Here is a 230,209-nt window from a genome sequence, read left to right on the forward strand (position 1 = left end):
GTCGGCGACGTGAACCAGATCCTGGACGCCCTGGTGGCCCCGGCGGCCAATGCCGCGCGCGTGCTGGACGCGGTGGCCGGCGGTGACCTGACCCAGCGGGTCGACCTGCACGACGGCAGCCGCCAGTTGCGCGGCGATCTGCGGCGGCTCGGCCGGGCGGTGAACACGATGGTCGACCAGCTCTCCCTGTTCACCGGCGAGGTGACCCGGGTGGCGCGCGAGGTGGGCACCGAGGGGCGGCTCGGCGGACGGGCCAACGTGCGGGGTCTCTCGGGCAGTTGGCGGGACGTGACGCAGGCGGTCAACACGATGGCGGCCCGGCTGACCGCGCAGGTCCGGGACATCGCCCTGGTGACCACGGCGGTGGCGCGCGGCGATCTGACCCGTACGGTGACGGTGGAGGCGACCGGTGAGCTGCTGGAGCTGAAGCTCACCGTGAACACGATGGTGGACCAGCTCTCCGCGTTCGCCGACGAGGTCACCCGGGTGGCCCGCGAGGTCGGCACCGAGGGCCGGCTCGGCGGGCGGGCGCAGGTGCGCGGGGTGTCCGGGGTGTGGAAGGACCTCACCGACAACGTCAACTTCATGGCCTCGAACCTGACCTCGCAGGTCCGCAACATCGCCCAGGTGACCACGGCCGTCGCCAACGGCGACCTGAGCCAGAAGATCACGGTGGACGCGCAGGGCGAGATCCTGGAGCTGAAGTCCACGATCAACACCATGGTCGACCAGCTCTCCGCGTTCGCCGACGAGGTCACCCGGGTGGCCCGCGAGGTCGGCACGGAGGGCAACCTGGGCGGGCGGGCGCAGGTGCGCGGGGTGTCCGGGGTGTGGAAGGACCTGACGGAGAACGTCAACTTCATGGCGGACAACCTCACCTCGCAGGTCCGCAACATCGCGCTGGTCTCGACCGCCGTGGCACAGGGCGACCTCGGGAAGAAGATCACGGTGGAGGCGAAGGGCGAGATCCTGGAGCTGAAGTCCACGATCAACACCATGGTCGACCAGCTCTCCGCGTTCGCCGACGAGGTCACGCGCGTGGCCCGCGAGGTCGGCACCGAGGGCAACCTCGGTGGTCAGGCGCAGGTGCGGGGCGTCTCCGGCGTCTGGAAGGACCTCACCGACAACGTCAACTTCATGGCGCTCAACCTCACTTCGCAGGTCCGCAACATCGCCCAGGTGACCACGGCCGTCGCCAACGGCGACCTGTCGAAGAAGATCACCGTCGACGCGCGCGGCGAGATCCTCGAGCTCAAGGACACCGTCAACACGATGGTGGAGCAGCTGCGCGCCTTCGCCGACGAGGTGACCCGGGTGGCCCGTGAGGTCGGCACCGACGGCCGGCTGGGCGGCCGGGCCCAGGTGCTGGGCGTCCTCGGGGTCTGGCGTGACCTGACGGACAACGTCAACTACATGGCGGACAACCTCACTTCGCAGGTCCGCAACATCGCGCAGGTCACCACGGCCGTCGCCAACGGCGACCTGTCGAAGAAGATCGACGTGGACGCCCGCGGTGAGATCCTGGAGCTGAAGACCGCCATCAACACCATGGTCGACACGCTGTCCTCGTTCTCCTCCGAGGTGACGCGGGTGGCCCGGGAGGTCGGCAGTGACGGCCGGCTCGGCGGCCAGGCCCGGGTGGAGGGCGTGTACGGCACCTGGAAGCGCCTGACGACCAATGTCAACGAGCTCGCCCTGAACCTGACCACCCAGGTCCGTGCCATCGCCGAGGTCGCCTCCGCGGTGGCCCAGGGCGACATGTCCCGCTCGATCACGGTGGAGGCGCGCGGCGAGGTCGCCGAGCTGAAGGACAACATCAACCTGATGGTGGCCAACCTGCGCGAGACCACCCGGGCCAAGGACTGGCTGGAGTCCAACCTGGCCCGGCTGGCCGCCCTGATGCAGGGCCACCGGGACCTGATGGAGGTCGCCGACCTGATCCTGCGGGAGCTGACACCGCTGGTGAACGCCCAGTACGGGGCGTTCTACCTGGCCAACCCGGAGGAGGACCCGGCGGTGCGCAGCGCCGTCCCCGCCAAGGGGCTGGCGTTCATCGCCGGGTACGGGGCGGCGGAGGGCGCGACCGTCGAGACCGGCGGCCTCCCGGTGCACGGGCTGGTCCGCCAGGCGGCCCGGGAGAAGCAGCGGATCCTGGTGGAGGGGGCCCCGCCGGACTACATCAAGATCAACAGCGGTCTTGGCGAGGCGGCCCCCACCACCATCGTGATCATTCCGATCCTGTTCGAGGACAAGCTCCTCGGAGTGGTCGAACTCGCCTCCTTCTCCCGCTTCTCCGACGTGCACCTGGCGTTCTTCGACCAGTTCGTGAACACCATCGGCGTGGCCATCAACACGATCATCGCCAACTCCCGCACCGAGTCCCTGCTCGGCGAGTCCCAGCGCCTCGCGATGCAGTTGCAGGAACGCTCGGACGAACTGCAGAAGCAGCAGGCGGAGTTGCGGCGTTCCAACGCGGAACTGGAGGAGAAGGCCGCCCTGCTCGCGACCTCGTCCCAGTACAAGTCGGAGTTCCTGGCGAACATGTCGCACGAGCTGCGCACCCCGCTGAACTCGCTGCTGATCCTGGCCCGGCTGCTGTCCGACAACCCGGACGGCCATCTCTCCGACCAGGAGGTCCAGTTCGCGACGACGATCCACCGCTCCGGCTCCGACCTGCTGCAGCTGATCAACGACATCCTGGACCTTTCGAAGATCGAGGCGGGCCGCATGGACGTCCGCCCGAAGCGGCTGCCGCTGATCAAGCTGCTGGACTACGTCCACGCCACCTTCCGCCCGCTCACCATCGACCGGGGGCTCGCGTTCGAGGTCACGGTCGGCGAGAACGTCCCGCGGGAGATGTACTCCGACGAGCAGCGCCTGCAGCAGATCCTGCGCAACCTCCTGTCCAACGCGATCAAGTTCACCGCGACGGGCCGGGTCGAGCTGCGGGTGAACCGGGTCCAGGACCCGGAACAGCGATGGGGGTCCCCCCGCTCGAGCGAAGTCGAGAGTGGGGGAGTCCGCGACGGCGGCGAGGTGATCGCGTTCGCCGTCAACGACACCGGCATCGGGATCGCGCCCGAGAAACTCCCGGTGATCTTCGAGGCGTTCCAGCAGGCCGACGGCACGACGAACCGCAAGTACGGCGGCACCGGACTGGGACTGTCCATCAGCCGGGAGATCGCGGGCCTGCTCGGCGGCCGGATCGTCGCGGAGAGCGAACCCGGCAGGGGCTCCACCTTCACGCTGTACGTCCCCGTCGTCAGCCCGGGGCACCCGGCGACCGGCCCGGGGGCGGACGTCCCGCTTCCGGAGCAGCTTTCGGCGGAGCCGCTCGCCGCCGACGACTCCTGGCCCGCGCCCACCAAGCTGGAGGCGTGGCAGACGGGCCGCGCGGGCCAGGTGCTGCCCGGCCGGCGGGTGCTGATCGTCGACGACGACATCCGCAACGTCTTCGCCCTCACCCACGTCCTGGGCCGTGTCGGCATGCCCGTGCTGTACGCGGAGAACGGGCGCGAGGGCATCGAGACCCTGGAACGCCACCCGGACGTCGAACTGGTCCTGATGGACATCATGATGCCGGAGATGGACGGCTACGAGACGATCTCCGCCATCCGCCGCGCCCCGCGCTGGGCCGGCCTGCCCATCGTCGCCCTCACCGCGAAGGCCATGCCGGGCGACCGGGAGAAGTCCATCGCGCGCGGCGCCAACGACTACGTACCGAAACCGGTGGACGTCGACCGGCTGCTCACGGTCGTCTGCGCGCTGCTTGACCCCGAAGGTGCGGCTCCCGCCGTTGAGAGCGGACCGGATGAGGCACCGTCACCATGAGCGCGGGCGGGGCGGGCCGGAGCCCGCCCCCGGGTTCCGGCCGCCCCCATGGGCTCACGCCTCTCGCGAGCCCGCGTACATCTCGTCGATGAGGTGCTTGTACTCCCGCTCCACCACCGGCCGCTTCAGCTTCAGGCTGGGGGTGATCTCACCGTGCTCGACGTCGAGGTCGCGCGGCAGGAGCCGGAACTTCTTGATGGTCTGCCAGCGCTGGAGGCCGGAGTTGAGCTGCTGGACGTAGCCGTCGACCATCTCGACGGTGGCCGGGGCGGCGACGATCTCGGCGTACGACCTGCCCTCCAGCCCGTTCTCCTTCGCCCAGTCGAGGATCGAGGGCTCGTCGAGGGCGATGAGGGCGGTGCAGAAGTTCCGGTCGGCGCCGTGCACCAGGATGTTGGAGACGTACGGGCACACGGCCTTGAACTGGCCCTCGACCTCGGCCGGCGCGATGTACTTGCCACCCGAGGTTTTGATCAGGTCCTTCTTGCGGTCGGTGATGCGCAGATAGCCGTCGGGCGACAGCTCGCCGATGTCACCGGTGTGGAACCAGCCGTCCGACTCCAGGACCTCGGCGGTCTTCTCGGGCAGCCCGTGGTAGCCCTCCATGATGCCCGGGCCGCGCAGCAGGATCTCCCCGTCGTCCGCGATGCGCACCTCCGTGCCGGGCAACGGCTTGCCGACCGTGCCGGTGCGGTAGGCCTCGCCGGGGTTGACGAAGGAGGCCGCGGAGGACTCCGTGAGGCCGTAGCCCTCCAGGATGTGGATGCCGGCGCCGGCGAAGAAGTAGCCGATCTCGGGGGCGAGGGCCGCGCTGCCCGAGACACAGGCCCGCAGCCGGCCGCCGAAGGCCTCGCGGATCTTGGCGAAGACGAGCGCGTCGGCGACCTTGTGCTTGGCGCCGAGACCGAAGGGCACGGAGTGGGTGCCGGTGCGGCGGAAGTTGTCCTGCGAGACCTTGGCGTACTCGCGGGCGACCTCGGCGGCCCACTGGAAGATCTTGTACTTGGCCGGTCCGCCGGCGCGGGCCTTGGCGGCGACCCCGTTGTACACCTTCTCGAAGATCCGCGGGACGGCCGCCATGTAGGTCGGCTGCACCACCGGCAGCTGCTCGATGATCTTGTCGACACGGCCGTCGACGGCGGTGACGTGCCCGACCTCGATCTGCCCGGAGGTCAGCACCTTGCCGAAGACGTGAGCGAGCGGCAGCCACAGGTACTGCACGTCCTCGGGGCCGAGCAGCCCGGTCGCGGCGATCGCCTTCGCCATGTACGACCAGTTGTCGTGCGGGAGGCGGACGCCCTTGGGGCGGCCGGTGGTGCCGGAGGTGTAGATCAGCGTCGCGAGCTGGTCCTTGGTGATCGCACCGACCCGCTCCTTGATCAGCTCCGGGTGCTTCTCCAGGTACGCGGCGCCGCGCTCCTCGAGCTCGGCGAGGGTGAGCACCCAGTCGCCGGTCTCGACGCCCGCCGGGTCGATGACGACCACGTGGTGCAGCTCGGGCAGCTCGGCGCGCTTCTCCACCGCCTTGGCGAGCTGGTCGGCGTTCTCCGCGATGAGCACCCGGCTCTCGGAGTCGGAGAGGATGAAGGCCGACTCGTCGGCGTTGGTCTGCGGGTACACGGTGGTGGTGGCGGCACCCGCGCACATGATGCCGAGGTCGGCGAGGATCCACTCGATACGGGTGGAGGAGGCGAGCGCCACCCGCTGCTCGGGCTGCACACCCAGTTCGATGAGACCGGCCGCGATCGCGTGGACGCGCTCGGCCGCCTGCGCCCAGCTCAGCGACTTCCAGTCGTCGGGGCCCTGACCGGAGGCGGCCGGTACGGGGTGGCGGTACGCCTCGGCGTCCGGTGTGGCGTCGACGCGTTCCAGGAAGAGGGCCGCGACGGACGGCGGACGGTTCTCGATCAGTGTCTGTGTGTCGCTCACGACATCCTCCGGGGCCCGCGACGGCGCGGCTGTCAGTTGCGGCTGGGTTGACTCACGAACGGCGGTTCGGCCACTTGTTTAACTCGTGAGTAACTATCGAGCAGGGATCAGAGTAAAGCGCTACGGGCCGACGCGTAAGGGGCTGCGGCCTGTCACTTCGTACACACAGCGACACTACGCGCGCGTAGGGGCCCGCCGCGCTTTCGTACGACGAGCCCCTGTTGCACCTGTTTTGCCGACGCCACTCGGCGCTACCGGCGGTTACTTCTTGCCCTTGCCCGATCCCGCGCTGTCATCGCTGGAGAGGACCGCGATGAAGGCCTCCTGCGGAACCTCCACGGAACCCACCATCTTCATCCGCTTCTTGCCTTCCTTCTGCTTCTCCAGCAGCTTCCGCTTGCGGGAGATGTCACCGCCATAGCACTTGGCGAGGACGTCCTTGCGGATGGCGCGGATGGTCTCGCGGGCGATGACCCGGGAGCCGATGGCGGCCTGGACGGGGACCTCGAAGGCCTGCCGCGGGATCAGTTCCTTCAGCTTGGCCACGAGTCGCACGCCGTACGCGTACGCCTGGTCCCGGTGGGTGATCGCGGAGAAGGCGTCCACCTTGTCGCCGTGCAGCAGGATGTCGACCTTCACGAGCTGGGAGGTCTGCTCGCCGGTGGGCTCGTAGTCCAGGGAGGCGTAGCCGCGGGTCTTGGACTTCAGCTGGTCGAAGAAGTCGAAGACGATCTCGGCGAGCGGGAGCGTGTAGCGGATCTCGACCCGGTCCTCGGAGAGGTAGTCCATGCCGAGCAGGGTGCCGCGCCGGGTCTGGCACAGCTCCATGATCGACCCGATGAACTCGGTGGGCGCCAGGATCGTGGCCCGTACGACGGGCTCGTAGACCTCGCTGATCTTCCCCTCGGGGAACTCGCTCGGGTTGGTGACGGTGTACTCGCTGCCGTCCTCCATGAGGACGCGGTAGACCACGTTGGGCGCGGTGGCGATGAGGTCGAGCCCGAACTCGCGCTCGAGGCGCTCGCGGATCACGTCCAGGTGCAGCAGGCCCAGGAAGCCGACGCGGAAACCGAAGCCGAGCGCGGCGGAGGTCTCCGGCTCGTAGACCAGCGCGGCGTCGTTGAGCTGGAGCTTGTCGAGGGCCTCGCGCAGCTCGGGGTAGTCGGAGCCGTCCAGCGGATACAGGCCGGAGAAGACCATCGGCTTGGGGTCCTTGTACCCGCCGAGGGGCTCGGTGGCGCCCTTGCTCTGGCTGGTGACGGTGTCACCGACCTTGGACTGGCGGACGTCCTTCACACCGGTGATCAGATAGCCCACCTCACCGACGCCGAGGCCGTCGGCGGGGAGCATCTCGGGCGAGTTGGTGCCGATCTCCAGCAGCTCGTGCGTGGCGCCGGTGGACATCATCCTGATGCGCTCGCGCTTGTTGAGCTGGCCGTCGATGACACGGACGTAGGTCACGACGCCCCGGTAGGAGTCGTAGACCGAGTCGAAGATCATGGCGCGCGCGGGCGCGTCCTTGACGCCGACCGGCGGGGGGATCTCGGCCACGACCTTGTCGAGCAGCGCCTCCACGCCGAGTCCGGTCTTGGCGGAGACCTTGAGCACGTCGTCGGGGTCGCAGCCGACCAGGTTGGCGAGCTCCTCGGCGAACTTCTCCGGCTGTGCGGCCGGCAGGTCGATCTTGTTGAGCACCGGGATGATGGTGAGGTCGTTCTCCATCGCCAGGTACAGGTTGGCGAGGGTCTGCGCCTCGATGCCCTGGGCGGCGTCCACGAGGAGGATGGTCCCCTCGCAGGCGGCGAGCGACCGCGAGACCTCGTAGGTGAAGTCGACGTGCCCCGGGGTGTCGATCATGTTGAGGATGTGCGTGTTGCCTGGGTCGTGGGTGGGAGCCCACGGCAGACGCACCGCCTGGGACTTGATCGTGATACCGCGCTCACGCTCGATGTCCATCCGGTCGAGGTACTGAGCACGCATCTGCCGCTGCTCGACCACACCGGTCAGCTGGAGCATCCGGTCGGCGAGCGTGGACTTGCCGTGGTCGATGTGCGCGATGATGCAGAAGTTGCGGATCAGAGCCGGGTCGGTACGGCTCGGCTCGGGCACATGGTTAGGGGTCGCGGGCACGCAGGGTCCTGTCTCTTGAGGCGCCTTATGCCTCGGGTCGGATCGATACGTAGTCTCCATGGTCCCACGGGCGGGGACCTGCGACCGGTTTGGGCCACTCGATGGGCCACTGGTAGGCTGGGTGGCTGTGTCTCATGCCCTCTCTGCGCGAGGCACGACCCAAGAAATCACCGGCACGGGACCTTCGCGGCCCTGTGCCAGAACCTGAAAAGGCTCATTCGTGGCGAACATCAAGTCCCAGATCAAGCGGATCAAGACCAACGAGAAGGCCCGGCTGCGCAACAAGGCCGTCAAGTCCTCCCTGAAGACCGCGATCCGCAAGGCCCGCGAGGCCGCTGCCGCGGGTGACGTCGAGAAGGCCACCGAGTACCAGCGCGCTGCCGCGCGTCAGCTCGACAAGGCCGTCTCGAAGGGCGTCATCCACAAGAACCAGGCCGCCAACAAGAAGTCGGCGCTGGCCGCCAAGGTCACGTCCCTCAAGGGCTGAACCAGTTCTTTGATCTGACCGCCGGAAGGACCCAGAGCGGGCCCTCTCTCATCCGCTCCCGACCGGCACCCCGGGGTCCGCGCGCGGCCTGCGTTCGCCACGCGGGCGCGGATCCGACAGCTCGAAGCGAAGGCCCCACCGCTTCACCCTTCCCCAGGGTGCGCGGTGGGGCCTTCGGCTTGTCCGGCTGGGCGGCTGGCGGCTGGCGGCTGGCGGCTGGCGGCTGGCGGCTGGGCGGTTATGCGCGTCCCCGGGAACGGGCCGCACGGGCGATGGTGACGACCGCCTTCTCCAGGGCGTACTCCGGGTCGTCTCCCCCGCCCTTCACCCCCGCGTCCGCCTCAGCCACCGCCCGCAGGGCGACCGCCACCCTGTCCGGTGTCCAGCCCCGCATCTGCTGGCGCACCCGGTCGATCTTCCAGGGCGGCATGCCCAGCTCCCGCGCGAGATCGGCAGGGCGGCCGCCCCGTGCCGACGACAGCTTCCCGATCGCCCGCACGCCCTGCGCCAGCGCGCTGGTGATGAGCACCGGGGCGACTCCGGTGGCCAGCGACCATCTGAGCGCCTCCAGGGCCTCTGCCGTCCGCCCCTCGACCGCCCGGTCCGCGACCGTGAAGCTGGAGGCCTCGGCCCGCCCGGTGTAGTACCGCCCGACGACGGCCTCGTCGATGGTCCCCTCGACGTCGGCGACCAGCTGGGACACCGCCGACGCCAGTTCCCGCAGGTCACTGCCGATCGCGTCCACCAGCGCCTGGCACGCCTCGGGCGTGGCCGACCGCCCGGTCGCCCGGAACTCGCCCCGTACGAACGCCAGCCGGTCCGCCGGCTTGGTCATCTTCGGGCACGCCACCTCCCGCGCCCCCGCCTTGCGCGCGGCGTCGAGCAGCCCCTTGCCCTTCGCGCCGCCCGCGTGCAGCAGCACGAGGGTGATCTCCTCCGCGGGCGACCCGAGATACGCCTTCACGTCCTTGACCGTGTCGGCCGACAGGTCCTGGGCGTTGCGCACGACCACCACCTTGCGCTCCGCGAAGAGCGACGGGCTGGTCAGCTCGGCGAGCGTGCCGGGCTGCAACTGGTCGGGGGTCAGGTCCCGTACGTCCGTGTCGGCGTCGGCGGCCCTCGCGGCGGCCACCACCTCCTGCACGGCACGGTCGAGCAGGAGGTCCTCCTGGCCCACGGCAAGCGTCACCGGGGCGAGAGGTTCGTCGTTCGCAGTCTTCCTGGCCATCGCGACAAGCATCCCACGCACCACCGACAACGGCCCGGGGCCGGCCCCGCGGGCCCCCTAGGGTTCCTCGCGCCAGCCGTCCCACTCGCCGGCCAGCGCGTCGAGTTCCTCCGCGTCCAGCCGCTCCTCCTCATCCCGCAGGACGAGGAGCCACTGCGCGTCCTCGGCGTCGTCCTCACCGGCCAGGGCGTCCCGCACCGGCCGCGGCTCCTCCGTCACCCCGAACCGCTCCACGAGTGCCTCCGCCGCCTCCTCGGCGGCATCGCGGTCGGGCAGCACCAGCACATGTCTCACGTCGCTCACCGGGCCATTGTCCGCGGGTCTGCTCAGGACTTGGGCACCACCTGCACGTCGAGCTCGATCGCGATGGTGGGGCCGACCACCGCGATGCCCCGGGCGAGCATCGACTGCCAGCTGACGGTGAAGTCGTCGCGGTGCAGCTCGGTGACGGCCCGGCAGGCCGCCCGCGCCTCGCCCTCCATGCCGTTGCCGAGTCCCAGGTAGTCCACGTCGAGCGTCACCGTGCGCGTCACCCCGTGCAGCGACAGGGCTCCGGTGACGGCCCACTTGGTGCCGCCCTTGTGCACGAAGCGGTCGCTGTAGAACTCGAGGACCGGGAAGTTGCCGACGTCGAGGAAGTCCGCCGAGCGCAGGTGGTCGTCGCGCATCCGGACGTTGGTGTCGATGGAGGACGCGTCGATCACCACGTGCATGGCGGACCGCTCCATCGGATCGGCGATCCGCACCACCCCGGCGAACGTGTTGAACCGCCCGTGGACCCGGGCCAGTCCGATGTGCCGGGCGATGAACGCGATCGAGGAATGGGTCGGGTCGATCTCCCAGTCACCCGGCGTCGGCAGCTCCGGCGGCTGAGCGATCGGCATGATCACATCGCCGAGCGAGGTCAGCGAGCTCTCTCCGACCGTGACGGTCGCCCGGTAGGGCGCGTATCCCTCGGCCGAGACCGCGAGCCGGTATTCGCCCGCCGGGACCGTCGTCACGAAGGATCCGTACGGATCCGTCCCGCCGGAGACGACCACCCGCCCCATGGCGTCGCTGACCGTGAACTCGGCCTGCGGCACAGGGGAATTGACCGGATCGAGCACCCGGCAGCTCAGCACCCCGGCGCTGGGCGGCGTCCGGAGCGACGCGAGGGGACCCGTCCACGGCGTCCGGTTGGTCCGGCTTCCCAGCAAGCGGCCCATCATCACGACACCCCTGTGCGACTTGGCATGCTTCGTTGATCCGTTGACGAAGACGCATTCGACCATCAGTGAGGCATTCGATGCAACATGTGTCCAGCTCACAGGAAACAAGCGGTTCCGCTGGAACTACGCACGGGTAGCCCTTTTATCCGGACCGCCCGAACTTCCGCGGGGCCGGCACGCGCGTCAACTCGATTCCGAACCTCTCCCGGTACACCCCGAGCACTTCCTCGTCCGTGGTCAGCCGGCGCACCTCACGTGCCCCGTCCGCGGACGTCACCGTGAGGCTGCGGCCGCTCAGCGTGATCCGCCCTCCGTCCCGCGTGATCCGTGAGCACACCAGGGACCGTGTGAAGTGCGACCGCGGCGAGGTGCTGTGCCACCAGGCTCCGGCGGCGAAGTCACCGAGCGCCCGGGGCCGCGTCTCCAGACGGTACTGGGGCTTGCCGTCCCGCACGACGTCCAGGTCGGCGGCCTCCTCCGGCCCGGCCGCCCGGATCCGGAAGACGCCGCCGGGGTCCGGCTGCTCGCCCCGTTCCCCGAGCGCCAGCGGATGGTGGCTGTGCGCCCCGAACCCGACGTCGGCGATCCATGCACCGCCGTCCGCCGTCCGCACCCGCAGCGCCAGATGGTCGTACGGGATCCCCAGGCGGCCCTCGTCCCCGAACACCCGCCCCGCGAGCAGGTCGACGTCGAAGCCCAGCACGGTGAGCAACGCCCCGAAGGCCCCGTTCAGTTCGTAACAGAACCCGCCCCGCCGCTCAGCCACCAGTTTGTCCACGAGCCGCCCCTCCTCCAGCACGATCTCCTCTCCGAGGTGCACCGACAGGTTCTCGAAGGGCACGGTGCGTAGATGCGCGAGATGCAGTTCGCGCAGTGCTGCGGCGGTGGGCCGCGCCGGGCGCGCGACCCCGAGGCGGCGGAGATAGGCGTCGACCTGTGCGGAGTTCATGCCCTCAGTCTCCCGCCACCCGCACCTCCCCGTCCGCCCCGCCCGTACCGGCGACGGCCAGCGCCCCGTCCCGGTCCGTGCGCAGCACCAACGCGCCCTCGTCCCGCAGCGCCCGCACGGTGCGGGGTGCCGGGTGGCCGTACGGGTTGCCGGCACCGCAGCTGATGAGCGCGATCCTGGGGGCGACCAGGCGTATCAGGTCGGGGTCCTGGTTGGCGGAGCCGTGATGGGCGACCTTGAGGACATCGACACGGCCCATCCCTGCCGCCGCCACGGATCGCAACAGCGCCTGCTGGGACGGAGGCTCCAGGTCCCCGAGCAGCAGCATCCGCAGCCCGGCCGACCGGACGAGCAGGGCCACGCTGGCGTCGTTGGGCCCGTCCGGTTCCGGTACCGGGCGGGGCGGGGGCCACAGCACCCGCCAGGACAGCGGCCCGGTCCGCCGCTGCTCCCCGGCGACCGCACGGGTGACGGGGATGTTCCGTTCGGCCGCCTCCCTCCGTACAAAACCTGCCTGGTCGGCGGGCTCTTCGAAGCCGGTCGTCTCGATCTCGCCCACCGACCGCCCGCGCAGCACACCGGGCAGGCCCGAGACATGGTCGGCGTGGAAGTGGGTCAGCACGACCAGCGGGATCCGGGTGATCCCCAACTGCCGCAGACAGTGGTCGACCAGTGCCGGATCGGGCCCGGCGTCCACCACCACCCCGGTGCCGCCGCCCGCCGCGAGCACCGTCGCGTCGCCCTGCCCCACGTCGCACATCGCCAGCCGCCAGCCGGGCGGCGGCCAGCCCGTGATCACCCGGGTCAGCGGCGCCGGGCGCACCACGGCCAGCAGGAGCAGCAGCCCGCAGACACCGCACCACCACGGGCGCCGCAGCAGCCGCCGCCCGAGGAGTACGACGGCCACCGTGACGGCGGCGAGCAGCAGTGCCCCGGCCCAGCTGCCCGGCCAGTCGACCCCCGCGCCGGGGAGCTCGGCCCCGCCCCGGGCCACACCCGCGATCCATCCGGCCGGCCAGCCGGCGAGCCAGGCCAGGGCCTTCGCCACGGGCATGGCCACCGGCGCGGTCGCCAGTGCCGCGAAGCCCAGCACCGTGGCAGGGGCGACCGCGACCTCCGCGAGCAGATTGCACGGCACCGCCACCAGGCTCACCCGGGCCGACAGTACGGCGACGACCGGAGCGCACACGGCCTGTGCGGCGGCAGCGGCGGCCAGCGCCTCGGCGAGCCGTGCCGGCACCCCGCGCCGCCGTAGTGACGCCGCGAAACGGGGTGCCAGCGTGAGCAGGGCGCCGGTGGCGAGCACGGAGAGCAGGAAGCCGTAACTGCGGGCCAGCCACGGGTCGTACAGGACCAGCAGCAGCACGGCCGTCGCCAGCGCCGGAACCAGCGATCTGCGGCGTCCCGTGGCCAGGGCGAGCAGGGCGACCGTGCCGCATGCGGCGGCCCGCAGCACGCTCGGGTCAGGTCGGCACACGACGACGAAGCCGAGCGTGAGCACCGCCGCGAGCAGCGCGGTCGCCCGCAGGGAGAGTCCGAGACACGGGGCCAGCCCACGCCGCTCGGCCCGCTGGGCCAGTCCGGGCGGTCCGATGAGCAGCGCGAGCAGGATGGTGAGGTTGCTGCCGGAGACGGCCAGGGTGTGTGTCAGGTCCGTCTGCTGGAAGGCGTCGTCCAGTTCGGGCGTGATCCGCGAGGTGTCCCCGACGACCAGCCCGGGCAGCAGCGCCCGGGCGTCGCCCGGCAGCCCGTCGGTGGCGTCGCGCAGCCCGGCCCGCAGCCGTCCCGCCAGCCGTTGCGGGCCGTTCGGCCTCTCCACGACCTCCGGCGTCTGCCCGTCCCGCACCCGGAGCACGGCTGCCGTCCGGTCCCCGCCCGCCGCCCCCGGTGCCAGCCGGCCGCTCACCCTGAGCCGGGTCGAGGGCAGCAGTCGGAGCCAGGCCGCCCGCGCGCCTGTCGCCCGTTCCCCGGGAATCCCGCGCGGCTCCGGCACATCCGCGTCGACGATCACCAGCACCGGTGTCCGTGTCACCGCCACCGTCCCTTCGGCCGTCTCGACGCGCCGCACCTCCGCGTGGACCAGCACGGCGACCGGGGCCGCGTGATCGCCGGTGACCCGGGGTCTGCTCAGCCGGGGATCGGAGCCGACCTCGATCTCGGCGGTCACCGTGGCGTACTGCCGGGCCAGTGCGGGGATCGGCCCGCGCCGCAGGTCCGCCCCGTGCAGCCCGGCGGATGCGGCCGCCGCGGCCACGCACAGGAGCACGGCGGCGACCGTGACGCGTGACCAGCCGGACGGCGAGCCCCTGGCCGGCGCTCTCCCGGACAGCAGCAGCACCCCCGTGACCAGGCAGGCGGCGCCGATGCCCACCGCCCAGCCCGGCGGCGCGTCCAGTGTGAACGCGGCCGTGGCCCAGGCGGCGAGCGCGGGTGGTACGAGGCGCAGGTCCGTCGGCCCCTCCTGCCGCGGGTGTGCGGCACCCAGCCGTTTCCCGGAGGCCTCGTGGACGGCCCGGCGGGCGGAGCGGGGCGCGAGGCGGTCGCCGTCGGACAGCGGGACGGCGCTCGGCGGGTCGGGCGCCCGGCTCATGGCCGTACCAGGTTCCGCAGGTCGGCGAAGCGCCGAGCGCCGATTCCGTTGACCTGGCGCAGCTCTTCGACCGAACGGAAGCCACCGTGCCGGGTGCGGTAGTCGATGATGTGCTGGGCCAGCACGGGGCCGACACCGGGGAGGGCGTCGAACTGGTCCGCGGTGGCCGTGTTGAGGGAGACCGGCACCGCAGGGCCGGCCCCTGCCTGCGTACCCGCCGCGCCGGGACCCGGGGTGGCGCCCGCAGCGCCCGGCGCCGGTGCGGGGCCCCCGACGACGACCTGTTCGCCGTCCACGAGGAAGCGGGCCTGGTTGAGGCCCTCGGTGCTGGTGCCCGGGCGCACCCCGCCTGCCGCGCGGAGCGCGTCGGCGACCCGTGAACCGGTCGGCAGGCGATGGATTCCGGGGTCGCGGACCTTGCCGCTGACGTCGACCACGATCTGAGTCCCGGTTGCCGGGGCAGCCGCGGCGCCGGTCCCGGGTGTGGCCGGCCGGTTCTGCCGGTGGCCGCCACCTCGCCCGGGTTCCGTGTCCCTCGCGTACGGAGCCTCGGCCCCCACCACCTGGGGTGCGCTGACGGACTGGGTGCGGGCCGCCCAGAAGTGCTGCGCCGCGAACACCGCGGCGACGGCCAGCAGTACCGACAGCGCCACCACACCCCGCCGCTCCAGACCGCACCGCGTCTGCAGCCACATCGGCATCCGCTCCCGGACCGCGAGCGCGGCACGCTCCCGCCAGTCGGGGACCGGCGAGTCGTCTTCGGCACGCTCCAGCCAGTCGGGGACCACCGGCTCGCCTTCGGCACCGCCCTGCGAGACGTGCAGGGCCTTGGCAGCCGGCGCCGTGCGCGTCTCCTCCGCGGGGATCGTCCCGGGCCCCGGACTCGGCCCCCACGCCGTGCCCACCCCGCTCGCCGTGCCCGCCCGGGGCTGCGCCGGTGGGGGGCCGTGCCCCGACTCGCCTGGTTGCCGGGCGGTTTCGGCGAACAGCAGTCCCGCACGGCGGCGCAGCTCTTCCGCCGGTGCGTGGCGGTGCCGGGCGGAACGCCGGGCGGAGGAACGGCGGTGCCGGATGCGGCTGTCGGAAGCGGGGGCGCGGCCGGGGCCACTGGTCGCGGTCGCTGAGCGTGAAGGGGTTCGAAGTGCCATGCGACGAGGATCCGGCATCCCGTCATCTGGCGATGATCTTGCTCGATTTCCGTGGACAACCGGCCGGTTGTGGAAAACCGCGCCACCCTCACGGATGAAAAAGCTGACGGGACGTCATCGCGGCGAGACCACGGCCCCCAGCAGCCCGGGTCCCGTGTGCGCCCCGATCACCGCGCCGACCTCGCTCACATGCAGGTCGGCCAGCCCCGGCACACGTGTCCGCAGCCGGTCCGCGAGAGCCGAGGCACGATCGGGGGCGGCGAGGTGGTGGACGGCGATGTCCACCTCGGCACTGCCCGCCCGTTCGGCCGCGATCTCCTCCAGGCGGGCGATCGCCTTCGACGCCGTCCGGACCTTCTCCAGGAGTTCGATGCGTCCGCCGTCCAGCTGCAGCAGCGGCTTGACCGCGAGTGCCGAGCCCAGCAGTGCCTGTGCCGCGCCGATACGGCCGCCCCTGCGCAGATAGTCGAGCGTGTCGACGTAGAAATAGGCGGCGGTACCCTCGGCCCGTTTCTCCGCCGCGGTGACGGCCTCGTCCACGGTGCCACCCGCCTCCGCAGCCTCGGCCGCGGCGAGAGCGCAGAAGCCGAGGGCCATCGCGACCATGCCCGTGTCCACCACCCGCACCGGCACCTGCGCCTCGCGCGCCGCGACGACGGCGGCGTCGTACGTACCCGACAGCTCGGCGGAGAGATGGAGGGAGACGATACCGGTGGCGCCGGACTCGGCGACCTTGCGGTAGGTCTCCGCGAACACCTGTGGGCTGGGACGCGAGGTGGTGACGGCGCGCCGCTTCTGGAGGGCCTGGGCCAGGGAGCGGGTGGAGATGTCGGTGCCCTCTTCGAGCGCCTGGTCGCCGAGGACCACGGTCAGGGGTACCGCGGTGATGCCGTGACGCTCCATCGTCCGCTGCGGCAGGTAGGCCGTTGAATCGGTGACGATAGCGACATGGCAGGACATGACCTGGAGGTTACCTGTCGTAGCGTTCGTGCGGCAGACCGGCCCCGGCGACCCGGGTCGCCGTCGGCCGGATCAAGTGGTGCTCTCCGGGCGGGTCTTCTTCTGCCAGGCGTACGTCTGGCGTCGGCCGGGCGCGGTGAGCGACGGCCGGGCCGGTTCCTCGGCGGTGCCGGGCCGAGAGGGATCGGGCCAGGTCTGCTGTGCGGTCCGGTCCTCGTCGGCCGGGGCGTCGGGCCACGGCGGCGGCATGGTCGGGGACTGCGCACGCGTCCAGTGCCGCAGCGCTCCGGTCTCGACGTCGATCTGGGCGCTCAGCGTGTCGAGGTCGTCCTCGGCGAAGCGGTGCGCCCGGTCCCGGGCGGCCCAGCGCAGGGAGTCGGCGGACCGGGTGATCCGCTCGGTGCGGCTGCGCAGTTCGGGCAGGCGCTCGGCGAGTGTGGCACGGTCCGGCTCCGACTCCAGGCGCCTGAGTTCGTCGTCCAGTTCGTGCCCGTGCACGCTGAGCCGCTCGAAGAGGCCGAGGGACTCCTTGAGCGACTCGTCCTCCACGGCGCCGGCCTGCAACGCGTCCTGGGTGGCGCGCATCGAGGTGCGCAGGCTGAGCCGGAGCTGCGCGATCTCACCGGCCGGGCCGGGCTGCGCGAAGGACTTGGCGCGCAGGGTGTGGTCCTCGACCGCACGGCGGGCCTGGGTGATCGTTCGGTCGACACCGCGCTTGGCGGCGCCGATCACTCTGACCGCGGCGTACGCGCCGAGGACGACGAACAGCAGGAAGAGCAGGGCGAAGACTGCGACGACTGCTTCCACGGCGCTCCTCCTCGGGCCTCGCGCGGCGCACACCGCGCTGCTCTCCACGGTAAACGGTACGGGCAGGCCCCGAGTTCCAGAAAAACCCCGAACCTGCCCGTAGGGGACTACCCCGAGCGTTACGCCGGAACGATGTTCACCAGCTTCGGCGCCCGCACGATCACCTTGCGGATCCCGGCGCCGTCCAGCGCGGCGACGACCTTCTCGTCGGCCAGTGCCGCCTTCTCCAGTTCCTCATCGGAGATGGAGGGCGACACCTCCAGACGTGCCTTGACCTTGCCCTTGATCTGCACGACGCAGGTCACGGTCTCGTCCACGACGTAGTCGGGGTCGGCGACCGGGAAGTCCTGGTGGACGACCGAGTCGGTGTGGCCCAGCCTGCGCCACAGTTCCTCGGCGATGTGCGGGGCCAGCGGCGCGACCATCAGCACCAGCGGTTCCGCGACCGCGCGGGGCACGGCCGCACCCGCCTTGGTCAGGTGGTTGTTCAGCTCGGTGACCTTGGCGATGGCGGTGTTGAACCGCAGGCCCTCCAGGTCCTGGCGGACGCCGTCGATCGCCTTGTGCAGGGCGCGCAGCGTCTCCGCGTCGATGTCGGCGTCCTCGACGTCGGTGACGGTGGCCTCGCCGGTCGCCTCGTCGACGATGTTGCGCCACAGCCGCTGCAGCAGCCGGAACTGGCCCACCACCGCGCGCGTGTCCCACGGCCGGGAGACGTCCAGGGGCCCCATCGCCATCTCGTACAGACGCAGGGTGTCGGCGCCGTACTCGGCGGCGATCTCGTCCGGGGTCACCGCGTTCTTCAGGGACTTGCCCATCTTGCCCAGCAGGCGGGTGACCTTCTCGCCCTGGTAGTAGTACGCGCCGTCGCGCTCCTCCACCTCGGCGGCCGGCACGGCGATGCCCCGGCTGTCGCGGTAGACGAAGGCCTGGATCATGCCCTGGTTGAACAGCTTGTGGAACGGCTCGGCCGAGGAGACGTGCCCCAGGTCGTACAGGACCTTGGACCAGAAACGCGCGTACAGCAGGTGCAGCACCGCGTGCTCGGCACCGCCGACGTACAGGTCGACACCGCCGTGCGGCAGGCCCTCGCGCGGGCCCATCCAGTACCGCTCGATCTCCGGGTCGACCAGTTTCTCGCTGTTGTGCGGGTCCAGGTAGCGGAACTCGTACCAGCAGGAACCGGCCCAGTTGGGCATGGTGTTGGTCTCGCGGCGGTACTTCTTCGGCCCGTCACCCAGGTCCAGGGTGACGTTGACCCACTCCTCGTTGCGGGACAGCGGCGTCTCGGGCTGGGTGTCGGCGTCGTCCGGGTCGAAGGTGCGCGGCGAGTAGTCCTCGACCTCCGGCAGTTCCAGCGGCAGCATCGACTCGGGCAGGGCGTGGGCGATCCCGTCCTCGTCGTAGACGATCGGGAAGGGCTCGCCCCAGTAACGCTGGCGGCTGAACAGCCAGTCGCGCAGACGGAAGTTGACGGTGCCCTCGCCGATGCCCTTGCTCTCCAGCCATGCGGTGACGCGCGCCTTGGCCTCGGCGACGCCCAGGCCGTCCAGCGAGATCTCGTCGTTGGCGGAGTTGATGATCTTCGCGTCGTACGAGGCGAAGGCGTTCTCCCACGTCGCGGTGTCGGTGCCGCGGCCGTCGGTCGGCTCGACGATGCAGTGGATCGGCAGCTCGAAGGCGCGCGCGAACTCGAAGTCGCGCTGGTCACCGGCCGGCACGGCCATGATCGCGCCGGTGCCGTAGCCCATCAGGACGTAGTCGGCGATGAAGACGGGGACCCGTTCACCGTTGACCGGGTTGGTCGCGTACGCGCCGATGAAGACACCGGTCTTGTCCTTGGCCTCGGCCTGCCGCTCGACGTCGGACTTCGAGGCGGCCTGCGCACGGTAGGCGGCGACGGCCTCGGTCGGGGTCGCGTGACCGCCGGTCCACACCTCGTGGGTGCCCTCCGGCCAGGCCTGCGGGGTGAACTTCTCGACCAGCGGGTGCTCGGGCGCCAGCACCATGTAGGTCGCGCCGAACAGGGTGTCCGGGCGGGTGGTGAAGACCGTGATGTGCTCGCCGTCCACGGGGAAGTCGACGCGGGCGCCCTCGGAGCGGCCGATCCAGTTGCGCTGCTGCAGCTTGATGGCCTCGGGCCAGTCCAGCGCCTCCAGGTCCTCCAGCAGCCGGTCGGCGTATGCGGTGATCCGCATGTTCCACTGGCGCAGCTTGGCCTTGAAGACCGGGTAGTTGCCGCGCTCGGAGCGACCGTCGGCGGTGACCTCCTCGTTGGCCAGCACGGTGCCCAGGCCGGGGCACCAGTTGACGGGCGCGTCGGAGGCGTAGGCCAGTCGGTACTCGCCCAGGACGTCGGCGCGCTCGGCGGCGCTCAGCCCGTTCCAGGACCGCCCGCCGGGCACCGCGCGCTCACCGGACTCGAACTGGGCGACCAGCTCGGAGATCGGGCGGGCCCTGCGGGCCTCGTCGTCGTACCAGGAGTTGAAGATCTGCAGGAAGATCCACTGGGTCCACTTGTAGTAGTCCGGGTCGATCGTGGCGAACGACCGGCGCTTGTCGTGGCCCAGGCCCAGCCGGCGCAGCTGGGACTTCATGTTCTCGATGTTGGCCTCGGTGGACACCCGCGGGTGCGTGCCCGTCTGCACGGCGTATTGCTCGGCGGGCAGGCCGAAGGCGTCGAAGCCCAGGGTGTGCAGGACGTTGTGGCCGGTCATCCGCTGGAACCGGGCGTACACGTCGGTGGCGATGTACCCCAGGGGGTGGCCGACGTGCAGGCCCGCACCGGAGGGGTACGGGAACATGTCCATGATGAACTTCTTGGGGCGGGCGGCCAGCTCCGGGTCGCCGGCCAGGTCGCCCTTGGGGTTCGGGGCCGCGTAGGTGCCCTCGGCGTCCCAGAAGTCCTGCCAGCGTGCCTCGATGTCGGCCGCCAGAGCGGCCGTGTAGCGGTGCGGCGCTGCCTCCGCCGACACGGCAGTGGCGGCAGCGGGGTTCGTCTCGCTCATGATCCTCAAAGCTCCATCGGTCGTCTCTGCCTGCGGCTGCGACATTCAAGGCTGCAACATTCAAGAAAATGAAAAATCCCCTCGCACAGGAGGGGACGCCGCGCCGATGCCGACCCCGGCTCCCACCGGCGGTCGGGACTGATCAGCGCGGCCCGCTAAGCAGAAGGCGTACGGCACGCATGGCGTTAGGGTACCGCAGGCCTTGAGCAAGCCGCGACGCGCTTACGTATGTATCTACTGACCACGTCAGCCACTCGACCAAGGATCACCGTTACTTCGCGTAACACCCCCTAAGGGACATCGCAACGGCTGGGATCGTCCTTTGATAACAACGCAATAACTCAAACCTCGTACCGATCGGTATGGCGCCATTTAAAGTTCGGCAGCGGGACCGCTTTCCCGAACCGCTCGGAGTTGCCCCCATGAACCCTCGTCCTATCAACAGCTCGCTCCCCAAACCCGGCCGGTCGGCGTACGGGGTGGCGACCGCTGTCGTCCTGCTGCTCATACCCGTGGTGGTGCTGTACGGAGGCCAGTGGCTCCAGGACTTCCTGAACTTCGGCGCGGGCGTCCTTTCGCTCGTCAGCCTCACCAGCTCGGTGATCTGGGGCCTGGTGACCCAGGACCGGATCTTCCTGAACACACGCCAGCGGATCGTCTCCCAGGCCGTCCACCGGGTGCTCGCCATCGCCTCGATCGCGTTCCTCCTGGTGCACGTGACCATCAAGCTGGCGCTGTCCCACACCGTCCTGATCGCCGCGCTGATCCCCTTCAGCCTCGGCGTCAAGGGCAGCTCGGGACTGATCGGTCTCGGCTCCCTGGCCGGCCTTCTCATGATCTTCGTGGGTATCACCGGCGCGCTGCGCAACCAGTTCGCCAGCCCGGCGCCGGTCGCGGCCCGCTGGCGTGCGATGCACATGCTGGCCTACCCGGCCCTGTGCGCGGCACTGATCCACGGCCTGTTCTCGGGCCGCTTCGCGAAGCCGTTCTTCATGTGGTCCTACGAGCTGTGCCTGGTCGCCATCATCGCCGCCCTCGCCCTGCGCTCCGCGCCCCGCTCCTTCAAGCGCAAGGTCTCCGCCCAGCTCATGGCCATCCTGGGCGGTGGTGAGCGGCAGGAACTCGACGACCTGGACGCCAGCCGCGCCAGGGTGGCGGAGGGGACCTCCCTCGGGTCCGGCGGTTCCTCGCTGCCGGGATTCGAGAAGCCGGGAGGGTTCTCCGACACCGGCTCCTTCCCGCGCGCGACGGCGCCCTCGGCCCCCAGGTACGAGGCTCCGGAACCCGCCGGATCCGGCTTCGCGGCCGCCTACCGGGCCGTCACGCCCCCCGGACAGGGCCAGCAGGGCTTCGCGGCCGGCCAGACCGCACGCATGGACATGCCGATGGACATGCAGGCCACGGAGGCGTTCCCGCGGGTGGACGGCCCGTCCAGCACCTCGGGCAGCTGGCCGATCCCGTCCCCGCCGCCGGTCGGCGAGGCCCCGCCGTCGGCGTACGACCCGCTGGCCGACACCGGATACACCACCCCGGTCTACAACAATCCGGGCGGCGGCGGGTACGGCGGACGTGATGCGTACAACACCGGTGAGACGAACACCGCCTACGCCACGTACAACTCAGGCGACGCGTACAACAATGGTCCCGCCAACCAGCCGTCGCCCGGTGCGTCCTTCGACTCACCGGGATCGGGCGAACCTTGGAACACGCCTTCCGGAGGCTATAGGTGAACGAGGCCCTGCCCGACGTCCCAGAAGTCCGCGTGGTCGGACTTCCGCAGCTCACGTCTGGCTTTGACCTTGTCGAAAGACTCGACCTGCCCATGCACCTGAAGGTGCATGGGCCGCTCGAACCGTTGGGAGGCGAGCAGCTCGCGCAGCTCGCCGAGGCCATCAGCCTCAAGGGGCGCGGCGGCGCGGGCTTCCCGTTCCACAAGAAGCTGCGCTCGGTCGCCGAGTCGGCGATCAAGCGCGGTGTCCGCCCGGTCGTCGTCGTCAACGGCAGCGAGGACGAACCGGCCTGCCGCAAGGACACCGTCCTGATCAACCGTGCCCCGCACCTGATCCTGGACGGCGCCCTGCTGTGCGCGGAGGCGCTGGGTGCCCGCACCCTCGTGATCGGTGTCACCCGTGAGTCCACGCAGCGCTCCATGGAGGCCGCGCTCAACGAGCGCGGCCTGGGCACCGGCCGCCGCTCGGCGCTCAAGGCGTTCGTCCAGCGCAACCCGATCCGCATGGTCACCGGCGCCGCCGCGTCGCTGATCCGCTCGATCGACGGCGGTCCGGCGATCCCGCCCGGCCGCAAGACCAGCGCCTCGCAGAACGGCGTCGGCGGCGCTCCGACGCTGCTGTCGAACGCCGAGACGTTCGCCCAGCTGGCCATCGCCGCCCGCATCGGCCCGGAGCGCTACGGCAACACCGGCCTGTACGACGAGCCGGGCACCGTCATGCTCACCGTCTCCGGGGCGGTCGCCCGCCCCATGGTGATCGAGGTCCCCACCGGTGTGCCGCTGCGCTACGTCCTGCAGCTGGCCGGCGCCCCGCCGGTGCCGCAGGGCGTGCTGACCGGCGGTTACCACGGCAAGTGGATCGACGCGGCGACCGTCAACGAGGCCATCGTCTCCCGCAACTCCCTGGACGCGGTGGGCGGTGCGCTGGGCGCCGGCGCGATCCTGCCGATCAGTCAGGACACCTGCCCGCTGGGCGAGTCGCTGCGGGTGGCGCAGTGGCTGGCGGAGGAGAGCGCGGGGCAGTGCGGTCCCTGCTACCTCGGTCTGCCGGCCGCCGCGCGCGGCATGGAGGACATCCTCAACGGCGGCGGCCCGGCCGCCCTCGAGGCGCTCAAGCAGGTCGCCAAGAACGTCAAGCGGCGCGGCGCGTGCTCGCACCCGGACGGCTCCGCGATGTTCCTGGAGTCGACGGTCAAGGCGTTCACCGACGACCTGGCGGCGCATGTCCTCGGAAACGGCTGTGGACGGCCCGTGGAGGGCGTTCTGCCGCTCTTCGAGGACGGCAAGATGCCCACGGGCATTCCGGGCGGCGGCGAACCGGCGGAGATCGACAACGGCAACAGCCGTCAGAAGATCTACGTCGACTGGACGCTGTGCCGGGGCCACGGGCTGTGCGCGGACATCCTTCCGGAGGTCTTCGAACTCGGCGCGGACGGTTTCCCGACGGTGGCGCAGGCGAAGGTGCCGCGCTACGCCGAGGCGAAGGCCCTGCGCGCGGTGCGCCGCTGCCCGGCACTCGCCCTGCGCATCGAGGAGGAAGCCTCTCGGGACCGGGCCCCGGGCCGTAACCTCCCGGTTCTCTCCCAGGGCCGAGGACGCCGCGCCCTGGGCCGCTGAGCGCACATACGGCAGGCCGGCGCATACGGCGGGCCACCCGAATTCACGGGTGGCCCGCCGTATGCCATACGTCTGCCGAAATCCGCCGAAACCTGGAACACGCGAAAGGCGGACCACTCGATCGAGTGATCCGCCTTCTACTTCTGTGGAGCTAAGGAGAATTGAACTCCTGACCTCCTGCATGCCATGCAGGCGCTCTACCAACTGAGCTATAGCCCCTTGTCTTCACGCGGCGGGACCGCATGTTGACCGTGTCGCCCGGTTTCCCTGGCGGCGACGCCAACATTACACGGTCGTAGGGGTGCAGCACCAAATCGTTTCCGTTCCGGACCTGTATGGGCGCTAATGTCGGCTTTCGTGCCCGTGATCGCGCCCCCCGCAGCCCACCGCCGTACGACCACCGCCCTCGGAGCATGCCTGGTCTCCTTCGTCGCGTTCTGGATCGCGCAGCGGGCCGCGCACGTGTCGATGATCGACCTGAAGGTGTACCGGGCGGAAGCCGCGACGGTCCGCGCGGGCGGTGACCTGTACGCGCTGCGGACCACCGCCGCGCGTCTGCCCACCACCTACCCGCCCTTCGCGGCCCTGCTGTTCACACCGCTGACGCTGCTGGACACCGGCCTCCTGCGCACCCTGGCGAGGGCCGGGAACCTCGCGCTGCTCGTGGTGTTCGCGCGGCTGTCACTGCGACTGGTGGGCCACGCGCGCGAGGAGGCCGCCTGGTGGATCGCGGCCGTGGCCGTGTGGTGCGAGCCGGTGTGGACGACCATGCGCTACGGACAGATCAACCTGCTGATCGCCGTCCTGGTGCTGTGGGACCTCTCACGCCGCCCCGGGGGCCGCTGGGCGGGAGCGGGTGTGGGACTGGCCGCGGCGGTGAAGCTGACGCCCGCGCTGTTCGCGGTGTTCCTGCTGGCAACCGGTGCGGTGGCACGGTTCAGGGGCGACGGCGCAGGGCCCTGGCTGCGGCACGCGCGCGGGGCGGCCGTCGCGTTCGCCGGGGCGACGCTGCTGGCGGCGGCCCTCCTGCCGGGCGACTCGTGGCGGTTCTGGACCGGCATGGTGTTCCGCACCAGCCGGGTGGGCCGCGCCGAGGAGACGGCGAACCAGGCCCTGCGCGGCGTTCTGGCGCGGCTTCTGCACACGCCGGACCCGGGAGCCGTCTGGGCCGCCACAGCGGCGCTGGTGGCCCTGCTGGGGCTGGCCGTGGCGGTCGCGGCGGAACTGCGCGGCGAGCGGGCGTGGGCGGTGGTCGGCTGCGCGGTGACCGCGCTGCTGGTCAGCCCGGTGTCGTGGTCGCACCACTGGGTGTGGTGCGTGCCCCTCGTGCTGCTGCTGTGGACGCGCGGACACCGCGCGGGCGCCGTGGGTACGGCACTGGTCTTCGGCTCGTACGCCCTGTGGTGGGTGCCGCACGGGCCGGGGCGGCCCGAACTGCACCAGGGGCTTGCCCAGTTCGCGCTGTCGGCCCTCTACGGCGGGGCCGGTCTGCTCTTCCTGGTGCTCGCCGGACATCGTTGCCGAGGCCCGGCGGGGATCAGGCCGTGACGAACGAATAGAACCGCTTGAGCGTGCAGTGCTCCTCGAGGAGCCGGCCGTAGATCGGCTCGCCCTCGAGTTCGCGGTACGTCTCGATCGGGTCGCCTTTTATGATCAGCGCCCGCGCGCATTCCTCGCACCAGTACTGGTAGTCGGGATTGATCGGCTCCATGTCACGGACGATGGGCGTACCGCTGCCGCACCAGTCGCACTTCCGCCTGTGTGCACCCATCGATCAGCTCCAGCTGTGGCCGCAGGCCGTGCACACGTAGGAGACCCCGCCGTTGTCGCCGAGGACCTGCGCCACGTGGCCGGAACCGCAGGAAGGGCAGCTGAGCCGGGTGGCCGTTTCCCGTATCACCGCCGCACCGAGGAGGTGGTCGACCTCCTCGAGGATGCTCGCAGGCATCGCTACTCCCTCCCGTCGGGCCGCGCCCCCTTCCGGCCGTTTGATTCTGCCACGGCCGGACCAATACGGTCAGCGACGCCTCAGTACCAGTCCGGACACGGCACCCACCGCCGCCGTGCCGGCCAGCGCCCACGCGCACACTGAAAGCGCCTTCGCGGAGGTATACGCCTCCAGGCCGCCAAGTGACTCAAGCCGGTTCAGGAACAGTGTGCCGAACGCCGCCACGCCGATCAGCCGGCCGAGCTGCGCGCCCGTCGCGAGCAGACCGCCGGCGTCCGCCGCGTCCTCGGGCCGCACGGCGGCCAGGGCACCCGTGAGCGTCGGGCTGAGGGCCGGCCCGATCCCGGCCCCGACCCCGGCGCCCGCGAGGTACAGCCAGGCCGCGGCGCTCGGCTCGAAGATCAGCTCGCGGCGCAGCGCACTGTGGCCGAGGCCGCCCTGCACGGGAGAAGGTCGCTCGGCTGCGCGACAGCCGGGAGCGGCTGTGGCCGTCGGCGGGCGGGGCGGCCGCGGAGGTCGTCCGCATGTGAAGCGCAGAAAATCCCGCCCCCTTGAGGGGACGGGATCCTCATCACCGATCTTTGACAACTCGACAGAGTGCCGATCCGTGGAGCTAAGGAGAATTGAACTCCTGACCTCCTGCATGCCATGCAGGCGCTCTACCAACTGAGCTATAGCCCCTTGTTGTCCGGTCCCGCTCAGCGGGGCGAACAAGAAGAACTTTAGCCTGCGACCTGCCAGAAAGTGAAATCCGCGCCTGCGCTGCGCCGGCGCGCCCGGACCGCGCTCTCAGTCGTCGTCGCCGAGGACGGGCTCCGGAAGGGTGCCCGCGTTGTGCTCCAGCAGCCGCCAGCCGCGCACGCCCTCGCCGAGGACGGACCAGCAGCAGTTGGAGAGGCCGCCCAGCCCTTCCCAGTGGTGTGCCTCCAGGCCGAGGAGACGACCGATGGTGGTCCGGATGGTGCCGCCGTGGCTGACCACCACGAGGGTGCCGTCCTCGGGCAGCTTGTCGGCGTGCCGCAGCACGACGGGGGCGGCGCGGTCGGCGACCTCGGTCTCCAGTTCGCCGCCACCGCGGCGGACCGGCTCGCCGCGCTTCCACGCCGCGTACTCCTCGCCGTACCGGGCGATGATCTCCTCGTGCGTCAGCCCCTGCCAGACGCCCGCGTAGGTCTCGCGCAGCCCCTCGTCGCGGGTGACCTCCAGACCGGTGAGGGCGGCGAGCTCGGCGGCGGTGAGCACGGCCCGCTTGAGGTCCGACGAGATGATCGCGTCGGGCCCCAGGGAGGCGAGCAGCCGCGCCGCGCGCCGGGCCTGTCCGGTGCCGGTCTCGGTCAGCTCCACGTCCGTGGTGCCCTGGAAGCGGCGCTCCAGGTTCCACGCGGTCTGGCCGTGCCGCCACAGGATGATGCGGCGACCGCGGCCCTTGCGGTCGGTCACCTCATCGGTGGCGCTCATCGCCACTCTCCGCCCGGTTCGTCGGCGTCCTCGGCGGCGGCCTGCAGCTTGGCGTGCTCCTCGGCCTTGCCGCGGGTGGCCTTGGCGTCGGCGGGCAGCTCGATCTCGGGGCAGTCCTTCCACAGGCGTTCCAGCGCGTAGAAGACGCGCTCCTCGCTGTGCTGGACGTGGACGACGATGTCGACGTAGTCGAGCAGGATCCAACGGGCTTCGCGGTCGCCCTCACGGCGCACCGGCTTGGCGCCGAGGTCCTTCAGGAGCCGCTCCTCGATCTCGTCGACGATCGACTTGACCTGGCGGTCGTTGGGTGCGGAGGCCAGCAGGAAGGCGTCCGTGATCGAGAGCACGTCGCTGACGTCGTAGGCGATGACGTCGTGGGCGAGCTTGTCTGCGGCCGCCTGGGCGGCGGTGTTGATGAGCTCGAGAGAACGGTCGGTGGCGGTCACTACTTGGCTTTCCGTCGGCGGTCACTTGACACCAAGGGTCTCATGAGCCGCCGGGGTGCCCCCACGTGATTGACGTGTCACGTGGGGGGCCCGGTCGGCGAAGTGCCGGTGACGTACTAGGACGACGACGGTTTGTAGTCCTGCCCGAGGATCACCGAGACGTCGGCGCCCGAGCTGACCGTCCCCTTCTTCACCGAGCCGGAGGGCAGGCCCAGGGTCTTGGCGACCTCGGTGGCGTTCTCCTTGTCGGCGGCGTCGGCGTAGACCACCCGGGATGCCGGGCGGGTGGCGGACGCCGTACCGGCCTCCAGGAAGTTGAAGCCGCCGTTGACGATCACCACGCGGGCCTTCTCGGTGTTGTCCTTGACGCCGGTGGCGTTCTGGACGGACACCCGGACCGCCGAGCCCGCCTCGGGGCTCTTGGCGGTGCCGCCGAGGATGTTCTTCACCACACTGTCGCTGGTCCGCGCGCTCAGCGTGCCGTCGGACTGGACCGGCAGGAGCTCGGTCTTGTAGTCGCCGCCCTTGGCCAGGTCGGCGAGCTTGGCGAGGAAGGTGCCGAGGTCCTTGTCGCTGAGCGACGGGTCCAGGATCTGCGCCAGCGTCTGCACGGTGGTGGTCGCCACGGTGGGGTCGGAGGAGACCTTGCGCAGCACGCCCTGCATGACCTGGCCGAACCGCTCCAGCTGGGCGTCCTCGGACTCGCCGGGGGCCCGGTAGGTGGCGTAGGCGACGGCCATCTTGCCGCTGAGGGTCTGGTCCTCGCCCTTGTGGACGAGGGGCGCGGTGCCCTTCTTCTTCGCGCCCGGGTCGGGCACGTCGGTGTTGGTGTCGATGTCGATGTTGCTGACCAGCTCGACGAGGTTCTCCAGGTAGGGGGTGTCGAGGCGCCAGGTGCCCTCGATGTTGGTACCGAGAACGGTGTCCAGCTGGTCGACGGTGCCTGAGGAGCCGTCGTCCTTGACCGACTTGGCCAGCGTCGTCGTGGTGCCGTCGTCACCGGTCATGGCGAGCGAGTTGGGCAGCAGCACGGTGGTGCCGTGCTTGGTGGTGGTGTTGTCCACGAGCAGCGCCGTCGAGGTGCCGCCCTTGGCGGTGTCGTGCAGGTGGACGACTATCACGTCGCGCTTCTGGGCGCCCGCGGCCGTGGTGGTGCCCGACTTCGCGCCGGAGGAGGACAGGCCGGGGAGTTTTCCGACGTACCAGAGGTAGCCGACGCCGCCGACCGCGAGCAGTGCGAGCACCACGGCGAGGGCGATGACCCGGCTGCGGGCGCGGCGGCGGGCCTCCTCGCGGCGCTCCGTTCGGTTCTCCGTGAACTTCAGCCAGTCGATGACGTCCTCGGAGTCGGTGTCGGGGTCCTCGACGAAGGCGAACTGCTCGGTGCGGTAGTCCCGTTCCTCGGCGGCCGGGGTCTTCGCCTCCTCGGCCTCGGCCTCGGCCGGTCCGGTCTGCTGCGGGATGTAGGCGGTCTGCTCGGCGACCTGGGGCTGCCGGCCGCCGGCCGCCGCCTGTCCGCCGGCCGCCGCCTGTCCGTAGGGGTCGTACCCCGGTGCGGGACCGCCCGGGTTCTGCGGCCCGGTGCCGTACTGGTCGTAGGAGCCGTACGAGTCGTACGAGTCGTGAGAGGTGCCCGGCGTCTGCGGGCCGTGGTCGTAACTGCCGTACGACGGCTCGGAGTGCTGTTCTCCGGTCGCGTACGGGTCGTAGCCGTAGCCGGGCCGGCCGTACTGGTCGTATGCCTGCTGGGGGGTCTGCTGTGCGGGCACCTGCCGGTAGACAGGCTGCCCGTACTCGTCGTAGCCGACCAGCTCGTACTGGTCTCCCCCGTACCCCGGGTCGTATCGCTCGTTCACCGGTGCCCCTCTCGGCTCACTCGCCGCGGTACAGCTCGCGCTTGTCGATGTAACGCACGACTCCGTCCGGCACCATGTACCAGATGGGGTCGCCCTTGGCGACTCTCGCGCGGCAGTCCGTGGAGGAGATGGCGAGCGCGGGAACCTCGACGAGCGTGACGCCGCCCTCCGGAAGTCCGTGGTCGGTCAGGTGGTGGCCCGGGCGGGTCACCCCGATGAAGTGCGCCAGGGAGAACAGCTCCTCGCTGTCGCGCCAGGTCAGGAGCTGGGCGAGGGCGTCGGCGCCGGTGATGAAGAACAGGTCGGTGTCCGGGTTGAGCGCGCGCAGGTCGCGCAGGGTGTCCACGGTGTAGGTGGGACCGCCGCGGTCGATGTCGATGCGGCTCACCGAGAACTGCGGGTTCTCGGCGGTCGCGATGACCGTCATCAGGTAGCGGTCCTCGGCCGGGGAGACCTTGCGGTGACTCTTCTGCCACGGCTGTCCGGTGGGGACGAACACCACTTCGTCCAGCTGGAACTGCGCGGCGACCTCGCTGGCCGCCACGAGGTGCCCGTGGTGGATCGGGTCGAACGTTCCGCCCATCACTCCCAGGCGGCGTTTGCCCGTGTGCGCGGGGCCGTTGCCCGGCCGGTACTCGGGGGCCTTGACCGTGTCGTCGGACGTCTCGTTCGCCGGACCGGTAGGCATGTCCTGCTCTCCCATGCGTGCAGACCCTACCGGCCCGGCCTGAGAGCCCCGGCCGCCGGATCCCGGGCGCCCGGATCCCGGGCGACGGATCGCCGGCTCAGCGGTCGCGGTTGAAACGGGTGGTGATCCACAGCAGGAGCAGCAGGATGAGCAGGGCGCTGCCACCGGTGACGTAGGGGCTGAGGCTTTCGTGGTTTCCGCCGTGCTCCCCGCCCTCGGCGGCGAGGGTGACCAACTGGGCAGCGGTGCTGTGGAGGCTCATCTTCGGCAGGACCTATCGGGTGTGGGCGGGATAAAGATGTCGGCCCATCGTATGCGGGCCGTCCCTTGCCGATCACGCCGACTCCGCTGTTGCGGGAAGCGGGGGCCGGCGCCTGGGAACTTCACGGGCCGCTCAGTCGTCCTTCCGTTTGTAGCCGCGCAGCAGGAACCAGGCGGTCAGCGCACAGCCCAGGACCATCACGACCAGTACGATCTTGAGCAGGCTCCCCGTACCGTGCTGGGGGGCGGCGTCGGCGGCCTCGGTCAGCCAGGCGGCTGCGGGGATGTGCTCCATGACGGGACTCCTTCGGCTGTACTGCCCGTCCACGGTATCTCCGCCTAGGCTGGGGCCTGCCTCGGGGGCACATGGGGCACATCAGACGCGCATGGGGGAAGAATGTCCGACGACGGCCACGCACACAACGGGCACGGGGACGGCGGCGTACCGAGCAGGCAGCGCAGGCGTTTCCCGGGGATCTCCTCCCGTGCCTACGAGCACCCGGCCGACCGCTCCGCCCTGGTGGCCCTGCGGAAACTGAGCGGTTTCGACACGGTGTTCAAGGCGCTCAGCGGGCTGCTTCCGGAGCGGAGCCTGCGGCTGCTGTTCCTGTCCGACTCGGTGCGCGTCTCGGACCAGCAGTTCGCCCACCTCAATGACATGCTGCGGGACGCCTGCTACATCCTGGACCTGGAGAAGGTCCCGCCGATGTACGTCACCCAGGACCCGCAGCCGAACGCGATGTGCATCGGCCTGGACGAGCCGATCATCGTCGTCAGCACAGGCCTCGTCGAGCTGCTCGACGAGGAGGAGATGCGGGCGGTCGTGGGCCACGAGGTGGGGCACGCGCTGTCCGGCCACTCGGTGTACCGCACGATCCTGCTGTTCCTGACGAGCCTCGCGCTGCGGGTGGCCTGGATACCGCTCGGCAACCTGGCGATCATGGCGATCGTGACGGCGCTGCGGGAGTGGTTCCGCAAGTCGGAACTGTCCGCGGACCGGGCCGGCCTCCTGGTGGGGCAGGACCTGCGGGCCTCGATGCGCGGCCTGATGAAGATCGCGGGCGGCAACCATCTGCACGAGATGAACGTGGACGCGTTCCTGCAGCAGGCCGAGGAGTACGAGTCCGGGGGCGACCTGCGCGACTCCGTGCTGAAGATCCTCAACGTGCTGCCCCGCTCCCATCCGTTCACCACCGTCCGGGCGGCCGAGCTGAAGAAGTGGGCCGAGTCGCGGGACCACCAGCGGATCATGGACGGGCACTACCCGCGGCGCAGCGAGGACAAGGACACCTCGGTCAGCGATTCGTTCCGGGAGTCGGCGGCGCACTACGCCGATCATGTGAAGAGCTCCAAGGATCCGCTGATGAAGCTGGTCAGCGATCTCGCCGGCGGGGCCGGGGACCTGGGTGGCCGGGTGCGGCGCGGCTTCGACGGCTTCACCAGCCCGCCGCCGCCGAAGACTCCCCCGCAGGACGCGCCGGACGCCGAGTAGACACGGGGCAGCGGCGGAGCAGACACAGAGCAGCAGGCCCTCTCGGCCTCCTCACACCTTCGGCTGCGCTCCTGCCGCCAGCGTTCCGCACAGGGCGGTCGCGCTGCCCGTGGCGTAGGGGTCCGTGCCCGCCGGACCGCCCGCCTTCGCGGTCTGGCCCGCCAGGAGGGGGTGCAGGTGGTTGGTGGAGTCCTCGGCGCAGGACAGGGGGCCCGCCTGGACGTAGGAGACGACCAGCTGGACCTGGTGCGTGCGCAGGTCCTCGCGGTCGAAGCGGAAGGTCATCTCCCGGCGGACGGTGAACAGGGACACCGGGGCCTTGGCATCGGCGCCGGTCGGCCGGAGCGCGTAGACGAACGTGTGGTCCGCGGTCACCTCGAGCGTCGAGGAGTCGGTCTCGGCGGCCTGCAGGCTGCCCTGGACGCGTACCTTCTGGTCGGCCAGCTCGGCGCGGGCGGGGTCGAAGCGGACCAGCCATCCGGTGGGGGCGTGGCGGCCGTCAGCGGCGGGATGCTCGAAGCTCTGGTCGAACTGGTCGAGTTGTCCGGAGTCGATGAGGGCGCGGGCGGGCTGGACCTCACTGCTGTCGAGGACCTCGGGGTAGAGCGCGGAGCGGACGATGTAGTCCTTGGCGGTGCTGAGCGCGGCCACCACCTGACTGTCCGAGAAGTGCACGGTGCTCCGGGAGGCGGGCAGCGGTATGCCCTCGGCGCCGACCGCGAACTGGGCGGCGGGGCTGTGCGCGTACAGGTACTCGGCGTCGGCCGTCCCGGGCACCTTGCCCTGCGGGGCCAGCGGGATCACGGTCATCCGCAGGGGGTCGACGGTCCGCCGGGCCTCGGAGGAACCGTAGGGGTGGCGTACGCCCATGTAGATCGCGGTGCCGAAGGCGACGACGATCAGCAGGGCCAGGATCAGCACCTGTCGGGACAGTCCCCGGTGCAGGGGCGGGCGGCGGCGGACGGCGGGCGCGTGGTCCGCCATGCGCTCCTGGGCGGAGTACTCCTGCAGGCGGGCAGCACGGACGAACGATTCGTCGAACACGACGGATCGGTACTCGTCCTCTCCACCGACGGGGCCGCCCTCGGGTGTCCCCTCTGGTGGGTCTCCAGGCCCGCCCATACTTTCAGAGTAGGTCCCGCGAGCCTCAGGTAAACGCCCTGGTACACGACAAGTTCTGACAGGTTCTCACCAAAGGAGCCCAGGGCTGCTCAGGGCGAGCGCGGGATGGCCGAGACCGCGGGCGGGGAAGACTCGACGGACGTGGAGGGGGCCGCTGCGGTGCCTTGTTCGAGGCCGGCCGGAGGGGGCGACGGAAGCTGGTCCCGGCTGCCCGAGGAGGTCCCCCGGTAGACCGCGGCGAAGGCCAGTGCGACCATGCCGACGCCCATCACGACGGCGAGCAGCCACGCGACGGGCCGGTGCCAGCGGACCTGTTTGCCATAGGGCCCGGGGGCGCTCCAGCGGTCGCTCAGGAACTCGGGGTCGTCGAGGTCGTCGAGGTCCGGGTCATGGCCGAGATCGGTGCCGTCGGGGCGGTACCGCTCGTCGTACCGCTCGCCTCTGGCGTGGGCGCGGCGGGCTTCGGCCTCCGAGGCCTCGGCTCTCGCCTGGGCGGCGGCCAGGAGACGTTCCACGGCGGTCGGCTCGTGCACCACGGCCGCCTGTATGAAGGCCTCGTCGAAGACCACGGAGGCGAACTCGTCGTCCGACTCTCCGTGGTCGTGGTCGTCGTCGGGCTCCCGGCCGTCAGAGAACGGCGTGCCCCCCACGTCCTCCGGCACGGGTCCAGCGTAGTCCTGAGGGGTCAATTTGGGCAGACGGTAGAGAAATTCAACCGCCTGGTGAGACGCCTTTCACGGATCTTGCAGGACACCGCAGGACACCGCGGAGGACCGCAGGCCCCTGCCAGGGCCCTGCCGAGACCCGGCCGGCGTCAGCGCCGTACGTGCCCGTCGCCGGTGACGATGTACTTGGTGCTGGTCAGCTCCGGCAGGCCCATCGGGCCGCGCGCGTGCAGCTTCTGCGTGGAGATGCCGATCTCCGCGCCGAAGCCGAACTGGCCGCCGTCGGTGAAACGGGTGGAGGCGTTCACCGCGACCGTGGTCGAGTCGACGAGCTGGGTGAAGCGGCGGGCGGCCTGCTGGGAGGTGGTGACGATGGCCTCGGTGTGACCGGAGCTCCACAGCCGGATGTGGGCGACCGCCCGGTCGAGGGAGTCGACGACGGCGGCGGCGATGTCGTACGAGAGGTACTCGGTGTCCCAGTCGTCCGGCGTGGCCTCGACCACGGTGGCCCGGGAGTCCTTGGCGTACGCCATGACCCTTTCGTCGGCGTGCACGGTCACTCCGGCCTCGGCGAGGGCGTCCAGGGCGCGCGGCAGGAACTCGGGGGCGATGTCCTGGTGGACGAGGAGGGTCTCGGCGGCGTTGCAGACGCTGACCCGCTGGGCCTTGGAGTTGATCAGGATCTCGATCGCCATGTCGATGTCGGCGTCCGCGTCGACGTAGACGTGGCAGTTGCCGGTGCCGGTCTCGATCACCGGGACGGTGGACTCGTTGACCACGGTCTGGATCAGGGAGGCGCCGCCGCGCGGGATCAGCACGTCGACGAGCCCGCGGGCGCGCATCAGCTCGCGCACGCTCTCCCGGTTCTCCCCCGGCACCAGCTGTACGGCGTCGGCGGGCAGTCCGGCGCCTCCGACGGCGTCCCGGATCACCCGGACGAGGGCGGTGTTCGACTCGTAGGCGGAGGCGGAGCCGCGCAGCAGCGCCGCGTTGCCGGACTTGAGGCAGAGGGCGGCGGCGTCGACGGTGACGTTCGGCCGTGCCTCGTAGATGATGCCGACCACGCCGAGCGGGACGCGGACCTGACGCAGGTCGATGCCGTTGGGCAGGGTCGAGCCGCGGACCACCTCACCGACCGGGTCGGGCAGCTTCGCCACGTCGCGCACATCGGAGGCGATGGCGCGGACCCGCTCGGGGGTGAGGGTGAGCCGGTCGACGATGGCCTCGCTGGTGCCGTTCTCCCGGGCCTTGGCCACGTCCTTGGCGTTGGCCTCGACGATCTCGCTCGTGCGGACCTCCAGGGCGTCCGCGATGGCGAGCAGCGTGTCGTCCTTCACGGCGCGCGGCAGCGGCGCGAGGTCGGCGGCGGCGGCCTTGGCGCGGTAGGCGGCCTGGGTGACCGGGGACATCGAGTCGTACGGCGAGAGCGTGGTCATGGGGGAAGCGTAGTGCGGCGGACCGGCGGGTTCACGGTTCATCCCACACCCCGAGACGGGCCCCGAGACGACCTCCGAGACGACCCCGGGCGGATTCAGGAACGGATCAAAAGGGATGAATTCCCACGGGGGCCGCGGGCGGCGGTCCATAGCCCTCGGCGACGCGCTGGTGGTAGGTCTCGCGGTCGATGACCTCCAGGCCGACGATCTCCCAGGCCGGCAGACCCGCCGTCTGCCGGTGCTCGCCCCACAGACGCAGGGCGACGGCGGCGGCGTCGTGCAGGTCGCGGGCCTCTTCCCAGTAGCGGATCTCGGCGTGGTCGTTCGCGTATCTGCTGGTCAGCAGGAAGGGGTGGTCGTGGGCGAGCTGCTCCAGGGCACGCCTGAGATCCCCCAGGGGGACCTCCTGCCCGGAGACGCTGAGGGTGACGTGCCACAGGCGGGGCAGGTCGGCGGGCTCCTCGTAGGTGTCACCGGCCGCGACGCTCGTCAGAGCACCGCGGGACGCCGCCGCACCTGGGCGCACTCGTCTCACGACGGCCTCCTTCTCGCTGTGCCCGTCCGCGGGCGTGCGCCTGAAACACGCCCCTCAGCAAAGTTGAGCAGGCCGCACGGCTTCGTGTGGCCGTTTTACGGAACGTCCCCCACCGGAGTCTGCCGTCGCATCCCGTTCTACGAGTGCAGGATCACCAGGTCGTCCCTGTGTACGACCTCGCGTTCGTACTCCGGGCCGAGTTCCCGCGCCAGCTCCCGGGTCGACCGTCCGATCAGCCGGGGGATCTCCTTGGCGTCGAAGTTGACCAGACCGCGGGCCACGGCGCGTCCGCTGCCGTCCCTCAGCTCGACCGGGTCGCCGGCGTTGAACTCGCCCTCGACGGCGGCGATCCCGGCGGGCAGGAGTGACGTGCGGCGCTCCACCACCGCGCGTACCGCGCCGTCGTCCAGGGTCAGGGAGCCCTGCGGGGCGGAGGCGTGCTGCAGCCACAGCAGCCGGTGGGCGGAGCGCTTGCCCGTGGGGTGGAAGTAGGTGCCCGTGTCACCGCCGCCCAGCGCCTCGGCCGCGTGGATCGCGCTGGTGAGGACGACGGGGATGCCCGCGGCGGCGGCGATGCGGGCGGCCTCCACCTTGGTGACCATGCCGCCGGTGCCGACCCCCGCCTTGCCGGCGCTGCCGATCTCGATGCCCTCGAGATCGGCGGGTCCCCGCACCTCGGCTATCCGTGAGGTGCCGGGTCTGGTGGGGTCCCCGTCGTAGACGCCGTCCACGTCGGACAGCAGGACCAGGAGGTCGGCGTGGACGAGGTGGGCGACGAGGGCGGCGAGACGGTCGTTGTCCCCGAAGCGGATCTCGTCGGTGGCGACGGTGTCGTTCTCGTTCACCACCGGGAACGCCCCCATGGCCAGCAGCTCGTCGAGCGTGCGGGAGGCGTTGCGGTGGTGGGCCCGGCGGCTCATGTCGTCGGAGGTGAGCAGCACCTGCCCGACCCGGACGCCGTGCCGGGCGAAGGATGCGGTGTACCGGGCCACCAGCAGACCCTGGCCGACACTGGCGGCGGCCTGCTGACGGGCGAGGTCCTTGGGGCGGCGGCGCAGACCCAGCGGGGCCAGCCCGGCGGCGATGGCACCCGAGGAGACCAGCACGATCTCCCGCTCTCCCCCGCTGCGACTCTTGGCGAGGACGTCCACGAGCGCGTCCACCCGGTCGGCGTCCAGCCCGCCCGCGGCGGTGGTCAGCGACGAGGAACCCACCTTCACGACAATCCTGCGGGCCCCGCTCACGGCCTGCCTTGCCCCAGCCACCTTGCTCCCCTGTTCCTCGCGTCAGTGCCGCCCCTGCCCGGCAATCTACGCGAAAGAGATCGATCGGCGCGCGTCGGTTTCACCCCCCGGACAGGCCCCGGACAGGCCCCGGACAGGCGTCGGTGACCAAATGATCACTCTTCGCGTACGGCAAAAAGGTTGTGCTGGTTGCATATAGAAATCAAAGTCCACGCAAACTTAATTTGAAGGTGTGTCACCTAATGTTCGCCGTGTGAAGCGCATACTCCTCCGCTCGGGGAAGAGCCCCTACGACGTCGTCCCCCTGGAGGAGGCCCTCCACAGAGATGTCATAGCCACCAACTCCGGCAACCTGATCTTCAGCGACGCCGCCCACAAGATCCTCGAGACACCCGGTGCCGAGGTGGTCTCGAACGGTATCGGGAGCGACCCGTCCGCGGCGGGCCGGATCAACGAGGAGTACGACGCCTTCGTCGTACCGCTCGCCAACGCCTTCAGGCCGTCCTTCGAGGCCGGACTGAAGCGCCTGACCCGGCTCATCAGCCGGCTGCGGATCCCGGTGGTGGTCCTCGGGGTCGGTGCGCAGACCGGGGTGGACTACAGCCCGGAGCGGCTGAAGCGGATCGAGCCGGCCGTGCGCGAGTTCTGCGCGGCGGTGCTCGAGCGCAGCGCGTCGATCGGCGTGCGGGGCGAGTTCACCGAGCAGTACCTGAAGGACATGGGCTTCCGGGACGTCGAGGTCATCGGCTGCCCCTCGCTGTTCATGTACGGGCGCGAGCTCGATGTGCGCAAGGAGGTGCCGGAGCTGACGGCCGAGTCGCGGATCGCCGTCAACGGCTCGCACAACGCGGTGCAGAAGCAGGGCCTGGACCGGGTCGTCGCCCGCGCCCACGAGCGCTATCCGAACCTGCGCTTCGTCGGCCAGAACCTCAGCGACGCACGGCAACTGCACTGGCGGGACCTGTCGGACCCGAACGCCGAGGTGACCGCGATGCCGACGCACCCGGACCACCCGATGTACCGGGAGGGCAAGGTCCGCGTGTACATCGATCCCCGCACCTGGATCGACGACCTGGGGGCGTTCGACTTCTCCTTCGGTTCCCGGATCCACGGCAACATCGCGGCGCTGCTGGCCGGCACGCCCGCGACCGTGCTGTGCGGGGACTCGCGGACGCTGGAGCTGTGCCGGTACTTCGACATCCCGCACCGACTGCTCGCCGAGGTCGTCAAGGACCCCGAGGCCACCGACCCCGCACGGCTGTACGCGAAGGCCGACTTCGGGGCGCTGGTCGGCGGACACGGGGAGCGCTTCGAGCGGTTCACCGCGTTCCTGGACAGGAACGGGCTGGAGAACACCTTCACCCACGGCGACGGCGGCGCGGCCTTCGAGGAGCGGATGCGGTCGCTGTCGTTCCCGCCGGGCATCCGCCCCTGGAACGACATGGACGTCGCCTCCCTGACCACCCGGTTCGGCTGGCTGTACGGCCGTGTCAGCGAACTGTCGCAGGACAACGCGCAGTTGCGCAGGGAGCTGGCGCGGGCGGGAGCGAAGTCGGCCAAGGCCAAGACGAAGCCCACCGCGAACGCCGGCGCCAAGGCCGCACAGGCCGCCCCCGCCGCCAGCGTCTACCGCCGCGCCCGCCGTGTGGTGGGCCGCCCCATCAAGCGGGCCCTGCAGGGCGGGCGGCAGTAGGAGCCCCGAGGGGCCGGGGCTCCTGCTCCGGCCGGATCAGGCCGCCGCCGTGAAGCCCGCCTTGGGCAGCGAGCGCCGTACCTTGCGCAGGGCGCGTCGCAGGAACGAGTTGGCGGCGGCCTCCCGGTACCCCTCGAAGGCCCGGGCCTCACGCGCCTCGGCGAGGTACACCCAGTCGGGGATGCCGGCCTTCCTCGAGCGGAAGTGCGGGTAGACGAGGTAGACCTGGGTGCCCCGCTTCTCCAGGACCGCGGCGGCCTGCTTCTTCGCCCTGACGAACTCGATGACGTCCGCGAGGAGTTCGGGCCGCTGCATGGCCACCAGGTGCAGCCGCAGCCGCTCGTGGACCTTCAGGAGCCGGGCGACCTCGGGGTTCCAGTGGGCGTCCATCAGAGGCTTGGCCAGCTCCAGCTTGTGCCGCCGCACCTCCTCGCTGTCCTTGAGGTACTTGGGCCCGAACTGCGGCAGCAGGGTGATGAGGAAGGGCCGGACCATGAGCATGTTCCGCTTGGGGCCGGCCGGGACCATCCGCGTGATCAGGTCCATCAGGGCGCGCGCGGAGTCGAAGCGCAGGGTGTAGCTGCCGGACTTGGTGACGTGCTTGCCGTCGTCGCGGCCGACCAGGTAGTAGCAGGTGTGGTCGGCGACGACGGAGACGCCGTCGGCCCGCAGATAGGCCTCCATCGTGAACAGCGCGTCCTCGCCGGTCCACAGCGACTCGTCGAAGCGCATGCCGTGCCGCTCCAGCAGTTCGCGGCGGAACAGCTTCTGCGCGCTGAGCGTGAACTTGATGTTGGACGAGAAGACGTCGGTACGGTCGAGGGTCTTGCCCCACATCGACTTCGGCGCCGTGCGATTGACGCCCTCCACGCGGCCCAGGACCACGTCGGTGCCGTTCTTGTCGGCCATGGCGACCATGCGCTCGAGGGCCTGAGGGCCGAGCCGGTCGTCGGCGTCCAGGAAGAACACGTACCGCCCCGACGCCTTGCTCAGGCCGACGTTGCGCGGACCGCTGGGACCGCCGGAGTTCTTCTGCCGGATCACGGTGACCGGCATGGCGGTGCGGGCCGCGAACTCCTCCAGGTACTCCCCCGTCCCGTCGGTCGAGCCGTCGTCCACCGCGATGACCTCGATGCGCTCCGGGTCGATGGTCTGTGCCTCGACCGACGCCAGGCACTCGACCAGGTACGGCATCGCCTCGTACGCCCCGATGATCACGGTCACATCAGGCTGCGTCACGACGGTCACATTTCCCCCTTGTCACGTTTCTCCATGGTCGATGGAGCAAGTTCCCCGAAACCCCTGATTTGCAGTCAGTTAGACGAGTGGCCACGTGAAGCGGTTGCCCCAACACCCGGAATCAGTGGCATACGTCACACAGCGACGGAACAGGTTCGTTTCGCGGCGGGCGGCACCGGACAGTACGGAGCGGCGGTAAGAGCTGCTCAGGGGGTGCGGTAAGAGCCGGACAAGAGAACGGCCCCCGAGGACGGGAATCCTCGGGGGCCGGGCGGGTCAGGCGGGTCAGGCGGTCACACCGTCCGACTCACCGGCCGACGGCAGCCGTTGGCCGGGCACCGCGTTCGTCAGCTCGGCCGCCTCGGCGGGGTCGACGTTGGCGCCGGCCAGACGGGTCTCCTGACCCGCGTTGCGCGCCTCGGACTTGAGGGCGAGGGCCGCCACCGCCGCGTTGAACTGGTCGATGGACGTCGGCTCGTCCGGGCCCAGCAGGTACTGCTTGAGCTCCTTGCGGTCGGCGGCCAGCGGGTCGGCGGCCGGGTCGCGCACGGCGTCCAGCAGCCCGCCCAGCTCGGCCGCGCTGTTGGAGAGGATCACGGCGGCGCGCACCGCCGTGTTCTGCCGCTTGAACTCCTCCACGCCCACCTCGGCCGAGTCCGTCACCGCGTACGGCTTGCCGCTGGCGATGAAGTCGGAGACCACGCTGGAGATGTCGGAGACCATCGCGTCGGAGACGTTGAAGCAGTCGTACAGACGCGGCTCGGCGCCCTTGATGACCCGGTGCTCCCAGGTGGGGAAGGCAACCCAGTAGGCGGTGTTCCACTCGGCGCGCAGCCGGGCGACCTCCTCGTGCCGGGCGACGTCGACCACGCCGTCCCGGCTGGCCTCGGCCTCGTCGCCCTTGTCGCCGCTCCTGCCGGACAGTTCGGCGAGGCGGGCCTCGATCCGGGCCAGCTCGGCCTTGGCGCGGTCCTGGGCGGCGGTGTCGACGGTGAAGCGCGGGTCGGCGGCGCGCTCGGCGGCGGCCTTCTCCACCAGGGCGGTGATCCGCCGGTGGGCGGCGCCGGCCTCCTTGCTGACCGTGCCGGTGAAGGGGTGCGGCTTGTACAGGACACGGACCGGCGGGTCGGCCGTCACCAGCCTGTTCACGATGTTCTCACCGGCGAGCACGATCGAGGTGTTGCCGGGGTTGCCGTCCCAGCCCTCCCAGGTGGGGGCGTACAGCACGGTCGGGATACGGCCCTCGGGCACGCCCTGCCAGGTCCGGATCGGTGCGAGCTGCGGGCGGCCGACCTCGACTATGTCCTCGTCACGGACGCCGACGTCGGCGATGGCGTAGCGGTCGCGGCCCGCCCGGCCGGCGGTCCACACCTCGTCGTACACCTTGCTGTACGGGTTGACGCTGGCGAGCTTGTCGCTGTCGCCGTGGCCGATGAACACGTGCTTCATGGTGGGGACGCGCAGCAGGTGGATGTTCTTGCCGACGTTCGCCGCGTACAGCGCGACCCGCACCGTGGTCAGGTCCATGTTCATCAGGTGCACCCCTCCGGGCACGCAGACGACCGGGACCGTGGTGGGCGCCAGGTTGTTGAGGATGACCCGCTCGCGCAGGATGATCAGCGGCCGGGTGTCCAGCTGCTCCATCGTCTCCAGCCACATGTTGACCTGGTACGCGGAGTCCTTGGAGCCGGAGAAGTACAGCACCGTCTCGGGCTTGTACTCGGCCAGCCAGTCGTCGACGGCGGCCAGCACCTGCTCCGCCTTCGGCGGGGTCTTCCGGCCGCGTACGTACGGCATGAGCGCGAGCACGTACAGCCCGCCCAGGCCGATGGTGAGGCCGATGCCGATGAATCCGGCGACGGCCGTGTCCATGACGCTGGAGACCAGCAGACCGGCGACGGCCGCGAGGTCGAGGTGCAGCATCTTCTCGGCGGAGCGGTGCAGCAGGCGACGCGGCGGCGCGTCCGGGATGCGGATGCGGGACTTCAGGTCGACGTTGCGGGTGGCGACCGGCATCCGGCGGCGGTTGCGGATCAGGGTGACCAGCGCGCCGTGCGGGGCCTGCAGACCGTAGAAGGCGATGAAGCAGGCGATGGCCCCGTAGAAGATCAGGTTGTCCGAGAGGGACAGCCGGGCCAGCAGCAGGATCAGCAGCAGCTGCCGGATCAGGAAGCGGATCGACAGGCCGGCCCGCACCTTGCTGAGGCGGTTGATCAGGTAGCTGCCCTTGCGGTGCAGATAGTGGTCCGCCAGGTACGTCACGGCGGCCGCGGCCGCGAAGGCGTACACACTCGGGACGAGCGCGGCCAACATGATCGCCGGGAAGCCCAGGATCATGAGGGCCGCCGCGGCGAGCTCTGCCGCGCTGCCCACCCGGGCCACGCGTATAGCGGTGGATATCACGGAGAAACCTGCTCTGGGAGGGGAAGTGCCGGTCTTGTTCAGGAATGGTGCGGGTTTGCGGACGATTTGCAAGGTGTACGGATTCAGGCCTCTGCGAACGCCCGGTGAACGGGCGCCCGCAGAGGCCTGAATTCCTTAAATCTGATTACCGTCGATTATTACACGCCGTCCTGGCGGTCCAGGACGGAGGCCAGCGCCTGCTCGAAGCCGGAGGCCTGCGCGGCGCCCGCCGTCGGGTCCTGCTGGCGGACGTCGATGACGTGCCCGGTCAGCTCCGACAGCAGCACGTCCAGCGAGGTACGGGCCACGGCCTCGGAGGAGAGCAGGCTGCCCGCGGGCTCCTGGCCGAAGGCCTTGGTGCGCATCGGGGTCGCGGTGCGCTCGGGGTTGATGCAGTTGACCCGGATGCCGTCGCCCGCCCACTCGTCGGACAGCGCCTGGGTGAGGTTCACCATGGCCGCCTTGGTGGAGGAGTACAGGCTGTACTCGGCGCGGCCGCGGGTGTAGCTGCTGGAGGTGTACAGCAGCAGCTGGCCGTTGGTCTCCGCCAGGTACTTGTAGGAGGAGCGCGCGATCTGCACCGGCGCGAGGTAGTTGACCTTCAGCGCCTCCTCGATGGTGGCGTTGTCGGTCTCGGCGAGCTTCCCTATGCGCAGCACGCCCGCGGTGTTGACCACGTAGTCGATCCGGCCGGTCTCCGCGTACGCCTTGGACAGCGCGTCGTCGACCTCCTCCGGGTTCTCCACGTGGGTGCCGGTGGTGGAGCGGCCCAGCGCGTAGACCTTGGCGCCGTAGGACTCGGCGAGTTCGGAGATGTCCTTGCCGATGCCGTACGAGCCGCCGAAGACGACGATGGTCTTGCCGGTGAGCAGCTCGCGGTAGGCCTCGTCGCCGTTCTGCTCGGGCGCCGCGGTGGAGGCGAGCTGGAACAGCTTGTCGGCGATGAAGACGTCGACCGGCTGCGTCACCTTCATGTTGTACTCGTCGCCCGCCACGACGTGGATCGGCACGTCCGGCAGGTACTTGAGCACGACCGAGCAGTCGTCGGTGGCCTGGAAGTTGGGGTCGCCGGCCGCGACCTCGTAGGCCCGCTTGATCGTGGACAGCTTGAAGGCCTGCGGGGTCTGGCCGCGGCGCAGCCGGGAGCGGTCCGGGATCTCGGTGATGAACTCGCCGTCCTGGCCGTGGGTGCGCGTGACGATGATGGTGTCCGCGGACGGGATGGCCACGTCCACGGCCTCGTAGCGCTCGAGCGCGGTCACGCAGTCGTCGATGACGCGCTGAGACAGCAGCGGGCGGACGGCGTCGTGGAAGAGGACGTTGAGGTCCTCGCCCTCGGCCAGGCCCTCGCCGAGGGCGTCGATGGCGCGCTCGGTGGTCTCGTTCCGTGTCGAGCCGCCCTCGATGACCTTCTTGACCTTGGTGAACCCGGCCTTGGCGACGATCTTCTCGACGTCGGGCACGTAGCCCGGCGCCATCAGCACGATGATGTCGTCGATCGAGTCGGCGTTCTCGAAGGTGGTCAGAGTGTGCTCGATGACTGCCTTGCCGGCGATCTTCAGCAGCTGCTTGGGGATCGACAGACCCACGCGCTGACCGGTACCACCGGCCAGGATCACTGCGGTGGTACGGGGCTTGGCTATGTGCTGTGACACAGGTGACCTACCTCGGGGCGACAGGGAACCCGGAAATGGTCCCACTTCGGGTTACCGCAGTGCAAGGTGAGCGACCGGCGCCGCATATGTGCGCGCAACCTCTCATTCACCTTGCACCGCTGGTGAAGAGCGATGCCCTCTTTGTCAGTTCCGCGGAATTGCTGTGAGTAACTCCACAGGTTCCTTGTGCCCCGATCCGGCGGCGTCCACGGCCCGGGCGCCGCACGACGCCCGGCAGGCCGCCAGGCTCCTGAGGCGGCGACCGACCGGGGGACCCCCGTGTCCGGCGGCTGCGGACCGCACGCGTTCTTCATATGCCTGACCGCGTCGTTGCGAACGAGCGCGAAATAGTGCCCGCCGGGCAGTTCATTGCCCCGGAATTCCACCTCGGGATTTGTGCTGCGGAAGATACGGAGAGGGGCCCGGGACACGGATGTGTCCCAGGCCCCTCACACGGACTTCATATGCCGCGCGCGGCTCACACGACCCGGACCCCGGGTTCGTCCGATTCCACCCGCAGCGCGGCGAGCGTGCTCGCGTTCGCCTGGGGTTTGAGCACGGTGTCCACGACGCGGACCTTCGCGTCGATGCCGCCGTGGCGGATGTCGAAGAGGTGGTAGCCGCGGTGGGCGTCGATTACCTTCCAGTGCGGGTTGTCCGCCATCAGCGGGTCCCACTGGGCGTGGAAGGCGGCCTGGTCCTGGTCGCCGCTGCTGGAGATGGAGGTGCCGACGAACTCGGCGCCGACGACGTCGGAGTCCGGGTCGGCGAAGTCCTCCTTGAGGTCGCTGATCATCGTCAGGTGCCGGTCGCCGCTGAGCACGACCGGGTTGCGGATGTCGGCGAACTCCTTCAGGAGGGCGTTGCGTTCGACCTGGTAGCCGTCCCAGGCGTCGTAGTACCAGAGCTTGCCCTCACCGAGCTGCAGATCGGTCTCGGCCAGCATGATCTGCGAGGCGATGATGTTCCAGCGCGCCGGGGAGTCCCGCAGCCCGTCGAGGAGCCACTGCTTCTGGTCCGCGCCGAGCATGGTCATCGACGGGTCCTGGGCGCCGGCCTGGCTGGTGGCCTGGTCGCTGCGGAACTGCCGGGTGTCCAGCACGTTGAGCTGGGCCAGGCGGCCGAACTCCAGGCGGCGGTGCATCCGGATGTGCGGGCCGTTCGGGATCGCGGTGGCGCGGACCGGCATGTGCTCGTAGTACGCCTGGAAGGCCGCCGTCAGCCGGGCGACGAACGCGTCGTGCGTCTGCTTGTCGGGGTCCTGCGGGATCTCCCCGGCCCAGTCGTTGTCGACCTCGTGGTCGTCGAAGGTGACCACCCAGGGGGCGTTCGCGTGCATCGCCGCCAGGTCGGGGTCGGAGCGGTACTGGGCGTACCGGTTGCGGTACTGGACCAGGGTGTACGGCTCCCCCTTGCCCTCGTGTCTGCGCACGGCGGTCGCGGAGGGCGATGACTCGTAGATGTAGTCACCGACGAAGAGCACGAAGTCGGGATCCTGGGCGAGCATGTCGGCGTACGGGGTGAAGTAGCCGTGCTGCCAGTTCTGGCAGGAGGCCAGCGCGACGCGCAGCGAGCCGCCCTTGCGGTGCGGGTGGGGCGCGGTGCGGGTGCGGCCGGTGGGCGAGATCTGGCCGCCGCTGCGGAAGCGGTACCAGTACGTGCGCCCCGGGTGCAGTCCACGTACATCCACGTGAACGCTGTGCCCGTACTCGGGCTGGGCCTGGGCGACGCCCCGGCGCACGGTCTTCCTGAACCGCTCGTCGTCCGCGAGCTCCCACTCCACCGGGACCGCGCTGTCGGGCATGCCGCCGCCGTTCAGCGGGTCGGGGGCGAGCCGGGTCCACAGCACGATGCCGTCCGGCAGCGGGTCGCCGGACGCGACGCCGAGGCTGAAGACCCCGTCCGGCAGCTTGGTTTCGGCTGCTCGTGCGGTGGTCGGCAGCCAGAGCTGGGCGGAGGCCGCGGCGCCGAGGACGGCGGCACCGGCGGTCAGAAGGCGGCGTCGGTCGGGCGATGCTGCGGTCATTCGCTGACTCCCTTGCCACGGTGATCTCTTCGGACATTCGGAAGCTCCCACGGCCGGACGGTCCGCCCGTTGAACGGAACCCTTCGCGAGCATGACAAAAGCGCAACAACAGAAGACCCGTTGCGGCACGGGCACGCCGCGAAAGGCGTGATCTTGCCACAACGGGTCTTACGGAACGTCAGATGACATTCTGGGGACGAGGGTTCAGCCTGGGAAGGCCGATCCCAGCCAGGGCGCCAGGCGTCAGGGCGTCAGACGTCAGGGCGTCAGCGACTTCACTCGAACGGGTCGAAGTCGCCGAACTCCCGGAGGGACTCGTCGCGTTCGGCCTGGCGGTCCCGGCGCCGGTGGACCGCTGGACGCTGCTCCTCGAAGCGGTGGTCCTCACCGCGCCGGCCCAGCATCTCCGCGCCGGCCATGACCGTCGGCTCCCAGTCGAAGACGACCGCGTTCTCCTCGGGGCCGATGGCCACGGCGTCCCCGGAGCGGGCACCGGCCTTCATCAGCTCCTCCTCCACACCGAGGCGGTTCAGCCGGTCGGCGAGGTAGCCGACGGCCTCGTCGTTGTTGAAGTCGGTCTGCCGGATCCAGCGTTCGGGCTTCTCGCCGCGCACCCGGAACAGGGGCTCCCCATCGGCCTCCTCTCGGGTGACCGTGAAGCCCGCGTCGTCCACGGCCTTCGGCCGGATGACGATCCGGGTCGCCTCCTCCTTCGGCTTCGCGGCGCGCGCCCTCGCGACCAGGTCGCCGAGCGCGTACGACAGCTCCTTCAGCCCGATGTGCGCCACCGCCGACACCTCGAAGACGCGGTAACCGCGCGCCTCCAGGTCCGGCCGCACCATCTCGGCGAGGTCCTTGCCGTCGGGCACGTCGACCTTGTTCAGGACGACGATCCGGGGCCGGTTGTCGAGCCCGCCGTACTCGCGCAACTCCGCCTCGATGATGTCGAGGTCGGACACCGGGTCGCGGTCGGACTCCAGCGTCGCCGTGTCCAGCACGTGCACCAGCACGCTGCACCGCTCCACGTGCCGCAGGAACTCCAGGCCCAGCCCCTTGCCCTGGCTGGCGCCCGGGATCAGCCCCGGCACGTCGGCGATGGTGTACACGGTCGAACCGGCCGTGACGACACCCAGGTTGGGCACGAGGGTGGTGAACGGGTAGTCGGCGATCTTCGGCTTGGCCGCGCTCAGCACCGAGATCAGCGAGGACTTGCCGGCACTCGGGTAGCCGACCAGCGCCACGTCGGCGACGGTCTTCAGCTCCAGGACGATGTCGCCCAGGTCGCCCGGCTCACCGAGCAGCGCGAACCCGGGCGCCTTGCGCCTGGCCGAGGCCAGCGCCGCGTTGCCGAGGCCGCCCCGGCCGCCCTGCGCGGCGACGTACGACGTGCCCTGCCCGACCAGGTCGGCCAGCACGTTGCCCGCCTTGTCCAGGACGACCGTGCCGTCCGGCACCGGCAGGACCAGGTCCTGGCCGTCCTTGCCGGAGCGGTTGCCGCCCTCGCCGGGCTTGCCGTTGGTGGCCTTGCGGTGCGGGGAGTGGTGGTAGTCGAGCAGCGTGGTCACCGACTGGTCGACGGTGAGGATCACATCGCCGCCCCGGCCGCCGTTGCCGCCGTCCGGGCCGCCCAGCGGCTTGAACTTCTCACGGTGGACGGAGGCACAGCCGTGACCTCCGTTACCCGCGGCGACGTGCAGCTCGACGCGGTCCACGAAGGTGGTCATGGTTCGGTGCCTCCAGAAAAAGTACGAGTACGTCTTTGCTTCAACACGCGAAAGGCGGACCTGCCTTCCCGACCGGGAAGTGAGGTCCGCCTCGCGAAAGCGTTTCGGTCTGTGCCTGGGATCAGGCGACCGGAACGATGTTCACGACCTTGCGGCCACGGTGGCTACCGAACTCCACCGCACCGGCCTGCAGCGCGAACAGCGTGTCGTCGCCGCCACGGCCGACGCCCGCGCCCGGGTGGAAGTGGGTGCCGCGCTGGCGGACCAGGATCTCGCCCGCGCTCACGACCTGACCGCCGAAGCGCTTCACGCCGAGCCGCTGAGCGTTGGAGTCGCGACCGTTCCGGGTGGACGATGCGCCCTTCTTGTGTGCCATTTCTCCTCAGTCCCTTACTTCGCAGCCGTGGGGATCTCAGTGACCTTGATCGCCGTGTACTGCTGGCGGTGGCCCTGACGACGGCGGTAGCCGGTCTTGTTCTTGTAGCGCAGAATGTCGATCTTCTGGCCCTTGTGGTGGTCCACGACCTCGGCCTGGACCTTGATGCCGGCCAGCACCCACGGGTCGCTGGTCACAGCGTCGCCGTCGACAACGAGCAGGGTCGAGAGCTCGACCGTGTCGCCAACCTTGGCAGTGGAAATCTTGTCAACCTCAACGATGTCGCCGACAGCAACCTTGTGCTGGCGACCACCGCTGCGCACGATGGCGTACACGCGGATCTCACTCTCTCGCTCGGGAAACGGCACCCCCGCAGTCCAGCCGCTCGACCACGAGCGGCCTCTCCCGGCCGGCCGTCCGGGAGGAAGAGGTTTACGGGGATGTGGCACGTCAGTGGACACGCCGACGGTCAAGGTTACGGGGCGGGCCCATGCCGGTCAAACCGGGGTCGAGCAGGCGGGGGACGGACTCTGCGGTTGCGGGCGGCGGCGGTCCCGTCAGGATGGATAACGGAGGAGGTTTTCCTCGCATGTTGCCGCGCCGGGCGGGAGGTCGTCGGCGGTGCAGAGCATCTCTTTTCTCCTGCTGGCGGTCGTACTGACCGCCTTGGCATTCGACTTCACCAATGGCTTCCACGACACCGCCAACTCCATGGCGACGTCCATCGCGACCGGAGCCCTCAGCCCACGGACGGCCGTCGCGGTCGCCGGCGTACTGAACCTCGCCGGCGCCTTCCTCTCCACGGAAGTGGCCACGACGATCTCGAACGGGCTCGTCAACGACTCCAAGGTGTCCCTGGTGATGATTTTCGCCGGCCTGGTCGGCGCGATCCTGTGGAACCTGACGACCTGGCTCTTCGGCCTGCCGTCCAGTTCGTCGCACGCGCTGTTCGGCGGGCTGATCGGTGCGGTGTGGGTGGGGGCGGGCGGATCGGCGATCCACTTCAGCCAGGTGGTGGAGAAGGTCGTGATCCCGGCGATCGCCTCACCGATCCTGGCCTGCGCGGTGGCCCTGGCCGCGACGTACCTGGCCTACAAGATCACCCAGCGCACCGCCGAGCGCGGGGTCGACAAGGGTTTCCGTGCGGGACAGGTCGGATCGGCGTCCCTGGTGGCCCTGGCCCACGGCACCAACGACGCGCAGAAGACCATGGGCGTCATCACCCTCGCGCTCATATCCACCGGCTTCCTCCCCCACGGATCCCAACCGCCGTGGTGGGTGGTGCTCACCGCCGGGCTGGCGATCTCGCTGGGCACCTACGTCGGAGGCTGGCGGATCATCCGGACCATGGGCAGGGGCCTGACCGACATCCATGCCCCGCAGGGCTTCTCCGCCGAGACGACGGCGACAGCGGTCATCCTGTCGTCCTCGCACCTGGGTTTCGCGCTGTCCACCACGCAGGTCTGCACCGGCGCCATCATGGGCTCGGGGCTCGGCCGCAGGCTGGCCAAGGTGCGGTGGGGCGTCGCGGGGCGGATCGCGGTGTCCTGGGTTCTGACACTGCCGGCCGCGGCGGCGGTCGGCGGTGTCTCGGCCTGGGTGGCCGGCCGGGGCGACCTCGGGGTGATCCTGGTGGCGGCCGTGGCCGTGGCCGCGGCGGCCGGCTTCTACGTCCTGTCCCGGCGCCGTCCGGTCAGCCCGGACAACGTCAACGAGTTGCCGGCCCGGGAACGCGAGTACGCCGGCCCGTCCGCCGTGTGATCACCGCGGTCCGTGTGGTTCCCGCAGTCGCGGAAGGAAGCGCGAGATGCACATCAAATGGGACAGCCTCGGGGCCGTCTCCCTGGCCAGCTTCGGTGCCACGCTTGCGGTGGTCGTGCTGTTCTCCCTCGGCATCGCGGCCTGGAGCCGTGCCGGCGACCTGCGCGGCGGCTCGTCGGAAGGCGGCCTTCACGAAGGCTCGTCGGGCGGCGTACAGGCGCGGGTGGCCACGGGCGCCGCGGTGCTCTGTTTCGCCACGTGCCTGGCGGTGGCGGCGTACGGAATCGATCTCATCGTCCCTGACTGACTGCCGACGTCCTTGACTGGCCGGCGGTCGGGGAAACGGCAGCGCGGGACACCGGTGGATCCGGTGTCCCGCGCTGCTCCGCGACGTGACGGCCCCTGTGGGGAGGGCCGGGTCAGTCCTCCGTCGTGACCGAGACGGACGGCGGCGTCTGCTCCGCCGCCGCGGTCTTCTTCGACGTCCTCTTCGCGGCGGTCTTGGCGGTGGTCGTCTTCGCCGCCTTCTTGGCCGTCGTCTTCTTGGCCGTCGTCTTCTTGGCCGTCGTCTTCTTGGCCGCGGTCTTCTTCGCCGCGGTCGTCTTGGTGGCGGCCTTCTTCGCGGGTGCCTTCTTGGCGGCCTTGCGGGCCGTCTTCTTGGCCGGTGCGGCGTCCTCCGCCTCGGCGGGCCCGGCGGGTGCCTCCGCCGACGGGACGACCACGACGGCCGTCTCCTCGGGCGCGGTGGGCGCGGTGGCCTTGCGCACGGCGCGGCGGCGCGGGCGGGCCGGAGCGGCGCTCTCCGCGGGCGCCTCCTCGGCCGGGGCCGCGGTCTCGGGCTGGGCCACCGGTGCCTCGTCGGCGGGCGCCGCCGACTCGGTGACCGTCACCACGACCGCCTCGGCCCCCGCGGGGGAGCCGGCCGGTGCCGACACCTTGCGGGTCGCCCGGCGGCGCGTACGGCCCTTGGGCGCGGCCTCCTCGGCAGCCAGGGCCTGCGTCTCCGGCTGCGCGGGCGGCACGACCGGGTCCTCGACGGCCATGGGCTCGGCCTGCGCCTCGGCGGCCGGCTCCGGCAGCACCGGACGCTCGGCCTCCGCCGCCGCGGAGACGTCCTGTGCGGTCGGGGCCTCGACAGCTTCGGCAGCCTCGGTCACGGGTGCCGCGTCACGGCTTTCCGGCCTCCGGGTCTCCGCCTTGGGCGTGCCCGCGGGAGCGGACGCCCGCCGGCCGGCCCGGCGGCGCGAGCGGCCCCGGGTGGCGGCGGCCTCGGCCTCGGCGACGCTGCTGAACAGCTCCTCGTCCGGCGAGAAGTCGGGGCTGGGCAGGGCCACCGGCTCGGCGACCTCGGCGACGACCTCCGCCACGGCCTCGTTCTCGGCCTCCTCCTCGGCGGTCTCGGCGACCCCCGTGGCCACGGACACCGTCTCCTGCTCGGTCACCTGGCCGTCGCCGCCGCGCCCGCGCTTCTTGCGCTTGCCGCCGCCCCCGGTGGAGGTCGGCTGCTCCATGTGCACGATGACACCGCGGCCGTTGCAGTGGACGCAGGTCTCCGAGAAGGACTCCAGCAGGCCCTGGCCGACCCGCTTGCGGGTCATCTGGACCAGGCCCAGCGAGGTGACCTCGGCGACCTGGTGCTTCGTACGGTCCCGGCCCAGGCACTCCAGCAGGCGCCGCAGCACCAGGTCCCGGTTTGACTCCAGCACCATGTCGATGAAGTCGATCACGATGATGCCGCCGAGGTCGCGCAGCCGGAGCTGGCGCACGATCTCCTCGGCCGCCTCCAGGTTGTTCCTGGTGACCGTCTCCTCGAGGTTGCCGCCCTGACCGGTGAACTTGCCGGTGTTGACGTCGACGACGACCATCGCCTCGGTCCGGTCGATCACCAGCGAACCGCCGCTGGGCAGCCAGACCTTGCGGTCCAGGGCCTTGGCGAGCTGCTCGTCGATCCGGTACGTGGCGAAGACGTCGACCTCACTGGTCCACTTCGACAGCCGTTCGGCCAGGTCGGGGGCGACGTGCGAGACGTAGCCGTGGATGGTCTCCCAGGCGTCCTCGCCGCTGACGACGACCTTGGTGAAGTCCTCGTTGAAGATGTCGCGGACGACCCGGACGGTCATGTCCGGCTCGCCGTACAGCAGCGTCGGGGCGTTGCCGTTCTTGGCCTTCTTCTGGATGTCCTCCCACTGCGCCTGCAGCCGCTCGACGTCCCGGCGCAGCTCGTCCTCGCTGGCGCCCTCGGCGGCGGTGCGCACGATGACGCCCGCGTCGTCCGGGACGATCTTCTTGAGGATGCTCTTCAGCCGGGCCCGCTCGGTGTCGGGGAGCTTGCGGCTGATGCCGGTCATCGAGCCCTCGGGCACGTACACGAGGTAGCGGCCCGGGAGGGAGACCTGACTGGTCAGGCGGGCGCCCTTGTGGCCGATCGGGTCCTTCGTCACCTGGACGAGGACCGACTGGCCGGACTTCAGGGCGGACTCGATACGGCGCGGGCCGTTCGCCATGCCCAGCGCCTCGAAGTTGACCTCACCGGCGTACAGGACGGCGTTGCGGCCCTTGCCGATGTCGATGAAGGCGGCCTCCATGGACGGCAGCACGTTCTGGACCTTGCCCAGGTAGACGTTGCCGACGTACGAGGTCGACTGCTCCTTGTTGACGTAGTGCTCGACGAGCACGCCGTCCTCCAGGACGCCGATCTGCGTACGGTCGCCGTTCTGGCGGACGACCATCACGCGCTCCACGGCCTCGCGGCGGGCCAGGAACTCGGCCTCGGTGATGATCGGGACCCGGCGGCGGCCCTGCTCGCGGCCCTCCCGGCGGCGCTGCTTCTTCGCCTCCAGGCGGGTCGAGCCCTTGATGGACTGCACCTCGTCGGACGGCTCGGCGGGCTTGCGCGGTTCGCGGACCTTGACGACGGTGCGCTCCGGGTCGCCCTCACCGGGCTCGGGGTCGGCGGAGGTGTCCCCGGCGCGACGACGGCGGCGGCGACGGCGACGGCTGCTGGAGCTGGAACCGCCGGACTCCTCGGCGCGGGCGTCCTCGGCGTCCTCTTCGTCCTGCTCGGCGGTGTCCTCGGCGTCCTGGTCGGCCTGCTCGGCGGCGAGCTCGTCGGACTCGGCGTCCGCGCCTGCCCCGGCCTCGCCGTCCACGGCGTCACCGCGACGGCGGCGCCGGCCACCACGACGGCGACGGCGACGCGAACCGGTCTCCTCCGTGTCGTCGGCGTCGTCGGCCTCGTCGGTCTCGTCGCCCTCCGCGACGTCCTCGACCGGCTCCGCCGTTTCCTCGGCCTCGTAGGTCCGGTCGGCGGTCTTGGTCTCGTCGCTCCGGGCCTCGGCCTCGTCGGCGTACCCGCCGACACCCCGGCGGCGACGGCGGCGGCGCGAGCCGGTCTGCTCCTCGGGGAGCTCCTCGGCCACCTGGACCTCGTCGGCCTCCTCGACCTCGGCGGCTTCGGCGGCCGCCTGGGCGGCGGCGCGCTCCGGGGTCTGGAACCTCGGCTCGGTGAACACGGGCGCCTGGAAAACGGCCACGGCCGGGCGTGCGGGGCGGCGCGGTGCGTCGGCATCCTCGGCCTTCGGGGAGGCCTGCTGCGCGGGCTCGGCGAACCCGGTCGCGGCCTGCCGCACGACGCGGCGGCGGCGACGCGGGGCGACGGCCTCGGCGGGGGCCTGCGCGGCTTCGGCGACGGGGGCCTGCGGTGCTTCGGCGGCCTCGGCGGTCTGCGCGGGCTCGGCGGCGGTCTCCTCGGCGGCAGCGGCGGTCGCCTCGGCCACTGCGGTTTCCTTCTCGGCAGTACCTTCCGGGGCGGCCACACGGCGTGTGGCACGGCGGCGGGTACGGCGCGGCGCGGCCTCCTCGGCGGCCGGAGCCTCGACAGCGGGAGCTGCCTCGGTGACCTCAGTGACCTCACTGGTCACAGCGGTCTCAGCGGTCTCAGGGGTCTCCTCGGCCTCGGCAGGCGCCTCGGCGGTGACTTCCGGAGCGCCTGTGGGCGCGGACGCCCGGCGGGTCGCACGGCGACGCGGACGTGCGGCGGGCACGGCCTCCTCCACGGCGGCCGGAGCCTCGGCGACGGGCGTCTCGGCGGCCGGAGCGGCCTCGGCCTCGGTGGCCTCCGCCGAGGCCGGCGCACCGGCCGGGGCGGACGCGCGGCGAGTGGCACGGCGGCGGGTACGAGGCGGAGCGGTCTCCTCCACGGCCTTTTCCGCGGGCTCCTCCGCGGCCTCGGCAGGGGCCGCGGCGGCAGCGGCCGGTACGACCGTCTCGACGGTCTCCGCGGACGCCGGGGAGCCGGCCGGCGCGGACGACCGGCGGGTCGCACGGCGGCGCGGACGACCGGCGGGCGCGGCCTCCTCCACGACGGCAGGGGCGGGCGCCTCGGCGGCCACCTTCTCCTCGACCTCGTCGGCCTCGGCGGCCGGTATGGCCGGCGCGGTGACCTCGGCCGGGGTCTCGGCCCCGGCGGGCGGACCCGCGGGGCGGGAAGCGGCCCGGCGCCGACGACGCGGCGGCAGGGTGTCGCTCGGGGTGTTCAGTTCGGAGTCCGTCGAGGACTCTGCGGGTTCGGTCGGTTCGAGCATGCGGGCGTTTCTCCCGTCAGGCTCCCGGGCGCCGCGCCTGGTCCGGCGTCGATCTCGTCGACCGCCGTTGACGTCCGCGGCTCGCGCGGTGCGCGGTGCCGCCGTCCGGGGCGCGGGCGCCACACGGGAGCTCTATTGTCCTGTCTCGCCGGTTCCGTATGCCTTGTCGCTTACGGCCTGGCGAAAGTCTTGTGGGCGGTGCGCTGCCCGACCCAGGTGGCTCCCGAGTACGAGGGCGGCGCTACGACGTCCGTCCTACGCGGAGCCTTCCGTCGCCGGCACCGTCGCGGCGGCAGCGGCCATTGTCAGGGCCTGTGCTGCCTCGCGGTCGGGCGCGAGCGGGTCGGTCACCGTGCCGGTCTCTTCATCGAACAGCCCCTGCGCCAGCCTGGTCACCGCTACGGGGACCGGCGGCGCCAGGTCGGCCACGGCGCGGAGTCCGGACAGGACGTCGTCGGGTCGTACGGCAGGCGTCACGTGCCGAACAACCAGCCGCAGTATCGCACAAGGCTGGTCGCTGGGCCTATCAGCCTGCTGACTCTGTGTTGTCACTCTCTCCAGGTTCACGACCGCGGACCGGGCGTCGAAGGTGCGGACGCCGTTCTTGGTCGTGCGCTGGACCTCGACGGTGCCGGCCTCGTTGAAGGCCGCCACCGCCCGCTCGGCTTCGGCCGGGTCGACGCCGTCCAGCCTGAGCTCCCACACGGAAGCCGTCAGCCGGTCGGCGAGTCCCGACGTCCGCGCCTCGACCGCGTCGACGATGTCGAGCCCGGGGGGCAGCGACTCGTCGAGCAGGACGCGCAGCGTCTGCGGGTCACGGGGCGCGGCGAGCGCGATCTCCAAGTACTCCGCCTCACTGCCCGTGCCGGTGGGTGCGGCATTGGCGTACGACACCTTCGGGTGCGGCGTGAACCCCGCCGAGTACGCCATGGGCACCTCGGCGCGGCGCAGCGCACGCTCGAAGGCGCGCTGGAAGTCACGGTGGCTGGTGAACCGGAGGCGGCCGCGCTTGGTGTAGCGCAGTCGGATGCGCTGCACCGCGGGTGCGGGCGGCGGGCCTTCGGGCTGTCGCTTGCCCAGTGTCCTAGTCCTTCGTGAGAGCGGTGGTACTCCTACCAAGAGTACGTGTCCCGGCAGCCGTGGGTTCCCGCCGGTCCACCGGCTCCGGCCGCCGGGGCTCGCCGAAGAGCGCGCGCCGCACGTCGGCGCGCGCCTGCCGGACGGTCTCCCGGGCGGCGGCCAGCGCCTGCCCGGTGGCCCGGCCCACGGCACGTGCCGCCTCGGCGACGGGCCGCAGCAGCACGTCCCGCAGGACGTGACCGACCGGGGTGAGGAGGGTCCGGTACACCCATCGCACAGGCTCCACGAGAATCCACCGGAAGAGAGTCCCGAGGACCCGGCCCACGGCACGTGAGACATGCCCCGCGATCCGCCAGGCGTGCCCGAGCGCGGTCCCGATCTCCCGTCCGACGACGGCGAGGGCCCGGCCGACCGGCGCGAGCACCCAGCGCCACAGGGCGAGCGCGGGCAGCACCAGCAGTACGCGGGCGATCCAGTAGAGGGCGGTGCCGATGCCGGTGCCGACCGTCCGCAGCAGCCATGCCACGGCCTGCCCGACCGGTCTGAGCACCCACATCACGGCGTGCCCGACCGGCGTGAGCACGCGCGCGTACACCCACACCAGGGCGTGCCCCAGGGGCGCGAGGAGATACCGGTACAGCCAGCCCAGAGGCACCACGAACAGCCCGTACAGCAGCCGGCCGATCGCCCTGCCGACGGGCGCGAGCCCGTACCGCCACAGGAACCGCCCGGTCGCCGCCAGCGCGTCCCACGCCATCCGCACCGGCACGACCAGCACGAGCACGACGATCCGCAGCGGGATCCGGAGCGCGACGACGAGGCAGCCCTCGGCGCGCTCGGACGGGGGCGACGGCCGGTGGGGATCCGTACCGGCGCCCACTAACCGACGACCTGGACGGGCGTGCCCTTGGCGGCGAAGTCCCACATCGCCTTGCCGTCCGCCGCACGTTCCCTTATGGCGCCGGTGCGCAGGCTTGGGTCGGGTGACGGGGACGAGCCGTCGACGGCGTTGGAGAAGGCGTTGGCGGCCCCGAAGTACACGGCGTTCTCTATCCGCACGCCGTCGCTGCCGGTCCCGGTCTCCCGCCGGAACGTGACGCTGTAGGCCCCCTTGGAGGGTGTCACCGTCCCCGGCCAGACGGCGAACGTGCGCTGGGACTTCCCGTCGGCCCCGACCAGCCACACCCGCTTCTGCCCCACGGAGTACACCACCCTGCGCCCGGTGCCGGAGCCGGCGGGCACCTTGTGCTCCGGCGCCTTGGGCGCGGCGGGGTGGGAGGCCTTCACGCTGGGCGCCGCGGAGGCCCCGGCGGCCAGTCCCCCGGCCGGGATGTTCTTCCGCGCCTGCAAGGACAGTACGAGCACCGCGGCCAGTGCCCCGACCAACAGCCCGGTTATCCAGGCGCCCGCGGGCACCTTACGCCTCGACACTGGACCAGTCTCCCCAAACGCCTCGTACGGACCTCCCCGACGTCGGCCCTTCGTGTCGGTAGATTATCCGTGCGGTGCCCCGGGTCCGCCCATGGCTGATGTACTCGAGTACGGCTGAGTACTTGTGCTCTGGCCGGCGGCGGGGCGGCGCGGAACGCTGGGGCCATGCGACGAAGACTGCTGAAACCCCTTCTTCCCCTGCTGTGGGTCCTCGTGCTGGCCGGGACATCGGCGGCGGCGTGGGCCGCCCGGCTGGGCTGGGACCAGGAATACGACGAGCATCCCGATGGCACGGTGAGCGGCCCGTACCAGGCGTGGCAGGTGATCGGGCTGGTGCTGACCCTGCTGGCGCCGGTGTGCTGGGCGGCGTACCGGCGCCACTTCGCGGGTGCTGTGCTCGGCACCACGCTGGGCCTGACGGTCGCCGCCGGCTACGACTGGTCGGACGACTCCACCGGCCAATCCGGGGTCGGCGTGGTCCTGATCATGATGGGCGGCCTCGCCGCGACCGCCGTCGTGTCCGCCGTGGCGGCCTCCATGCCCCGGGACGTGCAGCGGATCGGTGGCTGACGGCCGCGTTTACAGTGCCTGGCCGTCCGTCGGCGCGAGGTCCTGTTCGGTCCAGATCGTCTTGCCGGTGGTGGTGTAGCGCGTGCCCCAGTGGTGGGTCATCTGGGCGATGATGAACAGGCCCCGGCCTCCCTCGTCGTCGCTGGCGGCGTGCCGCAGATTGGGCGTGGTGTGGCCGGTGTCGGAGACCTCGCAGATCAGGTTCCGGTCGCGGATGAGGCGTACCTGGACCGGACCGCCGACGTAGCGGATGGCGTTGGTGACCAGTTCGCTGACGATGAGCTCGCTGGTGAACGCCAGGTCGTCCAGCCCCCAGTCGCCGAGCTGCTTGCTGACGGCGGTGCGGATGCCGGCCACCGCCGCCGGGTCGGGGGGAAGTTCCCACTGGGTGAACTGGTTGCGGTCGAGCAGGCGGGTGCGGGCCACGAGCAGTGTCGCGTCCTCGTCCACGGGTCCGGGCAGCAGAGTGGCCACCGCCCGGTCGCACAGCTCCTCCAGGGGCCTTCGGTCGTCGGCGAGCACCTGGGACAGTTGCGCGAGCCCGGCGTCGCGGTCGCCCGCGGACTGGAGGAGGCCGCCCGTGCACAGGGCGACGAGGCTGCCCGGCGGGAGCTGGAGTTCCGTGCTCTGGTAGGGCACGCCGACGACGCCCAGCGGCGGCCCGGGCGGCAGCCGCGGACAGTCGACGACGCCCGTGTGCGGTTCGACGACGGCCAGCACCGGCTCCCCGGCCCGGGCCAGGGTGCAGTTCCCCGAGACCGGGTCGTACACCGCGTACAGACAGGCCACGCCCAGTGTTCTGTCGGGCCTCGGCCTCCGGTGGCCCGGGCCGTGGCCGGCCTTCCGCTCCTGCGCGGTCTGCTCGAACAGGTCGTCCAGCCGGGACAGGAGCTCGTCCGGGGTCAGGTCCAGCCGGGCGAGGACGCGCACGCCCGTGCGCAGGCGTCCCATGGTGGCCGCCGCGCGCATGCCGTGGCCGAGCACGTCCCCGACGACCAGACCGGCCCTGGCCCCCGACAGCGGGATGACGTCGTACCAGTCGCCGCCGATCCCGGACCCGCTGTCGGCGGGCAGGTAGCGGCTCGCCGAGTCGAGGGCGGTGTGCGGCGGCAGGCCGCGTGGAAGCATGCTCCGCTGCAGCTTGAGCGCCACGGTGTGGCCACGGGTGACCACCGGCATCAGCAGCAGACCCAGCAGCAGGGCCCCCAGGCCCACGACGGTGACGCCGCCGGTCGGTCCGACGAGCGGCAGGTCGACACTGGTCGCGCCGTAGCCGGGGTCCGCGTAGACGAGGGCGGCGTACAGGAACAGGCCCAGCATGATCAGCCCGCCCAGCCCGGGCAGCACGCCCTTGAAGACGAGGTCCTCGGTGCTGCGGGTGAGGACCCTGCGGTGGTACCAGACGCAGGCGAACCCGGTCAGCCCGTACTGGAACGTGATCGCGAGGCCCACCGAGTCGATGGAGTCGGCCAGCACGTTCCCGCTGAAGGTGGTCAGCAGGACGAGGAAGGCGATGGAGACCGCCCCCATGCCGACGGTCGACCAGGTCGGGGTGAGGAACCTGCGGTGCACCCGGGCGAACCGGGCGGGTACGGCCTTGTGCACCGCCATGGAGAAGACGGTTCTGGCCAGCGGCAGGATGGTGGTCTGGGTGGAGGCCAGCGCCGAGGTCAGCACCATCAGGATCAGCAGGCTCGACAGCACGAAGCCCGTGCCGTGGCTGCCGAAGACGGCGTCGCCCAGTCCGGAGAACACGTCGTCGGAGTGGTCTGGGTTGCCCAGGCCGATGCCCGAGCGGCCGGCTCCGGCGAAGGCCTGCGCCGAGGTGGCCACCAGCGCGTACATGACCAGGAGCAGCACGGTGGACAGGACGGCGGCGCGCCCCGGGATGCGGGTGCTGTCGACGGTCTCCTCGTTGATCGAGACGGCGGTGTCCCAGCCCCAGTAGATGAAGACTCCCGCCAGCAGGCCCGAGGTGAGCGCCTTCGCCGAGGACACCTCGAAGGGGTTGAACCAGGAAGCGGAGACATGGATCGCCGTCGGGGGCGGGTCGGTGTAGACCCTGACCAGCGCGGCGACGGCGAACAGGGCGAGCATCGCCACCTCCACGCACAGCAGCCAGCGCTGGACGGCGGCCGAGAACTCGATGCCGACGTAGCAGACCGTGGTCATCACGGCGATCCAGACGATGCCCGCCACGGTGGTCCACAGCCGGTCCTCCGCCAGTGAGTCCAGGCCCACCAGCCGGAAGCTGTAGGTGCCGGCGATCTCGGCGAGGCTCGCCATGACGATCACGTTGGCGACGACGATGCCCCAGCCACCCATCCAGCCGGTGCGCGGGCCGAAGGCGCGGGTCGCCCAGGTGAAGGTGGTCCCGCAGTCGGCGTTGCTCGCGTTGAGCTCCCGGAAGGCGTACGCGATCAGCAGCATCGGCACGAACGACAGCATCGTGACGATCGGGGCCTGCAGACCGACCGCCGCCACGATGAGCCCCAGCGTCGCGGCGAGGCTGTAGGCGGGAGCGGTGGAGGCCACCCCGATGACCACCGAGGAGATCATGCCCAGGGCGTCGTTCTTGAGCCCTTTCCGGCCGACCCCTGTCCCGGGAGCGGGGCGGCCGGCGGGCCCGCTGCCGCCGAAGTGCCTCACACTTGATTGCACCGCCGGGCCACTCCTCCCGCAACAGCGCGGGGCAGCGGCCGTCTTCGCCGATTCCCCGAATCCGCCCGCACCGCTCGGCTAACATGATCGAACTCATGACGGGCGCCCTCATCGCCTGTCCTCACATCTGAACAAGCCGACAAAGACAATTGATATCCATAGCGCCGCGGGTGTTTTCGCGAAGAAACTGCAGAATTGCGGCGGGCGTGGCAACCCTTGGATTCCTCATCACGCTGGAATTCGCCGCGCGCCGCTACGGCCTGCCAGGGCCGCTCACCAACCAGGTACAGGAGGTGATATTCCCGCCGAAATCGGGATTCCTGCTGTACGCCGGCCTGGCGCTGATGATGGTGGTGCTGACCTGGCGGCAGCGGTTCATCGCGGTCGCCGCCGCGATCGGCATAGACATCGCCTTCGCGCTGGTGCGATGGGCGCTCGGCGTCGAGGTGACCGACGGCCACCCCTTCGGCAACGGTGCCCTGTGGGTGATGCTGGGCTGCGGCGTCGTCGCCGTCACGCGCCGCACCGGCCGGGACCGTGTGCTGCTGCTGAAGGGCGTCGGGCTGGGCCTGCTGCTGGTGGCCGGCCGCAAGACCGGTGACACCTGGCTGCTCATCACGGCGAAGACCCGCCCGACGGTGCTCGACCAGTACCTGGCGACCGCCGATCACGCGCTGGGCAACCCGTCGTGGGTGGCAGGCCGGATCGTCAGGGCCACCGGCCCGGTCGGCCCCCATGTGCTCGACGCCGTCTACATCCAGCTCGCGGTGGCCGCGGTCGTCGTCGCGCTGTACCAGCTGCGGGACGTGGCGGCCGAGCGCCGGTTCCCGCGCCACCACCTGGTGCGGACCTTCCTGGCCATCGGCCTCCTCGGGCCCGCCGTCTACATGATCTTCCCGGTGGTCGGGCCGGTGTTCGCCTACGGTCCCGGCGCCTTCGGCACCGGCGGCGCACATTGGGCGCTGGCCGACCTGTGGCCGCACACGCCGCCGCCGGTCCACGCCCCTCACCGGATGCCGTTCGACGAGCTCACCCCGCGCAACTGCATGCCCAGCCTGCACACGGCGTGGGCCACCGCGATTTTCGTCCATTCCCGAAGGGGACCCCGAATTCTGCGGTTCGCGGGCACGTTCTGGCTGCTCGCCACGCTCAGCGCGACGCTGGGATTCGGTTACCACTACGGCGTGGATCTCGTCGCCGGCGTGGTGTTCGCGCTCACGGTCGAGGCGGCGCTGCGCTCGTTCGACCGGGGCTGGGACCGGTCGGGAATCCAGTTGGTCGCCTACGGCACGACGGTCTTCGCCGCGCTCCTGCTGGCGTACCGCTACCTGCCCGTGAAAATGGCCGAACACCCGTGGGTGTTCGGCCCGCTTCTCATTCTGGCGATGGCCTCGGTGATCCAGGGCTATGTACGGACCACCAGACTGTGGGACCCGAGAACAACCCCGGCGCGGCAACCGGAACCGCAGCCCGAGCCCGCCTGAGCCGGGCCTGTCCGCGTCCGGACGACGCCCCGCGCGACATTGCCTGACCAGCGCTGTTGACTGCCTGTTATGTGAAGGCGCATCGGGCTGGGCGACGCATGACAGGCGGTGGGCAAGCGCTTCGCGGCGAGGACGGCAGGGCGCTTGGACACCGCGCCGCCCGGCCCTTCACCCGCGCCGGGTGACGCACTCCCGTCCCTGCCATGCACAGGATGAACTCGGAAGGGAGTCGACATGACTGCTCCGCAGACCGCCCCCGCACACGCGGCGAGGCACCCGTGGGCCCAGGGCCTCATGCTCTTCGCCGCCGTCATACTGATGATCACAGGAGTGCTGGACGTCCTGCGCGGCATCATGGGGATCGTCCAGGACCAGGTGTTCCTGGTCACCCAGGGCTACGTCTTCCGGTTCGACCTGACCGGCTGGGGCTGGGCGCACCTCGTCCTGGGAGCGCTCGCCGTGATCGTCAGCCTCGGGCTGTTCCAGTCGGCGCGGTGGGCTCGCTTCGCCGGCGTGGCCATCGCCGGATTCATCATCATCGCCCACTTCCTCTCCCTGCCGTACTCCCCGGTGTGGTCCACCTTGATGATCGCGTTGTCGGGGCTCGTCATGTGGGCGCTGTGCGTGGCGCGGCCCGCGGACTCCTCCGGGGCCGCCGGGGCCTCCGGTGCTGGCGGGACCTACCGGGGAACGCCGCGGGAACAGTGAGCGCGGCCTCCCGCGGGTCGCCCGCCCTGTGGGCCCGCCTGGCGCTGCTCGCCCTGATGGGCAGTGTCCTGGTGCCGCTCGTCGCCGCCGGGCTGGCCAGCCTGCTCTGGCCGGTGATCGGTGTCGCGGGGCTGGCCCTCACGGCTGCCGGGCTGTGGCTGGTCCTCGCGCACACGGGGATCGTCCGGGCGTTGGGAACGCTGCTCTCGGTGGCCGTTCCGCTGGCGGTCCTCGCCCTGTTCGCCGCGAACGGCGTGGTGTGGGCCGCCGCCGTCTCCCTCGGACTGTGGGCGCTGGCCGCCGTGGCCGCCCGGACCGCCCTGACTCCTGCGGGTGTCGCCGCCGAGGCCGGCCGTGAGCAGCGTGCCGAGGCGCCGCGCCGCCCCTGGATCGTGATGAACCCGCTCTCGGGTGGCGGCAAGGTGACCCGTTTCCACCTGGCGGAGAAGGCGCGGGCGGCGGGCGCGCAGGTGGTCCTGCTGGATCCGGCGAGGCACCAGGACGTGGCGGAGCTGGCCAGGCGGGCGGTGGACGACGGGGCCGATCTGCTGGCCGCGGCCGGCGGGGACGGCACGCAGGCCCTCGTGGCCGAGGTGGCCGCCGTGCACGACATCCCCTTCCTGGTGATCCCGGCCGGCACGCGCAACCACTTCGCCCTGGATCTCGGCCTGGACCGCGACGATCCGGCGGCGGCCCTGGACGCCCTGACCGACGGCGTGGAACTCCGGGTCGACCTCGGGTTCGCCGCCGACCGGGTCTTCGTCAACAACGCCTCGTTCGGCACCTACGCCTCCGTCGTCGCCGACCCCGCCTACCGGAACCGGAAACTGCGCACGGCCCTGCAGACGCTGCCCGACCTGCTGGGCGGCGACGAGGCGCCCGGTCTTCGGATGCGGGCCGGTGACACGCGCATCGGCGGACTCCAGGCGGTCCTCGTCAGCAACAATCCCTACCGGCGCGCCGCCGACACGGCCCGTCCCGGGCGCCGGGAGCGGCTGGACTCCGGATGGCTCGGCGTGCTGTGCGTGGGCGTCCACAGTGCAGCCCAGGCGGCGCGAACGGTGCGCGGGGCACGCTCTGCGGACCTGCGGCGGCTGACCGCCCGGGAAGTGGTCGTGGAGGCGGACAGCGGTACCGTCCCGGCGGGCATCGACGGGGAGCACGTCACGCTTCCGGCCCCGGTGCTGTGCCGCATCGCCCCCGGCGCCCTGCGGATCCGAGTCCCCCGGCACCGCCCCGGCACCCCGGCGAACAGACCGCCCGCCGACTGGCCGCGCGTGCTGCGGCTGGCTCTGGACACGGGGGGCGGTCAGCGGGGCTGAGCGGGCCCCGGCCGTCCACTCGGCGCCGGTGCGCGTGGCCCGGGTCGTCGGTGCGGGTGAGCCCGCACCGTTCGGTCTTCCGCCGCACCGGCTACTTGTTCACGACGGTCAGCGGCAACGACTTCAATGCGCTGGTCACGGACCTCACCGCCAGCTCACCCAGTCAGTGCGCGTGGCCTGCCGAAGCGGGCGCCGGACCCCCGTTCTTGACCGTCAGCGGCAGCAGCTTCTTGCCGGTCGGGCCGATCTGGATGGACGTGTCCATGGCCGGGCACACCCCGCAGTCGAAGCACGGCGTCCAGCGGCAGTCCTCGACCTCGGTCTCGTCGAGGGCGTCCTGCCAGTCCTCCCAGAGCCAGTCCTTGTCGAGGCCGGAGTCGAGGTGGTCCCAGGGGAGGACCTCCTCGTAGGTGCGCTCGCGGGTGGTGTACCAGTCGACGTCCACGCCGAAGGGGGCGAGGGCCTTGTCGGCGCAGGCCATCCAGCGGTCGTAACTGAAGTGCTCGCGCCAGCCGTCGAAGCGGCCGCCGTCGTCGTAGACGGCGCGGATGACGGCGCCGATGCGGCGGTCGCCGCGGGAGAGCAGGCCCTCGACGATGCCCGGCTTGCCGTCGTGGTAGCGGAAGCCGATGGAGCGGCCGTACTTCTTGTCGCCGCGGATCTTGTCACGGAGCTTCTCCAGGCGGGCGTCCGTCTCCTCCGCCGAGAGCTGCGGGGCCCACTGGAAGGGGGTGTGGGGCTTGGGGACGAAGCCGCCGATGGAGACCGTGCAGCGGATGTCGTTGGACCTCGACACCTCGCGGCCCTTCTGGATGACGCGCGTGGCCATGTCGGCGATCTGCAGGACGTCGTCGTCGGTCTCGGTGGGAAGGCCGCACATGAAGTACAGCTTCACCTGACGCCAGCCGTTGCCGTAGGCGGTGGCCACGGTCCTGATCAGGTCCTCTTCCGAGACCATCTTGTTGATGACCTTGCGGATGCGCTCCGAGCCGCCTTCGGGGGCGAAGGTCAGGCCGGAGCGGCGGCCGTTGCGGGTCAGTTCGTTCGCCAGGTCGATGTTGAAGGCGTCCACGCGGGTGGAGGGCAGCGAGAGGCCGATCTTGTCGTCCTCGTAGCGGTCCGCCAGGCCCTTGGCGACGTCGCCGATCTCCGAGTGGTCCGCGGAGGAGAGGGAGAGGAGTCCGACCTCCTCGAAGCCGGTCGCCTTCAGACCCTTCTCCACCATCTCGCCGATGCCGGTGATGGAGCGCTCGCGCACCGGGCGGGTGATCATGCCCGCCTGGCAGAAGCGGCAGCCGCGGGTGCAGCCGCGGAAGATCTCCACCGACATGCGCTCGTGGACGGTCTCCGCGAGCGGGACCAGGGGCTGCTTGGGGTAGGGCCACTCGTCCAGGTCCATGACGGTGTGCTTCGAGACGCGCCACGGGACGCCGGACCGGTTGGGGACGACGCGGGCGATACGGCCGTCGGGGAGGTACTCGACGTCGTAGAAGGCCGGGATGTAGACCCCGCCGGTCTTCGCCAGGCGGAGGAGGACCTCGTCGCGTCCGCCGGGGCGGCCTTCCGCCTTCCACTCCTTGATGATCCGCGTCATGTCGAGCACGGCCTGCTCGCCGTCGCCGATGACCGCGGCGTCGATGAAGTCGGCGATCGGCTCGGGGTTGAACGCCGCGTGGCCGCCGGCCAGGACGATCGGGTCGTCGACGGTGCGGTCCTTGGACTCCAGCGGGATGCCGGCCAGGTCGAGCGCCGTCAGCATGTTCGTGTAGCCCAGCTCCGTGGAGAAGGACAGGCCGAACACGTCGAAGGCCTTCACCGGGCGGTGGCTGTCCACGGTGAACTGCGGGACGCCGTGCTCCCGCATCAGCGCCTCCAGGTCCGGCCACACGCTGTAGGTGCGCTCGGCGAGGACGCCCCGCTGCTCGTTGAGGACCTCGTAGAGGATCATGACGCCCTGGTTGGGCAGGCCGACCTCGTACGCGTCCGGGTACATGAGCGCCCAGCGGACGTCGCACTCGTCCCAGTCCTTGACGGTGGAGTTGAGTTCTCCGCCGACGTACTGGATCGGCTTCTGCACGTGCGGGAGCAGGGCCTCGAGCTGTGGGAACACCGACTCGACAGACATCGCGGGGGTTACCTTCGTGAGCTGACTGGGGGCACCCCCGGCCGCAGGCTGGGGGAGAGTGACTGTCTAGCGTAACCCGGTCGGAGACCTCTCCCGTACGCTCAGACCGATGCGCGGGACCTCGCCTTCTTCCAGGCACCCGGCAGCTCGGCCTCCACCGTCGCCGCCCGCTGCTCCTCCCGCCCGTACAGCAGCCCGTACGTGAAGGCGGACTCCCCCGCCGCGTGCGCCACGGCGGACAGTTCGCGCAGGGTCTGGCGGGCCATGACGCTGTCCTGGTGGTCGCCGAGGAGCTGCGTCAGGGACTTCATGGACCTGACCAGGACGGCGGCCGGGTCACCGAGGGCCGGGACGGCCGCCTCGGCCGCGTAGCGGGTGCGCTTGGCCTTCTTGCGGGCCTCGTGCACGGCGACGTCGCGGTCCTGGCCGGGGGGTGTGTCGATCGCGAGCTCGACGAGCCCGGAGACCCGGCGGAGCTCGTCGCGTACGGCCTTGGCGATGACCTTGCCGGGCTTCTTGCCCGCCGGCCCCCGCAGCGGCGGGTCGGCGAGCAGGGCGTCCAGGGCGTCGAGCAGCGCCAAGTGGCGTCCGGAGTCGAGGACGCCGATGAGGTGGGGCCGTGATCCGCCGCGCCGGCCCTCCGCCCAGTTGTGCAGCCGGTCGCCGACCGGGCCGGAGACCAGGGTGTCCGGCAGCGCGGCGAGGTCGCCCGTCAGACGCTCGGCCAGCACCTCGCGGTCGCGGTCCACGCCCAGTTCGCCCGCCAGCCACTTCAGCTCCGCGCCGATCGGGTCGGTGACGGCCCGGTCGAACAACGCCCGGTAGGCCCGCAGCGCGCTGCGGGCGCGGCGGGTGGCGACCCGCATCTGGTGGACGGAGTCCTCGACGTCCCTGCGTACGGCCGGGTCGAGCGCGACTATCGCGTTCCGCTGGGCGCGGAGGTAGGCGAGGACGTGGTCGCCGGCGGTGACGGGCGGGGCGGCCTCCCGCCGGTGCTGTCCCTTCTCCCCCGCCTTCCCCTTCTTCCTCTTCGGCGCGGTCTCGGCGAGCGCCCGGGCCAGTTTGGACGGTGACTTGGAGGGTCGTACGTCGGCCTTGCGCAGCCGCTTGTCGACCAGGTCGAGGAAGGCCGGGTCCCCACCGTCGGCGAGTTCGACCTCGATCTCGGTCCACTGGGTGAGGCCGCCGGTGCCGGTGAGCCGCTCCGCCGTCACGGCGTCCACACTGGCCTCGGCGAGCAGCCGGCCGTCGGTGTCGACGAGGTGGCGTACGTCGCGGACGGAGCGGAGCCGTACGACGGGGACCAGTTCGGCGTCGCGGGCACGGGAGCGGGCCAGGGCGGTGAGGTCGTCCGGGACGGTGTCGGACAGGGGCGCCCGGATCTCGTCGCGTACTCCCGGGGCGACCGGGAGTTTGAGGTGCCAGCCGGCGTCGGAGCCGCCGGTGCGGCGGCGCAGGGTGACGCCGCCGGCGGCCAGGCGCTCGTCGGGCGTGTCGTAGTAGGTGGCGTCCAGCTCCACGACGCCCTTGTCCAGGACGGCCGTCACCCCGCCGACGCCGGTCAGGTCGGGCAGGCCGCTCTGGTGGGACTCGTACTTGCGCTCTGTCTCCCGCTTCACATCCGCCATGGAGCGAATCTAGTCGCGATTCGCCCCGATGGACCTCCTATGCGGACATCGGACGCTGCACCCTGATCGACTGCAGGAGTCCCACCGCCACCCACACCGCGAACATCGACGAGCCGCCGTACGACACGAACGGCAGCGGCAGGCCGGTGACCGGCATGATGCCGAGGGTCATGCCGATGTTCTCGAAGGCCTGGAAGGCGAACCAGGCCACGATCCCGGCGGCCACGATCGTGCCGTACAGCTCGGTCGTCTCGCGGGCGATGCGGCAGGCCCGCCAGAGGACGACGCCCAGCAGGAGGATTATCAGGCCCGCTCCGACGAAGCCCAGTTCCTCTCCGGCGACGGTGAAGACGAAGTCGGTCTGCTGCTCGGGCACGAACTGCCCGGTGGTCTGCGAGCCGTGGAACAGCCCGGCACCGGTCAGTCCGCCGGAGCCGATCGCGATGCGGGCCTGATTGGTGTTGTAGCCGACGCCCGCGGGGTCGAGGTCGGGGTTGGCGAAGGCCGCGAAGCGGTTGATCTGGTACTCGTCCAGGATGTGCAGCTGCCAGACCGCGATCGCGCCGAGCGCGCCGGCGCCGATGAGGCCGAACACCCAGCGGTTGGAGGCGCCGGAGGCGAGCAGCACGCCCAGGATGATGATCACCATGACCATGACCGACCCGAGGTCGGGCATGAGCAGCACGATCATGATCGGTACGGCGGCCAGGCCCAGGGCCTGCAGGACCGTGCGGTGGTCGGGGTACTTCTTGTCGCCCGCGTCGACCCTGGCGGCGAGCAGCATGGCCATGCCGAGGATGATCGTGATCTTCACGAACTCCGAGGGCTGGAGCGAGAAGCCGCCGCCGAGCACGATCCAGGAGTGCGCGCCGTTGACGGTGGAGCCGAGCGGGGTGAGCACGAGAAGGATGCCGAAGACCGACAGCCCGTAGAGGATCGGCACGAAGTTGCGCAGGGCGCGGTGGCCGAGCCAGATGGTGCCGATCATCAGGGCGAGCCCGATGCCGGTGTTCATGAGGTGCCGGAGCAGGAAGTAGTACGGGTCGCCCTGGTTGATCTCGGTGCGGTTGCGGGTCGCGGAGTAGACCAGCAGGGAGCCGAGCATCGACAGCGCGAGGGCCGCGAGCAGCATCGGCCAGTCCAGCCGGCGGGCCATCGAGTCGCGGGCGAAGACGCGGGTCCAGCCGGCCCGCTCGGGGCCGTAGCCGGAGACGGAGAAGGTGTTGGCGCCGGTCATGCGGGCATCCTCCGGCTTCCCCTCTTCCGAGGCCTTCTGCGGGTGTTGCGGTTGCGGCTCTCGGGTGAGGCCGTGGTCGCGGCGGGCTGCGAGTCGTTCGGGGACGGGGAGCCGGACGGGGTGGCCTGGATGTCCTTCGCGGGGTCGCCGGAGACCTTGGGGGTGGCGATGGTGCCGTCGGTGCGGACCTTCGGCAGGCCCTTCTGCGGCTCGGGCAGCAGCGCCTTCTTCTTGTCGATCGAGCCGTCCGCCTGGACGCCGTAGAGCGCGCTGTAGATGTTGCGCACGGCCTCACCGGAGGCGCCGGAACCCGTACCGGCCTGGGCGATGGTCATGATGACCGTGTAGTCCTTGGAGTAGGTGGCCAGCCAGGACGTGGTCTGCTTGCCGTAGACCTCGGCGGTGCCGGTCTTGGCGTGCAGGGCGATCTTGTCCTGCGGCCAGCCGCCGAACTTCCAGGCGGCGGTACCGCGGGTGATGACGCCCGCGAAGGCCTCGTTCATGCCCTTGAGGGTGGCCTGGCTGACCGGCAGCTTCCCGGTCCTCTTCGGCTTGATCTCCTGGACGCTCTTGCCGTCGGCGCTGATGACCGCCTTGCCGATGGTCGGCTGGTACATGGTGCCGCCGTTGGCGACGGCGCCGTAGATCGCGGCCTCCTGGATCGGGGTGACGAGGGTGTCGCCCTGACCGATGGAGTAGTTGATCTCGTCACCCTCGCGCATCTTGTTGCCCTCGAGGCAGTTCTCGTACGCGATCCGCTCCACGTACGAGCCGTTCTTCTTGCCGCTCTTGCACCAGGCGTCCTTGTTGGCCTTCCAGTAGTTCTGCTTCCACTGGCGGTCGGGGACGCGGCCGGTGACCTCGTTGGGCAGGTCGATGCCGGTCTCCTTGCCGAGGCCGAACTGGTGGGCGGTCTTGAAGAAGTAGTCCTTGGGCTCGCCCTTCTTCGGGTTGATGCCGCCGTCCTTCTTCCATTCGCGGTCGGCGAGGCCGTAGAAGACGGTGTCGCAGGAGACCTCGAGGGCGCGGCCGAGCGAGATGTCGCCGAAGTTCTCGCCCTCGAAGTTCTTGAAGACCTGGCCGCCCACCGAGTACGAGCTGGTGCACGGGTAGCCGCCGTCCCAGGGGTAGCCGGCCTGGACCGCGGCGGCCGTGGAGACCACCTTGAAGGTCGAGCCGGGCGCGGCCTGACCCTGTATGGCCCTGTTGAGCAGCGGGTAGTCGGAGTTCTTACCGGTCAGGGCCTTGTAGTTCTTGCCGGAGATGCCACCGACCCAGACGTTGGGGTCGTAGGTCGGGGCGGACGCCATGGCGACGATCCGGCCGGTCTTGGCCTCCATCACGACGACGGCGCCGGAGTCGGCCTTGTAGTTCCTGCCGGTGATCTTGTCGTACTGCTGGCGCGCGACCTTCATGGCGTGGTCCAGCTCGTACTCGGCGACCCGCTGGACCCGGGAGTCGATGCTGGTGACGAGGTTGGCGCCGGGCTTCGCGGCGTCCGCCTCGGCCTTGCCGATGACACGGCCGAGGTTGTCGACCTCGTAGCGGGTGACGCCGGCCTTGCCGCGCAGCGCCTTGTCGTACTGTCGTTCGAGACCGCTACGGCCGACCATGTCGGAGCGCAGGTAGGGCGAGTCGGTGTTCTTGGCCTTCTGGATCTCGTCGTCGGTGACCGGCGAGAGGTAGCCGAGCACCTGCGCGGTGTTGGCCTTGCCGGGGGCCGGGTAGCGGCGCACGGCCTCGGGTTCGGCAGTGATGCCGGGGAAGTCCTCGGCACGCTCACGGATCTGCAGGGCCTGCTTGGGGGTGGCCTTGTCGGTGATCGGGATCGGCTGGTACGGGGAGCCGTTCCAGCACGGCTGCGGGGTCTTGGCGTCGCACAGCCGGACCTTCAGCATGACCTCCTTGGGGTCCATGCCGAGGACCCCGGCCAGCTTGGTGAGGACCGCCTTGCCGTCGTCCGCCTGCTTCAGCAGGTCGGTGCGGGAGGCGGAGACCACCAGCCGGGTCTCGTTGTCGGCGAGCGGCACGCCGCGCGCGTCAAGGATCGAGCCGCGTACGGCGGGCTGGACGACCTGCTGGACGTGGTTGCCGGAGGCTTCCCTCTGGTACTCGGCGCCCTCCCGGATCTGCAGGTACCACAGGCGGCCACCGAGGGTGCCGAGCAGGGAGAGGACGAGGATCTGGATCACGACGAGCCGGATCTGGACCCTTGGGGTCCGCCCGGTCTCCGGAATGTTGGTCATGGGCGTAGCCCATTCCTTGGAAGGGTGGTGGTGGGAGACGGGTGGGCGTTGGTCACTGCGGCTGCCTCCCCCTCTCAGTGTGTGTATGTGTCATATACGACGAAGCTGTGCGCGGGCGGGCGCTGCCCTCGCGTCCGTGCGGCCGTCGGTTCTCCGGTGCTCACAGCCGCTTGACCCCCTTGATGCGGCTCACGCGCGCGGAGCGGGTACGGGTCCTGGCCTTCAGGGCGCCGAAACCGCCGCGCTGACTGCCGATGCGCAGCCCCGTGCCGGAGGAGAGCCAGCCGGACGAGATGTCGGCCGTCTTGGCCGCGGAGGTGGTCTCCGCGAGGGGGTCGTTGTCGAGGCGGCGGGCCAGGGCGATGATCCCGGGTACGACGAACGGTGCGAGCAGCAGGTCGTACACGGCGGCCGTGACCAGCAGGCTGACCAGGCCGACATGGCGGGCGGCGGTGTCGCCGACTAGGGCACCGACGCCGGCGTACAGCAGCGTCGAGCCGATCGCGGCGGCGACCACGACGACCATCGGGCCGGTGGCCGACTTCAGGCGGCCGTTCTCCGGTTTGATGAGTCCGGCGAAGTAACCGATGACGCACAGCACCAGCGCGTAGCGGCCGGCGGCGTGGTCGGCGGGCGGGGCGAGGTCGGCGAGGAGTCCCGCGCCGAAGCCGATGAGGGCGCCGCCGACATGGCCGTAGACGATCGCCAGGCCCAGCACGGTGAGCAGCAGCAGGTCGGGGACCGCGCCCGGGAGATGCAGGCGGGCGAGGACACTGACCTGGACGACCAGGGCGACGACGACCAACGCGGTGGAGAGCAGGATCCGGTTGAGGCGCATGGGACTTCTAGCTCCTACTGCTGCTGGGCGTTGGCGGTCGCGTCGGCGGACGGGGTGACCGTCACGGTCACCGTCGGCGTCGGGGTCGGCTTGGGCTTGGCCGGGAGCACCTCGTCGCGCGGGTCCTTCTTCGGGGCCTCGACGACCACGCCGACGATGTCGAGCTTGGTGAAGCCGACGAACGGGGTGACGGAGAGGGTGCGGGTCAGGCCCCCGCCGGAAGGGTCGACGCGGGACACGACACCCACGGGCACGCCGGGCACGAACGGCTTGTCGGACTGGGAGCCGAAGGTGACGAGCCGGTCGCCCTTCTTCACCTCCGCCTTGCCGTTGAGGAGTTCGACGCGCAGCGGGCGGTCGCCCTGCCCGGAGGCGAAGCCGAGTTCGTCGCTGCCCTCCATCCGGGTCCCGACGGTGAAGTCCGGGTCGTTGGCGAGCAGCACGGTGGAGGTGTTCGGGCCGACGGTGGTGACGCGCCCGACCAGGCCGTCCCCGTTGAGCACGGTCATGTCCCGCTTGATGCCGTCGTCGGCGCCGACGTCGATGGTGATGGTCCAGGAGAAGCCCTGGGCCGAGCCTATGGCGATGACCTGGGCGCCCTTGATGCCGTACTGGCCCTCGCCGGCGATCTTCAGCATCTTGTCGAGCTGCTTGAGGCGGCTGCGCGTACGGTCGTTGCTGCCGAGCTTCGCCTTGAGGGTCGCGTTCTCCTGCTCCAGCCGGGCGAGCCGGTCGTGCCGCTCACCGGAGTCACGGACCGCGGTGACCGCGTTGCCGACCGGATCGACCACCGACGACACGCCGTTCTCGATCGGGCCGAAGGCCGCGGCCGCGGCCTGCCGGGCGCCGTCGACCGGGGAGTTCTCGCCGCCGCGGATGTCCACCGTGATCAGCGCGAACGCGATGGCGATCAGCAGCACCAGGAGCAGCCGGCTCTCTTTCGTGTCCCTCACGTGCGGCGGCCGTGCCCTTCCTCATTGGAATGCGACTGGGGATGCAACTTGCGGGATGAACTTGTGGGATACAACTTGCGAGGTGCAACTCACGTGACTTGCGTGAGCTTGTGTCTCTATATCAACGATCCGCCGTACGAGAGGAGATCGTCTCGCACGGCGGAATCGAGGAGTCGCGTCATCGGCGCGGCTGGGCGTCGAGCACCTGCTGGAGCGCCTCGAACTCCTCGACGCACTTGCCGGAGCCGAGCGCCACGCTGTCCAGCGGGTCCTCGGCGATGTGGATGGGCATGCCGGTCTCCCGGCGCAGCCGCTCGTCGAGTCCGCGCAGCAGGGCGCCGCCGCCGGTGAGCACGATCCCGCGGTCCATGATGTCGCCGGACAGTTCCGGCGGGCACTTGTCCAGGGTCGTCTTGACGGCGTCGACGATCGCGTTGACGGGCTCCTCGATCGCCTTGCGCACTTCGGACGCGGAGATGACGACGGTCTTCGGCAGCCCGGACACCAGGTCCCGGCCGCGGATCTCGGTGTGCTCGTCGGTGTCGAGTTCGTACGCCGAGCCGATCGTGATCTTGATCTGTTCGGCCGTCCGCTCACCCAGCAGAAGGCTGTACTCCTTCTTGATGTGCTGGATGATCGCGTTGTCCAGTTCGTCGCCGGCGACCCGGATTGACTGGGCGGTGACGATGCCGCCGAGCGAGATGACCGCGACCTCCGTGGTGCCGCCACCGATGTCCACCACCATGTTGCCGGTGGCCTCGTGGACCGGCAGGCCGGAGCCGATGGCGGCGGCCATGGGCTCCTCGATGATGTGCACCTGGCGGGCACCCGCCTGGGACGACGCCTCGATCACGGCGCGGCGCTCGACGCCGGTGATGCCGGAGGGCACGCAGACGACGACGCGCGGCCTCGCGAGATACCTCCGCTTGTGGATCTTCAGGATGAAGTAGCGGAGCATCCGCTCGGTGATCTCGAAGTCGGCGATGACGCCGTCCTTCAGCGGCCGCACGGCGACGATGTTGCCCGGGGTCCGGCCGATCATCTTCTTGGCTTCGGCGCCGACCGCGAGGATGCCACCGGTGTTCGTGTTGATCGCGACGACGGACGGCTCGTTGAGTACGATCCCGCGACCCCTGACGTACACCAGCGTGTTGGCGGTCCCGAGGTCGACAGCCATGTCACGGCCGATGAACGACATTGAGTTCCCCATCAGGATTCGTCTGGCCTTCCCACGAGCTTTTGAGGGCTTTTCAGGTCGGCGAGGTGGGTGCTGTGACGTGAAGGCTTCCATCGTAAACGCGCCTGCACGAACACTGCGCGAGGGTCTTCGCCATTGTCAGCAGATGGGCGAGCGCCTCGCTTGTGGAGACGGCCCAACGGGGGCACTCGTTCCCCCGATCGGCGCGCATATGCCAATCAGCGGCCGAAAAGGTACGGCCGCCACAGCTCAGCGGGCGATTCCAGGTGACGAACCCTCAGAAAAAACTCGAAAAACTTACTTCCCGAGGGGAGCGGTCAGGCGCGACCGGACCACCCGAATGCGGGCACGGGCGGGACGGCAGCACACAACCCCACCCGGCGCAACACGACCGCCGGAGCCCGCCCGAGGGCGGCACCGCCGGAACGCCCTCGGGCCGCGTCCCGGGCACCGGTCCCGCGACACGTGGCACGGCCCTACGGCTCGGCACCGGCGCCGGGCGGCGCGGCGCCTGCGTTCGGCGACCGGAGGCGGCGGACAGGAACACCGGCCCGGCCGGCCGCTGCCTCACCGTGCGAGCGCCCGCACCCGCCACCCCGGGTGCCACGAACCAGCCGGACGCGGACCGGTGACGCGCGCAAGGCCGGGAGGGGCCGGACACGCCCGGGCGTGGCTGCCGAGGGCCTCGGGCGTCCGAGTGGGGCGTGCAGCCGGCACCCTGCCGCGGGCGTGCCGGCCGTCGCCTCGCGGCGGGCGGACGAGCTTGCCCACCCGGCACAGCCCCCTGGCAGGGGCCCGGCAGGGATTACGCCTGGCCCGGGAAGAAGATCTTCACCTCGCGGGCGGCGGACTCCTCGGAGTCCGAGGCGTGGATGAGGTTCTCGCGGACGATGACGCCGTAGTCACCGCGGATGGAGCCGGGGGCCGCCGCGATCGGGTCGGTGGGCCCGGCCAGGGCGCGCACGCCCTCGATGACCCGCTCACCCTCGACGATCATGGCGATGACCGGGCCCGAGGACATGAACTCCACGAGCGGCTCGTAGAAGGGCTTGCCCTTGTGCTCGCCGTAGTGCTGCTCCAGCGTGTCCTGGTCCAGCGTGCGCAGCTCCAGCGCGGTGATCTGCCAGCCGGCCTTGCGCTCGATACGGCCGATGATCTCGCCGGTCAGGCCGCGACGGACGGCGTCGGGCTTGAGCAGGACGAGGGTGCGCTGGGTCACTGAGGGCTCCTTCTTACTGACATATGCGGTGGCACGAGGTTACAAGGTCGTGCTCTGCATGTGTTACGCAGCGTCAGCTGGGGTGGAGTTCTCCGCCTGCGCCGCGAATCTCGCCTTCGCCTCGTCCACTTTCCGCCCGAAATGCACCGACGCCCACCACAGCGCCGCGAACACCACGCCGAGGATGAACATCATCGGGACGTAGAACCCGGAGGCGACCAGCGCGATCTGCAGGGCCCAGCCGAGGGCCACGCCGCCGGGCCGGGTCACCATGCCGCACAGTGCCACGCTGAGGAACATGGCGATGCCGCAGACCGTCCACACCGTCGCCGTCGACAGGTCCTGGTCCTTCATCGCCACCAGCCCCGCGAAGCCGATGACGAAGAACTCGCCGATCAGGGTCGACGAACAGAGCGTACGCATGGGAATTCCTCAGCCCCTTCCCAGCAGCAGCCGGGCTTCGCCGACCGTGATGACGGAACCGGTGACGAGCACGCCGCCGCCGGCGAACTCGCCCTCCTCCTCGGCCAGCGTGATCGCCGCCTCCAGTGCGTCCGGCAGCCGCGGTTCGACCTGCACCCGCTCCTCGCCGAACACCTCGACGGCGATCGCGGCCAGTTCGTCGGCGTCCATCGCCCGGTGGCTGGAGTTCTGGGTGACGACGATCTCCGCGAACAGCGGCTCGAAGGCCTCCAGGAGACCGCGCACGTTCTTGTCGCCGCTGGCTCCGACCACCCCGATCAGCCGGCTGAAGTCGAACGCCTCCCCCACGGCCTCCGCGGTCACCCGCGCGCCCGCCGGGTTGTGCGCGGCGTCCAGGACGACGGTCGGCGACCGCCGTACGACCTCCATCCGTCCCGGCGAGGAGACCGCCGCGAAGGCCTTGCGGACGGTGTCGATGTCCAGCGGTTCGGCCCGCTGCGCACCGACCCCGAAGAACGCCTCGACGGCGGCGAGCGCGACGGCCGCGTTGTGCGCCTGGTGGGCACCGTGCAGGGGGAGGTAGACCTCCGGGTACTCACCGCCGAGCCCGCGCAGCGTCATCAACTGTCCGCCGACCGCGACCTGCCGTGCCACGACCCCGAACTCGAGCCCTTCCCGGGCCACGGTCGCGTCGACCTCCACGGCCTTCTTCAGCAGCACCTGCGCCGCGTCCACCGGCTGCTGGGCCAGGATCACGGTCGCGTCCTGCTTGATGATCCCGGCCTTCTCGCCGGCGATCTCGGCGTGCGTCTCCCCGAGCCGGTCGGTGTGGTCCAGGTCGATGGGGGTGACGACGGCGACATCACCGTCGATCACGTTCGTCGCGTCCCAGCTGCCGCCCATCCCCACCTCGACGACGGCCACGTCCACCGGCGCGTCCGCGAAGGCCGCGTACGCCATGCCGGTGAGCACCTCGAAGAAGGAGAGCCGGAACTCCTGGCGGTCGTCGACCATCTCCACGTACGGCTTGATGTCCTGGTACGTCTCGATGAACCGCTCGGCGGTGATCGGGGCGCCGTCCAGGCTGATCCGCTCGGTGATCGACTGCACGTGCGGCGAGGTGTAGCGGCCCGTGCGCAGTTCGAAGGCGCCCAGCAGGGCCTCGATCATGCGGGCGGTGGACGTCTTGCCGTTGGTCCCGGTGATGTGGATGGAAGGGTACGAGCGCTGCGGCTCGCCCAGGAAGTCCATCAGCGCGGAGATCCGGCTGACGGAGGGCTCCAGCTTGGTCTCGCCCCAGCGCGTCGCCAGCTCCGCCTCGACCTCGCGCAGCGCCTTGTCGACCTCGGGGTCCTCGGGCCGCGCCGGGATGTCCGCCTCGGGGGGCCCGCCCTGCGTGCGCAGGGTACGGCTGCCGGCCTCGATCACCGCGAGGTCGGGGTCGCGGTCGGTCTCGGCCGCGATGATCTCCTCGAAGGAGTCGAGGGGGTCGGGCTGGTCGCTGGCGTCGTGCGGTGGGAGGTCGCTCACGGGGCCAGTCTACGGAGCCCCGGTGACAGAGGTGGGCGAAGGCCCCCGGAGCTGGAAGTTCCGGGGGCCTTCACCGATGTACCTGCCCTAAGCCTGCGGCAGCCTCTCCAGCTGCGCCGCGATCCGGGCGATGTCCTCGTCCGCCTTGGCGAGCCGCGTGCGGATCTTCTCCACCACCGGCTCCGGCGCCTTCGCCAGGAACGCCTCGTTGCCGAGCTTGGCCGTGGCCTGGGCCTTCTCCTTCTCCGCGGCGGCGAGGTCCTTGGCCAGCCGCTTGCGCTCCGCCGCCACGTCGATCGTGCCGGAGAGGTCGAGGGCGACCTCGGCGCCGGCGACCGGCAGGGTGGCCGTGGCCGAGAAGCCCTCGCCCTCCGGCTGGAGGCGGAGCAGCTGGCGGATGGCGGCCTCGTGCGGGGCGAGCCCGGTGCCGTCGAGGGTCAGCCGGGCCGGGACCCGCTGGCCCGGCTGGAGGCCCTGGTCGTTGCGGAAGCGACGGATCTCGGTGACGAGCTGCTGCAGCGACTCGATCTCCCGCTCCGCGGCCGGGTCACGGAAGCCACTGTCCGTCGGCCAGTCCGCGATCACGAGGGACTCGCCGCCCGTAAGCGTGGTCCACAGGGTCTCCGTGACGAACGGGACCACCGGGTGCAGCAGCTTCAGCGTGACGTCGAGGACCTCGCCGAGGACCCGCTTGCTGACCTCGGCCGCCTCGCCGCCCGCCTGGAACGTCGTCTTGGACAGCTCGACGTACCAGTCGAAGACCTCGTCCCACGCGAAGTGGAAGAGGGCGTCGGAGAGCTTCGCGAACTGGAAGTCCTCGTAGTACGCGTCGACTTCGGCGACGACGGAGTTGAGGCGGGAGAGGATCCACCGGTCCGTCGCCGACAGCCTGGAGGCCTCCGGCAGGGGGCCCTCCACCGTCGCGCCGTTCATCAGCGCGAAGCGCGTCGCGTTCCAGATCTTGTTGGCGAAGTTGCGGGAGCCCTGGACCCAGTCCTCGCCGATGGGGACGTCGACACCCGGGTTCGCGCCACGGGCCAGGGTGAACCTGAGCGCGTCGCTGCCGTACTTGTCCATCCAGTCCAGCGGGTTGACCGCGTTGCCGAAGGACTTCGACATCTTCTTGCCGAACTGGTCACGGACCATGCCGTGCAGGGCGATGGTGTGGAACGGCGGGGTGCCGTCCATCGCGTACAGGCCGAACATCATCATCCGGGCGACCCAGAAGAAGAGGATGTCGTAGCCGGTGACCAGGACGGAGTTCGGGTAGAACTTCGCGAGCGACTCGGTCTGTTCGGGCCAGCCGAGCGTGGAGAAGGGCCACAGGCCGGAGGAGAACCAGGTGTCGAGGACGTCGGTGTCCTGCTTCCAGCCCTCCGCCTCGGTGCCGGGCGGCTCCTCGTCGGGGCCGACGCAGACGACCTCGCCGTTCGGGCCGTACCAGACGGGGATCCGGTGGCCCCACCACAACTGCCGCGAGATGCACCAGTCGTGGAGGTTGTCGACCCAGTCGAAGTACCGCTTCTCCATCTCCTGCGGGTGGATCTTGACGCGCCCGTCGCGGACGGCGTCGCCGGCCGCCTTGGCCAGCGGGCCGACCTTGACCCACCACTGCATGGACAGCCGCGGCTCGATGGTGGTCTTGCAGCGCGAGCAGTGGCCGACGGAGTGGACGTACGGCCGCTTCTCGGCGACGATGCGCCCTTCGGCGCGCAGGGCCGCGACGATCGCCGACCGGGCCTCGAGCCGGTCCAGGCCCTGGAAGGGGCCGTGGGCCGTGATGACCGCGTGCTCGTCCATGATGGTCAGGGACGGCAGGTCGTGGCGCTGGCCGATCTCGAAGTCGTTCGGGTCGTGGGCCGGGGTGACCTTGACGGCGCCGGTGCCGAACTCGGGGTCGACGTGCTCGTCCGCGACGACCGGGATGGAACGGTCGGTCAGCGGCAGCCTGATGAGCTTGCCGACCAGGTGCCTGTACCGCTCGTCCTCGGGGTGGACGGCGACGGCGGTGTCACCGAGCATCGTCTCGGCGCGGGTGGTGGCGACGACGATCGTGTCGTCCCCCTCGCCGTACTTCATGGAGACGAGCTCGCCGTCGTCGTCCTGGTACTCGACCTCGATGTCCGAGATGGCCGTCAGGCACCGGGGGCACCAGTTGATGATGCGCTCGGCGCGGTAGATCAGCTCGTCGTCGTAGAGCCGCTTGAAGATGGTCTGGACGGCCTGGGACAGCCCCTCGTCCATGGTGAACCGCTCGCGCGACCAGGCGACGCCGTCTCCCAGGCGTCGCATCTGCCCGCTGATCTGGCCACCGGACTCGGCCTTCCACTGCCAGACACGCTCGACGAAGGCCTCCCGGCCCAGGTCGTGCCGGGACTTGCCCTCCTTGCCGAGCTCACGCTCGACGACGTTCTGCGTGGCGATGCCGGCGTGGTCCATGCCGGGCTGCCACAGCGTCTCGTAGCCCTGCATCCGCTTGCGGCGGGTCAGTGCGTCGATGAGGGTGTGCTCGAAGGCGTGCCCGAGGTGCAGGCTGCCGGTGACGTTCGGGGGCGGGATGACGATGGTGTACGGAGGCTTGTCGCTCTTCGCGTCGGCCTCGAAGTAACCCCGCTCTACCCAGCGCTCGTACAGCGGCCCCTCTACATCGGCCGGCGCGTACTGGGTCGGCAGTTCGGTGTCGGGCGCTGGTGGCTGCTGCTGAGCGTTCTCGGTCACGGGGTCAGTTTAGAGGTGTCACGGGGCGGTCCCGAAACGCGTTTGTTCTGTAACGGTGGGGCCCCCGGTGCCGCGCCCCTCCTGTGCCTGGGCAAGGATGTCAGGGACACATAAGCAGTCTGGAGGGGAACCCAGAAATGAGTCACAACCAGCCGGGCCCGTACGGCGGGCAGCCCCAGCAGTCTGGACCGTACGGCCAGCCGGGGCAGCCTGGACCCTACGGCCAGCCGGGGCCCTACGGCCAGCCGCCGCAGACCCCCCAGCCCGGCTACGGCTACCCCCAGCAGGCCCCTCCGGCCCAGCCCGGCTACGGCTACCCCCAGCAGGGCGCGCCGCAGCAGCCGAACCCCTACCAGCAGCAGCCGTACGGCCAGCAGCCCTACCCCACCGTCCCGCAGCCGCCGGTGCCCGGCGGCGGCAAGAAGAAGACCGGACTGATCATCGGAGCGGTGGCGGTCGTGGCGGCCGTCGCGGTGGGGGCGTACTTCCTGCTCAGCGGGAGCGCCGGCTCGGACGTCGCCGACGACGGCCCGCACAAGCTGACGACGCCGGCCACGGTGATCAACGGAACATACAAGAAGACGGGTGACAGCAGTTCCACGGGCTCGATGAGCGACGACGACCTCGCCGACTTCGAGAAGTGGGGCGTGAAGAACGCCAAGCACGCCGGCGCCACTTACCGGAACGGGACGGGTCTGACCGCCAAGGGCCTTTCCTTCAGCGGTGTCTACGGCACCATCGACGACCCCGAGGCCGTCGTGGACGCCGCGTTCGCCAAGGTCAAGGAGGAGTCGCTGAAGGACCAGAGCGGCGAAAAGACCAAGGGCAAGCTGCTGGGCAGCCCGCAGACGGTCCACCCGGCAAACTTCGACGGCATCATGAAGTGCCAGGTGGCGCAGATCGACAATTCCGAAGCGGCGACGTCGAGCACGGGTGCCCCGAAGATCATGAAGCTGCCCTTCTGTATCTGGGGCGACCGCAGCACCGTCGCCGACGTCTCGGCGTTCAGCGTCGCGTCGCTCGCCTCGGGTGAGAGCGGGTCGGTCGACGACACGGCCGACCTCGCCGCCAAGCTCCGCAACGACGTGCGCGTAAAGGACTGACCTTCACAGGTACAACACCGAAGGGGCCCCGGTCGGTTGACCGGGGCCCCTTCGGTGTACGCGGACCGGCGTGGGCGGCTACGCCGTCTTCTGCTCGCCAGAGCCCCTCCCCCGGGCGTCCCGGGGGATCAGGGTCGGGTTGACGTTGGAGTGGACGACGTCCGGGGTGATGACGACCCGGGCGACGTCCTTGCGGGACGGGACCTCGTACATCACCGACATGAGGACCTCCTCCATGATGGCGCGCAGGCCGCGGGCGCCGGTCTGGCGGAGGATGGCCTGGTCGGCGATGGCCTCGAGGGCCTCACGCTCGAAGTCGAGTTCCACGCCGTCGAGTTCGAAGAGGCGCTGGTACTGCTTCACCAGGGCGTTGCGGGGCTCGACCAGGATCTGGAGCAGGGCCTCGCGGTCGAGGTTGTGGACCGAGGTGATCACGGGGAGGCGGCCGATGAACTCGGGGATCATGCCGAACTTGACCAGGTCCTCCGGCATGACGTCCTCGAAGACGTCCTTGGCCTCCAGCTCACGCTTGGAGCGGATCGTCGCACCGAAGCCGATGCCCTTCGCTCCGGCGCGGGCCTCGATGATCTTGTCCAGGCCCGCGAAGGCACCGCCCACGATGAACAGCACGTTCGTCGTGTCGATCTGGATGAACTCCTGGTGGGGGTGCTTGCGGCCGCCCTGCGGCGGAACCGAGGCGGTGGTGCCCTCGAGGATCTTCAGCAGCGCCTGCTGTACGCCCTCGCCCGAGACATCACGGGTGATCGACGGGTTCTCGCTCTTGCGGGCCACCTTGTCGATCTCGTCGATGTAGATGATCCCGGTCTCGGCCTTCTTGACGTCGTAGTCCGCCGCCTGGATCAGCTTGAGCAGGATGTTCTCGACGTCCTCGCCGACGTACCCCGCCTCCGTGAGCGCCGTCGCGTCGGCGATCGCGAAGGGGACGTTCAGCATGCGGGCCAGGGTCTGGGCGAGGAGTGTCTTGCCCGAGCCGGTGGGGCCCAGCAGGAGGATGTTGGACTTCGCCAGCTCGATGGCGTCGTCCCGGCCCTGCGCGCCGCCGTTCTCGCCGGCCTGGACCCGCTTGTAGTGGTTGTACACCGCGACCGAGAGCGCCTTCTTGGCGGCCTCCTGCCCGACCACGTACCCCTCGAGGAACTCGTAGATCTCGCGGGGCTTCGGGAGCTCCTCCCAGCGCACCTCGCTGGTCTCCGCGAGCTCCTCCTCGATGATCTCGTTGCAGAGGTCGATGCACTCGTCGCAGATGTACACACCGGGCCCTGCGATGAGCTTCTTGACCTGCTTCTGGCTCTTGCCGCAGAACGAGCACTTGAGCAGATCGCCGCCGTCACCGATGCGTGCCACGGTGTGCTTCCCCTTCGCCTGGGAGACGCCTGGACGTTACGAGTCCAGCGGCTCCTGGTGCTGCCTTATATCCGACGGTACCTTGCCGGGCCCCCCGTTCGGGCCCCCCTTGGCACGGTTCACTTTGACGTGCACCTTGCCGCGCACACGGTCAAACCGTGCCAAGGACGGCAGACGACAACATCACGCCCGCGTCAGCGGACGGATTCGTTGTTCATCTTCCGGGTCGAGATGATCTGGTCCACGATGCCGTACTCCAGCGCTTCCTCGGCCGTGAGGATCTTGTCGCGCTCGATGTCCTCGCGGACCTGCTCGAGCCCCCGGTTGGAGTGCTTCGCCAGCATGTTCTCAAGCTGCTCACGCATCCGGGTGAACTCGTTGGCGATGATCTCCAGGTCGGAGAGCTGCCCGCGGCCGGTGGAGCCGGCCGGCTGGTGGATCAGCACGCGGGAGTTCGGCAGCGCCATGCGCTTGCCCGGCGTACCGGCGGCGAGCAGGATGGCCGCGGCGGAGGCCGCCTGGCCCATGCAGACCGTCTGGATGTCGGGCTTCACGAACTGCATCGTGTCGTAGATCGCCGTGAGGGCGGTCATGTCGCCGCCGGGGCTGTTGATGTAGATCGAGATGTCCCGGTCGGGGTCCATCGACTCCAGGCACAGCAGCTGCGCCATGACGTCGTTGGCGGAGGCGTCGTCGATCTGGACGCCGAGGAAGATCACGCGCTCCTCGAAGAGCTTCGCGTACGGGTCGTACTCGCGGACGCCCTGGGAGGTGCGCTCGACGAAACGCGGGATCACGTAGCGGCTCTCGGGGCGCGGCCCCTCGTACTGGCCGCTCGCGGCGCCGGGGAAGTTGCTCATGGGGGTGTTCACCGTCCTGGTGGCGTTCTGGGGGCTGGAGTATCGGCGGTGCGTGGCGAAACCGGACAGGTCAGGCACCGGTGCCGCCGCCTCCCGGAATACCCGAGGCGTTCGTGATGATCTCGTCGATGAGACCGTACTCCTTGGCCTCTTCGGGGGTGAACCAGCGGTCGCGGTCGGCGTCGCGGAGGATCGTCTCGACCGACTGACCGGAGTGCAGCGCGGTCAGCTCGGTCATGGTCTTCTTGGTGCGCAGCAGGTACTGGGCCTGGATCTTGATGTCCGAGACCGTACCGCCCAGGCCCGCGGAGCCCTGGTGCATCATGATGTCCGTGTGCGGCAGGGCGAAGCGCTTGCCGGCGGTGCCGCCGGTGAGCAGGAACTGACCCATCGAGGCCGCCATGCCCATACCGATCGTGACCACGTCGTTCGGGATGTACTGCATGGTGTCGTAGATCGCCATGCCGGCCGTCACCGAGCCGCCGGGGCTGTTGATGTAGAGGTAGATGTCCTTGTGCGGGTCCGCGGCAAGGAGCAGCATCTGTGCGGTGATCTTGTTGGCGATGTCGTCGTCAACCTGCTGGCCGAGGAAGATGATCCGCTCGCCGAGCAGCCGGTTGTAGACCTGGTCGCCGAGGCCACCACCGATGGAAGGCTCGCCAGCGGCGGAGGGCATCAGATTCGTCACGTATCCACCTGCTCGTCTTTACGACGGCGCCGGGCCGTCTCACGTGTTCCCGTCCGGGGGCTTGCCCGGGGACTCCAGTCCCCTTGCCCTCGTACTCATGGACCCTAACGCGCTGGTCCCTTCGGGGAATCCCGGAGATGTGGGTGTTCGCCGGGGGCGTAGCGGCGGCCTCCGGCGGATCGGGGGGTGCGGCGGCCGTCGGGAGCGGTGCGGTGGCGGTGCGGTGTACGGCCTCCAGGTAGGCGGACGGGCCCCGGGGAACGATGTCCCCGGGGCCCGTCCCGAGTGCTTCAGAGGCGCCGTGGGGCTCAGCCCTCGGTCTTCTCCTCAGCGGCCTCCGGGGCCTCCGCGCCCTCGGTGGCCTCCGCGGCCGGAGCCTCGGCGGCCTCGGCCGTCTCGGTCTCCTCCTCGTCGTTCAGGTCGACGATCTCGCCGTTGGTGTCCTTCACCGTGGCGGCCTCGACCACGACGGCCAGGGCCTTGCCGCGGGCGACCTCGCCGACGAGGAGGGGCACCTGGCCGCCCTCGACGACGGCCTGGGCGAACTGGTCGGGGGACATGCCGGAGGAGGCCGCACGCCGCATGAGGTGCTCGGTGAGCTCCTCCTGGTTGACGTTGAGCTTCTCCTGCTTGACCAGCTCGTCGAGGACGAACTGGGTCTTGATGCCCTTGACCGCGGCCTCGCGGGTCTCGGTCTCGAACTCCTCGGCGGTCTTGCCCTGGAGCTCCAGGTACTTGTCGAGGGTGAGGCCCATCTGGCCGAGCTGGTGGTGCTCCAGGTTGTGCTTACGGGTGTTGATCTCGTCCTCGAGCAGCTTCTCGGGGACGGGCACCTCGACGAGCTCCAGCAGCTTGTCGAGGACACGCTCCTGGGCCTGGGTGGCCTGGTCGTACTGCTTCGTGTCGGCCAGCCGCTTGCGGCTGTCGGCCTTCAGCTCCTCGAGCGTGTCGAACTCGGAGGCGAGCTGCGCGAAGTCGTCGTCCAGCTCGGGCAGTTCGCGGGCGGCGACCTGGGTGACCTTGACGGTGACCTCGGCCTCCTTGCCCGCGGCGGAGCCGCCCTTCAGCTCGGAGGTGAAGGTGGCCTCCTCACCGGCGGACAGGCCCTTCACGGCGTCGTCGATGCCGTCCAGCAGCTCGCCGGAGCCGATCGTGTAGGAGACGCCCTCGGCGACGCCGTCCTCGAGGACCTCGCCGTCGACCTTGGCCTGCAGGTCGATGGTCACGACGTCGCCGTCCTCGGCGGCACGCTCGACCGGGGAGGTGGAGGCGAAGCGCTCGCGCAGCTGCTCGACCGCCTTCTCCACGTCCTCGTCGCTGACCTCGACGGCGTCGACCTCGACCTCGATGCCGGAGTAGTCCGGGATCTCGAGGACGGGGCGGATGTCGACCTCGGCGGTGAAGTTCAGCGTCTCGCCGTCCTTCAGCTCGGTGATGTCGACCTCGGGCTGGCCCAGCGGGCTGAGCTCGGCCTCGTTGACCGCCTCGGTGTAGAACTTCGGCAGCGCGTCGTTGACGGCCTCCTCCAGCACCGCACCGCGGCCGAACCGCTGGTCGATGACACGGGCCGGGATCTTGCCCTTGCGGAAGCCCTTCACCGTGACCTGCTGGTTGATCTTCTTGTACGCCGCGTCGAGGCTGTCCTTGAGCTCCTCGAAGGGCACCTCGACAGTGAGCCGAACCCGGGTCGGGTTCAGGGTCTCCACGGCGCTCTTCACGGTTCGGTCTCCTTGTGGCTGACTTCTTGGGTTCTGCCGGAGCCAGACAGGTCCGGCGGATTTCGCCGCCCGGAGGAGTTCGTAGGCCGAGTGGGCCGGGACACACGGGCGCGCAGCTTGCATAGTAACCGCGACCGGTCGGCGCCCCAAAAGGCGATCATCCCGGTGACATGAGTCGGTGGTCGGGGTGGCGGGATTTGAACCCACGGCCTTCCGCTCCCAAAGCGGACGCGCTACCAAGCTGCGCCACACCCCGTCTGGTGCGACACGTAGGGTACATCCCAGAACCGGCAGCGTCGGCCTCTTTCCCGGACGATCACCCCCGGGGGCGGACCCGCGGCCCAACCCGTTCGCCCGTACGGCATGCGACCCGCTACGATGCCTCTGTGCCGCGGTCCGGGGACCACGGCGCACCTGTGCGGGCGTAGCTCAATGGTAGAGCCCTAGTCTTCCAAACTAGCTACGCGGGTTCGATTCCCGTCGCCCGCTCTGTACGGCTCAGGGCCAGGCGGAGGACGATCCCTCCGCCTGGCCCTGAGTGTTTGTGGGACCGTGATCAGGTCCTCGTGCCCCCTGCGTGCCCCTGGGTGCCGTCGTGCACTCCCTCGGGCGCCTGGGTGGGGCTGCGGTTTCTCTGCCTCATCAAGCCCCGGCGCCGCTCCTGCCTTCGGCCCGCTCCGCCCGCGCTGCTCCGACGCGCGCCCACGTGTGGACAGGACGACTGACAGGATGCACTCCATGACGGAGTACACGTGGCCGAACGGTGTGGACGACCCGGCGCCCGAGGACGTACGACGTGCCTGGCCGGCAACCGTGACCGCGCTGCCGGTGGGCGCCGCCGTGACCGGCAAGGTCATCGGCCGACAGCCCTTCGGCGTATTCGTGGCGATCGACGGAGTGCCGGAGGCGGTGGGGCTGGCAGAGATCCATGGTTCACCGCGTGGAACCGTCCCTCCCCCACTGGGGTTCGCGATCAGTGGGAGCGTGGTCGATCACGCGGAGCACAACTTCCAAGTCAGGCTCAGACTCGATGACTGGGGAGATGAGCGCGCGCCCCTCCCACTGGCGCCTGACGAGCGCCTGACCGACCGCGAAGCTCTGTGAGGCTTCCTGAGGCGCCTTCGGCAGGACTGTGAGGCGAGCGGCGACCAATGGGAGAATCGGGCGCTGGACAGCTTCCTGGAGGCTCTGGAGGCATGGGTGGCCGACGCCCGGGGTGGTACGCGAACCACGGCCAGGAGATCCCGCCTGAGGGCGCGGCCACGGGGAACAGCGGGGAGTCTCGGCAAATGGTCGGAGAATCCGCAGGTCAGCGAACCGGCAGCTCAGCCCCGCCCGCACACGCGATCTGCCAAACCAGCTACGCGGGTTCGATTCCCGTCGCCCACTCTGTACAGCTCAGGGCCGGGCCGGAGGACGATTCCTCCGGCCCGGCCCTGATCGTTCTCCGGGGCTCCGACGGGCCCACATGAGCCTCGGCCGAGCCGATGACCGCCTGCCCGCGGGCCGACGACAGGGGCCGGAAGCCAGGGGACCTGGGCGGCCGGGGGCCGGGGGCCGGGGGTCAGAATCTGATGGAGTTGATCGAGTCCGCTATCGAGTTCAGGAACCGCTGGATGGACGGCGCCATCCCGGTCGAGGCCAGGAAGAAGCCGAACAGCACCGCGACGATCGCGGGGCCGGCCTTGATGTTCCCCCCTCTGATCAGCACCACAAGGATGATCGCCAACAGCAGCACCACAGACAGTGAAATGGCCACAACTGATCACGCCCTCGGTCGGTCCGCACTCCCGCAACCATCGTGCCACCAACCGGCCCGCCCTATGCGGCACGTGACACAACGTTCGCCCAGCCGTGGCCAAGTGCGGTGCGACGCACAGTAATTCGAGGCCGCACCCGGGCGTGTAGCCACTGGGATCCCGCAGGGAATTACACAACTTCGTTTCCCTGGCCACACATCCCGTGCGCAGGTAATTCGAATTGTTGCTACAGAGACACCCTTATGCACCAATTCGTCGGGATGAATCGGGACATCAAGGCCGAGCGATACCCCTCCCCGGGGCATTGATGTGCCCGCCGTCACGCGGCCCGGCACGTCGACTCCGGCCAATACGGGGGTACCCGCAGTCCGTTAACCAGGAATGACGCACGGGGTTTTACGAAATCACTCAACCGACGCTAGGGTCCCTGAGATGTTTGACGCCGCCTCGTCCCACGGCCAGCACCGCAGGCCACTCCCCCCGGCACAGTCGCCGGCCGAGGGAGTGCCCAGTCCGCGTACCCCAACGGGTGCGCGACAGTCCCCGCAGGCGGACAGATCCGGCAAGACGCGCGACGCGTTCTTCGACAACGCCAAGTACCTGGCGATCGTGCTGGTCGCCATGGGCCACTCGTGGGAGCCCCTGAAGGGCGACAGCCGAATCCTCGAGGCCCTGTACACGGTCGTGTACACCTTCCACATGCCGGCGTTCATCATCATCTCCGGCTTCTTCTCGCGCAGTTTCGACATGCGCCCCGACCGGCTGAAGCGGCTGATCACGGGCGTCGCCGTGCCGTACGTCGTGTTCGAGACCGCCTACTCGCTCTTCAAGCGGTACGTCGAGCACTCCCCCGGCCAGGAGATCAGCCTCCTCGACCCCTGGTACCTGACCTGGTTCCTGTGCGCCCTGTTCGTGTGGCGGCTGACCACGCCCATCTGGAAACTGGTCCGCTGGCCGCTCCCGGTCGCACTCGGCATCGCCATGCTGGCCTCCGTCAGCCCGAGCATCGGTGACGACCTGGACCTGCAGCGCGTGCTGCAGTTCCTGCCGTACTTCGTGCTGGGCCTGTGCATGAAGCCCGAGCACTTCCAGCTGGTGCGCCGCCGCTGGGTCCGGGCCGCCGCCGTGCCGGTGTTCGCGGCCGCGCTGGTGTTCGGCTGGTGGGCGGTGCCGCGTATGAACACCGCGTGGTTCTACCACCGGGACTCCGCGCAGGAGCTGGGCGGTCCGTGGTGGTCGGGCCCGGTCATGGCGGTCGCCATGTTCGGCTGCTCCCTGCTGCTGACCGCCTGCTTCTTCGCCTGGGTGCCGCGGCGGAAGATGTGGTTCACCGCGCTGGGCGCGGGCACGCTGTACGGCTACCTGCTGCACGGCTTCCTGGTGAAGTACGCCGACTACCGGGGCTGGCTCGACAACCCGGTCTTCCACCACCCGCTCGGCGAGATCCTGGTGACCGCCGTCGCCGCCACCGCCGTCACGTTGCTGTGCACCGCCCCCGTGCGGCGCGTGTTCCGCTTCGTCATGGAGCCGCAGATGAACTGGGCGTTCAAGCAGGACGCCGCGGAACTCGCCCGCGAACGCCAGCAGAAGGAACGCGAACGCGAACGCGAGAAGGTCAGCGCCTAGACCTCGTCAATCCCCGGCAGTCCCCCGAGACCGAGAAGTGCGCGCATCCGCGTGTACTTCTCGGTCAGTCGTCTCCGGGTCGCCTCGTCCAGTACGGCCAGCCGGTCCGGGTCCGCGTTGTGGGCGAGGTCGGCCTCCTTCACCAGCAGCGCGCCGGGCGTGGCGAGGATGCGCCGCGCGTACGCCTCCGGTCCCTCCCCGGCCCGTTTGGTGACCGCCAGCACGATGTCCTTCGTACGGCGGCTCAGCGCGGCCCCCGCCAGCCAGTCGGCGGACAGGACGTCGTCCTCGACCGCGTCGTGCAGCCAGCCCGCCGCGATCTGCGCCTCGTCGCCGCCCCGGCTCCGCACCCCCTCCGCGACGGCCCGCAGATGCTCGGCGTACGGCCGCCCCGCCTTGTCGGTCTGCCCGGCGTGGGCGGCACACGCGAGGGCCTCGACCTGGGCCAGGGTCAGCAGGGGCTGTGTCTCGGTCACTCCCCCAGTGTCTCCCGGCGCCGCGCGGCCACGGCGCCCTGCGCGCCGGTGGCGTCCCGCAGGAGCGTCGGCATCTCGGCGACGGTGCCGGCCGCAGTTCCACCCCACTCCTCGATTGCCTCGCACCCGCTGACACTCTTCATGGTGTAATAGGCACAACCTGATTCGGTCTATTACATTCATCAGGAGGGTTCGTGACGTTCGCCAACACCACGGACACCGTCCGGGCGTGGGTCGACGGATGGGCCGTGTCGCGGGGCACGGCCGAACCGGCACCTCGGCCCTGGGGGTTCACCATCGACGTCGGTCTGCCCCACGAGGTGGCGCGGCATGTGCTGCCCGCCGCCGACGAGGCGACCGTGCGCAAGATCGCCGAGAACACCACTGCACCCGGAATCTGGCTGAAGACCTTCGTGGCGCCGCAAAGCCTGGAGGCCTGGCTGCCGTCCGGCTGGGCGCTCGCGGGCGGCCGGTGCTTCCTGATGGCCGCCTCGCTGCACACCGGCGGGACGGCGGGCGACGTTCCGGACGGCTACCGGCTGAGCAGTTGGAGCCGGGCCGGGGTGACCCGGGTGCTGGTCCGTGCCCCCGATGGCGCGTTCGCGGCGCGCGGGCAGGTCGCGGTCACCGGCGATACCGCCGTCGTCGACCAGGTGGAGACCGATCCCTCGCACCAGCGGCGGGGGCTCGGACGTCTGGTGATGCGGACGCTCGCCCGCACCGCGGCCCAGACGGGGGCGACGGCGGCGGTGCTGGGCGCGACGGTCGAGGGGCGCGCGTTGTACGAGACCGTGGGCTGGCGGGTGGTGGCGCCGCTGACCGCGGCCACACGGGTCGGAGCGGCGGACTTGTAGGGCCCGAGCCGGCTCAGTGTGCCGCCGGGGAGGCCTCACGGCAGATCAGCAGCAGCGCCCGGTCGTCGTTGACGTCCTTCGCGACCGCCTCGATGAGGTGCCAGGCCGCCCCGTGGAAGCCGCCGGCGACATAGCGGTCGGCCTCGCCGGTGAGACGGTCGATGCCCTCGACGATGTCGCGGTCGGAGGTCTCCACCAGACCGTCCGTGAACAGCATCAACACGTCCCCCGGGCGCAGCGAGCCCTTCACCGGGTCGAACTGGGCGCCGTCGTACACACCGAGGAGCGGGCCCTCGGCGGCCTTCTCCTCCCAGCGCCCGCTGCCCGCGCTGAGCTGCAGCCCCGGCGGATGGCCCGCCGAGTACAACTCGTAGTCCCCGGAGTCGAGATCCAGGACCAGGTGGATCGAGGTCGCGAAGCCCTCCTCCCAGTCCTGCCGCAGCAGATAGCCGTTGGCCGCCGGCAGGAAGGCGTGCGGGGGCAGGGAGCCCAGCAGCCCGCCGAACGCCCCCGACAGCAGCAGCGCCCGCGAACCCGCGTCCATGCCCTTGCCGGAAACGTCCGTGAGCACGACCTCCAGCGTCCGCCCGCCGTTCGTACGGGCCGCCACCACGAAGTCGCCCGAGAACGACTGGCCGCCGGCGGGGCGCAACGCCATCTCCCGGTGCCAGCCCTGCGGCAGCTTCGGCAGCTTGCTCTGCACCCGGATCCGCTCGCGCAGGTCGAACAGCATCGTGCCGCCGCGCCGCCAGGGCACGCCCACCCGGCTGCGGAACTGCGCGGTGAGCAGCCCGAAGAACCCGCAGGCGGCGACGACGAGCACCACACCCGGCGTGACCCTGGACGGTCCCTCGGTGTAGGGCCCCAGTCGCACCGACTCCACGATCAGCGCCGTGGCCGCCGCCGCGTACAGCCCGAGCAGACTCGCGGGGCGCAGCAGCAGACCGCCCGCCACGATCGGCAGCACCAGCGTGGCCGGTGAGCACCACACCGAGTTGGCGAGGGTCATCGCCGCGAGCACCGGGATGATCAGCAGCAGTCCGGCCAGCGCGATCCAGTCCGAGCCGTCGCCGCGGAAGTAGTCCACCGCGCTTCTGCGCACGCCGACGCGGGCCCGGTGCCACTGGATCTTCCACCGGGCCGTGAACGTCTCGGCCTTCGCGCGCCGTTCTCGTCCTGCTGCCATTAGTTCGGGACCCTATCCATCGGACCAGCCACTTGGCACGGGAGGTCCGACTTATCCCCCGTCCGAGGCTCAACGTCACAGTGAACTTCACCGGACGCCGTTCCGTCGCAATCCCGCGGAAATTCGGTCGCCCGCTCCGACAACGCGCTGGTACGCATGGTGCATGGCGACAGACCGTGCGAGTAGTCCTGTGACCGATCTCCGGGCGCTGCGGCCGGGCGAATGGGACCAGTGGTACGACAGCCTGCTCCGGGCCTTCGGCGGGGTTCCGGAGGCGGCCGAGGAGCGGGAGTTGTGGGCTTCGCTCACCGAGACCGGGCGTTCGATCGGCGTCTGGGACGGTGACGTGGTCATCGGCACGGCTGGAGCCTTCAGTTTTCGGCTGACGGTGCCCGGTGGCGCCTCGGTGCCGGCAGCCGGGGTCACCATGGTCAGTGTGGCCGCCACGCACCGGCGGCGCGGTGTGCTCACCTCGATGATGCGGCGGCAGTTGGACGACGTACGGTCCTGGGGCTGGCCGCTGGCGGTGCTGACGGCGTCCGAACCGGCCATCTACGGGCGGTTCGGGTACGGCGTGGGGACGTACCACGTCAACGCGCGGATCGACACGACCCGGGTACGGCTGTCGGTACCGCCCGGCACCGACGGCGTAAGGCTGCGGTACGCCGCCCCTGCCGACGTCCTCGACGCGTGCGAGGCCCTGTACGCCCGGCGGGTGCCACTGCGGCCGGGAATGGTGGCGCGGGCGCCCGGCTGGGAGCGGCTGATGCTGCTGGACCCGGCGAGCGAGCGGGACGGGGCGTCGCCGTTGCAGTGCGTGGCCGCCGAGCGGGACGGGGAGTTGGTGGGGTACGCGCGGTTCCGGGTCAAGCCGGTCTGGGAGCCGGCCGGGGCCAGGGGGACGGTGTTGCTGGAGGACATGGAGGCGCTGGACCCGGCGGCGCACGCCGCGGTGTGGCGGTTCCTGTTCGACATCGACCTGACTTCGGTGATCGACGCGCGACGGCGGCCGGTGGACGAGCCCTGGCAGTTCCTGGTGTCCGACATCCGGCGGTGCGAACTGCTGGTACGGGACTCGCTGCACGTGCGGCTGGTGGACGTCGGCGCGGCACTCGAGGCGCGCGCCTACCAGGTGCCGCTCGATGTCGTGTTCGAGGTCGAGGACGCCTTCTGCCCGTGGAACGCCGGGCGTTGGCGGCTCACGGGAGATGCGAAGGGCGCGTGGTGCGCGCGGACCGAGGACCCGGCCGATCTCGCGCTCAGCGTGCGTGAGTTGGGGTCGGCGTACCTGGGCGGCGTCTCGCTCACCTCGCTGGCGGCGGCCGGGCTGGTACGGGAGCTGCGGGACGGTGCGCTGGCGGAGGCGTCGGCGGGGTTCGGGTCGGCGGTGGCGCCGTGGCTGCCGCACGGGTTCTAGAAGGGCGGGCCCACGGGTCAGCCGCTGGGGCCGGTACGGACGTGAGCGCGTGGCGCGGGTGCTGCCGGCCGGGGGGCCACCGGTGGCAGACCGGCGATCTGCTGGAGGACGTCGGCCGCCACCGCGCGGACCTTCCGTCGTTCCCGCCGGGATGTGGTGACGAGAATCTTGAAGGCGTCGATCTCGTCGCAACCGTGCAGCACCATGAGGGCGCCCTTGGCTCGTTCTATGACGGAGCGCCCTTCCAGGGCCTCCTTGAGCTGCTGGTTCTCGGCGCGCAGGGCTTCCAGCCCGGCGGGTGCCGAGGGCGGAAGGACCTCGGGGAAGTCTCGCCGCAGCTGCTCGCCGAGACTGGCCAGCGTCGACACCAGGACACCGACGGTCGCGACGACGGCTGCCATGCGCTCGCCTCTGTCCGATGCCTGACCGGCTTCGTACGGGTCTGACTTCATGCGCCCATGCTGACCATAAATCACATCGGCGAACCAGTCTTCCCAAAGGGTTTATTTAGGTGTAACCGACGAAAGCCCGATTACGGGCCAACACCCCCGGAACCATGTGTTCCGGCTTGGCTTTCCGCGTCACGATTCACCGCAAATGATGCCAAAAGGGTCGCAGTATGTGAACGTTGCGGAAAATATTCACGAGTTGCCACCAAACACTCCACAAACACTGACCGGCACCGCTAGCCTCGTCCCGGCGTCGCACCCGCCCCCCACGTGCTTGCCGTCCACTGCTCCTGACCATGGACCAGGCGAGAACCGCGAAGGTTCTCAGCACGTCCCCCTTGCCGCGTCGAGACCGTACGCCGACAGGGGTCGCCGTACTCCTTCACGCCCGCTCACGGGACCCCGGAGACGTCGGCCGCTGCTGTGCTGCGCGGCTGTCCCGGGTTCCGCGTTCCCCAGGGGGGACCTCTCAGATGGCGCAACTGACCTCTGCACCCGTCGGAACCGAGGCAGTCGAACTCGGTGGCGGACTCGATGCCGCCCCGCCCCGGCTGACTCTGGTGATACCCACCCGAAACGAGAAGGACAGCGTCCCGCTGCTGCTGGCGCGGCTGACCCCGGCACTGACCGGGCTCGACGCGGAACTGCTCTTCGTCGACGACAGCGACGACGCGACCCCGGACGTCCTCGCTGGCCTCGCCCCGGACAGCCCCATTCCCGTGCGGCTGCTGCACCGGCCGCCCGGTTCGCGCGGCGGCGGCCTCTCCGGCGCCGTCGTCACCGGCGCCCGGCACGCCAGAGGCGGCTGGGTCCTGGTGATGGACGCGGACCTGCAGCATCCGCCGGAGGCAGCGGCCCTGTTGGCGCGCACGGCGATGCGCGGCGGCATGGACATCGTCGTCGGCACCCGCTACGCGGGCACCGGGTCGAGTGCCGGACTGTCCGGCACCTCCAGACTGCTGACCTCGACCGCCTCGACCCGGATGGTCAAGACGGTCTTCCCACGACGGCTGGCGACCGTCAGCGATCCGCTGAGCGGCCTGTTCGCGTTCCGCACCGACGCGGTGGACCTGGACGGACTCAACCCGCTCGGCTTCAAGATCCTGCTGGAGATGCTCGTCCGTCACCCGTCGCTGCGCGTCGCGGAGGTCGCCTACGCCTTCGCGTCCCGCGAGGCCGGCGACTCCAAGGCCTCCTTCCGTGAGGGGCTGGCATTCCTCCGGCACGTGACACGGCTGCGCCGCGACCGGCTCGTCGGCCAGCTCCGCGAGAAACCCGCCGACCGGAGCGCACGCCTTCGGCAACTGATGCGGTTCCTGGGGTTCGGACTGGTCGGGCTCTCCGGGGTCGCGGTCAACACCGCCGCGCTGTGGCTGCTGTTCGACCGGTTCGGGGTGCACCATCTGGTCGCCGCCGCACTGGCCACCCAGGCATCCACCACGTGGAACTTCCTCCTGGTGGAGGGTCTGGTCTACCGGGGCCGCGGCTCCGGCAGCTTCAAGGGGCGCGCGCTGCGCTTCTTCTCCCTCAACAACCTGCTGTTGATCGGAAGACTCCCTCTGCTGCAGGCGCTGGTGGTGTCGGGGCTGGGCGTGCTCACGGCCAACGCGGCCACGCTCGTACTGCTCTTCCTGCTGCGCTTCCTGGTCAGTGACCGCGTGATCTACGGAACAGGCGCGGCCAGGGCAGGCGGCCGCGACCCGGTACGGCTGCTCGTCGACCCAGGTCCGGTGGCCACCGCGGCGGGACTGCACCGCGCCGCCGGCCGCAAGCGGTCGACGTACCTGCCGTACCGCTACGACGTGGCCGGCACCGTCACGATCGGCTCCCAGATCCGCCTGCCCGAACTCGAGTTCTTCCGCGCCCAGTGGATCGCGGACGACGAGGTGGACATCGCCGTACGGGTCGGGGACGTCGGCCGTCGGTCCCCGCACCGCCGGGCCTCGCTGACCCAGCAGGCGCAGCCCGCCGAGGCGGCCGCGATCCGTTACGAGGAACACCTCGGACGCTTCGGCGCGAACTTCAGCGTGCGTCTGGGGAAGCAGATCAGGGTGGAGATCGGACCACTGCTGGCCCGCTCGCCGCACGTCGTCTACACCAACGTGCTGGAGGCGCTGCTCCGGTTCGTCCTGATCTCCCGCGGCCGTATGCTGCTGCACTCCGCGTGCGTCGAGCTGGACGGCGTCGGGGTGATGCTGTCCGCCCTGACCGACACCGGCAAGACGGCGACCGTCCTGCGGCTGCTGCGCGAGCACGGCGGGCGGTTCCTGTCGGACGACATGACGGTGGTGGACGCCGACGGCAACGCGGTGTGCTTCCCCAAGCCGCTGACGATCAGCTCGCACACCCTGCGCGCGGTGAACGCCAGTGACCTGACCCGCGCCGAGTGGCGCAGACTGAACCTGCAGAGTCGTCTGCACTCCAAGGGCGGCCGTTCGCTGGCACTCGCCCTGGCCCGCTTCAACGTGCCGATCATGGGCATCAACGCGGTCACCCAGATTTTGGTGCCGCCGCCGAAGTACAGCGTCGACCGGCTGGTTCCGTGCCGTATGGGCAGCACCACCAGGGTCGAGGAGCTGTTCGTCATCGAGCGCGGCACCCCGGGCCTGCGCGACCTGGACCAGGGCGAGGCACTGGAGCGGATGCTCGTCAACACGGAGGACGCGTACGGTTTCCCGCCCTACCGCTACTTCGCCCCGGCGATCACCATCGGCGGGCTGACGTATCCGCAGCTCAAAGCGCTGGAGCGGGAGATCCTGGGCGGCTTCCTGTCCGGGGTGCGCACCCGGGTGCTGGCCTCGGACCGCTTCGGATGGGCCGACGAGATCCCCCGGCTGCTCGCCGAAGAGCGCGGAGGGACGACGGACCCGAACGGCAGCACGCCGACGGCGGCCGTGCCACAGCGGGCGGCCGAGGAGGAGGGGGCGCGGGCCGAGGCCTGGCCGCGCTGGGGAGTCCGCCTGACCCCCGGGCCGATCGCGTCGTGAAAGAGCCCACCAAGTCGCTCGGTTCCCTGGAGACGGCCGAGGCCGGCGTCGAGGGGACCGAGGCGATGGGAACCACCGGGACTGCCGGGCCGGCCGACCCCCCTGGCCGGTCCGGCGCGGTGGTGGAGTCCCATGCGCCGGACTCCACCACCCGGGAACCGGCCCGCACCGCCCGCCCCCGCGGCGGTGGGGGGCGGCCCCCGCACCGGGGGGCGGGGCGGCTGGGGGGGGCCCCGCGCCCGCCCCCCCCCCCCCGCGCCCCCGCCCCCCCCCCCCCCCCCGGGGGGGGGGGCGCCCCGGCCCGCTCACGGGTCGGCGGTCCTGCTGCGGCTCGCCTCGGCGATGCCGCTGACCGCCGTACTCGCCCTCGCCGCCGGCTTGCGCTTCTGGCGCCTCACAGCGGTGGGTTTCAACAGCGACGAAGCCGTCTACACCGGCACAGCCGCCTCCCTCGCCGGCAACAGCTCCCTCGGTTCCATCTTCCCGGTGTTCCGTGCCCACCCGGTGTTGTTCCAGGCGCTGTTGTCACTGGTGCTGCGCGTCCACCTCAGCGACTGGACGGCCCGCGCGGTGCCCGCGGCCATCGGCGTGGCCGCGGTCGCCATGACGTACGGGCTCGGTGCCAGGCTGTACGACCGTAAGGCCGGACTCGCCGCGGCGCTGCTGCTCGCGGTGATGCCGTACCACGTGGTGGTGAGCCGACAGGTGCTACTGGACGGGACCATGACGTTGTGCGCGACGGCGGCCCTCTACTGCGTAGTGCGTTTCGCCGAGCGGCCGGGTCCGCGGTGGCTGCTCGCAGCCGCCGGGATGATGGGCGCCACCGTGCTGGCGAAGGAGACCAGCGTCGTTCTGCTGGGCGGGCTGTACGCGTTCTTCGCCCTGACCCCGGCCGTACGGATGCGGTGGCGGCAACTGCTGCCGGCGCTGCTCGCGATGACGGTGGTGGCGGCGGCGTCGCCGCTGGCGCTGGCGCTGTCCGACCGGTCCCGCACCGGCGGTGCCTATCTCCTGTGGCAGCTCTTCCGCCGGCCGAACCACCCATGGGCCTTCTACTTCACCGCCGTTCCGCCCGCCGTCGGCCCGCTGGTGCTGGTCTCGGCCGGCGCCGGAATGGTCTGGCTGCGCCGGGAGAACACCTGGCGTGAGCGGCTGCTGCTGTGCTGGATCGGCGTCCCTGTGCTGTTCTTCACCATCTGGCCGGTGAAGGGCTTCCAGTACCTGCTTCCCATCGCGCCGCCGCTGGCGGTACTGGCCGGCCGCACTCTGCGCCGTCTGCCGTCGCTGCCCTGGCCGGAGGTGCGGCGCGTCCGGCTGCCGCGTGCCGCCGCGGTGGCGCTGACCCTCGCCGTGGCGGCGAGCCTCGTCGTGCCCGCGTGGCAGCGGGTGTCCCCGTCCCCTGACGGGACCTTCCTCGCCGGTTCCGGCGGGCTGCCCGGCGGGCGGGAGGCCGGGACGTGGCTGCACGGACATGTGCCGAACGGCGCCCAGCTGCTGGTGATCGGGCCGTCGATGGGCAACGTGCTCCAGTTCTACGGCCACCGCAGGGCGCAGGCGCTGTCGGTGAGCCCGGACCGCCGGAGCCGCAACCCTTCCTACGAGCCGGTCTCCAACCCCGACCGGGCGCTTCGCGACGGTGAGTTCCAGTACGTCGTGTGGGACTCCTACAGCGCGAAACGCACCCCCTTCTTCACCGGAAAGGCCCTGACGCTGATCGACCACTATCACGGGAGGGCCGTGTTCACCGCCCGAGGACGGGGCGGGAAGGCCCTGGTCGTCATCTACCAGGTGCGTGCCACATGAGGCGCCGGGCGGGGAGGCTGCTGCTCGCCGCACAGACAGCGGTGATGCTGGTCCTCGCGGCCGGCGCTCCGGCGGACGCGGCGGGCGCGCACCAGCCGAGGACCCCCATACGGCACTTCGTCTACCTGATGCAGGGCGACCGCACCTTCGACCAGTACTTCGGAACGTATCCCGGTGCCGACGGTCTTCCCGCCGACACGTGCCAGGCACGTGACCTGGCCCATCCGCACAAGGGATGCGTCAAGCCGTACGCCCTGCACGGCAAGGCGGCCCCGGCCGCGGCCCTCGCCGCGGGCAAAACCGTGATCGAGCGGCAGTACGACGGGGGGAAGATGGACGGCTTCGTGGCGGCGTACGAACGTCAAGGGCGGGACGGGGCAGCCGCCATGGGCCACTACGACCGGCGCGATCTGCCCTTCTACTGGAACGCCGCCGACCGCTACCAGCTCTTCGACCACTTCTTCGCCTCCGCACGGCAGGGCACCCGGGCCGACCGCGCGTACTGGGTCGCGGGCGGCGCTGCGCTCTCCGGCCGGACGACGATCTTCGACCGCCTGCAGGCGGCCGGGGTGAGCTGGAAGTTCTACGTCGAGGACTACGACCCGAAGCAGACGTTCCGGCAACGCTCCGAGGGTGATCCGGCCACCCAGACGGTCCGCGTCCCGCTGCTCGACTCACCACGGTTCGTGGACGACCCCGAGCTCCGGGGCCACATCGTGGACCTGAACCAGTACTACGTGGACCTGGAACACGGCCGACTGCCCGCCGTCGCCTACATCGCGAGTTCGGGAGCGGGCGAGCGCTCGGCCCGTTCCGTCCCGGCGGGACAGCGACTGGTGCGCAATCTGACCACGCAGCTGATGCTCAGCGGCTACTGGAACTCCTCGGCGCTGCTGTGGTCTTACGACGGATCCGGCGGCTGGTACGACCACGTCGCGCCGCCCCCGGGCTACGGCTTCCGCGTGCCGGCACTGCTGGTCAGCCCGTATGTGCCCCGGGGCCGGGTGGAGCACACCGTCTTCGACGCGACGAGCGCGCTGCGGTTCGTCGAGGAGAACTGGGGGCTGAAGGCGCTCGGCGGCCGGGACACCAAGGCGACCAGCCTGGGCCGGGCCTTCGACTTCCGGAACGGGCCACGACCGGCCGACATCATCCCTGCCACGACAACGGCACCGGTCGCCCTCCGGCCGGTGCGGTCGGCGATGGTCTACGGCGTGTACGGCGGGGCAGTCGGTATCGCCGCCCTGCTGGTGCTCACCGCCGCCGTGGGGCAGCGGCTCACGAAGGGGGTGCGCTCATGGCGGCGCCGCGCACGGTGACACCGGCCCGTCCGTGGCGCCGACGCGCACAGCGCGCGGCGGCTCTGCTCGGCGCGCTCGTGATGGTGTGCGCGGCGGCCGGAGCCGCTGCGGCGTACACCGCGCCCAAGCGACCGCATCCGCACCGTAAACCGTGGATGGTGACCGTGACCGTGCGGACCGTTCCGGTGCTGTCCCATGTGCGGTTCACCTTCGACGGCACGCAACTCGTCACCGACTCCCACGGTCAGGCCGAGTACACCGGATCGCACGACTTCGACGAGCACGCCCTGACGCTGACGGACGCCGCGATCAACACCAGGAACCGTCACTACCGATTCGCCCGCTGGTTCGGCCAGCGGGACCCGGACCAGGCGTTCCGCCCGTCCGTCACGGGGCTGCCGCTGCGCGCCGACTACACGGTCACCGCGGCCTTCTCCGCCCGCTACCCCGTCACCACCTCCTTCACCGACCAGCACGGCACACCGGTCGCGGCAGGGCGGATCAGCTCGACCACCATGAAGAGCGACACGGGAAGCAGGATCGAGGTCCCGCCGGGCCGTACCGTCTGGCTGGACGGCCTGCTCCCCGTCTTCCGCGACAGCGTTCTCACCACGCGCACCATCTCGTACTCGCTGCAGAGCGTGATGGTGGACGGCACGAACACCGTCGACGCGGGCAAGCAGCGTTTCACCCCGGCGGCCTCGGGCAAGCCGGTCTTCGTCACGCAGTTCCACGACCTGACGATCACCGCCCACGACGCGATGCTCTCGGCCGCCACCGGTTCGGCGGCCGAGGTGACCATGCCGGACGGGACGGTACGTACGGTCCCGTTCGGCAAGGACGGAAGGGCGACGCTGCGCGGGCTGCCCCGCGGCCATTACGCGGTCGACGTCAAGGCCGGCGGAGTGACGGCCGGCCAGGAGGTGCGGCTGTCCAAGGACCGTGAGGTGGACGTCCAGGTGATCGGCGACGAGGACCTGGCGGGCGCCGCCGTACTGCTGCTGGCCACAGCGGTCGGGCTCGTGTTCGCCGGACGGTCCGCGGCGCGCAGGGCCGCGAGGAGGACCGGACTCCGCGGGAAACCACGCGTCCAGGAGGCGGGCGACGCGGCCGGGGAACCGCCCGGCGAGCCTTCCGGCGGGAAGGTGCTGCTGACATGAGACGCACCAGGACGGCGGTGGCCGTCCTCACCCTGCTGCTGGGGCTGCTGGGCGCGGTGCCCGGTCAGGCCGCTGCGGCCGTCCGTTCCGGCGCGGGGGGCGGAGGCGTCCCGCTGCTCGCTTACTACTACCAGTGGTTCCAGCCGTCGTCCTGGCAGCGGGCGAAGACCGACTACCCTCAGCTCGGCCGGTACTCCAGCGATGACACCGGGGTCATGCGCACGCACATCGCCTGGGCGAAGTCGGCGGGCATCAACGGATTCATCGTCAGCTGGAAGAGCACCCCGGTGAACAACCGGCGACTGCGGCTGCTGATGTCCGTCGCGGCGACCGAGGACTTCAAGATAACCATCATCTACCAGGGCCTGGACTTCCAGCGTCACCCGCTGCCGGCGGCCAAGGTCGCGGCGGATTTCGCCTACTTCGCCAAGTCGTTCGCCGACAGTCCGGTGCTCTTCCGGCTGGACGGAAAACCGCTCACCGTGTTCAGCGGGACATGGGCGTACACGCACGCCGAGGTGGCGAGTGTCACCCGGCCGGTGCGCGGCAGACTGCTGGTGCTCAACACCGAGAAGAACGAACGGGGTTACGAGCGTCTGGCCGACGTCACCGACGGCGACGCCTACTACTGGTCGTCGGTGAACCCCGACACCAACCCCCGGCACGCCACCAAGCTCGACGCCATGGGCAGGGCCGTACACGCCCACCACGGGTTCTGGGTCGCCCCCTTCGCACCGGGCTTCGACGCCCGGATGGTCGGCGGCACCAAGGAGGTGCCGCGCAAGAACGGCGCGACACTGCGCGCCGAGTACACCGCCGCCGTCGGCTCGCACCCGGACGTACTGGGCCTGATCAGCTGGAACGAGTTCAGCGAGAACTCCTACGTCGAACCGTCCGTCGCCGATGGACGGCGCTATCTGGACGTGCTGCGCGAACTGCGCGGCGGGGCGGCCGCCGGACGGACGGCCACCCTCGCGAACGCGGCGCCCACGACGCACCGGCACGCCGTCGCGCGGATCGCGTACTGGCCGAACCTGCTTCGGCTGGCAGGGTTCGCCGCGGTCCTGGTGGCGGGCGTGACGCTGTTGGCCCGGCGTCGCGCGGCAGGCGGCCCGGGTCGCCTAGGAAGATCCACGGAAAGAAGAACGTCATGAACCAACCGTTCGGAGCACGGGGAGGGGCGCGACCGTCCCGAAGACGTCTGACACAGACCGCCGCCGCCGTCGCCACCGGGCTCGGCCTGGTCCTCGCGGTCACCTCCCCGGCGCACGCCGCGCTGCCGGGGGCCGACTCCCACCTCACCCGGGCTCCGTACCTCACCGACCTCACCACCACGTCGGTGCAGGTCAACTGGGGCACCACCACGCAGAGCAAGGGCAGCGTCCGCTACGGCCCGCTCGGCAACTGCTCGGCGTTCACGGTCACCTCCGGCAACTCGGGCTATCCGATGACGGTCAACGGCGTGACGGAGTACCGCAATTCGGTGACCGTCGGCGGGCTGTCGGCGGGCACCGCGTACTGCTACCGGGTGTACACCGGCGGCTCGGCCCCGGTGGACCTGCTCGGCACCCTGGCCACTCCCGGGTTCACCACCCTGGAACCGGTCGGTTCGACCAGGCCGTTCAGCTTCGCCGTGCTGGGCGACTGGGGCGACACCACCAACAGCGGCGTCGACGACGGCTCGGTCAACGTCAACCAGGCCGATGTGCTGTCCCAGCTCGGCCGCAGCGGGGTCCGGTTCGCGGTGTCGGCGGGGGACGTCGCCTACCAGGGCGGATCGCAGACCAACTACGGCGACCTGAACCAGACGGGCATCGACGTCAGCGCCGTCTTCGGCCCCCAGTACTGGGCGCAGCCCGGCATGAGCGTCCCGATGTTCGCGGTGAGCGGCAACCACGGCCAGAACTCCACCTACCTGCTCAACTGGCCGACGGCCGCCGTCGCCACAGCCTCCGGCGGGACCTACGCCATGGTCGGCTACCCGTCGATCGACGGCACCAGCCCGGGCTCCTACCCGACGGCGTACTACGCCGTCGCCACGGGCGGGGTACGGATCTACATGCTGGACGCGGCCTGGGGCAACAGCAACACGGGCACGGCGACGGGTGGCACGTGCGGTTCGCACTGCGCGATATACCAGGTCGACCATGACGCCCACTGGACGGTCTCGTCCGCCGAGTACCAGTGGCTGGCCTCCGATCTGGCCGCGCACCGGGGCGGTGTGAAGATGGCCGTCTTCCACTTCCCGCTGCGCTCGGACGACGCCACGGAACCCGACGACAACTACCTCAGCGTCTCCGCCGGGCCGTCCAGCCTGGAGTCGCTGCTGCACGACAACGGCGTGGACCTGGTGTTCAACGGACACGCGCACGACTACCAGCGCAACACCGCACCCCCGGGCGGCGTGATCAGCTATGTCACCGGAGGCGGGGGCGCCAAGGCCACTCCGGTCAGGGGCGGCACCGGCTGTTCCGCGACCGACGCGTACGCCGTCGGCTGGTCGTACAGCAAGGCCAAGGGCTCGGCGTGCGGTGCGGCCCCGGTCCCGACCAGCGACGCGCAGGTGTACCACTTCCTGCAGGTGACGGTCGACGGCAGCACGGTGACGGTGACGCCGACGGACTCCCTGGGCAGGACCTTCGACGTGCGGACGTACGACTTCTCGCAGTGACGGGGCCGGTCTGCCGGCGCCGGTGATCTCAAGGTCGCTGGCAGGTCGGGCACCAGAAGAGGTTGCGGGCGGCGAGGTCCGCGGTACGGATGCCGGTGCCGCAGATGTGGCAGGGCAGGGTGGCCCTGCGGTAGACGTACACCTCGCCGCCGTGGTCGTCGACGCGGGGCGGGCGGCCCATGGCCTCTGGGGTGTGCTCGGGGCGGACGGTGTCGATGCGGTTGTTGCGGACGCCCTCGTGCATGAGCTCGACGAGGTCGGCCCAGATCGCCTCCCACTGGGCGGGGGTGATGTCGCGGCCCGCGCGGTACGGGTCGATCCGGTGCCGGAAGAGGACCTCGGCGCGGTAGACGTTGCCGACGCCCGCGACGACCTTCTGGTCCATGAGGAGGGCGGCGATCGTCGTACGGCTGCGGGAGATGCGGCGGTACGCGGCTTGCGGGTCGGCGTCCGGGCGGAGGGGGTCGGGGCCGAGGCGGTCGTGTATCGCCTGCTTCTCGGTGGGCGTGATCAGGGCGCAGGTGGTGGGGCCGCGGAGGTCGACGTACGAGGTGGTGTTCGCGAGGCGGAGGCGGACGGTGTCGGTGGGCGGGGGTGCGGGGGCGTCACCGAAGGTGACCTTGCCGAAGAGGCCGAGGTGGATGTGGACCCAGTCCGTGTCCTCGGGGTCCCGGAAGCCGAGGAAGAGGTGCTTGCCGTGGGCTTCGGTGTGGGTGAGTTCCGTGCCGGTGAGCAGTTCGGCGGCGTCGGAGAACTTGCCCTGGGGGCTGGTCACGTGGGGGGCCGTGCCGGAGAAGTGGGCGGCGTAGTCGTGCGCCAGCCGGTGGATCGTGTGCCCCTCTGGCACGGTGCCCGTTCCTTTCCCCGGGGCTCTGCCCCGGATCCCGCCAGGGGCTGCGCCCCTGGACCCACGTCTCCCACCCGCCCGCCCGTGGCAGCCAACTGGGAAGTCCCCCACCTGGGGCTCCGCCCCAGACCCCGGCGGGGACCGCGTCCCCTGCACCCCTCGCGGGGCTCCGCCCCTGCACCCCGGCGGGCTCCGTCCCTGTGCTCCGGCGGGCTTCGGCCGTGCCTTCTGTCTGTGCTCCGGTCGGCATGACTCAGCCCGTCTGGGGGTGCCCCTTCTGGGGGAGTTCGAGGACGAGGCCGTTCAGGGCGAGGCGGGGGTCTGGGGGCGGCAGCCCCCAGAGGCTCAGCCCTGCTGGGGGTGGTGGGCCGGGATGGGGGGCAGGTCGCCCGTCGTCTCGTAGGCCGACAGCATGTCGATCCGGCGGGCGTGGCGCTCGTCGCCCGAGAACGGCGTGCCGAGGAACGTCTCGACGAACTTGGTCGCCTCCTCCTGCGTGTGCATGCGCGCGCCCACCGCCACGACGTTGGCGTTGTTGTGCTGGCGGCCGAGGGAGGCCGTCTCCTCGCTCCAGGCCAGGGCCGCCCGGACGCCCTTCACCTTGTTCGCGGCGATCTGCTCGCCGTTGCCCGAGCCGCCGATCACGACGCCGAGGGAGTCGGGGTCCGCGGCCGTGCGCTCCGCGGCGCGCAGGCAGAAGGGCGGGTAGTCGTCCTGGGCGTCGTAGATGTGGGGACCGCAGTCGACGGGGTCGTGGCCCGCCGCCTTGAGCCATTCGACGAGGTGGTTCTTGAGTTCGAAGCCCGCATGGTCCGAGCCGAGATACACGCGCATGGGTCGAGTGTGACACGGGTGTTTCTGGGCAGCAGCACTCGGGTGTCGGGAGGGAAAAGTGTGAGTCAGGCCATAGAACCTCAGGAGAACCTCAAATAACAATCCGGAATCAAAGGTTCCCGAATTCCTTCGCCTCGGATTCACTGGACCGACTCGTACAGGCCACACAACGGCATCCCCCCGCGTACGGGAAACCGCTCCACCGGCGCAAAGGAAATCCGTCCATGACCCCTGGTTCCGGACTTCAAGCAGGACTCAAGAACCGCCATCTGTCGATGATCGCCATCGGCGGTGTGATCGGTGCCGGACTGTTCGTCGGCTCCAGCAGCGGTATCGCCACCGCAGGGCCCGGCATCCTCCTCTCCTACGCCCTCGTCGGCACGCTCGTGGTGCTGGTGATGCGAATGCTGGGCGAGATGTCCGCCGCCAATCCCACCTCCGGCTCCTTCTCCGCGCACGCCGACCGTGCGCTCGGCCGCTGGGCCGGGTTCTCCATCGGCTGGCTGTACTGGTTCTTCTGGGTGGTGGTGCTGGCCGTGGAGGCCACCGCCGGAGCCAAGATCCTCGCGGGCTGGATCCCCGCGGTGCCGCAGTGGGGCTGGGCGCTGATCGTGATGATCGTGCTCACCGCCACCAACCTGGTCTCCGTCGGCTCCTACGGCGAGTTCGAGTTCTGGTTCGCCGGGATCAAGGTCGTCGCGATCGCCGCGTTCATCGTGATCGGCGGCCTCGCCGTCTTCGGTGTGCTGCCCGGCGCGCACAGCGACAAGGCCGGCCTCGGCAATCTCACCGACCACGGCGGCTTCCTGCCGCACGGTCCCGGCGCCATCCTCACGGGTGTGCTGCTCGTCGTCTTCTCCTTCATGGGCAGCGAGATCGCGACGCTGGCGGCCGGCGAGTCGGAGGACCCGCAGAAGGCGGTCACCAAGTCCACCAACAGCATCATCTGGCGGATCGGCGTCTTCTACCTCGGCTCGATCCTGGTGGTCGTCTCCCTGCTGCCGTGGAACGACCCCTCCATCGAGAAGCAGGGCTCGTACGTCGCCGCCCTCGACTCCCTCGGTATCGCGCACGCCGGTCAGATCATGAACTTCATCGTGCTGACCTCGGTGCTGTCCTGCCTCAACTCCGGTCTCTACACCGCCTCCCGGATGGCCTTCTCGCTCGGCGAGCGCGGTGACGCGCCGAAGGCGTTCTCCAGGACCACCTCGCGCGGTGTGCCGATGACCGCGATCGTCGCCTCCGTCGTGTTCGGCTTCGTCGCCGTCTTCTTCAACTACAAGTACCCGGACACGATCTTCAACTTTCTGGTCAACTCCAGTGGTGCGGTGGCCCTGTTCGTCTGGCTGGTCATCTGTTTCTCGCAGCTGCGCATGCGGAAGATCATCCAGGCCGAGGCGCCGGAGAAGCTGGTCGTGAAGATGTGGCTGTATCCGTACCTGACCTGGGCCACGGCCGCGCTGATCGTGTTCGTCCTCGGCTACATGCTGACCGACACGGAGGGCCCGAACAGCGGGCGGACCACCGTCCTGCTGTCACTGCTGGTCGCGGCGGTCGTGATCGTGGTCGCCGTGGTGAAGGAGAAGCTGGTCGCGGACCGCCGGCCGGTGGATGGCGTCGAGGCGGAGAGCGACAAGGTGTCCGTCTGATCCGCCGGCACATGTGAGCGGGTGAAGGGGAGGGAGGCCCTCGGGCCTCCCTCCCCTCGCTCGTTCACAGCACCGTGAAGCTGTCCTTGACCGTGTCGTACGTCTTGAGCGCCCCGCTCTCGATCTCCGGCTGGTACCAGGTGTTGACCTGGTACGACTTCCCGTTCGCGTCGAAGCCGAGCAGCCGGGCGTGCCAGGCGACGTCCCCCAGCGTGAAGGTGTACTCCCAGACCACCGCCGGGTGGCCCTGGAAGGTCGTCTCCGCCAGACGGATCTTGGCGTAGTCCCTGCCCTGCCGGGCGCTCCGCTCGGAGGCGCGCCAGGTGTCCAGGAGGTCGCCGCGGGCCAGGGAGGACTTGGCGACCAGTTCCTGGCGGCCGTCGGGAGAGGTGTAGTGCACCTCGGCACCGGTCTTGACGTCCCGTCGCCAGCCCTCCGGTGTCCGCCAGGCGTACCCGCCCGCCTCCCGGTGTGCGCCAGGCGGGAGGCTCTGCGGGCGGGAGGTGCCCTCGACGGTGGGTGACGGGCTCGTGGGTGACGGGCTGATGGGTGCGGAGGTCGCGGCGGAGGGGCCGGGCGACGACCCCGCGTGCGCGTCGTGCCCCGGTCCGTCGGCCGACGTGGCCGGCAGGATCGCCACCACCGCGGCGACGGCGACCGCCCCGAGCGCGGCGAGCAGCGCGGTACGGCGGCGGCCGTGGCGTGGGTCGGATCGCTCGCCCCGGTGGTCGTCGGCGGTACGGGTGCTCCGCGCGCTCGACGAAGTGTGCTTCGGGCGGGCCTGGGTCGCGGCCTGGGCACGGTTGAGGGAGACACCGGGGCGGGAGCCTTGGACGGGCGGGCCGGCAGGGGCCGGGTCGGGAACGGGCTCGTGGGTGGGCTCGGGGGCGGGAACCGGATCGGGAGCTGACTCGGGCTCCGGATCGGGCACGGGCTCGGGGACGGGGACCTGCCCCGGCCCCCGCTCCTGCCCCGGCTCCGGCACCCGGGGATCCCGAGCCGGCCGCAGCCCCGCCGCGTCGACGAACACCGGCGTGGGCCGCTCCTCCGGCACCCCCACCGCACGCGTCCGCCCTCCCCCGGCCGGTGCCTCACCGTCCGCCGGGCCGCTCTCCGTCACCTGGAGGGTCGGCGTCGGGTCCGGGAACGCCACCGGGCGCAGGGCCTCCTCGACCTCGGTCAGGTCCGGCCTTGTCGACGGTTCCTTCTCCAGGAGGGCGGCCAGGATGTCGCGCAACGGACCGGCGCCGGGCGGGAGTTCGGGTTCCTCGTAGAGGACGGCGTGCAGTGTGCCGAGGGTCGTGTCGCGGGAGAAGGGCGAGTGGCCGGCCAGGGCCGCGCAGAGGGTGGCGCCGAGGGACCACACGTCGGACGGCGGTCCCTGGCGGCGGCCGGAGATGCGCTCGGGCGCCATGTAGTCGGGAGAGCCGACCAGCATGCCGACCACGGTGAGCGCCTTGGCGTCCTGGATGGCCGCGATGCCGAAGTCCGTCAGGACGACCCGGTCGCCGGCGGCCTCGACCAGGACGTTCCCCGGTTTGATGTCCCGGTGCAGCACGCCCCCGGCGTGCACCTGCCGCAGCGCCGCCACCAGTCCCAGCCCGATCCGTGCCGCCTCGCGCGGGCCGAGCGGTCCCGCGGTCGCCATGATGTGCTCCAGGGAGCGTCCGGCGACCAACTCCATGACGATCCACAGACGGTCGCCCGCGTCGACGACGTCGTAGACGCGGACCACGTTGGGGTGGTCGATCCGGGCCGTGGCCCGCGCCTCGCGCAGCGTGCGTTCCCGCCGGGTGCGCGTGTCCTCCGCGTCGAGCCCGTCGATCCGCATCTCCTTGACCGCGACCTCCCGGTCGAGGATTTCGTCGGCGGCCCGCCACACCCGCCCCATTCCCCCCTGGCCGATGCTCTCGGCCAGCCGATAGCGGCCCGCCACCAGTAACCCCGGAACACCACCCCTCCCCGTAATTTCCGGGTCTCCGCTATTTCCCGTATTTCCCGTGTTCCCCGGCAATCCGCTGCACCCCCCTCAACGACCGCCCCAGCCGAAACACAATGGTCACACTTCGCGCGGTACCAGCATAGTGCGGAGAAATCTTGTGGTACCTCTTCAAGTACTGCGAATTCAGGCGCAGTCCAGGGGGTTGCAAGGGGGACGAACATGAGTTCTCGTCGCAGGGCGGCCATCACGGGATCGCTGCTCACGGCAACTTTTTCGGCCGTGCTGATCCTTTCGTGCACGGCCGTCGCGGACGACCAGGGACCGGCAAGCGGTAAGGGGGGAAAGGCTGTTGACGAGGCGCCGGCGGGTGTCGAGCTGAGCACCACGCTGCCGTCGAGGATCTCCGTCGACAACAGCTCGCGAAAGACGGCGATCACCGCCACGGTGAAGAACGACGGAAGCAAGAACAGCGGTGACATCAAACTTCTGGTGGTCGGTTTCGACGGGCTGGAGGTCGACGGCGTCAAGGGCTGCTCGGCGATCGCACGAAAGGACCTGCCGAAAGGTTCGAACAGCGGCTTCGCCTGTTCGGTCGGCTCGCTCGCCGCCGGCAAGTCGAAGTCGTACGCGGTCGACGCCACGTACGACCTGGGCAGGACCGGGAAGATCTGCCTTCCGGTGCAGCGTTCCGACGGGAAGAAGACGTTCTGGCAGCAGGGGCCGGTGCCGTTCGGGACGACCAACCCGTCACCGAACGCCCCGGCCACCCCACTGCTGCTCGGCACCGACAACAAACCGGTGGGGCCGGCCGGCGACCAACTGCCGAGGACGGGGGCGGGCGACGGCGTGCTGCCGCTGGGCGCGGTCGGCGGCGCCCTGGTCGCGGCCGGCGCGGCCGGGATGCGGTGGGCCCGGCGACCGCGCCGGGACTGAGTCGGACCAATGGCCGCATCACTCGACGTCGGCTTGAGGTGATGCGGCCATACTGTCCGCCATGACCTTCGTGGACGACACCGCAGACCTGCTCGCCCTCCGCCCCGGCGACCCGGGCTACGACGAGGAACTCGCCGGTTTCCAGACCGGGTTACCCCAGCGGCCCGCCGTGGTATTCCCGGTCTCCTCGGCCGACGACGTGATCACTGCCGTACGCTACGCCGCCGCCGAGGGCCTGCCGGTCGGGGTGCAGGCCACCGGGCACGGACTGCCCGACGCGTCGGAGGGCGGGGTGCTGATCACCACCCGTCGCATGGACCGGGTGACCGTCGACCCCGAGGCCCGCACCGCACGTGTCCAGGCGGGGGTGCGGTGGGGGCAGGTGGTCGCGGCGACCGAGCCGTTCGGACTGGCGCCGCTCAACGGTTCCGCGCCGGGCGTGGGCGCGGTGTCCTACACGCTGGGCGGCGGACTGGGCATCCTGGCCCGGGAGTTCGGCTACGCGGCCGACCGCGTCCGTTCGCTGGACGTGGTGACGGCGGACGGCCGGCTGCGCCACGTGACCCTCGAGTCCGACCCCGACCTGTACTGGGCCCTCCTCGGCGCCGGGCACAACTTCGGCGTCGTCACCGAGTTGGAGATCGACCTCGTACCGGTGCGCACCGTCTACGGCGGCTCGCTCACCTTCGACGGGCAGGAGGTGGACCCGGCGACGGTGCTGCGGGCGTACGAGGAGTGGACGCGGACCGTGCCGGACGAGCTGACCTCGGCCCTCGCCGTCATCCCGTACCCGGACGTGCCGGCGCTGCCGCCGCATCTGCGGGGGCGGTACGTCGTCTCGGTGCGGGTGGCCCACACCGGAGCGAACGGGGACGAACTCGTCGCCCCGCTGCGGCGGGTCGGCCCGGTGCTCGGCGACTCGCTGCGGGAGATGCCGTACGCCGAGGCCCACACCATCTACAACGACCCGGACGTCCCGAACGCCTACCACGGCGACGGCGTGGTGCTGCGCGAGCTGGACCCGACCGCCGCGGGTGAACTGCTGAAGCTCACCGGGCCGGGCGCGCCGACCAGGTGCGTGGTGCAGGTGAAGCACCTGGGCGGGGCGCTCGCCGAGCCCGCGCCCAACTCGGTGCCGTACCGCGAAGGGCGGTTCGTTCTGCAACTGCTGGCCGCCGGCGACCGGGAGACGGCGCGGACGCTGCTGGACCCGGCTTTCGCGCTGCTGGCGGACGCCACCCTGGGCCGTTCGCTCAACTTCGCCGCGGGCGCCGGTGACCGGACCGAGGGGCTGTACGACGACGGGACGCGAAAGAGGCTCGCCGGTCTGAAGGCTCAGTACGACCCGGCGAACCTCTTCCGCAGGAACTACGCGATCAGCGCTCGATGAACTTCCAGGCGGTGGGCAGCAGTCCCATCGCCAGGGCGGCCTTGAGGGCGTCGCCGATCAGGAACGGGGTGAGACCGGCCGCGATCGCGGCGGACGCCGGGATGCCGGCGGCGTAGGCCAGGTAGGGCACGCCGACGGCGTAGATGATCGCCTCGCCAAGGATCATCGTGCCCGCCGTGCGCCACACATTGCGGTCGGCGCCGCGCCTGGCCAGCGCGCCGACCACGGCGGAGGCGAGCAGCATGCCGAGCACGTAGCCGAAGGACACCGCGCCGGAGCCGGAGGTGCCGTCCGCGAACCACGGCACGCCGGCGACGCCCGCGAGCGCGTACAGCGCGAGGGAGAGGAAGCCGCGGCGTGCGCCGAGCGCGGTGCCGACCAGCAGGGCGGCGAAGGTCTGGCCGGTCACCGGCACGGGCGAGCCGGGCACCGGAACGGAGAGCTGGGCGGCGAGGCCGGTGAGCACCGCGCCGCCCAGCACGAGCGCGACGTCGCGGACGCGCGACGCGGGCAGCAGGTCGGCGAGGACTTCACCGGGGCGAGCGGTGGCGGTGGCGGTGCTCATGGGGACTCCGCGGAAGATCGTGGGCAGGTGGGAACACCGTGACGCTATCCCGGTCACCTCGAGTCGATCACCGTCAGCGCTCGACAAAGGCTGGAACGAGGGCTTGGTGGGCTCCGGACAAAGGATGGCGGTTACACCGGGTACGGCGTGATACCGGTCACTGAGGCAGGGCGGTTTCGCTCACCTGACGGGCCGTCGGACGGCTGTGGGATCCCACCAAATACATCCGAATGAATCCTAGTGGTCTGGTGGGATTCACCTTTCCTGCCCTACCCTTCCAGCCATGGTTGCCCAAGCCCGGTACTTCACGTCGCGTCGCTACGTCGACCTGCGACGCCAGGGCACCGCGACCTGTCGCCGCCCCGACTGAGGCGTGCGGAGCGGTTTCGGCACGCCTCGATCCACGAGTCGTGTCGGCCCCGTTCCCCAAGGACGGTTTCCCATGCCCCGTACCGCGGCATCCACCCTTGCCTCTCCCACAGCCCGCGCCGCCGACAGTGACCGGCGGCGCACCAGTGCCAGCGTCGTCCTGCGGTCCGTGCTGGAGCACGGGCCTGTGGCCCGCAGCACCATCGCACGGCTGACCGGGCTGTCCCCGGCGTCCGTCACCGACTACTGCGCCCGCTTCACCGAACTCGGGCTGATCCGCGAGGCCACCGCGCCCCGCCGTTCGAACGGGGTCGGCAGGCCTCATGTGCCCCTGGACCTCGACGACTCGCGGTTCGTGGTCGGCGGTGTGCACATCGCCGTGCCGTACACCACGGTCGCCCTGCTGGACCTGCGCGGCCGGGTGCTGGCCCGGCGGGAGCTGAAACACGAACACACCGACCCCGGCCGGGTGCTGGCGCGGGCGGCCGACGGGCTGGCGGCGCTGCTCGCCGGGTCACCGGGCACACGGCCCCTGGGGGTCGGGGTGGCGACCGGGGGCTGGGTGGACCGGGACTCGGGGACGATCGTCGAGCACACGCTGCTGGGCTGGCGGGACGTGGCGGTGCGGGAGGTGCTCGGCGCGCACACCGGGCTGCCCGTCCATGTCGACGGGCACGCACGGGCGCTGGTCAACGGGGAGCGGCTGTTCGGGCGGGCGAGGGGCAGCACGAGCGTGCTGCACCTGTTCGTCGGCAACGTGGTCGACGCGGCCTTCGCCACGCATGACGCGGTGCACTACGGGCCGCGCTCCCAGGCCGGGGCGATCGCCCACCTGCCGGTGCCGGGTGGCAGCGAGCCGTGCGCCTGTGGGCGCGTCGGCTGCCTCCAGGCCGAACTCAGCGAGCGGACGTTGTGCCGGCGGGCCCGGGAGTCGGGGGTCATCGACGGGACGAACCCGATGCGTCTGGTCGGCGCCGCGGCGGCCGGGGACACGATGGCCACGCGACTGCTCGTGGAGCGGGCCGCGGCGACCGGGCGGGCGGCACGGCTCCTGCTGGACCTGCTCAACCCCGAGACGCTCGTGGTGACCGAGGTGGGTGCCATGCACCGTGAGGACTGCCTGGACGCTTTGCGCGAGGCGGTCGGGGCGGATCGCGCCGGGAATGTTTTCGCGACGAGTTTCCCGGACACCGTGCTGGCCGTGGCGGGCGGATCCGTGGTTCTCGACGTGCTCTATCGAGACCCGCTGGGCCCTGAGCGACAGCCTCACCTGAGGCTAGTTAATTCAGAAACTCCGAATGTTGACAGAGGGCGCTCATGACCGGGAACATCCTGGTCATGACCTGTCGCACCCTTTGTTGCTGACGTGTTGACGCGCCGTGAAGCGCGTATCTCCCCTGCGTGAATTCCCCTTCCTCGGCCTTCTGCTGCCCGGAATTCCGCCTGCTTTCCCACCTGCTTTGCACAAAACAACTCAGGGAGCACTCCCATGTCTTCTCCGCCCGTTTCCGGGTTTGACCGCCGTCTGTTTCTCACCTCCCTGCTGGGCGCCACCGCGGCTGCCGCGGGGCTCAGCGGATGCGCGGGCGGCAGCGCCGCGGCCGACAACGAGGGCGCGTCCACCAAGCCGCTCGCCGACAGGGTTCCGGCGGGCACCAGCCTGAAGATCGCCTCCTACCTGAACCAGCAGCAGTTGCAGTTCAAGCTGGCGAAGCTGCCCAAGCTGCCGTTCAAGGTGTCGAGCTGGGTGAACATCGGGGCGGGTCCGGACGTCATCAACGCCTTCCGCGCGAAGTCCCTGGACCTCTCCAACAACGCGGGCATCCCCCCGATCCAGGCGCACTACCAGGGCCTGGCCGCGAAGATCGTGGCGATCGACATCACCCGCAAGCCCAACTACCTCTTCGCCACGAAGCCCGGCAGCGACATCCACACCGTCGACGACTTCAAGGGCAGGAAGCTCGCGTTCTCCCAGGGCCAGGCCCAGGGCGTCGTGCTGCTGCGGGCACTGAAGCAGGCGGGTCTGAAGTACGACGACGTGAAGCTGGTCCCGCTGACCAGCAACCAGTTCTTCACCGCCCTGCAGTCCGGGCAGGTGGACGTCGCCCCGCTCGCCATCAACCAGGCCCCCACCTACCTGAAGCAGTACCAGGCCAAGGGCGCCCGCATCATCAAGACGGACGTCGTCGACCTGCTCAACCTGCTGTGGGCGCCGCAGTCCGTGCTGAACGACCCCGCGAAGGCCGCCGCGATCGCCGCCTACATCCCGCAGTGGGCCAAGGGCCTGGTGTGGCAGTACGAGCACCCGGACGTCTGGAACGAGGAGTTCTACGTCAAGACGCAGAACCTGACCCTCGCCCAGGCCAAGGGGATCAGCGATCTCGCCAACAAGCCGCTGTTCCCGCCCAGCTGGGACGAGGCGATCAAATGGGAGCAGGAGACCGCGGATCTGCTCGCCGAGGGCGGCTTCGTGAAGAAGTTCGACGTCTCCTCGCTCTTCGACCACCGCTTCGAGTCCATCGCAGCCAAGGCCGTACCGGCGGAGTACCGGAGGTGAGCGCCGTGACCACCACAGTGAGCGCGACCGCCGTCGCCGGCGCCGAGGCAGAGACCCACCGGGTCCGCCGGCGCCGCCGGCTCTCCCCCGGCCGGCAGCTCCCCGCCGCCCGGCTGATCGGCCCCGCCGTCCTCGTCGCCGTCTGGGCGATCGCCTCCGCCGTCGGAGCCCTCGACCCCGCCGCGATCCCGGCGCCCTGGACGGTGGTGCGGACCACCGGCCACCTGTGGACCGACGGCACCCTCCCCACCGATGTACTGACCTCCCTCAGGCGGGCCGGATACGGCTTCGCGATCGGCCTGACCGCGGGTGTCGTCCTCGCGCTCGTGTCGGGGCTCAGCCGGGTCGGGGAGGCGCTGATCGACGGGACCGTGCAGCTCAACCGGGCGATCCCGACCCTCGGTCTGATCCCGCTGTTCATCCTCTGGCTGGGCATCGGCGAGACCTTCAAGATCGCCATCATCGCGATCGTCGTCTACATCCCGATCTATCTCAACACGCACGCCGCGCTGTCCGGCATCGACAGCCGGTTCGTCGAACTCGCCGAGGTCCAGGGACTGTCGAGGCTCGCGTTCATCCGCCAGGTCGTCATCCCCGGGGCACTGCCCGGATTCTTCGTGGGGCTCCGGCTCGGTGTCACCGGGTCCTGGCTGGGCCTGGTGGTGCTGGAGCAGATCAACGCCACCAGTGGCCTCGGCTACATGATGTTCCAGGCGCAGAACTACGGCCAGACCGACGTCATCCTCGTCGGACTGCTGATCTACGGCATCTTCGGCCTGATCTCCGACAGCGTGGTCCGCATCGTCGAACGGAGGGTGCTGTCGTGGCGCCGCACACTGAGCAGCTGACCCGTCCCGCCGTCCAGCTCCGGGGCCTGACCCGGTCGTTCGCGGGCCGTACGGTCCTCGACGGCATCGACCTCGACCTGCCCGCCGGGCAGTTCACCGCCCTGCTCGGGCACAGCGGCTCCGGCAAGTCGACACTGCTGCGGGCGGTGGCGGGCCTGGACCACGGGGTCGAGGGCAGCGGGCAGCTCACCGCGCCCGAGCGGGTGTCCGTGGTCTTCCAGGACTCGCGGCTGCTGCCCTGGCGCCGGGTCCTGGCCAACGTGCTCCTCGGCACCGAGGGCAAGGACGCCGAGGCACGCGGCCGGGCCGCCCTCGAGGAGGTGGGCCTGGGGGGCCGCGAGCGGGCCTGGCCCGGTGAGCTGTCCGGCGGCGAGGCCCAGCGGGCGGCGCTCGCCCGCTCCCTGGTCCGCGAGCCCGAACTGCTGTTGGCGGACGAGCCGTTCGGGGCGCTGGACGCGTTGACGCGCATCAGGATGCACCATCTTCTCCGGCAGCTCTGGGAGCGGCACAGGCCATCGGTACTGCTCGTCACCCATGACGTGGACGAGGCGATCGTGCTCGCCGACCGGGTTCTCGTCCTCGACTCCGGCCGCATCGGCCTCGACCTGACCATCGACCGCCCGCATCCGCGTTCCTACCGCGAGCCGGTGCTGGGCGAGTACCGGGAGCGACTGCTCGCCGCGCTGGGCGTGACCGAAGACGCGGGGTGAACCCGCCGGCTGCCGTGACCGTCCCTGGGGGCTGCCGCCCCCACACCCCCCTTCGGCCCTGAACGGGCCTCGTCCTCAAACGCCGGACGGGCTGACTGCTCGTACCGGCGCTCGTACGCAAAGGGCACCGCATGACCAGACAGCTCCACCTCAACGCGTTCCTGATGAGCACCGGCCACCACGAGGCGTCCTGGCGGCTCCCGGAGAGCGATCCGTACGCCCACGTGGACCTCGGCCACTACGTCAACCTGGCCCGGATCGCCGAACGCGGCACGTTCGACTCGCTGTTCCTCGCCGACGGCCCCCAGCTCTGGGGCAACCTGGCCCAGCGCCCCGCGGGCGCCCTGGAACCGCTCACCCTGCTGACCGCGCTGGCGACGGCGACCGAGCACATCGGTCTGATCGCCACCGCCTCCACCTCCTACAACTCCCCCTACAACCTGGCCCGCAAGTTCGCCTCCCTGGACATCATCAGCGGCGGCCGGGCCGGCTGGAACATCGTCACCACCGCCGGCGCCGAGGCGGCCCGCAACTTCGGCCTCGACGCCGAGCCCGCGCACGCCGAGCGCTACGCCCGCGCCGCCGAGTTCCTCGACGTGGCCCTGAAACTGTGGGACAGCTGGGAGGACGACGCGATCGTCGCCGACAAGGCGGCCGGGGTCTGGGGCGACGACGCCAAGGTCCATCCGCCCCGGCACAAGGGCACGTACTTCAGCGTCGAGGGCGCCCTCAACGTGCCGCGCTCACCGCAGGGTTACCCGGTCCTCGTCCAGGCGGGCTCCTCCGAGGACGGCAAGGCCTTCGCCGCCCGGTACGCGGAGGCGGTGTTCACCGCCCAGCAGACCATCGAGGACGCGCAAGGCTTCTACGCCGACCTCAAGTCCCGTACGACGGAGGCCGGGCGGAATCCCGAGCACATCAAGGTGCTGCCCGGGATCGTCCCCGTATTCGGCTCCACGGAGGCCGAGGCGCGGGCGAACGAGCAGGTGCTGGAGGACCACATCGTGTACGCGCACGGGGTGGGCCGCCTGGAGAGTCTGCTGCAACTGGAGCCCGGCACCCTGGAGCTGGACGGCCGACTGCCCGCCGACCTGCCTCCCGAGTCCGCCATCGAGGGCGCCAAGAGCCGCTACACGCTCGTGGTGGAGCTGGCCCGGCGCGAACGGCTCACCGTCCGGCAGCTGATCGGGCGGCTCGGCGGCGGGCGCGGGCACCTCACCTTCGCCGGGACGCCGGAACAGGTCGCCGACCAGATCGAGCGATGGTTCACCCAGGGCGCCGCCGACGGCTTCAACATCATGCCGGCCGTGCTGCCCTCCGGTCTGGAGGCGTTCGTGGAGCACGTCGTCCCGATCCTGCGCGCCCGCGGGCTGCTCCGCGGCGAGTACGGCCCCCGCCGCACCCTGCGGGAGCGCTACGGCCTCCCCCGCCCCGCCAACCAGTACCTCTCCGACTCACCCGTCCCCGCTCCCGCACCCGCCCTCGTCTGAAAGGCCCCCATCCATGAGCGACATCCAGATCACCAAGGTCACCGCCAACATCGGCGCCCAGGTCTCCGGCATCGACATCTCCAAGCCCCTCGACCTGGAGAGCGTCGCCGCGATCCGCGAGGCCCTCAACATCCACAAGGCGCTGGTCTTCGACGACGTGCACCTCGACGACGAGGGCCAGCAGGCCTTCGCCCGCCACTTCGGCGACCTGACCACCGCCCACCCGACGGTCGGCGCCGTCGAGGGCGCCCCGAACGTGCTGCCCGTGGACAGCGAGCGCGGCCGCGCCAACCACTGGCACACCGACGTCACCTTCGTCCTCAATCCCCCGCAGGCCAGCACCCTGCGCTCCATCACGATCCCGCCGTACGGCGGCGAGACCCTGATCGCCAGCTCGGCCGCCGCCTACCGCGACCTGCCCGAGCCGCTGCGCCGGCTGGCCGACGGCCTGTGGGCGGAGCACACCAACGACTACGACTACGCGGTGCCCGACGAGGCGATCGACGAGGAGAAGGCCGCGCAGCGCGCCCAGTTCACGTCCATCAAGTACCGCACCGCCCACCCGGTGGTCCGCGTGCACCCCCTGACCGGGGAACGCGGCCTGTTCATCGGCGGATTCGCGCAGCGGATCGTCGGCCTGTCGACCGGCGAGTCCCGGAAGATCCTCGACCTGCTCCAGACGTACGTCACCCGCCCGGAGAACGTCCTGCGCTGGCGCTGGTCGCCCAACCAGCTGGTCCTGTTCGACAACCGCATCACGCAGCACTACGCCATCGACAACTACGACGGACAGCCGCGCCGCCTGAACCGGGTGACCGTCGCCGGTGACGTTCCGGTCGGCGTCGACGGCAAGGAGAGCTACTCGATCGAGGGCGACGCCTCGCACTACACGCCCGTACAGACACCCGTGGCCGCGTAACCGTACGCACACCGTCCGTACGCCGGATGTCCGGATGCTGGGCGGCTCCTTCGCGTGAGTGGAGGGGCCGCCCACACTGTGGGCGTTTTTGCCCATCTATTGCACTGGACGAGCCGCGCCCATGCCCCGCACCACCGTCAACGCTCCACCGGAGTCGGACACTTCCCTCTCCCACGGTCTCAAACAGCGCCACCTGTCGATGATCGCCCTCGGCGGCGTGATCGGCGCGGGCCTGTTCGTCGGCTCCGGCGCGGGCATCGCCGCCGCCGGGCCGTCGATCGTCGTCGCCTACACCCTCTCCGGCCTCCTGGTGATGCTGGTGATGCGGATGCTGGGCGAGATGTCGGCCGCGTACCCGTCGTCGGGCTCGTTCTCCGCGCACGCCGAGCGGGCGATCGGCCCGTGGGCGGGCTTCGCCGCGGGCTGGTCGTTCTGGGTGCTGCTGTGCACGGCGGTCGGCCTGGAGGGCATCGGCGCCGCGCACATCGTCACCGGCTGGCTGCCGGGCACCCCCGAGTGGGCCTGGGTGGCCCTGTTCATGGTGGTGTTCTGCGGCACGAACCTGGCCGCCGTGAAGAACTTCGGCGAGTTCGAGTTCTGGTTCGCCGCGCTGAAGGTCGGCGCGATCAGCCTCTTCCTGATCCTCGGCGTGCTGGCCGTCGCGGGCGTGCTGCCCGGCACCGACTCCCCCGGGGCCGCCAACCTCACCGACTTCCTCCCGAACGGCGGCGAGGGCCTGGTCGTCGGCCTGCTCGCCTCCGTGTTCGCGTACGGCGGCCTGGAGACCGTCACCATCGCGGCGGCCGAGTCGGAGGACCCGGTGCGGGGCGTCGCCGGCGCCGTCCGCACGGCGATGTGGCGGATCGCGCTGTTCTACATCGGCTCGATGGCCGTGGTCGTCACCCTCGTCCCCTGGGACTCCGCGGCAGTTGTCGAGAAGGGCCCGTACGTCGCCGCCCTCGACCGGCTGGGCATCCCGGGCGCCGGCCAGTTGATGAACGTCGTCGTGCTGGTGGCCCTGCTGTCCGCGATGAACGCCAACGTCTACGGCTCCTCCCGCATCGCCCACTCCCTCGTCATGCGCGGCCAGGGCCCGGGGCTGCTGGCGAAGGTATCCGGCGGGGTGCCGCGCGTCGCCGTGCTGACCTCCTGCGTCTTCGGTTTCGTCTGCGTGCTGCTGAGCTACTGGCGGCCGGACGACGTCTTCCCCTGGCTGCTGAACATGATCGGCGCGGTCATCCTGATCGTCTGGGTCTTCATCGCCGTCTCCCAACTGCTGCTGCGCCGCCGAGTGGAGCGGGAGGCACCGGAGAAGCCGGCCGTCCGGATGTGGGCGTTCCCGGTGCTGACCTGGGTGGCGCTGGCGGCCATGGCGGCGGTCTTCGTCCTGATGGCCCGCGAGCCCGACACGCGGGTGCAGCTCTACTCCTCCGGCGGCATGACCCTGTTCCTGGCGGCGGTCGGCTACATCCGGCAGCGGGCGCGCGCCAAATCCTGACCCGTTCCCGCCCCGAAAAGCCCCCGCGGTACACCCGCGGGGGCTTTTCGTTGCTAGCGTGCAGTTGCAAGCTATGTGCAATAAGCTTTCGAGGGGACCCGCCATGCCCGTCTACACGCTGCCCGACCTGCCCTACGACTACTCCGCGCTCGCCCCCGTGATCAGCCCCGAGATCATCGAGCTGCACCACGACAAGCACCACGCGGCCTATGTGAAGGGCGCCAACGACACGCTCGAGCAGTTGGCGGAGGCGCGGGACAAGGAGTCGTGGGGCTCGGTCAACGGCCTGGAGAAGAACCTGGCCTTCCATCTCTCCGGGCACATCCTGCACTCGATCTACTGGCAGAACATGACGGGCCCGAAGGACGGCGGCGGCGAGCCGCTGGCGCAGGACGGCGTGGGCGAGCTGGCGGACGCGATCACCGAGTCCTTCGGCTCCTTCGCGGGCTTCAAGACACAGCTCTCCAAGGCCGCGGCCACCACCCAGGGCTCCGGCTGGGGCGTGCTGGCGTACGAACCGCTCAGCGGCCGTCTGATCGTCGAGCAGGTCTACGACCACCAGGGCAACGTCGGCCAGGGCTCGGTCCCGGTCCTGGTCTTCGACGCCTGGGAGCACGCCTTCTACCTCCAGTACCGCAACCAGAAGGTCGACTTCATCGAGGCGATGTGGCAGGTCGTCAACTGGCAGGACGTCGCCCGCCGCTACCAGGCCGCGAAGTCCCGCGCGGACGTACTGCTGCTCGCGCCCTGACGGACGGCGCGCGCACCGATCGTCCCGCCTCGTGATCGTCTTCTCACCCTTCACGACGGCGGGCGGCACAAGGGAGACCCCCGTGAGGACGTGACTCACGGGGGTTTTCCCCTCCTTCGGCGTCCACCGATCGGTGGACGCCGAGTTCAGCCGAGTACCCGTGTCCCCCAACTACCTTGCACAGCAAGGCTGAGGGGCATGAAATCACTGACTGTGCGCATAGCGTGCTGGAGTGCGCGGCACCCTTGGAAGGCGGTCGTCGGCTGGGTGCTGTTCGTGGCGTTGTGCCTGGGTGTCGGCGGCGGCGTCGGCACTCATGAGGCGACGACCGCGGACTACCGGGTCGGCGAGGCCGGCCGGGCCGAGGCCATGGCGGCCGAGGGGCACCTGGAGCGGCTGTCCGCCGAGCAGGTGCTGATCTCGGCGCGGTCCGGCCCTCTGGGCGACCGGGCCGCATCCGCAGCGCGGGAGCTCACCGCCCGGATGAAGCGACTGCCCGAGGTCGCGGGCGTGGCCGCCCCGGTGCGGTCCTCGGACGGCCGCGTCCTCATGGTCGAGGTGTCCATCAGGGGCGAGGAACGGGACGCGGACGACAAGGTCGACGCGCTGGTCGCGCAGACCACCGCCACCCAGAAGGCCCACCCGGAGCTGCTGCTCCAGGAGACCGGCTCCGCCTCGACCAGCAAGGGGGTCGACCAGCAGCGCGACGACGACCTGGCCCTCTCCGAGAAGATCACGCTGCCGGTCACCCTGCTCACCCTGCTGGTCGTCTTCGGTTCGGTCACCATGGCCGCCGTACCGCTGCTGCTCGCGCTGTCGTCGATCGCGGCGGCCGTGGGACTGTCGATGGTCGCCTCGCATCTGACCCCCGACACCGGGGTGGGCACCAATGTGATCCTGATGATCGGGCTGGCGGTCGGCGTCGACTACACGCTCTTCTACCTCAAGCGGGAACGGGAGGAACGGGCCCGCTCGGGCGGGCGGTTGAGCAGCGAGGCCCTGGTGGAGCTGGCGGCGGCCACCTCCGGGCGGGCGGTCGTGGTCTCCGGGCTCGCGGTAGTCGCCTCCACCGCCACCCTGTACCTGGCCTCCGACGTGATCTTCTCCTCGCTCGCCACGGGCACCATCGTGGTCGTCCTGGTCGCGGTGGCCAGCTCGCTGACCGCGCTGCCCGCCCTGCTGACCCTGCTGGGCCGGCGGTCCGAGCGCCGGGCACTGCGGCGGGCCGTGCGGGGCAAGCCCTCCCGGCGGATCCGGAGCGAGGACGGCGGCCGGTTCTGGTCGGCGCTGCTGCGGCCCGCCGCCCGGCACCCGCTGGCCACGCTGTGCTGCTCGCTCCTCGCCCTGCTCGCCCTGGTCCTCCCACTGACCGGTCTGAAGATCACCGAGATGAGCCGGGACACGCATTCCCGCGCGATCCCCGCGATGCGGGTCTACGACCGGCTCAACGAGGCGTTCCCCGAGCAGCGGGTCACCCACCAGGTCGTCGTACGGGCCGACGCCTCGCGGGCCGCGGAGGTCGGCGCAGCACTGCGCGCCCTGGCCCGGCGGGCCGCCGCCGACCCACTGTTCACCGACGCGTCCCGGATCCGGGTCTCCGCCGACCACCGGATCACCACCCTGGAGCTCAAGGTGCCCCACCTGGGCAACTCCCGGCAGGCGGACGCCTCCCTGGACCACCTCCGGCACGACTACCTGCCCGCCACCGTCGGCGAGGTCGCGGGCGCCGAGTACGGCGTGACCGGCGACGTCGCCCGCTACACCGACTATCCGGCCCACCAGAACGGCAAACTCCCGCTCGTTCTGGGCGCGTTGCTCCTGGTGACGTTCCTGATGACCCTGTACGCGTTCCGCTCCGTCGTCCTCGGTCTGATCGGCGTCACCCTCAACGTGCTGTCCGCGGCGGCGGCGCTCGGTCTGCTCGTGCTCGTCTTCCAGCACAGCTGGGCCGAGGGGCTGCTCGGCTTCCACTCCACCGGGTCGATCGGCTCGCGCGTGCCGCTGTTCCTGTTCGTCATCCTCTTCGGACTGTCCATGGACTACCAGGTGTTCGTGGTGAGCCGGATCCGTGAGGCGGTCCTCGCCGGCACCCCGACCCGGCAGGCGGTGCTCGACGGGATCCGCCGGTCGGCGAGCGTGGTGACCAGCGCGGCCGTGATCATGACGACGGTCTTCGTGAGCTTCGTCTTCCTGCACATCATCGAGATGAAGCAGATCGGCTTCGTCCTGGCGGCGGCCGTCCTGCTGGACGCGTTCGTCGTACGGATCCTGATCCTGCCCGCGGTACTGCTGCTGCTCGGCGAGCGGAGCTGGTGGCCGGCGAGGGGTGCGCGAACCGTGGAACTCCCCGCCGAGAACACGCTCGTCGACGTACGTTGACGGGTATGACCGCTCTCGCCGGGTCCTCCACCGACGCCTTATGGGCCGTGTCCCTGCGCAGATGGAACGCCGTGTGCTGGGTACTGTTCGCCGCGATGGCCGTCGGGATCACCACGGGCGCCGGTGGGAGCAGGTACGCGGCGCTCGCGCTGCTCGGCAGCGTGGCGCTGAGCTTCGCGGTACTGCACCGCTTCCCGGACAACCCCGTCGTACGTCCGCACGGCTACCTCGCGGTGCTGGTGCTGGCACTCGGCGGGCTGGCGTACCTGAACACCAGCTATGCGGCGCTGTTCATGGTGACGTTGCCGCACTACTGGATGTTCGGGCGGACGCCGAGGATCTCCCTGGGATTCCTCGGACTGGCCACCGCAGCCACGCTGACCTGCGGCTGGGTGCGGCAGGGCTGGTCGGGCGAGTTCTTCGGCGAGACCGTCGTGGGCACGTTGATCGTGGTGGCGGTGGGCATGCTGATCGGGCTGTGGGTGCGAGCGGTGGTCGAGCAGAGCACCGAACGCGCCCGGCTGATCGTCGAGTTGGAGCGCACCCAGGCCGAGCTGTCCGAGGCGCACCAGCGGCAGGGCGCGGCGGACGAGCGGGAGCGGATGGCCCGGGAGATCCACGACACCCTCGCGCAGGGCTTCGCGTCCATCGTGGTCCTCGCCGAGGCCGCCCGGGCCGGGCTCGTCACCGATCCCGCCCGGACCGCCAGGCAGTTGCGGTCCATCGAGTCCACCGCGCGGGAGAACCTCGCCGAGGCCCGGGAACTGGTCGGCTCGGGCGGGGAGCCGAGAGGCGCGGCGGCGGGATCCGTGGCGGACACCCTGCGCCGGATCCTGGCCCGGTTCGCGGAGGACACCGGGCTCACCGTGGAGGCCGAACTGGCCGACCTCGTCTGCGACCAGCCGACCCGGATCGCGGTGCTGCGCTGCACCCAGGAGTCCCTGGCCAACGTGCGCAAGCACGCCCGCGCGTCCACCGTGGGCGTGGTGCTGGCCCAGCGGCCGTACGGGGTGGAACTGGAGGTCACCGACGACGGCACCGGGTTCGTCGTGGAGGCGTCGGCGGGGTTCGGCCTCGACGGTATGCGCAAGCGGCTGGCCGAGCTGGGCGGCCGGTTGACGGTGACCAGTTCGGTCGGGGACGGGACACGGATCCTGGCGGTACTGCCGTCGGGCGGGGAGGGGGCGGCATGAGCGGGGACAGGCTGCGGGTCGTCGTGGTGGACGACCATACGGTGATGCGGGCGGGGGTGGTCGCTCTGCTCGGCGGCGAGGAGGGCATCGAGATCGTCGGCGAGGCGGGCGACGGCCGCGCGGCCCTCGACCTGGTGGCCCGTCACGACCCGGACGTGGCCCTGGTCGACCTGCGGATGCCGAAGCTGGACGGGGTCGCCACGACCACCGAGATCGTCGCCCGCCACCCGCGCACCAGGGTGCTGATCCTCACGACGTACGACACCGACGCCGACATCGAGCGGGGTGTCGAGGCCGGTGCCATCGGCTATCTGCTGAAGGACACCACCCGGGAGCAGCTCGCCGAGGCGATCCGGGCGGCGGCACGCGGGGAGACGGTGCTGGCGCCCCGGGTCGCGGAGAAGCTGGTCGCGCGGATGCGGCGCCCGGTGCAGGAGCCGCTGACCGCCCGCGAGACAGATGTCCTGGGCGCGGTCGCCGACGGACTGACCAACGCCGAGATCGGCCGCCGCCTGGTCATCTCGGAGGCAACCGTCAAGACCCATCTGCTGCGGCTGTTCGCCAAGCTGGACGTGAACGACCGGACGCGGGCGGTGGTGGTGGCGATGGAACGGGGGCTGCTGCGACGGCCCTGAGAGCCAGGCCTACGGTTCGCAGGGCACGTTGAGCGACAGCAGCGACGTGGTGCGCCCGTCGATGCGGAGCTCGCTGATCGCCGCGTTCACCAGGCGCGGGAACACCCGGCGGTATGTGCCGAGCGGGATGGACAGCAGCGAGCACAGCACCAGCCGGAACAGGGTGTTGTGGGCGACGACGAGGACGCGCTCCCCGGGGTGGGCGGCGGCGATGCGGCGCAGGGCGGCGGTTCCGCGCCCGGCGGCGGCCAGGGGGTCCTCGGCGCCCGGGAAGGGGTGGGCGACCGGGTCGGCGCGGTAGGCGTCCGCTGCGGCGGGGTCCTCGGCCGCGAACTCGGCCAGCGTACGGCCCTCCAGTACCCCGAAGTCGCACTCCCGCAGGTCCGGTTCGCGCCGGGGGGTGAGTCCGAGGGCGCGGCAGGCGGGCTCGGCGGTGGTGACGGCCCGGGAGAGGGGGGAGGTGACGATCGCGTCGACCGGGTGCGCGGCGGCCCACCGGCCGAGCGCCTCGCCCTGGGCGCGGCCGGTGTCGGTGAGGGCGATGTCGCTGACCCCGGCGTAGCGGTTCTCGGCGTGCCAGACGGTCTGCCCGTGCCGGGCCAGGAGGAGGGTGGTCGTCATGACTCGGCAGTATCCCTCTCGAGGCGGGCGCGGGCGTGCGCGGCGACCGGGCCGGGCAGCCAGCCCCGTGTCCGGAGCTCGTCGACGAGGCGGGCGTACGGTTCGGTGAAGCGGGCGGTGTGTCCCGGGCGGGGTTCGACGACCGAGCGGATGCGGACCATGCGGTCGGTGACCCCGGTGAGCGTGGGCGCGGCCCCCGTGCCGTAGGCGGCCAGTGCGGCCATACCCAGGGCGGGTTCGGTCAGTTCGGGTACTCGGGCGGGGCGGCCCAGGACGTCGGCGCGGAGCTGGTTCCAGTAGGCACTGCGGGCGGCTCCGCCGGTGAAGGTGAGGGGGCCGTCGAGGGGGGCGCCGAGGTGGTGGAGGTAGTCCAGGCAGAGGCGTTCGGTGAAGGCGACGCCCTGCAGGAGGGCCGCCCACAGGTCGGCGTCCGACACCGGGTCCCCGAGGAGGAGGGCGGTGGCGTTCGGGGCGCGGAACGGGAAGCGTTCGCCCGGTGAGACGAGCGGGTAGGTGACCGCGTTCGACGGTTCGAAGGCGGCGGCGCGGGCGTCCAGTGCGGCCGGGTCGGCGCGTGGGAAACGCGCGGTCAGCACTCCCGCGCCGACGCTGGAGGCGCCGCCGGGCAGCCAGTTCCCGTCCGGCGCACGGTGGTTGTAGACCACGCCCGCGGGGTCGTGGACCGGCTCGGCGGTGGCGCCCTTGAGCACCAGGGTCGTACCCAGCACCGAGTTCCAGGCGCCCGTGCGCAGCGCCCCGGAGGCGATCTGTGCCGCGCACCCGTCGGTCATGCCCGCGATGACGGGCGTGCCGGCGGGGATGCCGGTGGCCTCGGCGGCGGCCGGGCAGACCTCGCCGAGGCGGGTGCCGGGGCGTACGACGCCGGGGAGCGCGTCCGCCGGGAGGCCGGGGACGTCCGGCCAGGTGTCGCGCCGGAGGTCGTACCCGGTCTTGAGGGCGTGGCTGGAGTCGGTGGGGACCGGGTGGCCGACGAGCCGGGCGTTGATCACGTCGGGCTGGTGGGCGGCCTTCGCGCCGCCCGCCTTTCCGCCGTCGCCTTTCGCGCCGCCTCCGCCGCTCTTTCCGCCGCCGACGTTGCGGAGCAGCCACAGCACCTTGGGCAGCGCCCAGGTGTCCTGCACCGCGAGCCCGGCGTTCCGCAGCCGCGCCGCCTCCGCCCAGGCCCGTCCGTCGTCGTACATCAGCGCGGGCCCGTCCGTGTCCGTCAGCAGCACGGTCCCGGAGGTGCCGCACACCGCCAGCCCGTCGACATGGTTCACCCCGGGCAGTGCCTGCTGGGTGGCGGCGCACACCGCCTCCCACCACTCCCCCGGGTCCTGCTCGTGCCGCGGCCCGTCCCGCCGGTCTCGCCGCAGCGGCGCGGACCCGCGGCCGACGACCGTGCCGTCGCCCGTCACGAGGAGGGCGCGCACACCCTGCGTCCCCAGGTCGATGCCCAGCCACGCCCCGGCCCCGGACCCCATCCGGACCTCCCGCACATCGCGATGCTCCCTGTGAACTTCCCACCCTGCACTGAGATTTCACCCAGCACGAGGGGTTGACCGCCTTCTTTCGCTGTTACACGCTCTGTTATCGGGTCGACTCGAGGTGTGGAAACCGATGAGCAGCAGCAACGCACAGCAGGGCCCCGCGGCCCGCCAGGCCGCCATGGCCGAACTCGTACTGGCCGACGGCTCGGCCACCGCGGCGGACCTGGCCGAGCGGTTCGGGGTGAGTCTGATGACCATCCACCGGGATCTCGACGAACTCGAACGGCAGGGTGTGGTGCGGAAGTTCAGGGGCGGTGTGACCGCGCAGCCGTCGGGGGTGTTCGAGTCGAACGTGCAGTACCGGCTGAAGACCATGCGGGCGCAGAAGGCGGCGATCGCCGAGCACGCGCTGGGACTGGTCGAGCCGGGTATGGCGGTCCTCCTTGACGACTCCACGACCGCGCTGGAGCTGGCGCGCCGGCTCCGCCGGGCCGACATCACCCCGCTCACCGTCGTCACCAACTTCCTGGAGGCGATCAACCTCCTCGCCGACCGGCGCGGCATCCGTCTGATGGCGCTCGGCGGCGATTACGACCCGCTGCACTCCTCCTTCCTCGGGGTGTCCTGCGTGGAGGCGGTGCAGCAGCTGCGGGTGGACGTGTGCTTCGCGTCGACGTCGGCCGTCCACGGGGGCCACGCCTACCACCAGGAGCAGCACATCGTCTCCGTGAAGCGGGCGATGCTCGACTCGGCCGCCCGTAACGTCCTGCTGGTCGACCACACCAAGCTGGGCCGGGTCGCCCTGCACCGGGTCGCCCCGCTGGCCCGATTCGACCTGCTGCTCGTGGACGACGGAGCCTCGCCCGAGGCGCTGCGCGACCTGGACGAACACAAGGTGCCGTACGAGGTGTGCGTCACGCGTCCGGAGGAGGGCGGGGAGCGATGACCCCGGTCGGCAGCGTCCGGGTCGTGGCCGCCGGTGACCACTTCGTCCTGCCGTCACTGATCAGTGACGCGGTCCGCCGGGAAGCCGCCTGCGAGGTACGGGAGTTGATTCTCGGCTGGCCCCTGGAGCCGTTCGGCCCGGTCGCCGAGGTCGGCGAGGCGAGCGACGCCGAGGACGAGCTGATCGACGCGCTCGGGGACGCGGAGGTGCTGGTGACCCAGATGGGCCCGGTGACCGCGCGCGTCCTCGCCGCCTGCCCCCGGCTGCGGCTGGTCGTGGTCTGCCGGGGCGGCCCGGTCAACGTCAACCTGGACGCGGCCAGGGCCCATGACGTCCGGGTGTGCTTCGCGCCCGGCCGCAACGCCGCCGCCACCGCCGAGTTCACCGTCGGTCTGCTCCTCGCCGCCCTGCGCCGCATCCCGCAGGCGCACGAACTGCTGACCAGGCAGGGAAGTTGGGCCGGCGCGGCCTACTACACCTACGAGCACAGCGGCCTGGAGCTGGAGGACCTGCCGGTCGGCCTGGTCGGGTACGGGGCGGTGGGCAGCCGGGTCGCCCGGGTGCTGTGCGCCTTCGGGGCACGGGTGATGGTGTACGACCCGTATGTGCGCGGGGAGGTGCACGGGTTACGGCTGGCGTCCCTGGACGAGCTGCTGCGCCGCTCCCGGGTGATCACCCTGCACGCCCGGCTCACCGAGGAGACCCGCGGGATGGTCGGCGCCCGCGAGCTGGCGCTGCTGCCGCCCGGCGCGGTGGTGGTGAACGCGGCGCGCGGTCCGCTGCTGGACGAGGACGCGCTGTGCGACGCGCTGGAGAGCGGCCGGCTGTCGGCGGCGGCCCTGGACACCTACGCGGTCGAGCCGCTGCCGGAGCGATCCCGGCTGTCCGCCCTGGCCGAGCGGGTCGTACTGACGCCGCACCTGGGCGGGGCGAGCCGGGCGGTGGCCGAGAAGGCGGCGCGGATCGCGGCGGCGGAGGTGGGGCGCTGGGTGCGCGGGGAGCCGCTGGCGCACTGTCTGACGTGACGGCCGTACAGCTCGTACCGGGGAGGGGTCATGTACATCGGGATCGATGTGGGCACGTCCATGGTGAAGGCCGCCGCGTTCGACGGCTCCGGACGCCAACTGGCCGTCGAGGCCCGCCCGGTGGGATTGGAGCTGCGCGGCGGGCACGTGGAGCAGGACATGGCGGAGGTGTACGGGGCGGTCGTCGCCGTGCTCGGCGCGCTGACCGCCCGGGTGCCCGGGCCGGTGGAGCTGGCCGGGCTGACCGGGCAGGGCGACGGGGTGTGGCTGGTCGACGCCGAGGGCCGGCCGGTGCGGCCGGCGGCCTCCTGGATGGACGGGCGGGCACACGAACTCCTCGACCAGTGGCTGGCGGACGGCACCTTCGAGGCGGTTTTCCGGCGGACCGGCAGCGCGATGTTCCCGGGGTGTCCGGGCCCGCTGCTGGCCTGGTTCGACCGGTACGAGCCCGGGTCGCTGGACGCCGCGGCGGCGGCCGTCTACTGCAAGGACATGGTCTTCCAGCGCCTGACGGGCGCGACCCGGGCGGTGACGGACGTGTCGGACGCGTCGATGCCGTTCCTCGACCCGCGCACCCGCTCCTACGACAACCGGGTGGTCGAGCTGCTGGGCCTGACCCACCGCAGGCGCCTGCTCACTCCCGTCAGCGACCTGGTGGCCCTGGGGCAGGCCCGCGGGGAGGGCCTGCCGGCCGGCACCCCGATCGCGAACGGCCCGTACGACCTGCCCGCCTGTGCGCTCGGCGCCGGAGTAACCCGTCCGGGCGACGGCCTGCTGATCGTCGGCACCTGTCTGGCGAGCCTGGTCGCCACCACCGACCTGGACCTGGCCGGCGAACCGGCCGGCCTGTACATCTCCACCGACCGCCCCGGCCACCGGCTGCGGGCGATGCCCGCGATGGTCGGCACGGCGGCCCTGGACTGGGTGCTGTCCACGACGGGCGTCCACCACGACGAGGTGGACGCCCTGCTGGCGGACACCCCGCCGGGCGCGCACGGCGTCCGGGTGCTCCCCTACTTCGCACCCTCCGGCGAGCGCGCCCCCTTCGTCGAGCCCCGGCTGCGTGCCGAACTCACCGGCATCAGCCTGGAGTCCACCCCGGCCGATCTGGTCCGCGCGACCTGCGAGGGCATCGGCTACGCGGCCCGGCACTGCCTGGCGGCGGCCGGTCTGACGGGAACGCTCGCGGTGTGCGGCGGCGGCACCCGCAGCCCCGCCTGGATGCGGCTGCTGGCGGACGTCCTGGGCCGCCCGTTACGCGTGGTCGAGGGCGAGGTGGGCGCCCGCGGCGCGGTGCTGGCGGCGGCCGAGCGGTACGGGGTGGCGCTGGACGCGGACGCCTGGACCCGGCCGGCGCTCGTGGTGGAGCCGGACGCCGACCGGGCGGTGCAGTACGCGAAGGGCTACGAGGAGCACCTGGAGCGGCTGGCCGGGGCGAGGGACCGGGCGCGGCGGTGACCGCGGGCCCGCCCGCGCCGTTGGAGTCCGTGTCCGTGTCCTACGGAAGGCGGTCCATGGAGTTCAAGCGATGCCCGAGCTGCGGCGGCCCACTGCAGGCGTTCCGCCCGCTCACCGACGAGGAGAAGGAACACGTCCGCAAGGAGAAGCGGAACCACCCGCCCGAGGCCTACGTCCGCTGCACCCGGGAGGGCTGCCGCCGGTACCAGCGCAACTGGAACTGGACCGACGGCGGCTGGTTTCCCCCTCCCGAGGAGACCTGACGGTCAGAGGTTGCTGAAGTCCGGTCCCTTGGTCCGGCTGCGCTTGAGCTCGTAGAAGCCGGGGACGGAGGCGACCGCGAGGGTGCCGTCCCACAGGCGGGCGGCCTCCTCGCCCTTGGGGGCGGGGGTGACGACGGGGCCGAAGAAGGCGATCTGCTCTCCGTCGGGGCCCGGCACCGCGATGACCGGGGTGCCGACGTCCTGGCCGACCTTCTCGATGCCCTCCTTGTGGGAGGCGCGCAGTTCGGCGTCGAACTCGAAGTCCTCCTGCTCGGCGTAGTCGATCAGGTCGGCGGGCAGGCCGGCGTCCTCCAGGGCGCCCGCGATGGCCTCCAGGGTCGGGCCCTCGCCGTTGTTGTGGAAGCGGGTGCCGAGCGCGGTGTAGAGCGGGCCGAGGACGTCGTCGCCGTGCTTCTGCCAGGCGGCGGTCACCACCCGGATCGGCTTCCACGCCTTGGTCTCGAGCAGCTCGCGGTACTCCTCGGGCAGCTCGTCCAGCCGGTTCTCGTTCAGCACGCCCAGGCTCATGATGTGCCAGCGGATCTCGATGTCGCGGACCTTCTCCACTTCCAGCACCCACCGGGAGGTCATCCAGGCCCAGGGGCACAGCGGGTCGAACCAGAAGTCGACGGGGGTCTTGCCGGAGGCGGTCGTGGTCTCGGACATGGCTCTCCTCGGAAAACGGGTCGTTTAAAGCCTCAACAACATGTCCGCCGACGTATTCCCGGTGTCCGGCGTCAGGGGCGCATGGCAGGATCGATGCTGTTCAGCCGTGTGTCCGACGATGAGGGAGCTGCCGCCCGTGCCCGGTGAGAATCTGTCCCGTGACGAGGCCCGGGAGCGGGCCGCCCTGCTGTCCGTCGACGGGTACGAGGTGTCCCTGGACCTGCGGTCCGCGGTCGGTGACGGGGACCCCGAGGGCGGGGTGCCGCGTACCTTCCGCTCGGTCACCACCATCCGGTTCCGCTGCAACGAGCCGGGCGCCTCCACCTTCGCCGACCTGATCGCCCCGAGCGTGACCGCCGTCACGCTCAACGGGAAGGACCTGGATCCGGGTGAGGTCTTCGACGGCTCCCGGATCGCCCTGGAGGACCTGGCCGCCGAGAACGAGCTGACGGTGGACGCCCACTGTGCCTACTCCCGTACCGGCGAGGGCCTGCACCGCTTCGTCGACCCGGAGGACGGCGAGGTCTACCTCTACACCCAGTACGAGCCGGCCGACTCCCGCCGGGTGTTCGCGAACTTCGAGCAGCCGGACCTCAAGGCCCCCTTCCGCTTCGAGGTGCGCGCGCCGGAGGGCTGGACGGTGTGGAGCAACGGCGCCGGCGAGCTCACCGACGGCGTCTGGCGTTTCGCGGAGACGAAGCCGATCTCCACGTACATCACGTGCGTGGTCGCGGGCCCGTACCACTACGTGACGGACCTCTACACGCGCACCTTCGAGGACGGCACCCGGCTGGAGATCCCGCTCGGCGCCATGTGCCGCAAGGGTCTCGCCCCCTACTTCGAGGCCGACGACGTCTTCCTGATCACCAAGCAGGGCCTGGACTTCTTCCACGACCACTTCGACTACCCGTACCCCTTCGGGAAGTACGACCAGGCGTTCGTGCCCGAGTACAACCTCGGCGCGATGGAGAACCCGGGGCTGGTGACCTTCCGCGAGGAGTACATCTTCCGCGGGAGGGTGACGCGGGCGTCGTACGAGAGCCGGGCCAACGTCATCCTGCACGAGATGGCGCACATGTGGTTCGGTGACCTGGTCACCATGGAGTGGTGGGACGACCTGTGGCTCAAGGAGTCCTTCGCGGACTTCATGGGCACGTTCGCCAGCGTCGGCGCGACCCGTTTCGACGACGCCTGGATCACGTTCGCCAACCGCCGCAAGGCCTGGGCCTACCGGGCCGACCAGCTGCCCTCCACCCACCCCATCACCGCCGACATCCGCGACCTGCAGGACGCCAAGCTCAACTTCGACGGCATCACCTACGCCAAGGGCGCCTCCGTGCTGAAGCAGCTCGTGGCGTACGTCGGCCGGGACGCCTTCCTGGAGGGCGCCCGCCGCTACTTCAAGCGCAACGCCTACGGCAACACGCGCCTCGGCGACCTGCTGTCGGTCCTGGAGGAGACCAGCGGCCGGGACCTGACCGCCTGGGCACGCTCCTGGCTGCAGACGGCCGGGGTCAACTCGCTCACCCCGCAGGTGCTGCTCGACGCGGAGGGCCGGATCGACGAGCTGGCCGTGCTCCAGGAGGCGCCGGAGTCCCACCCCGAGCTGCGCCCGCACCGGGTGGCGGTGGGCCTGTACCGGCGTACGCCTGCGGGCGCGCTGGAGCGGTACGCGCGCGTGGAGACGGACGTCGAGGGACCGCGGACGGTGGTCGCCGAGCTGACGGGTGCCGAAGCACCGGAGCTCGTGCTCGTCAACGACGACGACCTCACGTACTGCAAGATCCGCTTCGACGAGGCCTCGCTGGCGGCCCTCCGGGAGCACCTGGGCGCGCTCACCGACCCACTGGCCCGCGCCCTGTGCTGGTCGGCGCTGTGGAACATGACCCGGGACGCGCTGCTGCCCGCCCGGGACTTCGTCGGCCTGGTGCTGCGGTTCGCGGGCCGGGAGTCCGAGATCGGCGTGGTGCAGATGCTGCATGCCTGGGCGGAGTCGGCGCTGGTCCACTACGCGGCCCCGGACTGGCGGCCGACCGGCGAGCGGCTGCTGTCCGAGGGCGCCCTGCGGGAGCTGCGGCAGGCCGAACCGGGCAGCGAGCACCAGCTGGCGTGGGCACGGTTCTTCGCGTCGGCGGCCACCGGCGAGGAGGACCTGGCGCTGCTGAAGGACCTGCTGGACGGCACCGACGGGATCGAGGGGCTGGAGTTGGACCAGGAGCTGCGCTGGGCGTTCCTGGAGCCGCTCGCCGCGCACGGGGTGGCCGACGAGGGCGTACTGGCGGCCGAACTGGCCCGCGACGACACGGCGTCCGGCAAGCGCCACCAGGTCCGCTGCCTGGCCGCCCGCCCGTCGGCGGCGGTGAAGGCGCAGGCCTGGGCTCAGGTCGTGGAGTCCGACGTGCTGTCCAACGCCCTGGTGGAGGCCACCATCGCGGGCTTCGACCAGCCCTCGCAGCGGGAGCTGACGGCGCCGTACGCGCAGAAGTACTTCGCGGCGATCGAACGGGTGTGGACCGAGCGGTCCATCCAGATCGGCATGGACGTGGTCCGGGGTCTGTTCCCGTCCTTCCAGGACTCGCCGGCGACCCTGGCGGCGACGGACGCGTGGCTGGCCGCGCACCCGGACGCGGCGCCCGCCCTGCGCCGGCTGGTGCTGGAGGCCCGGGACGACCTGGCCCGGGGGCTGCGCGGACAGGAGTGCGATGCGACGGCAGCCTTGGCCTGAGGTCGGCCGGTCGGTGACCGTTACGGAATTCAGGCAATAAGAGCCGTAACCCCTGGTCCGCACCCGAACGGACCAGGGGTTTTCGCTGTCTACTCGGCACCCGAACACCCGTCCTTTAGTACCGGCTTGTCCGCATTCGTCGACGAGCGTGTAACAGCGGTTAAGAGGCGGACGGGACAAGGGAATCGGGAGATCATGACGCACAACACCCCGCTCTCCCCCCGCCCCCTGAGCCACCTCTCCGAGGTGCACCGCCGGGTGACGACCACGGCCCTGCTCCGCTCCCACGGCGTCACCGCCGCCGAACTGAACGAACAGTGCCGCCCCGGCGGCCCCTGGCAGTTGCTGCTGCCCGGTGTCACCCTGCTCCACCCCGGCCCGCCGACCAGCGAGGAGCGCCTGCACGCGGCGCTGATGTACGCGGCGAAGGAGCCGGCGCCGGCAGCGACGCCGGGAGTGCCCACCCAGCCCAGCGCGGACTCGCCCCACCGCCCGGTGTACGCGGACGCGATGGTCACGGGCCTGGCGGCGCTGACCCTGCACGGCTTCACGTCGACGCCCGCACTGCTCTCCCTGGAGCACATCGACGTCCTGGTCCCCCGGCTGCGCCGGCTGCGTTCCGCGGGCTACGTCCACGTCGTCCGCACGTCCGACATGCCCGCTCCGCGCCAGGTGACGGGCCTGCCGGTGGCGCCGGTGCCGCGCGCCCTGGCGGACGCGGTGGCCGGGCTCACGGACGCGGCTGTGGTGCGCCGGCTGCTGACGGAGGCGGTACGGGCGGGCCACTGCGAACCGGCGGCCGTGGTGCGGGAACTGACCCGGGCGGAGCTGCTCACCCGCCCGCACGTGGTGGGCGCGGTGGACTCGCTGCTCGCGGAGGGCCGGGCCGTCGCCGAGGGCCGCCTGTACCGGATGGTGCGCGAGCACGGCCTGCCCGACCCGGTCTGGAACGTCGACCTCCGCCTCGCCGGCGGCCCCCACCTTGGCGGCGTGGACGCCTACTGGCCCGAGCAGGCGGTCGCGGTGGAACTGGACACGCGGGCCCCCCGGCAGGAGGAGGACGCGATGTGGTCCGAGTACGGCCGCAAGCGGGAGCACCTGGAGCGGCTGGGCATCACGGTCGTCCACATCACCCCGAAGAAGCTCCGCGAGTCCCTCGGACAGCAGGCGGCGGTCGTCCGCACCGCCCTGATGGCGGCGGCGGACCGCGAACCGGCCGCGCACGTCGTGGTGCTGCCCCGGTAGTGGGGACGGGACGGCACCAGGAGGGGAGAGGAGGGGCCATCGGACGGGTTCGGCGTCCGATGGCCCCTCCTCGTTGTCCGCGGCTACGCCACCCGCGCCCCGGCGTGGGAAGCGTGGACCCGCTCGAGCAGCGCCGCGTACGCCGCGATCATCCGCGTACGGCTGAACCGCTCACGGCTGCGGGCCAGGACCGGTGCGAAGACGGCACGCCCGGCGATCGCACTGGTCCAGCCCAGAGCGACGGCACCCGGATCCGCAGGCGTGACGAAGCCGTGCCCGGCGACGATGGACGCGCTGTCGCCGACGTCCGTCGTGACCGGCACGGCGCCGCACATCATGCCCTCGATGAGACAGAGCGGGGCCGCCTCCCCGGAGACCGAGGTGAGGGCGACGACGTCGGCAGCCGCGTACACGGCCTCCATGTCCCGCCGCACCCCGAGCAGGTGCACGCGCTCGCGGAGCGCCTGCTCGTCGGCCCCGAAGGCGCAGGCGATGTCCGCACGGAGGGCCGGGTTGCCCTCGGTCATCCCGGCGCCGCACATCAGCACGTGCCCGCCACCCTCGCGCGCCAGCCACTCGCGGGCGGCACGCAGGAAGAGGGGGACGTTCTTCATGGTGGCGTACCGGGCGGCGAAGACGACCACGGGCGCGGCGGCAGGGATCCCGAGCGAGGCACGGAACGCGACCCGCGCGGCGGGATCGGGCCGGAACCGCAGCAGATCGACCCCGTTCGGAATCACGTGCAGCAGCTCGGCCGGAATCCCGGCGGCGCGGTACGCGTCCCGGGTGGACTCGGCGCAGCACACGCACGCGACGACCGTGCCGTCGGCGATGGCGGCCTTGAGTTCGTCGAGGGCCTCGCCCTGGTTCTCGGGGTCGGAGCGGTGCAGGCACACGACGACCGGCCGGCGCGGCAGCCCGCCCTGGTTCAGCAGCGCGAGCGGCTGCTCCTTGAGGGAGAGGATCACGTCGGCCCCGGCCATGGCGCGAGCCGTTTCGGCCAGCTCGGGTCCGCTGAAAACAGACGCCGCGACAGAGCCGTCGACCAGCCCGGCACTGCGCCCGAGTGACGTGACCTCGACACCACTCGCCGTGAGCGAGCGGTAACAGGTGTCGTCCTCCATGCGCTGCCGGGTGGCCTCGCGGTGCACCTCACCATGGATACTCAGCACCCGGTGATACTGCTGGCCGCCCTCGCCGAGCCCCAGCACCACATCACTGTGGACGATCCGGGCGCCGCCGGAGAAGAATCCCTCGTAGACCGAGAGCACACGCAGTCCGTGCCTCGCGCGCACATGACCACCCGCCTTGCACAAGATCGAGCCATCCCCGTGAAGAGCGGGTTAGCCGATATGAGGCGGTACGGACGTTTCATACGGATGAACGGGGCATCTCGTATCGAAGTCGGCTCAGTTACACCCGCTCGCCGCTCACCGGAACGCCACGGCGTTCCGCGCCGCCCACTGCGCGAAGGTGCGCGGGGCCCGCCCCAGAACCCGTTCCACATCGGTGCTGACCTGCTGTTCTTCCGGCATGGGGGTGCCCAGCAGGGCCAGCGTGCCGGCCACCACCGGCGGCGGCATGAAGGCGGACATCTGCGCCTCGGCCTCCTCCCGCGTCTGCTCGACGAAGCCGACGGGCTCACCGAGCGCCGTCGCCAGGGCGGCCGCCCGCTCGCGCGGGGTCGTGGGCGCGGGGCCGGTGAGGGTGTAGGTCGCTCCGGCGTGTTCGGAACCGTCCGCCCGCAGGACCGCCGCGGCCACCGCCGCCACGTCGTCGGGGTCGACGAAGGGCAGACCCACGTCACCGAAGGGCGCCGCTGCCTTGCGGTGCAGACGGACCGGCTCGACCCAGGCCAAGGCGTTCGACGCCAGCCCGCCGGAGCGCAGCACCGTCCACTCCAGACCGGACTCCCGCACAGCCGCCTCGAAGCGGGCGGCATGCGCGTACACCTGCGGACGGGTGCCGGCCCCCTGGCTGGAGAGCAGCACCAGCCTGCGTACGCCCGCCGCCTTGACCGCGCCCACAAGTCCCTGCGGGTCCTCCCCCGCCACCAGCAGGAACACGGCCTGCGCGCCTTCGAGGGCGGGGCGCAGGCTCTCGGGGTCACCGAGGTCGGCGGCCACCGCGCGGCCCCCGGGCGGGACGTCCGTCTCCGTGATCCGGCGGGCCACACCGGTCACCGGCTCCCCCGCCTCCGTCAGCAGCCGCACCAATGTCCGGCCGACGTTGCCGGTGGCGCCCGTCACGACGATCATGTGATCTCCCAGCGACTTAGTTAGTTGACTGACTCACTTCGCACGGAGACCGTAGCACGGATTGCGGCCTAAAGTTAGTCGGGTGACTGACTCACAGAATCCGGGACATGATCCGGGACAGAATCCGAGAGTGAAGGCCGCAGGAGCCAAGCGGCGGCGGCTGATGGCCGCGGCGGCCGAGGTGGTGCACCGGCAGGGCGTCGAGCGGACCACGATCGCCGACATCGCGCGTGCCGCGGACGTTCCGACGGGGAACGTCTACTACTACTTCAAGACCAAGGACGACCTCGTCGCCGCCGCCCTCGCCGAGCACTCGCGGCAACTGGACGCCGTCACCGGCGAACTGGACCGGCTCACCGGCCCCCGGGAGCGCCTTAAGGCGCTGGTGGCCGGCTGGGTGGAGCAGCGCGATCTCGCGGCCCGCTTCGGCTGCCCGACCGGGACGCTGGCCGCGGAACTGGACAAGCGGACGGAGGGCGGGCTGGACGCCGAGGCCGGGAAGGTCGTACGGCGGCTCCTCGACTGGGTGGCGGGGCAGTTCCGGGAACTGGGCCTGCCCGACCCGGACGGACTCGCGCTGACCCTGGTGGGCGCGTACCAGGGCATGTCACTGCTGACCAACGCCCTGCGCGACCCGGAGATCATGACGAAGGAGGGAGCCCGGCTGACCGACTGGCTGGACTCCCTCCCCGGTGGACAGGACGGCTAGTGGTGCCTCACTTGCCGCAGTACTCCGCGTCGACCACCGCGTCGCTGTCGCCCGTCCAGTCCGCGTTGAAGTTGAACGCCAGGGCGTGGCGGCCGTCCGCGGTCGTGGTCGCCATCGACGAGGAACCGTGGATGCCGCCGTCGTGGCCCCAGACGTGGACGCCACAGGAGAGGGTGGTGTCCACGAGGCCCAGGCCGTAGCGGTCGCCCGGTCGGCCTTCGATCTTCACCGTGGTCTTCATCTCCTTCAACTGCTCCGGCGGGAGGAGCCTGCCGCGCAGGAGGGCTCGGTAGAAGCGGGTCAGGTCGGTGGAGTCGGAGATCATGTCGCCCGAGGAGGAGGCGATGGAGGGGTTGAGCCGGGTCACGTCGTACGTGGGTCCCGTCGCCGTCCGCGCCAGCTTCCCGTAGGCGCGGCTGCTCGGGCCGGGGAGGGTGACCCGCGTACCGGGGGCCGAGGTGCCGGTCAGCTTGAGCGGCTCGATGATGCGGTGGGTGATCTCCTCGGCGTAGGAGTGGCCCGTGACGCTCTTGATCACCATGCCGGCCAGGACGTAGTTGGTGTTGGAGTAGTTCCAGGAGGTGCCCGGCGCGAAGTCCGGTTTGTGGCGCATGGCGATGGCCACCAGTTGCCGCGGGGTGAGGGCGTCGTAGCGGTGCTGGAGGAAGCCGTCCTTGAGGAAGTAGGTGCGCTGGAAGTCCTCGTCCGCCGTGTAGCTGAAGATGCCGCTGGTGTGGTTCAGGAGCCGGCGGATCGTGATGCGGCGGCCGTCGTGGCCGTGGCCGCGCACCACGCCCGGCAGCCACTTGTCCACCTTGTCGTCGAGGGACAGGCGGCCCTCCGCCTCCAGTTGGAGCAGGACGGTGGCGACGAAGGTCTTGGTGATGCTGCCGACGCGGTAGCGGTCGTCCGCGGAACGCGGGGCTCTCGTGCGCAGGTTGCCGACGCCGGCGGTGAAGGACCAGGTGCCGTGTGCGTCCTTCGCCGTGGCGGTCACTCCGGGAACGCCGGCCCTGACCTCCGCCTCGACGGCCTGACGGGTGGCCGAGTGGTCGGCGGCCTCCGTGGCGGGAGCGGCGGCCAGGGCCGGTCCCGCCAGGGTCACCGAGAGGGCCAGGGCGGCCGTCGCTCCCAGAAGTGCTTTGCGCGCTTGCATGTCTTCCCCCAGCTGAACGGTGCTGTCGAGCTCGGTCGCCGGGAGGGACACTACGCGGTGGGAGCGGGTTGCCTCGGTGGAGGACGGTTGAGTGGTTTTCAGCCCTTCTTGAGCACCAGCTCCGTGTTCCGGTCGACCGCGTCCCCCGCCAGGCTCTTGCTGGCCCCGGGGGCGTTGTACGAGAGCTCGCGGTAGAGGGCGGCCAGGCCGGTCTGGGAGAGGTCGGTGAAGTCCGTGCGGTGACGGGCGGCGGACTCGATGAGCGTGGTGAACAGGGAGAGGGTGCCGTCCTTGTTGTCGACCAGCTCGATGACGCGGGCGAGCTGCGGATAGTCGACGTGGGAGGCGGTGGAGATCTCCCAGAAGGAGCGGTTGCCGGAGGCCTGGTGCGGGGTGACGACGTTCTTGTGGATGTGGCCGTTCACCCAGGCCAGGACGTTCGCGTGGCGGGCGAGGACCGACACCACCTCGGCCCCGTTGTGCCGGCGCTCGGTCGGACGGGCCGGGTCGGGCCGGGTGTTCGTCATCGTCTTGCTGGTGTGGTGGCTGAAGACGACGGCGTACGAGTCCTTGTTGTCGGCGAGGGTCTTGTCCAGCCAGTTGAGCTGCTTGGTGCCGATGGAGCCCTCGTAGTGGCCGCCCGGATCGGTGGTGTCCAGGCTGATGCCGATCACGTCGTCGGAGATGCGGAAGGCGTAGTACTGGGTGCCCGCGGCCACGTTGGCCGAGGAGTAGCCGTGCCCGACCGGGCCGAGGCCCTGGTTGGCCGGGTCCAGGTGGGCCTTGAGGTAGTCGGCCGGGGTGTAGGGGGCGCGCTTCTCGTCCGGGGTGACCGAGCGCATCGACCGGGCGTGCGCCTTGAGGAAGTCCCGGTACTGCACGCCCCCCGGGTCCTTGGCGTTCTTGATGGCGTCCTGCAGCTTCTTGGCCTCCGCGGCGGTCACGCTCAGCAGCTTCTTGCCGCCGATGGCCGCCTCGGCGAGGTAGGAGTCGCCGTGCGAGCCGTAGCAGCCGAGCGGCAGCGAGTCGTGGTTGCCGACGGTGGAGTACCAGGGCAGGTTGAGGCCGGGGCTGCGGGCCTCGCGGATCGCGGCGGCCAGATAGCCCTTCAGGTGCGGGAAGCCGAGCGACTTGTCGCTGTCGCGGACGGTGGAGTCGGGCTGCCAGTACAGCTTCATACCGCTGTTCTGGGCGCCCTCGTAGTGTCTGGGGTCGCCCGAGTTGGGGGTGATCCGGCCGCCGGACATCACCTTCATGAACCACTCCAGCTCGGAGTGGGAGTTGTTGTCGGTGTTGTCGCCGGTGGTCATCACGAAGTGCAGCGGCGCGCCGGTGACGGGGGCGCCTCGCAGCGCGTTGACCCGCTCGACGAGCGAGATGGCGCCCTGCACGGTCAGCGCCTCGTGCGGGCGCCAGGCGTGCGGGTCGGTGGCGCGCAGGAACTCCAGGCGCAGCGGGTGCTGCACGTCCATCAGGTGCAGGTCGGTGAACTGCACGAACGCGGCGAGGGCCGTACGGCGGTCCGCGCGCCCGGACTTGGGCGTGGCCAGGTCGCCGCGCACGACGCGCTTCCAGCCGGGGCCGTCACCGAGGCGGCGGTAGCCGGAGCTGTTACGGGGCGCGGAGACGGCCGCGACCGTCGTTCCCTTGGTGTACGGAGCGAGGGGCGGGGCAGGCGCCTTTCGGGAGTTGGCGACCGGCGCCTGTTCGGTCGTGGTGGCGGCGTGGCTGTCCGTCGGGCGCAGGGCGTATCCCACGCCCGCGGACAGTGACACCCCTCCGGCGGCGGCCAGGACGGTACGGCGGTTGACCCCCAGCGTGGAGCTGGCGACAGAGCGTATGCGCGACATGGCGCGATCTCCCCGAGTGCGAACTGCGTCGGCAGTGGTCGCGGGCGGTCGCTGTCGCGAACATCCCGCTCACTTTGGATCGTTGGCACTGGGGGTGACCTGCGCGTGAACGAGGCGGCAACGGGCAGCGCCGATCACCGTACGTGGATCACCGGGTACGGGGCGCGGTCATGGAGCGGTCCGCGGCCGTCCGGGAGGCGGTCACTCAGCGTTCATCTGCCGGGGTAGGGGACGGGCTCCGGGCCGCTCATCCGGCCCCGTCCGCCCCGGGCACCACCCGTCCCTCCGCCGGGCGTTCGCGCCACAGGCGCAGGGCGATGTCGACCAGTCGGACCCGGGCCAGGCCGGGTACGGCTTCCAGGTCCTGCCATGCGGCCAGGTCGGTGGAGCCGTTCACCTCATAGCGGAGTTCGCCGCCGGTGACGCGGCCCTCGTAGATGATCCGCACACCGTGGTGGTCGGTGAGCGGGCGCAGGGGCCGGCGGCGCAGGACATGGCGGGAGGAGTCCACGCCGAGGAGACCGGTCACCTCGATCCGGTAGCCGGTCTCCTCCATCAGTTCACGGTGGACGGTGTCGTACGGGTCCTCGCCGTGCTCCATGCCACCACCGGGCAGGACCCATTCGGGCGTGCCGTCGGGGGCAGGGGAACGGGCGAGCAGGATCTGTCCGTCGCGGACACACACGGCGTAGGCCGCCACCCTCAGTTTTCGGCGCATGGACGGACGCTAGCGTGCCACCTCCGGATTGGCTGGCGAGTATTCCGGCGGCGCCCAGCGCAGGGGCAGCGCGGACCTGGTCTCGACGGCTTCCGTGAGGGCGAAGCGGACCCGGCGCTCGCCGTCCGTGCCGTACTCCGTGCGGGCCTCACCGGTGAGCTGGAGGGTGGTGCCCGTCGTCCAGTCCAGGAAGAGCAGGCCGGCGCGGGGGTCGGTGAGCAGGTTGCCGAGGGTCAGGAACATGGCGTTGCCCGGGTAGTCCGGCCAGGTCAGCTCGCGCGGTGACGTGACATGGACGAAGCCGGGGTTGCCGCCGCGGTGACTGGTGTCGGCTCCGTGGGAGTGCACGGTCGTGACGAAGAAGGTGTCCGCCTCGCCGATGAAACGCGCCTGGGCTTCCGTCAGTTCGCTGGTCTGGAGCGGCGCTTCCGGGACGCGGTCCGGCACGGTCTCGTAGGTCTTCCTGCGCTGCAGGTACTTGGGGCAGTTGGAGAACACCTGCTCGGCCTCCACCGCGAAGCCCCGCTCGGTGGGCTGGAGCCGGCCGTTGAGGCGCATACGGCGGCGGGTGCGGGGGTCCAGGGCGATGGTGCCGACGAGGGTGCCCTCGGTTTTGAGGGCCCTCGCCGAGGGTGCGTGGGTGGTACCCCCGGCGACGGACATCCGGTGCGGGCCGGTCGCCCGCACGAAGCCGGGTGTGCCCGACAGGGGCGTCGCCCAGACCCGGCCGTCGGCCGGATCCGCCGCGCCGACGATCAGCAGCGGCTGCAGTTCCAGGAAGGCGGCGGCGACCGGCTTGATGCCGCTGCCGACGGCGCGCCCCACGTGGTCGGCCGACTCCCGGACGCCGACGCGGTCCTGTACTGCCCGGGAGCCCTGGTGGTAGAAGGCCATGGCTAGAAGAAGCCGCAGGTCGGGGCCGACTCGTGCGGGGCGGGGACGCCTTCGAGGCCATGCGGCACGGAGATCTCCAGGCGAGTGCCGTCGGGGTCGTGGAAGAAGATGCCGCCCGAGGCCGTGCCTTCCCCGTGGGCGACGACGCCCTCGTAGGCGAACTCCACGCCGTGCGCGGTGAGCGCCCGCTGGTACTCCTCGACGCGGGCGAGGGAGTCCGCCGTGAAGGCCAGGTGGTGCAGACCGGCCCGGGTCCGGTCGTACGGGCCCTCGGCCTGCTGCCAGAGGGTGAGGACCGGGCTGTCGCCGCCGCCGCCGAGGAACGCGTACCGCCGGCCGTCCTCCTTCCCCTCGGTGAGCAGCGTGAAGCCGAGGACGGCCCGGTAGAAGGCGAGGGAACGGTCGATGTCGGTGACGTTGAGGCCGGTGTGGCCGGTACTCAGGGGCATGGCTGTCCTTTCGACGGACCCGATGAACTAACCGCTGTTCATACATTTAACGGTTAGACATCGAGCGCGTCAACCGGTGACGTACCCTTGAACGGTTAGTCGAGAAGGAGCCAGCCATGTCCGCCGCCCGCGACCCCCGCCCCCTCACCGGCGAGCCCCTCGCGCTCGACCTGCTCAACACGCGCTGGAACCGCGAGGGAGTGACGCAGGACCTGCTCGCCGACACCGAGGGGCTGGCGGTGTGGCTGGCGGGCAACGGGCTGGAGTACGAGCCGGACGTCCGCACCCTGCGCCATCTGCACCAGGCCCGCGACGCCCTCGGGGCGGCCGTCGGCGGCCGTCCTGCGGAAGGGGCGCCGCTCGTGGACGCCGTGCTCGAGCACGGCCGCATCCGGGCCGGGCTCACCGCGAACGGGCCGACGGAGCGTGCCGAGTTCACGGACGCCTCATGGGGACCCGCCTGGCTCGCCGCCCGCAACTACCTGGAACTGCTGGCCACCGCGCCGGACCGGATCCGTTCCTGTGCGCACGAGGCGTGCATACTGCACTTCTTCGACACCTCACGGAACGGCACCCGCCGCTGGTGCTCGATGGCCGCGTGCGGCAACCGGGCGAAGGCGTCCCGCCATTACGCCCGCTCGAAGGACAGCTGACCGGGTGTGACGGCGGACGCCGCGCCACCCCTCACGCGCAGGCGGTGGGGCTGGACTTCGGCGGTTTCTTCGTGAGGGCGGCGCGTTCGCGGGTGATCTCGGACGGGTCGGTGAGCCAGTAGGCCGGTTTCGGGAAGCCCTTGTGCATGCCGGCGAGGACATGCTGGCCGGGCCTGGGGTGGGGCACCGCCACCCGGTCCACCAGCAAGGTCACCTCGCCCCTCCCCTTGCCGGGGACGTAGTGGCGGGTCACGCGCAGGGTGACGCGGTCCTCTTCGGCGCCGGGGACCCGCTGGACCTTCGTGATGTCGCCCTCGACCACGAGGTCCGGGCAGCCGAAGCGGGCGGGCCCGTGAGCGCTGCCCCCGGACACCGACTTGTCGCTCGCGGAGCCGCCCGACTGCTCGTCGAGGCCGTTGTTCGACGCGACGAGCCAGCCCAGTCCCAGGACCACGGAGGCGACGGCGGCCGTGACGAGGGCGCCGAAGGAGAGGGTCCGCACCCCGGGGTGCCGGTACCAGCGTTCCCCGGCGGGTACGGCCCGCGTCGCCGGGCTGGGGCGCGGCTCGGGGCCGGCCAGCTCGTCACCGATGATCCCCAGCTGCTCCCGCAGCAGGGCCACGTCGGCCGTGGCCGACCTGTGTTCGGCCATGAAGGCGGCGTCGGCGCGGGCCTCGCCGGGCAGGGGCTCGTCGGCGAGCACCGCCATCAGCGCGTCCAGCTCGTCGTTGCCGTCGTAGCCTTCGCTGTTACTGCCGTTGCTGCCGTTGCTGCCGTCGTGTGCGGCGGTCACGTCACACCACCTCGTCCTCGTGCAGGCGGGCGCGCAGGGCCCGTACCGCCGTGTGCAGCCTGCTCTTGACCGTGCCCTCGGGGATGCCGAGTTCCTCGGCGATGCCGCGCACCGGCAGGTCGGCGTAGAACCGCAGGACGAGGATCTGGCGCTGGGGGTCGGGCAGTTCGTCAAGGCCCCGGGCGACGGCGAGGGAGAGCAGGCTGGTGTCCTCGCCGGAGGGATGGTCCGCCTGCCGGAGCGCGGCCAGGCGTTCGCCGAGCCGTTCCTGGCGGCGTTTGGCGCGATGCCAGTCCATGGCGTAGTTGGAGGCGACGACCGCCGCCCACGCGGACACGTCTCGCGGCGCCTCCTCGCCCTTCGCGGCCCGTTCCAGCAACCGCAGGCGGACCTGCTGCACCCCGTCCGGCAGGTCCGCCTGCGGTACGCCGCCCAGCGCGAGCACCGCCCGCACCCGGCGTACCTGTGCCGCGTCCAGCGGATCGGCCCCTGCGTGGTCCGCCCCCTGGCCGCGGCGGGCCCTTCTGCGCAGCACAGCCGCTCCTCCCCTCGCCGCGTTTCCCCTATGACGCCGGGGCGGGGGGAAACGTTCGGCATGCCGCGGCCCTTTTTCGGCGCCTGTGCGGCGGTGCGGGCAGAGGTATACGTCACACCGCCGTATGAGTCCTGCGGCCATGGGCAGGTGCCGGGCAGCACAGCTTCCGGCACGAAGCGCCCGTCGGGGGAATTCCTCCAGCTCAGCGCGGTGCGGACGGCAGGACCGCAACCGGCCGCAGGATGATCGCGTCCCACCCCTCGGGCACCCGGCGCAAAAGATTGGACACGCGGGCCGGGGGCGACCGCATGATGGAAAGGTCCCGGCCACGCACGGGGCGCCCGCAAGCCACGGAGAAGGAGTCGCAGTGAGGATCGGAATCGTCGGAGCCACCGGTCAGGTCGGCACGGTCATGCGCAGGATCCTCGACGAGCGCGACTTCCCCTTCACCGAGCTGCGGCTGTTCGCCTCGGCCCGCTCCGCCGGAACCGTCCTGGACGGCGTGACGGTGGAGGACGCGGCGACCGCCGACTACACGGGCCTCGACATCGTCCTGTTCTCCGCGGGCGGCGCGACCTCCAAGGCACTGGCCGAGAAGGTCGCCTCCCAAGGCGCCGTGGTGATCGACAACTCCTCGGCGTGGCGCAAGGACCCCGAGGTGCCGCTGGTGGTGTCGGAGGTGAACCCGCACGCGGCCGTCAACCGGCCCAAGGGGATCATCGCCAACCCGAACTGCACCACGATGGCCGCCATGCCGGTGCTGAAGCCGCTGCACGAGGAGGCGGGCCTCGAGGCGCTGGTCGTCGCCACCTACCAGGCGGTGTCCGGCTCCGGGCTCGCGGGCGTCGCGGAGCTGCACGGGCAGACCCAGAAGGTCGTCGCCGACGCGGACAAGCTCACCCACGACGGTGAGGCGCTCGACTTCCCCGAGCCGCAGGTCTACAAGCGCCCCATCGCCTTCAACGTGCTGCCCTTCGCGGGCAACCTGGTCGACGACGGCCTGAACGAGACCGACGAGGAGCAGAAGCTCCGCAACGAGTCGCGCAAGATCCTGGAGATCCCCGGACTGAAGGTCTCCGGCACCTGTGTGCGCGTCCCCGTCTTCTCCGGCCACTCCCTCCAGGTCAACGCCCGCTTCGCCCGCCCGCTCAGCGTCGAACGCGCGACCGAACTGCTCGCCGGCGCCCCGGGCGTCGCCCTCACCGACATCCCGACGCCGCTCCAGGCGGCCGGCAAGGACCCGTCGTACGTCGGCCGCATCCGCACCGACGAGACGGCCGAGAACGGCCTGGCCCTCTTCATCTCCAACGACAACCTCCGCAAGGGCGCGGCCCTGAACGCCGTCCAGATCGCGGAGCTGGTGGCGGCGGAACTGTCCGCCAAGCAGGACGTGACGTCCGCCTAGGAACATCCCGCCCGAGGGGCGGTCGCCTCCGGCCTCGATGCCGCGAAGGTGACCGCCCCTTCGGCGTGTCCATGGCGCGCCGACCGCGCCGGTGGCTCAGGGGCGCCGCACCGCGTACAGGAAGCACCCGTACTCCACCGCCCGCACATGGACGAGGGCCACGTCGGGGTCGGCGAAGGCCTCCGCGAAGGCCGGGGCGAAGTCCTCGGGGGCCTCGACGAGCCGGCCGCCGAGGATGCGCCCGGCGGCGGAGTAGCGGCGGACGGTGCGGTGGTCGTTGGTGAAGGGGTGACCGTCGCCCTCCGGGCCCGGGCATTCGTCCGCGTGGATGAAGACCGGGCCCTGTTCGTCGTAGGCGCCCGGGTCGGCCCCGTGCTCGGCGGCCCAGCGACGCAGGGGCGCGTAGGAGACGAGTGCGATCCGCTCGCCGGGGGTGCTGTGGCGCAGGCAGCAGCGCAGTGGGCTGCCGCCCTCCTCGTCGGTCACGGGAACCGCTCGCCGTCCCGCGTCGTCGGTGAGGCGGAGATCCTTCAGGGTCCGGGGGCCGATGGGCCGGGCCGTGTACGTCGTCATGCGTCCAGGCTGGCGCGTTCGCGCCCCGCCCACCGGCGGGATCCGGACATCGCTTTCCCCACGGGTCACGTGGAAGGATGACGTAACCGACACATAACGAGGAGATGACCGCGTGCCTGGCACAAACCTGACTCGCGAAGAGGCGCAGCAGCGGGCGAAGCTGCTCACCGTTGACTCGTACGAGATCGATCTCGACCTCTCCGGCGCGCAGGAGGGCGGTACCTACCGGTCCGTGACCACGGTGCGCTTCGACGTGGCGGAGAACGGGGCCGAGTCGTTCATCGACCTGGTGGCCCCGACCGTGCACGAGGTGACGCTGAACGGCGATCCACTCGACCCCGCCGAGGTCTTCAAGGACTCCCGTATCGCCCTCCCGGGCCTGCTGGAGGGCCGCAACATCCTCCGCGTCGTCGCCGACTGCGCGTACACCAACACCGGTGAGGGCCTGCACCGCTTCGTGGACCCGGTCGACGACCAGGCCTATCTCTACACCCAGTTCGAGGTGCCGGACGCCCGCCGGGTCTTCGCCTCCTTCGAACAGCCGGACCTGAAGGCCACCTTCCAGTTCACCGTGAAGGCGCCGGACGGCTGGACCGTCGTCTCCAACTCGCCGACGCCCGAACCGAAGGACAACGTCTGGGAGTTCGAGCCGACGCCGCGCATCTCGACGTACATCACGGCCCTCATCGTCGGCCCGTACACCTCCGTCCACAGCGTGTACGAGAAGGACGGGCAGTCCGTGCCGCTGGGCATCTACTGCCGGCCCTCCCTCGCGGAGTTCCTCGACTCGGACGCGATCTTCGAGGTGACCCGGCAGGGCTTCGACTGGTTCCAGGAGAAGTTCGACTACGCGTACCCGTTCGAGAAGTACGACCAGCTGTTCGTGCCGGAGTTCAACGCGGGCGCGATGGAGAACGCCGGTGCGGTCACCATCCGGGACCAGTACGTGTTCCGGTCGAAGGTGACGGACGCGGCGTACGAGGTGCGCGCGGAGACCATCCTGCACGAGCTGGCCCACATGTGGTTCGGCGACCTGGTCACCATGGAGTGGTGGAACGACCTGTGGCTGAACGAGTCGTTCGCCACCTACACGTCCATCGCCTGCCAGGCCGCCGCGCCCGGCTCGCGGTGGCCGCACTCGTGGACGACGTTCGCCAACTCCATGAAGACCTGGGCGTACCGGCAGGACCAGCTGCCGTCCACGCACCCGATCATGGCGGACATCCGCGACCTGGACGACGTGCTGGTCAACTTCGACGGCATCACCTACGCCAAGGGCGCCTCCGTGCTGAAGCAGCTGGTGGCGTACGTCGGCGAGGACGAGTTCTTCCGGGGCGTGCAGGCCTACTTCAAGCGGCACGCGTTCGGCAACACCCGGCTGTCCGACCTGCTCGGCGCCCTGGAGGAGACCTCCGGCCGGGACCTGAAGACCTGGTCGAAGAAGTGGCTGGAGACCGCGGGGATCAACATCCTGCGGCCTCGGATCGAGACGGACGCCGAGGGTGTCATCACGTCCTTCGCCGTCCGGCAGGAGGCCCCGGCGCTGCCCGTCGGCGCCAAGGGTGAGCCGGTCCTGCGCCCGCACCGGATCGCGGTCGGCCTGTACGACCTCGACGAGGCGAGCGGCAAGCTCGTGCGCGGTGAGCGCCTGGAGCTGGACGTCGACGGCGAGCTGACCGCCGTACCGCAGCTGGCCGGCAAGCGTCGCCCGGCGGTGGTCCTGCTCAACGACGACGACCTGTCCTACGCCAAGGTCCGGCTGGACGAGGAGTCCCTGAAGATCGTCACCGAGCACCTCGGCGACTTCCAGGAGTCCCTGCCGCGCGCCCTGTGCTGGGCGTCGGCGTGGGACATGACCCGGGACGCGGAGCTCGCCACCCGGGAGTACCTCTCCCTGGTCCTGTCGGGCATCGCCAAGGAGTCGGACATCGGTGTCGTGCAGTCGCTGCAGCGGCAGGTGAAGCTGGCGATCGAGCTGTACGCCGACCCGGCCGCCCGTGAGGCCCTGCTCACCCGCTGGACGGACGCCACGCTGGCCCATCTGCGCGCGGCCGAGCCGGGCGGCGACCACCAGCTGGCGTGGGCGCGGGCGTTCGCGGCGACGGCCCGTACGCCGGAGCAGCTCGACCTGCTGGACGCGCTGCTGGAGGGCACCCAGACGGTCGAGGGCCTGGCCGTCGACACCGAACTGCGGTGGGCCTTCGTGCAGCGGCTCGCCGCGGTCGGCCGGTTCGACGAGGCGGAGATCGCCGCCGAGTACGAGCGGGACAGGACGGCGGCCGGTGAGCGCCACGCGGCCACCGCCCGCGCGGCCCGCCCGACGCCGGAGGCCAAGGCGGAGGCCTGGACGTCGGTCATCGAGTCGGACAAGCTGCCGAACGCCGTGCAGGAGGCCGTCATCGGCGGCTTCGTGCAGACCGACCAGCGGGAGCTGCTGGCGTCCTACACGGACCGGTACTTCGAGGTCGTGAAGGACATCTGGGAGGCCCGTTCGCACGAGATCGCCCAGCAGATCGTGGTCGGCCTCTACCCGTCGGTCCAGGTGTCCGAGGACACCCTCGCCAAGACGGACGCCTGGCTGGCCTCCGCCGAGCCCGCCCCGGCCCTGCGCCGGCTGGTCTCGGAGTCCCGCGCGGGTGTGGAACGCGCGCTGAAGGCGCAGGCGGCGGACGCGGCCGCGGCCGGCTAGGCCTTCGCGGCACTTACGCCCGAGGGGGCACCCGGCAGGCTGCCGGGCGCCCCCTCTCGTCAGGGGTCACCCCACGTGGCCCGCGAGCGCCGCCCCGATCGCCGCCGGGCCGGCCGCGTCGTCGGCCCAGGCCACGTATCCGTCGGGGCGCACCAGCACGCTCGTCCGGCGCTCGCTCGCCCAGCGCGCCACGGCCAGCCGGTCCGCGCGCCCGGGCCCCTCCTCGTACTCCTCCGGGGTGATCAGTACGAAGCGGCCGCCGCGCAGGGCCTCGTAGAGGCGGCCCCCGTCGGCCAGGCGGACGTCGGGGACGCGGGTGCCGGTGAGGCGGTGGGCGCCCCTGGGGGCGCCGTAGTGGTAGCCGATGCCGGTGACCTGGGCGACGGCCTTGCGGCGGGCTGGGCCGACCACGCCGAGGAAGGCGGTGAGGGCGGCCCGCAGCGCCAGCTTCCAGGGGCGCTTGGCCATGGCGAGGCGGACGATGCCGCCGCTGCTGCGCAGCACCGCCCTGCCGACCGGGTGGCGCTCGGCCTGGTAGGTGTCGAGGAGGCTCTCCGGGGCGTGGCCGCCGATGACCTGGGCGAGTTTCCAGCTCAGGTTGGCCGCGTCCTGCAGGCCGGTGTTCATGCCCTGGCCGCCGGCCGGGGTGTGCACATGGGCGGCGTCGCCGGCCAGGAAGACCCGGCCGACCCGGTAGGCGGGCGCCTGACGCTCGTCGCTGTGGAAGCGGGACATCCAGCGGGCGTCGTGCATCCCGAAGTCGCGGCCCAGGGCGAGCCGGGTGATCTCCTTGACCTCCGCCAGGTCCAGGGGCTCGCTCTCGGGGACGTCGTGGCCGCGGTGCCAGCCGATCACGCGGTGGTAGCCGTCGCCGAAGGGGGCGATGAAGGCGAACGCGTCACCGACGGCGTTGACGGTGAGCAGGGTGTCCGGCTGCTCCGCGAGCAGCACGTCGGCGAGGACGACGGAACGGATCACCGACCTGCCCGGGAAGGGCAGCCCGATCGCGTCCCGCACGGCACTGCGCATACCGTCGGCGCCGACGACGTACGCGGCCCGCAGTGTCCCGGCTTCGCCGTCCGGACCGCGGACCGTGACCGTGACGCCGTCCGCGTCCTGGGTCAGGCCGGTCACCTCGGTCTCGTGGCGGAATTCGACGCCCGCCTCGGCCGCGCGCCGCTCCAGCGCCTTCTCGACCTCGTACTGCGGCAGGACGAGCAGGTGGTTGAAGCGGGAGGGCAGGGTGTCGAGGTCGAGGGTGAGGCGACCGAAGAGGCGGAGCCGGTCGAGGGGGCGCCCGACCGCCTCCAGGCCGTCGGCGAGGCCGCGGGCGTCGAGCTGCTCCAGGGTGCGGGCGTGCAGCACGAAGGCGCGGGAGAGGTTGCTGATCCGGTGCGGTCGCTTCTCGACGAGGGTGACGCGGACGCCGGCGGTGGCGAGGTCACCGGCGAGGAGCAGGCCGGTGGGGCCGGAACCCACGACGACGACGTCACGGGCGGCGGTTCCGATGGTGCCAGTGGTGCCGGTCATGAGGACCTCCTGGTGTGCCAACGCCTGTTGGTCAACGCTCGTTGGCAACGGTACTCCGACAGCGGGAGTTGCGTCAACACTTGTTGGCCCACGCGTGTTGACCTACGCTTTCTCCCATGAACGCCAGCCCCGCACCGCGCCGCTCCGACGCCACCCGCAACGCGATCCTCGCCGCCGCGCGCGAGCGCTTCGCCACCGACGGGTACGAGCGGGCCACCATCCGCGCGATCGCCAAGGACGCGCGGATCGATCCGTCGATGGTGATGCGGTACTACGGCAACAAGGAGGGCCTGTTCGCGGCGGCCGTCGCGCTCGACCTGCGGCTGCCGGACCTGGACACGATCCCGCGCGAGGAGATCGGGCGGGCGCTCGTGACCCACTTCCTCGACCTGTGGGAGGAGAACGAGGAGCTCACCGCCGTGCTCCGGGTCGGCGTCACCAACCAGGCCGGGGCCGAGCGCGTACAGGACATCTTCCGGGACCAGCTGCTGCCCATGGCCCAGCAGGCCTGCCCCGACCCCGGGCAGGCGCCGGCACGGGCCGCGCTGTGCGCCTCGCAGCTGCTGGGCCTGGCGCTCACCCGGTATGTGCTGCGCTTCGGGTCGGCCCTGGCGCTGACCCGCGAGGAGATCCTGGCCTGGCTCACGCCGACCGTGCAGCGGTATCTGACGGCGCCCGACCCCGCGTGAACCGGGGCGCCCGGAAGCACGTCGAGGGCGCCGGCGTCACCGGCGCCCTCGACGGGAGTCTCGAAGGTCAGGCCTTGGCCTTGGCCTTGGAGTTGACGAGCTTCGCCTTGTCGGACTTGTCCAGCACCATCACCAGGCCGGTGATGACCGCGAAGATGGCGAGCGGGGCGACGACGTAGAGGCCCAGCGTCTGTGCGACGTTCAGGGTCGGACCGGGGTCGTCGCCGTCGTCGCGGGTCACCGCGAGCGCGGGCGACGACATGAGCAGCATCATCAGCGTCGTACCGGCGGCCAGGGCGCCGGCGCGCAGGGCGTTCTTCTTGTCCACGGTGCAAAAGTAGCGAACGCCGTCTGGGCACGCGCGGCCGGGGTGCCCTGTACGCTGCACCGCTCAGCCCTCCCCGAGCACCGCGAGCAGCGCCCGCAGCCGCGCGGACCCCGTCAGTTCCTCCAGCGTCACCGGCCGCCCCTCGGCGTCGGCGATCGGCAGGCGCCAGTTCGGGTACTGGTCCCAGGTGCCGGGGAGGTTCTGCGGGCGGCGGTCGCCGATGCCGTCCGGGAGCCAGACGCCGATCATGCGGGCGGGGGTGCGCAGCAGGAAGCGGTGGACGGCCTGGATCTCGGCCTCCTCCGCCTCCTCCGCCAGGACCGCCGTCCCGAGCAGACCGAGCCGGCCCAGCACGGCCAGCCACTCCTGGCTGTCGGCGGCCGCCTCCGCGCGCTCCTGGGCCAGCGGGCGGGTCAGCAGGCCGAGGGAGTCGCGGAGCTCGACGTGTTCGCCGGTGAGCCGGGCGGCGGTGGGCGGCAGGTCGTGGGTGGTGGCGGTGGCCAGGCAGTCGGCGCGCCAGCTCTCCGGCGGCAGCGGACGGCCGTCGCCCTCCCAGTCCCGTTCGAACCACAGCACCGAGGTGCCGAGCACCCCGCGCCGCTGCAGCGTCTCGCGCACCCCGGGCTCCACCGTGCCCAGGTCCTCGCCGATGACGACGGCCCCCGCCCGGGAGGCCTCCAGGGTCAGCAGGGCGAGCATGGCCTCGGCGTCGTATCTGACGTACGTGCCCTCCGTCGGCGGCCGGCCCTGCGGCACCCACCACAACCGGAACAGGCCCATGACGTGGTCGATGCGCAGGGCGCCCGCGTAGCGGAACAGGGCACGCAGCAGACGGCGGTAGGGGGCGTGACCGGAGGCGGCCAGCCGGTCGGGGCGCCAGGGCGGCAGGCCCCAGTCCTGGCCTCGGGCGTTGAACGCGTCGGGCGGGGCGCCGACCGACATGCCGGCGGCGAAGTGGTCCTGCTGCGCCCAGGCGTCGGCACCGCCGGGGTGCACGCCGACGGCGAGGTCGTGGACGATGCCGACCGGCATGCCGGCCTCGCGGGCGGCGCGCTGGGCGGCGGTGAGCTGCTCGTCGGTGAGCCAGGCGAGCCAGGAGTGGAAGTCGACGCGGTCGGCGAGGTCGGCGCGGGCGCGGGCGGTCTCGGGCGAGCGGGGGTCGCGCAGCCCGGCGGGCCAGGCCTGCCAGTCGGAGCCGTGCACCTCGGCGAGGGCGTACCAGGTGGCGTGGTCCTCCAGGGCCCGGCCCTGTTCGGCGCGGAAGGCGGCGTAGGCGGCCTGCCGTCCCGGCCCGAGCGGGACCTCGCGCACCGTCCGGAGCGCCTGACGCTTCAGCTCCCACACCGCGTCCCGGTCGATCAGCGCGCCCTTGTCGAGCACCGAGGCGCGCAGCCGTGCGGCCCGTTCCAGGACGGCCCGCAGGTGTTCGTGGTCCTCGGCGTACGCGTACTCCGGGATGTCCTCGACCCTCAGATGGACCGGATCGGGGAAGCGGCGGGAGGAGGGCCGGTAGGGCGAGGGGTCGGTGGGAGCGCCGGGCACGGCCGCGTGCAGCGGGTTGACCTGCACGAATCCGGCGCCCGCGGTGCGCCCGGCCCAGGCGGCCAGCTCGGCGAGGTCACCGAGGTCGCCCATGCCCCAGGAGCGGGTGGAGAGCAGGGAGTAGAGCTGGACGAGGAGCCCGAAGGAGCGTCCGGCGGGGGTGGGCAGCCGGGGCGGGGCGACGATCAGATGGGCCTCGGCCGTACGCCCGTCGGGGGCGGTGGCCCGCACGCGGTGGACGCCCGGCGGGAGGTCGTCGGCGGCGTCCCGGATATCACCCTGCTCGGTCTCCACGCGCAGCCGGGTGCCGGCGGGCAGGGCGGTGAGGGCGGCGGGACGGGCTCCGGCGTCGGTCCAGTGGACCAGGGTCGGCGGCAGCAGGCGTTCGCGCAGCTCCCGTTCCCGCTGGGCGAGGGCGGCGGCGGTGGCCTCGGGGGTGGCGGCGTCGACACCGAGGGCGGCCAGGACGGCGACGACCGCCTCGGCGGAGGCCGCGACGGTGCGGTCCGGGGACGGACTGTAGGAGGTGGCGACGCCGTGCAGGTCCGCGAGCCGCGACAGCTCCTCGTCGAGGGGTGCGGCGTCGAGGGGTTCGGCCATCTACAGCCCCGGGCCGTAGGAGTCCGGGGTCGGGTCGGACTCGCTGGTCAGCGGGGCGGCGTCGGCGAGTGGCGGTTCACTGGTGAGCGGCTCGGCCTCGGGCAGCGGCGGCTCACTCGTCAGCGGGGCTTCGGCGGAGGTGCCTTCGGCACTGAAGAAACTGGCGTACAGCTCCTGGGTGTCGGCGGACGGCTCCGCCACGGGTTTGGACAGAGTAGGGAGCGGGGCGTGTGCCGTTGCGGTCACGGGGGCCTCCTTGTGGCCTCGTCGGTACGGCGGTGCGTTGTTGCGGGATATCGCAGGCCTACCCAGTGGACGCGATCGCAGACGTGAGCGGGACCAGGTGATGCATTCATCACGCCGCCGTCACACCGGCCCCCACTATTCACTCAGTACATGTACTCAGTGCATACTGATCTCCATGAGCACCCGCCACATCCTTCTGGGACTGCTCGCTGCGGGGCCGAGCCATGGCTACGACCTCAAGCGACGCCACGACGAACGCTTCCCGCAGGCCCGGCCACTGGCCTACGGGCAGGTGTACACCACCTTGCAGCGCCTGGTCCGGGACGGCCTCGCGGAGGTCGACGGAACGGACGCGGACGGCGGACCGGAACGCACCCTCTACCACTCGACGGAGGCCGGTGCGCAGGAACTGACCCGGTGGGCGGCCGCGATCGCCCCGCCGGCGCCCTTCGTGACGAACGAGATCTTCGCCAAGGTCGTCGTGTCGATCCTCGCGGGCGGCGACCCGGCCGTCTACCTCGGCGCCCAGCGCGCCGCGCACATGGAGCGGATGCGGGAGCTGACGGTCCTGAAAACCACCCCGAACACCGATCTGGCGACCGTGCTCTCGGCGGACTACGCCCTCAACCACCTCGACGCCGACCTCCGCTGGATGAACACCACGGCGGCCCGGCTGACCACTTTGACCGCGGAGGTCGACGCAGCATGAACCACAAGGAGGACGCCTCGGTGCCGCTGCTGGCGGGCCGGGGCCTCGTCAAGGCGCACGGCGGGACACCGGCGCTGCGCGGCGCCTCGGTCGAACTGCGCGCCGGTGAGATCCTCGCCGTGACCGGGGCCAGCGGCAGCGGCAAGTCCACACTGCTGCACTGCCTCGCGGGCATCGTGCGCCCGGACCAGGGTTCGGTGACGTACGACGGGCTGGCGCTGCAGGAACTGCCGGAGAAGCGGCTGAGCGAACTGCGCCGCTCCGGCTTCGGCGTGGTCTTCCAGTTCGGGCAGCTGATCCCGGAGCTGACCGCCGCCGACAACGTCGCGCTGCCGCTGATGCTGGCCGGATCCGCACGCGCCGAGGCGCGTGCGCGGGCGGACGAATGGCTGGAGCGGTTCGGGGTGCGCGGGCAGCAGGAACTGCGACCGGGTGAGATGAGCGGCGGCCAGGCGCAGCGGGTCGCCCTGGCGCGGGCGCTGGTGACCGGGCCCAGGGTGGTCTTCGCGGACGAGCCCACGGGGGCCCTGGACTCGCTGGCGGGCGAGCAGGTGATGACGGCCCTGGTGCACACGGCCCGGGAGTCCGGCACGGCGGTGCTGTTGATCACGCACGACGCCCAGGTCGCCGCGTACGCCGACCGCGAGGTGCGGCTGAGCGACGGGACCGTGGTGCCGGTGGGGGTGGTCGCGTGATCGCCGCGGACGTGCGTCTCGTCTGGCTGTTGACCCGGGGTTCGGACCGGGGCGAGTGGTGGCGGGTCACGCTCACCGCGGTGGGGGCCGCGCTGGCGACGGGCTTCGCCCTCGCGGCCGTCGCCCTGGCCTCGCTCCAGGGGTACTACTCCGTGTCCGTCGGCCACGGGCTGCTGAACACTCCCGGCGAACGTTCCGGAGTGATCGTGAGCCTGCTGCTCCTGCTGGTGCCGGTGCTCGGCTTCCTCGGGCAGTGCGCCCGGATCGGCGCCGTGCACCGCGACCGGCGGCTGGCCGGGCTGCGGCTGGCGGGTGCCACCCCGGCCCAGGTGCGCCGGATCGCCGCCGTGGAGACCGGGCTGGCCTGTCTGCTGGGCTCGGCCGTCACCACCGCCGTGGCGGTTCCGGTCCTGCTGAGCCGGTGGGAGGAGCCCAATGTGCGGGCCGCGACCGGCATGGTGCTGGTCGCGCTAGGGGTGCCGGTGCTGGGCGCGGTGACGGGCGCGCTGGTGCTGCGCCGGGTGGTGGCCTCGCCGCTCGGGTGGGTGCGCCGGGTGCGGCCGAGCAGTGGGCGGGGGCCGGGGCTGGTGTTCACGGGCGGGGTGCTGGTCGTCCTGGTACTGGCACTCTGGGCCGTCGTGAACACCTCCAGCACCGATCGCGGGCGGATGCCGCTGATGCTGTTCGGCCTGGTCCTCGTCGTCGGCGCGGGCACGGTGTGGCTGGCCGGCGGCACGGCCGTGCTGGTGGGACGGCTGCTGGCGGCACGGGCCCGTTCGGCGGCGACGCTGATCGCGGCGGAGCGGCTGCGCGACGACCCGTGGGCGGCGTCCCGCACGCACGCGGCGGTGCTGCTGGTCACGATCGTCGGTACGGGCTTCGTCGGCGTCCGCCAGGGGCTCCTCGCCGACCTGCACGCCATGGACCGCGAGGGCCACCTGGGCATGAGCATGTCCTTCTACACGACGGGCATCGACCTGACGGCCGCCGCGATCCTCGTCGCCCTCGGCATCACCCTCTCCGGGCTCGCCGTCGGCACCGCCGAGTCCCTGGGGAACCGCCGCCGCGGTCTGGCCGCGCAGGTCGCCGCCGGGGTGCCGCGGACCGTGCTCGGCCGGGCGCTGCTGCTGGAGACGGCCCTGCCACTGGCCCCCGCCGTCGCGCTGGCGGGCACGGGCGGCATGGCGATCGGCATCTGGTACGCCTCGCTCGTCGGCAACCACGCCGCACCGGCCGTGCCGTGGGCGGCGCTGCTGGTCCCGGTCGCCGTGTACGCCTGCTGTCTGCTGGCCGCGGCCACCTCGCTGCCCCTTCTGCGCCGCTCGGCCCATCCGGCGGAACTGCGCCACGCCTGACCGCCGGGCGGGTGTCCGGTCCCGGGGGCACAGGGGACTCCCGGGGCCGCACCGCGGGCGGGCCCCGGGTGTGCGAAGGCCCGGATCGTCAGGCGGAGATGCCGTCGATCCGGGCCAAGGCGTCGTCCGCGCCGTACGGCTGCAAGTAGGGCAGCCAGCGCGGGTCCCTATGGCCGGTCCCGATGATGCGCCAGGCCAGACCGGTGGGCGGAGCCGGTTTGTGGCGCAGTCGCCAGCCGATCTCGACGAGGTGCCGGTCGGCTTTCACGTGGTTGCAGCGGCGGCAGGAGGCCACCACGTTGTCCCAGGCGTGCTTGCCCCCGCGGCTGCGCGGGATGACGTGGTCGACGCTGGTTGCGACGCCACCGCAGTACATGCACCGGCCGCCGTCGCGCGCGAACAGCGCGCGCCTCGTCAGAGGAACGGGCCCCCGGTAGGGAACCCGTACGAATCGCTTGAGCCGGACCACGCTGGGTGCGGGGACTGTGACGGTCGCGCTGTGCATATAGGCGCCGGATTCCTCGAGGGAGACGGCCTTGTTCTCCAGGACGAGGATGAGCGCGCGGCGGAGCGGTACGACGCCGAGCGGCTCGTACGACGCGTTGAGGACCAGGACATGCGGCACGGGTGCCTCCTTGGGCGTCGGCGGCGCGTGGCTCGCGCCGGGACGATCTGCAGTCAGTCTCTCCTCAGGGCTGGTGGATGCGCCACCATCTCCCGGTAACGGGCTGGGAGTGTTTTCGACCACACCGCATTCATCCCCCGGATCGTGGCCTGTTCAAGCGCAGGTGAGCACGGTCTCTCCTTCACGGATCCGGCGATGGCACACACAATGCCCCGTTAGTGTGGTGGTTCTGCCCGTCCGGTGACCTTCCCGTGACCTCAGCGACATCCGCCGTCGCACCGGACGGGTGCTGCACCTGGAGGTACCTGCCGTGTCCTTGCCCGCCGTCCTACTGGCCGCCGGTGCGTCGCCGTCGCCGTCCCCCTCGGGGTCGACGGCGACCGTGCCGTCGCTCCAGGACGCCCAGGAGAGCGCGACGAACGCCGCCAGCTGGGTCGAGCAGAACTGGTCGACCTGGCTCGCCATGGGTCTGCAGATCCTGCTGGTCCTGGTCGTGGCGGTGACGCTCAGAGCGGTGGTGCGGCGGGCGATCACCCAGCTCATAGACCGGATGACCCGGACCGCGCAGACGGGTGACGGCTCCTCACTGGGCGGGCTCCTGGTGAACGCCGAGCGGCGCCGGCAGCGGGCCGCGGCGATCGGCTCGGTGCTGCGCTCGGTGGCGAGTTTCCTGATCCTCGGCACGGCCGCGCTGATGATCCTGTCCACCTTCAAGATCAACCTGGCCCCGCTGCTGGCGTCCGCCGGTGTGGCCGGTGTGGCGATCGGTTTCGGCGCCCGCAACCTGGTCACCGACTTCCTCTCCGGCGTCTTCATGATCCTGGAGGACCAGTACGGCGTCGGCGACGTCATCGACGCGGGCGTCGCCTCGGGCGAGGTGATCGAGGTCGGGCTGCGCGTGACCAAGATGCGCGGCGACAACGGGGAGATCTGGTACGTCCGCAACGGCGAGGTCAAGCGCATCGGCAACCTCTCCCAGGGCTGGGCGACGGCGGGCGTGGACGTCACCGTCAAGGCGAACGAGGACCTGGACCGCCTGAAGGCCACCCTCGACGAGGTCGCCGAGAAGATGAGCAAGGAGGAGCCCTGGAACGAGCTCCTGTGGAGCCCGATCGAGGTGCTCGGTCTGGACAGCGTGCTGCTGGACTCGATGGTGGTACGCGTCTCCGCGAAGACGATGCCCGGCAAGGACCTCTCCGTGGAGCGCGAGCTGCGCTGGCGCATCAAGCGCGCCTTCGACGCGGCGAGCATCCGCATCGTGGGCGGGGCGACGGCCGTGGAGGACCAGGAGGAAACCCCGGACCCGACGGCCGCGGTGGCCGCGCCCGCGGTGTACGCCGACTCGGAATCCCCGCAGGTGGCGGCGACAACGCCGATCACTCCGCAGCGGTCGGGGGCGCCGGGGAAGTAGGGGAACGGTTCAGCACGCTCGTTCGAGTGAACGGCAGGGGCATTCGGCGTCGACTGGGCGCTGGGTGCCCCATCGTTCTGCCGGGGTATCCAGCGCGGGCTTAGCCTGGCATCAGTGCGTAAGGGAGCAGCGATGAGCGCCGAACCGATCATGGAGCCGGTGATGACGCAGCAGCAGGACCCCATCGATTTGCTGATCGCGTTCGAGGAGGCGTCCGCGACGCCGATTCGACCCGAGTACATCGAGGGGATGGCCATCGTGCCCCCGACGCCGGACGACAACCACAACGACGGTGCATACGAGCTGAGCTTCCAGTTCCGCACGGCCGGTTTCCGGCTCGTGGGCATCGGCAACGGCTACCGCACCGCCCACAAGGACGGCAGGACGATGGCCGCGTTCGTCCCCGACTTCTACGTGCGCCGTCGCAGGCCGACCGAACTCGACGAGTCGTACCGCAAGGCGCACAAGGGCTGGTACCCCGTCGACATGCTCGCCTTGGTCGGCGAGGTCACCTCCACCAACCACGAGACCGACACCGGCCCCAAGTACCGCACCTACGCCGCCGCCGGCATCCCCGTGTACGTCCTCATCGACCGCCACGCCAAGACGGCTCACTGCTACACCGGCCCCGTCCTCCCCGGCGAGGACCCCACCGAGGCCTACTACGACACCGACACCAAGGTGGACCTCGGCGACCCGCTCCCCCTCCCGGCCCCGTACCCCACCCTCGACACGGCCCCGTTCCTCGCCGACTGAACCGGCCGTGGGCCACCCGCCCCGAGGCAAGAGTCCGTCGCCTCGGGGACGATGTCTATTGACGCCCGCTTCGTCCTGGGCATACCTTCCTCCCACCCGGATAGGAAACTTTCCTAACAGTGATCACAATTGATCACCGGGTGGACGTGATCCCCAGGTCACTGGGAAGCTGGGCAGTTGGAAAGGCAGGTGTCGACCCATGGCAGGATCCGCCGGTACGCCGGGTACCCCGAGCGTGCTGCGCGCCATGAACGACCGCGCCGCACTCGACCTCCTCCTGGAGCACGGGCCGCTGTCCCGCACGCGGATCGGCAAGCTCACCGGCCTTTCCAAGCCGACCGCCTCCCAGCTCCTGGCCCGCCTGGAGGCGGCGGGCCTGGTCCTGGCCACCGGCACCAGCGAGGGCCGCCCGGGGCCCAACGCACAGCTGTACGCGGTCAACCCCGCCGCCGCACACGCCGCAGGGCTCGACGTCACCCCGGGCCGCATCCGCGCCGCCGTCGCCGACATCACCGGCCGCACGGTGGGTGAGTACGAACTGCCCACCCCCGGCAGGCGTCCGGAACAGCCCGTCGTCCGCCAGGTCACCGACGCCCTCGACGGCGCCGTCAAGGCCGCCGGACTCGCCCGGGACGACGTCCACCGGCTGGTCATCGGCACCCCGGGCGCCTTCGACCCGGGCACCGGCCGGCTGCGCTACGCCTCCCACCTGCCCGGCTGGCACTCCCCGACGCTGCTCGACGAACTCGCCGCCGCGCTGCCGATGCCGGTCGAGTACGAGAACGACGTCAACCTCGTCGCGATAGCGGAGCAGCGGCTCGGCGCGGCCCGTGGCCACTCGGACTTCGTCCTGCTGTGGAACCAGGAGGGCCTCGGTGCCGCCCTGGTCCTCGGCGGGCGACTGCACCGCGGCTGGACCGGCGGCGCCGGCGAGGTCGGCTTCCTGCCGGTACCGGGCACCCCCCTGGTCCGGCAGGTGACCAAGGCCAACAGCGGCGGTTACCAGGAGCTGGCCGGCTCGCAGGCCATCCCCAAGCTGGCCCGCGAACTCGGCATCGGCGACGTGCCGACGGGCCCGTACGCCGAGGCCGCCGCCGAGCTGGTGGCCCGCGCCGCCGACCACGCGGGCGGACCTCACCGGCAGCTGCTGCAGACGTACGCGACGCGGCTGGCCACCGGTCTCGCCTCCCTCGTGTCCGTCCTGGATCCCGAACTCGTCGTCCTCAGCGGCGCCTCCCTCACCGCGGGCGGCGAGGTGCTGCGCGCACTGGTCCAGGCGGAGCTGGAGGAGCTGGCGGCACCCCGCCCGCACCTGGTCGTGGGCGACGTCCGTGAACACCCCGTCCTGCGCGGCGCGCTGGAGAGCGCGCTCGCGACCACCCGCGACGAGGTCTTCGACACCTCGCGCTGAGCCCTCCCGCACGACCCCGCTCTTTTCCCGCACGGCCCTTCCCTCAACTCACCGCCCTTCCAGGGAGACTCCGTCATGCCCGAAGCCATACCCTCAGTTGTCCGAAAGACGGCTTTTGCCCTTACCGCGTCGCTGGCACTGCTCACCACCGCGTGCACCGGCCAGGCGGCCTCCACCGCCTCCGACGACGCCTCGAAGGACACCACCATCAACTTCTGGCACGCCTGGAGCGCGCCGAACGAGGTGAAGGCCGTCAAGTCGCTGGTCGCCGGGTTCGAGAAGGCGCACCCCAACATCCATGTGAACGTCGTCGGCAACATGACCGACGACAAGATCAACCAGGCGCTGCGCACCGGCGGCGACAAGGCGCCCGACGTGATCTCCTCCTTCACCACCAACAATGTGGGCAAGTTCTGCTCCTCGGGTGCCCTGGTCGACCTCAACCCCTTCTTCAAGAAGTCGGACATCGACCCGGCGAAGACGTTCCCGAAGCCGATGAACGAATACACCCAGTTCGACGGGGACCGCTGCACGGCCCCCCTGCTCGGTGACGCCTACGGGCTCTACTACAACAAGACGGCGTTCCAGAAGGCCGGCATCAAGAACCCGCCCAAGACGTGGTCCGAGTTCGAGACCGACGCCAAGAAGCTGACCATCACCCAGGGCGACAGCTACAAGCAGCTCGGGTTCATGCCGGACTACCACGGCTGGGAGACCACCACCGAGCACTACTTCGCGCAGTTCTCCCCGACGTACTTCGACAAGAGCGGCAAGTCGAACCTCGCCGAGGACCCCGCCTTCCAGGCCGGATTCACCCTCCAGAAGAAGCTCGTCGACGAACTCGGCGGATTCCAGAAGCTGGAGAAGTTCCGCTCCACGCTCGGCGACGAGTGGGGCCCCAAGCACCCCTTCCAGACCGGCCAGGTCGCCATGCAGCTCGATGGTGAGTGGCGGCTCGGCATGGCGCTCGCCACCAAGCCCAAGTTCCAGATCGGCGTCGCCCCGCTGCCCGTGCCCGACGACCAGGTGAGCCAGTACGGCAAGGGCTACATCACCGGCACCATCGCCGGCATCGCCGCCACCAGCAAGAAGCAGAACGCGGCCTGGGAGTTCGTCAAGTACATCACCACGAACACCGACGCGGTGGTGGGCTTCTCCAACAACCTGCACAACGTGCCGTCCACGCTGGCCGCTCTGAAGTCCCCGAAGCTGAAGTACGACCCGCGGTTCAAGACCTTCCTGGACATCGCCTCCAACCCGTACTCGAACACGAGCCCCGCGTCCATCAACGGCGGCGTGTACCTCACGACGATCCAGAACTTCGGATACGACTACGAGAGCGGGAAGGTCGCGAACCTGAAGGCCGGTCTGGAGAAGACGGCCAAGCAGATCGACACGGACATCGCGCAGGCGAAGTAGCGATGAGCACGGTCACGCTCGCCTCGAAGCGCCGCAGGGCGGCGCTTCGTACCGCCGCTTTCATGTCGCCCTGGTTGATCGGCTTCGCGGTCTTCTTCGCGTACCCCCTGATCTCCACGGTCTACTTCTCGTTCATGCACTACGACGGCTTCAAGCCGCCGACGTGGAGCGGGGCGAAGAACTGGAAGTACGTCTTCGAGAACTACCCGTACTTCTGGCCCGCGTTGCGCAACACGCTCTGGCTGGTCCTGGTGATGGTCACCCTCCGGGTCGTGTTCGGACTCGGCATAGGACTCCTCATCACGAAGATCAAGACGGGCACGGGCGTCTTCCGCACCCTCTTCTACCTGCCCTACCTGGCTCCGCCGGTCGCGGCGACCATGGCCTTCGCCTTCCTCCTCAACCCCGGCACCGGACCGGTGAACTCGATCCTGGAGAAGGTGGGCATCCCGGCCCCGGGCTGGTTCAACGACCCCGCCTGGTCCAAGCCCGCCCTGACCCTGCTGGCCCTGTGGGGCGTCGGCGACCTGATGGTCATCTTCATGGCCGCGCTGCTCGACGTCCCGACGGAGCAGTACGAGGCGGCGGAGCTGGACGGCGCCTCGGCCTGGCAGCGGTTCCGGTACGTCACCCTGCCGAACATCTCCCCGATCGTGATGTTCGCCGTCGTCACCGGGGTCATCCAGACCATGCAGTACTACACGCAGCCCTTGATCGCGGGGAAGGTCGCCTCCGGTGTGATCCAGGGCGCCGGCACGATGTTCGAGCCAGGCTATCCGGAGAAGTCCACGCTGACCCTCCCCCAACTGGTCTACAACCTCGGCTTCCAGCGCTTCGACTACGGCTCCGCGTGCGTCGTCGCCCTGGTCCTCTTCGCCCTGTCGATGGTGTTCACCGCGTTCCTGATGCGGCGCCGGGGCGGTCTCATGCAGGCAGGTGACTGACGATGACCCAAGTGCTGGACAAACCGGTCGAACTGAAGGCCCCCGCCTCCCCCGCCGAGCGCACCGCCCGCCGCCGGGCGCTCCTGGAGTGGGTCGCGATCCACTCCCTCGGCGTGGCGGCCGCCCTCTTCTTCACGCTCCCCTTCGTCTTCATCTTCCTGACCTCACTGATGAGTGACACCCAGTCACTCAGCCGGGACCTGATCCCGCACACCTGGGAGTGGGGCAACTACCGCAAGGTGTTCGACACACCGGGCTTCCTGACCTGGTGGAAGAACACCCTGATCTACGCCGGCCTCGGCACCGTCCTCACCGTGGTGTCCTCGATCCCGGTGGCGTACGCGCTCGCCAAGTTCCGCTTCCGGGGCCGGAACCTGTCGCTCATGCTGGTGATCTCGATGATGATGCTGCCGCCGCAGGTGATCATCATCCCGATGTACCTGTTCTGGGCGAAGCAACTGGACCTGTCGGGCACGCTGTGGCCGCTGATCATCCCCATGGCGTTCGGCGACGCGTTCTCCATCTTCCTGCTGCGGCAGTTCCTGATGACGATCCCCAACGAGTACCTGGACGCGGCCAAGGTGGACGGCTGCGGCGACCTGCGGACCTTGCTGAAGGTCGTGCTGCCGATGGCAAGGCCGGGGATCGCGGCCGTCGCCCTGTTCCAGTTCTTCTACGCCTGGAACGACTACTTCGGGCCCCAGATCTACGCCTCCGAAAATCCGGGCGCCTGGACCCTGAGTTACGGCCTGGAGTCCTTCAAGGGCGCGCACCACACCGACTGGAACCTCACCATGGCGGCCACCGTGCTGGTCATGGCCCCCGTGATCCTCGTGTTCTTCTTCGCCCAGAAGGCGTTCGTCGAGGGCGTCACGCTCACCGGAGTGAAGGGTTGATCCGTTCATGAAACTCACCGTGGTCGGCGGAGGGTCGACCTACACCCCCGAACTCATCGACGGATTCGCGCGCCTCAGGGAGACCCTGCCCATCGAGGAGCTCGTGCTCGTCGACCCGGCCGCCGACCGCCTGGAACTCGTGGGCGGCCTGGCCCGCCGGATCTTCGCCAAGCAGGGTCACGGCGGCCGGATCACCACCACCGCCGACCTGGACGCGGCCGTCGAGGGCGCGGACGCGGTGCTGCTGCAGCTCCGGGTCGGTGGACAGGCGGCCCGCGAGAAGGACGAGACCTGGCCGCTGGAGTGCGGCTGCGTCGGTCAGGAGACCACCGGCGCGGGAGGTCTGGCCAAGGCACTGCGCACGGTCCCGGTGGTGCTCGACATCGCCGAACGCGTCCGCCGCGCCAACCCGCGCGCGTGGATCATCGACTTCACCAACCCGGTAGGCATCGTCACCCGCGCCCTGCTCGAGGCCGGGCACAAGGCGGTCGGGCTGTGCAACGTGGCCATCGGCTTCCAGCGGAAGTTCGCCGGCCTGCTCGGCGTGACACCCGCCGACGTCCACCTCGACCACGTCGGGCTCAACCATCTCACCTGGGAGACCGGTGTCCGCCTCGGCGGCCCCGAGGGCGAGAACCTCCTGCCCAAACTGCTGGCCGACCACGGCGACACCGTCGCCGACGACCTGCGGCTGCCCCGCCCGCTCCTGGACCGCCTCGGCGTGGTCCCGTCGTACTACCTGCGCTACTACTACGCCCACGACGCGGTGGTGCGGGAACTGCGCACCAAGCCCTCCCGGGCGGCGGAAGTGGCCGCGATGGAGAAGGAGTTGCTGGCCATGTACGGCGATCCGGCCCTGGACGAGAAGCCGGAGCTGCTCGCCAAGCGCGGCGGGGCCTACTACTCGGAGGCGGCGGTGGACCTGGCGGCGGCCCTCCTGGGCGGCTCGGGCAGCCCGTACCAGGTGGTGAACACCCTCAACCGGGGCACGCTGCCCTTCCTGCCCGACGACGCGGTGATCGAGGTGCAGGCGGCGGTGGGGCCGACGGGTCCCGTGCCGCTGCCTGTGCCGGAGGTGGACCCGCTGTTCGCGGGGCTGGTGGCGAACGTGACGGCGTACGAGGAGCTGGCGCTTCAGGCGGCGCTGCGCGGAGGCCGGGACCGGGTGTTCCGGGCCCTGCTGGCCCATCCCCTGATCGGCCAGTACGAGTACGCCGAAGCCCTCACCGACCAGTTGGTCGCGCACAACCGGGAGCACCTCGCGTGGGCCTGACCGCAAGTGTCCTCGCCATCGACGCGGGCAACAGCAAGACCGACGTCGCGGTCCTGGCGGCGGACGGCCGCGTCCTCGCCACGGCCCGCGGCGGCGGGTTCCGCCCGCCCACGGTGGGCGTGCCGGCGGCGGTGGACGAACTGGCACGGGCGGTGGCCCGGGCCTACACCGCCGCAGGGGTGGAGTCCGTCTCCCATGTCTCGGCGTGCCTGGCCAACGCCGATCTGCCGGTGGAGGAGGAGCAGTTGGCGGCCGCACTGCACGCACGCGCGTGGGGCGCGACGGTGGAGGTCCGCAACGACACCTTCGCGATCCTGCGCGCGGGCGTGGCCGATCCCCGGGGCGTCGCGGTGGTCTGCGGGGCGGGCATCAACTGCGTCGGCATGCGCCCCGACGGCCGCACCGCCCGCTTCCCCGCCCTCGGCCGCATCTCCGGTGACTGGGGCGGCGGGTGGGGCCTGGCGGAGGAGGCCATGTGGTTCGCGGCCCGCGCGGAGGACGGCCGGGGCGAGCCCACCGAGCTGACGCGCACGCTCCCGGCGCACTTCGGGCTCGACTCCATGTACGCCCTCATCGAGGCGCTGCACCTGGGACGAATCGAGCAGGTCCGGCGGCACGAGCTGACGCCGGTGCTGTTCGCGACGGCGGCCGGCGGCGACGCCGTGGCCGGCGCGGTCGTGGACCGGCTGGCCGAGGAGGTGGTGACCATGGCGACGGTGGCGCTGTCCCGCCTGGACCTGCTGGACGAGGAGACCCCCGTCCTGCTCGGGGGTGGCGTCCTCGCGGCGGGGCACGCCCGGCTCAACGACCGGATCCGGGAGCTGCTGGCCGCACGGGCGCCGAAGGCGGTGGCCCGGGTGGTGACGGCGAGTCCGGTCCTGGGGGCGGCGCTGCTGGGGCTGGACCGGCTGGGGGCCGGGCCCGAGGCGGGGGAACGGGCGCGGGAACACTGGGAGATCTGAACCGCGGGCCCGGCACCGCCTCGGAGCATCACCTCGGAGCACCGCCCCCAGGGAACCGAACGGATTCACGGCGCGTATTCATGAGCACGGGGAGGTGACAATGCTGCCCCCCGCTGCCCAATGTCAGCGCAGGCGGTGATACTGGTCGGCAAGCAAATGACCATGGGGGAGGTCAAGGTGACACACCCGCCGACGAGCAGCGCGGCGCCACCGGTACCGGCGCGGCCACCGGTACCGGCCCCGGCACCCGTCCCGGTGACCGCCCAGGCCCCGGCGCCCGTCCCGGCGCCGCCCCGCCGCACCGCGTTCGCCGAGGGCGTCGACCGGCTGCGCGCCGCCGCGACCACCGAACCGGGCCGGCTGCGCGTCATCGGCGCCGTCCTGGCCCTGCTGGTCGTCGCGTTCGGCGCGGTCGCCGCCTGGCAGGAGAGCGAACGGGCGGCCGCCGCCGACGACGTGCTGCACAGCAGCCAGCCGCTCAGCTCAGGCGCCGCCGACATCTACCGCTCCCTGGCCGACGCCAACACGGCCGCGTCCAGCGGGTTCCTGGCGGGGGGCCAGGAGACCGCCGACTCCCGCGACCGGTACGAGAAGGACATCCGCACCGCCGCCGCGGGGCTCGTCACGGCCGCCGCCGCCTCCGACCCGGGCTCTCCGTCGGAAGCGACGGTCACCAAGCTGAACAAGCTGCTCCCGGAGTACAAGGGCCTGATCGAGCGCGCCCGCACCTACAACCGGCAGGGCTATCCGGTGGGCGGCGCGTATCTGCGCTACGCCAACGAGAAGATGCAGAAGGAGATGCTCCCGGCGGCCGAGGATCTCTACAAGAAGGAGAACCAGCGGCTGAGCTCGGACTACGGGGACGCCACACCCTACCCGTGGGCGGCGATCGCCCTCGGCGTCCTCGCCCTGGCAGCGCTGGCCTGGGCCCAGCACCGCGAGTACCGGCGCACCAACCGCGTCCTGAACCAAGGCCTGGTCGCCGCGACCGCCACCGCCACGGTGGTCCTGCTATGGCTGGTCGTCGGCCACGCGGTCGCCCGTGCGGGCCTCGACGGCTCCTACGATCACGGCGTCCGCTCGCTGAACGTGCTGCACGACGCCCGCATCGCCTCCCTGAAGGCGCGCGGCAACGAGAACCTCAGCCTGGTCGCGCGCGGCGCCGAGACCATCAAGGTCGGCGACGACACCTACGACGCCTACTACTACGACTTCGACAAGGACATCACCGCCCTCGGCAAGGGCTTGGCCCAGGCCGCGAAGCTCGCCGACGACCAGGCGGGCAGCAAGCCGGTCCAGGCGGCCGAGGGCAACATGGCGGCGTGGAAGCAGCGCCACACCTCGGCCCGTTCCGAGGACGAGCACGGCAACTACGAGAAGGCCCTCGACCTGGTGATCGGCGCCAAGGGCGCCACCGGTGAGTGCTTCGACGCCGTCGACAAGAACCTGAAGGACGCCCTCGCCCACGAGCAGGCCGAGTTCCAGCGGTCGGCGGGCGACGGCCGCGACGCGATGACCGGCCTCCCGGCCGGCGCCGCGGTCCTCGCCGTCCTCGGCGCCGCGGGCGCCCTGCTCGGCATCGGCCGCAGGCTTTCGGAGTACCGGTGACAGGGGACGGGAACATGAACGCACGACGAGTGCGGGCCGCCCTGCGCGGATGGGGCGGCGTGGGAGCGATGGCGGTCCTGTGCGCGCTGGCGCTGGCCTTCGTGCTGCTGTTGCCGCTGAGCCGGCCGAACGGCGGCGGTCAGGACGTCGGCGGACAGAGCGTCACCACCGCCCGGCAGGCGCGGGCGAAGGCCTGCACGGATCCGGAGAAGCAGACGCTGTCCCCGTCGGGCGCGGACGGCCGGACCATCGACGCGATCAAGGCCCGCAAGGGCGACGACCGCAAGATCATCGTGGGCGTCGACCAGAACAGCTACCGCTGGGGCTACCGCAACCCCAACACCAAGGGCGCGGAGCTGGAGGGCTTCGACATCGACCTCGTCCACCGGATCGCCCAGGACATCCTCGGTGACCCTGACGCGGTCCAGTTCAAGGCCATCCCCACCAGCCAGCGCACCGAAGCCGTCCGGACCGGCCGGGTCGACATGGTCGTCCGCACCATGACCATCACCTGTGACCGGCTGGGGGACGTCGCCTTCTCCGCGCCGTACTTCAAGACCGGTCAGCAGGTCCTCGCGCCCAAGTCGTCGTCCATCACCGGGTACGACGACACCCTGGCGCACCAACGGGTGTGCGCGGCCGCCGGTTCGACCGCCTACACCCGGCTGGACGACGACAAGAAGGCCGGCAAGCTGGTCGCCGTCCCCAACCAGCTCGACTGCCTGGTACGCCTCCAGCTCGGCGAGGTCGACGCCGTCGTCACCGACGCCGCGCTCGCCGCCAGCCAGGCCGCCCAGGACCCGACGGTCGAACTGAAGGGCGCCCCCTTCACCACCGACTACTACGGCGTGGCCATGAAGAAGGACGCGACCGATCTGATACGCCGGGTCAACCAGATCCTGGTGCAGTACCGCGCGAGCGGCTGGCAGGCGTCGTACGACAAGTGGCTGTCGGCCACACTGGGGACGGACTCCGGCCCCTCGAAGCCACCCGCCCCGGAGTACCAGCGGAAGAGCTGACCGGGGCGTCGCGCAGGCGATCTTCGGGCATGAACTTCAGCAGACTTCGGGCGACAAGAGCGAGAGGTGATCGATGGGCGTCACGGACCCCACCGGGCCGGTGATGGACCGGGACGAGGTGGACCGTGCGCTGGCGCGGCTCGGCGCGGAACACGAGGCGATCGAGACCTCGCTGTTCGCCCTGCAGGACCACGCGGGCCGCAGACTCCTCGAAGGCGCCGAGCTCACCGGCGTGACGAAGGAACGCTGGGCGGCCACGGAGGCGTCGATCACGCTGCTGTGGTCCTACTTCGACGCCTACACGGCCACGCTGCGCACCGCCCGGGAGATCCGCGCCCGGCGCCGCTGGTCCAGCCGCGAGGACCTGGTCGAGCTGACCGAGTTGCTGCGCGGCGAGTCCGTCACGGTCTCGGGCGGCGCGGCGGCGACCGCGAACGCGCCGACGCTGCTGTCCGGCACGAACCGGCTCAGCGAGCGGTTCTCGCTGGCCGCGCTGGTGGACCGGATGAACGAGCTGTACGCGCGCTCGCTGGACATGGTCGTCGCCGCCGACGCGGTGTGGTCGGCGCTGCCCGCCCGGATCGATTTACTGGCCGCGGAGCTCCAGCGCACCCGCAAGCTGGCGCACTCGGTGGGCGTGCGCCCCGGCGAGCATCCGGCGGGCGACGACCTGGAGGGCATCACGCGCACCCTGACCGGGCTGCGGGAGCAGGTGGTCTCGGACCCGCTCGCCTTCTGGGTGCCGGCCGAGGGCAGTTCGGCGCCGGGCGGCGGCCGGCCGGACACCACGGTGTACGACCGTGAGGCACGCGCCCTGGAGGACGTGCGACGCGAGATCGACGCCGTGCTGACGGTCCGCCAGGACGCCGAGCAGCGCCTGGTGAAGCTGCGGGACGTGCTCTCCCGCGCGGACCGCACGCTCGCCGAGGCCCGTACCGCGCGCATCGAGGTGCTGGCGAAGATCGCCGCGACGGAGGTGCCGGTGGTCAGCGGCCCGCCGACGGCGCTGCAGGAGCAACTGGCGGCGGCCGCCGAGTACCGCAGACAGGCCCAGTGGCACCGGCTGTCCCCGCTCCTGGAGTCCCTGGAGGAGAAGGCGGAGGACGAACTGCTGCGCGCCCGCGAGTCGCTGACCGCGGTCACCGCACCGCTGGCGGTCCGCGCCGAACTGCGCGGCCGCCTCGACGCGTACAAGGCGAAGGTCGCCCGGCACGGGCTCGCCGAGGACCCGTTCCTCGTCGAGCGCTACGACGCGGCGCGCCGCATGCTGTGGAGCGCGCCCTGCGACCTGCGGGTCGCCGAACAGGCCGTGCTGCGCTACCAGCGGGCGGCGGCGGAACTGATCGGCGCGCCGCGGGTGCCGGAGCAGGGCGGGCCCGAGGACCGTAGGGGGGAACAGGTATGAGTCAGGCGGAGCAGACGTGCCAGCGGCCGGGCTGCGAAGGCAGTTACGAGGACGTGGGCGACGGCGAGCTGTACTGCGACACCTGCGGTCTCGCCCCGGTCGTCAGCGCGAGCGGAATGGTGGGCTCGCCGCCCACCGGGATCACCGGCGGCGGCAAGGACTCCCCCGGCAGCTCCAGCGCGCGCTCCAGCAGCCGCACGTCGTCGCACTCCTCGCACTCGTCGAAGTCCCGCCGTTCGGTGTCCGGGCGGCTGTCCCGCTCGGTGTCGGGCACGTCGACGGGTCGCTCGGTGTCGGTGCGCAGCTCCGGTTCCTCCGCCGGGTCGTCGGCGCGCGCCAGGCTGGGCGCCGGGCTGGTCACCGTCCCGGGGGTGCCGCGGCCCGACCCACGCGCGATGGTGCTGGAGAACCCGGAGGTGCCCGAGCGCAAGCGGTTCTGCTCGCGTTCGGACTGCGGGGCGCCGGTCGGCAGGGCGCGCGGCGAACACCCCGGGCGCACCGAGGGCTTCTGCACCAAGTGCGGTCACCCGTACTCCTTCGTGCCGAAGCTGAAGGCCGGGGACATCGTGCACGGCCAGTACGAGGTCGTGGGCTGCCTGGCGCACGGCGGGCTGGGCTGGATCTACCTGGCGGTGGACCGCGCGGTCTCCGACCGGTGGGTGGTGCTCAAGGGCCTGCTGGACACCGGTGACCAGGACGCGATGGCCGCCGCGATCTCCGAGCGGCGTTTCCTCGCGGAGATCGAGCACGCCAACATCGTGCGGATCTACAACTTCGTGGAGCACCTCGACCAGCGCACCGGCTCCCTCGACGGCTACATCGTCATGGAGTACGTCGGCGGCAAGTCCCTGAAGGAGATCGCCAACGCCCGCCGCACCCCGGAGGGCAGGCGCGACCCGCTGCCGGTGGAGCAGGCGTGCGCGTACGGCATCGAGGCCCTGGAGGCGCTCGGCCATCTGCACAGCCGCAACCTGCTGTACTGCGACTTCAAGGTCGACAACGCCATCCAGACCGAGGACCAGCTCAAGCTGATCGACATGGGCGCGGTGCGCCGCATGGACGACGACGAGTCGGCGATCTACGGCACCGTGGGCTACCAGGCGCCGGAGGTCGCCGAGGTCGGCCCGTCGGTGGCGTCCGACCTGTACACGGTGGGCCGCACGCTCGCCGTCCTCACCTTCGACTTCCAGGGCTACACGAACGTCTTCGTGGACTCCCTGCCCGACCCAGACAACATCGAGGTCTTCCGCCGCTACGAGTCGTTCTACCGGCTGCTGGTCCGCGCCACCGACCCCGACCCGGCCCGCCGGTTCGCCTCCGCGCAGGAGATGGCCGAGCAGCTCACGGGCGTCCTGCGGGAGGTCGTGTCCCTGCAGACGGGGCGGCCCCGGCCCGCGCTGTCCACGCTGTTCGGACCCGAGGTGAAGGTCACGGACACGGAGCTGTTCCCCGGCCTGGACGGGGACGTGTCACGGCTGGGGGCGAGAGCGGCCCGCGCGAAGAACGGCCCCGCGTCCCTGCCTCCCGCCCTGCCCGCCTCCCCGGGCGGCGCGGCCGGCCTGGTCGAGCCCGTCGACACCCGGGCCGCCGCCCTCGCCCTGCCCGTGCCGCACGTCGACCCGGCCGACCCCAACGCCGGCTTCCTGGCCGGTCTGATGGCCTCGGCGCCGGGTGAGCTGATCGGCGCGCTCGCCGCGGCGCCGCAGCAGACGGTGGAGACCCGGCTGATGCAGGTCCGCGCCCGGCTGGAGCACGGCGACGCGGAGACCGCCCTGATGTCCCTGGCGAAGCTGGAGGGGGAACGGCCCGACGACTGGCGGGTGGTGTGGTACCGGGGCGTGTCCGCGCTGGTGACCGGCGACTTCGAGGGCGCCGCGCTCTCCTTCGACGCGATCTACGACGCCTTCCCCGGGGAGAGCGCGCCCAAGCTGGCGCTGGGCCTGTGCGCGGAGGTGCTCGGCCAGCTCGACAACGCCGCCGAGTACTACCGCCTGGTGTGGTCCACCGACCCGAGCCATGTCAGCGCCGCGTTCGGTCTGGCCCGCGTGACGCTCGCGGCCGGGGACCGGCGGGGTGCGGTACGGACGCTGGAGTCGGTGCCGGAGTCCTCCATCCACTACACGGCCGCGCGCGTGGCCGCCGTACGGGCGCGGCTCAGGCAGCGCACGGCGACCGCCGCGGACGTACCCTTCCTGGACGACCTGACCGCCGCCGCGGCCCAGGTGGAGGCCCTGCAGGCGTACGGTCTGGACCCCGCGCGGCGTGAGCGGTTGTCGGCGGAAGTCCTCGGCAGCGCGCTCGACTGGATACTCTCCGGGGGTCAGGGCGCCCAGCCCGCCACGGGTGGCCGGGTGCTGCTCGGCAGCGGTCTGGACGAGCGGGGCCTCCGCTTCGGCCTGGAACGCGCCTACCGCACGCTGGCCCGGCTGGCGCCCGGCGGCGAGGAGAGGATCGACCTGGTGGAACGGGCCAACCGTTACCGCCCCCGGACGTGGGTGTAGTTGATGTCGCAGATGCCCCAGCAGGCCGCACTGTCGCAGTGCCCGAACTGCGCGGAGCCGCTCGAGTCGGACGACCGTTTCTGCGGTGTGTGCGGGTACGACCTGTCGGTGGTGCCCGCGCCGCCGCAGGACCACCCGACGCTCACCATGAACGGCTCGGGCGCCCCGGGCCGGGAAACCGGCAAGGGCGCCACCTGGCCCGGTGTGCCGGCCCCGGACGCCTCCGGCACCCCGGCGGAGCTGCACCTGCCGCAGGACCTCCCGGGCACCGACTCCGGCGGCTCCCCGCTGCAACCGGGCCCGCCCCCGGCGGCCCCCGCGCCGCCCCCGGCCGCTCCCACCCCCCCGGCCGCCGGTGTCCGCTTCGACCGGCCTGCGCAGCCCGACGACTACCCGCTGCAGGCCCCCGACCCCCGGGCGGCCGCCGATGCCGCGAGCGCGGCCGAGGAGGCCAAGGTGTGTGTGGCGTGCCGGGCGGGCCGGGTGGACGACGACGGCTACTGCGAGAACTGCGGGCACGCCCAGCCCCGCGAACGCGACCACATGGAGCAGGAGTCCGGCCCGGTCGCCGCCGTCAGCGACCGCGGTCTGCGCCACCACCGCAACGAGGACGCCTTCGCGGTCGGCCACACCGCGCTGCCCGACGGCTCGCCCGTGGCCCTGGCGATCGTCTGCGACGGAGTCTCCTCGGCGACCCGCCCCGACGACGCCTCGCTGGCCGCGTCCCGGGCGGCGGGCGAGTCGCTGCTGGCCGCCCTGCCGCACGGCACCCATCCGCAGCAGGCCATGCACGACGCGATCGTGGCCGCCTCCCACGCGGTCAACGCCCTCGCGGACGAGCCCGCCGAGGCGCGCGAGCACGCCGTGCACCAGAACGCCCCCGCCTGCACGATCGTCGGCGCGGTGGTCACCTCCGGCCTGCTGGTCGTCGGCTGGGTCGGCGACAGCCGCGTCTACTGGGTGCCGCTGGACCGCGCGGCGCCCCCGGCCCGGCTCACCGAGGACGACTCCTGGGCCGCGCAGATGGTGGCCGCGGGCCTGATGAACGAGGCCGAGGCCTACGCCGACGAGCGCGCCCACGCCATCACCGGCTGGCTCGGCGCGGACGCCTACGAGCTGGAGCCGCACACCGCCTCCTTCAAGCCGGACCGGCCGGGCGTGGTGGTCGTGTGCACGGACGGCCTGTGGAACTACGCGGAGACCGCCGGGGAGATGGCCGAGGCGATCCCCGTCGACGCCGCCGCGCGCCCGCTGCACGCCGCCCGGGTCCTGGTCGGCCACGCCCTGGACGGCGGGGGCCACGACAACGTAACAGTGGCCGTCCTGCCGTTCCCGGCCCCGCCGCAGGGGGCAGGATCGGCCTGAGGGGCCGCGCACGGGGAGGCTCCGGCGGACCGGAGGGGACCGGTCCGCGTACTGTCATCGCCCACGGGAGCCGTGGGTTCGGAGGGGGATCAGAGCAGTCATGGCCAATTTCTCGAAGTCGAACGTGCCGCAGTTCTCGGTGGACGTGTACCAGAACGAGTACCTGCCGGAGGGCGGCCGCGAGGTCAACGCGATCGTCACGGTGAGCGCGACCGGCGGGGGGACCATCGGGAGCGCGGTAGCGGCACCCCACCTGTACGCCCCCGGCCAGGGCCCGTCCGCCGCCGTGGCGATCATGGTCGACTGTTCGGGCTCGATGGACTACCCGCCGATCAAGATGCGCAACGCCCGTGACGCCACGGCCGCCGCGATCGACACCCTGCGCGACGGTGTGCACTTCGCGGTGATCGGCGGCACCCACGTGGCCAAGGAGGTCTACCCGGGCGGCGGCCGGGTCGCCGTGGCCGACGCCACCACCCGGGAGCAGGCCAAGCAGGCGCTGCGCCGGCTCAGCGCGGGCGGCGGCACCGCGATCGGCACCTGGCTGCGGCTCGCCGACCGCCTGCTGTCCTCGGCGGACGTCGCCATCCGGCACGGCATCCTGCTCACCGACGGCCGCAACGAGCACGAGTCGCCGGAGGACCTGCGGGCCGCCCTCGACGAGTGCGCCGGACGCTTCACCTGTGACGCGCGGGGCGTGGGCACCGACTGGGAAGTGAAAGAAGTCACAGGGATCGCCTCGGCGCTGCTCGGCACCGCCGACATCGTCGCCGACCCGACCGGGCTCGCCGCCGACTTCACGCGGATGATGGAGACGGCGATGGGCAAGGAGGTCGCGGACGTCGCCCTCAGACTGTGGACGCCGGTCGGCACCACCATCAGGTTCGTCAAGCAAGTCGCGCCGCGGGTCGAGGAGTTGACCGACCGCCGTACCGAGGCGGGGCCGCGGGCCGGGGACTACCCCACCGGCTCCTGGGGGGACGAGTCGCGTGACTACCACGTGTGCGTCGAGGTCCCCGCGGCCGGCATCGGCCAGGAGATGCTGGCCGCCCGGGTGTCGCTGGTCGTCCCGCAGCCCGACGGTTCTGTGCGGAACCTGGGCGCCCAGGGCCTCGTCCGCGCGGTCTGGACCGACGACATGACCGCCTCGACCTCGATCAATCCGCAGGTCGCGCACTACACCGGCCAGGCCGAACTGGCGCAAGCCATCCAGAAGGGCCTAGACCTTCGCAAAGCGGGCGATTTCGACGGCGCAACGGCCAAACTGGGGCGGGCCGTTCAGCTCGCCAGTGCCTCCGGAAACGCGGATACTGCGAAACTGCTTGCGAAGGTGGTGGACGTGGTCGACGCCGCGACAGGTACTGTGCGACTGAAGACGAAGGTCGCGGAGGCCGACGAGATGACTCTCGAGACCCGGTCCACAAAGACTGTTCGTGTAAAGAAGTGACATAGGACTCTCCGGGGGACACCCCGGAACGACTCAGCAGGACCCTGCGAGAGAGGGGGAAGGGCCGACATGCCGACCTGCCCGAACGGACACCAGTCGGGTTCCGACGACTGGTGCGAGGTCTGCGGTCACCGCATGGCCGGTGCCGTACCTCCGCCCCCTCCGCCGCCCCCGGGCGGCGGGTACGGGTTCCCGCCGCCTCCCGGTCAGGGCGGCGGCCGGCCCGGCGGGCACCATCAGTCCTCCGCGCCGAACCTGGAGCCGGAGCTCTGCCCGCAGTGCCGCACGCCCCGGGAGGGCGGTGCGCCGTTCTGCGAGGAGTGCCGCTGGAACTTCCTCACCAACACGGCCACCTCCTACACCCCGGCCGCCCCGCGCACGCCCGCGCCCGGTCAGGCGGCCCCCCGCTTCCAGCCGCCCGGTCCGTCGTACGGCGGCGGTGACTCGTACGAGTACGAGGGCTCGCGCCCGTCCCAGCTGAACCGCCCCGCCGAGCCGATTCCGCCGAGCCCCTTCGGCAGCGAGCCGTCCGGCCCGACGCACTTCGGCGGAGAACGCGGCCAGCGCGGCCCCGGCCAGGGCGGCGGTCCTCAGGGTCCCGGTTCCCAGGGCTCCGGTCCTCAGGGGCCCGGTCCGCAAGGCTTCGGCCCTCAGGGCTTCGGCGGCGAACGCGGGCCCGGTGGGCCCGGCCGTCCCGGCCAGGGCGGCCCGGGTGGCCCCGGCGGTCCCGGCCCCTCGGGCTTCGGTGGCGGCCCCGGCCAGGGTGGCCCCGGTGGCCCCGGCGGTCCCGGCCCCTCCGGCTTCGGTGGGGGTCCCGGCCAGGGCGACCCCTCGCCATTCGGCCGTGAGCAGTCCGGGCCGGCCGGTCGCTCCGGCCCGCCCAACCCTCCCGGTCCGCCCGGATCCGGTGGCTTCGGCGGCGACCCGTCGCGGCCGGTTCCGCCGCCTCCCGGCCCCGGTGCCACGGCCGGTGGTCCGCCGTCCGCCTACCAGCAGGCCGGTCCGCCGGCCCCGCCGGCCTTCCCGCAGGAGACCCGCCGCCCGCCGACGGGCGGCCCGTCCTTCGGCGGCGGTGAGGACGATTGGGTGATCTCCCCGCCGTCGTCCACGAACCCGTCCGGCCCCGGCGGCGGCTACGGCTACCCGCAGCCCGGCGCCACCCAGGCCCCGCCCGGCCCGGGCGGCGGCTACGGCTACCCGCAGGCGCCGCAGGCCCCGCAGGGACCGGCCACCTGGACGGCGACCATCGGCCCGGACCGCGAGTACTTCATGGCGATGATGCAGCGCTCCGGTCCCGAGGCCACGGGCCTGAACCTGCCCGCGTACTCGCCCGAGCAGCAGCGCACGCTCACCGGCAACCAGGTCACCATCGGCCGCCGCCGCCACTCCACCGGCGACACCCCCGACATCGACCTGTCGGTGCCGCCGGAGGACCCGGGTGTCTCGCACCAGCACGCGGTGCTGGTCCAGCAGCCGGACGGCAGTTGGGCGGTCGTCGACCAGAACTCGACCAACGGCACGACGGTCAACGGCTCAGAGGACCCGATCCAGCCCTTCGTGCCGGTGCCGCTGCAGGACGGCGACCGGGTGCACGTGGGCGCGTGGACGACGATCACCGTCCGGCGCGGGTAGCCGCGTAACACGACGTCACGGGAGGGGCCAGGTGTACGGCCCCTCCGGGTCGTCCAGCCACGCCCACTCGCGGTCGCCGTCCACCGTGACGCCGTACCGCTCGCGCGGCGGCCTGCCCTCGCGCTCCCACAGCGCGTAGGCCTCCCGGGGGCCGAGGACGTCCCGGGTCAGCGCGAGCAGGAAGCGGAACAGGTCCTGCCGTCGGGCGCCGTCGGGCAGCCCCTCGAAGGACGCCGGCCCCGCCTCGGGCCGGTCCCCGCCGCGCAGCGGCACGAAGTAGGCGGGCGTCGCCAGGAAGCGCCCCTCGGCGTGCCCGGCGTCCGCCACGGTCAGCGCGACCAGGCCGGTGGCGAGCGGGGTCAGGACGCGTCCGCCGGGGCGGCACTGGGCGAGCCAGGCGCGCGGCACGGACGGCAGGGCGCAGGTGGCGATGATCCGGTCGAAGGGGGCGCGTTCGGCGACCCCGCGCGCCCCGTCGCCGGTGATCACGGCCGGGTGGTACCCGGCGGCGGCCAGGTGCCGCCGGGCCGACTCGGTGATCTCCGGTTCCAGGTCGACGGTGGTGACCAGGTCGTCGTCGCCGAGCCGATGGGCGAGCAGGGCCGCGTTGTAGCCGGTGCCCGCGCCGATCTCCAGCACCCGGTGGCCGTCGGCCACCCGCAGTTCGACGAGCATCCTGGCCATCAGCGAGGGCTGGCTGCTGGAGGAGAGCAGTTCCCCGTCGCGCAGCCTGGTGGCCAGCGGGGCGTCGGCGTAGGCCCCGTCCAGCCAGCGCTCCCGCGCCTCGGGGTCCGGGTTCTCGCCCCACCTGCGTTCGTAGCCGCCGATGACGCCGACGTAGTAGTGGGGCACGAACAGGTGCCGCGGCACCGCCGCGAACGCCTCCCGCCACACCGGGTCGGGGTCCCAGACGCCGCTCGCGTCGATCTCCCGTACCAGCGCCTCCCGCGCGGACACGGCGAGTCCGGCGAGGCCGCCCTTGCCACCGCAAGCGTGGGAGCCCGTGGGGCCGGTGTCGGAATCCATGCGTCCACTGTGCGGCGCAGGGCGTGCCGGGGCGAGTGGTCCTAGGACCTCGGTCCTCGGTCGGCGCGTCTGAGACCATGGGGGACGTGAAAGAGATTCGGCGCGGCACGCTTCAGGAGAAGACCTTCTACGAGCAGGTCGGCGGGGAGGAGACGTTCCGCCGACTGGTCCACCGTTTCTACGAGGGGGTCGCGCAGGACCCGCTGCTGAGGCCGATGTACCCGGAGGAGGACCTCGGCCCGGCCGAGGAGCGGCTGACGCTGTTCCTCATCCAGTACTGGGGCGGCCCGACGACGTACAGCGACAACCGGGGCCACCCCCGGCTGCGCATGCGCCACGCTCCGTTCACCGTCGACCGGGCGGCGCACGACGCCTGGCTGAGGCACATGCGGGCGGCCGTCGACGAGCTGGGGCTGTCCGAGGAGCACGAGGAGCAGCTGTGGAACTACCTGACGTACGCCGCCGCCTCGATGATCAACACCGCCGAGTGAGCCGGGTCAGCGCACGCTGACGCCCAGGGTTCCGAGTCCCGCCGTGCGCACGGCGACGGACCCGTACGGCGTGCGCAGCCTGAGCCACGCGCCCGACGCGTACAGTCCCAGGCCGCCCTCGCCGCCGGGCCGCAGGAACCCCAGCGACTGGGCCGCGTGCACGGCCCGCACCGGAAGGCCGGTGTCCGCGACCGTCCGGGACCAGATCTCCCGCCCGATCCGGTCGAGTTCGGCACGCGTACGCGCCTCGGGCGCCAATTCCCGCGTACGGGACCGGAATTCGGCGACAGCGGCGGCGACCATGGTCCGCAGGGTGTCGGGGGCCGGCAGTCCCGGCTCCGCCCGCCACCCGCCGCGCGGCGGAAGGAGCCCCGCCCACGGCGGCCCGGTCACCGCGCCCGGCACGAGGGCCGTGGCCGCCGTCTCGTCGACGGACTCCAGGAACTCACCCGCGGACACGGTCACGTCCAAGGTGACGTCCAGCCCGCTCTCGTACGGCTTCTCGAGCCGCACCGCGCGGATCGCCAGCACCTCGAAGGACGGCGGCCGTCCGAACACGGCGAGCGCGGTGCCCGCGGCCTGAAGGCGCACGGCGGCCCCGCGGTCGTAGTGGAGCAGCCGGGCGAGGAAGGCGACGAGATCGGCCGCCTCCCCCTCGTCGGCGAGATTGAGCACCGTCATGCGGCGACGGCCTCCTCCTCGTCGTCCGCGTAGCCCTGGAGGAACTCCCGCTCCTCCTCGGTGATCCTGCGCGGTCGCTGTGCCTCGAAGTCGAACGGCACGACCACCGTCGAGGCCCGTACGTAGACCAGGTCGTCGTCCTTCACCTCGTAGCTGATGGTGAAGGACGCGGCCCTGATCTCGGAGACCCACAGCTCGATGTCGACCGGGTGGTGCCGGTGGACGAGCTGTCGCTTGTAGTCGATCTCGTGGCGCGCCACCACCGACCCCTGCTTGAACTCCTTCTCCGGACGGTGCAAGAAGTTGATACGGGCTTCCTCCAGGTAACGGATGAAGACCGCGTTGTTGACGTGGCCGTACGCGTCCATGTCCGACCAGCGCAGCGGGCAGCGGTAGGTGTGGCGCAAGATCGATCAGCCCCGGGTCAGCTTCTTGTAGGTGGCGCGGTGCGGACGGGCGGCGTCCGGGCCGAGCCGCTCGACCTTGTTCTTCTCGTACGACTCGAAGTTGCCCTCGAACCAGAACCACTTGGACTCGCCCTCGTAGGCGAGGATGTGCGTGGCGACGCGGTCGAGGAACCACCGGTCGTGGGAGACGACCACGGCGCAGCCCGGGAACTCGAGCAGGGCGTTCTCCAGGCTGCTGAGGGTCTCGACGTCGAGGTCGTTGGTCGGCTCGTCGAGGAGCAGCAGGTTGCCGCCCTGCTTGAGGGTGAGCGCGAGGTTGAGGCGGTTGCGCTCACCGCCGGACAGCACACCGGCCGGCTTCTGCTGGTCCGGTCCCTTGAAGCCGAAGGCGGAGACGTACGCGCGCGACGGCATCTCGACCTGACCGACGTTGATGTAGTCGAGCTCGTCGGAGACGACGGCCCACAGCGTCTTCTTCGGGTCGATGTTCTCGCGACTCTGGTCGACGTACGAGATCTTGACGGTCTCGCCGACCTTGATGCTGCCGGAGTCCGGCTTCTCCAGGCCCTGGATCATCTTGAACAGGGTGGTCTTGCCGGCGCCGTTCGGGCCGATGACCCCGACGATCCCGTTGCGCGGGAGCGTGAAGGAGAGGTTTTCGATGAGGACCTTGTCCCCGAAGGCCTTGTTGAGCTTGTCGACCTCGACGACCACGTTGCCGAGCCGCGGCCCCGGCGGGATCTGGATCTCCTCGAAGTCCAGCTTCCGCATCTTGTCGGCCTCGGCGGCCATCTCCTCGTACCGCGCGAGGCGCGCCTTGGACTTGGCCTGCCGCCCCTTGGCGTTGGACCGCACCCACTCCAGCTCGTCCTTGAGCCGCTTCTGCCGCTTGGCGTCCTTCTGGCCCTCGACCTTGAGGCGGGTGGCCTTGGTCTCCAGGTACTTGGAGTAGTTGCCCTCGTAGCCGTGCAGGCGGCCGCGGTCGACCTCGCAGATCCAGCCGGCCACGTTGTCGAGGAAGTACCGGTCGTGGGTGACGGCCACGACGGTGCCCGCGTACTTGGCGAGGTGCTGCTCCAGCCAGTTCACGGACTCGGCGTCGAGGTGGTTGGTGGGCTCGTCGAGGAGCAGCAGGTCGGGCGCCTCCAGGAGCAGCTTGCACAGCGCGACGCGGCGCCTCTCACCACCGGAGAGGGTCGTGACGGGCCAGTCCCCGGGCGGGCAGCCGAGCGCGTCCATGGCCTGCTCGAGCTGGGCGTCGAGGTCCCAGGCCTCCGCGTGGTCGAGCTCCTCCTGGAGCTTGCCCATCTCCTCGAGCAGCGCGTCGGAGTAGTCGGTGGCCATGAGCTCGGCGATCTCGTTGAACCGGTCGAGCTTGCCCTTGATCTCGGCGACACCCTCCTGGACGTTCTCCAGGACGGTCTTCTCCTCGTTGAGCGGGGGCTCCTGGAGCAGGATGCCGACGCTGTACCCGGGCGAGAGGAAGGCGTCGCCGTTCGACGGCTGCTCCAGCCCCGCCATGATCTTCAGCACGGTCGACTTACCGGCACCGTTCGGGCCGACGACGCCGATCTTCGCCCCCGGCAGGAAGTTCAGGGTGACATCATCGAGGATCACCTTGTCGCCGTGCGCCTTGCGCGCCTTGCGCATGGTGTAAATGAACTCAGCCAAGAGAAACCGTCCGGCAGCTTGAAATCAGGCAGTGGGCAGATACAGCCCATCTTGCCGTACCGCCACCCCGGGGCGGAAACGCGTATGGTCGGGGGGCTCTGACCTGGGCTTTCTCTGCAGGTGCCGGTAGCGCGTCTGTCACTGCCGGTCGCGGCCGGTCGGCCTCGGGCGACCCGGGACGGCCCAGGGACAGCCCGGCGGGACGACGCTTCAGGCCCTCCGGAAGAGGTACATACCGACGATTTTCCCCTTGATCGCCACTCGCTGCCCCGACGACAGCCACTTGTCACGCGACTCCTCACCGAGCTGAACGTAGACGTACTGAGCGGTGTGCAGCTTCCACCCCACGTCTTCGATCCGCGAGAGCAGGTCGCTCCGGGGGGAATGCGGAGCGCCGGGGTGATCGAGCTTGTTCCTGGCCAGGGGCGGCATACCGGAGTCGTGTCCGGTGCCCCCATAGGGATTCAAGCCGCCCGCGCTGCGCTGGTCGACTTCGGTCTCGAACCACCCATCACCTCGGTCGAAGGCCTTACGCGCCTGGTCGACGATGACGCTCCGCATACGCTCGACATGTTCGTTCCACCGCCGGACGGCTTCTGCTTCTTTTGCCTCTCCCCGTGCCGCAAGTTCCCCTTGCCTGCTCTCCCACCGCTCCTGGATTCCCATGGATGCCCCCTCGCGTCTCACCCAGGCGCGGCAGCCCGGGCAGATCGCTGCTTACACCCCCGGTGCGGTCCTGGCAAGGGAACGGGCGGAGGCTCCGGACGGATCCGATTGGCGACCGTATGCATGCCGGCAGCCGAAGAGAGCTGGTGGTGCGCCGGGTCGTCGCCCTCGACAGCACTGATGCGGAGGGCGGACGGGGCTCGGGCTGGTCGACCTGCTCGCGCCGGGGTGGCACGTACGACGCTCGGCGATCGGGAAGCAGGTGCGCTGCCGGGTGTCCGCCGAGGAGCCCCCTATGCCCCATGTTCGCCCCATCGTGGCGTTTAGGTGGTTTTCTCGCTTGCTGCCCGTTCGGCATGGCGACGATGGCCACCGAGGGCTCCGCCTTTCCGGAGTCCACGGGACGAGAGGACATGCGTATGCGAGGCAAACAGGCGATCGGTGCGGGCGTTCTGGCGCTGGCCCTGGTGTCCGGAGCCGGGTGGGCCGCGCAGGCCACCGCAGGGCAGACCGTCACCGGCCGGGCGGCCGCAGTCGCGGCACCGGCGCGGGCCGCGGCCGTGGACGGCTACCAGATCGTCAAGCTCCCCAACGCCAACGTGCCCAACTTCCAACGGCGCACCGTGTACTGCCCGGCGGGCAAGAAGGTCATCGGCGGCGGCGGCGAAGCGCAGGGCAACGGCGCGGTCCTGGTCGGCAGCTTCCCCACCGACGACGGGCACGGGTGGATCGCGCTCGGCCGACAGGACGGCTACCCCAGCGTCGGCATCAGCGTGTACGCGATCTGCGCCGACGCCTGATCAGGGGCCCCTGAAGCAGGGGGGCTTCTGCCGGCAGAAGCCCCCCTGCTGTGGCCTCTTTCCAGGCCGGGAGGTCGCCCTGACCTGGTTCACGTCGGTGCGGGATGACCAGGCCGGTGCTCGGTGGCCGCCGTCGGCTGTCACCGTGGTGCGGCCGACAGCTGCCGCGCGCCGGCCAGCTCCCACGCAGCGGGCCGAACCGACTGTCGCCGTCGGTCGCCGTCGGTCGCCGTCGGTCGCCGTCGGCCGGCCTCGTGGGCCTCGGACGGAGCAGGGAGGGCCCAGGGACGGCCCGGGGAGCCGCCGCGCTGGAAGCGACCGGGATCTTCGCATAACCCGGAGACCGCGGCCCGGCCCGTGCAGGATGAGTCCCATGAACACATCGCCCACGCTGTCCGCCACGGAGATCACCTCGGATCGGCTGCGGCTGCGCAAAGCACACGACGCCGACCGCGACGGACTCATCGAGCTCATGACCGATCCGCAGGTCCGGTTATACCTGGGTGGCCCGAGGCCCCGGGACGCCGTCGAGCAGTACCTCGACGCGACCGGTACCCCCGGCGTCACCGACAAGCCCGGCGCGTTCGTCATCGCCGACAGGACGACCGACCGGCTCATCGGGACCCTTCTGCTCGCCCGACGTCCCGCGGAGCTTCCCGGACACGTCACCGAGGAGGGCTGGGAACTGGAACTGAGCTACGTACTACGACGCGACGCCTGGGGCGCTGGGCTGGCGTTCGAGGCCGCCACGGCCGCGTTGCGCGGCGCCGCCGACGAGCTGCCCGACCAGCCGGTCCTGGTGGTGACCCAGACGGCCAACGAGCGTTCGCTCAAGCTCGCCGCCCGCCTCGGCTTCCGGCGCACGGGCACCTTCGAAGCGTACGACGCGGAGCAAACCCTCGCCGCGACCGATCTCCACTCGTTCAGAACCTGACCGGCCCGGGTCAGGACGACACGCTCAGCGTCCCGTCGACTCCCGCCTCCGCAGCAGCACCAGCACCCCGCCGCCGATCACCACCAGGCCGATGGCCGTTCCCGCGATCAGGGGCGTCACGGTGGACCCGCCGGTCGCGGCGAGGTTAGTGCCGCCGGCCGTGCCGCCCACCGACGCGGGGCTGGGTTCGCTGAGGGTCCGAATGGCGTTGCCCGTCTCGGCCGACTGGGTGCGGCAGTCCAGGACGCCGGTGAAGCGCTGCTGGAAGCCGTTCGGACCGGTGATCGTGAAGTCGTAGGCCTGGTCCTCCTGGAGGGGGACCGTCACCGTGCGTGAGGCGGCCGCGGGGATCGTGTACCCGGTGTCCATCAGGTCGAAGGTGAACGGCTCGTCGCCCGTGTTGGCGCCGTTGATGTCCAGGCTGCCCTTGGCGCAGTTCTCGGCGGCCGACAGTGCCGGTATCGCGCCCTTGGCCGCCCAGTCGGCGCTCGCGGTGGCGGAGACCGTCGACTCGCTGGAGCCGGCCAATATCTGGGTCTGGCTGCGGCTGTCGGAGGTGAAGGCGCGGCCGACCGGGACGGTGGTCGACGCCTGGACGGTCAGTTCGGCCGAACCTCCCCCGCTGCTGAACGCGTGGGCGGTGCCCCCAGCGGCCTTTTCGGGGACGTCGAAGAACAGGCGGCCGCCGTTCGATGTCGAGGTGACCGGTTTGCCGGTGCCGTCCACGATGCGGACGCCGGTGATCGCCGCGTCCGCCGGTGGTGTCACCGTCACGCTGCGCGCGTTGGTGTGCACGGTCACCGGTCCGAGCAGTCCGCCGGGCCGACCGGAGACCGCGGGCGGGTCGAGCGTCAGGGAGGCCTCGGGCTCCGCCTGGGAACGGGCGCTCTTCTGCAGGTAGTCGGCGAGCTTCTCGGCCTGCGGGTCGACTGCGTCGACGTCGGCGCCGTCGGAGTAGCGCCAGATGGCGACCTGCGTGCCGGCCGCGGCGTCCTGCTCGGTGAGGCCACGGACGCCGGCCCGGTGCGCGAGCGCCGCGAGGTCGTTGACCTGGGGGTAGGAGTTCTGCAGGATCCAACGGATCCGCCCGGCGTCCTTGTTGGTGCCGAGCGAGGTCCCGCTCCAGGGAGTCTCCTGGTACTTGGCGTCCTTCTGCGTGGGGTTGTGCAGGTCGACGCAGTACGTCTGCAGGGTGCCGCCACCCTCGACGGACATCTCGAACAGGCCGGCGGACACCCGCTGGTCTCCGCCGTCCCCATGGATCACGGCCTCGCCGTAGGTCTTCAGGCCGCCTATGGTGGCGGTCGCCCCGGCCTGCTGCTGCGGTGTTCCGTCCGCGGCGGCCGTACCGGCCCCGGCGAGCAGCCCGGCGGCCACCAGCCCGGTGACCAGGGTCGCCGCAGCGGCGCGGACCGGCCCGCGTCCGCGCGTGGGCCGCGCGAACGCCGTGACGAACCCCAAGGGCCCAGAGAACGCAGAAAGCACTAAATTCCCCTTCGAGCAGGACCCGTCGACGTGGGGGGCACGGTCCCACCAGCAGAATCAGCAGCCCCGAGAGCTACGCCCGGCATCTTATGGATCAAGCGCACCGCGCTCAGCGGTCATTTCGTCGGATGACCGATCCGACTCGGAATCGTTATCGCCGCTGTGGCTGACGTCACGTCACCGCCGCTGGTTCCGGCTCCCGTTGGGCGGCCGCGTCGGAGTCGGCGCCCGCGGGCGGGGTCTCCCAGTTGGGTTCCGGTCGTCGCGGGAGTTCCGCCTCCTGCTTCGGCGTGCGCAGGAACGCCGAGGTGCCGCGCGCCAAGTCGTGACCGATCGACACCGCGTCGATGTCCGCGGAGACCCATTTCTGCCCGTCGCGCGTCTCCTCACGCACCTTCAGCCTGCCGTGGACGACGACGGGATCGCCCAGGTTCAGTGAGGCCGCCGCGTTGCCGGCGAGCTGCCGGTTGGCCCACACGGTGAAGTAGTTCGTGCTGCCGTCCGTCCACGCGCTCTTCTCGCGGTCCCAGTAGCGTGGCGTCGCCGCCAGCCGGAACCGTGCCGACGGCCCCGAGGCCAGATCGCGGTACGCCGGCTTCGTCGCCACGTTGCCCACCACGCACACCATCGTCTCGTTCATCGCGGATCCCTCCCTCGCCCGGCGGCTCCCGCCGGACGGATACGCGTACGGGCCCGTCCCGTACGGCTGCGTCCGATGTCAGACTGCCGCCGTCGGGCCGGGCCCGCCGAGCGCTGTGGACCACCGGCCGACTGTGGATGACTCCGTCGCCCGGACGAGTGGTTCACATTCCTCCCGCCGGGGTCAGAGCATCGTGGCCCCCGTCCTTGCGACCCGGCCGTACTGCTCCCGCACCTCCTGGTATCGCAGCAGCTCCGCGGCCACCGGATCGAGCACCCGGGCCCGGCCGCAGCCCGCGGCCGCCTCCCGCAGCCGGCGTTCCGCCTCCAGCCCGTACCGCCGCGCCGGGCCGCGGGCCGCCATCCGGCAGCCCCACTCGACGATCGGCCCGCCGATGATGCCGCACACCATCAGCAGCACCGGCACGCCCAGGTTGGGCGTCATGACGCCGACGATCTGTCCCAGCAGCCACAGTCCGCCCACGATCTGCAGGATGGTCATGGCCGCCTGGACCATCACGGCCACCGGCCACCAGCCCGGCCGCGGCGGCCGCCCGGGCGGCAGTCCGGCCCGCGCCGCCAGCTCGTCCAGTGCCTCCGGCAGCCCCTGGGAGCCGCGTACGGCCGCCTCGCGCACCGCCTGCGCCCAGGGCGTGGGCAGCCCCTCCGAGGCCCGGTCGGAGACCGTGCGCACCGCCTGCTCGACCCGCTGGCGTGCCGTGGCCTCCTCCTCCGCCTGCGGGGCCGCCTGAAGCCGTCCCGTCGTGGGTTCGCGCCGGCCCTGGCACCACCGCCACAGCCGCAGCCAGGGCGTTCCGCAGGCGCGGTTGGCATTGCGCAGCCAGGCGCGTTCGGCGGCCTCCCCGGCGGCGGTGGCACCCACGGCGTCCGCGAGCCGGGCGGCGAACTCCTCACGTGCCTCCTCGCTCAGCCCGACGCGCCGCCCGGTGGCGTACAGGGGCTGCAGCCGGGCCGCGGCGGCGTCCACGTCGGCCGCGACACGGCGGGCCGCCGCCCCGCGCTCGGCCACGAACTCCCCGAGCGCCTCGCGCAGATCACCGACGCCGTCCCCGGTGAGCGCGGACAGGGCGAGCACGACCGCGCCCGGTTCGCCGTACTCCCCCAGGGCCACACCGTCCTCGTCGAGCAGCCGCCGCAGGTCGTCCAGGACCTGGTCGGCGGCCTCGCCGGGCAGCCGGTCGACCTGGTTGAGGACGACGAACATGACCTCCGCGTGGCCGGCCAGGGGCCGCAGATAGCGCTCGTGGAGCACCGCGTCGGCGTACTTCTCGGGGTCGACGACCCAGATGACGGCGTCGACGAGCCGCAGGATGCGGTCCACCTGCTCGCGGTGCTCCACGGCCGCGGAGTCGTGGTCTGGCAGGTCGACCAGAACCAGTCCGCGCAGCTGGCCCTCGTTCTCCGGGCTGTTCACCGGGCGGCGGCGCAACCGCCCGGGGATGCCCAGCCGGTCGATGAGGGTCGCCGCGCCGTCGCTCCAGCTGCACGCGATGGGCGAGGCGGTGGTCGGCCGTCGTACGCCGGTCTCCGAGATGGCCACCCCGGCCAGCGCGTTGAACAGTGTGGACTTGCCGCTGCCGGTGGCGCCGGCGATGGCTACGACGGTGTGCTGGCCGGAGAGCTTGCGGCGGGCCACCGCCTCGTCCAGGACCCGGCCCGCCTCCGCGAGCGTCCGGCTGTCGAGGCGGGTACGGGAGAGGCCGACGAGTTCGCGCAGGGCGTCCAGGCGTGAGCGCAGCGGGCCGTCGTAGGCGAGGGGCGTGACCGGCTGCGCGGCGGGCTTCCTGGTCTCGAAGCCGGAGGGCTGGCCGGGGGGAGCGGTGCCGCCGGCCTCGGTCACCCGCCGGGCGATGAGGCCGTCGTCCCAGACGTCCGTGGCGTCGGGGGCCGGTTCCGGTTCGGAGGGTCCGTCGTCCCGCACGCGCGCGTGCTCCCCGCGCCTCCCGTGCTTCGTCTGTTCGCCCTCGCCGTCGCCGTCGCCGTCGCCGTCGCCGTCGCCGTCGCGGGAGATTTCTGCGGTGGCCTCGTCGGCGACGGGGTCCGTGACCTCCTCGGCGGCCTTGCCGGACTCCTTCGCCTGAGGCGGTGCAGGTGCTGGAGGTGCCGATGGTGCCGATGGTGCCGAAGGGGCCGGAGGCGCCGGTTCCCGGGCGACCACTTCACCGGTGGGCTCGGCCTGCCGCTGTTGGTCGATATGGCCGAGCTGACCGAGCTGACCGAGGCGGTCGAGACGGTCGACGCGGTCGATCTCCGCGTGTTCGTCGCGGTGCTCGCGCTCGGGGCGGTGGTCGGCGCTGTCACTTGAATCCCGGGAATCCCGCGTATCCCGGGAATCCCGCGCATCCCGTGTATCCCGTGTATCCCGCTCCGAAGGGTGATCGATATGGTCCATGTGGTCCATGTGGTCCATGTGGTCCATGCGACCCGTGGTCTCCATGTGGCCGGTGTGGTCCTGGTCAGTGACGGCAGTCACCGGTCATCTCTCCTTCTGCAGTACGGACAGCGCGGCGATGAGTTCTGCCTGCGGATCGGGATGGACCTCGAGCGCGTCGAGCGGGGCGAGGCGGCGTTCGCGTTCGCCGTGCATGATCCGGTCGACGTAGTCGGCGAGCAGCCGGCCGGCGCGGTCGCGCAGCCGCAGCGCGCCGTGGGCGCCGATCCGCTCGGCGAGTCCTTCGCCCGCGGAGCGCGCCCGGCGGCCGCCGAGCAGCGCGGTGGCGACCAGGGCGGCGACGATCTCCGGGTCCGGGGCGACGCTGCGGTCGAGCTCGCGCAGTTCGTCCTCGGCGTACTCCTCGAGCTCGCGCCGCCACCGCCGTACGGCGAGTCCGATGCGGTGCTCGGTGCTCTCCAGGGACGGATCCCGGTCCGCGAGTTCTGGGGCGCCCGCCGCGGGCTCGCGCCGCCAGGCGTCGTCGGCGCGTTCGTCGGCGGCCGTGACGGCGCACAGCAGCAGCGCGGCCAGGCTCTCCGCCAGGGTGTCGAGGAGTTCCCCGGCGGTGCAGTCCAGCGGGAAGGCACGCCAGCGCTTGAGCGCGTCCCCGGCGAGTACGGCCCCGGCCTGCAGTCGTCCCCGGACGCGCGCGTGCTCGCTGTCGTACGCCGCGTCGACGGCGGCCGTGAGCCGCAGCGCGGCCGCGTACTGGGCGGCGACGGCGCTGGCCAGCTCGGGCAGGCGTGATTTGAGCGAGTCGAGGAGGCCGTACACGGTGCGCGCCATGACGTGCTGCCGGTGGCCGCCGTCCTGCGCCTGCTGGACGAGCCAGGCCCGCAGCGCGGCCACGGCGGTGGCAGGAAGCAGACCCCCGCCCCAGGCCGACTCGGGCAGCTCGGGCACGGTGAACCGGGGTACGTCACCGAGCCCGGCCTTGGCGAGCAGCGCCCCGTACTGCCGCGAGACCTCGGAGACCACCTGGTGGGGCACCCGGTCGAGAACGGTCACCAGGGTGACGTCGTACTCCTTGGCGGTCCGCAGCAGGTGCCAGGGCACCGCGTCGGCGTACCGGGCGGCCGTCGTCACCATCACCCAGATGTCGGCCGCGCAGATGAGTTCGGCGGCCAGGGTCCGGTTGTCGGCGACGAGGGAGTCGATGTCGGGCGCGTCGAGCAGGGCGATTCCGCGCGGGAGGCTGTCGGTGGTCTCGATCCGCAGCACGCGCGCGGGATCGTCGCGGGGGATGGGAAGGTCGTCCCCCGGGTCCTGTTTCGGGGCCCATGCGCGCGTGAGATCTGGCAGCACCCGCATACCGCTGAACCAGTGATGGTCCTCCGGGTTGCAGACCAGTACCGGCGTCCGGGTCGTCGGCCGCAGCACGCCCGCCTCGCTGACCCGACTCCCCACGAGGGAGTTGACCAGCGTCGACTTGCCCGCCCCGGTCGAACCACCCACCACTGCCAGCAACGGCGCGTCGGGCTCCCGCAAGCGGGGCACCAAGTAGTCGTCGAGCTGCGCGAGTAGTTCGTCGCGGTTGGCACGCGCGCGTGGAGCGCCCGCCAGGGGCAGCGGGAAGCGTGCGGCGGCGACACAGTCGCGCAGGGCGGAGAGTGCGTCGAGTAGCTGAGGCCGTACGTCCAAGGTCACCACATGCGAAGAATGCCCAATTTCGGGGTAATTCTGAAGCATATAGACATGTCTGCGCGCCGAGTGGACAGAACGGACCTAAGGGATGACTGGGACGGAGGCACAGGCCAGGCATAACGAGTGCACAACACCAGGCGCCGTCGGACCCCAAAAGCGATGCACGATTCGTACCTGCCTGCGATTATCAGGACCGCTTCACCGAACCTCCACATCGAGCCACGGAGGCGAAGCAACCGGGACAAGGTTCCAGGAGCCCTATCCTTGTCCCCGGCCCCCGTAGCTCAGTGGATAGAGCAGGCGCCTTCTAAGCGCTTGGCCGCAGGTTCGAGTCCTGCCGGGGGCGCCACCTGCCACCAGCACAAACGCCCCGGAGGGGATCTTCCCTCCAGGGCGTTTCGCGTCTATGACGGCAACGGCCCCGTCACCCGTCTGCCAGCAGGCTCCCCAGCCGATCAAGGGCGGACCGCTTCTCGGCCAGGGCGGCGTGCGCGTGGATGTTCATGGTCACATCCAGCGCGCCGTGCCCGACGAAGTCCCGGACGATATGCGGCGGGATACGGATGCCGAGCAGCAGGGTCACGCAGGTGTGGCGGAGATCGTGAAAGCGGACCTTCAGGCCCAGCCGCTCACGGATCGGGGGGAAGAGTCCCGGTTCAGGTTCCGTGGCTCGATCGGTGTCCCCGCCAGGTGGTGAAAACGAGGCCGGTTTCCACCCACGGATCGCCCGCGGCCCCGCGGACCCGCGCCCCTCGGCCTGGCGCTCACGGTGCCGGCGCTCGCGGTGCCTGCCTGGCGGCCCGCTTTCACACCAGCCGGCCCGCCGCCCGCGCCCACGGCTGCCGAGTCCGCCGGCTCCAGCCCAAAGCCGCTACGCCGATCGGGCGGCATGCGCCGCGACTGTTGATCCAGAATGGTGCGCATGAGCGATGTCAAACCGCGACCGCGGTTCACGATATTTGTCCACCTCACAGCTTTACCCGCGTGGCTGGCGCTCGGGCGCCCTGAGCGTCGGCGGGTCATCACCGAACATGTGCAGCCCTTGTTGGAGAAGCACGATGCCGTCCAGGTTCGTTGGTTCGATGCTGAGGCATGGGCCGCCGCTCCGTCCGACGTCCTAGTCGCCGAGACCAACGACCTGACCGCATGGTCCGACTTGTTCGAAGGTCTTCGCGACAGCCCACTGTGGAGCGTGCCCTACTTCAGGGTGGAGATGGTACTTCCGGCCATCGAGGACGGCTTCGCCGACTACGAGCGCCGAACTGGGCAGCGGAGCTAAACCTCGATTCATCGCCGCGTCGGCAGTGACGGCAGTCATGACGCCGACGACGACGGACGGCAGCAGCACCGAGCGGCCCGGCACAGCGGCAGGGGCCCACCGGGCCGCCTCATGGCGGACTGCCCGCATCTTCTATGCGTTGGCCGCAGTTCAAGTCCTGCCGGGGGCGCCCACGCCCCACCTCCTTCGGGAGGGCGTGCTGGCCAGTGTGTGCAGCACTGGCCACGCCGTAGCCCCGGGACGCCTTGTAGTCGATCAAGGGCAGACTCCGGGGCTGTCCGGCTGTCACCGGGCTTTCGCGGGTGGCCATGTCGAATACGTGTCGGAGTTTCCCGACCGGTCGAAGATCAGCCGGCGTCCGGCACGTCCGGCTCCGGAGATCGCCCGCGGCCTCCAGCCGCCGTTGCACACCCGCCGACTGCCCGTCGGCGCAGCGAGTGTAGGCGGCCAGGAGGACGGCGACGCCCATTCCCGCCCCCTTGCCACCCGGGCGGGCGGGTACCGTCGTCGAGTCACTTCGTCAGGCGCGCGTTCTGGTTGCCGTACACGCGCCGCCCTCTGTGCGGCTCGAAGACGTGCAGGGGCGGTACGGCCCTACGCGCGCTGGTGGACGACCGTGATGTGGTGGTCGGGACCAGGGGTCTCGAGTTCGTCGATCACGGCAACGGCCAGGTCCTCGGTGCTGATCCAGGATCGGCCGTCGGCGCTGACGAGCAAGGTGTCGGTGCCGCGCCGATAGCGGCCGGTTCGTACGCCGGGTTCGAGCAGGGCCGGTGGACTCAGGTAGACGCAATCGGCATCGGCGTGGGACTGGCAGGCACGTAGTTGGGCGACTCCGGCGGCGGCGACGGCCCTGATGTCGGCGGGCACGTACGCCGGGTTGTCGGCGACCAGCAGATCACGGTCGTCGGGGCTGCGTAATGCGCCGGCGCCGCCGATGACGAGGACGCGGATCCCGAGCCGTGCGGCGATGTCCAGCACCGTACGGGTGGTGGCGACCAGGAACTTGTGGTCGACCGGCATGGTCCGCACGGTCAGTACCACGGCGTCCGCGGCGGCGAGGGAGGCGGTGTCTGCGGCGCATGGCGCCGTACGCCGCCGCCCTGCGAGTGCCTCGCGTACGGCATCAGGGTCGTTCGCGTCGACCGCGACCGGCGTCACGTTCGGGTTCGCCGGGTTCTCACCCGCGGGTTTCCGGGACAGGGCGATCACCCGGTGTCCGCGTGCGCCGGCCTCGTCGATCACCCGGCTGCCGACCATCCCGGTGGCGCCCAGGACGGCGATCGTCATGCTTGTCTTCATCGGGTTCGTCCTTCTCGTACACGGTCGTCGTGTTGTTCGGTCTGCTCGGATCGGGCTTCTGTCGCCCTGCCGCGCGCCATGCGGCCCGACAGGTTCGGTGAGTTGAGCTGCGCCGCGAGCAACGCCCCCAGGGCGAGGACGAAGCCGAGGGTCTGCAACGGGCTCAGTGACTCGCCCAGCGCGACGCCGATGACGGCCGCGACCAGCGGGGACAGCAGCACCAGCGGTGCGGACGCACCAACCGGCAGCTTTCCGATACCGCGGAACCACAGCGTGGACGCGACCAGTCCACCCACGCTGCCGAGCCACAGGTATCCGCCGGCGGCCCCGGCGTCGATGCGCGGCGGCGCCCCCTCGATCGCGAAGGCGAGAGGGAGCAACAGCAGGCCACCTGCGGTCAGTTGCCAGCCGGTCAGGGTCAGTGGACCGACCCCCGCGGGAAGGCCCCAGCGTTTGGTGAGGACGATCCCGGCGGCCATGGTGGCCGTACCGCCGAGACCGGCGAGGACGCCGACGGCGTCCAGCCGGGCCTGCGGCCCCAGTACGACGAGTCCGACGCCGACCACGCCGAGCACACCCCAGGTCAGTCGCCAGGCCGTCGGCCGGACGTGGAGCAGCGCGACGGCCAACCCGGCGACCATCAGCGGCTGGGTGGCGCTGAGGGTGGCGGCGACACCGCCGGGGAGTCGTTCGGCCGCGACGAACAGGAGCGGGTACAAGGCGCCGATGTTGAGTGCGCCGAGCACGATCGCCTTCCACCACCAGTCCCCGCGCGGGAGCACTCGGGTGATCGCCAGCGCGAGCAGCCCGCCGGGCAGGGCACGGAGCATCCCGGCGAACAACGGGTGCCCGGGCGGGAGCAGTTCCGTGGTGACGACGTACGTGGTGCCCCAGGACGCGGGAGCGAGTGCGGTCAGTGCCACCGTGGCCCACTGCCGCGCGTACGGGATCCGCGGCGGGCCGGACGCCCGCTCGGTCGAGGTATGCATGTGATGAAGTCTCAGAACCAAGCCGGTCATGAGTCCAACACATGCTTGTCATCGCAGCCATGAACCAGAACGATGGCCGCGTGGATCTCCAGCAGATGCGCTACGTCGTCGCCGTCGCCGAAACCCGTAACTTCACCCGCGCCGCGGAGCGTTGTTTCGTGGTGCAGTCGTCACTGAGTCACCGGATCGCCGACCTGGAACGGGAGCTCGGGGTCAAGCTGTTCGCCCGGTCCAGCCGGCGCGTCGAACTGACGCCTGCCGGAACGGCGTTCGTCGCAGGCGCACGCGAATGCCTGGCCGCCGCCGACCGGGCGGCCGCCGACGCCGCCGCCGCGACCGGCGTGGTACGCGGTCGGCTCGCCGTCGGCGTGATCGTGACGACGGCTGCCGTCGACGTACCCGAGCTGCTGCAGCGGTACCGCGCCCGGCATCCGGACGTCCGCGTCGCCCTCCGTTCCGGACGCAGCGATGAACTGGCGGCGGCCGTCCGGAACGGCGACCTGGACATCGCGTTCCTCGGCGTGCCGGAGAGTGAACCGCCTGTCGGCGTGGAGGCCGTTGTCCTCGGTCACGACGAGCACGTGCTGGTGGTGCCGGACGGCCACCGGCTGGCGGACGTGCCCCAGGTCACCCTGCAGGAGATCGCCGAAGAGACGTTCGTCGACTTCGTGGGCGGAACGCCGGCCCGGGCCCAGTCCGATCAGGCGTTCGCCGCCGCTGGCCTGACGCGCGACGTCGCCTACGAAGCCGGCGTCGTGGAGCTCATCACCCGGCTGATAGCGCGCGGGCTCGGCATCGCCCTGCTGCCGTCGGCGTTCATCCGGCCGCGGGCTGCTGACGACCCCGAACTGGCCCTGGTCCCGGTGGTGGACGGACCGCGTCGGACCGAGTACCTGGTGTGGAACCGCTTCAACCCGAGCCCGGCCACCCGGGCGATGCTCGACGTCCTCGGGGTGGGAGCGCCGTCGACAGTGACCTGAACCACGGCGGGGCACCCGGCAGGGGGACTGCCCGAACGTCCCGGTCGGCGGTCAGGGCTGGATGTTCTCCAGGTCCTCCAGAAGGCTGGGGTGCTTGGGCTCCCAGCCGAGCGTCTGCCGGGTGTACGCGCTGGACGAGGGCTGGTCGCTCGCGAAGATCTGGCCGAGGGGACCGAAGGTCTGCGCCGGCACCGACTCGACCGGCAGGCCCAGCCGTCGGCCGATGACCGTGGCGATGTCGCGCACCTTGTCCCCCTCGTCGGCCACGGCGTGCCAGGAGGTACCCGCTTCCGCCTGTTCCAGGGCGAGCCGGAAGAGGACTGCCGCGTCGAGCGCGTGCACGGCCGGCCAGCGCTGTGCGCCGTCGCCCGGGTAACCGGACACTCCGGTCCGGCGTGCGATGTCGGTCAATAGGCCGGCGAATCCGCCGGAACCCTGGTGGTGAACCGTGCGCGGCAGGCGTACGGCGCTGCTGCGGACCCCGTGCGAGGACAGCCCCAGGACCGACGTGACCGCACGGCCGCGACCGCCGACCGGCCCGTCGGTGGGCACCGGGTCGCTTTCGAGGGATGTGCGGCCCGGCACGGCGGGCGTACCCGAGACAGTGACGAAGGGACGGTCGCTGCCGACGAGTTCCTCGCCGAGGGCCGCGAGGGCGGCGCCCTCCTCCGCGACCGACTTCGCGAGGGTGTCGGGGCTGCTGAAGTCGTGGTCGAACGCGAGGTGGATCACCCCGTCGGTCCGGGCGGCGCCGGCGCGAAGGGTGTTCAGGTCGGCGAGGGCTCCCCGCAGGGGCTCGGCGCCGGCCGCCTCTACGGCCTGCGCGGATGCGTCGGAGCGGGCGAGCGCGAGGACGGTGTGGCCGTTGTCGAGCAGTTCGGCGACGACAGCGGAACCGATCAGACCGGTGCCGCCGGTGACGAAAACGCGCATGGGAAGCTCCCCCAGGAGTGATGGGACTCTTGTCCCGTCACTCTACCGCAGTGACGGGACAAGAGTCCCATCACTTAGGATGGTGACCATGGGCAGATGGGAACCGGGCGCACGCGAACGCCTCGTCGTGGCTGCCGTCGATCTGTTCACCGAGCAGGGGTACGACGCCACGACGGTCGCGCAGATCGCCGAGCGCGCAGGAGTCACCAAGAGCACCTTCTTCCGGCACTTCCCCGACAAGCGCGAGCTGCTGGTCGCCGGACAGGAGACGCTGAGCCGACTGCTGGCCGAGGGGATCGCCGACGCGCCCGCTGACGCCAGCCCGCTGGAGGCGGTCGCCGCCGGTCTGGAACGCGCGTCGAGCGCGATGGGCCCCATGAGCCGCGAGCTCGCACCTCGCCTGAAGGCGGCCGTCGCCGCCAGCGCCGAACTTCAAGAGCGTGACGCCCTCAAGAGCGTCAGCCTCGCGGCCGCGATGACGACGGCTCTGGTCGCCCGCGGCATACCCGATCCGACCGCGGCTCTGGCGGGCGAGCTGGGCGTCCTCGCGTTCAAACGGGGATACGCGCAATGGTCCGAGGGCGACCGCGACGGCAAGGACGAGCTCGCCCGGCACACCCTGGCGGCCCTGGACGAACTGCGTGCGGCGAGCACCTCGCTGGGCTGACCGGCAACCTCGTCCGCCGTTCACGGAACCGGGCCGGAGCCATTCTCGCGGCTGGTTGCGATGCGTGACAACGTACGGCCCCGAAAAGGGAGTTGGGCAACAGGTTGCCCCTGCTATGGTGCGCCGATGTCATCGATCAAGAAGTTCCAGGTCACCTTCGACTGCGCAGAGCCTGAGCGCGTCGCTCGCTTCTGGTGCGAGGTGTTGGGGTACGTCGTACCGCCGCCGCCGGAGGGGTTCGCCACGTGGGACGAGTTCGATCGCGCTCTGCCGCCTGAGCGGCAGGGGTCAGCGTTCGCCTGCATCGATCCCTCGGGGGTGGGCCCGCGGCTGTACTTCCAGCGCGTCCCCGAGGGCAAGGTCGTCAAGAACCGGGTACATCTCGATGTGCGCGTCGGCACCGGACTGGTGGGTGAAGAGCGCCTCGCCACGCTCGAAGCCGAGCGCGCGCGGCTGGAGGCGCTCGGCGCGACATGCGTGCAGGTGCTGCTTGCCGATGAGCACAATGAGTCGTGCATCGTGATGCAGGACGTCGAGGGCAACGAGTTCTGTCTCGACTGAGCATCCCGCGGGACTCCTGCGGGCCCGCTCCCAGGGGCGCAAGGTCGGCGGGCCTGGGAGAGTTCGGGATGTCGTCGGGGCGTACGAGGCCGTACTCGCCCAGGGCGGTGCCCGGTCCGCCCTGGGCGTCGGCGAACTGGAAGGACTGACCGGCCACGGTGACGTAGGACTCGCTGTCGGCGGCGTCTTCGCGCGCCGTGACCGCGCTCCGCCGGTCCAGGATCCGCTCCACCGTTCCTTTCGATCACCGAGCGGGGCTGTCGGCAGCCGCTGATTCCGTTGACGATGTGTTGATGTCGATGTGATTGCCCGTGCCGCAATACGGCACCACTGGTGCTGGCTGGATTCTGGCACGGCCCGGTGCGACCGGTGTGGCTTATTAAGTGCACAGTCATAAGACGCGAGAAAAGCAGCAGAAGGTGCAATTTTCGTTCAGTGAGTGGTGGGAAACGACACCGCTTGGCCCTGATCCCGCCTCGCGGAGCGGTACGGCGTGGCGCGTCACCCGTCGGGCCCACTTGTACGGGCATGCAGCCAGGCGTGTTCTCCCCATGGGCGGGCTGATCCGCCGGGTCCGGTGGACCCGTGACACGTGGCACCACTCTGTTGCCTGGGCCCTTTTGCAGGACATTGCGGTTGCGGCATCAACGGGGCGGATGCTTGCTAGAGATCAGTTCCGAGTGAAGACCGGCGTCCGTCGAGCGGGCGCCGCGACATCCGCCCGAGGGAGTCCTGATGCAGTCCTCCATGTCTGACATGCCTGACATGTCTGAAGCAGTCATCGCAGAGGCCGGCGCCGCGGACCTGGAGTCCCTCCCTGTGCCGGAGTACTTTCCCGCCGCCACGGTCCGGGCGGAGGACGTCGACACCTTCCGGTCCGTGGAGGACAAGGACGTCCGGAAATCCCTCGCGGTCACCCAGGTTCCCATGCCGGAACTGGCCCCCGACGAGGCCCTCATCGCCGTCATGGCGAGCTCGGTGAACTACAACACCGTGTGGACCGCGATGTTCGAGCCGGTCCCGACGTTCCAGTTCCTCAAGCAGATGGGGAAGGCGGGGGGCTGGGAGGCCCGGCACGATCTCCCGTACCACATCGTGGGGTCCGACGCGGCGGGCGTCATCGTCCGTACCGGCTCCTCCGTGCGCAGATGGAACGTGGGTGATCACGTGGTGATCTCACCCGCGTACGTCGACGAGCAGGACCCGGACACCCATCGGGACGGGATGCTCGGTGAGGGGCAGAAGGCCTGGGGTTTCGAGACGAACTTCGGCGGCCTCGCGCACTACGCGATCGTGCGGGCCAGCCAGTTGATGCCGAAGCCCGCCGCCCTGAGCTGGGAGGAGGCCGCGGTCAATCCGCTGTGCGCGAGCACCGCCTACCGCATGCTGGTCAGTGAGCGCGGGGCCCGGATGAAGCAGGGCGACGTCGTTCTCGTCTGGGGTGCCACCGGCGGCCTGGGCGCCTATGCCGTCCAACTCGTCCTCAACGGGGGCGGCATCCCCGTCGGTGTCGTCAATTCCGCCGAAAAGGCGGAGCTCCTCAGATCTCTCGGGTGCGAAGCCGTCATCAACCGCTCGGACATCGAGGAGGGAGATCCCACCCTCCTCCAGCAGCCCGAGGGCTGGAAGAGAATGGGCCGGGCCATTCGGGACGTCGTCGGCGAGGACCCGCACATCGTGTTCGAGCACGTCGGCAAGAAGACCTTCGCGGCGTCGGTCTTCCTCGCCAGACGGGGCGGCACCGTCATCACCTGCGGGTCCAGCACGGGTTACGAGCACCTCTACGACAACAGGTACCTGTGGATGCGACTGAAGAAGATCATCGGAAGCCACGGTGCCAACCTGCACGAGCAGTGGGAGGTCAACCGGCTGATCGCGCTCGGACATCTGGTTCCCGCGCTGTCCAGGACCTACACCCTGGACGAGGTGGGTGCGGCGGTGCGCAGCGTCCAGACCAATGAGCACATCGGCAAGGTCGGGGTGCTGTGCCTCGCGCCGCGGCCCGGGATGGGGGTCACCGATCCGGAGGCCAGGTCACGTATCGGCGAGGAGCGTCTCCACGCGTTCCGCAGGTGACGGCCGTGCCCTGGCGGACCGGCTCGCGCGGCGGGCCGGTCCGCCGGGTTTTGCCATCCGGACAGCAGGCCCGGCCGTAGTGCACGCTCCCCCGTTCGGGTGACATCCGCGGAGGGGCCTTGTTCGCACGCCCAATCGCGAAGTATCACTGAAATACCGGCGGGCAGCCCATCCGCGCCGGACAGCGCGACATCTCGAATGTCCGCCGGTCTGCGGAGCTGCCCAGCTCTTACGGCGTCGTGGTGCCCACATTGACGCGGCAAGCAGGCCACACGGTGGTCCGCTCCCAGGGCCACTTTCACTCAGCGAGCCGTTCCGATGCGTGTCTCTCAGTGAGCAGACCCACTTCTGACAAAGCCGACGACATCACAGGGCTCGTCCCTCTCGCGCGATCAGGGGTCGACGCTGCCTGCTCCCGTGTGAACGTACACCGGCGCCATCGGGCGGATCAGTCACCGACAACTCCTCCAGGAGACCAACATGTCAGCGAATCTGCTGCCCGGCCTGCCCGCCGTCCTCACCCAGCCGACCCTGTTCGCCGCCGTGCCGGGCTTCGGGCCCACCACGGGCGGGAACCAGGTGCTGCTCATCGGTGCCAACCTCGCCGGAGCCACCTCCGTCACCTTCGGCGGTACACCGGCGACCATCGTGTCCCAGGACCCGTTCGGCTTCCTGCTCGTCGTCACCGCGCCCGCGCACGCCGCGGGCAACGTCCCGGTCGTCGTCACGACGCCCGCCGGCACCAGCTCTCCCGCCAACTACACCTACATCGCCCCGCCGGTCACACCGCCGCCGACCGTCGTCGGTATCACCCCGCCGACCGGACCGACAACCGGCGGTACGCCGTTCACCATCGTGGGCACCAACCTCACGGGCGCGTCGGTCACCTTCAACGGGGTGCCGGCCACCAACGTCAACGTCATCGGCGGAGTGGTCCTGACCGGCCTGACGCCTCCCGGGGCCGCGGGCAACGCGACGGTCCAGGTGACCACCCCGGCGGGCAGCGTGACCGTCCCCGGAGGCTTCACCTACGTGGCCCCCACCCCGCCGACCGTGACGTCCATCATTCCGACGACCGGACCGGTCGCGGGCGGTACGCCGTTCGTGATCACCGGCTCGAACCTGACCGGAGCCCAGGTCACCTTCGGGGGCGCGCCCGCGACCAACGTCGTCGTCGACCCCACCGGATCGTTCGTCGCCGGTCTGACGCCTGCCGGAGCGGCCGGTAACGCCGCGGTCGTCGTGACCACCCCCGCCGGGAGCGCGAACGTGACGGGCGGTTTCACCTACACCCCCTGACCCACAGCACCACAGCACCACAGCACCACCGGTGGCCCGGCCGACGGCCGGGCCACCGGCATGCCCGCGGGCAGCGCCGTCAGCGGACAGCGCCGTCAACGGATACCGCCCAAACGCATCCCTCTGTGGAGCGCGCACAGGGGCATTCGGACCATCCGACTAACCACTCCGAGCTCCCTGCGCCCACAATCACATCCCGAATTCCCCCCTCCTTTACGTTCTCCCTGGGTAGCGTCTAACTGCCCGTCACGGATTACCGCACCCGGGAGTCAAAGGTGGAAGAAGTCAATCAGCCCAGCTGTCTTTCCTCCGGCGCAACATGCCGATACCTGGATTTCCTGCACCGCATTCCGGGAACCTGTGCGCAGCTGAATACGTCCTTAGTCGACCAGGGCGCTGAAGCGATACTTCTCAGGCTGCCGTGCACAGCCAGGTCGGTGTCCGTCACACGGCGGCAGGTACACGAGGCCCTGCTGTCCTGGCAGGTCGGTCCCGCGGCGACGGACAGACTGCTCCTCGTGGTCTCCGAGCTGGTCACGAACGCCGTGCAGCATTCCGGCTCCACCGAACCGGCTTCCCGGAGCGGTGTCGGGGCCTACTTCGCACTGGCCGTGCGTTTGCTCATGGACCACATCCGGGTCGAAGTGCTCGACACCAACCGCAGTCTGCCGGTTCACCTCACCGCCCACGAGTACGCCGAGAGCGGAAGAGGAATGGGCATCATTCAGTACTGCACTCGAAGATGGGGAGCCGACAGACTGTGCGCGGGCGGAAAAGTGGTCTGGTGCGATGTGGATATGGACGAATATCCTTCTGATCGCGGCGACCTGCTGCAGGCACCCGCCTGGCGCGTGCGCTGATCTGACGTACGGGTTCCACAGACCGCGGGCCCACGCAAACCCATCATGCGCCCCGCGGTACGCCCCTCCAAAAGGGTGACAATATCTCACGTTGCTTGCGGGTATTTCCAGATCCTGCACTCATACCAGTAGTGGCAAGACTGCGCCCCCATCGAAACCGGGACACGCCCATGACAGCAATTCAGGCGACAGCAGACGAGAACTTCGACGAAGGGTGCCGCACCAGCCGGACGGCGCGCCCCGTCACCGTCGCCGACGCCGCGTCAGCACTCGCACCGCTGGACCTCGCGGTTCTGCGGAGGCTGCCGGCGGACGAACTGGAGCAGCAGCTGGAGGCCCGCTGGGCTCTGTACCGCCACCTGGACGCCGCATCCGGTGGACGGCACGGCCCGAGGCGGAGGGACCAGACGGGGGAGATCGAGGCGGCGCTGCTCGACCTGATCGGCTCACTGGTCATCAATGTGCACGAGGCAGAGGCGGGTCTGGCAGTCCGGCGCCGTGCGGCGCCCCCCGCACCACTCCCCGCGCCGCTCGGCACGACGCGCCGGCAGACGGCAAGGACGGCCGACCGTTCCTGACGGCCCGTTCCACGACGTCCGCGGCCGCCCGCGCACCACCGGCGGTCCGGACCTCCTGCCGCATCCTCCGCACCCGCGCCGCGATCCGGTCGTCGGAGACGACATCCAGGAACGCCTCACGAAGCGCCCCTGGTGTCAGTCCCTGCGGTGGGAGGCAGCGGCCGAGGCCGAGTCGCTCGACCTGGCGCGCGTTGACCATCTGCTCCGCCATCCGGGGGACGACCACCAGCGGAACCCCGTGGTACATGGCCTCCATGACGCTGCCCATCCCGCCGTGACCGATGAAGGCCCCGGCCTGGGAGAGGACGCTCAGTTGGGGGATGCGGCGCATGAGACGGAAGTTCTTCGCCACCGCGGACCCGTCCCGCGGACCGGTCCGGTCCGGACCGATCCGGTCCCCCACGGCCATGACCACCTCCCAGCCGACCGGCTCGAACGCTTCCACGCAGGCCTCGACGAACGAGGGGGAGACGTCGGGGGAGGAACCCATGGCGATCGCCAGCAGGGGCCGGTCCGCGCAGGACCGGTGCCAGTCCCCCTGGAAGCTCCGTGGTCCGAGCGCCGGCCCGACGAACGTGTGCGCCTCGCTGACCGTCTCGGGACGCCGCTGGAAGGACTTGACCGTGAACACCACGCCGGACGTCGGCTCGGTGAGGAAGGACTCGACGCCGGCGCCGACACCGTTGCTGCTCAGCAGTGAGTGGAAGGCGTCGTGGAACGCGGCCTGCCGGAGCGAGGAGACACCGCACATCTCGGTTTCCCAGCCGGCGTACGGAGCGTGACTGCAGTTGAGCTGCACGGCCGGAACGCCCATACGGTGCGCCGCCACCTGTCCGCCCCAGGCCAGCAGGTCGTGGAGGACGACGTCCGGTCTGTCCCGGGCGAAGACGTCGAGCAAGCGCGGTACCAGTTCGCTCGCCTGGCGGGCCAGCAGGAGCACCCCGGCCTCCAGGTCACCGTCCGGGATGGCGCCCACCGGCGGGCGGCCCACCAGGGGAAGGAAGAGGTCCGCGCCGGCCTCACGGACCGGCCCGGCGAACTCCTCGCTCGCCACGTAGGTCACGCGGTGCCCGCGCCGCACGAGTTCGCTCACGACCGCGAGAGTGGGCAGGACATGGCCTGGCTGCGGAATGGTGACTACGACGATGTGCGCGCCGAGCGCCTCCCCGGGCGGGCGGGACGGCTGAGCCTGCCATGTCACGGTGGCCCCTTTCGACCGCGGGTCGGCACGAGTACCCCCAGGTGCAATGCCAGCACAGAGGGCAGGCGACGGCACCTCGAAGACCTCCGGGCGGGTTCTCCGGACGGGTCCCCGACCGGGCGCGAACCGGCGGTCAGTGCTCGGAGGCGCCGGCCCCCAGCGCGGAGAGCACCGAAGGCCACATGCGGTGCAACTCCCGCTGCCAGTAAGGCCACGCATGGGTGCCGGGCTTGAACAGGTCGGTGGTGACCTTGACGTCGCTACGGCGCAGGTCACGGGCGAACGCGTAGGTCGAGGGGCCCAGGGGTTTCTCCAAGAGGGAGGCGGCCAGGTCGAACCCCTGCTCCAGTCCGCCCGGAACACCCGTCCCGGCATAGAGGTAGACCCAGGTGTTCCTGAACCTGCTCACCATGCGGGTGGGGTTGTGGGCGTCCCAGATCCGTCGCTGTGCGTCCGGCTGCCCCCACAGACGCTCGGGATCGACGTGCTCACGCAGGCAGGTGACGGCGATGCCGAACCGCATGACCGGGTCGGAGGTGTCGACGACACCGCTGAGGGAACCGACGAAACGGTAGCTGTTCGGGTGACGTGCGGCGTAGTTCAGCGCGCCCAGGCCGCCCTCGGACAGTCCGATGACCGCCCGTGTGCCGTCGCCGCGGAACGCGCGCTCCACCAACTGCCTCAGTTCCCCGGTGTGGAACGTCTCCCAGCGCGGGGCCGTGCTCCTGCCGTGGTCCCACCAGTCGGTGTAGAAGCCGGCTCGGCCCCCTTCCGGCATGACGACGAGGACGTCCGTGTCGGCGGCGAGTTCCTCGATGTCGGTTTCACGGGTCCACGACGTGTAGTCGTCGCTCGCCCCCTGCAGCAGGTAGACGACCGGGAAGGTGCTGTTCGGTTCCTCCCGCCAGTGCCGGGGGAGGATGACGCGCACCGGCATGCCGCCTCTCATGGCCGGTGACTCGACCGTGAGGTCGAGCACGCGCTCGTCGAGGGGTTCCACACGGCTGATGTAGGCGCCGTCGTCCGCAAGGGCCGGCCCGGGGCGTGCCCCGGCGGCTGTGGCCTGCCGGGCCACTGGGACCGCTGTGGCTTGCCGGGCATCTGTGGCCGCCGTGGCGTGCCCCGCCGCGGACAGCGACGACATCAGCAGCACGCCACCGAGCAGGTACGTCCGGATACGCGGTCGGCGCGCGGCGCGGCTCACCCGGTCACCGCCAGGGACCGCGTGAGGTGGTGGGCGATGGCCGTCACGTGCGGCGGGTCGATCAGGGAGAGGTGGTCGCCCTCGACGGGCACCACTTCGAGACGGGGGCACAGCGGCGCCCAGCCCAGGTCGGCCTCCGACCTGAGGTAACGCGGGTCGAGGGCCGTCGTGAGGCGCTGCGCCTGCTGCGCGCGGTAGAGCACCACGGGGCCGCTGTACGGGCGGGGGACGTAGCGCTCGCCGACCCGGGCGTCGATGTAGGAGGTGCGCTGGTGTTCCATGACGCCGGGGCTCATGTCGAGCCCTGCCCGCGCCGCCACGCGCATGACGACGTCGATCTGCTGGTCGTCGGGCGTGGCCGCGAGTTCGTCGTAGGGCAGGTCCAGGTGCTGCCCGTAGGTCTTCTCGATGTACGCGGCGAACCGGCGGAAGCGTTCGAGCAGTAGTTCCTCGGAGTCCAGGTCCGGCAGGGCGGCGGGCAGGATCGTGTCGATCAGTCCGAGGAAGGTGACGCTCTCACCCGCGTCCGTCAGCTGCTGTGCCGTCTCGTAGGCGAGGCAGCCGCCGAAGGACCAGCCGAGGAGCCGGTAGGGCCCCCGCGGCTGGATCCTCCTGATGAGGGACAGGTAGCGCGCGGCCTTCTCCTCCATCGAGTGCACGCGGTCCAGCCGTTCCATCCCGTACACCGGCTGCTCGCGGGGCAGGAGCCGGGTCAGCGGCTGGTAGACGGACGTCGGGCCGCCGGCGGGGTGGAAGGTGAACAAGGGCGGCCTGGAGGAGCCCGGCCGTGACGGCCGCAGGGTGTTCACGACGCTTTCGCCGGTGGGGTTGACCGCCGGCCGGACGAGTTCCGCGACGGCGGCCACCGTCCCTTGCTCGAGCACCGTCTCGGCGGTCAGCGTGAGCTCGGCGTCCTCGCCCAGGCGACGGCGGATCGCCTGGATCAGTTCCTCCGCGACGCGCTGGTCCGCGCCGGCCGCGAGGAGGTGGCAGCGGACGTCCGTCGGTGGCTCCGGCAGGACTTCCGCCCAGGCGCCGGCCACCAGACGCTCGGCGGCGTCGCGTGGCTGGATGGAGGACGGCAGCGTCGCGGCGGGCAGGACCCCCGGGGGGGTGTGCCCTTCACGGACCGGGCTCCCGGGGCGAACACCCGTACCGGGGTCCGGGGCGGCCGCCGCCGCGGCGGTGTCCTGTTGTGGCGCGACGTGTGCCTCACGTCGCAGCCCGAGCTCCGCCAGGACGGTCTCGCCGACCTCGGTCAGGGTCGCCCCGCGCAGCATGAGGTCCGGGGACAGCTCGACGGCGAAGTCCTGCAGGACGGCGTTGCGGATGCGGACGGCCATCAGGGAGTCCAGCCCGAGCGCGGGCAGCGGAACCGTGTCGTCGAGGTCCGGGGCGCGGAAGCCCATGATCGCGGCGGTTCGCTCGGCCAGCCGCTTGCAGATCTCGTCGGCGGCCCGCTCGCCGAGGGTTTCCAGGGCGCCGGGCCCCGGCCAGTCGTCCACGGAGGTGTCCTGGACGCGGAGGCTGTCGCTGAAGAAGGGGATGTCGGCCAGGGAGGGGAAGGCCTCGAGGACTCGCCGGCCGTCGAGGTGCACGACACCCGTGTGCGTGTGGTGGTGGACGACCAGGGTCTGCAGGGCGTCCAGTCCCTCGGCCACGGTGAGTGATTCCATTGCCAGGGCCGGGTTTTCGGGCGCGGCACCAACCTCCCGCCAGGGGCCCCAGGCGATGGACGTGGCAGGTCTGCCCTCCGCTCTGCGGCGTTGGGCGATCGCGTCCAGCCAGGCGTTGGCGGCCGCGTACGCGGACTGGCCGGGTGAGCCGAGGAGGGCGGCCGCGGAGCTGTAGAACACCCACCAGTCGAGGTCGTGGGAGTCGACGGCCGCTTCCAGCCGCAGTGCCCCGGTGACCTTGGGCCGCAGCACGGTGTGGATGTCGTCGGGCTCCAGGTCGGTGATCATGCGGTCGTGCAGGACGCCGGCACAGTGGGCGACCCCGCGCAGCGGGTGCCCCTCCTCGATCGCGGTCCGCACCAGGCGGGGAGCCACGTCCGGGTCGGCGATGTCCCCCCGCACCACGGCGACGGACGTCCCGAGCTCGCGCAGCCCTGCGATGACCTCTTCCGCCTCCGGGCCGGCCGGCCGTCTTCCGCACAGGACCAGCTGGCCGGCCCCCTGCTCGGCCAGGCGGCGGGCCGTCGCGAGCCCCAGGCCGGTGAGGCCGCCGGTGACGATGTAGGAACCGCTGCGGCGCACGAACGGTGCCTCGTACTGCTGCTCCGCGCAGTCGGCGGGCGAGAGCCGGGCGACCTTGCGGGTGCCCGCCCGCCAGACGACCTCGTCCTCGGGGCTGTTGCCGAGGAGCTCCTGCACGAGGTCGTCCACGTGGTCGAACTGGTCGTCGATGTCGACGAGGGTCGCGCGCAGGGCCGGTTCCTCGAGGGCGAGCGTGCGTACCAGACCGCGCAGGCAGGCCAGCTCGGGCTTGCCGGGCTCGCCCGGTGCGGTGGCCCGGGCCCGTACGGTGACCAGCCAGAGCCGGGGCCGGTGCTGGGCGTGCCGGTCGGCGGCGAGTTGCCGAGCGACCCGCGCGGCGCTGCACAGCGCGTCGGCCGGGGACCCGGGAGTGACACCGAGGAGCAGTACGACAGCGCGGGGAGCCGCCGGAGCCGTTCCCTGCGGCCAGTCGTCGAGCAACCGGTCGGCGGGTGCGGTGAGCGGCCGGGTCGTGGTCCTTACGCTCTTCGCCGCCAGCGCCTTCGCGAGCCCGGTGGCCAGGGCGTTCTGGCCGGTGCCGGTGCCGGTGCCGGTGTCGGTGTCGGTGTCGGTGTCGCCTGCGAGGATCAGGGCGCTGTCGAGCGGTGCCGGGAGCGGGACGGTCGACTTCTGCCACTGGATGTCGTGAACGAGCGCTTCGAGGTGCCGGGGGACCTCGCCCTCCTCGGCGGGGCGAAGGCGCAGACCCTTCGCGGTGATGCGCGCGTCGGCCGCTTCCGCCACGACGTCCCAGCTTCCGTCGGAAGCGTCCTCGAAGGCGTGGAGGGTGTACTGCGTGCTCAGCGCGCCGGGGTTCTGGAGGTGCAGGCACCGCAGGCCCGCGGGGGTGTCATCGGCGTCGGCCGGCGCGTACAGCATCGCGGCGAGGAGTTCCTCGTACGACTCCCCGGCGGGTTCCCCGGAGTCGGCGCGGCTCCAGTGGCTGACGACGGCCGGTGGGGTGGGCGGGACGTCGGGAGCCGGTGCCGGGTCGGTGGGGATCCGTGCCGATGCGTGGCAGGTCCAGGTGCCGCTCGTGGTGCGGGCGTTGACGGTGACGGTGGCGCCGGTGCCGGAGGGGTCCCAGACGACGGTCACCGGTGTCCTGCCGGCCAGGGGCAGCCATCGGTGGACGGCCACGTCCTCCAGGCGCAGTTCAGGAAGCCCGTCCCGCTCGTGGATCTCCTGGGCCGCCGCGATCATGAGTGCGGCGGCCGCGGGCAGGGTGAGGACGGTCCGGCCGTGGAGTTGTCGTACCGCCGTTCGGTCGCCGTCCGCGCTGAGCTCGGTCTGCCAGAGCACCGCACCCGTACGCGGGTCGTCGGTGCGACGGCCCAGCGGGGAGTGGCCCGCGCGGGGGTCACCGGCCGCCAAATTGCGGCTCGCGAACCAGTGGCGTTCGTGGCGCCAGGGCGGGCTGGGCAGCGGGATCCGTGTCCCTGCGGGCCAGAGCCGGTCCTCGTCCACTTCGGCTCCCGCGAGGTGCAGCCGGAAGAGCGCGCCGCGCAGGGCGACCACCTCGTCGACCCGCTTGTGCAGGGCGGGGACCACCACCGCTTCGGGGATGCCGGCGGCTTGCAGGGTCTCGGTCAGGGGGGCCAGGGCGACGGGGTGGGGCGAGATCTCCAGGAAGAGATCGTGTCCGTCGGCGGCGGCCGCGGCGACGGCCTGCCGCAGCCGGACGGGGCGGCGCACGTTGGCGCACCAGTAGGCGGCGTCGGCCTGGACGGGGGCACGCGGATCGTCGAGGACGGTGTTGTACCAGGCGAGGTGCGCGGTGCCGGGCCGGAGTGTGCTCAGGGCCTCGCGCAGGCCTGGCACGATCGGATCGATCGCGGCGGAATGCCCCGCTCCGCCGACGTCGAGGAGCCGTGCCATACGGCCCCGGCCGGTGAGTTCGTCGACCAGGCCGCGGACGGCCCGGGCCGGTCCGGCGACGGTGGCTCTGCGCGGGGAGAAGTGCACGGCGATCTCGACACCTGGGAAGCGCGACAGGACCTCCTCGCGTTCCTCGTCGGCCAGTTCGACCGCGGCCATGGCGCCGGCGCCTTCGCTGTCGAGGCCGGCGAGCCGGGCCGACCGGTCGAGGACGACCCGCAGACCGTCGGCGACGTCCAGGGCACCGGCGACGACCGCGGCGCCGACCTCTCCGACGGAGTGGCCGATGACGGCGGCGGGTTCGACCCCGTGGGCGAGGAAGGTGCGCGCCAGGGCGATCTGCATCCCGAACAGCAGCGGCTGGACGTGCTCGACGCCCGGTGCCGCCGTGGTCTGCCCGAGCATGTCCCGCAGTGACCGGCCCATCCGGGTGAGGTACACCGGGTCCAGCTCACGGACCGCCGCCTCGAACACGGGATCGTCCCTCAGCAGGCCGAGCCCCATGCCCTGCCACTGGGAGCCGTGACCGGAGAACACGAGGACGGGACGACGGGCGCCCGAAGGCCGCGCCGCCCGGTCGTCGGTGCCGGGAGGCACACAGCCCGGGGCCTCCTCGCCGCGGGCCAGGGCGCCGAGGAGTCCGGCCGCCTCCTCGTGGGTGCGCGCTACGACGGCGGCGCACACGGGCCCTCTCCGGTTGCGGGCCAGGGTGTGGGAGACGTCCCTGAGCGCGGGTGCGTCGTCGGCCGACAGCAGCCGGGCGAGGCCGGTCGCGGCGTCGCCGATCCGGTCGTGGGAGCGGGCCGACACGACGAGAACCTGTGCGGGCGCGGCATGGCCGTCCCGGCTCCCGGTGTGCGGTTCGGCGCCCGCCGCCTGTTCCAGGACGACGTGCGCGTTGGTGCCTCCGAAACCGAAGGCGGACACGCCTGCCCGGGCCGGGCGGGTCCCCCGGTCCGGCCAGGCGACGGGCTCGGTGACGACACGGAGACCGAGGGAGTCGAAGTCGATGTGCGGGTTGGGCCGGTGGAAGTGCAGACTGCCCGGGATACGGCGGTGGTGCAGCGCCAGTACCGTCTTGATCAGGCCGACGATCCCCGCGGCGCCTTCCAGATGGCCCAGGTTGCTCTTCACGGAGCCGATGAGCAGGGGCTGGTGCGCCGGTCTGCCGCGGCCGAGCACGGCACCCAGTGCGCCGGCCTCGATGGGGTCGCCCAGCAGGGTGCCGGTGCCGTGTGCCTCGACGTAGTCGATTCCGGCGGCGTCGATCCGGGCGTCGTCGAGCGCGCCGCGCAGCAGACGTTCCTGTGCCGCGGGGTTGGGGGCCATCAGACCCGCCGACCGGCCGTCACTGTTGACCGCCGTACCCCGGATGACGGCCAGGACCCGGTCGCCGTCGCGCAGGGCGTCGGCCAGCCGTCTGAGGACGACGACGCCGCAGCCCTCGCCGCGGGTGATGCCGTCGGCGGCGGCGTCGAACGGTTTGCAGCGGCCGTCCGCCGCGAGTGCCCCGGCCTGCTGGAAGGAGGCGGTGACCGTGGGCGAGAGAACGACGTTGACGCCCGCCGCGAGCGCCGTGTCGCACTCACCGCCACGCAGGCTGCGGCACGCCTGGTGGACCGCCACCAGGGACGAGGAACAGGCCGTGTCGACGGTGATGCTCGGTCCGTGCAGGTCGAAGAGGTACGACAGCCGGCCCGCGGCGATGCTCCCAGCGGCTCCCGTGCTGGTCCACGGGGTGAGCCGGGTGGGGTCCGACGTGGTCAGATGCCCGTACTCCAGGGCGCTGAGACCGACGAACACCCCGGTGTCGCTGCCCTGAAGGCCGTACGCGGGACGCCCGGCGTGGTCGAGGGCCTCGCAGGCGACCTCCAGCAGCAGGCGCTGCTGGGGGTCCATCACCTCGGCCTCGCGCGGCGTGATGCCGAAGCAGTCGGCGTCGAACGCCTCGATGTCGTCGAGGAAGGCGCCCCGGCGGGTGGTGCGTGCCATCAGTGCCGCGGCACCGGGCAGGTGGGCGAAGTCCCGCCAGCGTCGGGCGGGGACGGTGCCGACGAGGTCGCTTCCCGCGATCAGGTGCTTCCAGAAGGCCTCGGGGCCGCTCACGTTGCCGGGCAGACGGCAGCCGACACCGATCACCGCGACGGGGCCCGGCTCTGCCACCGCTTCGGCGCTGCCGCCCCCGGTGCGTCCCTCCGGTTCCGTTCCCTCACTCCTGGTCAGACGCTCCACGAGCGATCCGATGGTGGGGTTCTCCCACAGCAGGGTGGCCGGCAGCGGCGCGTCGAGGAATCGTTCCAGCCGGCCGGTGACCCCGACGGCGGCGCGGGAGGTCAGGCCGTAGTCCACCAGCGGCCGGGTGTCGTCCAGGCCGGCCTCGGGGATGCCGCAGGTCTCGGAGAGGAGCCGGCGCAGGAAGGCCCGTAGCTCCGCGGCGGAGGCCGGTTCCGGGCCGGGCCGGGCGGCCGACCGTCGCGACTGCTTTCCTCGCATCTGTCCCTCTCCCTGCGGCCTGCACACTGCCGGTCATCGTTTCCAGGCGCCTGTGCCGTCGGCCCACGCACCCGCCAGGTACTGGTCGCGGCAGGCGCTGCGGGTGACCTTGCCGCTGGTGGTGCGGGGCACACTGCCGGGCGGCGCCAGCACGAAGTCATGGACGGCTACGCCGTGTCTGGCGGCGACCGCGGACCGCACCGCCTGGGTCACCTCCTGCGCGATTCCCTGGGACCAGGTCACGTTCCGGGCGTGCTCGGCCACGACGGCCAGCCGCTCGCCGTCGTCGCCGGGCACGGAGAACGCGGCGGTGTGGTGCGGACGGATCGCCGGATGGGCCGACTGGACGGTCTCCTCGATGTCGTGCGGGTAGTGGTTGGTCCCGTCGATGATCACCAGGTCCTTCAGCCGGCCGGTGACGTAGAGCTGCTTGTCGTGCCACACACCCAGGTCGCCGGTGCGCAGCCACGGTTCGGTGGGGTCGTCACCGTCGAGGACCGCGTGGAAGACGGCCTCGCTCTGCTCGTGGTGGTTCCAGTAGCCGCGGCCGATGTTGGGGCCGCGCAGCCAGATCTCACCGATGATCCCGTCTTCCCGGCGTCGTCCCGTCGCGGGATCGACGATCGCCATTTCCTGCCCCGTCGGCCGGCCGCATCCGACGAGCTCGACCATCACCCGGTCGTCGCCGCTCTCCAGCGTGCGCGCGGTCCCCTCCCCGAGGGCCTGCCGGTCGAAGGGGGTGACGGCCGGCTCCTCTCCCCCCGGTGACGCGCACACGAACACGGTCGCCTCGGCCAGCCCGTAGGAGGGGCGCATGGTCGTGCGCCTCATCCCGACGGGCGCGAAGGCCGTCTGGAAGCGCTCCAGGGTGCGAGGGACGATGGGTTCGCTGCCGTTCACCATGGCCGCGACGGAATCCAGCGACAGTTCGGCGCGTTCCTCGGCGTCCACCCTCTGCGCGCAGTAGTCGTAGGCGAAGTTGGGCGCGGCGGTGAAAGCCCCTTGGTGCCGGGTCAGCAGGCGCAGCCAGCGCACCGGTTGCTGGATGAACGCCAGGGGGTCCATGAGGACCGACGGCAGGTGACCGATGAGCGGCATGGCGACCGTCGAAACGAGTCCCATGTCGTGGTACAGCGGCAGCCATCCCACCGTGCAGTTGCGGCCCCGGCGGATGTCGTAGGCGTCGAGAGCCTGGCGGGCGTTGATGCACACATTGGCGTGCGTGATCGCCACCCCGGACGGAATCCGGGTGGAGCCCGAGGTGTATTGCAGGTATGCCACGTCGTCCGGCAGTGGCTCGTCGAAGTCCTCGCGCACTCCCGCCGAGTTCTGCGCCAGCTCCTCTTCGGTGACGACGCGGAAGTCGGCGGACATGCCGTGCGCCGCGCAGAATTCCATGAGCGGCTTCCGCTGTTCCTCCACGGTCAGCAGCAACCTGGGCGAGGCGTCGCGGAGTACCGCGACAAGCTTCTCCTCGTGCCCCGGCAAGGAAGGCGGGAAGAGGGGAACCGCAATGGCGCCGGCACAGGCGGCGGCGAGGAATCCGACGACGTATTCCAGGCTTTGCGGTGCGACCACCGCCACTCTTTCCCCGGCCGTGTCGGCACAGCGCAGGGCGCGGGCGGTCCGCCGTACCCGCTCGTCCAGCTCGTGCCAGGTGAGCGAGGAGGCCACGCCCCTGGTGTCGACGCCGTGGTCGACGAACGTGAAGGCCGTTTCGTCGGGTGTGAGGGCAGCGGCTTGGGCAAGATGGTGGCTGATGGTTTCTGTCACCCTGAATGACACTGGCTCACCGCACCTTCACGCGCGAGGGGTTCCGGACGCAAGCAGCGAAACAACAGCGAAGAGCAACAGCGAAACACGGAGCTGTGCCCCTTATCCGGTGACACGCCGATACAATCCGTCGGTACGCTCAACCTACGAGTCACCAGCGCCTATATTTCGCACGTGAGGCTTCGCACCCTGAGCGTCATCACGGCGGTCATTCTCGCCACGTTCCTGACGGCTCTCGACAACACCGTGGTGAATGTCGCGCTGCCTGAGATGCGCAGGGAACTCGGTATGAGCGACACGGGCCTGAAGTGGGTGGCCACCGCATATCCGTTGTCACTCGCCGGTTTTCTGCTGTTCGCCGGCCAGCTGACCGATGCCCGGGGACGGCGCTGGTCGCTGCTCACCGGGCTCGCGGTGTTCACCGGCTCCTCGGTGTGCTGTGCGCTGTCGGGCACGGAGGGGATGCTCGTCGGCTTCCGTGCCGCGCAGGGCGCCGGCGCGGCGTTCATCCTGCCGGCCTCGTTGGCGGTGATGTCCCACGACCTGCCGCGCAGTGTGCGCACGGCCGGATTCGGCGCCACGACGGCGGCGTTGGCCTCCGCGTTGGCCTTCGGGCCGGTCATCTCCGGTGTCGTGACGCAGCACCTGGGCTGGGAGTGGCTGTTCGCGCTGAACGTCCCGCTGGGCATCGCCGGCTTCCTCGTCGGCGCCCTCGCCCTGCCCGGCGCCGACCGCGGCGCACCCCACCCGCCGGGCGGCTTCGCGGCCGTGTCGCACCGAGTGATCGCGCTGACCTGTCTTTCCCTGGCTGCCCTGGTCTACTGCCTGATCCAGGGGCCCGCGTACGGATTCGGTGAGCCGACGGTCGTCGTCTCGGGTGTCGCCGCCGTCGCCGGGGTGGTGACGCTGTGCTGCCGCCAGGAACCCCGCCGCAGTGCCGCGCTCGGCCAACTGCTGCACCGGCGGCCCTTCCTGGGCGGACTGGTCGCCCAGCTGCTGTGGGGGCTGGGGGTGACCGGCGTCTACTTCTACACCTCCCAGTTCCTGCAGAGCGGTCTGCGGCTCAGTCCCACACAGGCGGGGCTGACCTTCACTCCGGTGGTCCTGGCGCTGTGCGTCACGGCTCCGTTCATCGCGGTCATGGCCAGACGGTGGGGAGACGGCCGTGTCGCCGCGTCGGGGCTGCTGCTGGTGGCCTGCGGCTTGCTGCTGGTCGCGCTGGGCAGTTCCTACGGCGACCTCGTCGACCTCCTGCCGGGGCTGGCGACGGTGGGCGCGGGTTCCGCCCTGGCACTGCCCGTGACGACGCGGGCCCTGGAGTCCTCGCCCCGTCATCTGTCCGGGTTCGCCGCCGGCCTGTTCAGCGCCACCCGTGAGCTCTCCGGGGTGTTCGGCATCGTGTTGGTGGGCGCCGTCGTGACCTTCGTGCAGCGCTCGGCGCAGTCCGGGGGCGCCGCGCCCCCCGAAGCCCTGCGAACGGGGTACCAAGCGGGGCTGTGCATGGCGGCGGCACTGGTCGGAGCGGGCGCGCCGGTGGCCGTCTGGGCGCTGCGCCGCCCCCGGGAACATGACCGGGAACATGAGCGCCGGGCCGTCGAGTCATCAGCCGGGGGCAAGCCGTGATCCCCTCTCCGCGCTGTGCACGGCCGCGAGGAGCAGCGAGAAGAGCCGTACGAAGCCCTCGCCGGTCTCCGCGAAGGCATCGACCCGGGGGGCGTCCAGGATGAGGACTCCCACGGGCCGGTCCCCCACGTACACGGGAGCGACGATGGACGACCGGTAGCCGTCCCCCAGGTTGATCGTCGGGTAGCCGCTGGTCGAGAACGTGTCGTCGATCCTGACGGCGGTCTTGCGGCCGAGCGCCCACAGCAGGTCCCTGCCGTCCGCCTCGTCGGCGGTGTACTCGTCGGGCGCCTGACTGACGTCACCGTACTGCCCTCGCCGTCTGAGACGACGGCCGTCCTCCTCGAGGGCGTAGTAGGCGCATCTGGTGCCGGGCCCGGCCTTCGTGGCGACCAGCGTGGTGATCCAGTCGACGGTCTGGATCCTGAGCTCGTTGGTGCCGTTCGGCTCATGGGCGAGCCGTACCAGGTTCTCCACGATGGCGCAGAGGTTCTCGCTGAACGCCGCGATCTCAGCGTCGGCCAGTCTGGCCTTCGAGCGCAACGCGACGTAGGCGGCCAGGCTGGAGCAGGCGGCTCCTGCGGCGATGAACGTGATCTGCACGACGCCGGCCACGTAATTGACGACCGAGCCCGCGGCGAATGCGGCACCGGGGAACAGGGCGGCGGCCGCGGTGATCAACATCCGCCGCTTCTTCATCGATCGTTTACCCATGGCTGCCCCTTGCCGGAAAGTTCTGCTGCGGTTCTCTCGGCGCAGTGGATGGGCAGCGCACTGGCGTCTACACCCAGTGACCCCGACGGTGACGCCCAGGGACAATAAATACAACCGGAAATCATCCGAACGGGTTAAGGCCTCGCCGGCGAAGTCACATAGCAGGCAGAAACGGCCGGGCCCCGGAATCGGGGTCCGGCCGTTCTCCGCGCGGGGCGGTGACCGTCAGGAGCTCTTGCCGGGGACGGCAAAGCTACTGACGCAGGAGATCTGACCGTGCGAGACAGGGCAGTCCTGCGTCGTCTCATTGACGATCGTGATGTTTCCGCGCTTGTCGGTGGTGACCTGATACTGGCTCACCTGCACGCAGCGGACGTGACCCTTGCCGTCGTCCGCGCACTTGCCGCCGTAGCCATCACCGGCGAAGGCCTGGACGGCACCGGCGCCGATCAGAGCGAAGCTCCCCAGAACGCCCGCCGCCGCTGCGACTTTCTTCGAATTGAGCATCGTGCCTTTTCCTTTAGAGTCGGCCCCCGTGACCGGGCGGCGACGCCGCCATCACTTGCCGGCGGGGGCGACCTGCGTGCAGTTCACCGACGTGTGCTTGCTCAGGTCGTTGGCCTGGAGGCCGAGGACGTTGACCGCGAGATTGATATTGCGGACGTTGATAAGCCCTCCGCCCCAGAACGACTCGTTCGCCGAGCACAACTGCTCGGCCTTGGCCTGCGGGCCCCCACCCTCGGCGTGACCGATGCCGGAGCCCAGGAAGCTGACGCTGCCGAGCATGGCCGCGGCGACCGCCGCCTTGTGGTACTTGCGCATTACTTCTCCTTCTCGGATTGACACAGGCCGTAACGAGCTAGCCACCGACAGTCGCCAACTGTAGGGGATGTTTGTGACTCTTTGGGGATTAAACACGCGATAAGTCGGGCATCGGGCAATTGGCATAATGTGCTACTTTTGCAAGCAAACGACAGACCCCGGGGCTCGGAATTTGCTCCAACCCCGGGGTCGCGTCAGATCAACCGACCAGCGATCACTTGCCGACGGTGAAGATCTGGGTGCAGGTCACCGACTTGTGCTCGCTCTTGTCGTTGTACTGGAAGCCGGTGCCCAGGAGGATCGGGGCGAAGGGGTCCGCCTTCGTGCCCGCCACTTCAGTCCCGTCCGCCGAGCAGTGCTGGTTCTGCTTGTTCTCCAGCTTCACGGTCGCGTCGTCATCACCGTGGGCCTGACTGACGCCCGCGCCGAGGAAGCCGACGCTACCGAGCATGGCCGCGACGACCGCAACCTTGTGGAACTTGCGCATTACCTCTCCGTTTCTCATGTCGACACAGTCCGTGATGAACCGGTCACTCACAGATGTAACCCTAAGTGGCGTTTGCGACTTTTCATGGTAGAAACGCTCGAGTGCGTGAGTTTCTGGAGGATGTAGACACCTGTCACTTCCAGGCTCCAGAGGACAAGCGACAGGCCCCGGGGTTCGAACGGACTGGTTCGAACCCCGGGGCCTGCCCGGTCAACCGATCGGTGATCAGTGACCGATCGACCAGATCTGGGTGCAGGTCACGTTGCGGTGGTCGCTGTTGTCGCTGTACTGCGCACCGGTGCCCGCGAGAACCGGGGCGACGGGGTCAGCGCTCGTACCCGTGAACCCGTTGTAGTCCGCCGAGCAGTCCTGGTGCTGCTTGTTGTCGAACTTGTACTTCCCGTCCTCGTCGCCGTGAGCCTGGCTGACGCCCGCGCCGAGGAAGCCGACGCTACCGAGCATGGCCGCGACGACTGCAACCTTCTGGTACTTGCGCATTACCACTCCGTTTCTTGTGTCGACACAGTCCGTGATGGCCTGGTCACTGACAGGATCAATTTAGAGGATCTTTCGCAAAAAGGACGTTTCGACACCGCCACACTTACACCGAGTGGACGAATCCGGTGTCTTCCGTGCCGTGATGGCGTCAAAGGGTGATCTATGGACAAACGCCGTAACTGGTTACCGCCTGCCGCGTTGATCGGGGAGTGCGGTCGAGCAACATGCCGCCGCGCTTACCAAGTCACTAAGGAGAACGTGATGTCTCTCATCGCGAAGGCTGGCATCGCCGCTCTGGGCACGGGTGCTGTGGTCCTCAGCGGGGCCGGTATCGCCGCGGCGGGCGCCGGTGCCGAGGGCGCGGCGATCAACTCGGGCGGCCTGGCCTCCGGCAATGTGATCCAGGTGCCGATCCACGCGCCGATCAACATCTGCCACAACACCGTCCACGTGGCCGGCCTTCTCAACCCGACCGTCGGCAACGTCTGCAAGAACGGTCACCACAAGAAGCACCACTACGGCCACTGATCCCAGCCGTCCTGCCACCAGAGCCCCGGCGCGTCCTAGCGCCGGGGCTCTGGTCGTGAACGCGCGTCAGCTCACGCGTACCGGTAGATCCGGCCGACGTCCTCGAGCTCGTCCGGAGTCACGTCCCACGGCGGCAGTTTCTGGTGCCGCGCCACGATCCGTCCGTGTTGCTTGTCGCCGGAACCAGGCGGCGTCTCGGGGAGGTAGCGGGCCCCGCGGTGCCGCGACTGCCAGCGGTACCACTGCAGGTCGATGAAGGCGTGGTGCAGCCAGAAGACGGGGTCGTTGACGGAGGCGCCACTGAGCATCACCCCGCCGACCCAGCGGTGCACCCGGTTGTGGTTGTACCAGGCGGCGCTGCCCCGGCCGGTGCTCCAGCCCTCCAGCTTGTTGCGGAAGCCTCGGGTGACCGTCGAGTCCCAGGGCGCGACGTCGTAGGCGGGGTCCGCCAGCGCCCACTCCAGCTCGCTCTTCGTGGGCAGGTCGAGGGGGTCGCGCGAGTGGCCGAGGTCCCGGGTGAGGAACTCCTCGTCGCTCTCGTTCACCTTGATGGTCCAGTGACCCTGCTGGTGGGCGAACGGGCCGGTCGTCACCTGGTGGTCGGAGCGGCGCCCGTCGCCGCCGAGCAGGTCCTCGGTCCAGGGGACGGAGGTGGTCGTGCGGTCGCGCGTCCAGTCCCAGTAGGGGATGGTCACCGAGGGGTCCACCCGGCGCAGCGCGCTCTCCATCTCGAGCAGGAACCGGCGGTGCCAGGGCAGGAAGGAGGGCGCCATGTGGGCCGCGCGCAGCCCCTGTTCACCGTCCGGGGAGAAGTACTCGATGTGCGTCCGCACGAACTGGTCGTACTCGCCCCGCCGTTTGACCTCCAGCAGCGCGCTGACGAACCGGCGCTTCTCGGCCGCCGTGAGCGTGGCGGCGTCCTTACGCACGTACGCCATGCCGGTCCCCCATGTGCGAGTGCCGGGCGCCCATCGGTCCCGGGGCCACATCCCGCAGCCGCCGGCCGGGGCCGAGTTCGTCGACGGCGGCGCGGGCGGCGTCGAGCGGTGTCCGGTACGAGCAGTAGTGGTCGACCATGCTCAGCCAGGTACCGTCGGCACGGCGCATCAGATGCAGCGGACGGCCGTCCACCGTCACATGCCACCGGCCGTCACCGGCCGCGCCCCCGGCGGGCATCCACATGCCCAGGATGCGGTGACCGCGGTAGGTCTGGTCGAACGCGGTGTCGTCCAGGGCGTCTTCGGTCACGGGTCCGCGGCGGGAGAACCGCAGGGCGACGGCCACCGGGGTGAGAGCGGCGGTCACCGCGCACGCGACCAGGCCGAGCGTCGCCTTCCGTCGTGTGCGGTCGGCCGGTCCTGGCGGTGCCGGGTCCGGTGCTCCCTGCTCGGCATCCACCGGTGCGCCGATGCTGACGACCATGCTTCACTCCTCGTCCGGTTCGGTTGTCCGTAGCGCTAACCGCCGAACGTCCCGCGCGGTCACCGCCGCGCGGCCAGGCCGGTGATCACCCCGCACATACGGAGGGACGGTCCTCGGTCTGCACCGAGGACCGTCCCTCCGCGGGGCGTGCTTCCAGCCTTTACAGCCACAGGTTGCCGTGCACCGGCTTGACCTTGTCCAGCGTGTTCGAGGCGTCCTTCGCCGAGGGGATCAGCGAGCTGTGCCCGTTCACCGTGGGGAACTTGGTCGACAGGCCACCGCTGAGGTCGGTGTTCGCCAGGTCGGGGTTGCCCGGCTGGGCCGCCGGCGCGGCCGCAGGGGCGCTCGGAGCGGCCGGAGCGGTCTGCGCGACCGGCGCGCTCGGAGCCGCCGGGGCGACCGGGGCGACCGGGGCGACCGGGGCGCTCTGCGCGACCGGGGCACTCGGAGCGGCCGGAGCACTCTGCGCGACCGGCGCGCTCGGAGCCACCGGAGCACTCTGCGCGACCGGCGCGCTCGGAGCCACCGGGGCGCTCTGCGCGACGGGAGCACTCGGAGCCACGGGCCCGCTCGGAGCGGCCGGGGTGCTCTGCGCGACCGGGGCACTCGGAGCGGCAGGCGCACCCTGAGCGGCCGGGGCACTCGGGGCCGTCGGAGCACTCTGCGTGACCGGCGCGCTCTGGACGGCCGACGCACTCTGGTCCGCCGGCGCGCTCTGCGTCGCAGCGGCGCTCTGGAGGTCGGGCGCGCTGTGGGCGTCGGGCGCGACGGGAGCGACGGAGGCGTCCTGGGCGAACGCAGGCGCGCCGACGCTGGCGGCGATCAGGGATCCGGCAACGACGGCGGCAGCCTTCAGGGACTTCATCGTGTTCCTTTCCGCGGCAACGCAGGTTGCCGGAGGGGACTCTGTCGCCGTGCCTAACGAGCCGTGACCGGAGCGGAAACCGGAAACACCCAAGATTGCAAGTCCTCATATGAGATCAGTTCCGGTCCGTAGTGGTGCGGTTCCTGCGGACCGGCACCACGACGGACCGGTGAGGGCGAGCGATACGACGCTCAAGGAGTCGGCGGCACCACCGTCGGCAGCGTGATCGCGGGAAGCGTGATCGCGGGGAACGTGATCGCGGGAAGCGTGACGGCCGGCACCTCGGTCACCGGAGCCGACACCGACTCGTCTTCGTCCGGCGCCGGCAACGAGCTGTCGACCAGCGTGGCGGTGAGGCGGTCGATCAGATCGGCCAGCAGGTCGGTGACCGTCGGAAGCACCTCGTCGACGGTGTCGGCGGTGACCGCCTGTACGAGGTTGTCGATGGCCTCCCGCAGGGCGTCCAGCGCGTCGCTCGTGGTGTCGGCGGCGCGCCGCTGCGCCGGGTTCCTGGCGATCTCCTCGGCCAGGGCGCGCTTGGCGGCGTCGCCCAGCTTCCTGGCCTCGGCGGCGGGCAGCCGGCCGTTGTCCGCCTCGAGTACGGCGTTCAGCAGGTCGGTGACCGGGGTGATGCCGCTCCCGAGGGCGCCCAGTCTCCTGACCTTGGTGGCGAGCGCGTCCGCACCGGGGAGCGACGCGTCGGGCGACGCCGTGTGGCTGCGCTCGCGGGCCGGGGCGGCCGCCATGGCGGCGGGCCCGGTGATCCCGACCAGGAGGGCGGCGCACAGTGCGCCGGACGCGATACGCCGTGTGGGCAGAGCACGCATGGGTGTTCCTTTCGGTGGGCCGATCCTGAGCCCACCGTGAAAGCACCCATGGTCGCCTGCAACCGGTCGGACACCGTTCGGGGTAACGGTGCGGCACGGACCGAGCCCTGGGCTACATGTGACACATCGCCCGATTTGTGCGCTGATGGCGTGATTCCAGGGAGCCGACTGGCTTCACCGTTCCGACACACATGTCTGGTTTCACCATACTTGTCCGGTTAGCGGTTAGCGTGCGGATCTCCCGACGCTCCCCTCCCGGCGGACACATCGCGCTCTGCCGCTGCCACCGCCACCTGTTCCGAAAGGGCCACGACGGTCATGCCCCCTTCCCTGGGTCCACTGCTTCGCCGTGCGACGGTGGGCGTCCTCGCCCTTGCCGCGATGTGGGCACCCGGCGGCTTCCCGGCGGCCGCGACGGCCGCCGCGCCCGCACCCGAGACGAGCAGCCTCTCCTTCGCCCAGCGGTACCGCGCACACCAGCACGGCGGCATCGTGCGCGCCGCCAACACCGCCATCAGCTGCCGCCCGGCACCCGCGTGCTCCGAAGTGCAGGCGGGCGGGCGCGGTGTGAACGGCGACTTCGACATGTTCTACGTCGACGTCGACGGCGACCCGAACACCTACAACTCCTCCCGCGCGGAGGTCCGTCTGCCCGCCGGCTCCCGGGTGTCGTACGCGCGCCTGTACTGGGGCGGCAACCTGCGCGTGGGCGAGCAGAAGCCGTCGGAGGACAACGGGCGGGTGCTCGTCGCCGAACCCGGCGGGGCCTACAAGCCGGTCGTCGCCGACACGGTCGTCGGACACCGCGTGGCCGACGGCGCGGAGGCCTTCCAGGCCTCGGCGGACGTCACGCAGCTGGTGCGGGACAGCGCGCCGGGCCTGTACACCGTGGCGCAGGTCAACGTGGCGAGCGGCCGGTCGGCGGCCGGGGCGTGGGGCGGCTGGACGCTCGTGGTCGCGTACGAGAACCCCGCGGAGCCGCTGCGCGACCTCGCGCTCTGGGACGGCTTCGTACGGCTGAGCGCCCACACACCGAACGTCCGCCTGCGTGACATCGCCTTCGCCCCCGGCGCCTGGGGCTATGCCGGCCTGGTGGCGTACAACGGCGACCGCGGCACCACCGGCGACTCGCTCACCGTGACGACCGAGCGGGACGGGTCCACCGACCTCAGCGGGCCCGCCAACCCGTCCGACGACGTCCTGAACTCCACCATCAGCGACCTCGGGGACAACCCCCCGGGCCGTGTCCCGTGGCACGCCAACAACCTCGGCTACGACTCCGACGTGTTCGACCTCGGCAGGGGCCTGCAGCGCGGCGGTGACCAGCTGTCCCTCCGGCTCCATGCCGAGCGGGACACGGCGTGGGCCGGTGTTCTCTTCGCCGCCGTCGACGCCCAGAGCTGAGCAGTCGCCGCCCGTCCCGAGCACTTCCGCGAGCGAGGAAACCGCACATATGCATCTGTCATCCACCGGCCCCCGGCCGCGGGTCCTGCACCTCACCCAACCGGTGGACGGCGGGGTCGCACGTGTTGTGACGGATCTGGTCCGGGCACAGCTGGCGGACGGCCTGGACGTCACCGTGGCCTGCCCCGACAGCGCACTGACCACGCGGCTCGCGGAACTCGGCGCGACCGCACGGCACTGGCCGGCGACTCGGTCACCGGGCCCGTCGCTCCTGCGGGAGGTACGGCACCTCGCACGACTGACCAGCGAGGTGCGCCCCGACCTGGTGCACGCGCACAGCGCGAAGGCGGGGCTCGCCGGACGGCTCGCGGTGCGCGGGCGGATCCCCACGGTCTTCCAGCCGCACGCCTGGTCGTTCGAGGCGGTCGGCGGGGTCACCGCGAAGCTGGCGCTCAACTGGGAGCGTCGGGGCGCGCGTTGGGCCACCCGGATCGTGTGCGTCAGCGAGGCCGAGCGCGCCACCGGCGTACGCGCCGGGATCACCGGCCGGTGGACCGTCATCCCCAACGGCATCGACCCCGAGCACTTCCGCCCGGCCCCGGCCGGCCCGGTGCGGGCCGGGCTCCCACCGCTCGCCGGCCTCGACCCGGCGGCACCGCTCGTGGTCTGCGTGGGACGGCTGTGCCGGCAGAAGGGGCAGGACGTCCTGCTGCAGGCGTGGAACGACGTCGTGCGCGAAGTGCCCGACGCCCGTCTCGTCCTCGTCGGTGACGGGCCGGACGGCGACGGGCTGCGCGTACACGCCCCCGAGTCGGTGTTGTTCGCGGGCGCGGTCGCCGACGCCCGCCCCTGGTACCAGGCCGCCGACCTCGTCGTCCTGCCGTCCCGCTGGGAGGGCATGGCGCTGGCCCCGCTGGAGGCGATGGCCTGCGGCCGGCCCGTCGTGGTCACGGACGTCGACGGTGCCCGCGAGAGCCTGCCGGCCTCCTTCGCCGACCGGTGCCTGGTCCCCCCGGACGACCCGGCGGTGCTGGCCGAATCCGTCACGGAGTTGCTGCTCGACCCGCCGCTGCGCGCGTCGCTCGGCGACCGGGCCCGACGGCACGTGCTGTCCACCCATGACGTGCGGCACACCGCCAGGGCGGTCGCGGACGTCTACCGCGACCTGCTCGGCACCCCGCCCACCGCAGCGAGGACGAGCCCGCCCCGAGGGCTCGAGCACCCCCAGGCCCGCGGCGCCCAGCACGGCCGGCCGCTCGACACCGGCGGTGGCGCCGAGGCGAACCAGTCAACACAGCGCGTCGCGCCCACCGAGCACAGGGAGTCGAACCACTCGTGACCGCCGAACGTACCGTCCCCTCCCCCGGCGTGCAGCCGAGGGACCACCAGTCCTCACCCGTCTCGCTCATGCCGCCGCGCGGCACGCCCACCGGTCTCCGGTTCCCCGGCCCGCGGCCTCCGGCGCATCCGCACTCACCGGTTCCGCTGCTCGTCGCGGACGGCACCGCCGCCCTCGCCGGCGCCCTGGCCCTCACCGACGCCCGGCACCATCCGGTCTTCGTGGCCGTGCTGATCGTCGCCTCAACTCTGCTGCGCCCGCGCGAGGTCCGGCCACCGGTGCCGGGGCTGCTGGAGGAACTGCCCGCCGTGTGGGGCCGCATCGCGGTGACCTGGCTGGCGCTCGCCGCGCTGGTGGCCGCGTACCGGCCGGAGCACGCCCTGTCCATCGGCACCGTACTGACGGGTTTCATCCTGCAGGCGGCGGTGGCCGGTGCGCTGCGCGGCATCGTGCACGGACGGCGGCACGCCGCGCTGCTGCGCCATCCGCACACCGCGCTCATCGTCGGCCCGGTGGCGACCGCGCAACGCGTGGCCGCCGCCCTGCTGCGTCACCCGCGGTGCGGTGTACACCCCGTGGGCATCGTCGCCGAGCAGCCGGACGGCGCCGGCGAGGGCCTGCCCGTGCTGACGACCGGCGAGGAGGTCAAGCGCGCGGTCATCCAGAACGGGGTGCGCGCCGTGCTGGCCGTCCACCCCTCCGCCCGCGCCGAACAGGGGGCGCTGCTGCAGGCGCTGGCCGAGTCGGGCTGCGCGGTGTGGGAGGTCGACCCCGACTCACCGTCGTACACGACGAAGGAGCGGCTGGCCGGGTTCTCCTGCCGGCTCCTGGACCTGTCCCCCGCGCGCCGTGAGGGCGTGGGCAAGCGGCTGCTCGACATCCTCGTCTCGGGGACGCTGCTGCTGCTGGTCAGTCCCCTCCTCCTGGCGTGCGCGGTGACGCTGCGGATCTGCGACGGGCCGGGCGTGGTGTTCCGGCAGGAGCGCATCGGCAAGAAGGGCGCACCGTTCACGCTGCTGAAGTTCCGTACGCACCGGCCGGTCGACGAGCACGAGTCCGCGACCCGGTGGAGCGTGGCGAACGAGAGCGAGATGCGCTGGTTCTGCCGTATGTTGCGGCGCACCTCGCTCGACGAGCTGCTGCAGCTGTGGAACGTGCTCCGCGGCGACATGAGCCTGGTCGGTCCGCGGCCCGAACGCCCCTACTTCGTGGCCCAGTTCAGCCAGACCTACCCCGGTTACGCGGCCCGCCACCGGATGCGGGTCGGCATCACCGGTCTCGCCCAGATCCACGGGCTGCGCGGTGACACCTCCATCGAGGACCGCAGCCGGTTCGACAACGCCTACATCGACAACTGGTCGCTGTGGCAGGACGTCTGCATCCTGCTGCGCACCGCGGCCTCGCTGGTGCGTCCGACGGGGAGCTGAACGACGTGACCCACGCCCTGACACCGCTCCCGCGCCGGGCCGCCGCGGCGGCTCCGGTGCTGCCCGCGGTGGCCGTGGTCGCTCTGCTGACCCTGCCGGTGACGCCGGGCGGCGCGGAGCCCGCCGACGCGGTCTCCGGGCTGATGGTGGTGTACTGCGTGATCCGTCTCCTGCGTGAGCGGCGGCGCCCGCTGCCGCCCACGGCGGCCGTGGTGCTGGGCCTGCCGGTCGTGGGGCTCACCCTCGCCGCCATGGGGGCTTCCTCGCCCGAGGCCGGACTCTCCGGCCTCGGCCGCTATCTGCAGGTCTTCGTGCTCGTCCCGGCCGCGGTGCTGCTGCTGATCCGCGACCGGGGCGACTTCCGGCTGCTGGCCTGGTCGTTCGTGGGGCTCGCCCTGTGGCAGGGGGCCATCGGCGTCCACCAGTACGTCACCCGGACCGGCGCCTCCTACCAGGGCGCGGACATCCGGGCGGTCGGCACCTTCGGGGCGCAGGACGTGATGGGCATGGCCGAGGCGGTCGCCCTCGGCCTGGTGTGCGCGGTGGGTATCGCGCTGGGCCGGGCCTCCGTACGGCAGCGGGCCGTCGCCGCCGGATGCGCGCTGGCCCTGCTGGCGCCGCTCGCGGTCTCCTTCAGCCGGGGTGCCTGGATCGCGACCGCCGTGACCTGCGCGGTGCAGCTCGTGCTGGCGGGGCTGCGGCGCGCGCTGAAGGTGGCGGCGGCCGTGGCCGCCTTGGGCGTGATCCTGGTGGGCGGGTTCGGTGTCGGCAGCGCGCTGCTGCAGCAGCGGATCGACAGCATCGCCCAGGTCACCGACGCCCCCGACCAGTCCGTCGTCGACCGGTACACCCTGTGGGCCTCCGCCACCGGCATGTGGCGCCAGCACCCGCTGACCGGGGTCGGGCTGAAGGGCTTCCCCGAGTACCGGGACGGGCACGCCACCCTGGCGCTGTCGTCGGGCGCCGAGATCGCCGGCGCGGGCGTCAGCTACCGCAGGCAGGCACTGCTGTCGCCGCACAACATGTACCTGCTGGTGCTCAGCGAGCAGGGTCTGATCGGGCTGCTGACGCTCGCCGGAGGCTGGCTGGCGCTGCTGGTGTGCGGGCTGCGGAGGCTGATCGGCCGCCGCGGACCGGGGCTCGACTGCGCGCTCGTCGCCTGCGGGCTGCTGGTCTGGCTGCTGACCGACTTCGTGTACGGGGACATCGGCGGCCCCTCCACCGTGCTGACCGCCATGGGCCTGGGGCTCGTGGCGTGGTGGGCGCTGGCCGGTGACGGACGGGCGCGGACCGCGCCGCGGGCCGGGGCGGTCCGGCGTGCCGAGGAGGTCGTGGCGCGATGACGGTGCGACCTTCCCGGCCGCCCGGGTCCCAGACGAACAGCACGGCGACCGCCCCGGCGCAGGCCGCGCCGCGCGCCCGGGCGGATCGGCGCGTTGAGGAGGTCATGGCGCGATGACGGTAAAGCCTTCCCGAACGCCCGGATCCGGCACCGACGGCGCGGCGACCGTCCCCGCGGCGCGCGCCGCCGACATGGCCGTGGACGGCGCGGACCCGACCTCGGCCTCTCGGAAGTTCCTCGCCAGGGCCGCGCTGGTCACGGCGTCGTTGTCCATCGCCGGCTCCGTGCTCGGCCTGGTACGCGACCAGGCGCTGGCGCGGCTGTTCGGTGCCGGGAGCGACACGGACGCCTTCCTGGTCGCGTGGACGGTGCCGGAGTTCGCCGCCACGCTGCTCATCGAGGACGGGCTGGCGCTGGTGCTGATCCCCGCGTTCAGCATGGCGCTGGCCCGCCGCGCCCGGGGCGCGGCGGGCGACCCGGTCCGTGCCCTGGTCGTCGCCACCCTGCCCCGGCTCTGCCTCGCCTTCGCGGCGGTGGCCGCGGTGATCGCCGGGGCGGCTCCCTACCTGGTGCAGGCCCTGGCTCCCGGACTGCCCGACCCGGAACTCGCCGCCGACTGCACCCGGTTCACGGCCACCTGCGTGCTGGGCTTCGGGCTCGCGGGCTACTGCAGCGCCGCCCTGCGGGCCCACCGACGGTTCGTCGCGCCCGCGGCGATCTACGTCGCCTACAACACGGGCATCATCGCCGCGATGTTCCTGCTCGGCGGGCGCTGGGGCGTGCGCTCCGCGGCGGTCGGCGTCGCGGCGGGCGGCTGCCTGATGGTGGCGGTGCAGTTGCCGTCGCTGTGGCAGCAGCTCACGACACGCAGCCGGCCGCCCCGCGAGGCCGGGGCCGACGTCGAGGAGCGGCCTGTGCAACTCGCCCTGGTCGCCGCCGTACTCCTGTTCGCGCTGTGCCGCCAGTCGCAGGTGCTCGTCGAACGCTTCCTCGCCTCCACCCTGCCCGCCGGGGCCATCTCGCACCTGAACTACGCGCAGAAGGTCGCGCAGATCCCGATGACGCTGTCGCTGATGGTGTGCACCGTCACCTTCCCGGTGGTGGCGCGGGCGCTCGCCGACGGTGACACCGAACGGGCCCGCCGCCGCGTGCAGCGGGACCTGGCGGTGGCGTCCTGCCTGGTGCTGCTGGGCATGTGCGCGGTGATCGCCTGCGCCCCCCAGATGATCGAACTGCTCTTCCAGCGGGGGGCGTTCACCGCGGCCGACACCGCGGCCACCGCCGACGTCATGCGTGTGTACGCCCTCGGGCTGCTGGGCCAGACCCTGGTCGGCGCCCTGGTCCGCACGTACTTCTCGGGGGGCCGGCCGAGCTGGTACCCCGTCGGCGCGATGGCCGCGGGCATCGCCGTGACGTCCTGGGTGGGCGCCGCGAGCGTGGGCACCTGCGGTGTCGCGGGGATCGCCGCCGCCAACGCCCTCGGCATCACCGTCACGGCCGCCCTGCTGCTGGCCGGCCTGCGGACCCGGCAGGACAGCCCGCACAGCGTCTCGCTCCACGTCCGGCAGGTACTGACCGAGCTGAGCAGGCCGGTGCGCGCGGCGGTCGTCGCCACCGTCGCCGGGGCGTTCGCCGCGAGCCGGCCCGACTCCCCGGCGGTGGGCCTCGCGGCCGGCTGCCTGACCGTGATCGCCGTCTTCGTCCCGCTCGCCTGGGCTCTGGGCCCCGCCGGCCCAGGCGCGCAGGGCCTCGCATCCGCACTGCGCTCCGTACACACCGTCACACGAAGGCTCACACATGGCCGCTCCCGTTGATTCCGCTGATCCCGTCGACACCGGCAGACCCCCCGGCCCCCGCCCGGGCCCGATCCCGTGGGTGGCGATGTACCACTCGGTGGGTGACTGCTCCGACGACCCGTACCGCATCACCGTCACGCCCGAGCGGCTGGAGAAGCAGCTCGCGTGGCTGCGCCGGCACGGGCTGCGGGGCGTGTCCGTGGCCGAACTCCTCGCCGCCCGCGCCCGGGGCGAGGGACGGGGCCTGGCCGGGCTCACCTTCGACGACGGGTACGCCGACTTCGTCACCGAGGCCCTGCCGCGCCTGCGCCGCTGGGGCTGCGGCGCCACCCTGTTCGTCCTGCCGGGACGGCTGGGCGGCGACAACGCCTGGGACCCGCTCGGCCCGCGCAAGCCGCTGCTGACCGCGGACGGCATCCGGCACGCGGCCGCCGAGGGCGTGGAGATCGGCTCGCACGGGCTGACGCACGTCGACCTCACCAAGGCCGACGACCTCACCCTCAAGACCGAGGTCACCGAAAGCCGCGCACGGCTCGAGGAGCTGATCGGCACCCGGATCCACGGCTTCTGCTACCCGTACGGAACGGTCGACGCCCGCGCAGTGGAGGCCGTACGGGAAGCGGGATACGGCTACGCCTGCGCGATCGATCCCGGCCCGCTGACCGGCCGGCACGCCCTGCCGCGCGTACACGTCGGCCAGAACGACACGGCCTGGCGGCTGCACCTCAAGCACCGTCTGCACCGGCTGCGTCGGCGTCCGGTGGAGGGGCTGTGAGATGAGGGCTCTGCACATCATCACCGGGCTCGGCACCGGCGGGGCCGAGCAGCAGTTGCGCCTGATGCTGCGGCATCTGCCCGTCGAATGCGACGTCGTCACGCTCACCAACCCGGGTGCGGTCGCCGAGGGCCTGGCCGCCGACGGCGTGCGCGTCACGCATCTCGGCATGGGCGGCAACCGTGACCTGCCCGCGCTGCCGCGGCTGGTCCGGCTGATCCGCGCCGGCCGCTACGACCTGGTGCACACGCACCTGTACCGGGCCTGCGTCTACGGCCGGCCCGCCGCACGGATCGCCGGAGTCCGCGCGGTCGTCGCCACCGAACACTCCCTCGGCGACTCGCAGATGGAGGGCCGCGCGCTGACGGCGGGGGTACGCGCGCTGTACCTCGCCAGCGAACGCCTCGGCTCGGCCACGGTCGCCGTCTCCCCCACGGTGGCCGACCGCCTCAAGCGCTGGGGCGTGCCGGCGCCCCGTATCGAGGTCGTCCCCAACGGCATCGACCTGGACCGCTTCCGCTTCGACCGGGAGCGGCGCGAACTCACCCGCCGGCGGCTCGGCCTGCCGGAGGGCGCGTACGTCGTCGGCGGTGTCGGCCGGCTCGCCGCGGGCAAGCGGTTCGACGTCCTCGTGCGCGCGCTCGGCCGGCTCCCGGACGACCACTGGCTGCTGCTGGTCGGCAGCGGCCCCGAGGAGCACGTGCTGCGCCGCACGGCGCACGAGGCCGGCGTGTCCGACCGTGTCCTGTTCACCGGCGAACGCCCCTACGTCTCCGACGGCTCCCCGGGCCCGGACCTGCCCGCGCTCACCTCCGCGATGGACCTGCTCGCGGCCCCGTCCACGGAGGAGGCGTTCGGACTGGCGGTGATCGAGGCGCTGGCCTCCGGTCTGCCCGTGCTCTACGCCTCCTGCCCGGCGATCGAGGACCTGCCGCCGTCGGCCGCCGCCGGCGCCTGGTGCGTACGCGGCGGCCCCGAGGCGTACGCACGCGCGATCGCCGAGGTCCGGGCGGCGGGCCCCCGGCCTCGCACGGCCCCGGAGGCCGCGCACCGCTACAGCATCACCCGCAGCGCAGCCCGGCTCA

At 71.2% G+C, this 230,209-nt stretch carries 192 protein-coding genes, 5 tRNA genes and 1 pseudogene (2 of these 198 cut by a window edge); 89 read left to right on the plus strand and 109 right to left on the minus strand.

All coding sequences use genetic code 11. From position 1 onward, the window contains the following. On the plus strand, window positions 1-3,831 hold the 3' portion of the coding sequence (locus ACFYZQ_RS04225; protein ID WP_389141380.1) for a HAMP domain-containing protein. 300 nt of this gene lie to the left of the window's left edge; 3,831 of the gene's 4,131 nt are visible here — the last part of the coding sequence; the start codon falls outside the window, past its left edge; its stop codon occupies window positions 3,829-3,831. A 54-nt stretch (window positions 3,832-3,885) separates the two neighbouring features. On the opposite strand, the gene ACFYZQ_RS04230 is transcribed toward ACFYZQ_RS04225, so the two are convergent. Both ACFYZQ_RS04230 and lepA read right to left on the minus strand, forming a co-directional pair. Further along, window positions 3,886-5,760 carry an AMP-dependent synthetase/ligase gene (locus ACFYZQ_RS04230; RefSeq protein ID WP_389141382.1) on the minus strand — a complete coding sequence of 625 codons (1,875 nt, stop codon included), beginning with the start codon at window positions 5,758-5,760 and terminating at the stop codon, window positions 3,886-3,888. Between the two features lie 261 nt (window positions 5,761-6,021). Further along, entirely contained in the window at window positions 6,022-7,890 is a 1,869-nt protein-coding gene (gene lepA / locus ACFYZQ_RS04235; RefSeq protein WP_389141384.1) for a translation elongation factor 4, read from the minus strand. 220 nt (window positions 7,891-8,110) lie between these two features. Between lepA and rpsT the strand changes: the two genes are divergently transcribed. Beyond that, window positions 8,111-8,377, plus strand: a complete 267-nt coding sequence (gene rpsT / locus ACFYZQ_RS04240) for a 30S ribosomal protein S20 (protein ID WP_196462792.1) — start codon at window positions 8,111-8,113, stop codon at window positions 8,375-8,377. 238 nt (window positions 8,378-8,615) lie between these two features. Here rpsT and holA read toward each other — a convergent pair whose 3' ends face one another. The 9 genes from holA to leuS form a co-directional block, all read right to left on the minus strand. Continuing rightward, on the minus strand, window positions 8,616-9,605 hold the full coding sequence (holA, locus tag ACFYZQ_RS04245; RefSeq protein WP_389141386.1) for a DNA polymerase III subunit delta: 990 nt from the start codon (window positions 9,603-9,605) through the stop codon (window positions 8,616-8,618). 57 nt (window positions 9,606-9,662) lie between these two features. Next, window positions 9,663-9,908, minus strand: a complete 246-nt coding sequence (locus tag ACFYZQ_RS04250) for a hypothetical protein (protein ID WP_389141388.1) — start codon at window positions 9,906-9,908, stop codon at window positions 9,663-9,665. A 23-nt stretch (window positions 9,909-9,931) separates the two neighbouring features. Then, window positions 9,932-10,813, minus strand: a complete 882-nt coding sequence (locus ACFYZQ_RS04255; RefSeq protein WP_389141390.1) for a YceI family protein — start codon at window positions 10,811-10,813, stop codon at window positions 9,932-9,934. Window positions 10,814-10,955: 142 nt separating this feature from the next. After that, window positions 10,956-11,762: an arylamine N-acetyltransferase gene (locus tag ACFYZQ_RS04260; RefSeq protein ID WP_389141392.1), complete on the minus strand. Its 807-nt coding sequence runs from the start codon at window positions 11,760-11,762 to the stop codon at window positions 10,956-10,958. Window positions 11,763-11,766: 4 nt separating this feature from the next. Then, entirely contained in the window at window positions 11,767-14,352 is a 2,586-nt protein-coding gene (locus ACFYZQ_RS04265) for a ComEC/Rec2 family competence protein (protein ID WP_389141394.1), read from the minus strand. Beyond that, window positions 14,349-15,500, minus strand: a complete 1,152-nt coding sequence (locus ACFYZQ_RS04270; RefSeq protein WP_389141396.1) for a helix-hairpin-helix domain-containing protein — start codon at window positions 15,498-15,500, stop codon at window positions 14,349-14,351. Before ACFYZQ_RS04270 ends, ACFYZQ_RS04265 begins: the two co-directional genes overlap by 4 nt. Before the next feature lie 114 nt (window positions 15,501-15,614). After that, the gene (locus tag ACFYZQ_RS04275; RefSeq protein ID WP_389141398.1) at window positions 15,615-16,460 is read right to left on the minus strand and encodes a DegV family protein; all 846 of its coding nucleotides are present in this window, start codon (window positions 16,458-16,460) and stop codon (window positions 15,615-15,617) included. Between the two features lie 72 nt (window positions 16,461-16,532). Beyond that, window positions 16,533-17,267 (minus strand): hypothetical protein, encoded by a 735-nt coding sequence (locus ACFYZQ_RS04280; protein ID WP_389141400.1) that lies wholly within the window; start codon window positions 17,265-17,267, stop codon window positions 16,533-16,535. Between the two features lie 119 nt (window positions 17,268-17,386). Beyond that, window positions 17,387-20,275: a leucine--tRNA ligase gene (gene leuS, locus ACFYZQ_RS04285; protein ID WP_389141402.1), complete on the minus strand. Its 2,889-nt coding sequence runs from the start codon at window positions 20,273-20,275 to the stop codon at window positions 17,387-17,389. 422 nt (window positions 20,276-20,697) lie between these two features. On the opposite strand from leuS, the gene ACFYZQ_RS04290 reads away from it, so the two are divergent. Further along, window positions 20,698-22,005: a cytochrome b/b6 domain-containing protein gene (locus tag ACFYZQ_RS04290; RefSeq protein ID WP_389141404.1), complete on the plus strand. Its 1,308-nt coding sequence runs from the start codon at window positions 20,698-20,700 to the stop codon at window positions 22,003-22,005. Continuing rightward, on the plus strand, window positions 22,002-23,621 hold the full coding sequence (locus ACFYZQ_RS04295) for an NADH-ubiquinone oxidoreductase-F iron-sulfur binding region domain-containing protein (RefSeq protein ID WP_388787195.1): 1,620 nt from the start codon (window positions 22,002-22,004) through the stop codon (window positions 23,619-23,621). The genes ACFYZQ_RS04290 and ACFYZQ_RS04295 overlap by 4 nt, the downstream gene beginning before the upstream one ends. Window positions 23,622-23,767: 146 nt before the next feature. On the opposite strand, the gene ACFYZQ_RS04300 is transcribed toward ACFYZQ_RS04295, so the two are convergent. Continuing rightward, window positions 23,768-23,840, minus strand: a tRNA-Ala gene (locus ACFYZQ_RS04300). A gap of 138 nt (window positions 23,841-23,978) precedes the next feature. On the opposite strand from ACFYZQ_RS04300, the gene ACFYZQ_RS04305 reads away from it, so the two are divergent. Beyond that, window positions 23,979-25,169: a glycosyltransferase 87 family protein gene (locus tag ACFYZQ_RS04305; RefSeq protein WP_389141406.1), complete on the plus strand. Its 1,191-nt coding sequence runs from the start codon at window positions 23,979-23,981 to the stop codon at window positions 25,167-25,169. Here the strand turns inward: ACFYZQ_RS04305 and ACFYZQ_RS04310 are convergent. The 10 genes from ACFYZQ_RS04310 to ACFYZQ_RS04355 all read right to left on the minus strand — a co-directional run bounded on the left by ACFYZQ_RS04310 (window position 25,159) and on the right by ACFYZQ_RS04355 (window position 30,573). After that, entirely contained in the window at window positions 25,159-25,392 is a 234-nt protein-coding gene (locus ACFYZQ_RS04310; protein ID WP_006136074.1) for a hypothetical protein, read from the minus strand. The genes ACFYZQ_RS04305 and ACFYZQ_RS04310 overlap by 11 nt on opposite strands. 3 nt (window positions 25,393-25,395) lie before the next feature. Beyond that, window positions 25,396-25,569 carry a hypothetical protein gene (locus ACFYZQ_RS04315; RefSeq protein WP_389141408.1) on the minus strand — a complete coding sequence of 58 codons (174 nt, stop codon included), beginning with the start codon at window positions 25,567-25,569 and terminating at the stop codon, window positions 25,396-25,398. A 69-nt stretch (window positions 25,570-25,638) separates the two neighbouring features. Further along, window positions 25,639-26,013, minus strand: a complete 375-nt coding sequence (locus ACFYZQ_RS04320) for a hypothetical protein (RefSeq protein WP_389141410.1) — start codon at window positions 26,011-26,013, stop codon at window positions 25,639-25,641. A 164-nt stretch (window positions 26,014-26,177) separates the two neighbouring features. After that, window positions 26,178-26,250 (minus strand) — tRNA-Ala (locus ACFYZQ_RS04325). A gap of 108 nt (window positions 26,251-26,358) precedes the next feature. Then, window positions 26,359-27,027 (minus strand): histidine phosphatase family protein, encoded by a 669-nt coding sequence (locus tag ACFYZQ_RS04330; protein WP_389141412.1) that lies wholly within the window; start codon window positions 27,025-27,027, stop codon window positions 26,359-26,361. Next, on the minus strand, window positions 27,024-27,473 hold the full coding sequence (gene rsfS / locus ACFYZQ_RS04335) for a ribosome silencing factor (protein ID WP_388787185.1): 450 nt from the start codon (window positions 27,471-27,473) through the stop codon (window positions 27,024-27,026). Before rsfS ends, ACFYZQ_RS04330 begins: the two co-directional genes overlap by 4 nt. Window positions 27,474-27,589: 116 nt before the next feature. Next, window positions 27,590-29,329 carry an LCP family protein gene (locus ACFYZQ_RS04340; RefSeq protein ID WP_389141414.1) on the minus strand — a complete coding sequence of 580 codons (1,740 nt, stop codon included), beginning with the start codon at window positions 29,327-29,329 and terminating at the stop codon, window positions 27,590-27,592. Between the two features lie 16 nt (window positions 29,330-29,345). Beyond that, window positions 29,346-30,032 carry a nicotinate-nucleotide adenylyltransferase gene (gene nadD, locus ACFYZQ_RS04345; RefSeq protein ID WP_389141416.1) on the minus strand — a complete coding sequence of 229 codons (687 nt, stop codon included), beginning with the start codon at window positions 30,030-30,032 and terminating at the stop codon, window positions 29,346-29,348. Window positions 30,033-30,114: 82 nt separating this feature from the next. Continuing rightward, the gene (locus ACFYZQ_RS04350; RefSeq protein ID WP_389141418.1) at window positions 30,115-30,279 is read right to left on the minus strand and encodes a hypothetical protein; all 165 of its coding nucleotides are present in this window, start codon (window positions 30,277-30,279) and stop codon (window positions 30,115-30,117) included. 132 nt (window positions 30,280-30,411) lie between these two features. Continuing rightward, window positions 30,412-30,573, minus strand: coding sequence for a hypothetical protein (locus ACFYZQ_RS04355; protein ID WP_388787174.1), 162 nt, complete (start codon window positions 30,571-30,573; stop codon window positions 30,412-30,414). A 102-nt stretch (window positions 30,574-30,675) separates the two neighbouring features. On the opposite strand from ACFYZQ_RS04355, the gene ACFYZQ_RS04360 reads away from it, so the two are divergent. Beyond that, window positions 30,676-31,770, plus strand: coding sequence for a M48 family metallopeptidase (locus ACFYZQ_RS04360; protein WP_389141420.1), 1,095 nt, complete (start codon window positions 30,676-30,678; stop codon window positions 31,768-31,770). 51 nt (window positions 31,771-31,821) lie between these two features. Here the strand turns inward: ACFYZQ_RS04360 and ACFYZQ_RS04365 are convergent, their stop codons facing one another. The 5 genes from ACFYZQ_RS04365 to proB form a co-directional block, all read right to left on the minus strand. Next, window positions 31,822-32,892 (minus strand): hypothetical protein, encoded by a 1,071-nt coding sequence (locus ACFYZQ_RS04365; RefSeq protein WP_389141422.1) that lies wholly within the window; start codon window positions 32,890-32,892, stop codon window positions 31,822-31,824. Between the two features lie 89 nt (window positions 32,893-32,981). Further along, window positions 32,982-33,581 carry a hypothetical protein gene (locus ACFYZQ_RS04370; RefSeq protein WP_389141424.1) on the minus strand — a complete coding sequence of 200 codons (600 nt, stop codon included), beginning with the start codon at window positions 33,579-33,581 and terminating at the stop codon, window positions 32,982-32,984. Between the two features lie 125 nt (window positions 33,582-33,706). Further along, entirely contained in the window at window positions 33,707-34,993 is a 1,287-nt protein-coding gene (locus tag ACFYZQ_RS04375) for a glutamate-5-semialdehyde dehydrogenase (RefSeq protein WP_389141426.1), read from the minus strand. Window positions 34,994-35,099: 106 nt separating this feature from the next. After that, window positions 35,100-35,528, minus strand: a complete 429-nt coding sequence (locus ACFYZQ_RS04380; protein WP_389141428.1) for a hypothetical protein — start codon at window positions 35,526-35,528, stop codon at window positions 35,100-35,102. 137 nt (window positions 35,529-35,665) lie between these two features. Then, on the minus strand, window positions 35,666-36,772 hold the full coding sequence (proB, locus tag ACFYZQ_RS04385) for a glutamate 5-kinase (protein ID WP_389141897.1): 1,107 nt from the start codon (window positions 36,770-36,772) through the stop codon (window positions 35,666-35,668). A 253-nt stretch (window positions 36,773-37,025) separates the two neighbouring features. On the opposite strand from proB, the gene ACFYZQ_RS04390 reads away from it, so the two are divergent. Beyond that, on the plus strand, window positions 37,026-38,465 hold the full coding sequence (locus ACFYZQ_RS04390) for a polysaccharide pyruvyl transferase family protein (RefSeq protein WP_389141430.1): 1,440 nt from the start codon (window positions 37,026-37,028) through the stop codon (window positions 38,463-38,465). A 36-nt stretch (window positions 38,466-38,501) separates the two neighbouring features. Here the strand turns inward: ACFYZQ_RS04390 and ACFYZQ_RS04395 are convergent, their stop codons facing one another. From ACFYZQ_RS04395 to rplU, 7 genes are all read right to left on the minus strand, one after another. Then, window positions 38,502-39,659, minus strand: coding sequence for a glycosyltransferase family 2 protein (locus ACFYZQ_RS04395; RefSeq protein WP_389141899.1), 1,158 nt, complete (start codon window positions 39,657-39,659; stop codon window positions 38,502-38,504). A 330-nt stretch (window positions 39,660-39,989) separates the two neighbouring features. Next, a complete protein-coding gene (locus ACFYZQ_RS04400) occupies window positions 39,990-42,107 on the minus strand; it encodes a hypothetical protein (RefSeq protein ID WP_389141432.1) in 2,118 nt (705 codons plus the stop codon). Window positions 42,108-42,265: 158 nt separating this feature from the next. Then, window positions 42,266-43,762, minus strand: coding sequence for a D-ribitol-5-phosphate cytidylyltransferase (locus ACFYZQ_RS04405; protein WP_389141434.1), 1,497 nt, complete (start codon window positions 43,760-43,762; stop codon window positions 42,266-42,268). 478 nt (window positions 43,763-44,240) lie between these two features. Next, window positions 44,241-45,788 (minus strand): alkaline phosphatase D family protein, encoded by a 1,548-nt coding sequence (locus ACFYZQ_RS04410; RefSeq protein ID WP_389141436.1) that lies wholly within the window; start codon window positions 45,786-45,788, stop codon window positions 44,241-44,243. A 275-nt stretch (window positions 45,789-46,063) separates the two neighbouring features. Beyond that, window positions 46,064-47,512, minus strand: a complete 1,449-nt coding sequence (gene obgE / locus ACFYZQ_RS04415) for a GTPase ObgE (RefSeq protein WP_389141438.1) — start codon at window positions 47,510-47,512, stop codon at window positions 46,064-46,066. Between the two features lie 121 nt (window positions 47,513-47,633). Beyond that, a complete protein-coding gene (gene rpmA, locus ACFYZQ_RS04420; protein ID WP_365884299.1) occupies window positions 47,634-47,888 on the minus strand; it encodes a 50S ribosomal protein L27 in 255 nt (84 codons plus the stop codon). A 14-nt stretch (window positions 47,889-47,902) separates the two neighbouring features. Next, window positions 47,903-48,223 carry a 50S ribosomal protein L21 gene (rplU, locus tag ACFYZQ_RS04425; RefSeq protein WP_003990208.1) on the minus strand — a complete coding sequence of 107 codons (321 nt, stop codon included), beginning with the start codon at window positions 48,221-48,223 and terminating at the stop codon, window positions 47,903-47,905. 286 nt (window positions 48,224-48,509) lie between these two features. Here rplU and ACFYZQ_RS04430 point away from each other — a divergent pair, with 286 nt between their 5' ends. Beyond that, window positions 48,510-49,649, plus strand: coding sequence for an anion permease (locus tag ACFYZQ_RS04430; RefSeq protein WP_389141440.1), 1,140 nt, complete (start codon window positions 48,510-48,512; stop codon window positions 49,647-49,649). A gap of 46 nt (window positions 49,650-49,695) precedes the next feature. Beyond that, window positions 49,696-49,956, plus strand: a complete 261-nt coding sequence (locus tag ACFYZQ_RS04435) for a hypothetical protein (protein WP_389141442.1) — start codon at window positions 49,696-49,698, stop codon at window positions 49,954-49,956. Window positions 49,957-50,068: 112 nt separating this feature from the next. Here ACFYZQ_RS04435 and ACFYZQ_RS04440 read toward each other — a convergent pair whose 3' ends face one another. The 4 genes from ACFYZQ_RS04440 to ACFYZQ_RS04455 form a co-directional block, all read right to left on the minus strand. Beyond that, on the minus strand, window positions 50,069-54,232 hold the full coding sequence (locus ACFYZQ_RS04440; RefSeq protein WP_389141444.1) for an Rne/Rng family ribonuclease: 4,164 nt from the start codon (window positions 54,230-54,232) through the stop codon (window positions 50,069-50,071). Between the two features lie 255 nt (window positions 54,233-54,487). After that, the gene (locus ACFYZQ_RS04445) at window positions 54,488-55,270 is read right to left on the minus strand and encodes a TIGR03936 family radical SAM-associated protein (protein WP_389141446.1); all 783 of its coding nucleotides are present in this window, start codon (window positions 55,268-55,270) and stop codon (window positions 54,488-54,490) included. 46 nt (window positions 55,271-55,316) lie between these two features. After that, a complete protein-coding gene (locus ACFYZQ_RS04450; RefSeq protein ID WP_389141448.1) occupies window positions 55,317-56,192 on the minus strand; it encodes a hypothetical protein in 876 nt (291 codons plus the stop codon). Further along, window positions 56,192-56,743, minus strand: coding sequence for a hypothetical protein (locus tag ACFYZQ_RS04455; RefSeq protein WP_389141450.1), 552 nt, complete (start codon window positions 56,741-56,743; stop codon window positions 56,192-56,194). Before ACFYZQ_RS04455 ends, ACFYZQ_RS04450 begins: the two co-directional genes overlap by 1 nt. A 165-nt stretch (window positions 56,744-56,908) precedes the next feature. Between ACFYZQ_RS04455 and ACFYZQ_RS04460 the strand changes: the two genes are divergently transcribed. Beyond that, window positions 56,909-57,313 (plus strand): hypothetical protein, encoded by a 405-nt coding sequence (locus tag ACFYZQ_RS04460; protein ID WP_389141452.1) that lies wholly within the window; start codon window positions 56,909-56,911, stop codon window positions 57,311-57,313. 9 nt (window positions 57,314-57,322) lie between these two features. On the opposite strand, the gene ACFYZQ_RS04465 is transcribed toward ACFYZQ_RS04460, so the two are convergent. Further along, window positions 57,323-59,974 carry an amino acid permease gene (locus ACFYZQ_RS04465; protein WP_389141454.1) on the minus strand — a complete coding sequence of 884 codons (2,652 nt, stop codon included), beginning with the start codon at window positions 59,972-59,974 and terminating at the stop codon, window positions 57,323-57,325. 206 nt (window positions 59,975-60,180) lie between these two features. Between ACFYZQ_RS04465 and ACFYZQ_RS04470 the strand changes: the two genes are divergently transcribed. The 3 genes from ACFYZQ_RS04470 (at window position 60,181) to ACFYZQ_RS04480 (ending at window position 63,488) form a co-directional block, all read left to right on the plus strand. Continuing rightward, complete coding sequence (locus ACFYZQ_RS04470) at window positions 60,181-61,458, plus strand: phosphatase PAP2 family protein (RefSeq protein WP_389141456.1); 1,278 nt, start codon at window positions 60,181-60,183, stop codon at window positions 61,456-61,458. Between the two features lie 234 nt (window positions 61,459-61,692). Beyond that, window positions 61,693-62,166, plus strand: coding sequence for a hypothetical protein (locus ACFYZQ_RS04475; protein WP_389141457.1), 474 nt, complete (start codon window positions 61,693-61,695; stop codon window positions 62,164-62,166). Between the two features lie 56 nt (window positions 62,167-62,222). Beyond that, window positions 62,223-63,488: a diacylglycerol/lipid kinase family protein gene (locus ACFYZQ_RS04480; RefSeq protein WP_389141901.1), complete on the plus strand. Its 1,266-nt coding sequence runs from the start codon at window positions 62,223-62,225 to the stop codon at window positions 63,486-63,488. Between the two features lie 163 nt (window positions 63,489-63,651). Here ACFYZQ_RS04480 and ACFYZQ_RS04485 read toward each other — a convergent pair whose 3' ends face one another. From ACFYZQ_RS04485 to ACFYZQ_RS04535, 11 genes are all read right to left on the minus strand, one after another. After that, on the minus strand, window positions 63,652-65,613 hold the full coding sequence (locus ACFYZQ_RS04485; RefSeq protein WP_389141459.1) for a TIGR03960 family B12-binding radical SAM protein: 1,962 nt from the start codon (window positions 65,611-65,613) through the stop codon (window positions 63,652-63,654). 101 nt (window positions 65,614-65,714) lie between these two features. Further along, the gene (locus ACFYZQ_RS04490) at window positions 65,715-67,241 is read right to left on the minus strand and encodes a CHAD domain-containing protein (RefSeq protein ID WP_389141461.1); all 1,527 of its coding nucleotides are present in this window, start codon (window positions 67,239-67,241) and stop codon (window positions 65,715-65,717) included. 37 nt (window positions 67,242-67,278) lie between these two features. Then, on the minus strand, window positions 67,279-68,478 hold the full coding sequence (gene rodA / locus ACFYZQ_RS04495; RefSeq protein ID WP_389141463.1) for a rod shape-determining protein RodA: 1,200 nt from the start codon (window positions 68,476-68,478) through the stop codon (window positions 67,279-67,281). Then, entirely contained in the window at window positions 68,475-70,724 is a 2,250-nt protein-coding gene (mrdA, locus tag ACFYZQ_RS04500; protein ID WP_389141465.1) for a penicillin-binding protein 2, read from the minus strand. The genes rodA and mrdA overlap by 4 nt, the downstream gene beginning before the upstream one ends. A 160-nt stretch (window positions 70,725-70,884) precedes the next feature. Beyond that, window positions 70,885-71,562, minus strand: a complete 678-nt coding sequence (gene mreD / locus ACFYZQ_RS04505) for a rod shape-determining protein MreD (protein ID WP_389141467.1) — start codon at window positions 71,560-71,562, stop codon at window positions 70,885-70,887. Between the two features lie 14 nt (window positions 71,563-71,576). Further along, complete coding sequence (mreC, locus tag ACFYZQ_RS04510) at window positions 71,577-72,515, minus strand: rod shape-determining protein MreC (RefSeq protein WP_389141469.1); 939 nt, start codon at window positions 72,513-72,515, stop codon at window positions 71,577-71,579. A gap of 178 nt (window positions 72,516-72,693) precedes the next feature. Further along, window positions 72,694-73,713, minus strand: a complete 1,020-nt coding sequence (locus ACFYZQ_RS04515) for a rod shape-determining protein (RefSeq protein ID WP_388789121.1) — start codon at window positions 73,711-73,713, stop codon at window positions 72,694-72,696. Window positions 73,714-74,518: 805 nt separating this feature from the next. Beyond that, entirely contained in the window at window positions 74,519-74,932 is a 414-nt protein-coding gene (gene ndk / locus ACFYZQ_RS04520; RefSeq protein WP_389141471.1) for a nucleoside-diphosphate kinase, read from the minus strand. 63 nt (window positions 74,933-74,995) lie between these two features. Next, the gene (locus tag ACFYZQ_RS04525; protein ID WP_389141473.1) at window positions 74,996-75,355 is read right to left on the minus strand and encodes a DUF4233 domain-containing protein; all 360 of its coding nucleotides are present in this window, start codon (window positions 75,353-75,355) and stop codon (window positions 74,996-74,998) included. Between the two features lie 9 nt (window positions 75,356-75,364). Beyond that, complete coding sequence (locus ACFYZQ_RS04530; protein ID WP_389141475.1) at window positions 75,365-76,885, minus strand: bifunctional folylpolyglutamate synthase/dihydrofolate synthase; 1,521 nt, start codon at window positions 76,883-76,885, stop codon at window positions 75,365-75,367. A gap of 87 nt (window positions 76,886-76,972) precedes the next feature. Continuing rightward, window positions 76,973-79,603, minus strand: a complete 2,631-nt coding sequence (locus ACFYZQ_RS04535; RefSeq protein WP_389141477.1) for a valine--tRNA ligase — start codon at window positions 79,601-79,603, stop codon at window positions 76,973-76,975. Between the two features lie 137 nt (window positions 79,604-79,740). On the opposite strand from ACFYZQ_RS04535, the gene ACFYZQ_RS04540 reads away from it, so the two are divergent. Beyond that, window positions 79,741-80,706, plus strand: a complete 966-nt coding sequence (locus ACFYZQ_RS04540) for a hypothetical protein (protein ID WP_389141479.1) — start codon at window positions 79,741-79,743, stop codon at window positions 80,704-80,706. A gap of 78 nt (window positions 80,707-80,784) precedes the next feature. Here the strand turns inward: ACFYZQ_RS04540 and clpX are convergent, their stop codons facing one another. The 5 genes from clpX to ACFYZQ_RS04565 all read right to left on the minus strand — a co-directional run bounded on the left by clpX (window position 80,785) and on the right by ACFYZQ_RS04565 (window position 85,593). After that, complete coding sequence (clpX, locus tag ACFYZQ_RS04545) at window positions 80,785-82,071, minus strand: ATP-dependent Clp protease ATP-binding subunit ClpX (RefSeq protein WP_388787063.1); 1,287 nt, start codon at window positions 82,069-82,071, stop codon at window positions 80,785-80,787. Between the two features lie 194 nt (window positions 82,072-82,265). After that, window positions 82,266-82,931: an ATP-dependent Clp protease proteolytic subunit gene (locus ACFYZQ_RS04550; protein ID WP_388787060.1), complete on the minus strand. Its 666-nt coding sequence runs from the start codon at window positions 82,929-82,931 to the stop codon at window positions 82,266-82,268. Window positions 82,932-83,001: 70 nt separating this feature from the next. Next, window positions 83,002-83,607, minus strand: coding sequence for an ATP-dependent Clp protease proteolytic subunit (locus ACFYZQ_RS04555; RefSeq protein WP_388789119.1), 606 nt, complete (start codon window positions 83,605-83,607; stop codon window positions 83,002-83,004). 320 nt (window positions 83,608-83,927) lie between these two features. Then, window positions 83,928-85,337 (minus strand): trigger factor, encoded by a 1,410-nt coding sequence (gene tig, locus ACFYZQ_RS04560; RefSeq protein ID WP_389141481.1) that lies wholly within the window; start codon window positions 85,335-85,337, stop codon window positions 83,928-83,930. 179 nt (window positions 85,338-85,516) lie between these two features. Then, window positions 85,517-85,593: transfer RNA gene (locus ACFYZQ_RS04565), tRNA-Pro, on the minus strand. Between the two features lie 162 nt (window positions 85,594-85,755). On the opposite strand from ACFYZQ_RS04565, the gene ACFYZQ_RS04570 reads away from it, so the two are divergent. Both ACFYZQ_RS04570 and ACFYZQ_RS04575 read left to right on the plus strand, forming a co-directional pair. After that, window positions 85,756-85,826 (plus strand) — tRNA-Gly (locus ACFYZQ_RS04570). A 249-nt stretch (window positions 85,827-86,075) separates the two neighbouring features. Further along, entirely contained in the window at window positions 86,076-86,441 is a 366-nt protein-coding gene (locus tag ACFYZQ_RS04575; protein WP_389141483.1) for a hypothetical protein, read from the plus strand. 460 nt (window positions 86,442-86,901) lie between these two features. On the opposite strand, the gene ACFYZQ_RS04580 is transcribed toward ACFYZQ_RS04575, so the two are convergent. Beyond that, the gene (locus ACFYZQ_RS04580; protein ID WP_388787054.1) at window positions 86,902-87,096 is read right to left on the minus strand and encodes a hypothetical protein; all 195 of its coding nucleotides are present in this window, start codon (window positions 87,094-87,096) and stop codon (window positions 86,902-86,904) included. A gap of 433 nt (window positions 87,097-87,529) precedes the next feature. Here ACFYZQ_RS04580 and ACFYZQ_RS04585 point away from each other — a divergent pair, with 433 nt between their 5' ends. Next, the gene (locus tag ACFYZQ_RS04585) at window positions 87,530-88,723 is read left to right on the plus strand and encodes an acyltransferase family protein (RefSeq protein WP_389141485.1); all 1,194 of its coding nucleotides are present in this window, start codon (window positions 87,530-87,532) and stop codon (window positions 88,721-88,723) included. Here the strand turns inward: ACFYZQ_RS04585 and ACFYZQ_RS04590 are convergent. Next, complete coding sequence (locus tag ACFYZQ_RS04590; RefSeq protein WP_389141487.1) at window positions 88,720-89,199, minus strand: HD domain-containing protein; 480 nt, start codon at window positions 89,197-89,199, stop codon at window positions 88,720-88,722. The two genes, ACFYZQ_RS04585 and ACFYZQ_RS04590, sit on opposite strands and share 4 nt — an antisense overlap. After that, a complete protein-coding gene (locus tag ACFYZQ_RS04595; protein ID WP_389141489.1) occupies window positions 89,196-89,342 on the minus strand; it encodes a hypothetical protein in 147 nt (48 codons plus the stop codon). The genes ACFYZQ_RS04590 and ACFYZQ_RS04595 overlap by 4 nt, the downstream gene beginning before the upstream one ends. 51 nt (window positions 89,343-89,393) lie before the next feature. Between ACFYZQ_RS04595 and ACFYZQ_RS04600 the strand changes: the two genes are divergently transcribed. Next, on the plus strand, window positions 89,394-90,053 hold the full coding sequence (locus tag ACFYZQ_RS04600) for a GNAT family N-acetyltransferase (RefSeq protein ID WP_389141491.1): 660 nt from the start codon (window positions 89,394-89,396) through the stop codon (window positions 90,051-90,053). Between the two features lie 13 nt (window positions 90,054-90,066). Here ACFYZQ_RS04600 and ACFYZQ_RS04605 read toward each other — a convergent pair whose 3' ends face one another. After that, entirely contained in the window at window positions 90,067-91,239 is a 1,173-nt protein-coding gene (locus ACFYZQ_RS04605; RefSeq protein WP_389141493.1) for a PP2C family protein-serine/threonine phosphatase, read from the minus strand. A 163-nt stretch (window positions 91,240-91,402) separates the two neighbouring features. Between ACFYZQ_RS04605 and ACFYZQ_RS04610 the strand changes: the two genes are divergently transcribed. Next, window positions 91,403-92,656: a GNAT family N-acetyltransferase gene (locus ACFYZQ_RS04610; RefSeq protein WP_389141495.1), complete on the plus strand. Its 1,254-nt coding sequence runs from the start codon at window positions 91,403-91,405 to the stop codon at window positions 92,654-92,656. A gap of 17 nt (window positions 92,657-92,673) precedes the next feature. Here ACFYZQ_RS04610 and ACFYZQ_RS04615 read toward each other — a convergent pair whose 3' ends face one another. Continuing rightward, window positions 92,674-93,108, minus strand: coding sequence for an ANTAR domain-containing response regulator (locus ACFYZQ_RS04615; protein ID WP_389141497.1), 435 nt, complete (start codon window positions 93,106-93,108; stop codon window positions 92,674-92,676). Between the two features lie 557 nt (window positions 93,109-93,665). Here ACFYZQ_RS04615 and ACFYZQ_RS04620 point away from each other — a divergent pair. The 6 genes from ACFYZQ_RS04620 (at window position 93,666) to ACFYZQ_RS04645 (ending at window position 103,027) form a co-directional block, all read left to right on the plus strand. Then, window positions 93,666-96,092, plus strand: a complete 2,427-nt coding sequence (locus ACFYZQ_RS04620) for a glycosyltransferase (RefSeq protein WP_389141499.1) — start codon at window positions 93,666-93,668, stop codon at window positions 96,090-96,092. Window positions 96,093-96,434: 342 nt separating this feature from the next. Next, window positions 96,435-97,895, plus strand: coding sequence for an ArnT family glycosyltransferase (locus tag ACFYZQ_RS04625; protein ID WP_389141501.1), 1,461 nt, complete (start codon window positions 96,435-96,437; stop codon window positions 97,893-97,895). Next, the gene (locus ACFYZQ_RS04630) at window positions 97,892-99,214 is read left to right on the plus strand and encodes an alkaline phosphatase family protein (RefSeq protein ID WP_389141503.1); all 1,323 of its coding nucleotides are present in this window, start codon (window positions 97,892-97,894) and stop codon (window positions 99,212-99,214) included. Before ACFYZQ_RS04625 ends, ACFYZQ_RS04630 begins: the two co-directional genes overlap by 4 nt. Then, the gene (locus tag ACFYZQ_RS04635) at window positions 99,193-100,356 is read left to right on the plus strand and encodes a hypothetical protein (protein ID WP_389141505.1); all 1,164 of its coding nucleotides are present in this window, start codon (window positions 99,193-99,195) and stop codon (window positions 100,354-100,356) included. Before ACFYZQ_RS04630 ends, ACFYZQ_RS04635 begins: the two co-directional genes overlap by 22 nt. Then, a complete protein-coding gene (locus tag ACFYZQ_RS04640) occupies window positions 100,353-101,510 on the plus strand; it encodes an endo-1,3-alpha-glucanase family glycosylhydrolase (protein ID WP_389141507.1) in 1,158 nt (385 codons plus the stop codon). The genes ACFYZQ_RS04635 and ACFYZQ_RS04640 overlap by 4 nt, the downstream gene beginning before the upstream one ends. Continuing rightward, window positions 101,507-103,027 carry a fibronectin type III domain-containing protein gene (locus ACFYZQ_RS04645; protein WP_389141509.1) on the plus strand — a complete coding sequence of 507 codons (1,521 nt, stop codon included), beginning with the start codon at window positions 101,507-101,509 and terminating at the stop codon, window positions 103,025-103,027. Before ACFYZQ_RS04640 ends, ACFYZQ_RS04645 begins: the two co-directional genes overlap by 4 nt. Window positions 103,028-103,055: 28 nt before the next feature. Here ACFYZQ_RS04645 and ACFYZQ_RS04650 read toward each other — a convergent pair whose 3' ends face one another. Together ACFYZQ_RS04650 and ACFYZQ_RS04655 are read right to left on the minus strand one after the other, a co-directional pair. Continuing rightward, window positions 103,056-103,874: an Fpg/Nei family DNA glycosylase gene (locus ACFYZQ_RS04650; protein ID WP_389141511.1), complete on the minus strand. Its 819-nt coding sequence runs from the start codon at window positions 103,872-103,874 to the stop codon at window positions 103,056-103,058. A 345-nt stretch (window positions 103,875-104,219) separates the two neighbouring features. After that, entirely contained in the window at window positions 104,220-104,708 is a 489-nt protein-coding gene (locus ACFYZQ_RS04655; RefSeq protein ID WP_389141513.1) for a ribose-5-phosphate isomerase, read from the minus strand. Between the two features lie 224 nt (window positions 104,709-104,932). Between ACFYZQ_RS04655 and ACFYZQ_RS04660 the strand changes: the two genes are divergently transcribed. Next, window positions 104,933-106,357, plus strand: coding sequence for an amino acid permease (locus ACFYZQ_RS04660; protein WP_389141515.1), 1,425 nt, complete (start codon window positions 104,933-104,935; stop codon window positions 106,355-106,357). Between the two features lie 64 nt (window positions 106,358-106,421). On the opposite strand, the gene ACFYZQ_RS04665 is transcribed toward ACFYZQ_RS04660, so the two are convergent. Continuing rightward, complete coding sequence (locus ACFYZQ_RS04665; protein ID WP_389141517.1) at window positions 106,422-108,293, minus strand: protein kinase; 1,872 nt, start codon at window positions 108,291-108,293, stop codon at window positions 106,422-106,424. 225 nt (window positions 108,294-108,518) lie between these two features. Here ACFYZQ_RS04665 and ACFYZQ_RS04670 point away from each other — a divergent pair, with 225 nt between their 5' ends. Then, window positions 108,519-109,232, plus strand: coding sequence for a hypothetical protein (locus ACFYZQ_RS04670; protein ID WP_389141519.1), 714 nt, complete (start codon window positions 108,519-108,521; stop codon window positions 109,230-109,232). 61 nt (window positions 109,233-109,293) lie between these two features. Beyond that, on the plus strand, window positions 109,294-110,622 hold the full coding sequence (locus ACFYZQ_RS04675; protein WP_389141521.1) for an FAD-binding oxidoreductase: 1,329 nt from the start codon (window positions 109,294-109,296) through the stop codon (window positions 110,620-110,622). Here the strand turns inward: ACFYZQ_RS04675 and ACFYZQ_RS04680 are convergent. After that, a complete protein-coding gene (locus ACFYZQ_RS04680) occupies window positions 110,609-111,187 on the minus strand; it encodes a biotin transporter BioY (RefSeq protein WP_389141523.1) in 579 nt (192 codons plus the stop codon). The genes ACFYZQ_RS04675 and ACFYZQ_RS04680 overlap by 14 nt on opposite strands. Window positions 111,188-111,629: 442 nt before the next feature. Here ACFYZQ_RS04680 and ACFYZQ_RS04685 point away from each other — a divergent pair, with 442 nt between their 5' ends. The 11 genes from ACFYZQ_RS04685 (at window position 111,630) to ACFYZQ_RS04735 (ending at window position 124,536) form a co-directional block, all read left to right on the plus strand. Next, entirely contained in the window at window positions 111,630-112,877 is a 1,248-nt protein-coding gene (locus tag ACFYZQ_RS04685) for an ROK family protein (RefSeq protein WP_389141525.1), read from the plus strand. Between the two features lie 168 nt (window positions 112,878-113,045). Further along, window positions 113,046-114,113 carry an ABC transporter substrate-binding protein gene (locus ACFYZQ_RS04690; protein ID WP_389141527.1) on the plus strand — a complete coding sequence of 356 codons (1,068 nt, stop codon included), beginning with the start codon at window positions 113,046-113,048 and terminating at the stop codon, window positions 114,111-114,113. Continuing rightward, entirely contained in the window at window positions 114,110-114,961 is an 852-nt protein-coding gene (locus tag ACFYZQ_RS04695) for an ABC transporter permease (RefSeq protein WP_389141529.1), read from the plus strand. The genes ACFYZQ_RS04690 and ACFYZQ_RS04695 overlap by 4 nt, the downstream gene beginning before the upstream one ends. Beyond that, a complete protein-coding gene (locus ACFYZQ_RS04700) occupies window positions 114,937-115,671 on the plus strand; it encodes an ABC transporter ATP-binding protein (protein ID WP_389141531.1) in 735 nt (244 codons plus the stop codon). The genes ACFYZQ_RS04695 and ACFYZQ_RS04700 overlap by 25 nt, the downstream gene beginning before the upstream one ends. A 131-nt stretch (window positions 115,672-115,802) precedes the next feature. Then, a complete protein-coding gene (locus ACFYZQ_RS04705; RefSeq protein WP_389141533.1) occupies window positions 115,803-117,161 on the plus strand; it encodes an LLM class flavin-dependent oxidoreductase in 1,359 nt (452 codons plus the stop codon). A gap of 13 nt (window positions 117,162-117,174) precedes the next feature. Continuing rightward, the gene (locus tag ACFYZQ_RS04710) at window positions 117,175-118,080 is read left to right on the plus strand and encodes a TauD/TfdA dioxygenase family protein (RefSeq protein ID WP_389141535.1); all 906 of its coding nucleotides are present in this window, start codon (window positions 117,175-117,177) and stop codon (window positions 118,078-118,080) included. A 121-nt stretch (window positions 118,081-118,201) separates the two neighbouring features. Continuing rightward, a complete protein-coding gene (locus ACFYZQ_RS04715) occupies window positions 118,202-119,578 on the plus strand; it encodes an amino acid permease (protein ID WP_389141537.1) in 1,377 nt (458 codons plus the stop codon). A 103-nt stretch (window positions 119,579-119,681) separates the two neighbouring features. Beyond that, window positions 119,682-120,329, plus strand: a complete 648-nt coding sequence (locus tag ACFYZQ_RS04720; protein WP_389141539.1) for a superoxide dismutase — start codon at window positions 119,682-119,684, stop codon at window positions 120,327-120,329. A gap of 198 nt (window positions 120,330-120,527) precedes the next feature. Beyond that, entirely contained in the window at window positions 120,528-122,708 is a 2,181-nt protein-coding gene (locus tag ACFYZQ_RS04725; RefSeq protein ID WP_389141541.1) for an MMPL family transporter, read from the plus strand. A gap of 5 nt (window positions 122,709-122,713) precedes the next feature. Continuing rightward, window positions 122,714-123,901, plus strand: coding sequence for a sensor histidine kinase (locus tag ACFYZQ_RS04730; RefSeq protein WP_389141543.1), 1,188 nt, complete (start codon window positions 122,714-122,716; stop codon window positions 123,899-123,901). Beyond that, entirely contained in the window at window positions 123,898-124,536 is a 639-nt protein-coding gene (locus ACFYZQ_RS04735; RefSeq protein ID WP_389141545.1) for a response regulator, read from the plus strand. Before ACFYZQ_RS04730 ends, ACFYZQ_RS04735 begins: the two co-directional genes overlap by 4 nt. Before the next feature lie 9 nt (window positions 124,537-124,545). Here the strand turns inward: ACFYZQ_RS04735 and ACFYZQ_RS04740 are convergent, their stop codons facing one another. Further along, the gene (locus ACFYZQ_RS04740; protein WP_389141547.1) at window positions 124,546-125,157 is read right to left on the minus strand and encodes a histidine phosphatase family protein; all 612 of its coding nucleotides are present in this window, start codon (window positions 125,155-125,157) and stop codon (window positions 124,546-124,548) included. Further along, a complete protein-coding gene (locus ACFYZQ_RS04745) occupies window positions 125,154-126,641 on the minus strand; it encodes an FGGY-family carbohydrate kinase (RefSeq protein ID WP_389141549.1) in 1,488 nt (495 codons plus the stop codon). Before ACFYZQ_RS04745 ends, ACFYZQ_RS04740 begins: the two co-directional genes overlap by 4 nt. A gap of 136 nt (window positions 126,642-126,777) precedes the next feature. Between ACFYZQ_RS04745 and ACFYZQ_RS04750 the strand changes: the two genes are divergently transcribed. The 4 genes from ACFYZQ_RS04750 to ACFYZQ_RS04765 are packed head-to-tail and all read left to right on the plus strand — an operon-like array spanning window position 126,778 to window position 130,339. Next, window positions 126,778-127,593: a DeoR/GlpR family DNA-binding transcription regulator gene (locus ACFYZQ_RS04750; protein WP_389141551.1), complete on the plus strand. Its 816-nt coding sequence runs from the start codon at window positions 126,778-126,780 to the stop codon at window positions 127,591-127,593. Beyond that, window positions 127,590-128,618: a 2-hydroxyacid dehydrogenase gene (locus ACFYZQ_RS04755; protein ID WP_389141553.1), complete on the plus strand. Its 1,029-nt coding sequence runs from the start codon at window positions 127,590-127,592 to the stop codon at window positions 128,616-128,618. Before ACFYZQ_RS04750 ends, ACFYZQ_RS04755 begins: the two co-directional genes overlap by 4 nt. Window positions 128,619-128,648: 30 nt before the next feature. Further along, complete coding sequence (locus ACFYZQ_RS04760; RefSeq protein WP_389141555.1) at window positions 128,649-130,076, plus strand: FGGY family carbohydrate kinase; 1,428 nt, start codon at window positions 128,649-128,651, stop codon at window positions 130,074-130,076. A gap of 56 nt (window positions 130,077-130,132) precedes the next feature. Then, entirely contained in the window at window positions 130,133-130,339 is a 207-nt protein-coding gene (locus ACFYZQ_RS04765; protein ID WP_389141557.1) for a hypothetical protein, read from the plus strand. 3 nt (window positions 130,340-130,342) lie between these two features. Here ACFYZQ_RS04765 and ACFYZQ_RS04770 read toward each other — a convergent pair whose 3' ends face one another. Continuing rightward, on the minus strand, window positions 130,343-131,005 hold the full coding sequence (locus tag ACFYZQ_RS04770) for a DsbA family protein (RefSeq protein ID WP_389141559.1): 663 nt from the start codon (window positions 131,003-131,005) through the stop codon (window positions 130,343-130,345). A 136-nt stretch (window positions 131,006-131,141) separates the two neighbouring features. On the opposite strand from ACFYZQ_RS04770, the gene pepN (ACFYZQ_RS04775) reads away from it, so the two are divergent. Both pepN (ACFYZQ_RS04775) and ACFYZQ_RS04780 read left to right on the plus strand, forming a co-directional pair. After that, entirely contained in the window at window positions 131,142-133,730 is a 2,589-nt protein-coding gene (gene pepN / locus ACFYZQ_RS04775; RefSeq protein ID WP_389141561.1) for an aminopeptidase N, read from the plus strand. Between the two features lie 195 nt (window positions 133,731-133,925). Continuing rightward, window positions 133,926-134,975, plus strand: a complete 1,050-nt coding sequence (locus ACFYZQ_RS04780; protein WP_389141563.1) for a hypothetical protein — start codon at window positions 133,926-133,928, stop codon at window positions 134,973-134,975. A gap of 83 nt (window positions 134,976-135,058) precedes the next feature. Here the strand turns inward: ACFYZQ_RS04780 and ACFYZQ_RS04785 are convergent, their stop codons facing one another. Continuing rightward, window positions 135,059-136,246, minus strand: coding sequence for a glycosyltransferase (locus tag ACFYZQ_RS04785; RefSeq protein ID WP_389141903.1), 1,188 nt, complete (start codon window positions 136,244-136,246; stop codon window positions 135,059-135,061). 159 nt (window positions 136,247-136,405) lie between these two features. Further along, a complete protein-coding gene (locus ACFYZQ_RS04790; RefSeq protein WP_389141565.1) occupies window positions 136,406-137,233 on the minus strand; it encodes an SDR family oxidoreductase in 828 nt (275 codons plus the stop codon). Between the two features lie 163 nt (window positions 137,234-137,396). Here ACFYZQ_RS04790 and ACFYZQ_RS04795 point away from each other — a divergent pair, with 163 nt between their 5' ends. Then, complete coding sequence (locus ACFYZQ_RS04795; protein WP_389141905.1) at window positions 137,397-137,942, plus strand: TetR/AcrR family transcriptional regulator; 546 nt, start codon at window positions 137,397-137,399, stop codon at window positions 137,940-137,942. 7 nt (window positions 137,943-137,949) lie between these two features. Here ACFYZQ_RS04795 and ACFYZQ_RS04800 read toward each other — a convergent pair whose 3' ends face one another. The 5 genes from ACFYZQ_RS04800 to ACFYZQ_RS04820 all read right to left on the minus strand — a co-directional run bounded on the left by ACFYZQ_RS04800 (window position 137,950) and on the right by ACFYZQ_RS04820 (window position 143,009). Beyond that, window positions 137,950-139,098, minus strand: a complete 1,149-nt coding sequence (locus tag ACFYZQ_RS04800) for a serine hydrolase domain-containing protein (protein ID WP_389141566.1) — start codon at window positions 139,096-139,098, stop codon at window positions 137,950-137,952. Window positions 139,099-139,196: 98 nt separating this feature from the next. Continuing rightward, window positions 139,197-140,948 (minus strand): TIGR03767 family metallophosphoesterase, encoded by a 1,752-nt coding sequence (locus tag ACFYZQ_RS04805; protein WP_389141568.1) that lies wholly within the window; start codon window positions 140,946-140,948, stop codon window positions 139,197-139,199. A gap of 247 nt (window positions 140,949-141,195) precedes the next feature. After that, window positions 141,196-141,666: an NUDIX hydrolase gene (locus tag ACFYZQ_RS04810; RefSeq protein ID WP_389141570.1), complete on the minus strand. Its 471-nt coding sequence runs from the start codon at window positions 141,664-141,666 to the stop codon at window positions 141,196-141,198. Window positions 141,667-141,675: 9 nt separating this feature from the next. Next, a complete protein-coding gene (locus tag ACFYZQ_RS04815) occupies window positions 141,676-142,560 on the minus strand; it encodes a pyridoxamine 5'-phosphate oxidase family protein (protein ID WP_389141572.1) in 885 nt (294 codons plus the stop codon). 2 nt (window positions 142,561-142,562) lie between these two features. Then, a complete protein-coding gene (locus tag ACFYZQ_RS04820) occupies window positions 142,563-143,009 on the minus strand; it encodes a VOC family protein (RefSeq protein ID WP_389141574.1) in 447 nt (148 codons plus the stop codon). Window positions 143,010-143,125: 116 nt separating this feature from the next. Here ACFYZQ_RS04820 and ACFYZQ_RS04825 point away from each other — a divergent pair, with 116 nt between their 5' ends. Beyond that, a complete protein-coding gene (locus ACFYZQ_RS04825) occupies window positions 143,126-143,662 on the plus strand; it encodes a CGNR zinc finger domain-containing protein (protein WP_389141576.1) in 537 nt (178 codons plus the stop codon). A gap of 31 nt (window positions 143,663-143,693) precedes the next feature. On the opposite strand, the gene ACFYZQ_RS04830 is transcribed toward ACFYZQ_RS04825, so the two are convergent. Next, window positions 143,694-144,455: a hypothetical protein gene (locus ACFYZQ_RS04830; protein WP_389141578.1), complete on the minus strand. Its 762-nt coding sequence runs from the start codon at window positions 144,453-144,455 to the stop codon at window positions 143,694-143,696. Window position 144,456: 1 nt separating this feature from the next. After that, window positions 144,457-144,990, minus strand: coding sequence for a sigma-70 family RNA polymerase sigma factor (locus ACFYZQ_RS04835; protein WP_389141580.1), 534 nt, complete (start codon window positions 144,988-144,990; stop codon window positions 144,457-144,459). Window positions 144,991-145,357: 367 nt separating this feature from the next. On the opposite strand from ACFYZQ_RS04835, the gene ACFYZQ_RS04840 reads away from it, so the two are divergent. After that, window positions 145,358-146,395, plus strand: coding sequence for an aspartate-semialdehyde dehydrogenase (locus tag ACFYZQ_RS04840; protein WP_389141582.1), 1,038 nt, complete (start codon window positions 145,358-145,360; stop codon window positions 146,393-146,395). 96 nt (window positions 146,396-146,491) lie between these two features. Here the strand turns inward: ACFYZQ_RS04840 and ACFYZQ_RS04845 are convergent, their stop codons facing one another. After that, on the minus strand, window positions 146,492-146,968 hold the full coding sequence (locus tag ACFYZQ_RS04845) for a DUF1203 domain-containing protein (RefSeq protein ID WP_389141584.1): 477 nt from the start codon (window positions 146,966-146,968) through the stop codon (window positions 146,492-146,494). Window positions 146,969-147,080: 112 nt separating this feature from the next. Between ACFYZQ_RS04845 and pepN (ACFYZQ_RS04850) the strand changes: the two genes are divergently transcribed. After that, a complete protein-coding gene (pepN, locus tag ACFYZQ_RS04850; protein ID WP_389141586.1) occupies window positions 147,081-149,657 on the plus strand; it encodes an aminopeptidase N in 2,577 nt (858 codons plus the stop codon). A gap of 66 nt (window positions 149,658-149,723) precedes the next feature. Here the strand turns inward: pepN (ACFYZQ_RS04850) and ACFYZQ_RS04855 are convergent, their stop codons facing one another. Next, the gene (locus ACFYZQ_RS04855; protein ID WP_389141588.1) at window positions 149,724-151,187 is read right to left on the minus strand and encodes an FAD-dependent monooxygenase; all 1,464 of its coding nucleotides are present in this window, start codon (window positions 151,185-151,187) and stop codon (window positions 149,724-149,726) included. A gap of 116 nt (window positions 151,188-151,303) precedes the next feature. Here ACFYZQ_RS04855 and ACFYZQ_RS04860 point away from each other — a divergent pair, with 116 nt between their 5' ends. Continuing rightward, window positions 151,304-151,876, plus strand: coding sequence for a TetR family transcriptional regulator (locus tag ACFYZQ_RS04860; protein ID WP_389141590.1), 573 nt, complete (start codon window positions 151,304-151,306; stop codon window positions 151,874-151,876). Window positions 151,877-151,943: 67 nt separating this feature from the next. On the opposite strand, the gene ACFYZQ_RS04865 is transcribed toward ACFYZQ_RS04860, so the two are convergent. The 3 genes from ACFYZQ_RS04865 to ACFYZQ_RS04875 form a co-directional block, all read right to left on the minus strand. Continuing rightward, window positions 151,944-152,204 carry a hypothetical protein gene (locus ACFYZQ_RS04865; protein WP_389141592.1) on the minus strand — a complete coding sequence of 87 codons (261 nt, stop codon included), beginning with the start codon at window positions 152,202-152,204 and terminating at the stop codon, window positions 151,944-151,946. Between the two features lie 63 nt (window positions 152,205-152,267). Continuing rightward, a complete protein-coding gene (malQ, locus tag ACFYZQ_RS04870; RefSeq protein ID WP_389141594.1) occupies window positions 152,268-154,346 on the minus strand; it encodes a 4-alpha-glucanotransferase in 2,079 nt (692 codons plus the stop codon). Further along, entirely contained in the window at window positions 154,347-154,592 is a 246-nt protein-coding gene (locus tag ACFYZQ_RS04875) for a hypothetical protein (RefSeq protein WP_389141596.1), read from the minus strand. 175 nt (window positions 154,593-154,767) lie between these two features. Between ACFYZQ_RS04875 and ACFYZQ_RS04880 the strand changes: the two genes are divergently transcribed. The 3 genes from ACFYZQ_RS04880 to ACFYZQ_RS04890 are packed head-to-tail and all read left to right on the plus strand — an operon-like array spanning window position 154,768 to window position 157,351. Beyond that, window positions 154,768-155,301 carry a PadR family transcriptional regulator gene (locus ACFYZQ_RS04880; RefSeq protein ID WP_389141598.1) on the plus strand — a complete coding sequence of 178 codons (534 nt, stop codon included), beginning with the start codon at window positions 154,768-154,770 and terminating at the stop codon, window positions 155,299-155,301. Further along, window positions 155,298-155,996 carry an ABC transporter ATP-binding protein gene (locus ACFYZQ_RS04885; protein WP_389141600.1) on the plus strand — a complete coding sequence of 233 codons (699 nt, stop codon included), beginning with the start codon at window positions 155,298-155,300 and terminating at the stop codon, window positions 155,994-155,996. The genes ACFYZQ_RS04880 and ACFYZQ_RS04885 overlap by 4 nt, the downstream gene beginning before the upstream one ends. Then, window positions 155,996-157,351: an ABC transporter permease gene (locus tag ACFYZQ_RS04890; RefSeq protein WP_389141907.1), complete on the plus strand. Its 1,356-nt coding sequence runs from the start codon at window positions 155,996-155,998 to the stop codon at window positions 157,349-157,351. The genes ACFYZQ_RS04885 and ACFYZQ_RS04890 overlap by 1 nt, the downstream gene beginning before the upstream one ends. Before the next feature lie 88 nt (window positions 157,352-157,439). Here the strand turns inward: ACFYZQ_RS04890 and ACFYZQ_RS04895 are convergent, their stop codons facing one another. Further along, entirely contained in the window at window positions 157,440-157,976 is a 537-nt protein-coding gene (locus ACFYZQ_RS04895; protein WP_389141602.1) for an HNH endonuclease, read from the minus strand. A 310-nt stretch (window positions 157,977-158,286) separates the two neighbouring features. On the opposite strand from ACFYZQ_RS04895, the gene ACFYZQ_RS04900 reads away from it, so the two are divergent. The 15 genes from ACFYZQ_RS04900 (at window position 158,287) to ACFYZQ_RS04970 (ending at window position 178,025) form a co-directional block, all read left to right on the plus strand. Then, window positions 158,287-159,387: a mechanosensitive ion channel family protein gene (locus ACFYZQ_RS04900; protein ID WP_389141604.1), complete on the plus strand. Its 1,101-nt coding sequence runs from the start codon at window positions 158,287-158,289 to the stop codon at window positions 159,385-159,387. 132 nt (window positions 159,388-159,519) lie between these two features. Beyond that, complete coding sequence (locus ACFYZQ_RS04905) at window positions 159,520-160,143, plus strand: Uma2 family endonuclease (RefSeq protein ID WP_389141606.1); 624 nt, start codon at window positions 159,520-159,522, stop codon at window positions 160,141-160,143. 199 nt (window positions 160,144-160,342) lie between these two features. Beyond that, a complete protein-coding gene (locus ACFYZQ_RS04910; RefSeq protein ID WP_389141608.1) occupies window positions 160,343-161,554 on the plus strand; it encodes an ROK family protein in 1,212 nt (403 codons plus the stop codon). 75 nt (window positions 161,555-161,629) lie between these two features. Then, window positions 161,630-162,973: an ABC transporter substrate-binding protein gene (locus ACFYZQ_RS04915; RefSeq protein WP_389141610.1), complete on the plus strand. Its 1,344-nt coding sequence runs from the start codon at window positions 161,630-161,632 to the stop codon at window positions 162,971-162,973. A gap of 2 nt (window positions 162,974-162,975) precedes the next feature. After that, window positions 162,976-163,917, plus strand: a complete 942-nt coding sequence (locus tag ACFYZQ_RS04920) for a carbohydrate ABC transporter permease (RefSeq protein WP_389141612.1) — start codon at window positions 162,976-162,978, stop codon at window positions 163,915-163,917. Between the two features lie 2 nt (window positions 163,918-163,919). Next, on the plus strand, window positions 163,920-164,813 hold the full coding sequence (locus tag ACFYZQ_RS04925) for a carbohydrate ABC transporter permease (protein ID WP_389141614.1): 894 nt from the start codon (window positions 163,920-163,922) through the stop codon (window positions 164,811-164,813). Window positions 164,814-164,820: 7 nt separating this feature from the next. Beyond that, window positions 164,821-166,086, plus strand: a complete 1,266-nt coding sequence (locus tag ACFYZQ_RS04930) for a 6-phospho-beta-glucosidase (RefSeq protein ID WP_389141616.1) — start codon at window positions 164,821-164,823, stop codon at window positions 166,084-166,086. Beyond that, the gene (locus ACFYZQ_RS04935) at window positions 166,077-167,048 is read left to right on the plus strand and encodes an N-acetylglucosamine kinase (RefSeq protein WP_389141618.1); all 972 of its coding nucleotides are present in this window, start codon (window positions 166,077-166,079) and stop codon (window positions 167,046-167,048) included. The genes ACFYZQ_RS04930 and ACFYZQ_RS04935 overlap by 10 nt, the downstream gene beginning before the upstream one ends. A gap of 162 nt (window positions 167,049-167,210) precedes the next feature. Next, the gene (locus ACFYZQ_RS04940; protein ID WP_389141620.1) at window positions 167,211-168,656 is read left to right on the plus strand and encodes a hypothetical protein; all 1,446 of its coding nucleotides are present in this window, start codon (window positions 167,211-167,213) and stop codon (window positions 168,654-168,656) included. A 14-nt stretch (window positions 168,657-168,670) separates the two neighbouring features. Further along, complete coding sequence (locus ACFYZQ_RS04945) at window positions 168,671-169,675, plus strand: glutamate ABC transporter substrate-binding protein (RefSeq protein WP_389141622.1); 1,005 nt, start codon at window positions 168,671-168,673, stop codon at window positions 169,673-169,675. Between the two features lie 73 nt (window positions 169,676-169,748). Next, window positions 169,749-171,080 (plus strand): hypothetical protein, encoded by a 1,332-nt coding sequence (locus tag ACFYZQ_RS04950; RefSeq protein ID WP_389141624.1) that lies wholly within the window; start codon window positions 169,749-169,751, stop codon window positions 171,078-171,080. After that, window positions 171,077-173,581, plus strand: a complete 2,505-nt coding sequence (locus ACFYZQ_RS04955; RefSeq protein ID WP_389141626.1) for a tetratricopeptide repeat protein — start codon at window positions 171,077-171,079, stop codon at window positions 173,579-173,581. Before ACFYZQ_RS04950 ends, ACFYZQ_RS04955 begins: the two co-directional genes overlap by 4 nt. 3 nt (window positions 173,582-173,584) lie before the next feature. Beyond that, window positions 173,585-174,946 (plus strand): PP2C family serine/threonine-protein phosphatase, encoded by a 1,362-nt coding sequence (locus ACFYZQ_RS04960; protein ID WP_389141628.1) that lies wholly within the window; start codon window positions 173,585-173,587, stop codon window positions 174,944-174,946. Between the two features lie 100 nt (window positions 174,947-175,046). Then, the gene (locus tag ACFYZQ_RS04965; protein ID WP_389141630.1) at window positions 175,047-176,393 is read left to right on the plus strand and encodes a VWA domain-containing protein; all 1,347 of its coding nucleotides are present in this window, start codon (window positions 175,047-175,049) and stop codon (window positions 176,391-176,393) included. A gap of 69 nt (window positions 176,394-176,462) precedes the next feature. Beyond that, window positions 176,463-178,025 carry an FHA domain-containing protein gene (locus ACFYZQ_RS04970; protein ID WP_389141632.1) on the plus strand — a complete coding sequence of 521 codons (1,563 nt, stop codon included), beginning with the start codon at window positions 176,463-176,465 and terminating at the stop codon, window positions 178,023-178,025. A gap of 15 nt (window positions 178,026-178,040) precedes the next feature. Here ACFYZQ_RS04970 and ACFYZQ_RS04975 read toward each other — a convergent pair whose 3' ends face one another. Further along, window positions 178,041-179,051: a methyltransferase domain-containing protein gene (locus tag ACFYZQ_RS04975; RefSeq protein ID WP_389141634.1), complete on the minus strand. Its 1,011-nt coding sequence runs from the start codon at window positions 179,049-179,051 to the stop codon at window positions 178,041-178,043. Window positions 179,052-179,128: 77 nt separating this feature from the next. Between ACFYZQ_RS04975 and ACFYZQ_RS04980 the strand changes: the two genes are divergently transcribed. Further along, window positions 179,129-179,542, plus strand: coding sequence for a globin (locus ACFYZQ_RS04980; protein WP_389141636.1), 414 nt, complete (start codon window positions 179,129-179,131; stop codon window positions 179,540-179,542). A 6-nt stretch (window positions 179,543-179,548) separates the two neighbouring features. Here the strand turns inward: ACFYZQ_RS04980 and ACFYZQ_RS04985 are convergent, their stop codons facing one another. The 4 genes from ACFYZQ_RS04985 to ACFYZQ_RS05000 form a co-directional block, all read right to left on the minus strand. Beyond that, on the minus strand, window positions 179,549-180,223 hold the full coding sequence (locus ACFYZQ_RS04985) for a hypothetical protein (protein WP_389141638.1): 675 nt from the start codon (window positions 180,221-180,223) through the stop codon (window positions 179,549-179,551). Then, window positions 180,220-180,630, minus strand: a complete 411-nt coding sequence (locus ACFYZQ_RS04990; RefSeq protein ID WP_389141640.1) for an acyl-CoA thioesterase — start codon at window positions 180,628-180,630, stop codon at window positions 180,220-180,222. Before ACFYZQ_RS04990 ends, ACFYZQ_RS04985 begins: the two co-directional genes overlap by 4 nt. A gap of 6 nt (window positions 180,631-180,636) precedes the next feature. Further along, window positions 180,637-182,301, minus strand: a complete 1,665-nt coding sequence (gene ettA / locus ACFYZQ_RS04995) for an energy-dependent translational throttle protein EttA (protein ID WP_389141642.1) — start codon at window positions 182,299-182,301, stop codon at window positions 180,637-180,639. A gap of 210 nt (window positions 182,302-182,511) precedes the next feature. Then, window positions 182,512-182,967 carry a hypothetical protein gene (locus ACFYZQ_RS05000; protein ID WP_389141644.1) on the minus strand — a complete coding sequence of 152 codons (456 nt, stop codon included), beginning with the start codon at window positions 182,965-182,967 and terminating at the stop codon, window positions 182,512-182,514. 419 nt (window positions 182,968-183,386) lie between these two features. Here ACFYZQ_RS05000 and ACFYZQ_RS05005 point away from each other — a divergent pair, with 419 nt between their 5' ends. Continuing rightward, window positions 183,387-183,767 (plus strand): hypothetical protein, encoded by a 381-nt coding sequence (locus ACFYZQ_RS05005; RefSeq protein WP_389141646.1) that lies wholly within the window; start codon window positions 183,387-183,389, stop codon window positions 183,765-183,767. 55 nt (window positions 183,768-183,822) lie between these two features. Here ACFYZQ_RS05005 and ACFYZQ_RS05010 read toward each other — a convergent pair. Continuing rightward, a pseudogene (locus tag ACFYZQ_RS05010) lies at window positions 183,823-183,955 on the minus strand (IS5/IS1182 family transposase); the annotation flags it as partial. Between the two features lie 185 nt (window positions 183,956-184,140). Between ACFYZQ_RS05010 and ACFYZQ_RS05015 the strand changes: the two are divergent. Then, window positions 184,141-184,701, plus strand: coding sequence for a GNAT family N-acetyltransferase (locus ACFYZQ_RS05015; RefSeq protein WP_389141648.1), 561 nt, complete (start codon window positions 184,141-184,143; stop codon window positions 184,699-184,701). A gap of 24 nt (window positions 184,702-184,725) precedes the next feature. Here the strand turns inward: ACFYZQ_RS05015 and ACFYZQ_RS05020 are convergent, their stop codons facing one another. The 4 genes from ACFYZQ_RS05020 to ACFYZQ_RS05035 all read right to left on the minus strand — a co-directional run bounded on the left by ACFYZQ_RS05020 (window position 184,726) and on the right by ACFYZQ_RS05035 (window position 190,930). Continuing rightward, entirely contained in the window at window positions 184,726-186,162 is a 1,437-nt protein-coding gene (locus ACFYZQ_RS05020) for a Cys-Gln thioester bond-forming surface protein (protein WP_389141650.1), read from the minus strand. A 196-nt stretch (window positions 186,163-186,358) separates the two neighbouring features. Then, complete coding sequence (locus ACFYZQ_RS05025) at window positions 186,359-186,826, minus strand: single-stranded DNA-binding protein (protein ID WP_389141652.1); 468 nt, start codon at window positions 186,824-186,826, stop codon at window positions 186,359-186,361. A gap of 183 nt (window positions 186,827-187,009) precedes the next feature. Next, window positions 187,010-189,319 (minus strand): GTPase, encoded by a 2,310-nt coding sequence (locus tag ACFYZQ_RS05030; RefSeq protein WP_389141654.1) that lies wholly within the window; start codon window positions 189,317-189,319, stop codon window positions 187,010-187,012. Window positions 189,320-189,322: 3 nt separating this feature from the next. Beyond that, on the minus strand, window positions 189,323-190,930 hold the full coding sequence (locus tag ACFYZQ_RS05035) for a dynamin family protein (protein ID WP_389141656.1): 1,608 nt from the start codon (window positions 190,928-190,930) through the stop codon (window positions 189,323-189,325). A 267-nt stretch (window positions 190,931-191,197) separates the two neighbouring features. Between ACFYZQ_RS05035 and ACFYZQ_RS05040 the strand changes: the two genes are divergently transcribed. Next, window positions 191,198-191,273, plus strand: a tRNA-Arg gene (locus ACFYZQ_RS05040). A gap of 75 nt (window positions 191,274-191,348) precedes the next feature. Here ACFYZQ_RS05040 and ACFYZQ_RS05045 read toward each other — a convergent pair. Then, window positions 191,349-191,507 (minus strand): hypothetical protein, encoded by a 159-nt coding sequence (locus ACFYZQ_RS05045; protein ID WP_389141658.1) that lies wholly within the window; start codon window positions 191,505-191,507, stop codon window positions 191,349-191,351. A gap of 339 nt (window positions 191,508-191,846) precedes the next feature. On the opposite strand from ACFYZQ_RS05045, the gene ACFYZQ_RS05050 reads away from it, so the two are divergent. Then, complete coding sequence (locus ACFYZQ_RS05050) at window positions 191,847-192,203, plus strand: darcynin family protein (RefSeq protein WP_389141660.1); 357 nt, start codon at window positions 191,847-191,849, stop codon at window positions 192,201-192,203. Between the two features lie 594 nt (window positions 192,204-192,797). Here the strand turns inward: ACFYZQ_RS05050 and ACFYZQ_RS05055 are convergent. Continuing rightward, window positions 192,798-193,505, minus strand: coding sequence for an NAD(P)-dependent oxidoreductase (locus ACFYZQ_RS05055; RefSeq protein WP_389141662.1), 708 nt, complete (start codon window positions 193,503-193,505; stop codon window positions 192,798-192,800). Further along, the gene (locus ACFYZQ_RS05060; RefSeq protein WP_389141664.1) at window positions 193,502-194,494 is read right to left on the minus strand and encodes an EamA family transporter; all 993 of its coding nucleotides are present in this window, start codon (window positions 194,492-194,494) and stop codon (window positions 193,502-193,504) included. The genes ACFYZQ_RS05055 and ACFYZQ_RS05060 overlap by 4 nt, the downstream gene beginning before the upstream one ends. A gap of 80 nt (window positions 194,495-194,574) precedes the next feature. Here ACFYZQ_RS05060 and ACFYZQ_RS05065 point away from each other — a divergent pair, with 80 nt between their 5' ends. Next, window positions 194,575-195,474 (plus strand): LysR family transcriptional regulator, encoded by a 900-nt coding sequence (locus ACFYZQ_RS05065; RefSeq protein WP_389141909.1) that lies wholly within the window; start codon window positions 194,575-194,577, stop codon window positions 195,472-195,474. 51 nt (window positions 195,475-195,525) lie between these two features. Here ACFYZQ_RS05065 and ACFYZQ_RS05070 read toward each other — a convergent pair whose 3' ends face one another. Further along, entirely contained in the window at window positions 195,526-196,407 is an 882-nt protein-coding gene (locus ACFYZQ_RS05070) for an SDR family oxidoreductase (protein ID WP_389141666.1), read from the minus strand. Between the two features lie 88 nt (window positions 196,408-196,495). On the opposite strand from ACFYZQ_RS05070, the gene ACFYZQ_RS05075 reads away from it, so the two are divergent. The 5 genes from ACFYZQ_RS05075 (at window position 196,496) to ACFYZQ_RS05095 (ending at window position 201,870) form a co-directional block, all read left to right on the plus strand. After that, on the plus strand, window positions 196,496-197,074 hold the full coding sequence (locus ACFYZQ_RS05075; protein WP_389141668.1) for a TetR/AcrR family transcriptional regulator: 579 nt from the start codon (window positions 196,496-196,498) through the stop codon (window positions 197,072-197,074). 126 nt (window positions 197,075-197,200) lie between these two features. Beyond that, on the plus strand, window positions 197,201-197,635 hold the full coding sequence (locus ACFYZQ_RS05080; protein WP_389141670.1) for a VOC family protein: 435 nt from the start codon (window positions 197,201-197,203) through the stop codon (window positions 197,633-197,635). A gap of 756 nt (window positions 197,636-198,391) precedes the next feature. Next, a complete protein-coding gene (gene ccrA, locus ACFYZQ_RS05085; protein WP_389141672.1) occupies window positions 198,392-199,711 on the plus strand; it encodes a crotonyl-CoA carboxylase/reductase in 1,320 nt (439 codons plus the stop codon). A 480-nt stretch (window positions 199,712-200,191) separates the two neighbouring features. After that, window positions 200,192-201,010: an IPT/TIG domain-containing protein gene (locus ACFYZQ_RS05090; protein ID WP_389141674.1), complete on the plus strand. Its 819-nt coding sequence runs from the start codon at window positions 200,192-200,194 to the stop codon at window positions 201,008-201,010. A gap of 275 nt (window positions 201,011-201,285) precedes the next feature. After that, window positions 201,286-201,870 carry an ATP-binding protein gene (locus ACFYZQ_RS05095; RefSeq protein WP_389141676.1) on the plus strand — a complete coding sequence of 195 codons (585 nt, stop codon included), beginning with the start codon at window positions 201,286-201,288 and terminating at the stop codon, window positions 201,868-201,870. 456 nt (window positions 201,871-202,326) lie between these two features. Here ACFYZQ_RS05095 and ACFYZQ_RS05100 read toward each other — a convergent pair whose 3' ends face one another. From ACFYZQ_RS05100 to ACFYZQ_RS05115, 4 genes are all read right to left on the minus strand, one after another. After that, complete coding sequence (locus ACFYZQ_RS05100; RefSeq protein WP_389141678.1) at window positions 202,327-203,649, minus strand: macrolide family glycosyltransferase; 1,323 nt, start codon at window positions 203,647-203,649, stop codon at window positions 202,327-202,329. Between the two features lie 133 nt (window positions 203,650-203,782). Further along, entirely contained in the window at window positions 203,783-204,853 is a 1,071-nt protein-coding gene (locus ACFYZQ_RS05105) for an alpha/beta hydrolase (RefSeq protein WP_389141680.1), read from the minus strand. Then, window positions 204,850-211,482, minus strand: a complete 6,633-nt coding sequence (locus tag ACFYZQ_RS05110; protein WP_389141682.1) for an SDR family NAD(P)-dependent oxidoreductase — start codon at window positions 211,480-211,482, stop codon at window positions 204,850-204,852. The genes ACFYZQ_RS05105 and ACFYZQ_RS05110 overlap by 4 nt, the downstream gene beginning before the upstream one ends. 33 nt (window positions 211,483-211,515) lie before the next feature. Beyond that, window positions 211,516-213,255, minus strand: coding sequence for a fatty acyl-AMP ligase (locus ACFYZQ_RS05115; RefSeq protein WP_389141684.1), 1,740 nt, complete (start codon window positions 213,253-213,255; stop codon window positions 211,516-211,518). 174 nt (window positions 213,256-213,429) lie between these two features. On the opposite strand from ACFYZQ_RS05115, the gene ACFYZQ_RS05120 reads away from it, so the two are divergent. Next, a complete protein-coding gene (locus tag ACFYZQ_RS05120) occupies window positions 213,430-214,878 on the plus strand; it encodes an MFS transporter (protein ID WP_389141686.1) in 1,449 nt (482 codons plus the stop codon). Here ACFYZQ_RS05120 and ACFYZQ_RS05125 read toward each other — a convergent pair. The 5 genes from ACFYZQ_RS05125 to ACFYZQ_RS05145 all read right to left on the minus strand — a co-directional run bounded on the left by ACFYZQ_RS05125 (window position 214,858) and on the right by ACFYZQ_RS05145 (window position 217,399). Beyond that, window positions 214,858-215,592 (minus strand): GAF domain-containing protein, encoded by a 735-nt coding sequence (locus tag ACFYZQ_RS05125; RefSeq protein WP_389141688.1) that lies wholly within the window; start codon window positions 215,590-215,592, stop codon window positions 214,858-214,860. The genes ACFYZQ_RS05120 and ACFYZQ_RS05125 overlap by 21 nt on opposite strands. A gap of 225 nt (window positions 215,593-215,817) precedes the next feature. Next, window positions 215,818-216,099, minus strand: coding sequence for a hypothetical protein (locus ACFYZQ_RS05130; RefSeq protein ID WP_389141690.1), 282 nt, complete (start codon window positions 216,097-216,099; stop codon window positions 215,818-215,820). Window positions 216,100-216,150: 51 nt separating this feature from the next. Continuing rightward, on the minus strand, window positions 216,151-216,414 hold the full coding sequence (locus tag ACFYZQ_RS05135; RefSeq protein WP_389141692.1) for a hypothetical protein: 264 nt from the start codon (window positions 216,412-216,414) through the stop codon (window positions 216,151-216,153). A gap of 214 nt (window positions 216,415-216,628) precedes the next feature. Continuing rightward, a complete protein-coding gene (locus tag ACFYZQ_RS05140) occupies window positions 216,629-216,901 on the minus strand; it encodes a hypothetical protein (protein WP_389141694.1) in 273 nt (90 codons plus the stop codon). A 225-nt stretch (window positions 216,902-217,126) separates the two neighbouring features. After that, window positions 217,127-217,399, minus strand: a complete 273-nt coding sequence (locus ACFYZQ_RS05145; RefSeq protein ID WP_389141696.1) for a hypothetical protein — start codon at window positions 217,397-217,399, stop codon at window positions 217,127-217,129. 261 nt (window positions 217,400-217,660) lie between these two features. Between ACFYZQ_RS05145 and ACFYZQ_RS05150 the strand changes: the two genes are divergently transcribed. Beyond that, window positions 217,661-217,927, plus strand: coding sequence for a chaplin (locus tag ACFYZQ_RS05150; protein WP_389141698.1), 267 nt, complete (start codon window positions 217,661-217,663; stop codon window positions 217,925-217,927). Between the two features lie 71 nt (window positions 217,928-217,998). Here the strand turns inward: ACFYZQ_RS05150 and ACFYZQ_RS05155 are convergent, their stop codons facing one another. The 3 genes from ACFYZQ_RS05155 to ACFYZQ_RS05165 form a co-directional block, all read right to left on the minus strand. Continuing rightward, window positions 217,999-218,865 (minus strand): tyrosinase family protein, encoded by an 867-nt coding sequence (locus ACFYZQ_RS05155; protein WP_389141700.1) that lies wholly within the window; start codon window positions 218,863-218,865, stop codon window positions 217,999-218,001. Beyond that, window positions 218,849-219,349, minus strand: a complete 501-nt coding sequence (locus tag ACFYZQ_RS05160) for a tyrosinase family oxidase copper chaperone (protein ID WP_389141702.1) — start codon at window positions 219,347-219,349, stop codon at window positions 218,849-218,851. Before ACFYZQ_RS05160 ends, ACFYZQ_RS05155 begins: the two co-directional genes overlap by 17 nt. 160 nt (window positions 219,350-219,509) lie before the next feature. Further along, the gene (locus ACFYZQ_RS05165) at window positions 219,510-219,839 is read right to left on the minus strand and encodes a hypothetical protein (RefSeq protein WP_389141704.1); all 330 of its coding nucleotides are present in this window, start codon (window positions 219,837-219,839) and stop codon (window positions 219,510-219,512) included. Window positions 219,840-220,014: 175 nt separating this feature from the next. On the opposite strand from ACFYZQ_RS05165, the gene ACFYZQ_RS05170 reads away from it, so the two are divergent. Further along, window positions 220,015-220,281 (plus strand): hypothetical protein, encoded by a 267-nt coding sequence (locus ACFYZQ_RS05170; protein WP_389141706.1) that lies wholly within the window; start codon window positions 220,015-220,017, stop codon window positions 220,279-220,281. A 124-nt stretch (window positions 220,282-220,405) separates the two neighbouring features. On the opposite strand, the gene ACFYZQ_RS05175 is transcribed toward ACFYZQ_RS05170, so the two are convergent. Continuing rightward, window positions 220,406-221,041: a hypothetical protein gene (locus tag ACFYZQ_RS05175; RefSeq protein WP_389141708.1), complete on the minus strand. Its 636-nt coding sequence runs from the start codon at window positions 221,039-221,041 to the stop codon at window positions 220,406-220,408. Between the two features lie 318 nt (window positions 221,042-221,359). Here ACFYZQ_RS05175 and ACFYZQ_RS05180 point away from each other — a divergent pair, with 318 nt between their 5' ends. The 7 genes from ACFYZQ_RS05180 to ACFYZQ_RS05210 form a co-directional block, all read left to right on the plus strand. After that, window positions 221,360-222,445, plus strand: a complete 1,086-nt coding sequence (locus tag ACFYZQ_RS05180; protein ID WP_389141710.1) for a DUF3344 domain-containing protein — start codon at window positions 221,360-221,362, stop codon at window positions 222,443-222,445. A 49-nt stretch (window positions 222,446-222,494) separates the two neighbouring features. Beyond that, a complete protein-coding gene (locus ACFYZQ_RS05185) occupies window positions 222,495-223,784 on the plus strand; it encodes a glycosyltransferase family 4 protein (RefSeq protein WP_389141712.1) in 1,290 nt (429 codons plus the stop codon). Then, window positions 223,781-225,211 carry an exopolysaccharide biosynthesis polyprenyl glycosylphosphotransferase gene (locus ACFYZQ_RS05190; protein ID WP_389141714.1) on the plus strand — a complete coding sequence of 477 codons (1,431 nt, stop codon included), beginning with the start codon at window positions 223,781-223,783 and terminating at the stop codon, window positions 225,209-225,211. Before ACFYZQ_RS05185 ends, ACFYZQ_RS05190 begins: the two co-directional genes overlap by 4 nt. A 5-nt stretch (window positions 225,212-225,216) precedes the next feature. Continuing rightward, complete coding sequence (locus ACFYZQ_RS05195; protein WP_389141716.1) at window positions 225,217-226,554, plus strand: O-antigen ligase family protein; 1,338 nt, start codon at window positions 225,217-225,219, stop codon at window positions 226,552-226,554. 112 nt (window positions 226,555-226,666) lie between these two features. Continuing rightward, window positions 226,667-228,367 (plus strand): murein biosynthesis integral membrane protein MurJ, encoded by a 1,701-nt coding sequence (gene murJ / locus ACFYZQ_RS05200; RefSeq protein ID WP_389141718.1) that lies wholly within the window; start codon window positions 226,667-226,669, stop codon window positions 228,365-228,367. After that, window positions 228,351-229,124 (plus strand): polysaccharide deacetylase family protein, encoded by a 774-nt coding sequence (locus ACFYZQ_RS05205; protein ID WP_389141720.1) that lies wholly within the window; start codon window positions 228,351-228,353, stop codon window positions 229,122-229,124. The genes murJ and ACFYZQ_RS05205 overlap by 17 nt, the downstream gene beginning before the upstream one ends. A 1-nt stretch (window position 229,125) precedes the next feature. Further along, a protein-coding gene (locus tag ACFYZQ_RS05210) for a glycosyltransferase (protein ID WP_389141722.1) crosses the window boundary here: on the plus strand, window positions 229,126-230,209 show its 5' portion. Its footprint extends 71 nt past the window's final position; the window shows 1,084 of its 1,155 coding nt (coding positions 1-1,084); its start codon is at window positions 229,126-229,128; its stop codon lies beyond the right edge, outside the window.

Origin of the sequence: Streptomyces sp. NPDC001843 (genome assembly GCF_042891955.1) — a bacterium.
In the GTDB taxonomy this organism is placed as follows: Bacteria; Actinomycetota; Actinomycetes; order Streptomycetales; family Streptomycetaceae; genus Streptomyces.

Excerpts from the sequence above, each read along its gene's own strand:
- holA (WP_389141386.1), bottom strand. The coding sequence starts at position 9,605 with ATGGCCAGGAAGACTGCGAACGACGAACCTCTCGCCCCGGTGACGCTT.
- ACFYZQ_RS04255 (WP_389141390.1), bottom strand. The coding sequence starts at position 10,813 with ATGATGGGCCGCTTGCTGGGAAGCCGGACCAACCGGACGCCGTGGACG.
- ACFYZQ_RS04260 (WP_389141392.1), bottom strand. The coding sequence starts at position 11,762 with ATGAACTCCGCACAGGTCGACGCCTATCTCCGCCGCCTCGGGGTCGCG.
- ACFYZQ_RS04265 (WP_389141394.1), bottom strand. The coding sequence starts at position 14,352 with ATGAGCCGGGCGCCCGACCCGCCGAGCGCCGTCCCGCTGTCCGACGGC.
- ACFYZQ_RS04270 (WP_389141396.1), bottom strand. The coding sequence starts at position 15,500 with ATGGCACTTCGAACCCCTTCACGCTCAGCGACCGCGACCAGTGGCCCC.
- ACFYZQ_RS04275 (WP_389141398.1), bottom strand. The coding sequence starts at position 16,460 with ATGTCCTGCCATGTCGCTATCGTCACCGATTCAACGGCCTACCTGCCG.
- leuS (WP_389141402.1), bottom strand. The coding sequence starts at position 20,275 with ATGAGCGAGACGAACCCCGCTGCCGCCACTGCCGTGTCGGCGGAGGCA.
- ACFYZQ_RS04290 (WP_389141404.1), top strand. The coding sequence starts at position 20,698 with ATGAACCCTCGTCCTATCAACAGCTCGCTCCCCAAACCCGGCCGGTCG.
- ACFYZQ_RS04310 (WP_006136074.1), bottom strand. The coding sequence starts at position 25,392 with ATGGGTGCACACAGGCGGAAGTGCGACTGGTGCGGCAGCGGTACGCCC.
- ACFYZQ_RS04315 (WP_389141408.1), bottom strand. The coding sequence starts at position 25,569 with ATGCCTGCGAGCATCCTCGAGGAGGTCGACCACCTCCTCGGTGCGGCG.
- ACFYZQ_RS04330 (WP_389141412.1), bottom strand. The coding sequence starts at position 27,027 with ATGAGCGCCACCGATGAGGTGACCGACCGCAAGGGCCGCGGTCGCCGC.
- nadD (WP_389141416.1), bottom strand. The coding sequence starts at position 30,032 with ATGGGAGAGCAGGACATGCCTACCGGTCCGGCGAACGAGACGTCCGAC.
- ACFYZQ_RS04350 (WP_389141418.1), bottom strand. The coding sequence starts at position 30,279 with ATGAGCCTCCACAGCACCGCTGCCCAGTTGGTCACCCTCGCCGCCGAG.
- ACFYZQ_RS04355 (WP_388787174.1), bottom strand. The coding sequence starts at position 30,573 with ATGGAGCACATCCCCGCAGCCGCCTGGCTGACCGAGGCCGCCGACGCC.
- ACFYZQ_RS04360 (WP_389141420.1), top strand. The coding sequence starts at position 30,676 with ATGTCCGACGACGGCCACGCACACAACGGGCACGGGGACGGCGGCGTA.
- ACFYZQ_RS04365 (WP_389141422.1), bottom strand. The coding sequence starts at position 32,892 with ATGGGCGGGCCTGGAGACCCACCAGAGGGGACACCCGAGGGCGGCCCC.
- ACFYZQ_RS04375 (WP_389141426.1), bottom strand. The coding sequence starts at position 34,993 with ATGACCACGCTCTCGCCGTACGACTCGATGTCCCCGGTCACCCAGGCC.
- ACFYZQ_RS04395 (WP_389141899.1), bottom strand. The coding sequence starts at position 39,659 with ATGCCGTACCTGGTCGAGTGCCTGGCGTCGGTCGAGGCACAGACCATC.
- ACFYZQ_RS04410 (WP_389141436.1), bottom strand. The coding sequence starts at position 45,788 with ATGACCGCAGCATCGCCCGACCGACGCCGCCTTCTGACCGCCGGTGCC.
- obgE (WP_389141438.1), bottom strand. The coding sequence starts at position 47,512 with ATGACCACCTTCGTGGACCGCGTCGAGCTGCACGTCGCCGCGGGTAAC.
- rpmA (WP_365884299.1), bottom strand. The coding sequence starts at position 47,888 with ATGGCACACAAGAAGGGCGCATCGTCCACCCGGAACGGTCGCGACTCC.
- ACFYZQ_RS04435 (WP_389141442.1), top strand. The coding sequence starts at position 49,696 with ATGCACATCAAATGGGACAGCCTCGGGGCCGTCTCCCTGGCCAGCTTC.
- ACFYZQ_RS04440 (WP_389141444.1), bottom strand. The coding sequence starts at position 54,232 with ATGCTCGAACCGACCGAACCCGCAGAGTCCTCGACGGACTCCGAACTG.
- ACFYZQ_RS04460 (WP_389141452.1), top strand. The coding sequence starts at position 56,909 with ATGCGACGAAGACTGCTGAAACCCCTTCTTCCCCTGCTGTGGGTCCTC.
- ACFYZQ_RS04475 (WP_389141457.1), top strand. The coding sequence starts at position 61,693 with ATGACTGCTCCGCAGACCGCCCCCGCACACGCGGCGAGGCACCCGTGG.
- ACFYZQ_RS04480 (WP_389141901.1), top strand. The coding sequence starts at position 62,223 with ATGGGCAGTGTCCTGGTGCCGCTCGTCGCCGCCGGGCTGGCCAGCCTG.
- ACFYZQ_RS04485 (WP_389141459.1), bottom strand. The coding sequence starts at position 65,613 with ATGTCTGTCGAGTCGGTGTTCCCACAGCTCGAGGCCCTGCTCCCGCAC.
- ACFYZQ_RS04490 (WP_389141461.1), bottom strand. The coding sequence starts at position 67,241 with ATGGCGGATGTGAAGCGGGAGACAGAGCGCAAGTACGAGTCCCACCAG.
- rodA (WP_389141463.1), bottom strand. The coding sequence starts at position 68,478 with ATGACCGGCGCCAACACCTTCTCCGTCTCCGGCTACGGCCCCGAGCGG.
- mrdA (WP_389141465.1), bottom strand. The coding sequence starts at position 70,724 with ATGACCAACATTCCGGAGACCGGGCGGACCCCAAGGGTCCAGATCCGG.
- mreD (WP_389141467.1), bottom strand. The coding sequence starts at position 71,562 with ATGCGCCTCAACCGGATCCTGCTCTCCACCGCGTTGGTCGTCGTCGCC.
- ACFYZQ_RS04515 (WP_388789121.1), bottom strand. The coding sequence starts at position 73,713 with ATGTCGTTCATCGGCCGTGACATGGCTGTCGACCTCGGGACCGCCAAC.
- ACFYZQ_RS04525 (WP_389141473.1), bottom strand. The coding sequence starts at position 75,355 with ATGCGTACGCTCTGTTCGTCGACCCTGATCGGCGAGTTCTTCGTCATC.
- ACFYZQ_RS04540 (WP_389141479.1), top strand. The coding sequence starts at position 79,741 with ATGAGTCACAACCAGCCGGGCCCGTACGGCGGGCAGCCCCAGCAGTCT.
- ACFYZQ_RS04550 (WP_388787060.1), bottom strand. The coding sequence starts at position 82,931 with ATGAGCAACTTCCCCGGCGCCGCGAGCGGCCAGTACGAGGGGCCGCGC.
- ACFYZQ_RS04555 (WP_388789119.1), bottom strand. The coding sequence starts at position 83,607 with ATGCCCTCCGCCGCTGGCGAGCCTTCCATCGGTGGTGGCCTCGGCGAC.
- ACFYZQ_RS04575 (WP_389141483.1), top strand. The coding sequence starts at position 86,076 with ATGACGGAGTACACGTGGCCGAACGGTGTGGACGACCCGGCGCCCGAG.
- ACFYZQ_RS04585 (WP_389141485.1), top strand. The coding sequence starts at position 87,530 with ATGTTTGACGCCGCCTCGTCCCACGGCCAGCACCGCAGGCCACTCCCC.
- ACFYZQ_RS04595 (WP_389141489.1), bottom strand. The coding sequence starts at position 89,342 with ATGAAGAGTGTCAGCGGGTGCGAGGCAATCGAGGAGTGGGGTGGAACT.
- ACFYZQ_RS04605 (WP_389141493.1), bottom strand. The coding sequence starts at position 91,239 with ATGGCAGCAGGACGAGAACGGCGCGCGAAGGCCGAGACGTTCACGGCC.
- ACFYZQ_RS04610 (WP_389141495.1), top strand. The coding sequence starts at position 91,403 with ATGGCGACAGACCGTGCGAGTAGTCCTGTGACCGATCTCCGGGCGCTG.
- ACFYZQ_RS04615 (WP_389141497.1), bottom strand. The coding sequence starts at position 93,108 with ATGAAGTCAGACCCGTACGAAGCCGGTCAGGCATCGGACAGAGGCGAG.
- ACFYZQ_RS04625 (WP_389141501.1), top strand. The coding sequence starts at position 96,435 with ATGCCGCTGACCGCCGTACTCGCCCTCGCCGCCGGCTTGCGCTTCTGG.
- ACFYZQ_RS04630 (WP_389141503.1), top strand. The coding sequence starts at position 97,892 with ATGAGGCGCCGGGCGGGGAGGCTGCTGCTCGCCGCACAGACAGCGGTG.
- ACFYZQ_RS04635 (WP_389141505.1), top strand. The coding sequence starts at position 99,193 with ATGGCGGCGCCGCGCACGGTGACACCGGCCCGTCCGTGGCGCCGACGC.
- ACFYZQ_RS04640 (WP_389141507.1), top strand. The coding sequence starts at position 100,353 with ATGAGACGCACCAGGACGGCGGTGGCCGTCCTCACCCTGCTGCTGGGG.
- ACFYZQ_RS04645 (WP_389141509.1), top strand. The coding sequence starts at position 101,507 with ATGAACCAACCGTTCGGAGCACGGGGAGGGGCGCGACCGTCCCGAAGA.
- ACFYZQ_RS04655 (WP_389141513.1), bottom strand. The coding sequence starts at position 104,708 with ATGCGCGTGTATCTCGGCTCGGACCATGCGGGCTTCGAACTCAAGAAC.
- ACFYZQ_RS04660 (WP_389141515.1), top strand. The coding sequence starts at position 104,933 with ATGACCCCTGGTTCCGGACTTCAAGCAGGACTCAAGAACCGCCATCTG.
- ACFYZQ_RS04670 (WP_389141519.1), top strand. The coding sequence starts at position 108,519 with ATGAGTTCTCGTCGCAGGGCGGCCATCACGGGATCGCTGCTCACGGCA.
- ACFYZQ_RS04675 (WP_389141521.1), top strand. The coding sequence starts at position 109,294 with ATGACCTTCGTGGACGACACCGCAGACCTGCTCGCCCTCCGCCCCGGC.
- ACFYZQ_RS04680 (WP_389141523.1), bottom strand. The coding sequence starts at position 111,187 with ATGAGCACCGCCACCGCCACCGCTCGCCCCGGTGAAGTCCTCGCCGAC.
- ACFYZQ_RS04685 (WP_389141525.1), top strand. The coding sequence starts at position 111,630 with ATGCCCCGTACCGCGGCATCCACCCTTGCCTCTCCCACAGCCCGCGCC.
- ACFYZQ_RS04690 (WP_389141527.1), top strand. The coding sequence starts at position 113,046 with ATGTCTTCTCCGCCCGTTTCCGGGTTTGACCGCCGTCTGTTTCTCACC.
- ACFYZQ_RS04705 (WP_389141533.1), top strand. The coding sequence starts at position 115,803 with ATGACCAGACAGCTCCACCTCAACGCGTTCCTGATGAGCACCGGCCAC.
- ACFYZQ_RS04710 (WP_389141535.1), top strand. The coding sequence starts at position 117,175 with ATGAGCGACATCCAGATCACCAAGGTCACCGCCAACATCGGCGCCCAG.
- ACFYZQ_RS04715 (WP_389141537.1), top strand. The coding sequence starts at position 118,202 with ATGCCCCGCACCACCGTCAACGCTCCACCGGAGTCGGACACTTCCCTC.
- ACFYZQ_RS04720 (WP_389141539.1), top strand. The coding sequence starts at position 119,682 with ATGCCCGTCTACACGCTGCCCGACCTGCCCTACGACTACTCCGCGCTC.
- ACFYZQ_RS04725 (WP_389141541.1), top strand. The coding sequence starts at position 120,528 with ATGAAATCACTGACTGTGCGCATAGCGTGCTGGAGTGCGCGGCACCCT.
- ACFYZQ_RS04730 (WP_389141543.1), top strand. The coding sequence starts at position 122,714 with ATGACCGCTCTCGCCGGGTCCTCCACCGACGCCTTATGGGCCGTGTCC.
- ACFYZQ_RS04735 (WP_389141545.1), top strand. The coding sequence starts at position 123,898 with ATGAGCGGGGACAGGCTGCGGGTCGTCGTGGTGGACGACCATACGGTG.
- ACFYZQ_RS04740 (WP_389141547.1), bottom strand. The coding sequence starts at position 125,157 with ATGACGACCACCCTCCTCCTGGCCCGGCACGGGCAGACCGTCTGGCAC.
- ACFYZQ_RS04745 (WP_389141549.1), bottom strand. The coding sequence starts at position 126,641 with ATGGGGTCCGGGGCCGGGGCGTGGCTGGGCATCGACCTGGGGACGCAG.
- ACFYZQ_RS04750 (WP_389141551.1), top strand. The coding sequence starts at position 126,778 with ATGAGCAGCAGCAACGCACAGCAGGGCCCCGCGGCCCGCCAGGCCGCC.
- ACFYZQ_RS04755 (WP_389141553.1), top strand. The coding sequence starts at position 127,590 with ATGACCCCGGTCGGCAGCGTCCGGGTCGTGGCCGCCGGTGACCACTTC.
- ACFYZQ_RS04760 (WP_389141555.1), top strand. The coding sequence starts at position 128,649 with ATGTACATCGGGATCGATGTGGGCACGTCCATGGTGAAGGCCGCCGCG.
- ACFYZQ_RS04765 (WP_389141557.1), top strand. The coding sequence starts at position 130,133 with ATGGAGTTCAAGCGATGCCCGAGCTGCGGCGGCCCACTGCAGGCGTTC.
- ACFYZQ_RS04770 (WP_389141559.1), bottom strand. The coding sequence starts at position 131,005 with ATGTCCGAGACCACGACCGCCTCCGGCAAGACCCCCGTCGACTTCTGG.
- ACFYZQ_RS04780 (WP_389141563.1), top strand. The coding sequence starts at position 133,926 with ATGACGCACAACACCCCGCTCTCCCCCCGCCCCCTGAGCCACCTCTCC.
- ACFYZQ_RS04790 (WP_389141565.1), bottom strand. The coding sequence starts at position 137,233 with ATGATCGTCGTGACGGGCGCCACCGGCAACGTCGGCCGGACATTGGTG.
- ACFYZQ_RS04795 (WP_389141905.1), top strand. The coding sequence starts at position 137,397 with ATGGCCGCGGCGGCCGAGGTGGTGCACCGGCAGGGCGTCGAGCGGACC.
- ACFYZQ_RS04800 (WP_389141566.1), bottom strand. The coding sequence starts at position 139,098 with ATGCAAGCGCGCAAAGCACTTCTGGGAGCGACGGCCGCCCTGGCCCTC.
- ACFYZQ_RS04805 (WP_389141568.1), bottom strand. The coding sequence starts at position 140,948 with ATGTCGCGCATACGCTCTGTCGCCAGCTCCACGCTGGGGGTCAACCGC.
- ACFYZQ_RS04810 (WP_389141570.1), bottom strand. The coding sequence starts at position 141,666 with ATGCGCCGAAAACTGAGGGTGGCGGCCTACGCCGTGTGTGTCCGCGAC.
- ACFYZQ_RS04815 (WP_389141572.1), bottom strand. The coding sequence starts at position 142,560 with ATGGCCTTCTACCACCAGGGCTCCCGGGCAGTACAGGACCGCGTCGGC.
- ACFYZQ_RS04820 (WP_389141574.1), bottom strand. The coding sequence starts at position 143,009 with ATGCCCCTGAGTACCGGCCACACCGGCCTCAACGTCACCGACATCGAC.
- ACFYZQ_RS04825 (WP_389141576.1), top strand. The coding sequence starts at position 143,126 with ATGTCCGCCGCCCGCGACCCCCGCCCCCTCACCGGCGAGCCCCTCGCG.
- ACFYZQ_RS04845 (WP_389141584.1), bottom strand. The coding sequence starts at position 146,968 with ATGACGACGTACACGGCCCGGCCCATCGGCCCCCGGACCCTGAAGGAT.
- ACFYZQ_RS04855 (WP_389141588.1), bottom strand. The coding sequence starts at position 151,187 with ATGACCGGCACCACTGGCACCATCGGAACCGCCGCCCGTGACGTCGTC.
- ACFYZQ_RS04860 (WP_389141590.1), top strand. The coding sequence starts at position 151,304 with ATGAACGCCAGCCCCGCACCGCGCCGCTCCGACGCCACCCGCAACGCG.
- malQ (WP_389141594.1), bottom strand. The coding sequence starts at position 154,346 with ATGGCCGAACCCCTCGACGCCGCACCCCTCGACGAGGAGCTGTCGCGG.
- ACFYZQ_RS04880 (WP_389141598.1), top strand. The coding sequence starts at position 154,768 with ATGAGCACCCGCCACATCCTTCTGGGACTGCTCGCTGCGGGGCCGAGC.
- ACFYZQ_RS04885 (WP_389141600.1), top strand. The coding sequence starts at position 155,298 with ATGAACCACAAGGAGGACGCCTCGGTGCCGCTGCTGGCGGGCCGGGGC.
- ACFYZQ_RS04905 (WP_389141606.1), top strand. The coding sequence starts at position 159,520 with ATGAGCGCCGAACCGATCATGGAGCCGGTGATGACGCAGCAGCAGGAC.
- ACFYZQ_RS04910 (WP_389141608.1), top strand. The coding sequence starts at position 160,343 with ATGGCAGGATCCGCCGGTACGCCGGGTACCCCGAGCGTGCTGCGCGCC.
- ACFYZQ_RS04915 (WP_389141610.1), top strand. The coding sequence starts at position 161,630 with ATGCCCGAAGCCATACCCTCAGTTGTCCGAAAGACGGCTTTTGCCCTT.
- ACFYZQ_RS04920 (WP_389141612.1), top strand. The coding sequence starts at position 162,976 with ATGAGCACGGTCACGCTCGCCTCGAAGCGCCGCAGGGCGGCGCTTCGT.
- ACFYZQ_RS04925 (WP_389141614.1), top strand. The coding sequence starts at position 163,920 with ATGACCCAAGTGCTGGACAAACCGGTCGAACTGAAGGCCCCCGCCTCC.
- ACFYZQ_RS04930 (WP_389141616.1), top strand. The coding sequence starts at position 164,821 with ATGAAACTCACCGTGGTCGGCGGAGGGTCGACCTACACCCCCGAACTC.
- ACFYZQ_RS04940 (WP_389141620.1), top strand. The coding sequence starts at position 167,211 with ATGGGGGAGGTCAAGGTGACACACCCGCCGACGAGCAGCGCGGCGCCA.
- ACFYZQ_RS04945 (WP_389141622.1), top strand. The coding sequence starts at position 168,671 with ATGAACGCACGACGAGTGCGGGCCGCCCTGCGCGGATGGGGCGGCGTG.
- ACFYZQ_RS04950 (WP_389141624.1), top strand. The coding sequence starts at position 169,749 with ATGGGCGTCACGGACCCCACCGGGCCGGTGATGGACCGGGACGAGGTG.
- ACFYZQ_RS04955 (WP_389141626.1), top strand. The coding sequence starts at position 171,077 with ATGAGTCAGGCGGAGCAGACGTGCCAGCGGCCGGGCTGCGAAGGCAGT.
- ACFYZQ_RS04960 (WP_389141628.1), top strand. The coding sequence starts at position 173,585 with ATGTCGCAGATGCCCCAGCAGGCCGCACTGTCGCAGTGCCCGAACTGC.
- ACFYZQ_RS04965 (WP_389141630.1), top strand. The coding sequence starts at position 175,047 with ATGGCCAATTTCTCGAAGTCGAACGTGCCGCAGTTCTCGGTGGACGTG.
- ACFYZQ_RS04970 (WP_389141632.1), top strand. The coding sequence starts at position 176,463 with ATGCCGACCTGCCCGAACGGACACCAGTCGGGTTCCGACGACTGGTGC.
- ACFYZQ_RS04975 (WP_389141634.1), bottom strand. The coding sequence starts at position 179,051 with ATGGATTCCGACACCGGCCCCACGGGCTCCCACGCTTGCGGTGGCAAG.
- ACFYZQ_RS04980 (WP_389141636.1), top strand. The coding sequence starts at position 179,129 with ATGGGGGACGTGAAAGAGATTCGGCGCGGCACGCTTCAGGAGAAGACC.
- ACFYZQ_RS04985 (WP_389141638.1), bottom strand. The coding sequence starts at position 180,223 with ATGACGGTGCTCAATCTCGCCGACGAGGGGGAGGCGGCCGATCTCGTC.
- ACFYZQ_RS05000 (WP_389141644.1), bottom strand. The coding sequence starts at position 182,967 with ATGGGAATCCAGGAGCGGTGGGAGAGCAGGCAAGGGGAACTTGCGGCA.
- ACFYZQ_RS05005 (WP_389141646.1), top strand. The coding sequence starts at position 183,387 with ATGCGAGGCAAACAGGCGATCGGTGCGGGCGTTCTGGCGCTGGCCCTG.
- ACFYZQ_RS05015 (WP_389141648.1), top strand. The coding sequence starts at position 184,141 with ATGAACACATCGCCCACGCTGTCCGCCACGGAGATCACCTCGGATCGG.
- ACFYZQ_RS05025 (WP_389141652.1), bottom strand. The coding sequence starts at position 186,826 with ATGAACGAGACGATGGTGTGCGTGGTGGGCAACGTGGCGACGAAGCCG.
- ACFYZQ_RS05050 (WP_389141660.1), top strand. The coding sequence starts at position 191,847 with ATGAGCGATGTCAAACCGCGACCGCGGTTCACGATATTTGTCCACCTC.
- ACFYZQ_RS05055 (WP_389141662.1), bottom strand. The coding sequence starts at position 193,505 with ATGAAGACAAGCATGACGATCGCCGTCCTGGGCGCCACCGGGATGGTC.
- ACFYZQ_RS05060 (WP_389141664.1), bottom strand. The coding sequence starts at position 194,494 with ATGCATACCTCGACCGAGCGGGCGTCCGGCCCGCCGCGGATCCCGTAC.
- ACFYZQ_RS05070 (WP_389141666.1), bottom strand. The coding sequence starts at position 196,407 with ATGCGCGTTTTCGTCACCGGCGGCACCGGTCTGATCGGTTCCGCTGTC.
- ACFYZQ_RS05075 (WP_389141668.1), top strand. The coding sequence starts at position 196,496 with ATGGGCAGATGGGAACCGGGCGCACGCGAACGCCTCGTCGTGGCTGCC.
- ACFYZQ_RS05080 (WP_389141670.1), top strand. The coding sequence starts at position 197,201 with ATGTCATCGATCAAGAAGTTCCAGGTCACCTTCGACTGCGCAGAGCCT.
- ccrA (WP_389141672.1), top strand. The coding sequence starts at position 198,392 with ATGCCTGACATGTCTGAAGCAGTCATCGCAGAGGCCGGCGCCGCGGAC.
- ACFYZQ_RS05090 (WP_389141674.1), top strand. The coding sequence starts at position 200,192 with ATGTCAGCGAATCTGCTGCCCGGCCTGCCCGCCGTCCTCACCCAGCCG.
- ACFYZQ_RS05110 (WP_389141682.1), bottom strand. The coding sequence starts at position 211,482 with ATGCGAGGAAAGCAGTCGCGACGGTCGGCCGCCCGGCCCGGCCCGGAA.
- ACFYZQ_RS05125 (WP_389141688.1), bottom strand. The coding sequence starts at position 215,592 with ATGGGTAAACGATCGATGAAGAAGCGGCGGATGTTGATCACCGCGGCC.
- ACFYZQ_RS05130 (WP_389141690.1), bottom strand. The coding sequence starts at position 216,099 with ATGCTCAATTCGAAGAAAGTCGCAGCGGCGGCGGGCGTTCTGGGGAGC.
- ACFYZQ_RS05135 (WP_389141692.1), bottom strand. The coding sequence starts at position 216,414 with ATGCGCAAGTACCACAAGGCGGCGGTCGCCGCGGCCATGCTCGGCAGC.
- ACFYZQ_RS05140 (WP_389141694.1), bottom strand. The coding sequence starts at position 216,901 with ATGCGCAAGTTCCACAAGGTTGCGGTCGTCGCGGCCATGCTCGGTAGC.
- ACFYZQ_RS05145 (WP_389141696.1), bottom strand. The coding sequence starts at position 217,399 with ATGCGCAAGTACCAGAAGGTTGCAGTCGTCGCGGCCATGCTCGGTAGC.
- ACFYZQ_RS05150 (WP_389141698.1), top strand. The coding sequence starts at position 217,661 with ATGTCTCTCATCGCGAAGGCTGGCATCGCCGCTCTGGGCACGGGTGCT.
- ACFYZQ_RS05155 (WP_389141700.1), bottom strand. The coding sequence starts at position 218,865 with ATGGCGTACGTGCGTAAGGACGCCGCCACGCTCACGGCGGCCGAGAAG.
- ACFYZQ_RS05160 (WP_389141702.1), bottom strand. The coding sequence starts at position 219,349 with ATGGTCGTCAGCATCGGCGCACCGGTGGATGCCGAGCAGGGAGCACCG.
- ACFYZQ_RS05175 (WP_389141708.1), bottom strand. The coding sequence starts at position 221,041 with ATGCGTGCTCTGCCCACACGGCGTATCGCGTCCGGCGCACTGTGCGCC.
- ACFYZQ_RS05180 (WP_389141710.1), top strand. The coding sequence starts at position 221,360 with ATGCCCCCTTCCCTGGGTCCACTGCTTCGCCGTGCGACGGTGGGCGTC.
- ACFYZQ_RS05185 (WP_389141712.1), top strand. The coding sequence starts at position 222,495 with ATGCATCTGTCATCCACCGGCCCCCGGCCGCGGGTCCTGCACCTCACC.
- murJ (WP_389141718.1), top strand. The coding sequence starts at position 226,667 with ATGACGGTAAAGCCTTCCCGAACGCCCGGATCCGGCACCGACGGCGCG.
- ACFYZQ_RS05205 (WP_389141720.1), top strand. The coding sequence starts at position 228,351 with ATGGCCGCTCCCGTTGATTCCGCTGATCCCGTCGACACCGGCAGACCC.